The 230,686-nt window shown below is 33.0% G+C and carries 218 protein-coding genes, 3 tRNA genes, 1 other RNA gene and 5 pseudogenes (1 of these 227 running past the window's edge); 93 read left to right on the top strand and 134 right to left on the bottom strand.

What is annotated here, in order from left to right; genetic code table 11:
• Positions 1–139: 139 nt before the first annotated feature.
• Complete coding sequence (gene tatA / locus ACQH6S_RS07330) at positions 140–292, top strand: twin-arginine translocase TatA (RefSeq protein ID WP_094648787.1); 153 nt, start codon at positions 140–142, stop codon at positions 290–292.
• Between the two features lie 42 nt (positions 293–334).
• Here the strand turns inward: tatA and prmC are convergent, their stop codons facing one another.
• Both prmC and ACQH6S_RS07320 read right to left on the bottom strand, forming a co-directional pair.
• Positions 335–1,282, bottom strand: a complete 948-nt coding sequence (gene prmC, locus ACQH6S_RS07325) for a peptide chain release factor N(5)-glutamine methyltransferase (RefSeq protein ID WP_425360321.1) — start codon at positions 1,280–1,282, stop codon at positions 335–337.
• Positions 1,279–2,217, bottom strand: coding sequence for an RluA family pseudouridine synthase (locus tag ACQH6S_RS07320; protein WP_425360322.1), 939 nt, complete (start codon positions 2,215–2,217; stop codon positions 1,279–1,281). The genes prmC and ACQH6S_RS07320 overlap by 4 nt, the downstream gene beginning before the upstream one ends.
• 26 nt (positions 2,218–2,243) lie before the next feature.
• On the opposite strand from ACQH6S_RS07320, the gene ACQH6S_RS07315 reads away from it, so the two are divergent.
• Positions 2,244–3,182, top strand: coding sequence for a uracil-DNA glycosylase family protein (locus ACQH6S_RS07315; RefSeq protein ID WP_425364469.1), 939 nt, complete (start codon positions 2,244–2,246; stop codon positions 3,180–3,182).
• A gap of 186 nt (positions 3,183–3,368) precedes the next feature.
• Here ACQH6S_RS07315 and ACQH6S_RS07310 read toward each other — a convergent pair whose 3' ends face one another.
• Positions 3,369–4,136 carry a TlyA family RNA methyltransferase gene (locus ACQH6S_RS07310; protein WP_094648782.1) on the bottom strand — a complete coding sequence of 256 codons (768 nt, stop codon included), beginning with the start codon at positions 4,134–4,136 and terminating at the stop codon, positions 3,369–3,371.
• Positions 4,117–5,697 (bottom strand): lysine--tRNA ligase, encoded by a 1,581-nt coding sequence (locus ACQH6S_RS07305; protein ID WP_341759464.1) that lies wholly within the window; start codon positions 5,695–5,697, stop codon positions 4,117–4,119. Before ACQH6S_RS07305 ends, ACQH6S_RS07310 begins: the two co-directional genes overlap by 20 nt.
• Before the next feature lie 134 nt (positions 5,698–5,831).
• Here ACQH6S_RS07305 and ACQH6S_RS07300 point away from each other — a divergent pair, with 134 nt between their 5' ends.
• From ACQH6S_RS07300 to ACQH6S_RS07285, 4 genes are all read left to right on the top strand, one after another.
• Positions 5,832–6,380: a disulfide bond formation protein B gene (locus tag ACQH6S_RS07300; RefSeq protein ID WP_094648781.1), complete on the top strand. Its 549-nt coding sequence runs from the start codon at positions 5,832–5,834 to the stop codon at positions 6,378–6,380.
• 386 nt (positions 6,381–6,766) lie between these two features.
• Positions 6,767–7,813 carry an IS110 family transposase gene (locus ACQH6S_RS07295; RefSeq protein WP_425360152.1) on the top strand — a complete coding sequence of 349 codons (1,047 nt, stop codon included), beginning with the start codon at positions 6,767–6,769 and terminating at the stop codon, positions 7,811–7,813.
• Positions 7,814–8,327: 514 nt separating this feature from the next.
• On the top strand, positions 8,328–9,839 hold the full coding sequence (locus ACQH6S_RS07290) for a leucyl aminopeptidase (protein WP_425360325.1): 1,512 nt from the start codon (positions 8,328–8,330) through the stop codon (positions 9,837–9,839).
• Positions 9,829–10,635, top strand: coding sequence for a division plane positioning ATPase MipZ (locus tag ACQH6S_RS07285; RefSeq protein WP_094648779.1), 807 nt, complete (start codon positions 9,829–9,831; stop codon positions 10,633–10,635). Before ACQH6S_RS07290 ends, ACQH6S_RS07285 begins: the two co-directional genes overlap by 11 nt.
• 221 nt (positions 10,636–10,856) lie before the next feature.
• Here the strand turns inward: ACQH6S_RS07285 and ACQH6S_RS07280 are convergent, their stop codons facing one another.
• The 3 genes from ACQH6S_RS07280 to ACQH6S_RS07270 form a co-directional block, all read right to left on the bottom strand.
• On the bottom strand, positions 10,857–11,837 hold the full coding sequence (locus tag ACQH6S_RS07280) for an IS5 family transposase (RefSeq protein ID WP_094649552.1): 981 nt from the start codon (positions 11,835–11,837) through the stop codon (positions 10,857–10,859).
• Between the two features lie 138 nt (positions 11,838–11,975).
• Positions 11,976–12,052: transfer RNA gene (locus ACQH6S_RS07275), tRNA-Arg, on the bottom strand.
• Between the two features lie 243 nt (positions 12,053–12,295).
• Complete coding sequence (locus ACQH6S_RS07270; RefSeq protein ID WP_425360326.1) at positions 12,296–14,662, bottom strand: Sca4 family protein; 2,367 nt, start codon at positions 14,660–14,662, stop codon at positions 12,296–12,298.
• Between the two features lie 220 nt (positions 14,663–14,882).
• On the opposite strand from ACQH6S_RS07270, the gene ACQH6S_RS07265 reads away from it, so the two are divergent.
• The 7 genes from ACQH6S_RS07265 (at position 14,883) to ACQH6S_RS07235 (ending at position 19,187) form a co-directional block, all read left to right on the top strand.
• On the top strand, positions 14,883–15,155 hold the full coding sequence (locus tag ACQH6S_RS07265; protein WP_341748984.1) for a hypothetical protein: 273 nt from the start codon (positions 14,883–14,885) through the stop codon (positions 15,153–15,155).
• 101 nt (positions 15,156–15,256) lie between these two features.
• A complete protein-coding gene (locus tag ACQH6S_RS07260; RefSeq protein ID WP_094648777.1) occupies positions 15,257–15,496 on the top strand; it encodes a type II toxin-antitoxin system Phd/YefM family antitoxin in 240 nt (79 codons plus the stop codon).
• A gap of 139 nt (positions 15,497–15,635) precedes the next feature.
• Entirely contained in the window at positions 15,636–15,875 is a 240-nt protein-coding gene (locus ACQH6S_RS07255; protein ID WP_425360905.1) for a type II toxin-antitoxin system VapC family toxin, read from the top strand.
• A gap of 151 nt (positions 15,876–16,026) precedes the next feature.
• Positions 16,027–17,007, top strand: a complete 981-nt coding sequence (locus tag ACQH6S_RS07250; RefSeq protein ID WP_094649552.1) for an IS5 family transposase — start codon at positions 16,027–16,029, stop codon at positions 17,005–17,007.
• 83 nt (positions 17,008–17,090) lie between these two features.
• Positions 17,091–17,378 (top strand): hypothetical protein, encoded by a 288-nt coding sequence (locus ACQH6S_RS07245; RefSeq protein ID WP_425364468.1) that lies wholly within the window; start codon positions 17,091–17,093, stop codon positions 17,376–17,378.
• A 148-nt stretch (positions 17,379–17,526) separates the two neighbouring features.
• Entirely contained in the window at positions 17,527–17,775 is a 249-nt protein-coding gene (locus ACQH6S_RS07240) for a hypothetical protein (RefSeq protein WP_341758049.1), read from the top strand.
• A 302-nt stretch (positions 17,776–18,077) separates the two neighbouring features.
• On the top strand, positions 18,078–19,187 hold the full coding sequence (locus ACQH6S_RS07235; protein ID WP_425364395.1) for an IS66 family transposase: 1,110 nt from the start codon (positions 18,078–18,080) through the stop codon (positions 19,185–19,187).
• On the opposite strand, the gene tnpB (ACQH6S_RS07230) is transcribed toward ACQH6S_RS07235, so the two are convergent.
• The gene (tnpB, locus tag ACQH6S_RS07230) at positions 19,184–19,537 is read right to left on the bottom strand and encodes an IS66 family insertion sequence element accessory protein TnpB (protein WP_341752109.1); all 354 of its coding nucleotides are present in this window, start codon (positions 19,535–19,537) and stop codon (positions 19,184–19,186) included. The two genes, ACQH6S_RS07235 and tnpB (ACQH6S_RS07230), sit on opposite strands and share 4 nt — an antisense overlap.
• Positions 19,525–19,950 carry a hypothetical protein gene (locus ACQH6S_RS07225; protein WP_341758053.1) on the bottom strand — a complete coding sequence of 142 codons (426 nt, stop codon included), beginning with the start codon at positions 19,948–19,950 and terminating at the stop codon, positions 19,525–19,527. Before ACQH6S_RS07225 ends, tnpB (ACQH6S_RS07230) begins: the two co-directional genes overlap by 13 nt.
• A gap of 64 nt (positions 19,951–20,014) precedes the next feature.
• Here ACQH6S_RS07225 and ACQH6S_RS07220 point away from each other — a divergent pair.
• The 4 genes and pseudogenes from ACQH6S_RS07220 to ACQH6S_RS07205 all read left to right on the top strand — a co-directional run bounded on the left by ACQH6S_RS07220 (position 20,015) and on the right by ACQH6S_RS07205 (position 24,124).
• Positions 20,015–21,488: pseudogene (locus tag ACQH6S_RS07220) on the top strand (type IV secretion system DNA-binding domain-containing protein).
• Positions 21,485–22,186 carry a hypothetical protein gene (locus ACQH6S_RS07215; protein WP_425360352.1) on the top strand — a complete coding sequence of 234 codons (702 nt, stop codon included), beginning with the start codon at positions 21,485–21,487 and terminating at the stop codon, positions 22,184–22,186. Before ACQH6S_RS07220 ends, ACQH6S_RS07215 begins: the two are co-directional and overlap by 4 nt.
• A 356-nt stretch (positions 22,187–22,542) precedes the next feature.
• Positions 22,543–23,553 (top strand): Rpn family recombination-promoting nuclease/putative transposase, encoded by a 1,011-nt coding sequence (locus ACQH6S_RS07210; protein WP_425360353.1) that lies wholly within the window; start codon positions 22,543–22,545, stop codon positions 23,551–23,553.
• Positions 23,554–23,752: 199 nt separating this feature from the next.
• Entirely contained in the window at positions 23,753–24,124 is a 372-nt protein-coding gene (locus ACQH6S_RS07205; RefSeq protein ID WP_425360354.1) for a helix-turn-helix domain-containing protein, read from the top strand.
• A gap of 578 nt (positions 24,125–24,702) precedes the next feature.
• Here the strand turns inward: ACQH6S_RS07205 and ACQH6S_RS07200 are convergent.
• Positions 24,703–27,381, bottom strand: coding sequence for a UvrD-helicase domain-containing protein (locus tag ACQH6S_RS07200; protein ID WP_425360356.1), 2,679 nt, complete (start codon positions 27,379–27,381; stop codon positions 24,703–24,705).
• A gap of 163 nt (positions 27,382–27,544) precedes the next feature.
• Positions 27,545–28,252: a hypothetical protein gene (locus ACQH6S_RS07195; protein ID WP_425360357.1), complete on the bottom strand. Its 708-nt coding sequence runs from the start codon at positions 28,250–28,252 to the stop codon at positions 27,545–27,547.
• A 140-nt stretch (positions 28,253–28,392) separates the two neighbouring features.
• Here ACQH6S_RS07195 and ACQH6S_RS07190 point away from each other — a divergent pair, with 140 nt between their 5' ends.
• The 3 genes from ACQH6S_RS07190 to tnpB (ACQH6S_RS07180) are packed head-to-tail and all read left to right on the top strand — an operon-like array spanning position 28,393 to position 29,575.
• A complete protein-coding gene (locus ACQH6S_RS07190; protein ID WP_425364467.1) occupies positions 28,393–28,764 on the top strand; it encodes a transposase in 372 nt (123 codons plus the stop codon).
• Positions 28,765–28,808: 44 nt separating this feature from the next.
• Positions 28,809–29,234 (top strand): hypothetical protein, encoded by a 426-nt coding sequence (locus tag ACQH6S_RS07185; protein ID WP_341758053.1) that lies wholly within the window; start codon positions 28,809–28,811, stop codon positions 29,232–29,234.
• On the top strand, positions 29,222–29,575 hold the full coding sequence (gene tnpB, locus ACQH6S_RS07180) for an IS66 family insertion sequence element accessory protein TnpB (protein WP_341752109.1): 354 nt from the start codon (positions 29,222–29,224) through the stop codon (positions 29,573–29,575). The genes ACQH6S_RS07185 and tnpB (ACQH6S_RS07180) overlap by 13 nt, the downstream gene beginning before the upstream one ends.
• Here the strand turns inward: tnpB (ACQH6S_RS07180) and ACQH6S_RS07175 are convergent.
• From ACQH6S_RS07175 to ACQH6S_RS07155, 5 genes are all read right to left on the bottom strand, one after another.
• Positions 29,572–30,681 carry an IS66 family transposase gene (locus ACQH6S_RS07175; protein WP_425364395.1) on the bottom strand — a complete coding sequence of 370 codons (1,110 nt, stop codon included), beginning with the start codon at positions 30,679–30,681 and terminating at the stop codon, positions 29,572–29,574. The two genes, tnpB (ACQH6S_RS07180) and ACQH6S_RS07175, sit on opposite strands and share 4 nt — an antisense overlap.
• Positions 30,682–30,983: 302 nt before the next feature.
• Positions 30,984–31,232 (bottom strand): hypothetical protein, encoded by a 249-nt coding sequence (locus ACQH6S_RS07170; RefSeq protein WP_341758049.1) that lies wholly within the window; start codon positions 31,230–31,232, stop codon positions 30,984–30,986.
• 275 nt (positions 31,233–31,507) lie between these two features.
• Positions 31,508–33,400: a hypothetical protein gene (locus ACQH6S_RS07165; protein ID WP_425364466.1), complete on the bottom strand. Its 1,893-nt coding sequence runs from the start codon at positions 33,398–33,400 to the stop codon at positions 31,508–31,510.
• Between the two features lie 296 nt (positions 33,401–33,696).
• Entirely contained in the window at positions 33,697–35,538 is a 1,842-nt protein-coding gene (locus tag ACQH6S_RS07160) for an ankyrin repeat domain-containing protein (RefSeq protein ID WP_425360386.1), read from the bottom strand.
• Positions 35,539–35,542: 4 nt separating this feature from the next.
• Positions 35,543–36,067: a hypothetical protein gene (locus ACQH6S_RS07155; RefSeq protein ID WP_425360387.1), complete on the bottom strand. Its 525-nt coding sequence runs from the start codon at positions 36,065–36,067 to the stop codon at positions 35,543–35,545.
• 590 nt (positions 36,068–36,657) lie between these two features.
• Here ACQH6S_RS07155 and ACQH6S_RS07150 point away from each other — a divergent pair.
• Positions 36,658–38,463: an AAA family ATPase gene (locus ACQH6S_RS07150; RefSeq protein ID WP_425360388.1), complete on the top strand. Its 1,806-nt coding sequence runs from the start codon at positions 36,658–36,660 to the stop codon at positions 38,461–38,463.
• Here ACQH6S_RS07150 and ACQH6S_RS07145 read toward each other — a convergent pair.
• Entirely contained in the window at positions 38,460–38,930 is a 471-nt protein-coding gene (locus ACQH6S_RS07145) for a hypothetical protein (RefSeq protein WP_425364465.1), read from the bottom strand. The genes ACQH6S_RS07150 and ACQH6S_RS07145 overlap by 4 nt on opposite strands.
• A 59-nt stretch (positions 38,931–38,989) precedes the next feature.
• On the opposite strand from ACQH6S_RS07145, the gene ACQH6S_RS07140 reads away from it, so the two are divergent.
• Positions 38,990–39,430 (top strand): transposase, encoded by a 441-nt coding sequence (locus ACQH6S_RS07140; protein ID WP_425364464.1) that lies wholly within the window; start codon positions 38,990–38,992, stop codon positions 39,428–39,430.
• 14 nt (positions 39,431–39,444) lie between these two features.
• On the opposite strand, the gene ACQH6S_RS07135 is transcribed toward ACQH6S_RS07140, so the two are convergent.
• Together ACQH6S_RS07135 and ACQH6S_RS07130 are read right to left on the bottom strand one after the other, a co-directional pair.
• Positions 39,445–39,963, bottom strand: coding sequence for an IS630 family transposase (locus ACQH6S_RS07135; protein ID WP_425360021.1), 519 nt, complete (start codon positions 39,961–39,963; stop codon positions 39,445–39,447).
• Positions 39,948–40,298, bottom strand: coding sequence for an IS630 transposase-related protein (locus tag ACQH6S_RS07130; protein ID WP_425360020.1), 351 nt, complete (start codon positions 40,296–40,298; stop codon positions 39,948–39,950). Before ACQH6S_RS07130 ends, ACQH6S_RS07135 begins: the two co-directional genes overlap by 16 nt.
• Before the next feature lie 24 nt (positions 40,299–40,322).
• Here ACQH6S_RS07130 and ACQH6S_RS07125 point away from each other — a divergent pair, with 24 nt between their 5' ends.
• A complete protein-coding gene (locus tag ACQH6S_RS07125; protein ID WP_425360391.1) occupies positions 40,323–40,559 on the top strand; it encodes a transposase in 237 nt (78 codons plus the stop codon).
• 4 nt (positions 40,560–40,563) lie between these two features.
• Entirely contained in the window at positions 40,564–40,773 is a 210-nt protein-coding gene (locus tag ACQH6S_RS07120) for a transposase (protein WP_425364463.1), read from the top strand.
• Between the two features lie 197 nt (positions 40,774–40,970).
• Here the strand turns inward: ACQH6S_RS07120 and ACQH6S_RS07115 are convergent, their stop codons facing one another.
• From ACQH6S_RS07115 to ACQH6S_RS07085, 7 genes are all read right to left on the bottom strand, one after another.
• Positions 40,971–41,723: an IS5 family transposase gene (locus tag ACQH6S_RS07115; RefSeq protein WP_425364716.1), complete on the bottom strand. Its 753-nt coding sequence runs from the start codon at positions 41,721–41,723 to the stop codon at positions 40,971–40,973.
• A gap of 80 nt (positions 41,724–41,803) precedes the next feature.
• A complete protein-coding gene (locus tag ACQH6S_RS07110; RefSeq protein ID WP_425360393.1) occupies positions 41,804–42,727 on the bottom strand; it encodes an AAA family ATPase in 924 nt (307 codons plus the stop codon).
• A gap of 274 nt (positions 42,728–43,001) precedes the next feature.
• Entirely contained in the window at positions 43,002–44,261 is a 1,260-nt protein-coding gene (locus ACQH6S_RS07105) for a recombinase family protein (protein ID WP_425360394.1), read from the bottom strand.
• Positions 44,262–44,455: 194 nt separating this feature from the next.
• Positions 44,456–44,869, bottom strand: coding sequence for an IS630 family transposase (locus ACQH6S_RS07100; RefSeq protein WP_425360395.1), 414 nt, complete (start codon positions 44,867–44,869; stop codon positions 44,456–44,458).
• The gene (locus ACQH6S_RS07095) at positions 44,863–44,964 is read right to left on the bottom strand and encodes a hypothetical protein (RefSeq protein WP_425364715.1); all 102 of its coding nucleotides are present in this window, start codon (positions 44,962–44,964) and stop codon (positions 44,863–44,865) included. The genes ACQH6S_RS07100 and ACQH6S_RS07095 overlap by 7 nt, the downstream gene beginning before the upstream one ends.
• Before the next feature lie 17 nt (positions 44,965–44,981).
• Positions 44,982–45,365: a helix-turn-helix domain-containing protein gene (locus ACQH6S_RS07090; RefSeq protein WP_425364462.1), complete on the bottom strand. Its 384-nt coding sequence runs from the start codon at positions 45,363–45,365 to the stop codon at positions 44,982–44,984.
• A gap of 191 nt (positions 45,366–45,556) precedes the next feature.
• Entirely contained in the window at positions 45,557–45,883 is a 327-nt protein-coding gene (locus tag ACQH6S_RS07085; RefSeq protein ID WP_425364714.1) for an ATP-binding protein, read from the bottom strand.
• 387 nt (positions 45,884–46,270) lie between these two features.
• On the opposite strand from ACQH6S_RS07085, the gene ACQH6S_RS07080 reads away from it, so the two are divergent.
• On the top strand, positions 46,271–48,349 hold the full coding sequence (locus ACQH6S_RS07080; RefSeq protein ID WP_425364461.1) for a hypothetical protein: 2,079 nt from the start codon (positions 46,271–46,273) through the stop codon (positions 48,347–48,349).
• On the opposite strand, the gene ACQH6S_RS07075 is transcribed toward ACQH6S_RS07080, so the two are convergent.
• Positions 48,332–48,745 (bottom strand): ISAs1 family transposase, encoded by a 414-nt coding sequence (locus ACQH6S_RS07075; RefSeq protein ID WP_425364460.1) that lies wholly within the window; start codon positions 48,743–48,745, stop codon positions 48,332–48,334. The genes ACQH6S_RS07080 and ACQH6S_RS07075 overlap by 18 nt on opposite strands.
• A 64-nt stretch (positions 48,746–48,809) precedes the next feature.
• Here ACQH6S_RS07075 and ACQH6S_RS07070 point away from each other — a divergent pair, with 64 nt between their 5' ends.
• Entirely contained in the window at positions 48,810–49,235 is a 426-nt protein-coding gene (locus ACQH6S_RS07070; RefSeq protein WP_341758053.1) for a hypothetical protein, read from the top strand.
• A complete protein-coding gene (gene tnpB / locus ACQH6S_RS07065; protein ID WP_341752109.1) occupies positions 49,223–49,576 on the top strand; it encodes an IS66 family insertion sequence element accessory protein TnpB in 354 nt (117 codons plus the stop codon). Before ACQH6S_RS07070 ends, tnpB (ACQH6S_RS07065) begins: the two co-directional genes overlap by 13 nt.
• Here the strand turns inward: tnpB (ACQH6S_RS07065) and ACQH6S_RS07060 are convergent.
• Positions 49,573–50,682 carry an IS66 family transposase gene (locus ACQH6S_RS07060; protein ID WP_425364395.1) on the bottom strand — a complete coding sequence of 370 codons (1,110 nt, stop codon included), beginning with the start codon at positions 50,680–50,682 and terminating at the stop codon, positions 49,573–49,575. The two genes, tnpB (ACQH6S_RS07065) and ACQH6S_RS07060, sit on opposite strands and share 4 nt — an antisense overlap.
• Before the next feature lie 302 nt (positions 50,683–50,984).
• A complete protein-coding gene (locus ACQH6S_RS07055) occupies positions 50,985–51,233 on the bottom strand; it encodes a hypothetical protein (RefSeq protein WP_341758049.1) in 249 nt (82 codons plus the stop codon).
• A gap of 572 nt (positions 51,234–51,805) precedes the next feature.
• Between ACQH6S_RS07055 and ACQH6S_RS07050 the strand changes: the two genes are divergently transcribed.
• The 3 genes from ACQH6S_RS07050 (at position 51,806) to ACQH6S_RS07040 (ending at position 53,839) form a co-directional block, all read left to right on the top strand.
• Positions 51,806–52,030 (top strand): hypothetical protein, encoded by a 225-nt coding sequence (locus tag ACQH6S_RS07050; protein ID WP_425364459.1) that lies wholly within the window; start codon positions 51,806–51,808, stop codon positions 52,028–52,030.
• 148 nt (positions 52,031–52,178) lie between these two features.
• Complete coding sequence (locus ACQH6S_RS07045; protein ID WP_341758049.1) at positions 52,179–52,427, top strand: hypothetical protein; 249 nt, start codon at positions 52,179–52,181, stop codon at positions 52,425–52,427.
• A gap of 302 nt (positions 52,428–52,729) precedes the next feature.
• Positions 52,730–53,839: an IS66 family transposase gene (locus tag ACQH6S_RS07040; RefSeq protein ID WP_425364395.1), complete on the top strand. Its 1,110-nt coding sequence runs from the start codon at positions 52,730–52,732 to the stop codon at positions 53,837–53,839.
• Here the strand turns inward: ACQH6S_RS07040 and tnpB (ACQH6S_RS07035) are convergent.
• Genes tnpB (ACQH6S_RS07035) through ACQH6S_RS07025 form a run of 3 tightly spaced genes read right to left on the bottom strand, consistent with a single transcriptional unit; the run spans position 53,836 to position 55,412 of the window.
• Complete coding sequence (gene tnpB, locus ACQH6S_RS07035; protein WP_341752109.1) at positions 53,836–54,189, bottom strand: IS66 family insertion sequence element accessory protein TnpB; 354 nt, start codon at positions 54,187–54,189, stop codon at positions 53,836–53,838. The genes ACQH6S_RS07040 and tnpB (ACQH6S_RS07035) overlap by 4 nt on opposite strands.
• The gene (locus ACQH6S_RS07030) at positions 54,177–54,602 is read right to left on the bottom strand and encodes a hypothetical protein (protein ID WP_341758053.1); all 426 of its coding nucleotides are present in this window, start codon (positions 54,600–54,602) and stop codon (positions 54,177–54,179) included. Before ACQH6S_RS07030 ends, tnpB (ACQH6S_RS07035) begins: the two co-directional genes overlap by 13 nt.
• A 54-nt stretch (positions 54,603–54,656) precedes the next feature.
• On the bottom strand, positions 54,657–55,412 hold the full coding sequence (locus ACQH6S_RS07025) for an ISAs1 family transposase (protein WP_425364458.1): 756 nt from the start codon (positions 55,410–55,412) through the stop codon (positions 54,657–54,659).
• A 109-nt stretch (positions 55,413–55,521) separates the two neighbouring features.
• Between ACQH6S_RS07025 and ACQH6S_RS07020 the strand changes: the two genes are divergently transcribed.
• From ACQH6S_RS07020 to ACQH6S_RS07010, 3 genes are all read left to right on the top strand, one after another.
• Complete coding sequence (locus ACQH6S_RS07020) at positions 55,522–57,399, top strand: autotransporter domain-containing protein (RefSeq protein WP_425364457.1); 1,878 nt, start codon at positions 55,522–55,524, stop codon at positions 57,397–57,399.
• A gap of 522 nt (positions 57,400–57,921) precedes the next feature.
• Positions 57,922–60,867, top strand: coding sequence for a hypothetical protein (locus ACQH6S_RS07015; protein WP_425364456.1), 2,946 nt, complete (start codon positions 57,922–57,924; stop codon positions 60,865–60,867).
• Positions 60,868–60,899: 32 nt separating this feature from the next.
• Positions 60,900–61,550: a hypothetical protein gene (locus tag ACQH6S_RS07010; protein ID WP_425360399.1), complete on the top strand. Its 651-nt coding sequence runs from the start codon at positions 60,900–60,902 to the stop codon at positions 61,548–61,550.
• Between the two features lie 291 nt (positions 61,551–61,841).
• Here the strand turns inward: ACQH6S_RS07010 and ACQH6S_RS07005 are convergent.
• From ACQH6S_RS07005 to ACQH6S_RS06980, 6 genes are all read right to left on the bottom strand, one after another.
• Positions 61,842–61,916: transfer RNA gene (locus ACQH6S_RS07005), tRNA-Ala, on the bottom strand.
• Between the two features lie 84 nt (positions 61,917–62,000).
• Positions 62,001–62,204, bottom strand: a complete 204-nt coding sequence (locus tag ACQH6S_RS07000) for a hypothetical protein (RefSeq protein ID WP_425360400.1) — start codon at positions 62,202–62,204, stop codon at positions 62,001–62,003.
• A gap of 88 nt (positions 62,205–62,292) precedes the next feature.
• On the bottom strand, positions 62,293–62,616 hold the full coding sequence (locus ACQH6S_RS06995) for a YbaB/EbfC family nucleoid-associated protein (RefSeq protein ID WP_094648943.1): 324 nt from the start codon (positions 62,614–62,616) through the stop codon (positions 62,293–62,295).
• An 11-nt stretch (positions 62,617–62,627) separates the two neighbouring features.
• Positions 62,628–64,169: a DNA polymerase III subunit gamma/tau gene (gene dnaX / locus ACQH6S_RS06990; RefSeq protein ID WP_425360401.1), complete on the bottom strand. Its 1,542-nt coding sequence runs from the start codon at positions 64,167–64,169 to the stop codon at positions 62,628–62,630.
• A gap of 299 nt (positions 64,170–64,468) precedes the next feature.
• Entirely contained in the window at positions 64,469–65,410 is a 942-nt protein-coding gene (locus ACQH6S_RS06985; protein ID WP_425364455.1) for an Rpn family recombination-promoting nuclease/putative transposase, read from the bottom strand.
• A gap of 414 nt (positions 65,411–65,824) precedes the next feature.
• Positions 65,825–66,928, bottom strand: a complete 1,104-nt coding sequence (locus tag ACQH6S_RS06980) for a hypothetical protein (RefSeq protein ID WP_425360403.1) — start codon at positions 66,926–66,928, stop codon at positions 65,825–65,827.
• 168 nt (positions 66,929–67,096) lie between these two features.
• Between ACQH6S_RS06980 and ACQH6S_RS06975 the strand changes: the two genes are divergently transcribed.
• Positions 67,097–67,456 carry an IS110 family transposase gene (locus tag ACQH6S_RS06975; RefSeq protein ID WP_425364454.1) on the top strand — a complete coding sequence of 120 codons (360 nt, stop codon included), beginning with the start codon at positions 67,097–67,099 and terminating at the stop codon, positions 67,454–67,456.
• 283 nt (positions 67,457–67,739) lie between these two features.
• Here ACQH6S_RS06975 and ACQH6S_RS06970 read toward each other — a convergent pair whose 3' ends face one another.
• The 8 genes from ACQH6S_RS06970 to ACQH6S_RS06935 form a co-directional block, all read right to left on the bottom strand.
• Positions 67,740–68,693 carry an Rpn family recombination-promoting nuclease/putative transposase gene (locus ACQH6S_RS06970; protein ID WP_425360405.1) on the bottom strand — a complete coding sequence of 318 codons (954 nt, stop codon included), beginning with the start codon at positions 68,691–68,693 and terminating at the stop codon, positions 67,740–67,742.
• 221 nt (positions 68,694–68,914) lie between these two features.
• On the bottom strand, positions 68,915–69,358 hold the full coding sequence (locus ACQH6S_RS06965; RefSeq protein WP_425360406.1) for an NUDIX domain-containing protein: 444 nt from the start codon (positions 69,356–69,358) through the stop codon (positions 68,915–68,917).
• A 151-nt stretch (positions 69,359–69,509) separates the two neighbouring features.
• Positions 69,510–69,603, bottom strand: an RNA gene (ffs, locus tag ACQH6S_RS06960) — signal recognition particle sRNA small type.
• Positions 69,604–69,640: 37 nt separating this feature from the next.
• Entirely contained in the window at positions 69,641–70,339 is a 699-nt protein-coding gene (locus tag ACQH6S_RS06955) for an outer-membrane lipoprotein carrier protein LolA (RefSeq protein WP_425360407.1), read from the bottom strand.
• A 55-nt stretch (positions 70,340–70,394) separates the two neighbouring features.
• On the bottom strand, positions 70,395–70,862 hold the full coding sequence (gene bcp / locus ACQH6S_RS06950) for a thioredoxin-dependent thiol peroxidase (RefSeq protein WP_425360408.1): 468 nt from the start codon (positions 70,860–70,862) through the stop codon (positions 70,395–70,397).
• A 49-nt stretch (positions 70,863–70,911) separates the two neighbouring features.
• Positions 70,912–71,622, bottom strand: a complete 711-nt coding sequence (locus ACQH6S_RS06945) for an SURF1 family protein (protein WP_425364453.1) — start codon at positions 71,620–71,622, stop codon at positions 70,912–70,914.
• Positions 71,623–71,709: 87 nt separating this feature from the next.
• The gene (locus ACQH6S_RS06940) at positions 71,710–72,072 is read right to left on the bottom strand and encodes a type II toxin-antitoxin system VapC family toxin (protein WP_425360409.1); all 363 of its coding nucleotides are present in this window, start codon (positions 72,070–72,072) and stop codon (positions 71,710–71,712) included.
• Positions 72,069–72,296, bottom strand: coding sequence for a CopG family transcriptional regulator (locus ACQH6S_RS06935; RefSeq protein ID WP_341748994.1), 228 nt, complete (start codon positions 72,294–72,296; stop codon positions 72,069–72,071). Before ACQH6S_RS06935 ends, ACQH6S_RS06940 begins: the two co-directional genes overlap by 4 nt.
• Positions 72,297–72,743: 447 nt before the next feature.
• Here ACQH6S_RS06935 and ACQH6S_RS06930 point away from each other — a divergent pair, with 447 nt between their 5' ends.
• Positions 72,744–73,790: an IS110 family transposase gene (locus ACQH6S_RS06930; protein WP_425360410.1), complete on the top strand. Its 1,047-nt coding sequence runs from the start codon at positions 72,744–72,746 to the stop codon at positions 73,788–73,790.
• Between the two features lie 450 nt (positions 73,791–74,240).
• Here ACQH6S_RS06930 and fabG read toward each other — a convergent pair whose 3' ends face one another.
• Together fabG and recA are read right to left on the bottom strand one after the other, a co-directional pair.
• Positions 74,241–74,966 carry a 3-oxoacyl-ACP reductase FabG gene (gene fabG / locus ACQH6S_RS06925; RefSeq protein WP_094648950.1) on the bottom strand — a complete coding sequence of 242 codons (726 nt, stop codon included), beginning with the start codon at positions 74,964–74,966 and terminating at the stop codon, positions 74,241–74,243.
• A gap of 65 nt (positions 74,967–75,031) precedes the next feature.
• Positions 75,032–76,066: a recombinase RecA gene (gene recA, locus ACQH6S_RS06920; protein ID WP_094648951.1), complete on the bottom strand. Its 1,035-nt coding sequence runs from the start codon at positions 76,064–76,066 to the stop codon at positions 75,032–75,034.
• 410 nt (positions 76,067–76,476) lie between these two features.
• Between recA and ACQH6S_RS06915 the strand changes: the two genes are divergently transcribed.
• The 5 genes from ACQH6S_RS06915 (at position 76,477) to ACQH6S_RS06895 (ending at position 78,870) form a co-directional block, all read left to right on the top strand.
• A complete protein-coding gene (locus ACQH6S_RS06915; protein ID WP_094648952.1) occupies positions 76,477–76,743 on the top strand; it encodes a hypothetical protein in 267 nt (88 codons plus the stop codon).
• A gap of 1 nt (position 76,744) precedes the next feature.
• A complete protein-coding gene (locus ACQH6S_RS06910; RefSeq protein WP_341748996.1) occupies positions 76,745–77,599 on the top strand; it encodes an Rpn family recombination-promoting nuclease/putative transposase in 855 nt (284 codons plus the stop codon).
• A 3-nt stretch (positions 77,600–77,602) separates the two neighbouring features.
• A complete protein-coding gene (locus tag ACQH6S_RS06905; protein WP_157905647.1) occupies positions 77,603–77,752 on the top strand; it encodes a hypothetical protein in 150 nt (49 codons plus the stop codon).
• 264 nt (positions 77,753–78,016) lie between these two features.
• Entirely contained in the window at positions 78,017–78,388 is a 372-nt protein-coding gene (locus ACQH6S_RS06900) for an IS630 transposase-related protein (RefSeq protein ID WP_425364376.1), read from the top strand.
• Entirely contained in the window at positions 78,352–78,870 is a 519-nt protein-coding gene (locus ACQH6S_RS06895) for an IS630 family transposase (RefSeq protein WP_425364377.1), read from the top strand. The genes ACQH6S_RS06900 and ACQH6S_RS06895 overlap by 37 nt, the downstream gene beginning before the upstream one ends.
• 232 nt (positions 78,871–79,102) lie before the next feature.
• Here ACQH6S_RS06895 and ACQH6S_RS06890 read toward each other — a convergent pair whose 3' ends face one another.
• Positions 79,103–81,775, bottom strand: a complete 2,673-nt coding sequence (locus ACQH6S_RS06890; RefSeq protein WP_425360411.1) for a palindromic element RPE1 domain-containing protein — start codon at positions 81,773–81,775, stop codon at positions 79,103–79,105.
• Between the two features lie 221 nt (positions 81,776–81,996).
• On the opposite strand from ACQH6S_RS06890, the gene ACQH6S_RS06885 reads away from it, so the two are divergent.
• A complete protein-coding gene (locus ACQH6S_RS06885) occupies positions 81,997–83,301 on the top strand; it encodes a UDP-glucose dehydrogenase family protein (RefSeq protein WP_425360909.1) in 1,305 nt (434 codons plus the stop codon).
• Positions 83,291–86,773 carry a DNA polymerase III subunit alpha gene (gene dnaE / locus ACQH6S_RS06880; protein ID WP_425360412.1) on the top strand — a complete coding sequence of 1,161 codons (3,483 nt, stop codon included), beginning with the start codon at positions 83,291–83,293 and terminating at the stop codon, positions 86,771–86,773. The genes ACQH6S_RS06885 and dnaE overlap by 11 nt, the downstream gene beginning before the upstream one ends.
• 45 nt (positions 86,774–86,818) lie before the next feature.
• Here the strand turns inward: dnaE and ACQH6S_RS06875 are convergent, their stop codons facing one another.
• On the bottom strand, positions 86,819–87,271 hold the full coding sequence (locus tag ACQH6S_RS06875) for a hypothetical protein (protein WP_425364452.1): 453 nt from the start codon (positions 87,269–87,271) through the stop codon (positions 86,819–86,821).
• Positions 87,272–87,349: 78 nt separating this feature from the next.
• On the opposite strand from ACQH6S_RS06875, the gene ACQH6S_RS06870 reads away from it, so the two are divergent.
• Together ACQH6S_RS06870 and ACQH6S_RS06865 are read left to right on the top strand one after the other, a co-directional pair.
• Positions 87,350–87,721 carry an IS630 transposase-related protein gene (locus ACQH6S_RS06870; protein ID WP_425364376.1) on the top strand — a complete coding sequence of 124 codons (372 nt, stop codon included), beginning with the start codon at positions 87,350–87,352 and terminating at the stop codon, positions 87,719–87,721.
• Entirely contained in the window at positions 87,685–88,203 is a 519-nt protein-coding gene (locus ACQH6S_RS06865; protein WP_425364377.1) for an IS630 family transposase, read from the top strand. Before ACQH6S_RS06870 ends, ACQH6S_RS06865 begins: the two co-directional genes overlap by 37 nt.
• A gap of 14 nt (positions 88,204–88,217) precedes the next feature.
• Here ACQH6S_RS06865 and ACQH6S_RS06860 read toward each other — a convergent pair whose 3' ends face one another.
• Both ACQH6S_RS06860 and ACQH6S_RS06855 read right to left on the bottom strand, forming a co-directional pair.
• The gene (locus ACQH6S_RS06860; protein ID WP_425364451.1) at positions 88,218–88,601 is read right to left on the bottom strand and encodes a hypothetical protein; all 384 of its coding nucleotides are present in this window, start codon (positions 88,599–88,601) and stop codon (positions 88,218–88,220) included.
• A 329-nt stretch (positions 88,602–88,930) separates the two neighbouring features.
• The gene (locus ACQH6S_RS06855; protein WP_425364450.1) at positions 88,931–90,751 is read right to left on the bottom strand and encodes a ComEC/Rec2 family competence protein; all 1,821 of its coding nucleotides are present in this window, start codon (positions 90,749–90,751) and stop codon (positions 88,931–88,933) included.
• A 14-nt stretch (positions 90,752–90,765) separates the two neighbouring features.
• On the opposite strand from ACQH6S_RS06855, the gene ACQH6S_RS06850 reads away from it, so the two are divergent.
• Positions 90,766–91,191, top strand: coding sequence for a hypothetical protein (locus ACQH6S_RS06850; RefSeq protein ID WP_341758053.1), 426 nt, complete (start codon positions 90,766–90,768; stop codon positions 91,189–91,191).
• Positions 91,179–91,532: an IS66 family insertion sequence element accessory protein TnpB gene (gene tnpB, locus ACQH6S_RS06845; protein ID WP_341752109.1), complete on the top strand. Its 354-nt coding sequence runs from the start codon at positions 91,179–91,181 to the stop codon at positions 91,530–91,532. Before ACQH6S_RS06850 ends, tnpB (ACQH6S_RS06845) begins: the two co-directional genes overlap by 13 nt.
• Here tnpB (ACQH6S_RS06845) and ACQH6S_RS06840 read toward each other — a convergent pair.
• The 9 genes from ACQH6S_RS06840 to ACQH6S_RS06800 all read right to left on the bottom strand — a co-directional run bounded on the left by ACQH6S_RS06840 (position 91,529) and on the right by ACQH6S_RS06800 (position 101,967).
• Positions 91,529–92,638 carry an IS66 family transposase gene (locus ACQH6S_RS06840; RefSeq protein ID WP_425364395.1) on the bottom strand — a complete coding sequence of 370 codons (1,110 nt, stop codon included), beginning with the start codon at positions 92,636–92,638 and terminating at the stop codon, positions 91,529–91,531. The genes tnpB (ACQH6S_RS06845) and ACQH6S_RS06840 overlap by 4 nt on opposite strands.
• A 302-nt stretch (positions 92,639–92,940) precedes the next feature.
• Positions 92,941–93,189 carry a hypothetical protein gene (locus ACQH6S_RS06835; RefSeq protein ID WP_341758049.1) on the bottom strand — a complete coding sequence of 83 codons (249 nt, stop codon included), beginning with the start codon at positions 93,187–93,189 and terminating at the stop codon, positions 92,941–92,943.
• Between the two features lie 138 nt (positions 93,190–93,327).
• Positions 93,328–93,762, bottom strand: coding sequence for a hypothetical protein (locus ACQH6S_RS06830; protein WP_425364449.1), 435 nt, complete (start codon positions 93,760–93,762; stop codon positions 93,328–93,330).
• A gap of 59 nt (positions 93,763–93,821) precedes the next feature.
• Complete coding sequence (locus ACQH6S_RS06825) at positions 93,822–95,810, bottom strand: sulfatase-like hydrolase/transferase (RefSeq protein ID WP_425360416.1); 1,989 nt, start codon at positions 95,808–95,810, stop codon at positions 93,822–93,824.
• A 210-nt stretch (positions 95,811–96,020) separates the two neighbouring features.
• Complete coding sequence (locus tag ACQH6S_RS06820; protein ID WP_425360417.1) at positions 96,021–96,875, bottom strand: Rpn family recombination-promoting nuclease/putative transposase; 855 nt, start codon at positions 96,873–96,875, stop codon at positions 96,021–96,023.
• A gap of 108 nt (positions 96,876–96,983) precedes the next feature.
• Positions 96,984–97,397 (bottom strand): helix-turn-helix domain-containing protein, encoded by a 414-nt coding sequence (locus tag ACQH6S_RS06815; RefSeq protein WP_094649341.1) that lies wholly within the window; start codon positions 97,395–97,397, stop codon positions 96,984–96,986.
• 246 nt (positions 97,398–97,643) lie between these two features.
• Positions 97,644–99,560, bottom strand: a complete 1,917-nt coding sequence (rpoD, locus tag ACQH6S_RS06810) for an RNA polymerase sigma factor RpoD (protein ID WP_425360419.1) — start codon at positions 99,558–99,560, stop codon at positions 97,644–97,646.
• Positions 99,561–99,577: 17 nt separating this feature from the next.
• On the bottom strand, positions 99,578–101,350 hold the full coding sequence (gene dnaG, locus ACQH6S_RS06805; protein ID WP_425360420.1) for a DNA primase: 1,773 nt from the start codon (positions 101,348–101,350) through the stop codon (positions 99,578–99,580).
• Positions 101,347–101,967, bottom strand: a complete 621-nt coding sequence (locus ACQH6S_RS06800; protein ID WP_425360421.1) for a diacylglycerol/polyprenol kinase family protein — start codon at positions 101,965–101,967, stop codon at positions 101,347–101,349. The genes dnaG and ACQH6S_RS06800 overlap by 4 nt, the downstream gene beginning before the upstream one ends.
• Before the next feature lie 76 nt (positions 101,968–102,043).
• Here ACQH6S_RS06800 and greA point away from each other — a divergent pair, with 76 nt between their 5' ends.
• On the top strand, positions 102,044–102,535 hold the full coding sequence (gene greA / locus ACQH6S_RS06795; protein ID WP_094649337.1) for a transcription elongation factor GreA: 492 nt from the start codon (positions 102,044–102,046) through the stop codon (positions 102,533–102,535).
• A gap of 385 nt (positions 102,536–102,920) precedes the next feature.
• Here the strand turns inward: greA and ACQH6S_RS06790 are convergent, their stop codons facing one another.
• On the bottom strand, positions 102,921–103,547 hold the full coding sequence (locus tag ACQH6S_RS06790) for a chloramphenicol phosphotransferase CPT family protein (RefSeq protein ID WP_425364448.1): 627 nt from the start codon (positions 103,545–103,547) through the stop codon (positions 102,921–102,923).
• 382 nt (positions 103,548–103,929) lie between these two features.
• Here ACQH6S_RS06790 and ACQH6S_RS06785 point away from each other — a divergent pair.
• The 3 genes and pseudogenes from ACQH6S_RS06785 to tnpB (ACQH6S_RS06775) all read left to right on the top strand — a co-directional run.
• Positions 103,930–104,901 (top strand): annotated as a pseudogene (locus ACQH6S_RS06785) (PDDEXK nuclease domain-containing protein); the annotation flags it as partial.
• Positions 104,902–104,955: 54 nt separating this feature from the next.
• Positions 104,956–105,381 (top strand): hypothetical protein, encoded by a 426-nt coding sequence (locus tag ACQH6S_RS06780; protein WP_341758053.1) that lies wholly within the window; start codon positions 104,956–104,958, stop codon positions 105,379–105,381.
• The gene (gene tnpB, locus ACQH6S_RS06775; protein WP_341752109.1) at positions 105,369–105,722 is read left to right on the top strand and encodes an IS66 family insertion sequence element accessory protein TnpB; all 354 of its coding nucleotides are present in this window, start codon (positions 105,369–105,371) and stop codon (positions 105,720–105,722) included. Before ACQH6S_RS06780 ends, tnpB (ACQH6S_RS06775) begins: the two co-directional genes overlap by 13 nt.
• On the opposite strand, the gene ACQH6S_RS06770 is transcribed toward tnpB (ACQH6S_RS06775), so the two are convergent.
• The 3 genes from ACQH6S_RS06770 to ACQH6S_RS06760 all read right to left on the bottom strand — a co-directional run bounded on the left by ACQH6S_RS06770 (position 105,719) and on the right by ACQH6S_RS06760 (position 107,752).
• Positions 105,719–106,828: an IS66 family transposase gene (locus ACQH6S_RS06770; protein WP_425364395.1), complete on the bottom strand. Its 1,110-nt coding sequence runs from the start codon at positions 106,826–106,828 to the stop codon at positions 105,719–105,721. The two genes, tnpB (ACQH6S_RS06775) and ACQH6S_RS06770, sit on opposite strands and share 4 nt — an antisense overlap.
• A gap of 302 nt (positions 106,829–107,130) precedes the next feature.
• Positions 107,131–107,379 carry a hypothetical protein gene (locus ACQH6S_RS06765; RefSeq protein WP_341758049.1) on the bottom strand — a complete coding sequence of 83 codons (249 nt, stop codon included), beginning with the start codon at positions 107,377–107,379 and terminating at the stop codon, positions 107,131–107,133.
• A 148-nt stretch (positions 107,380–107,527) separates the two neighbouring features.
• Positions 107,528–107,752: a hypothetical protein gene (locus tag ACQH6S_RS06760; RefSeq protein WP_425364447.1), complete on the bottom strand. Its 225-nt coding sequence runs from the start codon at positions 107,750–107,752 to the stop codon at positions 107,528–107,530.
• 316 nt (positions 107,753–108,068) lie between these two features.
• On the opposite strand from ACQH6S_RS06760, the gene ACQH6S_RS06755 reads away from it, so the two are divergent.
• Positions 108,069–108,803 carry an outer membrane protein gene (locus ACQH6S_RS06755; RefSeq protein WP_425360281.1) on the top strand — a complete coding sequence of 245 codons (735 nt, stop codon included), beginning with the start codon at positions 108,069–108,071 and terminating at the stop codon, positions 108,801–108,803.
• A gap of 90 nt (positions 108,804–108,893) precedes the next feature.
• A pseudogene (locus ACQH6S_RS06750) lies at positions 108,894–110,462 on the top strand (methyltransferase regulatory domain-containing protein); the annotation flags it as partial.
• 161 nt (positions 110,463–110,623) lie between these two features.
• Here the strand turns inward: ACQH6S_RS06750 and ACQH6S_RS06745 are convergent.
• The 8 genes from ACQH6S_RS06745 to ACQH6S_RS06710 form a co-directional block, all read right to left on the bottom strand.
• The gene (locus ACQH6S_RS06745; protein ID WP_425364446.1) at positions 110,624–113,077 is read right to left on the bottom strand and encodes a hypothetical protein; all 2,454 of its coding nucleotides are present in this window, start codon (positions 113,075–113,077) and stop codon (positions 110,624–110,626) included.
• A gap of 368 nt (positions 113,078–113,445) precedes the next feature.
• Entirely contained in the window at positions 113,446–116,112 is a 2,667-nt protein-coding gene (gene mutS / locus ACQH6S_RS06740; protein ID WP_425360279.1) for a DNA mismatch repair protein MutS, read from the bottom strand.
• 189 nt (positions 116,113–116,301) lie between these two features.
• Positions 116,302–117,231 (bottom strand): Rpn family recombination-promoting nuclease/putative transposase, encoded by a 930-nt coding sequence (locus tag ACQH6S_RS06735; RefSeq protein WP_425360278.1) that lies wholly within the window; start codon positions 117,229–117,231, stop codon positions 116,302–116,304.
• 119 nt (positions 117,232–117,350) lie between these two features.
• Positions 117,351–117,593, bottom strand: coding sequence for an HU family DNA-binding protein (locus ACQH6S_RS06730; RefSeq protein ID WP_094649538.1), 243 nt, complete (start codon positions 117,591–117,593; stop codon positions 117,351–117,353).
• Between the two features lie 3 nt (positions 117,594–117,596).
• Positions 117,597–118,511 carry a signal peptide peptidase SppA gene (sppA, locus tag ACQH6S_RS06725; RefSeq protein ID WP_375333903.1) on the bottom strand — a complete coding sequence of 305 codons (915 nt, stop codon included), beginning with the start codon at positions 118,509–118,511 and terminating at the stop codon, positions 117,597–117,599.
• A gap of 57 nt (positions 118,512–118,568) precedes the next feature.
• The gene (gene smpB, locus ACQH6S_RS06720) at positions 118,569–119,030 is read right to left on the bottom strand and encodes an SsrA-binding protein SmpB (RefSeq protein ID WP_425364445.1); all 462 of its coding nucleotides are present in this window, start codon (positions 119,028–119,030) and stop codon (positions 118,569–118,571) included.
• Positions 119,017–119,895 carry a 4-hydroxy-tetrahydrodipicolinate synthase gene (dapA, locus tag ACQH6S_RS06715; protein ID WP_094649535.1) on the bottom strand — a complete coding sequence of 293 codons (879 nt, stop codon included), beginning with the start codon at positions 119,893–119,895 and terminating at the stop codon, positions 119,017–119,019. Before dapA ends, smpB begins: the two co-directional genes overlap by 14 nt.
• Positions 119,896–120,243: 348 nt before the next feature.
• Positions 120,244–121,146, bottom strand: coding sequence for a branched-chain amino acid transaminase (locus tag ACQH6S_RS06710; RefSeq protein WP_425364444.1), 903 nt, complete (start codon positions 121,144–121,146; stop codon positions 120,244–120,246).
• Positions 121,147–121,199: 53 nt separating this feature from the next.
• On the opposite strand from ACQH6S_RS06710, the gene ACQH6S_RS06705 reads away from it, so the two are divergent.
• From ACQH6S_RS06705 to ACQH6S_RS06665, 9 genes are all read left to right on the top strand, one after another.
• The gene (locus ACQH6S_RS06705) at positions 121,200–121,880 is read left to right on the top strand and encodes a response regulator transcription factor (protein WP_094649533.1); all 681 of its coding nucleotides are present in this window, start codon (positions 121,200–121,202) and stop codon (positions 121,878–121,880) included.
• A complete protein-coding gene (locus ACQH6S_RS06700; protein WP_094649532.1) occupies positions 121,864–123,174 on the top strand; it encodes a sensor histidine kinase in 1,311 nt (436 codons plus the stop codon). The genes ACQH6S_RS06705 and ACQH6S_RS06700 overlap by 17 nt, the downstream gene beginning before the upstream one ends.
• 403 nt (positions 123,175–123,577) lie before the next feature.
• Positions 123,578–124,267 (top strand): polyprenyl diphosphate synthase, encoded by a 690-nt coding sequence (gene uppS / locus ACQH6S_RS06695; RefSeq protein WP_192866928.1) that lies wholly within the window; start codon positions 123,578–123,580, stop codon positions 124,265–124,267.
• Positions 124,227–124,952, top strand: a complete 726-nt coding sequence (locus tag ACQH6S_RS06690; protein WP_425360274.1) for a phosphatidate cytidylyltransferase — start codon at positions 124,227–124,229, stop codon at positions 124,950–124,952. The genes uppS and ACQH6S_RS06690 overlap by 41 nt, the downstream gene beginning before the upstream one ends.
• On the top strand, positions 124,930–125,271 hold the full coding sequence (locus tag ACQH6S_RS06685; protein WP_094649264.1) for an FtsB family cell division protein: 342 nt from the start codon (positions 124,930–124,932) through the stop codon (positions 125,269–125,271). The genes ACQH6S_RS06690 and ACQH6S_RS06685 overlap by 23 nt, the downstream gene beginning before the upstream one ends.
• 9 nt (positions 125,272–125,280) lie before the next feature.
• Positions 125,281–125,892: a ribonuclease D gene (locus tag ACQH6S_RS06680; protein ID WP_341759876.1), complete on the top strand. Its 612-nt coding sequence runs from the start codon at positions 125,281–125,283 to the stop codon at positions 125,890–125,892.
• An 81-nt stretch (positions 125,893–125,973) separates the two neighbouring features.
• On the top strand, positions 125,974–128,187 hold the full coding sequence (locus ACQH6S_RS06675; protein WP_425360273.1) for an ATP-dependent DNA helicase RecG: 2,214 nt from the start codon (positions 125,974–125,976) through the stop codon (positions 128,185–128,187).
• Positions 128,188–128,358: 171 nt separating this feature from the next.
• Positions 128,359–128,637, top strand: coding sequence for an RC1041 family protein (locus tag ACQH6S_RS06670; RefSeq protein ID WP_425360272.1), 279 nt, complete (start codon positions 128,359–128,361; stop codon positions 128,635–128,637).
• A 150-nt stretch (positions 128,638–128,787) separates the two neighbouring features.
• Positions 128,788–130,113, top strand: coding sequence for an MFS transporter (locus ACQH6S_RS06665; protein WP_425360271.1), 1,326 nt, complete (start codon positions 128,788–128,790; stop codon positions 130,111–130,113).
• Between the two features lie 19 nt (positions 130,114–130,132).
• On the opposite strand, the gene ACQH6S_RS06660 is transcribed toward ACQH6S_RS06665, so the two are convergent.
• Positions 130,133–130,795, bottom strand: a complete 663-nt coding sequence (locus tag ACQH6S_RS06660; protein ID WP_425360270.1) for an HD domain-containing protein — start codon at positions 130,793–130,795, stop codon at positions 130,133–130,135.
• A 1,013-nt stretch (positions 130,796–131,808) separates the two neighbouring features.
• Here ACQH6S_RS06660 and ACQH6S_RS06655 point away from each other — a divergent pair.
• From ACQH6S_RS06655 to ACQH6S_RS06640, 4 genes are all read left to right on the top strand, one after another.
• Positions 131,809–133,041 (top strand): hypothetical protein, encoded by a 1,233-nt coding sequence (locus ACQH6S_RS06655; protein ID WP_425364443.1) that lies wholly within the window; start codon positions 131,809–131,811, stop codon positions 133,039–133,041.
• 3 nt (positions 133,042–133,044) lie between these two features.
• Entirely contained in the window at positions 133,045–133,704 is a 660-nt protein-coding gene (locus ACQH6S_RS06650) for a hypothetical protein (protein WP_425360268.1), read from the top strand.
• Positions 133,705–133,725: 21 nt separating this feature from the next.
• Positions 133,726–134,367 (top strand): hypothetical protein, encoded by a 642-nt coding sequence (locus tag ACQH6S_RS06645; protein ID WP_425360267.1) that lies wholly within the window; start codon positions 133,726–133,728, stop codon positions 134,365–134,367.
• Positions 134,368–134,666: 299 nt separating this feature from the next.
• Positions 134,667–135,353, top strand: coding sequence for an MFS transporter (locus ACQH6S_RS06640; protein WP_425364442.1), 687 nt, complete (start codon positions 134,667–134,669; stop codon positions 135,351–135,353).
• Between the two features lie 14 nt (positions 135,354–135,367).
• On the opposite strand, the gene ACQH6S_RS06635 is transcribed toward ACQH6S_RS06640, so the two are convergent.
• From ACQH6S_RS06635 to ACQH6S_RS06620, 4 genes are all read right to left on the bottom strand, one after another.
• Complete coding sequence (locus tag ACQH6S_RS06635) at positions 135,368–135,886, bottom strand: IS630 family transposase (protein ID WP_425364377.1); 519 nt, start codon at positions 135,884–135,886, stop codon at positions 135,368–135,370.
• Entirely contained in the window at positions 135,850–136,221 is a 372-nt protein-coding gene (locus ACQH6S_RS06630) for an IS630 transposase-related protein (RefSeq protein ID WP_425364376.1), read from the bottom strand. The genes ACQH6S_RS06635 and ACQH6S_RS06630 overlap by 37 nt, the downstream gene beginning before the upstream one ends.
• Before the next feature lie 381 nt (positions 136,222–136,602).
• Positions 136,603–137,121, bottom strand: a complete 519-nt coding sequence (locus ACQH6S_RS06625; RefSeq protein ID WP_425364377.1) for an IS630 family transposase — start codon at positions 137,119–137,121, stop codon at positions 136,603–136,605.
• Positions 137,085–137,456, bottom strand: a complete 372-nt coding sequence (locus tag ACQH6S_RS06620) for an IS630 transposase-related protein (protein WP_425364376.1) — start codon at positions 137,454–137,456, stop codon at positions 137,085–137,087. Before ACQH6S_RS06620 ends, ACQH6S_RS06625 begins: the two co-directional genes overlap by 37 nt.
• A gap of 41 nt (positions 137,457–137,497) precedes the next feature.
• On the opposite strand from ACQH6S_RS06620, the gene ACQH6S_RS06615 reads away from it, so the two are divergent.
• The 3 genes from ACQH6S_RS06615 to ACQH6S_RS06605 all read left to right on the top strand — a co-directional run bounded on the left by ACQH6S_RS06615 (position 137,498) and on the right by ACQH6S_RS06605 (position 139,634).
• The gene (locus ACQH6S_RS06615; RefSeq protein WP_425364441.1) at positions 137,498–137,845 is read left to right on the top strand and encodes a proline/betaine transporter; all 348 of its coding nucleotides are present in this window, start codon (positions 137,498–137,500) and stop codon (positions 137,843–137,845) included.
• 448 nt (positions 137,846–138,293) lie between these two features.
• Positions 138,294–138,704 carry an MFS transporter gene (locus ACQH6S_RS06610; protein ID WP_425360265.1) on the top strand — a complete coding sequence of 137 codons (411 nt, stop codon included), beginning with the start codon at positions 138,294–138,296 and terminating at the stop codon, positions 138,702–138,704.
• 3 nt (positions 138,705–138,707) lie between these two features.
• Positions 138,708–139,634 carry an MFS transporter gene (locus tag ACQH6S_RS06605; protein ID WP_425364440.1) on the top strand — a complete coding sequence of 309 codons (927 nt, stop codon included), beginning with the start codon at positions 138,708–138,710 and terminating at the stop codon, positions 139,632–139,634.
• Here the strand turns inward: ACQH6S_RS06605 and ACQH6S_RS06600 are convergent.
• Entirely contained in the window at positions 139,597–140,286 is a 690-nt protein-coding gene (locus tag ACQH6S_RS06600; protein ID WP_425360263.1) for an HD domain-containing protein, read from the bottom strand. The genes ACQH6S_RS06605 and ACQH6S_RS06600 overlap by 38 nt on opposite strands.
• Before the next feature lie 544 nt (positions 140,287–140,830).
• On the opposite strand from ACQH6S_RS06600, the gene ACQH6S_RS06595 reads away from it, so the two are divergent.
• Positions 140,831–141,286: a hypothetical protein gene (locus tag ACQH6S_RS06595; protein WP_425360262.1), complete on the top strand. Its 456-nt coding sequence runs from the start codon at positions 140,831–140,833 to the stop codon at positions 141,284–141,286.
• Here ACQH6S_RS06595 and ACQH6S_RS06590 read toward each other — a convergent pair.
• A tRNA-Gln gene (locus ACQH6S_RS06590) sits at positions 141,254–141,327 on the bottom strand. The two genes, ACQH6S_RS06595 and ACQH6S_RS06590, sit on opposite strands and share 33 nt — an antisense overlap.
• 197 nt (positions 141,328–141,524) lie before the next feature.
• Between ACQH6S_RS06590 and ACQH6S_RS06585 the strand changes: the two genes are divergently transcribed.
• Complete coding sequence (locus ACQH6S_RS06585; protein WP_425360261.1) at positions 141,525–142,118, top strand: Eco47II family restriction endonuclease; 594 nt, start codon at positions 141,525–141,527, stop codon at positions 142,116–142,118.
• Positions 142,078–142,215, top strand: coding sequence for a palindromic element RPE2 domain-containing protein (locus tag ACQH6S_RS06580; RefSeq protein WP_425364439.1), 138 nt, complete (start codon positions 142,078–142,080; stop codon positions 142,213–142,215). The genes ACQH6S_RS06585 and ACQH6S_RS06580 overlap by 41 nt, the downstream gene beginning before the upstream one ends.
• 108 nt (positions 142,216–142,323) lie before the next feature.
• Here the strand turns inward: ACQH6S_RS06580 and dcm are convergent, their stop codons facing one another.
• Positions 142,324–143,682: a DNA (cytosine-5-)-methyltransferase gene (gene dcm, locus ACQH6S_RS06575; RefSeq protein ID WP_341748901.1), complete on the bottom strand. Its 1,359-nt coding sequence runs from the start codon at positions 143,680–143,682 to the stop codon at positions 142,324–142,326.
• A 178-nt stretch (positions 143,683–143,860) separates the two neighbouring features.
• Between dcm and ACQH6S_RS06570 the strand changes: the two genes are divergently transcribed.
• The 7 genes from ACQH6S_RS06570 (at position 143,861) to ACQH6S_RS06540 (ending at position 148,005) form a co-directional block, all read left to right on the top strand.
• Positions 143,861–144,556, top strand: coding sequence for a VirB8/TrbF family protein (locus ACQH6S_RS06570; RefSeq protein WP_094649370.1), 696 nt, complete (start codon positions 143,861–143,863; stop codon positions 144,554–144,556).
• A 1-nt stretch (position 144,557) separates the two neighbouring features.
• Positions 144,558–145,304 (top strand): P-type conjugative transfer protein VirB9, encoded by a 747-nt coding sequence (virB9, locus tag ACQH6S_RS06565; protein ID WP_094649371.1) that lies wholly within the window; start codon positions 144,558–144,560, stop codon positions 145,302–145,304.
• Positions 145,305–145,493: 189 nt separating this feature from the next.
• Entirely contained in the window at positions 145,494–145,868 is a 375-nt protein-coding gene (locus tag ACQH6S_RS06560; protein ID WP_094649372.1) for an NADH-quinone oxidoreductase subunit A, read from the top strand.
• A 4-nt stretch (positions 145,869–145,872) separates the two neighbouring features.
• On the top strand, positions 145,873–146,394 hold the full coding sequence (locus ACQH6S_RS06555; RefSeq protein WP_341748900.1) for an NADH-quinone oxidoreductase subunit B family protein: 522 nt from the start codon (positions 145,873–145,875) through the stop codon (positions 146,392–146,394).
• A gap of 1 nt (position 146,395) precedes the next feature.
• Positions 146,396–147,010 carry an NADH-quinone oxidoreductase subunit C gene (locus tag ACQH6S_RS06550; protein ID WP_094649374.1) on the top strand — a complete coding sequence of 205 codons (615 nt, stop codon included), beginning with the start codon at positions 146,396–146,398 and terminating at the stop codon, positions 147,008–147,010.
• A 354-nt stretch (positions 147,011–147,364) separates the two neighbouring features.
• Positions 147,365–147,607 carry an AbrB/MazE/SpoVT family DNA-binding domain-containing protein gene (locus tag ACQH6S_RS06545; RefSeq protein WP_425360259.1) on the top strand — a complete coding sequence of 81 codons (243 nt, stop codon included), beginning with the start codon at positions 147,365–147,367 and terminating at the stop codon, positions 147,605–147,607.
• A gap of 23 nt (positions 147,608–147,630) precedes the next feature.
• Positions 147,631–148,005 carry a type II toxin-antitoxin system VapC family toxin gene (locus tag ACQH6S_RS06540; RefSeq protein ID WP_425360902.1) on the top strand — a complete coding sequence of 125 codons (375 nt, stop codon included), beginning with the start codon at positions 147,631–147,633 and terminating at the stop codon, positions 148,003–148,005.
• A gap of 87 nt (positions 148,006–148,092) precedes the next feature.
• On the opposite strand, the gene rsmD is transcribed toward ACQH6S_RS06540, so the two are convergent.
• The 4 genes from rsmD to ACQH6S_RS06520 form a co-directional block, all read right to left on the bottom strand.
• Entirely contained in the window at positions 148,093–148,650 is a 558-nt protein-coding gene (gene rsmD, locus ACQH6S_RS06535) for a 16S rRNA (guanine(966)-N(2))-methyltransferase RsmD (protein ID WP_425360258.1), read from the bottom strand.
• Positions 148,647–149,360 (bottom strand): pseudouridine synthase, encoded by a 714-nt coding sequence (locus tag ACQH6S_RS06530; RefSeq protein ID WP_341748897.1) that lies wholly within the window; start codon positions 149,358–149,360, stop codon positions 148,647–148,649. The genes rsmD and ACQH6S_RS06530 overlap by 4 nt, the downstream gene beginning before the upstream one ends.
• A gap of 33 nt (positions 149,361–149,393) precedes the next feature.
• Positions 149,394–150,623, bottom strand: a complete 1,230-nt coding sequence (locus ACQH6S_RS06525; protein ID WP_425360257.1) for a multidrug effflux MFS transporter — start codon at positions 150,621–150,623, stop codon at positions 149,394–149,396.
• 126 nt (positions 150,624–150,749) lie between these two features.
• A complete protein-coding gene (locus ACQH6S_RS06520) occupies positions 150,750–151,460 on the bottom strand; it encodes a winged helix-turn-helix domain-containing protein (RefSeq protein WP_094649702.1) in 711 nt (236 codons plus the stop codon).
• Between the two features lie 476 nt (positions 151,461–151,936).
• Between ACQH6S_RS06520 and rpsF the strand changes: the two genes are divergently transcribed.
• From rpsF to rplI, 3 genes are read left to right on the top strand one after another with little or no spacing between them, the layout of a single operon-like run.
• Positions 151,937–152,311 (top strand): 30S ribosomal protein S6, encoded by a 375-nt coding sequence (rpsF, locus tag ACQH6S_RS06515; RefSeq protein WP_094649701.1) that lies wholly within the window; start codon positions 151,937–151,939, stop codon positions 152,309–152,311.
• Positions 152,312–152,331: 20 nt separating this feature from the next.
• Positions 152,332–152,616, top strand: coding sequence for a 30S ribosomal protein S18 (rpsR, locus tag ACQH6S_RS06510; RefSeq protein ID WP_094649700.1), 285 nt, complete (start codon positions 152,332–152,334; stop codon positions 152,614–152,616).
• 13 nt (positions 152,617–152,629) lie between these two features.
• The gene (gene rplI / locus ACQH6S_RS06505) at positions 152,630–153,181 is read left to right on the top strand and encodes a 50S ribosomal protein L9 (RefSeq protein WP_341748894.1); all 552 of its coding nucleotides are present in this window, start codon (positions 152,630–152,632) and stop codon (positions 153,179–153,181) included.
• Between the two features lie 361 nt (positions 153,182–153,542).
• Here the strand turns inward: rplI and ACQH6S_RS06500 are convergent, their stop codons facing one another.
• The 23 genes and pseudogenes from ACQH6S_RS06500 to ACQH6S_RS06390 form a co-directional block, all read right to left on the bottom strand.
• A complete protein-coding gene (locus ACQH6S_RS06500; protein WP_094649698.1) occupies positions 153,543–153,767 on the bottom strand; it encodes a DUF2674 domain-containing protein in 225 nt (74 codons plus the stop codon).
• Between the two features lie 161 nt (positions 153,768–153,928).
• Positions 153,929–154,876, bottom strand: coding sequence for a lipid A biosynthesis lauroyl acyltransferase (locus ACQH6S_RS06495; RefSeq protein ID WP_425360255.1), 948 nt, complete (start codon positions 154,874–154,876; stop codon positions 153,929–153,931).
• Complete coding sequence (gene lpxK, locus ACQH6S_RS06490) at positions 154,860–155,834, bottom strand: tetraacyldisaccharide 4'-kinase (protein ID WP_425360254.1); 975 nt, start codon at positions 155,832–155,834, stop codon at positions 154,860–154,862. The genes ACQH6S_RS06495 and lpxK overlap by 17 nt, the downstream gene beginning before the upstream one ends.
• A 95-nt stretch (positions 155,835–155,929) precedes the next feature.
• On the bottom strand, positions 155,930–156,268 hold the full coding sequence (locus ACQH6S_RS06485) for a DMT family transporter (RefSeq protein ID WP_250310816.1): 339 nt from the start codon (positions 156,266–156,268) through the stop codon (positions 155,930–155,932).
• Entirely contained in the window at positions 156,252–157,262 is a 1,011-nt protein-coding gene (locus ACQH6S_RS06480; protein ID WP_425360253.1) for an RP853 family protein, read from the bottom strand. Before ACQH6S_RS06480 ends, ACQH6S_RS06485 begins: the two co-directional genes overlap by 17 nt.
• Before the next feature lie 4 nt (positions 157,263–157,266).
• On the bottom strand, positions 157,267–157,908 hold the full coding sequence (locus ACQH6S_RS06475) for a hypothetical protein (RefSeq protein WP_094648849.1): 642 nt from the start codon (positions 157,906–157,908) through the stop codon (positions 157,267–157,269).
• A 3-nt stretch (positions 157,909–157,911) separates the two neighbouring features.
• Entirely contained in the window at positions 157,912–159,420 is a 1,509-nt protein-coding gene (locus tag ACQH6S_RS06470) for a hypothetical protein (protein WP_425364438.1), read from the bottom strand.
• A 259-nt stretch (positions 159,421–159,679) separates the two neighbouring features.
• Positions 159,680–162,346 carry a pyruvate, phosphate dikinase gene (gene ppdK, locus ACQH6S_RS06465; RefSeq protein WP_425364437.1) on the bottom strand — a complete coding sequence of 889 codons (2,667 nt, stop codon included), beginning with the start codon at positions 162,344–162,346 and terminating at the stop codon, positions 159,680–159,682.
• Between the two features lie 311 nt (positions 162,347–162,657).
• Entirely contained in the window at positions 162,658–163,191 is a 534-nt protein-coding gene (locus ACQH6S_RS06460) for an acyloxyacyl hydrolase (RefSeq protein ID WP_425364436.1), read from the bottom strand.
• 5 nt (positions 163,192–163,196) lie between these two features.
• The gene (locus ACQH6S_RS06455; protein ID WP_425364435.1) at positions 163,197–164,585 is read right to left on the bottom strand and encodes a S41 family peptidase; all 1,389 of its coding nucleotides are present in this window, start codon (positions 164,583–164,585) and stop codon (positions 163,197–163,199) included.
• Between the two features lie 7 nt (positions 164,586–164,592).
• Positions 164,593–166,575 carry a DNA topoisomerase IV subunit B gene (gene parE, locus ACQH6S_RS06450; protein WP_341759340.1) on the bottom strand — a complete coding sequence of 661 codons (1,983 nt, stop codon included), beginning with the start codon at positions 166,573–166,575 and terminating at the stop codon, positions 164,593–164,595.
• A gap of 36 nt (positions 166,576–166,611) precedes the next feature.
• The gene (locus tag ACQH6S_RS06445) at positions 166,612–166,788 is read right to left on the bottom strand and encodes an HIG1 domain-containing protein (RefSeq protein ID WP_341748884.1); all 177 of its coding nucleotides are present in this window, start codon (positions 166,786–166,788) and stop codon (positions 166,612–166,614) included.
• A gap of 399 nt (positions 166,789–167,187) precedes the next feature.
• A complete protein-coding gene (gene pal / locus ACQH6S_RS06440) occupies positions 167,188–167,652 on the bottom strand; it encodes a peptidoglycan-associated lipoprotein Pal (protein ID WP_425364713.1) in 465 nt (154 codons plus the stop codon).
• A 280-nt stretch (positions 167,653–167,932) separates the two neighbouring features.
• On the bottom strand, positions 167,933–170,620 hold the full coding sequence (gene alaS / locus ACQH6S_RS06435; protein WP_425360249.1) for an alanine--tRNA ligase: 2,688 nt from the start codon (positions 170,618–170,620) through the stop codon (positions 167,933–167,935).
• A gap of 242 nt (positions 170,621–170,862) precedes the next feature.
• Positions 170,863–171,174, bottom strand: coding sequence for a type II toxin-antitoxin system RelE/ParE family toxin (locus ACQH6S_RS06430; protein ID WP_341748882.1), 312 nt, complete (start codon positions 171,172–171,174; stop codon positions 170,863–170,865).
• Positions 171,161–171,427 carry a type II toxin-antitoxin system prevent-host-death family antitoxin gene (locus tag ACQH6S_RS06425; RefSeq protein ID WP_341748881.1) on the bottom strand — a complete coding sequence of 89 codons (267 nt, stop codon included), beginning with the start codon at positions 171,425–171,427 and terminating at the stop codon, positions 171,161–171,163. The genes ACQH6S_RS06430 and ACQH6S_RS06425 overlap by 14 nt, the downstream gene beginning before the upstream one ends.
• Before the next feature lie 149 nt (positions 171,428–171,576).
• Entirely contained in the window at positions 171,577–172,149 is a 573-nt protein-coding gene (locus ACQH6S_RS06420) for a ribonuclease HII (RefSeq protein WP_425360248.1), read from the bottom strand.
• Positions 172,150–172,487: 338 nt separating this feature from the next.
• A complete protein-coding gene (locus ACQH6S_RS06415) occupies positions 172,488–173,534 on the bottom strand; it encodes an IS110 family transposase (protein ID WP_425364434.1) in 1,047 nt (348 codons plus the stop codon).
• A 423-nt stretch (positions 173,535–173,957) separates the two neighbouring features.
• Positions 173,958–175,433: a sensor histidine kinase gene (locus ACQH6S_RS06410; RefSeq protein WP_425364433.1), complete on the bottom strand. Its 1,476-nt coding sequence runs from the start codon at positions 175,431–175,433 to the stop codon at positions 173,958–173,960.
• A gap of 213 nt (positions 175,434–175,646) precedes the next feature.
• Positions 175,647–176,633, bottom strand: coding sequence for an SPFH domain-containing protein (locus ACQH6S_RS06405; protein ID WP_341759013.1), 987 nt, complete (start codon positions 176,631–176,633; stop codon positions 175,647–175,649).
• Between the two features lie 388 nt (positions 176,634–177,021).
• The gene (locus ACQH6S_RS06400; RefSeq protein WP_425360246.1) at positions 177,022–178,020 is read right to left on the bottom strand and encodes an efflux RND transporter periplasmic adaptor subunit; all 999 of its coding nucleotides are present in this window, start codon (positions 178,018–178,020) and stop codon (positions 177,022–177,024) included.
• Between the two features lie 13 nt (positions 178,021–178,033).
• On the bottom strand, positions 178,034–178,795 hold the full coding sequence (locus ACQH6S_RS06395) for a DUF2608 domain-containing protein (protein ID WP_375329745.1): 762 nt from the start codon (positions 178,793–178,795) through the stop codon (positions 178,034–178,036).
• Positions 178,795–179,543, bottom strand: a pseudogene (locus tag ACQH6S_RS06390) (alpha/beta hydrolase). Before ACQH6S_RS06390 ends, ACQH6S_RS06395 begins: the two are co-directional and overlap by 1 nt.
• Positions 179,544–179,559: 16 nt before the next feature.
• Between ACQH6S_RS06390 and ACQH6S_RS06385 the strand changes: the two are divergent.
• From ACQH6S_RS06385 to ACQH6S_RS06370, 4 genes are all read left to right on the top strand, one after another.
• Entirely contained in the window at positions 179,560–180,729 is a 1,170-nt protein-coding gene (locus ACQH6S_RS06385) for a glycosyltransferase family 4 protein (protein WP_341748877.1), read from the top strand.
• A 209-nt stretch (positions 180,730–180,938) separates the two neighbouring features.
• The gene (locus tag ACQH6S_RS06380) at positions 180,939–181,124 is read left to right on the top strand and encodes a palindromic element RPE2 domain-containing protein (RefSeq protein ID WP_425360245.1); all 186 of its coding nucleotides are present in this window, start codon (positions 180,939–180,941) and stop codon (positions 181,122–181,124) included.
• A gap of 15 nt (positions 181,125–181,139) precedes the next feature.
• Complete coding sequence (locus tag ACQH6S_RS06375; protein ID WP_425360244.1) at positions 181,140–182,948, top strand: AAA family ATPase; 1,809 nt, start codon at positions 181,140–181,142, stop codon at positions 182,946–182,948.
• A 17-nt stretch (positions 182,949–182,965) separates the two neighbouring features.
• A complete protein-coding gene (locus tag ACQH6S_RS06370) occupies positions 182,966–183,088 on the top strand; it encodes a hypothetical protein (RefSeq protein ID WP_425360243.1) in 123 nt (40 codons plus the stop codon).
• Positions 183,089–183,125: 37 nt separating this feature from the next.
• Here the strand turns inward: ACQH6S_RS06370 and tyrS are convergent, their stop codons facing one another.
• The 8 genes from tyrS to ACQH6S_RS06330 form a co-directional block, all read right to left on the bottom strand.
• Entirely contained in the window at positions 183,126–184,367 is a 1,242-nt protein-coding gene (tyrS, locus tag ACQH6S_RS06365; protein WP_425360900.1) for a tyrosine--tRNA ligase, read from the bottom strand.
• 233 nt (positions 184,368–184,600) lie between these two features.
• Positions 184,601–184,957, bottom strand: a complete 357-nt coding sequence (locus ACQH6S_RS06360) for a hypothetical protein (RefSeq protein ID WP_425364432.1) — start codon at positions 184,955–184,957, stop codon at positions 184,601–184,603.
• A 44-nt stretch (positions 184,958–185,001) separates the two neighbouring features.
• Entirely contained in the window at positions 185,002–185,178 is a 177-nt protein-coding gene (locus tag ACQH6S_RS06355) for a hypothetical protein (RefSeq protein ID WP_425364431.1), read from the bottom strand.
• Between the two features lie 84 nt (positions 185,179–185,262).
• Entirely contained in the window at positions 185,263–185,931 is a 669-nt protein-coding gene (locus tag ACQH6S_RS06350) for a glutathione S-transferase family protein (RefSeq protein ID WP_341748867.1), read from the bottom strand.
• A 15-nt stretch (positions 185,932–185,946) separates the two neighbouring features.
• Positions 185,947–187,044: a redox-regulated ATPase YchF gene (gene ychF, locus ACQH6S_RS06345; RefSeq protein WP_425360242.1), complete on the bottom strand. Its 1,098-nt coding sequence runs from the start codon at positions 187,042–187,044 to the stop codon at positions 185,947–185,949.
• Between the two features lie 249 nt (positions 187,045–187,293).
• The gene (locus ACQH6S_RS06340; RefSeq protein WP_425360241.1) at positions 187,294–187,728 is read right to left on the bottom strand and encodes a GNAT family N-acetyltransferase; all 435 of its coding nucleotides are present in this window, start codon (positions 187,726–187,728) and stop codon (positions 187,294–187,296) included.
• A 3-nt stretch (positions 187,729–187,731) separates the two neighbouring features.
• Positions 187,732–188,376, bottom strand: coding sequence for an aminoacyl-tRNA hydrolase (gene pth, locus ACQH6S_RS06335; protein ID WP_425360240.1), 645 nt, complete (start codon positions 188,374–188,376; stop codon positions 187,732–187,734).
• 312 nt (positions 188,377–188,688) lie between these two features.
• Positions 188,689–189,300: a 50S ribosomal protein L25/general stress protein Ctc gene (locus tag ACQH6S_RS06330; RefSeq protein ID WP_094648826.1), complete on the bottom strand. Its 612-nt coding sequence runs from the start codon at positions 189,298–189,300 to the stop codon at positions 188,689–188,691.
• A gap of 138 nt (positions 189,301–189,438) precedes the next feature.
• Between ACQH6S_RS06330 and ACQH6S_RS06325 the strand changes: the two genes are divergently transcribed.
• From ACQH6S_RS06325 to ACQH6S_RS06305, 5 genes are all read left to right on the top strand, one after another.
• Positions 189,439–191,775 (top strand): WH2 domain-containing protein, encoded by a 2,337-nt coding sequence (locus ACQH6S_RS06325; RefSeq protein ID WP_425364430.1) that lies wholly within the window; start codon positions 189,439–189,441, stop codon positions 191,773–191,775.
• A 461-nt stretch (positions 191,776–192,236) separates the two neighbouring features.
• Positions 192,237–192,887: a nucleoside 2-deoxyribosyltransferase gene (locus ACQH6S_RS06320; protein WP_425360238.1), complete on the top strand. Its 651-nt coding sequence runs from the start codon at positions 192,237–192,239 to the stop codon at positions 192,885–192,887.
• A gap of 324 nt (positions 192,888–193,211) precedes the next feature.
• Positions 193,212–194,225 carry an aspartate-semialdehyde dehydrogenase gene (gene asd, locus ACQH6S_RS06315; RefSeq protein WP_425360237.1) on the top strand — a complete coding sequence of 338 codons (1,014 nt, stop codon included), beginning with the start codon at positions 193,212–193,214 and terminating at the stop codon, positions 194,223–194,225.
• Between the two features lie 250 nt (positions 194,226–194,475).
• Positions 194,476–194,928, top strand: a complete 453-nt coding sequence (locus ACQH6S_RS06310) for a 23S rRNA (pseudouridine(1915)-N(3))-methyltransferase RlmH (protein WP_094649778.1) — start codon at positions 194,476–194,478, stop codon at positions 194,926–194,928.
• Positions 194,929–195,012: 84 nt separating this feature from the next.
• Entirely contained in the window at positions 195,013–195,957 is a 945-nt protein-coding gene (locus ACQH6S_RS06305; RefSeq protein ID WP_425360236.1) for an LD-carboxypeptidase, read from the top strand.
• A 373-nt stretch (positions 195,958–196,330) separates the two neighbouring features.
• On the opposite strand, the pseudogene ACQH6S_RS06300 reads toward ACQH6S_RS06305, so the two are convergent.
• From ACQH6S_RS06300 to yidC, 9 genes and pseudogenes are all read right to left on the bottom strand, one after another.
• Positions 196,331–199,555 (bottom strand): annotated as a pseudogene (locus tag ACQH6S_RS06300) (type IV secretion system protein); the annotation flags it as partial.
• A gap of 26 nt (positions 199,556–199,581) precedes the next feature.
• Entirely contained in the window at positions 199,582–202,236 is a 2,655-nt protein-coding gene (locus ACQH6S_RS06295) for a type IV secretion system protein (RefSeq protein WP_425360899.1), read from the bottom strand.
• A 223-nt stretch (positions 202,237–202,459) separates the two neighbouring features.
• Positions 202,460–205,369 (bottom strand): type IV secretion system protein, encoded by a 2,910-nt coding sequence (locus ACQH6S_RS06290; RefSeq protein ID WP_425360235.1) that lies wholly within the window; start codon positions 205,367–205,369, stop codon positions 202,460–202,462.
• Positions 205,370–205,706: 337 nt separating this feature from the next.
• On the bottom strand, positions 205,707–207,749 hold the full coding sequence (locus ACQH6S_RS06285; protein ID WP_425360898.1) for a type IV secretion system protein: 2,043 nt from the start codon (positions 207,747–207,749) through the stop codon (positions 205,707–205,709).
• Between the two features lie 292 nt (positions 207,750–208,041).
• The gene (locus ACQH6S_RS06280; RefSeq protein WP_425364429.1) at positions 208,042–211,026 is read right to left on the bottom strand and encodes a type IV secretion system protein; all 2,985 of its coding nucleotides are present in this window, start codon (positions 211,024–211,026) and stop codon (positions 208,042–208,044) included.
• A gap of 70 nt (positions 211,027–211,096) precedes the next feature.
• Positions 211,097–213,511, bottom strand: coding sequence for a VirB4 family type IV secretion/conjugal transfer ATPase (locus ACQH6S_RS06275; RefSeq protein WP_425360897.1), 2,415 nt, complete (start codon positions 213,509–213,511; stop codon positions 211,097–211,099).
• Between the two features lie 26 nt (positions 213,512–213,537).
• Complete coding sequence (locus tag ACQH6S_RS06270) at positions 213,538–213,825, bottom strand: VirB3 family type IV secretion system protein (RefSeq protein ID WP_094648608.1); 288 nt, start codon at positions 213,823–213,825, stop codon at positions 213,538–213,540.
• A 560-nt stretch (positions 213,826–214,385) separates the two neighbouring features.
• Complete coding sequence (gene yihA, locus ACQH6S_RS06265) at positions 214,386–214,994, bottom strand: ribosome biogenesis GTP-binding protein YihA/YsxC (protein ID WP_094648607.1); 609 nt, start codon at positions 214,992–214,994, stop codon at positions 214,386–214,388.
• Positions 214,984–216,675: a membrane protein insertase YidC gene (gene yidC, locus ACQH6S_RS06260; RefSeq protein WP_425360233.1), complete on the bottom strand. Its 1,692-nt coding sequence runs from the start codon at positions 216,673–216,675 to the stop codon at positions 214,984–214,986. The genes yihA and yidC overlap by 11 nt, the downstream gene beginning before the upstream one ends.
• A 395-nt stretch (positions 216,676–217,070) precedes the next feature.
• Here yidC and clpB point away from each other — a divergent pair, with 395 nt between their 5' ends.
• From clpB to ACQH6S_RS06245, 3 genes are all read left to right on the top strand, one after another.
• On the top strand, positions 217,071–219,650 hold the full coding sequence (gene clpB / locus ACQH6S_RS06255; protein ID WP_425360232.1) for an ATP-dependent chaperone ClpB: 2,580 nt from the start codon (positions 217,071–217,073) through the stop codon (positions 219,648–219,650).
• A gap of 15 nt (positions 219,651–219,665) precedes the next feature.
• Positions 219,666–220,673: a mitochondrial fission ELM1 family protein gene (locus ACQH6S_RS06250; RefSeq protein ID WP_425360231.1), complete on the top strand. Its 1,008-nt coding sequence runs from the start codon at positions 219,666–219,668 to the stop codon at positions 220,671–220,673.
• A gap of 68 nt (positions 220,674–220,741) precedes the next feature.
• The gene (locus tag ACQH6S_RS06245) at positions 220,742–221,566 is read left to right on the top strand and encodes a TatD family hydrolase (protein WP_239832520.1); all 825 of its coding nucleotides are present in this window, start codon (positions 220,742–220,744) and stop codon (positions 221,564–221,566) included.
• A gap of 232 nt (positions 221,567–221,798) precedes the next feature.
• Here ACQH6S_RS06245 and ACQH6S_RS06240 read toward each other — a convergent pair whose 3' ends face one another.
• From ACQH6S_RS06240 to fmt, 9 genes are all read right to left on the bottom strand, one after another.
• Entirely contained in the window at positions 221,799–222,458 is a 660-nt protein-coding gene (locus ACQH6S_RS06240) for a GNAT family N-acetyltransferase (RefSeq protein WP_425360230.1), read from the bottom strand.
• Between the two features lie 260 nt (positions 222,459–222,718).
• On the bottom strand, positions 222,719–223,405 hold the full coding sequence (locus ACQH6S_RS06235) for a hypothetical protein (RefSeq protein WP_341748849.1): 687 nt from the start codon (positions 223,403–223,405) through the stop codon (positions 222,719–222,721).
• Between the two features lie 63 nt (positions 223,406–223,468).
• Positions 223,469–224,545, bottom strand: coding sequence for an undecaprenyldiphospho-muramoylpentapeptide beta-N-acetylglucosaminyltransferase (gene murG / locus ACQH6S_RS06230; protein WP_094648600.1), 1,077 nt, complete (start codon positions 224,543–224,545; stop codon positions 223,469–223,471).
• Positions 224,542–225,690, bottom strand: coding sequence for a putative lipid II flippase FtsW (ftsW, locus tag ACQH6S_RS06225; RefSeq protein ID WP_094648599.1), 1,149 nt, complete (start codon positions 225,688–225,690; stop codon positions 224,542–224,544). Before ftsW ends, murG begins: the two co-directional genes overlap by 4 nt.
• A complete protein-coding gene (gene murD / locus ACQH6S_RS06220; RefSeq protein ID WP_425360229.1) occupies positions 225,683–227,074 on the bottom strand; it encodes a UDP-N-acetylmuramoyl-L-alanine--D-glutamate ligase in 1,392 nt (463 codons plus the stop codon). Before murD ends, ftsW begins: the two co-directional genes overlap by 8 nt.
• A 25-nt stretch (positions 227,075–227,099) precedes the next feature.
• Entirely contained in the window at positions 227,100–228,020 is a 921-nt protein-coding gene (locus ACQH6S_RS06215; RefSeq protein WP_425360228.1) for an Rpn family recombination-promoting nuclease/putative transposase, read from the bottom strand.
• Between the two features lie 40 nt (positions 228,021–228,060).
• A complete protein-coding gene (locus ACQH6S_RS06210) occupies positions 228,061–228,993 on the bottom strand; it encodes an Rpn family recombination-promoting nuclease/putative transposase (protein WP_425360227.1) in 933 nt (310 codons plus the stop codon).
• A 40-nt stretch (positions 228,994–229,033) separates the two neighbouring features.
• Positions 229,034–229,966, bottom strand: coding sequence for an Rpn family recombination-promoting nuclease/putative transposase (locus tag ACQH6S_RS06205; RefSeq protein WP_425360226.1), 933 nt, complete (start codon positions 229,964–229,966; stop codon positions 229,034–229,036).
• A 179-nt stretch (positions 229,967–230,145) separates the two neighbouring features.
• Positions 230,146–230,686, bottom strand: partial view of a methionyl-tRNA formyltransferase gene (gene fmt, locus ACQH6S_RS06200; RefSeq protein WP_425360225.1) — the 3' portion only. 413 nt of this gene lie beyond the right edge of the window; the window shows 541 of its 954 coding nt (coding positions 414–954); the start codon falls outside the window, past its right edge; its stop codon occupies positions 230,146–230,148.

The raw sequence follows: 230,686 nt of genomic DNA, 5'->3' as shown, positions 1-230,686 counted from the left end.
AGGCGGGAATCTATTATAGATCCCGCACCGAAGTAGGGATGACAACCATGGTTCTATATTTTATTCAAATCTGCAAAAAAACTTGATTATCGAGTATATAGATTATTATCTTTAACTTAGAACTTACAAAATTGATATTATGGGAATGAGCTTCAGTCACTTATTAGTGATCTTATTAATCATCTTAGTGTTGTTTGGTGCTGGTAAATTGCCTCAAGTAATGTCAGACCTTGCTAAAGGTCTTAAAGCTTTTAAGGAAGGAATGAAAGATGATAAGAAAAAAGATGAATAATGCTAATAGCCTTACTATTTTTACTTTATAGTTAATTTTTCATCAATTGACTATAATCAAAAGCCCTCTATCTAGACCTTCTATATCTTTATACACTTGCTGAACCGTATAGCCATGATTTATAAATATTTCTGTAACAGATGCCGCTTGATTAAAACTAATCTCTAAAAATAATTTACCATTCTGTTTTAAAAAACCCTTAGCTTCTTTAGCAATTATGTAATATGACGCTAAACCATTATTTTCAGCAAATAAAGCTAAGTGTGGTTCATATTTTATGGTTTCAGGAGACATATAAATAGTATCATCAAAGGAAATATACGGTGGATTACTTACAATAATGTCAAATTTTTGCTTTTTTAAATTCTCAAACCAGTTACTATTAACTATCTTAAATCTATCAAAAACCTTATATTTTATAACGTTTTGCCGAGCAATAGCAATAGCTTCATTACTTATATCAGTAGCAGTTACATTAACATTGATATTAGCATTTAGCATTTCTAATAATAAGCTTAAAGCAATACAACCACTGCCAGTACCAAGTTCCAGTATGGTTAGCTCCTCGATGTCATTCTGCTTTGGTGCGGGTTCTAGATTCCCACCTACGCGGGAATGATCAGGAGTATGGGAATAGCAAGGGGTGATACTAATCGAGTTAGCTATAACATCCTTTAAAATCGCATCTACAATAGTCTCGGTATCTTGTCGAGGAATAAGTACTTTATCATTTACGATAAAGTTATAACTATAGAATTCTTTATATCCTACAATATAGGCTATTGGCTCTAGTAATGTTCGCCTATTAACCAGATTATCAAAAATAATTTGCTCTTGTCGGGTCAATTCTTCTTCTGACCTAGCTAATAAATATTCAATAGACTTATTAGTTGCATGTTGCATCAATATGCGTGATTCTAAGTGGGCTGATTTAATACCTACAGCTTGCAGCTTGCTAGCAGCGTTAATTAAGGATTTTTTTATATTCATTCGATTATTTCCGTAATATCCGATGGTAGGGGGGATTCAAATTCTAGCAATTTACCGCTTACCGGGTGGGAAAAACTTATATACCAAGAATGTAATGCTTGCCTCTTGAAATCCATTAATTTTTGTGGTACAATGCTAAAATTGTGGTTAACTTTCCTGCTATTTTTGCCATAAGTTTGATCTCCTACTACAGAATGCTTTAAATGGCTTAACTGTACTCTAATTTGATGAGTTCGTCCGGTAGCAAGTCGACATTCCACCATGCTTATAATACCATTAAAAAATATTTTCTCCGTTTTGTAATGAGTAATTGCCTCTTTACCTCCAAATTTTAAAATAGTCATTTTTTGCCGTAAAATACGGTCTCTACCAATATTATTGCTTATAACCCCTTCTTGTGGATTGATAATACCCCAAACTAAAGCTTTATATTTCCGCACCAAATTACGACTTTCTATCTGACTTGCAAGATGTACATGGGCAAAATTATTCTTTGCTACCACCATAAGCCCAGATGTATCTTTATCCAAACGATGAACAATACCAGGTCTTTCCAGCCCTCCTATGCTAGATAAAGATTTTGCATGGTGTAACAAGGCATTTACCAAGGTATCCTGGTGGTTTCCACTGCCAGGGTGAACGGTCATACCAGCTGCTTTATTGATAACTATTAAATCTTCATCTTCATAAAAAATATCAAGTTTAATATCAGCTTCCTGCATTGTTAATGGATCAGGAGCTTTAAAAAATACTGAAATAATGTCATTCTCCTTGACCTTAAAGTTAGAATCAGAAATAATCAAACCATTAACTTGTACTTGAAAGTCACTTATCATCTTCTGAACTTGGCTTCTAGATGTTTTATCGATAAGTGTTACCACAGCCTTATCAAGTCTAAACCCATCTAAATTTGGGGGTATGTTATATTCTTTCATTAGCTAAAATATTTTAAAATAATAACATGACTCATTTAACAAAAAAAATCAACCAACTAAAATGGTTACAAGCGATTGGTATAGATTATTATTTATCAAAATCAGCTATTACCGGTCATTCCACCCTACCCTTGTCATTCCCACATAGGCGGGAATCTAGTATAGATCCCTGCCTTCGCAGGGATGACACCTTGTCGATTCCAGGTCATTCCACCCTACCCTTGTCATTCCCGCGTAGGCGGGAATCTAGTATAGATACCTGCCTTCGCAGGGATGACACAAAAAAAGTAAATTGTCATTCCCGCGTAGGCGGAAATCTAGCTCCCGCACCGAAGCAGGATAACATCATTTCGTTGTCTAGGTCTTTGGCTAATTCAGCTAGCAGTTTAGAAGAATTAAAACAGCTATTAATGGATTTTAATGGTTGCGGTTTAAAGAAATTAGCTAATAAAACCGTATTTGCTGATGGCAATCCACAAAGTTCTATCATGTTTATTGGAGAAGCACCAGGTAGTAGCGAAGATGCAGAGGGTATACCATTTTGCGGTGAAAGTGGTAAATTACTTGATAATGTCTTAGCCTCTATCAATATTTCAAGAAAACATAATGCTTATATTACTAACACAGTATTTTGGCGACCACCAGCCAACCGTCAACCAACACAAGAAGAAATAGATATTTGCCGACCTTTTGTGGAAAAACATATCGCTTTAATCAATCCCAAATTAATTATTTTAGTGGGAAATGTTGCGGCAACTAGCTTACTTGGCAAAAATGCTGGTATAAGTAAAATCAGACAAGAATATTATTTATATACCAATCAGTATCTTATCAAACCAATTAAAACCACTGCTATCTTCCATCCTGCCTATCTGCTTAGACAACCAATGCAGAAAAAAACCATCTGGTATGATTTAATAAAAATCCAGGAATATATCAATGCAAACATCACAATTACACATTAATTCTCCAATTATAGTCAATTGATGAGAAATTGGTGGCGTCGTCACTCAATGCTCGCCTATTACTTATAGGCGTCGCTCCATCGCTCCTGCTACCCAATTCCCCTGAATTGACTATATCTACATGTAAAGATAATTGCTATGATAAATAATAGGCGAGCATTGAGCGACGACGCCCCCAATTTCTCATCAATTGACTATAGTAATAGGAATACCAGGGCTACGTTGTCCATAAATTAAAAATTCCTGGTTGCCTTTTGCTCCTAGAATAGGGCTGGGTATTACCCCAAATATGTTAAAATTATAATTTGATTCTAGCCATTGTTGAATTTTATCACATACTTTTTGATGTAAGAGTTGGCTTCTAACAATACCACCATTCCCGACCTCATTCTTGGCCACTTCAAATTGCGGCTTAATTAAGGCAATTAGACGGCAATTATCTTTTGCTAAACCAAATGCAGTGGGTAATATGGTAGTAAGGCTAATGAAGCTGGCATCACAAACGATAATATCTGGTGGCAAACTAATTTGCTCAATTGTTAAATACCGGGCATTAGTTCTTTCAATTACTGAAATTCTAGGGTTATTACGCAGTTTATGATGTAGTTCACCATATCCGACATCTACCGCAAAAATCTTTTCAGCCTTTCTACGAAGCAAAACCTCAGTAAAACCACCGGTACTAGAGCCTATATCTAGACAAATCAGCCCTTGTGGATCAATATTGAAATGGTCTAGAGCAGCAATTAATTTTAACGCCCCTCGTGATACATAATCATGTATCGGGCGTTTTATAATAATATCACGAGTATCAATTGATACTCCCGTACCTGGTTTAGTATTTTGCTGCTGATTAACATATACTTTGCCTTGGATTATTAAGCTTCGTGCGATGTTAATATCATCAACTAATTGGCATTCTACTAAATGCTGGTCAAGCCTTATTTTTTTCATCAATCAAATTTATAGTATCTTGAATACCAAAAAGTTTAACAAAAGACCCAAGCCTTGGCCCTTCAGTTTGACCAAGTAATATTTGATATAATTCTTTAAAATAATCTCGCAAATTATGATAACCATGATTATTACCTATATCATAAATTTTCTCCTGAATCTGTTCGGAAGTACTATCTACTGGTAAAGAAGATAACATAGTGCTAATTTCTTGTAAGATAACTTTTTGCTGAATATTAGGCGTTAAATAGCACTTATTCGCTTTAATAAAGTCATTATAATAACCAATGGCAAAATCTGTTAAATGATCAAGGTACGGAGCATTTTGCGGTGTCGCATCTGGAGCGTACTGACTGATGAATCCCCAAAGTACCGATTTATCTTCCGGATTACAAACTGATGCTAGGTTGAGCAATAGGCTAAAACTAATGCCAAAAGTTTCGATAATAGGCACATTCCCATGATGAATATGGTGTACTGGATTAGCAAAACGCTTTACTTGATCAGTTTCTAAATGATATTTTTTATTAAACGTAATATATTCATCAACATTTTTAGGTATTACATCAAAATGTAAACGTTTGGCTCTTGTTGGATTCTGGTACATAAATAATGCCATACTTTCCATAGGGGCATATTGTAGCCATTGATCAACTGTAATACCGTTGCCTGTAGATTTAGAAATTTTCTCTCCATCTTCATTAAGAAATAATTCATAAAAAAATTGTACTGGTTCAATGCCACCCAAAATTCGACAAATTCCAGAGTATAACCTGGCGTTAGTCATATGATCCTTGCCATACATTTCATAGTCAACTTGTAGCGAAGCCCAACGCATACCAAAATCAGGTTTCCATTGTAGTTTGCAATGCCCCTTGGTCACAGGAACTTCAACCAATTTTCCTTCTTCGTCTTGATAGCTAATAGTGCCGTTTAAACGATCAACTTTGCTAATAGGTACTTGCAGGACAATACCGGTTTTGGGACAAATCGGCATGAAAGGCGAATAGGTTGCTTTTCTTTCGGCTCGAAAGGTTGGTAACATTAGAGCCATTATCTCCTCATATTTGTCTATGACTTTTAGCATCATCTGATCAAATAAACCGGATTTATAACATTCTGTACTACTAACAAATTGATATTTAAAGCCAAATTTATCTAAGAATGAGCGAAGTTTGGCGTTCATGTAATGCCCATAACTTTCACACTTACCAAAAGGATCTGGCACAGATGTCAGAGGTTTGCCAATATGCAATGCCACCATATCAGGGTTGGGGATATTACTTGGAACTTTACGCAGACCATCCATATCATCAGAAAAACAAAACATCTTAGTTGGAATATTCGATAGTTGTTTAAACGCTTCTTGCACCATTATAGATCTAGCAACCTCTGCAAATGTACCAATATGCGGTAACCCTGACGGTCCATAGCCCGTTTCAAATAATACATAGCCTTTAGCTGGGGTTTTGCCGCCCAATTGATCTAATATTCTTTTTGCTTCTAAAAAAGTCCAAGCGTTTGATTTAACCGCATCTTCTAAAATTTCTAGTTCTGACATCTATAATATCCATAAGTTTGATTCGATTTACCAAGATTATAAATATACATGGTTTTTTGTAAATTTATAAATATATCTCTTGAGTTTTTTACAATATTCTTAGACAATAACCGATTAAAAATTATTATTTACTTATGACTATTCCTTCTATTGTACATTTTTTTCGTAAAGATAGCTTTAGAATTTTACATATAACCCTAATTTGCATATGCATCTTTGCCTTATCTTTAGCTTATTTTGTTGAATATATATTACATTTTATACCTTGTCCTTTATGTATTTATCAAAGATTCCCATATTTATTTATCATCAAGATTTCAGTTGTAGCATTAATTATTAAAAAAATAAGCAAATATACTTTATTTTTTATCACTCTAAATTTATTAGGTGCTTGCATATTAGCAGGCTATCATAGTACCGTAGAAAGGGGAATAGTTAATCCAAGTGTTCTTTGTTCAACTTTAATCCATATTCCTAAACACTTATCAATCCAAGATATTAAAGAGATATTTTATAGCCAACCGATCACGAGTTGTACCAAAGCAACAGTTAAATTATTTGGCATATCGATGACAGAATGGAATTTGTTACTAAATCTCTCTTTATTATTTGGTGTACTCCTTACTTGGTTTTATCCTAAGAGGCAGCCTCCTATATCTGAAAACAATATCATTATAGAATAAAATTTGACTAGCACTAAGTATAAATTTAAAAAAATATAATAATTTTTTAAATATTTTATATAGCTAACTCGAGAAGGTTTTAGTCATAGTAAACTAACATCATTACGAGGAAGATTGCATAAGTGTCAGTTCAAGAAAACAATAATTGAGAAACCGTCATTGCGAGGAGACCGTAGGTCGACGAAGCAATCCAGAAAAGTGATTAAAAATGGATTGCCACGCCACCTATGGTGGCTCGCAATGACGACTTTACTAGATTCCGCACCGAAGCGGGAATGATGGTATGGACGAGTGAAGCGAAATATGCTTTACTTGTACGGAGTCAGCTGAAAAATAGTTTTCAGCTGCTCCAAATTAAATAATAATTTAATTAATAGGTCCATACCATGATAAATAATAGCATAAAAAATACTATAATAGGAATAGATTTAGCAAAAAATAGTATGCACTTGATGCAAGTCGATCAAAATGGCAAAAAAATAGGTTACCAAAAAGTTACAAGAGATGAGTTAATAGCCTATTTAAGCAATCTCGATAAAAGTTCATTGGTAGCTATGGAAGCATGTGGAGGAGCTAATTATTGGTCACAGGAAATTGCTAAGCTTGGTTTGCAAGTCAAACTAATGAAAAAAAAAGATGTAAAAGTTTATGCTACATCGAAACAGAAAAATGATTATAACGATGCGTTAGCAATATGCAAAGCGGCTCGTGATCCAGAATTAAAAACTGTGCTACTAAAAAGCAAGGAGGAACAAGATATAAAATTCTTGCATAAAATTAGAAGTAATACGATCAGAGATCGTGTGCAAAAAACTAATTCTACAATATCAAGTTTATGTGAATATGGCTATAATACAAAATTAAGTAAAAATAAATTTTGCAAATCATGTAGGCTGGAGGTAGAGTTAGCGTATAGTAAAGGTTATATAAATTCTGGGATAAGGTCAATTTTACTTTTAGAATGTAAAGAAATTGAGGATTTATATGACAAAGAAAAAACTTTAGAAAAGCTGATTATCAGCAATAATAAGCAAAGTGAGAAAGCTACTAGGTTGCAGACAATTTTTGGCATTGGAGCAATCAATGCTAGTTGTTTGAGTGTAGCCCCAATGGAAAGTTATCCAACCCCGAGGGATTTTGCTGCTTCGCTTGGTTTGGTACCAAAACAACATAGCTCAGGAGATAAGATAGTTTTAGGAGGGATTACCAAACAAGGAGATAGATATGCCAGAACTATGTTGATTCAAGCCGCAAGGACAATAGCAATAAGAGCAAAAAGTGATAAGGAATCAAAAGATAAACTAGTGCAGTGGGCAGTGAAGAAATTTGCTGAAAATAAATCATATAATATTATATGTGTTGGTTTAGCAAATAAGTTAGCAAGGATTGCTTATGCAGTAGTCACCAATGGTAGCGAATATGTTGCAAATTAGTTTAGTTGGAAAAAAAGAAGAAACTATGTCAACTAAATAAAAATTGGTAATTGATAAATATTGTGAGTAAAGAATAGTAACAATAAAGAGAACGAAAGTTAAAGAGTTAATGAATAAGTATTCTGAATAAAATCCGTAATTATGTCGAGGCTCTAGAAGCCGTGGGAATGAGAGGTCACTCAAGGATATTTATAAGAATGCAGAAACCATTATGGCACTTGATGCCGAATATATGACCGCTTCCTTTGTGGCTCTATTTTTTTATTTTCTTTGTTGACAAATTCACTCGTCCATATATGACAGATTTTGCGTTTAAAGATAGATATCGTGACTCGGATATATTCAAATTTCCTTCAAACAACCTACTATATAAAATTAATCACTTTTCCACTTAGTGGAAGAAAATTTTATAGTATACTCAAATAATCACTTATATTGACTATATAGGATTTTTTATACTTGCAAAGTAAACATACATCAATAGAATTAGACCATTAAATTATAAGAGGGATTTATGCTCAATAACATTAACTTCATCAGTAAGGAATTATCAAATAATCAAGCAACTATAGTGTTTATTAGTGAACAGCTGAAATTAGACAGTAATTTATTATTACTTGATCAACAACATCATGGTTTAATTTCTAAAACTATTCAAAATAAATTACTATTTACTGGAAAATTTGGACAAATTAAAATTGTTAATTCTATCGCTAAGGATGGAGAAATAAAATATTTAATTATGGTTGGCACCGGTGATGAAACAAAATTAACAACCTCTTGCATTGAAGAGCTTGGAGGAAGAATCTTATCCTGTAGTACTTGCAGTAAAATTAGTACTATTGGCATAAAAATTTCTCATAATATCGGACAACATCAACCAGCTATTGTTGCTTCTCTTATAGCTAGCGGCTGTTTGCTTGCTTCATATAGATTTGATAAATACAAAACTACTCAAAGTGAAGGAGAAAAATTTGTTGTAGACTCTCTTGAGATTTCTATAGATGATCAGTCTAAAGCAGAGGAATTGTTTAATGATAAAAGATCATTAGCTGAGGCAGTATTTTTTGCCAGAGATATGATAAATGAACCAGCCAATATAAAAACTCCTCAATCTTACTCTGAAAAAATATTAGAACTTCTTGAACCGCTAGGAGTTGAAATTATCATTATCGGTGAAAGAGAAATGAAAAATCTTGGTATGGGAGCTTTACTTGGTGTTGGACAAGGTTCACAAAATGAATCCAAACTTGTAGTAATGCAATATAATGGCTTGGATGATGATACCCCACCTGTCGCTTTTGTTGGTAAAGGGGTTACTTTTGATAGTGGTGGGATTTCTATTAAACCAGCAGCCAATATGGGAGATATGAAATATGATATGGCCGGTTCAGCTGCAGTAGTTGGAGCAATCATGGCTTTGGCTAGTCGTAATGCACAAGTTAATGTGGTCGGGGTTGTTGGTCTGGTAGAAAATATGCCTTCAGGCAATGCTCAACGACCAGGAGATGTGGTAACCACTATGTCCAAAAAAACAGTGGTGGTGGATAATACTGATGCAGAAGGTCGGTTAGTCTTGGCTGATGCAATTTGGTATACTCAAGAAAAGTTTAAGCCTCAATGTGTAATCGATCTGGCTACCCTTACTGGAGCTATTGTTGTCGCTCTTGGTAAAACTTATGCTGGGTGCTTTACCAATAATGATGAATTAGCTGGTAAGCTAATAGATGTTGGCAATAAAGTTAATGAAAAATTATGGCGTATGCCTCTACATAAAGATTTTGATGAGATGATAAAGTCAGACATTGCTGATCTTGCTAATATTGGTAACGTTCCTGGAGCCGCTGGTAGTTGTACAGCAGCTCAGTTTATAGGGAATTTTATTAAAGAAGGTATGGTTTGGGCACATCTTGATATTGCCGGTGTTGCCTATAATAAAAAAGGTAATCCCCTTGGTCCTAGAGGAGCAGTAGGTTATGGTGTAAGACTTCTTAATCAATTTATTCAAGATCACTATGAAAAATAATCAAACAAATCGTATTTTTGTACTTGGGGCTGAAAAAGGTGGAGCTGGTAAAAGTACCTGCTCCATGCATCTAATTACCGGTTTATTGTATAATGGTTATACGGTGGCTAGTATTGATACTGATTCACGTCAGGGGTCTTTAACAAATTATTTAAAGAACAGAGATGATTACAATTTAAAAAACCCGGACAATACGGTTAAAACTTCTCAGCATTTTCATTTGACTGAAAGTCAAGAACAAGTCGTTGCACTTAAAGAAGAGGACGAAAGAACTAGGTTTGAACAGATAATTGAACAGACAAAAAATGCTGATTATCTAGTAATCGATACGCCAGGAAGCTACTCTTTCTTATCTAGATTAGCCCATTCTTATGCTGATACGGTAATTACTCCAATTAACGACAGTTTTCTTGATTTTGATGTATTAGCCAAAGTTAACGCTGACAATTTGTCAATTATTGCCCCATCAATCTATAGTCAAATGATTTGGGAGCAAAAGATGCAGAAAGCTAATCGTAATGGCGAGACAATTAACTGGATTGTTATGCGTAATCGATTAAGCAACTTGGATGCATTAAATAAAAGAAAAGTGGGAGCTGCTCTTGAACAATTAGCAAAAAGAATTAGCTTTAAGATTGCTCCAGGCTTTAGTGAAAGAGTAATTTTTCGGGAATTATTTTTACAAGGGCTAACATTACTTGACTTAACAACAGCTAATCATGGTAAAACACTTAGTATATCTCATGTAGCTGCTCGTCAAGAATTGCGAGATTTTTTAAACTTTCTTGGTATATGAGGCACAACTGTTGAAAGTTAGAAGAGGAAGCGGTTTTAGACCGGATAGTTTAAAAATCGTATGTGGTCAACGTCATTGCGAGCGAACATATGTGAGCGTGGCAATCCATAAATTGTCATATGGATTGCTTCGACCATTACATGGGTTCGCAATGGCGTATATGTTATTGGCTTTGTTGCATGAATCAGATTTTGAAAGTGTTGTTTAATTTTTGTCAAAAATCAGGCAAATTTTTTGGTATCCGGCATGCCGAGTTTTGTCATGATATTAAGAATATTAGCAGCTACTTTACTTTCGGTTTTTTGGTTTAAAAAAGTTCTAGATTTTAATTTGTTTCCTATAATTGATTTGTAACGGTAGATAGCGTTTTCTGCTTTGGCTCGCCTGCCGTAGTTGGTATGTTTTTGCCATCGCTTTCGTCCTTGTTCCATAAGACGAATATTGTCTAATCTTAATTTAGAGTCATCGGGCATTTCTGCTCTGAACCCTAAGTTTGGCGGTACTACTGCTTTTATAGGAATTTCATTACCATGTTGATTCTGATGGGCGATTAATGCTTTGTATGTAGAGGGTTGGTCATATGCTCCGTCAGCTAGTACGGTATCTATTGGACTATCAATTTCCTCAAGTAATGTGCCTATCGTAGCACAATCACTAATATTGTGAGTCGTTAATTCAGAGCTTGCAATATATCCGTTTTCATCAACAGCGATATGAAGCTTTCTCCACGATTTCCTTGCTTTCAGTGCGTATTTTTCTTCCTGCCACTCCTGCTCGCCGTAAATCTTTATACCGGTACTATCGACGCAAAGCGTTACGGGATCACGATTTGCCCTACGGTGCCGTGACACTTTAAGTTTTTTTGTTCTTCTTGAAATAGTAGTATAATCAGGCGTTTTGAGCTCGAGATTCAGCAGTTTTATAATTGATTCTACAAAACCTTCGGTTTGCCGTAAATGCTGTTTGTATACTAATCCAAGCCTCACGCATGTCTCAATAGCAAGATCGGAATAGATCGCTTGACCGCCCCGCTTCTTATGTACGGATACGGGATTATTCCATTTTGCTACCGCTTCCCCTGAAAACCAAATTATTAGACTACCACGATTTTTTAATGATTGATCGTACTCACGTGAATTACTGATTTTGTATTTAGCTCGGGCAAATTTATGACGATAAGGATATTGGTGTTTGTTCGGCATATTTACCTTAAAAAAAGAGGATATCTTAACTCCTTAACTTTACTATTTCCACTGCTTTTTTTATTTATTCAAAAACTCGATTTACTCCAAATTCCGATTCATGCAACAAAGCCCGTAAAATGTACCAAAATCGAAGAATGGCGCACCCTAAGGGATTCGAACCTTTGACCTACGGATTAGAAATCCGTTGCTCTATCCAGCTGAGCTAAGGGTGCGTATATTCGCAAGCTTTCAAGAATTGCTTTTTACAAATATCATGGTCAGTTCTTTGTCATTCATTTTTATAATTCTTTAAATCTCAAAAGCAATATATTTTCAAAAAATAATTCTTCAAAGCATTTGACTATAGATACAAAGCTGTTTGTTTTATATCAGCTAAGATTATCTTTTTCAAGTGTAAAAAATAATAATTTTTTAACATAACCATGATTGATTGAAGAAAATTAACTGTATTATTTTCAAGTTCTATTACGAATTTGCTGTTGAGATGATGTCTTGGGCATTGATGATATTATCTTAGTTGGTGTATTGGTTATATGACGTTTTAAGTTACTCTGAATTTGCTTTAATTCACTATTATGTATTAGCAAGTCACTTGCCTCAGAGGGAATAGTTTGCGATATATTGATATTACATCCTTGATTCTTTGCTACTTCTTGTAGCATTGCTTCATATTGACCCTTGGTCACCGGGATAGTGTAAATATGCTTCCCTCTTTGTATATATCCCATAGCATTTTTATCATCACTGGTAAACTTTAATGATAATGGGTTGGTTATTTCTACTAGTTTTCCTTGCTCGTTATAGTGAGTAGTAAAATAAAGTGCCTTTGAGACCTCAATATTTTCACCTTTCTCATTTTGCACTGGAAATGAAAGATGCACTGCTGTACCAGATGGTTTGATGGCTAATGGCAAATTAATATTGCGATAATTGCTAATCTCTGTTTCCGTTACTCCATCTTCTAAAATTACTTTAGTAGAGGTTTTAACCTTAGTTTCTGTTAATTTAAATAATTCTTCATCTTTGACTTTAATAACCCTTGACCTGGTATCAGTGGTATTGTCTATTGGTGTTTGATTGCTCCAAGTTAACGGTTTGAAATTATTAGCATGGTGGATTTTTGCATAGCTTTGCACTTCATCATTCATTGCTTGAGTCACAGTACTCTTTGTAATAGAGCTAGCCCAGGTTTTTTGTATTAATTCGTTGTTATTTTCTACAAATTCTTTAAATTGCTGAGAATTAATAGCAAGATTAGCCACTGAGATTGCTGTAATATTTGCTTCAGCAAGGATGTTTTTTAATGTTGTTTGTTGTTTAGCAATAATTTCTTGCCTAAAAGCCAATGTTACCAAATCTACTTTAATCGGGGCTACTATGGCTGGTACTATTTCAGATGGAGCTACTTTGTAGGGTGCAGTCTGTTCAGTAGCTTGAGTTTCAGTAGTTGTTGTTATCGCATCACTAATATGCATAACATCTAGTGCTTTTTTATAGTCAATTGATGAGAAATTGGGAACGTCGTCACTCGTCGCTTGCCTATTACTTATAGGCGTCGCTCCATCGCTCCTGCTACCCAATCCTCCTGAATTGACTATAGATATTGGTACAGATAGATCAGTTCTTTCTAAAGTAGGGTTTGTTAGTGCTTTTTTTTGCTCTTTTACTATTTGAGCTATTTCTTTAATTAACAGTACTTCTCGAGTTTTATTACCTAAAATATAATCTATATATTTTTCTTTAGTTCTTTTTCTTAGTCTTAGTTTTTTGCTTTGATCAATTATATTACTAAAATAATCAAACTGTTCATTGATTAATTTTTTTAATTCTGGCTTATTAATTTTTCCCCTTGTTACTAAAAGACCGAGCTTAATTTGCAACCCGTATTCTTTTAATGATTGTTGTCTCTTTTGCATAGTTTCTTTAAGAGCATCTTTAATATCAGCAATCTTTATATTTTCTGGAGATATATTGTTAAATTTTTGGCTCATTGCCATTTTTGCCCAATTTGCTAGGGCTTTATCACTATAATATTTTGATAATTCAACGAAGCTATTGTCAATAGTATTGTTTAAATCAACTTGTGCAGTATCAAGTAAACCTTTTACAAATAAATCATTATACTTTAGGGTACTTGGAAATTCTCTAAAATGATTAGTTGGTCCTAGTAAGGGTAGATGTCTAGACCAAGAATGTGGACGTATCTCATCATCTAATTGGTCAAAACTTCCAGCAAAATCTAACCTAACTAGTCTAGGAGGGATAGTAGAATTGTTAGGATCTCTTACAACTCCTATATTACCTGTATGAATATCAAAATCGCCTATTAATAAGCTAGTTGGAGCTATTTTATCAAAATCACTATAATGAAGTTCTTTAAAAGCTTTAGTTAAAGTTTTTGACAATAACTCTCTTGTTCCCATAAAAAATGGTCTTCCTTCTTTTGTTCGCAACCAACAGCTTGGCTTAGTTTTTGTAGACATACGGTTATCCATGTCTACATACATGTCTCCACTGTAATGTTTAAAAAACTCAGATTGCACATATACTTCAGACCCATCATTTTGCATTCCTCTTTGCTGATTTACTTTTTCGGTAAGATGATTAGGTACAATGAGCGAAACTTTGGCACCATGCTCTGGATTTGTTGCTTGAAAAATTTGGGAACCCAAAAACTCTGATATATTTTTTTCAGCTTTATTTTCCTTTTTAATCATAAACAGAATATCATTTTGGCTACTATATATTCCACCTAATTCTCCAGCTTCATTAGCTCCAGCTTCCTTTTTTTTGTAATATTGCAAATTGGTAAATTCTGACATTTATTATCCCTACTTAGTTAACCTGAATTTGATATAACCTATTGCAAATTCGGTTATATCTATAAATATAACAGATTTTTATGCTCCACTAATAGCTATTTTCATTATTTTTGCGATATTGCTTATTTTTTTCGTTCGGCAGATCAAACAAATATGTAAAATTAGCCGAGAGCGAGATAAGAAAAATAAAACTAATAGCTATGAACAAGAGAATGTGTTTATGATAACAAGTCTCGGAAGCAAGTTTAATCCAAAGAGCTTGCTAAAGTTCAATAAGAATCATTGGTCATGTGAGAATAATTTGAATTGGGTCAAAGATACAGTTTTTGGGGAAGATAAGTCAACTATAAGTATAGGAAAGGCTCCCTTGGTAATGTCATTACTCCGGGCAATAACTATTTCTGTAATAACTTTATTTTCAAACAAAATTACTGAAACCAGAGAAAATTTTAATAATTATAGATACAAACTATTTAAAGTTATGGCAACTTAAAGTTGCGACTTTTAAATCGCCCTGCTGGATTGCTTAATTATAGTTGCTAAACATGTTTAATTGAACTAATATTAATCTTAGTAAACAGTAGAGCAAACTTTATGTATCCAGTAAACATTACTTCTGCAAAAGCTCACTTGTCATCTCTACTAAAAGAAGTAGAAGACAAAAATGAAGAGGTTATTATTGAAAGAGCAGGGAAACCAATTGCTAAAATCATTAAATATAATCCTATGAAATCTATTAATAGGCTTGGGATATTTAAAGATAAAATTAAAATAACTAAAGATTTTGACAAATGGTCTGAAGAAATGGCAACAAGGTTAGGGATAAAGGACTAGTTGCGAAATTATTACTTGATACTCATACCTTAATATGGGCATTGTCTGAACCAGAAAAATTACCCCCTAAAATTACTAAATTACTTACCGATGTTAATAACATTATTTTTCTAGTGTTGTTTCTTTATGGGAATTACAAATAAAAAAATCACTAGGAAAAATTATCTTACCTGATGCATTTGCACTTCAGTTACAAGAATGTGGGTATGAATTACTAAATGTTACTCCGGAACATATCTTGAAATTAGAAAATATTCCACTTTTACACAGAGATCCTTTTGACAGAATGCTTATTGCACAAAGTTTATTTGAAAAGATGCCTTTAGTTACAAAGGATTCCGAAATACTAAGATATGATTTAGAGTTTATAAAATTTTAAGTCATCAAACCTCTAATATTTTGGTGGTTAATAACATAGGCTTTGTTGCATGAATCGGAATTTGGAGTAAATCGAGTTTTTGAATAAATAAAAAAAGCAGTGGAAATAGTAAAGTTAAGGAGTTAAGATATCCTCTTTTTTTAAGGTAAATATGCCGAACAAACACCAATATCCTTATCGTCATAAATTTGCCCGAGCTAAATACAAAATCAGTAATTCACGTGAGTACGATCAATCATTAAAAAATCGTGGTAGTCTAATAATTTGGTTTTCAGGGGAAGCGGTAGCAAAATGGAATAATCCCGTATCCGTACATAAGAAGCGGGGCGGTCAAGCGATCTATTCCGATCTTGCTATTGAGACATGCGTGAGGCTTGGATTAGTATACAAACAGCATTTACGGCAAACCGAAGGTTTTGTAGAATCAATTATAAAACTGCTGAATCTCGAGCTCAAAACGCCTGATTATACTACTATTTCAAGAAGAACAAAAAAACTTAAAGTGTCACGGCACCGTAGGGCAAATCGTGATCCCGTAACGCTTTGCGTCGATAGTACCGGTATAAAGATTTACGGCGAGCAGGAGTGGCAGGAAGAAAAATACGCACTGAAAGCAAGGAAATCGTGGAGAAAGCTTCATATCGCTGTTGATGAAAACGGATATATTGCAAGCTCTGAATTAACGACTCACAATATTAGTGATTGTGCTACGATAGGCACATTACTTGAGGAAATTGATAGTCCAATAGATACCGTACTAGCTGACGGAGCATATGACCAACCCTCTACATACAAAGCATTAATCGCCCATCAGAATCAACATGGTAATGAAATTCCTATAAAAGCAGTAGTACCGCCAAACTTAGGGTTCAGAGCAGAAATGCCCGATGACTCTAAATTAAGATTAGACAATATTCGTCTTATGGAACAAGGACGAAAGCGATGGCAAAAACATACCAACTACGGCAGGCGAGCCAAAGCAGAAAACGCTATCTACCGTTACAAATCAATTATAGGAAACAAATTAAAATCTAGAACTTTTTTAAACCAAAAAACCGAAAGTAAAGTAGCTGCTAATATTCTTAATATCATGACAAAACTCGGCATGCCGGATACCAAAAAATTTGCCTGATTTTTGACAAAAATTAAACAACACTTTCAAAATCTGATTCATGCAACAAAGCCGGTTTATATAGGCGTAATATTAATCCGGAAGTGATCTTAACTTCTCAGCAATTTAGTAAGAATTATTATCATCTGGTTAATTTTATCAAAGTTGAGTTATTATTTTGTCTTGGGCTGATGTTTGGTATTTTTGTACTAATTTTCCTACTTTGGACAAAATTTGGTAAGTCTGTATCAATAGAAAAACAAATCAGCGGTAGTACTATCAAATCTTCCAAAGAAATCACTAATTATTTAAATAAAGCTAATAAAGCAAGTAAATTCATTGTAGGTGATATGCGACTTGTTAAAGAGTATACTTGCAGCAAAACTGCGTAACACTATCTAATTTCTTTGCTAGTATGAATTTATTGTATAAATTTGGATTTCTACTATGCAAATATCACCGATTAATAAAAAACAGATTAATAAAAAAACTAGTTGAAAAAGTAGCAGTCATATTATAATATTTGAAATATTAATAATAATGATAATTAATCAAATGAAAAAACCAAAAGTAGCGACCTTAAGTGCTGAAGAACGAGAAGAACTAATACAGCATGTCAAGGAAAGTTCATTAACGGGAGATGAACAGCAAACGATAGTAGAGCTTGTGAAATTTTGTAACGAGCTAATAGACAAGCTAGCATCATCAAATATCAGTATAAATAAGCTTAAGGAAATGCTGATTGGTTTTAAGGCAGATCACAAAAAAAAGATAGTTCAGATTCATTAAAAGAACCGCCAGGTGAATCTGATAACGGGAATGGTGGTAATGAAGGAGAGTGCGATAAGCCCAAAAAGATAGATCGTAGTAATTGGCAAGGTAAATATGGGTTTGATGATTATAAGGATGCGAATACCAGCTATTTAACTCCTGAGAATTTTTGTAGTGGTGATAGCTGTCCTCACTGCTATAATGGCAAACTATATAATAGTGAAGCTAGAAAATTGCTACAATTTACAGGTAATGCTCCAATTACAGTCAACAGATATGTAAAGAAAACGTTACGCTGTAATGCTTGCGATTATACAGTTATGAACAATAAAAATATCAACAAATGGACAAATAGTAGCAGAAGTGCAATAGTGTTACAAAAGACCTATGGTACTCCTTTCTACCGTTTATCTAGGCTACAGAGTTTAAGCGGGGTTCCTATAGCATACAGCTCGCTCTGGCAACAATATTTAGATGTTTGGCAAGAAGGTGGTGGAGCTGAAATTTACGGGGTATTATTGGAAATGGCTGCCGAATGTAGTTCACTGAACCTTGATGATACTAGAGCTAGGATTTTAGAAATTACTATAGCCAATAAAAAATTACGTACTCAAAATAAGAAAGGACGCAGCTGTTATACTACTACAATATGTGCTAAGACTGCAAATAATGAGGTAATAGTTTTATATTTTACCGGTAATAGGCATGGTGGAGAAAATATAGGTAACGTACTAAAGAATCGTAAGAATAGAACAGATTCTATCCAATTAATGACTGACGCAAGTAACAATAATAACCCGGTATTATCAGAAGCAGATAAAGAATTACTGGCAATAATAGTGATGATCAATTGTTTGTCACATGGTCAGAGAAAATTTACAGAAAATGAACTATATTACCCTGAAGAATGCGGATATTTTCTCAAACAAACACGTGGGATTTACCACAATGAACATCAATGTAAAGAGATGAGTCCTGAAGAGAAACTTGGGTATCATCAGGAACATAGCAGTAAATATATAGAAAACATATATAACAAAATAGACGAATTATTTAACGACAAGAAAGTTGAGCCTAATAGTAGGCTTGGACAAGCTATGAAATATTGGATAAATAATAAAGAAGGTTTGACCCAATTTTTAAAAATCCCAGTTAGCAATCTTGATAATAATTGGGCTGAGAGATCACTGCGTACCATTATTTTACAAAGGAAGAATTCATTATTCTTTAAAACAATCAATAGTGCTGAGATACATAGTGGTCTGTATAGTATAGTAAAGACTTGTAGTGAGAACGAGATCAATGCCTTTAAATATTTAAATTGGCTACAAGAGCATAGTAGCAAAGCAAAGAAGCATCCTGAGGATTATACGCCTTTTGCCTATGCAAGATATATGAATAATACGGAATTAATCGAGACAGCAGCTTAAACGACAGGAAGCCAATCATTAGAGAATTTGGCAGAACTAGGATCGCCATTATGAATAAGAATGTGTAAGGTTCTATAACAAATTTGGTAAGATGAATTATCAGATGGGAAAAGTTTTGCCGTAAATTTACCTTTGGATAGGCGTTTAGAGCATAGCCAAAAGCCTTGACCGTCAAAGGACAAAATTTTAATGGCAGTTCTGTTTTTATTATAGAATAAAAACAAGGAACCATTAAGAGGGTCAGAAGAAAGTTTTTGTCTACAAACAGCGATTAAGCCATCGATACCCTTGCGAAAATCGATGGCAATAGTGGCAACAAAAATAACTGACGCCGGGGTTAGTTGCAGCATAAAAATGTCTGAATTATAGTTTTTGGCTCTAGTGTTTGGATAATAAGCTTGGTACCATTTGGTTTAATAATGTGACAAGTATAGTGATTTTGCTTGGGAGCAGCTACAGGATCGGTATCTATAGAATTTACTAGTTGAAATGGGAGAAAATTAATATTTTGTTGTAGGGATTGATTTGAAGTTGAGACAGAAGAAGTTTTGATGGTAGGTTCATGGGCTTTTTTAGTTGAACTAATTGTTGCTTTATTAATATTAAGATGTTTAGCTATCTCTTGGTAAGAATAATGATGGAGTAATTGGTGAACTAATTCCTTTAGATGGTTTGGTATAGGATCAAACTTATTAGTTTTAGTTTGACGCCAAGCTTTAAATTGCTGAGCTACTTGCTCAATAGTAATCGATGGTATTTGCATAGTATGAAACCCAAATGTATAAAAAATTCATACTAACAAAAAAATTAGATAAAGTTATGCAGTTTTGCTGCAAGTATACGTTAAAGATAGTGAAATCAGACATATCATAGCTATTGGTACTACAGGTTCTGGTAAAACTAATTTGTTTAATAACCTAATTCCACAAATCAGAAACTTTAAACAACCAGCCTTAGTGGTAGATCAAACAGGAGAAATGATAGAAAGATACTATAATCCTGATAGGGGAGATATTATTTTTAATCCGTTAGATGCGAGATCTCATGCTTGGGATTTCTGGGCTGACACTAACTCTGATAGTGGTAATATACCTAATCCAGAACAGGCAGAATATTTTGATCCAAAGTTAGATAAATTTGCTAAAGTATTGTTTAAGTTTGGCAAGAAAACTAATAGTGGTTTTGATCCATTTTGGGATAATAGTGCTGCCACCATTTTCTGTGCTTGTGTACAAGTTTTAGTAACAGAGGGCAACAAGTCAATTATCGAATTGAAAAATATGTTGAGTCTATCTTCCTGGGATAAGCTTAAGAATAGGCTGACTGGTACCTTAGCTGCTAGATATTTAACAGCTAATAATAAGACTACAGCTAGTTCTATTTTATCAGTACTGGCAACTAGCACTCAACCCTTAAATTTGTTATTTGAGTCTGAGAAAAAATTCTCACTAACAGAATATTTTGCTGAAGTTCAGCAAGGAAGCTCTGCCTGGTTATTTTTAAGTACTAAACCAGATATGCGAAATGTCACGATGCCTATCATTGCTTGTTTATTTGAGCTAGCGATCTCATGTTTAATTGGCATAGGTATCAACGAGAAAAGACGCATGTGGTTTATTATCGATGAGTTAGCTTCTCTAGGCAATTTATCTGGCTTTTCTACTTTAATATCGGAATCCAGAAAATATGGTGGTTGTATACTTAGTGCAACTCAATCAATTAATCAAATATTCGATAATTTTGGCATGCTACAGGGCAGCACTATCTTTGGGCAATGCTACTAAGTTTCTCTTTAGAAGTGACGAACCAGCTACCGCCAAAATTATTACTGAGATATTTGGGCAACTGGAATATGCCACGTCCCAAAAAAATACTTCTTTTGGTGCTCATGAGTTTCGCGATGGTGTTAGCTATACTGAAGGCACCAAACGTAAAGCTTTGATTACCACCAATGATCTTGCTACTTTAGCAGATTTAGAATGTTTTGTCAGCCTACCAGAGCCAAAAGCTAGAATAGCTAGAATTAAAGTGCCAATAGCCTCCGATGTTCCGCTTAAACATCCTGGATTTGTTGCTGCAAATAGAGCTACTAATAATAATTCCATTATTAATTATCATCTTCAGGAGACCAGTATTCCTCATATTTCAAATAAGCCGACAAGTCAAACAGATAGTGAGCAAGTAATACCTCAAGTGCCACAAGATCAACAAGAAGAACAACCTTGGTGGCAAGAAGCTAGGCAAGAATATGTTGCTATGACTAAAATAAACAATAACGAAACATTTAAGGATAAGCAATGAGTAAAAAAATAACAGATGATGTTGATTTGCCGCATCAACAAGTACAATTAAATAATAAAAATCTAAATAAGCCAAGAAATAAACAAGCATTATCAAATATTACATTATCTGATTTTGCTACAATTTATGATAAACTAGACCAGCACTTTACCGAATGTATGGAACTTGTTAAAGATTTGCCATATATTAAACGAGAGGTACAAGATATCTTAGCATCTTTTAATGATTCTACCAAACAATGTAGTAATAATATCAGTATCCAGTTAGAAGCTTTTAAAAAGAATCTTTGCAAGCTTAGTGAAGAGTGTTACATTTTAAACAAAATACCAGAAAAGTTAAGTAAAAGCATAATAGCTATTGCTCCTGAAGTGGCTAGGGCAATTCAAGATAATAACCAACTGAAAATAGAAGAAATGACTACAGCAATTAATGGCTGCATTCAAACTTTAAACAACATTAAAACTGATATTGAATTTTTCAGGATTGATCGTAGTAAAAATTTCTTTTTTATGGTAGCAATTAGTCTTATCTCATCAATTATTACCTCAACCACAGTCCTTTATTTTGTATTACAATGGTTTCCACCACGGCAAAAATATGTGGTTGAAAAAGCTCACGATATTCATACAGAAGGAGTAGTACAAATATTTGATATGCAAGGTAAATTTTGTAATAAAGCACAAATAATCAAGGATTAAATGCAATCATACTTGACATCTATTTCAAAAAAAATCTTATAATTTGTAGCTTAAAATGGTCAAAATAGAGTAATTTAAATTTTGTCAATCTAGGAGGCTGCCTGCGATAACTAATTAATTATATTTTGAGCTATTTTTCGGCGAGAATAAATATGATTTTTGCAGGAATAGTGTACCTATTTCAAAAAAATCATGTTTATTCGCAGTCAAAAAGAGCCAAATATAGAATTACTTTAGTTATTGCAGGCAGCCTCCTAGCATATGGACTTAAGATCGTTAAAAATGGCAATTATGATATTGTCTATTAAAAGTTTTTATGTCAAAATATATGGGAGTTCTTAAAATAGCTAGGTAAAATGACAGAACGTTTAAAGCATGACAAAATTTTTCGCAAAGCAATGGAGAATCCGCTAGTAGCCCATGAATTTCTGCATGCTCATTTACCTAAACATATTAAGGATATAGTAAATTTCCCTAGTTTGACAATTGAAAATACCAGTTTCATAGAGCTAGATTTAAGAGATTCTATTTCGGATGTGTTATTTTCGGCAAAATTTGATAATAATAATGATGGGTATCTATATTTATTAGTCGAACACCAAAGTTCGCCTGACCACTTCATGGCATTCAGAATATTCAAATATTTCATTAATATTTGTGATCGATATTTGACTTTAAATCCTGAGACCAAGACGTTACCATTGGTTTATCCGCTGATATTTTTTAATGGTACAGAAAAATATAATGTTCCAAGGAACTTATGGGATTTATTTGAAGACAGTAAGCTAGCAAGAAGTGCTTGGATCAATGACTATCAACTAGTTAATGTTCATGATATTCCTGATGAGCAATTGAAACAAAGGATGTGGTCAGGGATACTTGAGTTTTTCATGAAGCATATCAAGAAACGCGATCTACTAAAGAAATGGCAGGAAGTAGCTTATATGTTACCTGAAATAACTAAGGTGACTATTGGTTACAATTACTTAGAGCTACTATTGTGTTACACATTGACAAGAATAAACCAATCTGATAAGGTAGAATTAGAAAAGTTATTAATAAGTAAGTTAAATCAGGAAACAGGTACAAAGCTTATGGGTAGTTTGGCACAACATTGGAAAGAAGAAGGCGTCCTAGAAGGTTTACAAATTGGTGAGGCTAAAGGAATCCAAATTGGTAAAGAGAAGGGAATCCAGATTGGTAAAGCTGAAGGTAAAGCTGAAGGTAAAGCTGAAGCGATGAAAGTGGTAGCAAAAACTATGCTAATTAAAAATAAACCGTTAGATGAAATTATTGAATTTACTGGCTTAACTAAAATACAAATTAATAAATTGAAAGAGTATATCGGAGATAGCAAAATACTATGAGTATCTGAAAGAAAAATATTAGGTACCGTTGAGCAAATTTAAGAAAATTGGATTCATGAAAAAAGTTAAAAAAATGGTACATTCTTTTACATGTTATCTTATCCTGAGGAATCTTTAAACAATGAGTTAGATATAACCTACCAGTCGTTTCTAGATATAATTAATCTACCTAGCACATATTAAGCCAGGGGAGTTAATTATGGCAAGAAACAATGACTATATAAGCAAAATTGATAAATTGATAGGACAAAAAATCTATTCTCTAAGGCTTGCTAAAGGTTTGTCACGTCAGCAACTTGCAAAGACAATAGATGTAACCCTTCAACAATTACAAAAATATGAGACTGGTTTCAATAGAATATCAATAGGTAGGCTAATTCTTATTGCTAAGGCATTAGAAAAAAATATTGGTTATTTTTATGAAGGTTTAGAAGATATTAAAAATATTGAGCCTGTCCAAACTCAGCATCAGCGTCTGTGTATAGAGGTGTCGAGGAATTTTATGAAAATCCGTAACCCAGAATATCAACAGGCTGTTAATGCATTGATACACTCGCTGATTAAAGGGTAGCATAGTAAGGGGAAAGTACTAATACAGTTATTGGTATCTAGGAGGTTGCCTGCAATAACTAAAGTAATGCTATATTTGGCTCTTTTTGGCTGCGAATAAACATGATTTTCTTGAAATAAGTACACTATTCCTTCAAAAATTATATTTATTCTCGCCGAAAAATAGCTCAAAATATAATTAATTAGTTATCGTAGGCAGTCTCCTCTTTCAAAACTATACAAAAGAAAACTATTCTCTGGAAACCTTATACCTACGGGATTGCAGCCTTATGCCACATTCCTACATAAATATTGCCAAAATTAATAAGGAGTAATAATGGTTACAAAATTAAATCCCCAACAAGCTTGGATAGAAGTAAAAAAGAAATATCATCTTTCCGAGACAACAATTCAAATGGCAAAAAACATCGTAAAACCCATATGTCTTTAGCATATGGCATGAAATAAGTCTATACTCCCTTATATACTCCAGCACCATCAGTAGCCGAGCTTCTATAGTGAATTTCCTTCTGCCTCCTCTGTAACAATTAATTTTGATTTATTCTCTTTTGTCATTTTACAAACTTTCAGCTATTCATATCAATATAACATTTGCCAATCATTATTAAGTTTTATCTGTAATTCCTTATTGAGACTATACACTCCTATTTTTATTCTGGTAAATAAATGCTTATTATAAGGATACTTACTATTTGCCTCATTGCGGGCAAGTATACTCCTTATATATTCAGCACTTTTACGTTGTTTAGGTACAATATTTTCTGGCATATTCTTCAGCATATCACCAATAGTACCAGATCTAAATACTATATGCTGATCATCCTGAACACAGGTGATATTCCTTATTTTTGTTAGTAGAAGATACAACAAAAAATATTCAGATTTATAGGATTCAATCTTAACTAGTTTGTTATTTATTTTGACTATAAGGGCATCTGGTTTTAAATATTCATAAATATCTGGGAATAGCCCGGTACAATATTTTACATCACTTACTGCCCTAGCTATAGCAATCATAAAGGCGTTACGACGATTATTATCAGTTAAATCTACTGATGCTCCTAAAGAAATTAATGTTTCTATATGGGGCTTTTTACCGATATATGCAGCACACATTAAAGGAGTAAGATTGAATTCATTTCTGTAATCAATACCAAATTGATCAACTTTTTGTAAGATATTATTAGTATTTTTATAAATATAATCAACGAAATATTCATCCTGCATTAGAGCAACACATTTGGGAAGATTGTTAGCAGCCTTTACCCCGATATCTTGTAGATTTTTTATTATCCTAACATTAGAATAGATTATTGCATAATTTAGCAATTTAATTATATCCTTTTTATTAGCAGTCTTTTTCACTAATACAACATCCTGTAATTGCGTTAATTGTTGATTATCAATAATTTTCCATGGAATTACTTTATGTTGCAATATACTATCTTCAATGGCTTTAGCCTGCTCTTCTTTACCTTGGGTTATTAGCTTACTTGCTTCTTTTTGCCACTCTTCTCTAGAAGATTCTTTAGCTTCAATAGTTACTTCCTTAATTTGATTAATATCTAGCAGCCTCAAGAGCTTATGAGCTGGATTAGATTCTATCATATAAACATTGCAAATAGACCGAGTAATTGCAACATATAAAGAATTTATATAAAATTTGTATATTTCTAGGGATTTATCTGTTTTTTCTTTTGTCCGAGAATATTTAAAATCTGTATCAAGAAATGATCGATCCATATCCTTGCTAATAGTAGCATAAGTTTGTTCAGAAGATATAAAGTCATAAAGAATTATATTCTCATATTCTAAACCCTTTGCTTCTTGGACAGTAAATATCAGAGGCGTGTTAAAGACTTCCCTGACTTTCTGCTTGCAATGCTCATATAATACTAAAATAGCGTAACTTGTTGATCTAGATGTTCGGGCGTTTACCTCTTTGATAATATTTGAGGTGGCTTCTAAACAGCTAACACTACCATGCTTTTCAGAAGTACTGTCTATAAGATAATGGCTCTCTTTATCGATTGAGCCAAAACGATAATTCTTGAAGCGTAGTACCCGATTAGCCAATTCAGTAACTTCTAAGCTATTACGATAATTTGCCACAAGAATTCTGGTGATACTAGTGGTATTTAAGTCTGTATCACTATAAAAAAAAGATTTTAGCTTAGACCAAGAGAAGAAATTGGGATGGACTATTTGATTAGCATCCCCACATAACAAAAATTGACTATTATCTTTTAGACTTTTTAATATTAAAGATAATTGGCTATTAGTAAAATCTTGCACCTCATCGACAAAGATTGCATCATAAGTAGCCTCCACTAAATTAAGATAGTTATAAGCAATAATATTACTATCATAATAGTTTTCTTGCTCTAAGAATTTAGTATATTTTTGAAAGAGTCCATAAATATCATGTCGTTGTTCTTGAGAAAAGATCGATTGTTTTATTCCTAAATTTAGGTATTCTTCTTTGGTTAAGTAAGCTCTTTCGTTAGAAGAACCGGCTATTACCCCTATAAACTCTTCAAATAGCTTACGCCCATCTCCTATGGATCCAGAAACCTTTTGCTTGGTGAACCATGATAAAAATATATTTTCATTAACTGGTTTCCCTTTAGGAATTTCTATAGTTTCCAAAAACTCACGAAAAGATAAAAAATCAAGATCCTGTTTACTATTACTATAATTACACGAAAAATATAATTTTTGTGAATTATGAACAAGATAGCTAGATAAACTTATATAGAGAATTCTGCCTTCAAGCTCCTTAAGTTTTTCTAAAGTTACTGAGGTTTTGCCACTACCAGCAGAACCAATAATAAGCAAAGGTAGATTACAATGTAATATATCTTCTTGCTGTTTATCAAAGATAATAAATTTATTTAACAAACGAACAGGTGAAGTGTTTGTAGGGCTACCATTCAATAATTCAAGGTCATTTATTTCTAATGACTTAAATTCTACATCTTCTTCAATTATTGCCCCTCCTTTTAAAAATCTCGATTTACTGTAATCGTGATTTCGAATTATTTCTAAAATAAGTAAGTAATATTGATTATTATGCCTTATAGGTTTAAATAATACTCGGTTAGTTATATCCAGTCTAGCTCTGAAATAATCAGTAGGTTTCAGCTTTTTAACTTCTGCTGATTTAAAATCACCTTCCTGTAAAAATTTAATAACCTTATCAAATTTTACCTCAAGACCGTTATAATCTAAATTGTAATAATAAAGTATAGAGTACACTGCTTATTCTTAAATTGGTTGTTATTTGGATAAGTAAACAATAAACTAAAAGCAACCTAAAATAAAAACAATATAGTAACTACGTAGGTATTGTGTATCTGCATAAAATTTTAATTTGTATATTGTTAAAAATATTAGTCTACTTATCCTTAAACTAGGAAAATTAAGTTACTACTTTTACTTGATATTGTGCTTTTTTGCTCATTGCTTTATCCTTCCCATTTTTAGCCAAGTTTATAAATTTTCTACGAATGAGTGTATCATGCACTATTCCATTGCCAGTAATAGCTACCTCTTGATTCCTACCCAAGCTAGCAACTATCTTCAGCATTTTATGTTTATCAGGATATGTGTATTGGCAATTATTGGCTATATCCTCAAGTTCACTCCATGATTCTGCCTCTCTTTTGTGATATTCTTCTATAATTGTCATTTTCTTGTATACTTCAGCTTTAAGTTCTTTAGCTTTTATCACAACAGGAATTAATTGCTCAATCTTCTTCTCTTTATGTTTTAATATTCCCACTTTTTTACTATCATAAGTATCTGAGGAGTGAATATCTATCATCTTTTGCTTTTTTTCTTCATGTTCATTTTCCAGCTTCTCCTTGACCTTCACCAATTTATAGTATTGGGCATGTACTGTATCATAATGCTTATCAATACTTGCTTTATATTGATACAAAGTTTTATATTCTTTATTTTGTTGTTTAATTTGTTCTTCACTTTTTATTTGAGTTGTCAATTCTTTTGTCAATTGAAATTTACGAAATTCTTTCATAATAAGTAATCTATCAATCAGTATAGAAAAATAATGAATCATAGCCTTACTGTATGATTCACTTGCGGTTTCATAACCATATTGTAGCAATATAAATATCTCATATCAATAGTTAATTATTACCTTACTTTTTATGTAAGTATAAAGGTAATATTTGTTTATTTATACAACAAAGTATAAAAATAGTCATCTCTTTAAAAACGACATGTAATAAGGAGGTGACCACAGATTTGAAGCAAATTTATACAGCAAATAATGAAGAAATGGCAAGTCTAAAACTTCAACAATTTAGTTCAAAATGGGATAAAAAATATCCAGTAATTTCTGATATTTGGCAACGTAGTTGGTCTGGGATAATCCCATTTTTTGCTTTTCCTCAGGAAATAAGAAAGGTAATTTATACAACAAATACCATTGAATCTGTCAACCGTCAAATTAGGAAAATTATCAAAAATAAGGGGGTGTTTCCGGATGATAAATCAATTCAGAAAATAATATTTTTAGCCCTACAAAATGCATCTAAAAAATGGACTATGCCCATAAAAGATTGGTCATTAGCTTTGAATCGTATACTTGCAGCAAAACTGCATAACTTTATCTAATTTTTTTGTTAGTATGAATTTTTTATACATTTGGGTTTCATACTATGCAAATACCATCGATTACTATTGAGCAAGTAGCTCAGCAATTTAAAGCTTGGCGTCAAACTAAAACTAATAAGTTTGATCCTATACCAAACCATCTAAAGGAATTAGTTCACCAATTACTCCATCATTATTCTTACCAAGAGATAGCTAAACATCTTAATATTAATAAAGCAACAATTAGTTCAACTAAAAAAGCCCATGAACCTACCATCAAAACTTCTTCTGTCTCAACTTCAAATCAATCCCTACAACAAAATATTAATTTTCTCCCATTTCAACTAGTAAATTCTATAGATACCGATCCTGTAGCTGCTCCCAAGCAAAATCACTATACTTGTCACATTATTAAACCAAATGGTACCAAGCTTATTATCCAAACACTAGAGCCAAAAACTATAATTCAGACATTTTTATGCTGCAACTAACCCCGGCGTCAGTTATTTTTGTTGCCACTATTGCCATCGATTTTCGCAAGGGTATCGATGGCTTAATCGCTGTTTGTAGACAAAAACTTTCTTCTGACCCTCTTAATGGTTCCTTGTTTTTATTCTATAATAAAAACAGAACTGCCATTAAAATTTTGTCCTTTGACGGTCAAGGCTTTTGGCTATGCTCTAAACGCCTATCCAAAGGTAAATTTACGGCAAAACTTTTCCCATCTGATAATTCATCTTACCAAATTTGTTATAGAACCTTACACATTCTTATTCATAATGGCGATCCTAGTTCTGCCAAATTCTCTAATGATTGGCTTCCTGTCGTTTAAGCTGCTGTCTCGATTAATTCCGTATTATTCATATATCTTGCATAGGCAAAAGGCGTATAATCCTCAGGATGCTTCTTTGCTTTGCTACTATGCTCTTGTAGCCAATTTAAATATTTAAAGGCATTGATCTCGTTCTCACTACAAGTCTTTACTATACTATACAGACCACTATGTATCTCAGCACTATTGATTGTTTTAAAGAATAATGAATTCTTCCTTTGTAAAATAATGGTACGCAGTGATCTCTCAGCCCAATTATTATCAAGATTGCTAACTGGGATTTTTAAAAATTGGGTCAAACCTTCTTTATTATTTATCCAATATTTCATAGCTTGTCCAAGCCTACTATTAGGCTCAACTTTCTTGTCGTTAAATAATTCGTCTATTTTGTTATATATGTTTTCTATATATTTACTGCTATGTTCCTGATGATACCCAAGTTTCTCTTCAGGACTCATCTCTTTACATTGATGTTCATTGTGGTAAATCCCACGTGTTTGTTTGAGAAAATATCCGCATTCTTCAGGGTAATATAGTTCATTTTCTGTAAATTTTCTCTGACCATGTGACAAACAATTGATCATCACTATTATTGCCAGTAATTCTTTATCTGCTTCTGATAATACCGGGTTATTATTGTTACTTGCGTCAGTCATTAATTGGATAGAATCTGTTCTATTCTTACGATTCTTTAGTACGTTACCTATATTTTCTCCACCATGCCTATTACCGGTAAAATATAAAACTATTACCTCATTATTTGCAGTCTTAGCACATATTGTAGTAGTATAACAGCTGCGTCCTTTCTTATTTTGAGTACGTAATTTTTTATTGGCTATAGTAATTTCTAAAATCCTAGCTCTAGTATCATCAAGGTTCAGTGAACTACATTCGGCAGCCATTTCCAATAATACCCCGTAAATTTCAGCTCCACCACCTTCTTGCCAAACATCTAAATATTGTTGCCAGAGCGAGCTGTATGCTATAGGAACCCCGCTTAAACTCTGTAGCCTAGATAAACGGTAGAAAGGAGTACCATAGGTCTTTTGTAACACTATTGCACTTCTGCTACTATTTGTCCATTTGTTGATATTTTTATTGTTCATAACTGTATAATCGCAAGCATTACAGCGTAACGTTTTCTTTACATATCTGTTGACTGTAATTGGAGCATTACCTGTAAATTGTAGCAATTTTCTAGCTTCACTATTATATAGTTTGCCATTATAGCAGTGAGGACAGCTATCACCACTACAAAAATTCTCAGGAGTTAAATAGCTGGTATTCGCATCCTTATAATCATCAAACCCATATTTACCTTGCCAATTACTACGATCTATCTTTTTGGGCTTATCGCACTCTCCTTCATTACCACCATTCCCGTTATCAGATTCACCTGGCGGTTCTTTTAATGAATCTGAACTATCTTTTTTTTGTGATCTGCCTTAAAACCAATCAGCATTTCCTTAAGCTTATTTATACTGATATTTGATGATGCTAGCTTGTCTATTAGCTCGTTACAAAATTTCACAAGCTCTACTATCGTTTGCTGTTCATCTCCCGTTAATGAACTTTCCTTGACATGCTGTATTAGTTCTTCTCGTTCTTCAGCACTTAAGGTCGCTACTTTTGGTTTTTTCATTTGATTAATTATCATTATTATTAATATTTCAAATATTATAATATGACTGCTACTTTTTCAACTAGTTTTTTTATTAATCTGTTTTTTATTAATCGGTGATATTTGCATAGTAGAAATCCAAATTTATACAATAAATTCATACTAGCAAAGAAATTAGATAGTGTTACGCAGTTTTGCTGCAAGTATACATTGTTTCACTTCTTCTACATTAACTTCTAATACCTTATACCCTCTAGACATCTTAATTAACACTATACTATCTTAAATAACACACTATAGCATCTATATTATTAAATAGATAGTGATTTGGTATTACTGGTGGTAACATTACTACCAGTTTGGATGTAATGTCCTATTGTGTGAGCTAGAAATTGAATAGCATTGATGATAGTATCTCGTATGTAAGAGTCTGTCTTAGAATAAGTAACTAAACTATTGGTATTAAAATGAGCACTAATATCAAGACTTCCTTCAATAGCTAAAAGTTTGATTTGTTTAGCTGTGAGTGAGCCTCTTGCTGATAATACGCCAAAGAGGCTATATAACTCAATATTACCATCGATAACTTTAATATTGCCATGAAAGCTTAAACCTTGACCAGCCCTGATAGTTAAAAAATCTTGCATTGCACAATTAATACCAGCAATAATTTGGCTAGTAGATAAAGCTCTATCCATTGATTGAACTAAGCTAATTTTTCCAGTAGCTTTTTCAATAACTATATTATGATCAAATCCAGCAAAAAAACCATCAATGCTAATGTGAGATAGATACTGAACATTAATTTGAATTAAGTTATATTTACTATCAATAGGCTGGCAAATAATCTGTCCGAGTTTCACACTACCACTAATATTAAAACTATTTAACTTGGCTAAAATTGCATCTATTTCAACTTTCTTATTACCAGCATTCTGGATGTGCAAACCAAAATAACCATCCCTATCAGAACTAATATTATCTCGTCTGGCATCAAGATTAAGGTTTAGTTTGATAAATTTTCCTTTATAATCGCTGAAGATAACTATATGACTCCTTCCTTCACTATCTAGATCAAATAGTTCGGTAGGTCCTTGAAAATTAGCTACGATATTACCTATTAACCACAAACTATCAATTGTTGTGGTTTTAGCAGAATGTTTACCAAAAAATACTTTTCCTTGAGCCGCTTGATATTTTAAATGTCCTATTCTTGATTCGTTGAGATTTAATTGTAGGCAATTAATGATTTCCATCTGCTCAGCTATTAAAATGCCTGGAATATCAATGACGCTGGCTCCTTTAATATTGATCTTGTCAAATTTAACGATACCATAGGGCATTTCGATCTTTTTCTCGATTGCTCGACTCACATCAATATTTAGGTCTAGCCCTTGAAACCTACCATCACCATCAGCCCTAAATTCAATGAATGAATAAACATCAATATAGACCTTGCCTATCGGTGAGATAAATGATCCAATATTAGCTATTTCTGACTTAACAATAAACTCAGTACTGAGATTCTGAAAATTAGATAATTCTTCTATTTCTTCAGCTATTAATTTACAAACTCCACTACCAGACTTAACATTCTTAAGCGATAGGGTTTTTACATTTTCGCAAGAAAAATTAGTTATAATAGCAACATTTTCTAAACAAACTCTTAGTGGCTTAATATTTTCTGGTATAATTAGAGTGCCGATGACCGCTCTTGTTTCATCATTACCTTTTATTGTTAGCTCACTATTTAAACCATGTAATTCAACAGATAAATTATTTTTTACCCTACCACCTATCCAGGTAAGTTTATTACAGAAAAAATCAGCATTCAAAGCCTGACAATTTCTAAAAGTAACAGAATTGTTATTATGTTCGTCTTGTTGAATTACCAAAAACCTATCACCATCCCGATAAAACTTATTATCACTAACTGTAATACTACGAAACTGCCTGAAATCTGCATCTTCAACAGATAAACTACTACGATTGAGGTTTTGGGTAAGAATTACTAAATCGGCAGGAGGACCTGTAAGCGTAGTAGTACTATGCCAATATAATGGCTTATTATCTCGTGAGAAAGGTAAGATACAATAAATAGTATCAGTAGGGTCTATTAAATTATTATAAATCCTTATATAATCAATATCTTCATTATGTAACTCTAAAACTGCTTTATCACTGCTTACATAGAAATCAAACATCTCGCTACTACCCCACTATCTCAAAAGTTATTAAAACTACTTATTGAGATACGAATAAATTGTAAATACACCTTACACATTGCATTTAAAGGTTGCAGAAAAATAACTAGCGTCATTGCGAGGAGGCATAAGCCGACGAAGCAATCCAAGAAAATGATTAGAAATGGATTGCTTCAACCACTACGTGGTCTCGCAATGACGGTGTATTGTAGTGTGGCTCCTCGCTAATAGACGCCGGTTATTTTTCCACAATTTTTAAATCACCACGGAGTTTATGCGTAAGGTGAGTTATAAATTTAATTAAGCTCTGTGTGAACACTATCCCCCATCAAATTTTGCTGATAGAACATAGCTAGTACCCCTGCATCATGCTCTACAGCTAAGTCGATTGACGTATGCCCACTAGTATCTGATAAATGAATATCAGGATGGTGGTTTAAAAGAGCCTCAGCTAACTGGGCTTTTTCTGCAAAACTTGCTGAACTCTCTAACAATATATGGAAAGCTGTTTTACCTTCACTATTCTGTTTATTAACATCAATATGATTTTTTTCTAAAATCTGTATAGCTAATTGATGGTTATTATTTTGACAAGCAAGATGCAGTAAATTATTACCATTATTGTCTGCTAAAGATTCTACAAGCGATATAAACCCAGAATCCTCAAGCAACTTCTCGATTACCTTACTATTCTCTATTTGGGCTAAATTGGCTAATAAACTAGGTTGCAACTTAATTAATTTTACGGCAATATTAGCTTGTGCCTTATCTGCTGACAATTTGACCACTGACATTAAATCGCTGGTTTTTAACAACAATTTAGCAATCTCTGTTTTATCTTGTTCTAATGCAAGATATAGGGCAGTTTTATTGTCATTTATTATTAGTTGTGTACTATCAGCATTTAAAGCAATTAAATCCTTAATCATCTGTGAATTATTTTCTACCAAAGCCTTTTGCATAACTATTTTACTATCGGCTCCCTTATTCAACAAAGACTCTGCTATTGCCAGCTTATTTTGTAACAAAGCATGGTATAAAGGACTATTACCTTGGGCTTCTAATTTATTTAGCAATTCCGGGTTAGCCTCTAATATCTTAGTAACGTTCTTTCCATAATTTTTGCTAATAGCATTTTTTAACTCAAGCTCAAAATTTGCTCCAAACTTTTTCAACAACTCTATCCCTGGCTTATCATCCGTTAGCACAGCTAGTTGTAACGCAGACAACCCCTTGGTTGTTAGTTGATTGATCGCCTGAGGATTAGATCGTAATATTTGTTCTGCTGATTTATAGCAACCATGCTTTAATGCCAATTGTAATAGGCTGTAACCTGAATAGCTAACCTGGCTTAATTCTGCTTTATGACTAAATATTTTGTCAAGCATCACTGCATCATCTTTTAGTACCACATCTAAGAGCGATTTAGTAAAATCTTGCCCTGTGGCAAACATTTTATTAATGAAATTGCTATTACCTGAATTTAACACTAACTTGAAGATAGTTAGATTGGCATTGCTAATATTGAAATCAATTTTATTAGCTATTAACAAATCAAATAAAGCAACATCATTCCTGCTCAAAGCCAATTGGGTCAGAGATTGACCATTTTTATGTACATAATGCGGATCAAAACCATATTGTTTGATAGCATTAATTACTGAAACAGAATCTGCATCACCATTGCCCCAAAGTTTCTGTAGAATATGAGCTTTTTGTTTAGCATTTAATGCCTTAATATTATCACCAATTTGGAAACTATTTATCTGGCTTTGCAAACTATTCTCCTGTGACTGCAACCCTGCTATTTTTTGCTGTACTTCGGTAATCTCCCGATTCTTTTGAGCGATTTCTTGGTTCTTTTGAGAAACTTCCTGATTCTTCCAAGAAACCTCTTGGCTTTTTTGAGAAACTTCCCGATTCACCTGAGCAAGCTGCTGGCTATCTTGGGAATTGCGTGTTACCAACTCATCTCTATCATTTTGATATCTAGTAATATCCGAAACCATGTCAAGCATTGCGGTGATGTTATATAAAATCTCGTCCAGCAGGCGGGAATTTGGTGTTAATAATTCACACTTCTCAGCCCCTTTCTCAACCTCTTGAATTTTTTTGTTGATAAGATCTCGTATTTTCATAAATTTACTCCAAATTTAATTGTGCTAATTCACCAATCAGCTTAGCAGCTAGCTGATCATTTTCCACCATTCCTGTGGTAGATGCTGAATTCTCTTGATAATCGCTCAAATATCCATGTATTTTACTTACTAAAGCCTGTTGACCATTAAGTTTGCTTTGTAATGTTGCAAGATTATTTTGCTTACTAGTGAGATTACATTGAATATTACTAAGACTATATTGAGTACTATTAAGAGTACTTTGCTTACTAGCAAGATCCTTTTGAGCATAATAAAGATTATTTTCCTCATTAGCAAGAGCCTTGTAAGCTTGTGAGAATTGTGAAGACAACTTACGAGAATGTGAGTAATGCTTACCATAAGAAGATATTGCATTATCCTCCATATTTTGTAAAGTACGGTAATCTCCATCAATATCCATCACTGGAGCATCGCTTAAACTATTAAATTTATTTTTTACTATTTCTAATCTTCTTAATACTTCTTTTCTTGTGCTTAATTCGTATTCACTTAATCTTTCTTTTGCCATAAAACCTCTTTAATTTTTTTACTTCAATAATCTCCGAAACTACTTATATAGCTGCCCGTTAAAGTTCTAGATAGCTTTTCCGTCATTGCAAGCAGTAGCGAAGCAATCCATTTTTAACCATTTTCCTGGATTGCTTTGTCGGTCTTATGCCCTCCTTGCAATGACATTTAGGAACTTATAACAATATCAAGAAACTAATTTGTGGTTGCTATATTATTTCTAAAAATCCATATATTTTAATAAGGTATAAAATATATTTTGGTATGTAAAGTATATTTTATAAAAAATTAGTGAAATATTTAGTTTAGTGGCAATTATGCAATGATTATATAATTTTAGTTGTAGGTAGAATTTAATTTATACACATTATTTTCTTACGACTCCTTAGGCAAAAAAATCCCTAAAATACTTTATTACGCGAATTTTGGATAAGAAGTTAAAAAATTTATAATTTTTTACTGATAAATAGTTAGTGCAAGTTATTATTATGTTATAATGAAATATATAAGCAAGTTATGATTAAATACCATGTTCATGAGTTGTTATAAATTATTAGACATAAGAGTGAATTTTAGTTGATTGAGTAAAATATGAAAGAAAAAACCCACAATAATTATCAGCCAAGAATGTTTGTTGGTACCGATGACTTCAAGACATTATTGCTAAATAGTGATGTATTTGTTGATAAGAGTCTAATGATCAAAGAATTATTAGAAGATAGTGGAGCAGTCACGCTCATTACTCGCCCAAGGCGTTGGGGGAAGAGCTTGAATATGGATATGGTGCGGAGATTTTTTGAGATAGAGGTGGATGAGTATGGGATACCCTTGCTGCAAGAACAAAGAGTTAATCATAAACTGTTTAGTGGAGGAGCAGTGGATTTAGGCTTTGATGAGACTAAAGAACTAAAGCCATTAAAAATTGCTAATGTAGCAAACTCTATGAAACGTCAAGGTCAATTCCCAGTTATTCTTATAACTTTTAAGGGCGTTAGGGGTAGTAGTTATGAAGAAATTGAGGTTGGAATTAAAAGTCAAATAATTAATTTATTTGCCAAGCATCGTTATTTAGAGCGTTATATAAAACAAGATGAAAAATTATTGATTGATGCACAAAAGGAAATATTACAAAGATATTTTACAGGCAAGTTAATAGAAGATGACATTAAAAATAGTTTAAAATTTCTAAGCGACTTACTTTATAAACATTTTAATCAGAAAGTCTATATATTAATCGACGAATATGATACACCAATTAATAGTTCCTACATGGAATTTGGTCATAAAGAAGAATTTAATCAGGTACTTAAACTATTCCGGGCAATATTTGGTAATAGTCTTAAAACCAATGATTCATTACAAAAAGGTGTTATTACCGGCATATTGCGTGTTGCTAAGGCTAATTTGTTTTCAGATTTGAATAATTTAACTGAATGTAGTTTACTAGATGAGAATTTTACAGACATCTATGGCTTTACTCAAGCAGAAATTGATGAATTATTAACCAAAGTACCTCTTGAAACCAATCCAGAACAAATTAAAAATTGGTATAATGGCTATAATTTTGGTGGAGAAGTCATTTATAATCCTTGGTCAATTATGAGATGTTTAGCTCAGAAGGGCAAGCTTGATCATTATTGGATTGATAGTGGTGGAACTGATTGGATTGATCATGTGTTACTCTCAGATGAGAGACAAAGAGATATTCAGGCTTTAGTTGCAGGTGAAACGATTACTTCTTCTATTACTAAACATATAAATTTTGCTGATATTAACCAACCAGAAGGGTTATTTAGCTTATTATTATTTAGTGGTTATCTAAATCCTACAGCCAAGATGTCAGAACAAGATATTTACGAACTATCTATCCCTAATTATGAGGTAAAATATATCTACCAAAAAAGAATGGTGCAATGGGTTAGTAAACAATTAGATATTGATAATTCGGGATATTATTCTTTCGTTACTTTATTACCAGATGGTAGAATAGAGGAGTTTAAGGAGCGTCTGCAGGAATTGTTACTTAATTCTACTAGTTTTCATCAAACAGGAGAGAAAAAAGCCGAATTATTTTATAGTGGCTTTATGCTCGGCTTTATTAATATGCTAGGTTCTAATTATATAATATCGAGTGAACAAGAATCAGGGGATGGCAGAGCTGACGTTGTAATGATTCCAAAAATTGGTAAAGGTGATAAAGCGATGATTATCGAGTATAAAATCGCTAAATCCTCAGAAGAGCTAGCAGATATAGCTAAATCTGGTTTACAACAAATTATTAATAAAAAATATGATAGTAAAATAAAAGAGCATTCACATGTAAAACAAATATTAAAAATTTCGATGGCATTTTGCGGAAAAAATATGGAGTTAGAATATGAAGTAACGAAGCTCTAATAATAGAGCGTAAGCGTTTGAATTATGAGCAATTTAGTATCTGATTGGGTTCGGAAATTGTTCACTACACTCCGCCATTCGGTACAAGTTGTCGTTTTTTCAAAAATATCGAACGGGAAACGTAGAGAGGTCTCAAGTTTTTTGCCTCTAAGCTTCAGGTTCTGAAATACGAATTTTATCATTTTGCGTTTTTGAGGCATTTCAGAACCTTGAAAAGTTTTATAGGCTTCAGAAGCTAGAGTTATCAAGGTTGAGACGGTATCAGTAAATTTGTCATCTGCTTCATCATAAATTTTCAATAATCGATTAATTTCATATTGACGATCTTTTAATTGTTGTTTTTTTGCTTGAAATTCTTCTGTACTCAATTCACCATTAAGTCGTAAATCTATTAACGAGTTCAATCTTTTTTCGTTTTCAGTATGTTCTTTCTTTAACCTGAATATTGCATGAAAGAATAGAGACAAAACCCTTGTAATACTATATAATATAAGTGTTAAAAGAACATTACACAGAGGGTTTTGCCATGACAAATTGTACAGGATTAATTTACCAATCGAAAGTAAAAAATCGTCAAATAGAAATAAATTTTGCAGGAGGTAATATTAGTAGCGATGGAGGTGTATTATTGCTAAGAGAAGCAGATAAAAGACTTGGTCTAACTAATGAACTGGCTAAGATTTTTCCTGATAAGCGAGATTCTGATAAAATTACTCATACTATTTTAACAATGCTCAAACAGCGTATTTATGGTATTGCTCTTGGTTATGAAGATTTAAATGATCACGATAATTTAAGAAAATGTCCAGCTTTGCAAACAAGTATAGACACACTGGACGATATGGCTAGTAGCTCTACTTTATGTCGTTTAGAAAATAAAGCAGATCGTGGATTTGCTCTTAAAGCTCATAAGGTGATGATTGACAAGTTTGTCGAATCTCATAAAACCGTGCCGAAACAATTATAGTTAAACCCATAAAATTAGGTGACAAAGAACATAGTAATAATTTCAAATAATTTGCTGGTTTCTGTTACCTTATTTTTAATCCATCGTTTCATATTAGCCCAAAACTTCTCTATGGGATTTAAGTCTGGTGAATATGGCGGTAAAAAAATAAGCTTGCAACCAACTGATTCTATTAATTCCTTTGTTTTCTTTGATTTATGGAAACTAGCATTATCCATCACTACAACTTGTCCTGCTTTTAACTCTTTAATTAAAAACTTCTCAACCCAATTATTAAATAACTCTGTATTGCACGTTCCATTAAAAACAAAAGGAGCTATTGATTGATTGTTTACCAAGCCAGCTATGATATTAGTTCTTTGATAGTGTTTCCCACTCTTCTTTCCAATCAGTAATTCTCCTGTTTTACTCCAGCCTCTATCTTGGCAAATACCTGTATCTATACCGCTTTCATCAATATGCACTATTTGCCCTTTATCATATTTATTGATCTCTTCTAAATATTCAGCTCGTCTGTCTACACTTGACTCCATGTAGGTAAAGGTTTTTTTTTATAACTAAAACCTAGCTGTTTTAATATCCTTCCAGTTTGAGACCTCGCAATTCCAAACTCTTTACCAATATCTTGTAATCTCATATTTGGATTATTTCTTACAAAATTTGCTAACTTTTGCTTATCAACTTTACTTTTAAAACCTACTCTAGCTTTTGCTAATATCGTTCCTTCCTTTCTCTTCCTTACGTTCCAGCGACTAATTGTATTTTTATGTATATCGAATATCTTGGCAGCCGCTCTTTGACTATTACCTTTTTCTATATAACTTATTACTTTTTTTCTTAAATCTTTACTATATGGGCTTGTTGACATTTTTTCTCTTATTTATACCATATAATGTCATCTAATTCAACGGGTTTAACTATAGTGATGGATAATGCTAGTTTCCATAAATCAAAGAAAACAAAGGAATTAATAGAATCAGTTGGTTGCAAGCTTATTTTTTTACCGCCATATTCACCAGACTTAAATCCCATAGAGAAGTTTTGGGCTAATATGAAACGATGGATTAAAAATAAGGTAACAGAAACCAGCAAATTATTTGAAATTATTACTATGTTCTTTGTCACCTAATTTTATGGGTTTAACTATAGTAGAATATATACGTGATAAGTTTTTACAAGGTACTGAATTAGCTAAAGCCTTGGTAGGAACGGTGCGTTTAAAATTGTTCAAAATTGGTGCTGTAATTATTCGTAGTACTAGGAGCATTAAATTCTTGTTGTCTTCATCTTATCCTTACCAACATATATGGGATAGTGTTATGAAAAAATTAGCTATAGAATAAGCTAATATGGTACTGTCCCCGGTACAATAAAAAATGGGGGTAAGGGGGGATTCTATCTTAAATCAGGAAAAATTGCATATCTAGACATAATTTAAGTGAAAATTAACATATCCATGACCACTAAGCGATATTGCCATTTTATTTTTATAAATACCTCCTTCATGCAATATTCAGGCTAGGTTCTGTTGACAAAATTTTTAACGTAACCATATTAAAGCTCCAACAAAATTTAGAAAGGCTAAAAAGGTGGCTGGGGCTTTATCAAACCTAGAAAATATACGCCTAAAATGTTTGATTTTACCAAAGAAACATTCAATTAAATGGCGTTCTTTATAAATATGTTTATCATATTCACGTTGTACTTTACGATTAGATTTTGGTGGGATAACAACCTCACGCCCCTTATTTTCTAAGCTTTCTACAAACGCACTACTATCATATCCTTTATCGCCTATCACCGTCGTATTCTGAACATCTTTAGTAAGATTTTCAGCCTGAGTGATATCATTTCTTTGCCCAGCAGTTAGTATAAACTTCAGTGGGTTACCCAATGCATCAACGAGGGCATGAATTTTAGTACTAAAACCACCTTTGCTTCTACCTAAAGCTGCTTCCTCTTGATTACCTTTAATATATCCAGATGAGCAAGCATGTACTCTTACAATAGTTGCATCAATCATCATTGATTCCATATCTACATCTACTTTAACATGATCCATTAAAGCTTCCCATATACCTTTGTCAACCCATCTCTTAAATCTGCGATAAACACTGTACCAACAACCATAATAATCAGGCAGAAGACGCCATTGACAACCTGTTCTAGCAATAAGCCATATTGCTTCAATAAACTGTCTTATTTTTTCCTCATTCTTGTTGTGTATAGCTTTTTTTTTCTTAAAAAATGATAAAATTGCTTCCCATGCTTGGTCTTCTATGTAATACTTCATATCGGTAGTTTCTTGGTTTCGATAACTAGAAACTACCATTTCTTCTTACTATTGCAACTTCTTTATTCTACTCTGATAACTTAACATAAAATTTTGTCAACAGAACCTAGTAAGGTATATTCACGAACATTATTCAAATCCGAAAATAAATTAGCTTTAGCAATCCGTAATATGCCAGTTATTACCCCTTTTTCCACACAAGTATTAGTTTTTAAACTGCTACCAAAAATTCCACGGAATATTTTTAGTACATCATTAAACTCTTTTAGTTTATCACCAAATTCGATATAAGCACTATTGATTGGTGTGTCATATTCATCGATCAATATATACACTTTTTGATTAAAATACTTAAAGAGTAACTTACTTAAAAAGCGTAAACTATTTTTTAAATCATTTTTATTAAGCTTCCCATCAAAATATCGCCTTAGCTTTTCTTTCTCTACATTATTTAATAATCCTGTATTTTCTGTCACATGATAATTTAAGTAATGATGACTTGCAAATAATTCTATAATTTGATCCTTTATACCCAGTTCTATTTCCTTATAACTACTACCTTTAACATCTTTAAAATTGAGCAAAATCACAGGAAATTGACCTTGACGTTTCATGCTATTTGCATCACTCGCAATTTTCAAAGGTTTTAGCTCTTTAGCTTCGTCAAACCCTAAATCTACTGTACCACCGGTAAATAGCTTGTTATTTACTCTATCCTCTTCAGGTAAAGGCTTACCTCTCTCATCCACCTCTATCTCAAAAAATTTCTGTAGCATGTTCATATTCAAACTTTTACCCCAACGCCTTGGTCTGGTGATTAGGATAACTTTACCACTATCTTTTAGCAAATCTTTGATCATCAGGCTTTTATCAACAAATACATCACTATTTACTACTAAGTCATAGAATTCATCGGTACCTATCCTCATTCTTGGTGGTTTATTGTTACCTTTAACAATATTAGTTTTTCTGTTTGATATATTATCAGAAAGTTCTACTGTCATATTAATTTCATTATATTAGAAAATATATTATAAACTTTATTAAGTAAATAATAGCACAAACAAGCTAATCTAGCGAGTAGATTTACAGAAAATAAAATTCTTACATTGTACATAGGGTTAATCTAAATTATTGTAGCAATTAATCAAAATTACAATAGTTAAAGAAAATTCAAAATAAAAAAATGATAGAAAACTAAAATAAGTTACCTACTATTAGACGAAATTTTTAAAATTAGTATAGTATTTTGTAATAAAAATGTTGGGATGGCTTATATTAAGTGAAGTTATGTATAATTGTTATCGAGTGAAAGTGATAGGGGTAAAAACATTGGATGGTAGCCATTCTTAACTCTGTCAAGGTTACCAAACTAGACACTAGGGGGCGCCATTCTTCGATTTTGGTACATTTTACGAACATATAAAACGGTGGACGTAGCTTAAAGTCTAGCTTCCCGTCTTTCAATTCCAGGTTCGCAAATACTAAATTTACCAATTTACGTTTTCCCTCAGTAGTCGAACCTTTGAAAGCTTCTGCCGCTCCGGAAGCCAATTCTACTAAGCTGATCAGGCATTCTGAAAATTTATCATCGGCATTGTCGTGACTTGCTATTTCTCTGGCAATATCTTCACGTTTTTGTATTAACTGTTCACGTTTCTCTTCATGTTCTGCTTTTGTAATATCGCCATCCAAAAATAAATCTGTTAGCTTATCCATGCGAGTTTTTATCTTTGTGTGTTCAGATTGTAATTCAGATATACGGTTCTTATGGTAATCTTGTTCAATGTTAGCTGAGCTTTTTATATAAGATATTACTTCTTTCAGTAACTCAGGCTCTAATCTTAGTGTTTCAAAAACCTTTTCTACTTCTTTTAATATTATTTCTTCTTTCACGTATATTCTCCTATTATGGTTATTAGAATCCCAGGTTCTTAAATATATCCATTCTTCAGTTTTACCATTTGCATATGTTTTCTTTTTAGTTTCAGTAGTAGCTAGCCTACCAGTAGCTACACATTTTATTAATCCTCTAAATATATACTCTTTTTCTCCATATTTAAATGGTTTTTTGTTCCAACCAAGTCTCACTGCCTGGCAAGCATCAAATACCTCCTTGGTAATAATAGGCGGGTAGATATGTGGGTATTCTTTTTTAGTTTTTAATATTCTCATTACTCCATAGTAAAATGGATTGGTAATAATCGAATAAATATGCGATTGACATAACTGACCTTGATTACCTCTAGCATTACGTAATCCCCATTCTTTTGTCTTCTCTAGCATCTCAGATAGAGTATGAGTACCTGTAGCATATGTTTCAAATACTTTTTTTATCAAAGGAACACGATCTGGGTCAACTATTATTTTACCTTTGCCTCTATCTCTGCTATTATTGCTTTTTATATGCAAATAGCCTATAGGGGCTGTACTTATCCACTCTCCTTGACGGAGCTTTTGAGCAATACTACGATTTACATTATCTCTAAGGTTATCTACGTAAGATTGAGCCATCATCACAAAAAGATTCCATACCATTTTTTCTTGAGATGTAGAGTATCTATGAATAATACCAATTGAAATAATTAACGCGGTATATTAATCCACTCTCTATACATAATTGATTTTACTAAAGTTGCATTTCTACTAAGTTGATTCCAGGCATAGCAAGCATTAGCAACGATATCTTCGTATACACCGTAACATTGATTAGATAGTAAGTGATTTTTGATCTACTGCCAAATTTGTTCCATCGCATTTAATTCCGGTGCGTATGGCGGAAGCGGTACCAAGGTAATGTTACTTGGAATAATTAATTTTTTCGCTGCATGCCACCCGGCATTATCTGTTAATAATGCAACATGCCTACCAGAATCAATAGTTAAAGAAAATTCATCTAAGAACTTATTCATTGAATCAGTATTGGTATATGGTAAAATTAACGCAAAAGATTCGCCCGTATCATGGCAAGCAGCTCCATAGATGTATGTTGAGATAAATTGTTGCTGCCTTACTTTCCTAGGTCTGCTCCCACGTTTAGCCCATATGCGACTTAAACTACCTTGCTGCCCAATTCGAGTTTCATCCTGTGACCAAATGTCAACCTTACTCCAATCAATATCTTTTGGTAATAATACTTTTAGCATATTGGCGAAGTTTTTTTATATGTATTTTGAGTTGCTTGATTAGATTTTGGGTGTACTGAACGAGAAGTAATCCAGCTAAAACCAAGTCGATGTATAGTGTTATAAACTGTTTTTAAACTACATTTAATACCATATGTTCAAATAACATATTATGTAATTCCTTTCCTGTTATATAACCACCTGTCTTACTTTCACTCAACATATTTATTTTATCAGACAAAAAAGATTCTTGTAAGCTATTGAATTTTCTAAACGCACCACTCCTATGCGATTCAAATAATCCATCAAAGCTAGAGTTTCTAAATCTTCTAAGCCAAGATTGTACTGTTTTCCAGTGCGATCCAACTATTATCGATACAGTTTTCAATGACTTGCCTGATTGCAGGTGATGCATTGCTAATAAGCGTATGCGATTTCTTCCGTGCGACTCGTTTTTCATTAGGCATATGAAATCATGCTCATGAAAACCTTTTGGTAATATTAATGTTCTTGCCATTTTACTACCTGCTCAAGTTTATATTCCCATATTATAATATACCTCCTTAACTATTTCAATTGGTATAATACCATCAAAAAGAAACAGGAAGATTCAAAGAGAGATAGATAAATATCTATATAAGCTAAGGCACATTATTGAAAATACATTTCAAAAATTTAAAGAATGGCGTGGTATAGCAACAAGATATGCTAAAAATACAAAATCATACATGGCGGGTCTTTGTTTAAGGGCTTTACTAATGTGGACTCAAATCTCGTGACGACACACCCTAGTTGGTTTGCTAAATCTACAAGGTTAAAGAACTTTGATTTATAACCCTTTCTTACTGCCCTTGCACTAATGGCTATAGCAAGGTGCGTTTTGCCGGTACCAGTCCCTCCAATTAACACTATATTTCTAGAACTATTAACAAACTCACAACTATATAAATGCATAATTTGCTCTTGGCTTATTGGGGTATCAGTAAAAATAAAATTATCTATATCTTTCTTCTCTGGAAACTTTGCAGCTCGAATTCTACTTTGAATAGCTCTGAGTGTTCTAGTACATGAACAAGATAGTGCTGAAGTAATTTTTTCAACATTAATGGGAGATATTGTTGAACCTAGAAGACAATTTATTCAAGCAAATGCCTTGAATGTAATTAATTTAGATGTTTAAAATTTAAATCTTTAACATTAGCCATTATTTGTATCTTTTTACTATTCAATGTCGTTTATGTTTGTTATGCTTTTATGCTTCCAAGAATTGTTTTGTAAAAATATCATAGATTCAGGTACTCACTATTCATTTTCAAATCTAATTCTTGGAATCATTCGAGTAGACATTAGTTACTCATGTAATTAACAGGGAAACTCGATATTTTCTGCTAACTAAATGTACAAAATGATTGGAGATAGATTATGATATCAAAAAATAATATTGTATTTATGGCACTGCTACTTGTAACAAATGTTGATATTATAGCAATGCCACTACCTGGTAAGAGTCTTGATAATGAGTACTTAGAAGGATTAAGTGACAAGGAACTTGACGAAGAATATGAGCAGCTATTTAACTTCACGTTAAACAATCTAAGAAAAACAGAAAAGCAGCTTAAGGAAGAGCAGGAAAGCAAAAAATCACTTGAGCAACAACTGAATGATGAAAGAGAGAAAGCAACTAATAAGGTTATTCAGTTTGAACAAAAACTAAAAGATATACAAGGACAGCTGGCGACGGCTCAAAGCAAGGAGCAAAAACTTAAACAGCAATTGAGTAACGAAGCTACTCAGTTTAAGAAAAGAATAGAAGATATTAAGGCAGAAAAAAGTAATTTTGAACAACAATTAAAGGATGTAAAACAGAGTGCAGTTATTAATACTACTCAGTTTGAGAAAAGAATAAAAGATATACAAGGACAGCTCAATACAGAGCAACAAACTAAACAAAAACTTGAACAACAATTGAATAACGAAACTGTTCAGTTTAAGCAAAAAATAAAAAATATGCAAGGGCAGCTCAATACAGAGCAACAAACTAAACAAAAACTTGAACAACAATTGAATAACGAAACTGCTCAGTTTAAGCAAAAAATAAAAGATATACAAGGGCAGCTCAATACAGAGCAACAAACTAAACAAAAGCTTGAACAACAATTGAATAACGAAACTGTTCAGTTTAAGCAAAAAATAAAAAATATGCAAGGGCAGCTCAATACAGAGCAACAAACTAAACAAAAACTTGAACAACAATTGAATAACGAAACTGCTCAGTTTAAGCAAAAAATAAAAGATATACAAGGGCAGCTCAATACAGAGCAACAAACTAAACAAAAACTTGAACAACAATTGAATAACGAAACTGCTCAGTTTAAGCAAAAAATAAAAGATATACAAGGGCAGCTCGATACAGAGCAACAAACTAAACAAAAACTTGAACAACAATTGAATAACGAAACTGCTCAGTTTAAGCAAAAAATAAAAGATATACAAGGGCAGCTCAATACAGAGCAACAAACTAAACAAAAACTTGAACAACAATTGAATAACGAAACTGTTCAGTTTAAGCAAAAAATAAAAAATATGCAAGGGCAGCTCAATACAGAGCAACAAATTAAACAAAAACTTGAACAACAATTAAATAACGAAACTGTTCAGTTTAAGCAAAAAATAGAAAATATACAAGGACAGCTCGATACAGAGCAACAAACTAAACAAAAACTTGAACAACAATTGAATAACGAAACTGCTCAGTTTAAGCAAAAAATAAAAGATATACAAGGGCAGCTCAATACAGAGCAACAAACTAAACAAAAACTTGAACAACAATTAAATAACGAAACTGTTCAGTTTAAGCAAAAAATAGAAAATATACAAGGGCAGCTCGATACAGAGCAACAAACTAAACAAAAACTTGAACAACAATTGAATAACGAAACTGCTCAGTTTAAGCAAAAAATAAAAGATATACAAGGGCAGCTCAATACAGAGCAACAAACTAAACAAAAACTTGAACAACAATTGAATAACGAAACTGTTCAGTTTAAGCAAAAAATAGAAAATATACAAGGGCAGCTCAATACAGAGCAACAAACTAAACAAAAACTTGAACAACAATTGAATAACGAAACTGTTCAGTTTAAGCAAAAAATAGAAAATATACAAGGGCAGCTCAATACAGAGCAACAAACTAAACAAAAACTTGAACAACAATTGAATAACGAAACTGTTCAGTTTAAGCAAAAAATAGAAAATATACAAGGGCAGCTCGATACAGAGCAACAAACTAAACAAAAACTTGAACAACAATTGAATAACGAAACTGCTCAGTTTAAGCAAAAAATAGAAAATATACAAGGGCAGCTCAATACAGAGCAACAAACTAAACAAAAACTTGAACAACAATTGAATAACGAAACTGTTCAGTTTAAGCAAAAAATAGAAAATATACAAGGGCAGCTCGCACGGCGACCTGATGAACAATTAGTTAAATTGTATTAAGGCATTAATAAAACGCTTTAAGTTATTTGATGACCAACCCATAGTAAGCATCATTTTTGGTTTGGTCTCTCTTTTGGTCTTTATTCTATTTAAAATATTCAATACAAACCTTCGGATAATAGCCATATTTGCAGGAGCATTGCCTTGACGTATGCTGCTCGCATCTTCATTAAATACCACATCGAGTACCCAATGCATAGATTCAATTCCCCAATGAGACCTTATGCTTTTTAACATCGCTTCAGCGGAATTATTAGAACTACTAATATAATAATTTACTGATTCTGATACTTTATTTTTTTCAACTACTTTTCTTTTTACTTGAATAACACAATTCAAACCAGCCCATTGCTCATAACCAAATATTTTTTTAACATCACGGTATACTTGCAGCAAAACTGCATAACTTTATCTAATTTTTTTGTTAGTATGAATTTTTTATACATTTGGGTTTCATACTATGCAAATACCATCGATTACTATTGAGCAAGTAGCTCAGCAATTTAAAGCTTGGCGTCAAACTAAAACTAATAAGTTTGATCCTATACCAAACCATCTAAAGGAATTAGTTCACCAATTACTCCATCATTATTCTTACCAAGAGATAGCTAAACATCTTAATATTAATAAAGCAACAATTAGTTCAACTAAAAAAGCCCATGAACCTACCATCAAAACTTCTTCTGTCTCAACTTCAAATCAATCCCTACAACAAAATATTAATTTTCTCCCATTTCAACTAGTAAATTCTATAGATACCGATCCTGTAGCTGCTCCCAAGCAAAATCACTATACTTGTCACATTATTAAACCAAATGGTACCAAGCTTATTATCCAAACACTAGAGCCAAAAACTATAATTCAGACATTTTTATGCTGCAACTAACCCCGGCGTCAGTTATTTTTGTTGCCACTATTGCCATCGATTTTCGCAAGGGTATCGATGGCTTAATCGCTGTTTGTAGACAAAAACTTTCTTCTGACCCTCTTAATGGTTCCTTGTTTTTATTCTATAATAAAAACAGAACTGCCATTAAAATTTTGTCCTTTGACGGTCAAGGCTTTTGGCTATGCTCTAAACGCCTATCCAAAGGTAAATTTACGGCAAAACTTTTCCCATCTGATAATTCATCTTACCAAATTTGTTATAGAACCTTACACATTCTTATTCATAATGGCGATCCTAGTTCTGCCAAATTCTCTAATGATTGGCTTCCTGTCGTTTAAGCTGCTGTCTCGATTAATTCCGTATTATTCATATATCTTGCATAGGCAAAAGGCGTATAATCCTCAGGATGCTTCTTTGCTTTGCTACTATGCTCTTGTAGCCAATTTAAATATTTAAAGGCATTGATCTCGTTCTCACTACAAGTCTTTACTATACTATACAGACCACTATGTATCTCAGCACTATTGATTGTTTTAAAGAATAATGAATTCTTCCTTTGTAAAATAATGGTACGCAGTGATCTCTCAGCCCAATTATTATCAAGATTGCTAACTGGGATTTTTAAAAATTGGGTCAAACCTTCTTTATTATTTATCCAATATTTCATAGCTTGTCCAAGCCTACTATTAGGCTCAACTTTCTTGTCGTTAAATAATTCGTCTATTTTGTTATATATGTTTTCTATATATTTACTGCTATGTTCCTGATGATACCCAAGTTTCTCTTCAGGACTCATCTCTTTACATTGATGTTCATTGTGGTAAATCCCACGTGTTTGTTTGAGAAAATATCCGCATTCTTCAGGGTAATATAGTTCATTTTCTGTAAATTTTCTCTGACCATGTGACAAACAATTGATCATCACTATTATTGCCAGTAATTCTTTATCTGCTTCTGATAATACCGGGTTATTATTGTTACTTGCGTCAGTCATTAATTGGATAGAATCTGTTCTATTCTTACGATTCTTTAGTACGTTACCTATATTTTCTCCACCATGCCTATTACCGGTAAAATATAAAACTATTACCTCATTATTTGCAGTCTTAGCACATATTGTAGTAGTATAACAGCTGCGTCCTTTCTTATTTTGAGTACGTAATTTTTTATTGGCTATAGTAATTTCTAAAATCCTAGCTCTAGTATCATCAAGGTTCAGTGAACTACATTCGGCAGCCATTTCCAATAATACCCCGTAAATTTCAGCTCCACCACCTTCTTGCCAAACATCTAAATATTGTTGCCAGAGCGAGCTGTATGCTATAGGAACCCCGCTTAAACTCTGTAGCCTAGATAAACGGTAGAAAGGAGTACCATAGGTCTTTTGTAACACTATTGCACTTCTGCTACTATTTGTCCATTTGTTGATATTTTTATTGTTCATAACTGTATAATCGCAAGCATTACAGCGTAACGTTTTCTTTACATATCTGTTGACTGTAATTGGAGCATTACCTGTAAATTGTAGCAATTTTCTAGCTTCACTATTATATAGTTTGCCATTATAGCAGTGAGGACAGCTATCACCACTACAAAAATTCTCAGGAGTTAAATAGCTGGTATTCGCATCCTTATAATCATCAAACCCATATTTACCTTGCCAATTACTACGATCTATCTTTTTGGGCTTATCGCACTCTCCTTCATTACCACCATTCCCGTTATCAGATTCACCTGGCGGTTCTTTTAATGAATCTGAACTATCTTTTTTTTGTGATCTGCCTTAAAACCAATCAGCATTTCCTTAAGCTTATTTATACTGATATTTGATGATGCTAGCTTGTCTATTAGCTCGTTACAAAATTTCACAAGCTCTACTATCGTTTGCTGTTCATCTCCCGTTAATGAACTTTCCTTGACATGCTGTATTAGTTCTTCTCGTTCTTCAGCACTTAAGGTCGCTACTTTTGGTTTTTTCATTTGATTAATTATCATTATTATTAATATTTCAAATATTATAATATGACTGCTACTTTTTCAACTAGTTTTTTTATTAATCTGTTTTTTATTAATCGGTGATATTTGCATAGTAGAAATCCAAATTTATACAATAAATTCATACTAGCAAAGAAATTAGATAGTGTTACGCAGTTTTGCTGCAAGTATACAGTGATACTTGATGCTTTAAGTGGTAAATTTTAATAAAATTATTTACCCTTGCTTTTTTAAGATTGTAGCTATTTGAGGTAATGAAATAAAAAATTTGAATGTGTAGCGACTTGATATTTCTGATTAATGTCGCCACACATTAAATCTTAATTAGCTAAATTATGTGCTTATTTAATAATTTTGGCCACTGTCTCCAGTTCAACACTACTAATAATAAATTTTATAAAAAATCACTAATTGTGAGCAAAAAGGTGTACTTCTGGGATTAATAAAGATATGTGTGAAGATAATACTACGTGGTGTGGTGTTAAGCACCGAGGTTAGAAGCAACAATCAGCAAATTTTTAAATCTAACCTCAGTGTCTATTTTCCAAACACAAAAAACAGGGATTAATTGTATGACGAGCAATGTCAAAAATCAACAACAAAATGATTCAACAAATGAAAAAATAAATAATATCACTAACATTGCTGCACAAATACTTAGAGAAGTTTTGCAGAGCAATAATATAACTTATATAGAACTTATCGATGTTCGTATAGGTTTAGAAGGAATTGAAATACTTGGCAAAATTTTAGAACATAATAAGCTTATAACGTATACTTGCAGCAAAACTGCGTAACACTATCTAATTTCTTTGCTAGTATGAATTTATTGTATAAATTTGGATTTCTACTATGCAAATATCACCGATTAATAAAAAACAGATTAATAAAAAAACTAGTTGAAAAAGTAGCAGTCATATTATAATATTTGAAATATTAATAATAATGATAATTAATCAAATGAAAAAACCAAAAGTAGCGACCTTAAGTGCTGAAGAACGAGAAGAACTAATACAGCATGTCAAGGAAAGTTCATTAACGGGAGATGAACAGCAAACGATAGTAGAGCTTGTGAAATTTTGTAACGAGCTAATAGACAAGCTAGCATCATCAAATATCAGTATAAATAAGCTTAAGGAAATGCTGATTGGTTTTAAGGCAGATCACAAAAAAAAGATAGTTCAGATTCATTAAAAGAACCGCCAGGTGAATCTGATAACGGGAATGGTGGTAATGAAGGAGAGTGTGATAAGCCCAAAAAGATAGATCGTAGTAATTGGCAAGGTAAATATGGGTTTGATGATTATAAGGATGCGAATACCAGCTATTTAACTCCTGAGAATTTTTGTAGTGGTGATAGCTGTCCTCACTGCTATAATGGCAAACTATATAATAGTGAAGCTAGAAAATTGCTACAATTTACAGGTAATGCTCCAATTACAGTCAACAGATATGTAAAGAAAACGTTACGCTGTAATGCTTGCGATTATACAGTTATGAACAATAAAAATATCAACAAATGGACAAATAGTAGCAGAAGTGCAATAGTGTTACAAAAGACCTATGGTACTCCTTTCTACCGTTTATCTAGGCTACAGAGTTTAAGCGGGGTTCCTATAGCATACAGCTCGCTCTGGCAACAATATTTAGATGTTTGGCAAGAAGGTGGTGGAGCTGAAATTTACGGGGTATTATTGGAAATGGCTGCCGAATGTAGTTCACTGAACCTTGATGATACTAGAGCTAGGATTTTAGAAATTACTATAGCCAATAAAAAATTACGTACTCAAAATAAGAAAGGACGCAGCTGTTATACTACTACAATATGTGCTAAGACTGCAAATAATGAGGTAATAGTTTTATATTTTACCGGTAATAGGCATGGTGGAGAAAATATAGGTAACGTACTAAAGAATCGTAAGAATAGAACAGATTCTATCCAATTAATGACTGACGCAAGTAACAATAATAACCCGGTATTATCAGAAGCAGATAAAGAATTACTGGCAATAATAGTGATGATCAATTGTTTGTCACATGGTCAGAGAAAATTTACAGAAAATGAACTATATTACCCTGAAGAATGCGGATATTTTCTCAAACAAACACGTGGGATTTACCACAATGAACATCAATGTAAAGAGATGAGTCCTGAAGAGAAACTTGGGTATCATCAGGAACATAGCAGTAAATATATAGAAAACATATATAACAAAATAGACGAATTATTTAACGACAAGAAAGTTGAGCCTAATAGTAGGCTTGGACAAGCTATGAAATATTGGATAAATAATAAAGAAGGTTTGACCCAATTTTTAAAAATCCCAGTTAGCAATCTTGATAATAATTGGGCTGAGAGATCACTGCGTACCATTATTTTACAAAGGAAGAATTCATTATTCTTTAAAACAATCAATAGTGCTGAGATACATAGTGGTCTGTATAGTATAGTAAAGACTTGTAGTGAGAACGAGATCAATGCCTTTAAATATTTAAATTGGCTACAAGAGCATAGTAGCAAAGCAAAGAAGCATCCTGAGGATTATACGCCTTTTGCCTATGCAAGATATATGAATAATACGGAATTAATCGAGACAGCAGCTTAAACGACAGGAAGCCAATCATTAGAGAATTTGGCAGAACTAGGATCGCCATTATGAATAAGAATGTGTAAGGTTCTATAACAAATTTGGTAAGATGAATTATCAGATGGGAAAAGTTTTGCCGTAAATTTACCTTTGGATAGGCGTTTAGAGCATAGCCAAAAGCCTTGACCGTCAAAGGACAAAATTTTAATGGCAGTTCTGTTTTTATTATAGAATAAAAACAAGGAACCATTAAGAGGGTCAGAAGAAAGTTTTTGTCTACAAACAGCGATTAAGCCATCGATACCCTTGCGAAAATCGATGGCAATAGTGGCAACAAAAATAACTGACGCCGGGGTTAGTTGCAGCATAAAAATGTCTGAATTATAGTTTTTGGCTCTAGTGTTTGGATAATAAGCTTGGTACCATTTGGTTTAATAATGTGACAAGTATAGTGATTTTGCTTGGGAGCAGCTACAGGATCGGTATCTATAGAATTTACTAGTTGAAATGGGAGAAAATTAATATTTTGTTGTAGGGATTGATTTGAAGTTGAGACAGAAGAAGTTTTGATGGTAGGTTCATGGGCTTTTTTAGTTGAACTAATTGTTGCTTTATTAATATTAAGATGTTTAGCTATCTCTTGGTAAGAATAATGATGGAGTAATTGGTGAACTAATTCCTTTAGATGGTTTGGTATAGGATCAAACTTATTAGTTTTAGTTTGACGCCAAGCTTTAAATTGCTGAGCTACTTGCTCAATAGTAATCGATGGTATTTGCATAGTATGAAACCCAAATGTATAAAAAATTCATACTAACAAAAAAATTAGATAAAGTTATGCAGTTTTGCTGCAAGTATACACATCACGTATTACACAGCATTTTCTTTCTTCAACTCTACCATGTCCTTTATCATAAGTTTCTGCTACATCTGTTTCTAGAAACCTAGCTACATCTGACTCAAAGAACTTTTCAACCTCATTATACAATCCAGGATGATTCATCTTTAACCCTAAAATATAGTCAGCTTCTTTTTCTACAATCTGTTTGGCTATGTTTTTTTGACACCCCATGGCATCAATAGTAACTATTGCATTTTTAATATCTAAACATTCTATTGCTTCTGGAATAGCTGTGATTTCATTGTCTTTGCTATCAATTGCTTGACCAAATAAAGTGACCCCTGATTCAACTGCATAGACATTTAAAAAATGCAATGCTCTACTATCTTTACATTTTGAACCTCTAAGCGTCTTACCATCTATTGCATAATGTTTCTCGTTTAAATCATGATTAAAATATTTTATTAACACATTATTTAATTGCTTAGAATCACATCTAGTAATAAAACTTCTAATAGTACAATCACTAGGAGTGCCATTTTTAAAGGGTAAATATTCTCTTAAAGTATCAATATGAGCTTTACCAAATTCTTCAATTTCTTCCCAACTCTCTGCCCTTGCTGCAACCGCTACTACCGCTAAAAACAATAATTCTATTAACGGATAGGCTATTTTACTCTCTTGTCTATGTTCTTTAATATCGCAAAAATGTTCTGCAAAACTCTTGACAAATTCTTTTTCTTTTAACATCAATATCCCTAAAAATAATTATCTTATTTAGAGATTCTTACGTCATTTCTATACTTTTTGCAAAAACTTTATTATTACAATATCATTAACTTTTATTCATCAGACCGCCGTGGGGCAGCTCGATACAGAGCAACAAACTAAACAAAAACTTGAACAACAATTGAATAACGAAACTGCTCAGTTTAAGCAAAAAATAAAAGATATACAAGGGCAGCTCAATACAGAGCAACAAACTAAACAAAAACTTGAACAACAATTGAATAACGAAACTGTTCAGTTTAAGCAAAAAATAGAAAATATACAATGGCAGCTCAATACAGAGCAACAAACTAAACAAAAACTTGAACAACAATTGAATAACGAAACTGCTCAGTTTAAGCAAAAAATAGAAAATATACAAGGGCAGCTCGATACAGAGCAGAAAACTAAACAAGAACTTGAACAACAATTGAATAACGAAACTGCTCAGTTTAAGCAAAAAATAAAAGATATACAAGGACAGCTCGATACAGAGCAACAAACTAAACAAGAACTTGTACAACAATTGAATAAGAAAATACAAGAAACAAATAAGAAGATTATTAATTTTGAACAACAAAAAGAAACAATACAAGAGCAGCTCACGACAGAGCAACAAACTAGACAACAAATGACTGACGAAAAACAGACTGCAGTTGAGAAGATAGTTCAGCTTGAGGAAAAAATAAAAAATATACAAAAGCAGCTAGAGACCGAACAGGAAGAAAATAAACAACAGCTAGAGAAAGAACAACAAAGTAAACAAAAGCTTGTACAACAAATAACTGACGAGAAACAGGCAGCAGCTGAGAAGATAGTTCAGCTTGAGGAAACAATAAAAAATATACAAGAGCAGCTAGAGAAAGAACAACAAAGTAAACAAGAGCTTGTACAACAAATAAGCGATGAAAAACAGAGAAAAGAACAAGAACTTGAAACATCACGACAACTAGCAGAGGTTTCTATACCAAAAGCAGTAGAAGAAATATCAACCATTACTGGGATAGCTCCTCTAATGCCAAGAATAATGTCGGCAAATAGCAATATACTTTTTAATAGAATGCCCGTAATATTTAAAAGCATTGGAGCAGGTGATGAAGAAGAATCTTTTAGTAACATATCAAAAGGTTTGTGGATTAGAGGTTTGTATAGCATAAGTAAGCAGAATATGTCCCCAAATATTACAGGTTATAAGAGTAATAGCAGAGGTATTGTTATTGGGTTTGATGTTGGAACAAAGAAAGAGGTAGGGGACTTATTTGGTATTGCATATAGTCATATATGTTCTGATTTTAAATTCCAAAATCAGAATAATAAAATTTTGCTCTCTGGTCATATTATATCCATCTATGGTCAGAAGAATTTGGGGTATAATTTGTCATTACAAGGAGTGTTATCTACCACACGTAATTATGTCACCAACAAGTCCATGCGTTCTATAGATGATAAAACATACAATATATCTGGTAAGTACTGGAATAATAGCTATCATTTTGATACCAGACTTAACTATAATATTGGGCTTTCTAAAGGTTTTACCATGATTCCTGGTATAGGTATTAGATATGAACAATATCAAGATAGTGCTTATACTGAGACTAATAAAGAAACATATAATTTATTTATGGCAGCTAAGTCACAAAATTTCTGGATCGGCTCTATTGGTAGTAAATTATTGTTACCAGCTCTACCAATTACTCAGAATGTAACAATTACTCCAATAATACATGGCTTTATTGAAAAATATTTTAATAATAAAAATCAGAAGATTGATAGTAAAATATTGATAAATAATATTATCTTTGAACAACAAACCATGATACCAAAACAATCTACTGTTAGTTATAATATCGGTACTAGCTTATTATTAGCTAAAAAGAATACAGAGATATTAATGGAATATAATTGCCATTTGAGCAAAAGATATCAAAGTCATCAAGGTTCCATAAGACTTAAAATTATGTTCTAAACTTAAAGAATTGATATTGTTTGTAGAGTCTGTTTGTAACAAACTTTATTCACTTATGGAATTCTACCCCATAGTACAATTTTTATTCTATAAGTATAGTCAATTCAATTCAGGGGAATTGGGTAGCAGAAGCGACGTCTATATGTAATAGCCGAGTGACTAACAACGTCACCAACTTCTCCTGAATTAACTATACAATTTTTAAATTGCCATGAGGGTTATGCATAAAAATTACAATTGAAAACTTAAATAATAAAAATTAATTATTTTATTAAAATTAGTATAGACAATATGCAAAATATTGTTGTAACTTTAATAAAAAGGTAAAGGTTCTTATATAAATTAACCATTTATAGAATACAAATATGTCTAAGAACTATCATAAACACCACCCTACTATTCTATTCATAGTTTACTTAGATCATATAGTCAATTGATGAGAAATTGGGAACGTCGTCACTCATAGCTCCTAGCCCCAAATTCTCCTGAATTGACTACAGTAAGCATATAAAGGAGGATTAAATGAGTAAACGTAAGAATATTGCTCCTGTAAATAACGGCAGCAAGAGGCAAAAAGTTCAAAATAGCAAACAATTGGTAGAAGAAAAATTTAACATACTCAGTGGGAAGTTACAAGAATTAGGAGTCAGTACACTCAAATTAAGCTTTATATCTTCTATAGCTACAACTATTGACAATCAATTAAAGTTTATAGAATTTTTAGAGCAAAATGATGTTGATCAACAACCTAAATATATTAAATATTTAGTATTCTTAGAACAAAATAATATTAAATTTACTACCATCTCTAGTATATTAAATGGTGCTGGAAACAAGGCTCCAGATGCTTTTAATTTATTATGTCAGCAATTATTTAATCAACAAAGTAGCGTTCTTGAAAAATCAAAACTATTACTAATATTAGAGCAGAACGGAATATTTTTATCTAACATCTCTAGCATGCTAAATGGAGCGGGGGCTAAAGCTCCAGATGCTTTGAAAGCATTATTTAAGCTATTATTTGATGAGCAAAATGGTACAAAATCGTACATATTAAAAACATTTGAGGAGAATGAAACATCTTTCACTAATATCTCTAGCATACTAAGTGGAGCTGGGGCTAAAGCTCCAGATGCTTTGCAAGCATTATTTAAGCTATTATTTGTATTTGATGAGCAAAATGGTAATTTTGTAAAATCACCACTATTATTAACATTAAAAAACAATGGAATATCTTTAACTACCATCTCTAGTATATTAGGTGGAGCGGGGGCTAAAGCTCCAGATTCTTTAAAAGCATTATTTAAGCTATTATTTGATGAGCAAAATGGTACAAAATCGGACATATTAATAACACTTGAGAAGAACGGAGTAAATATAGCTAACATCTCTAGTATTCTACATGGAGCAGGAGCTAAAGCTTCAAAATCTTTGAAAGCGTTATTTGATCAGTTATTTACTAAGCAAATGGATATATATGTAAAATCAAAACTATTACTAACATTAGAGGAAAACGGAATATCTGTCAATACCATCTTTAGCATGCTAAGTGGAGCTGGATCTAAGGCTTCAGAATCTTTGCAAGCATTATTTAAGCTATTATTCAAAATTCAAGGTGAGGCATATGTAAAATCAGACCTATTAACAACGTTAGAAGATAATGGAATATTTTTAACCAGCATCTCTAAAATGCTAAATGGAGCTGGAGCTAAGGCTTTAGAAACTTTGAAAGCATTATTTAAGCTATTATTTGATAAACAATTTGACGAACAGAATAATGAGATATTTGAAAAATCACTGATATTCAAAACATTAGATGGTAACGGAATATCTTTAAATACTATCTTCAAGATACTAAGTGCAGCAGGAGCTAAGGCTGCAAAAGCTTTTGATTTATTATTTAATAAATTATTTACTAAACAAGGGAATAAATTTGAAAAATCACTGATATTCAAAACATTCGAGGAGAACGGAGTATTTTTAAAGAAAACCTCAAATATACTCAGCAATTCAGAAAGTAACGAAATATTGAATTCAATATTTCAACAATTTCTTACTAATCGATGTTCTTCATTTAAAAAATCAAAACAATTAATACCTGAAAAGAGAGAGGAAATAATTAGCCTCTCTAGTATATTATATGGTGCAGGACTTAAAGCTTCAGAAATTTTGGACGAATTGTTTGATAAATTATTTGTTAAGAAAGGAAATAGATTTGAAAAATCAGACCTATTAATGTCACTACAAAAAGGGGAAAAGTCATTAAATAGCCTCTCGGAAACTTGGCAAGAGACAGGAAGTAAAGCTCCAGCAGTTTGGGATGGATTATTTAATAAATTATTTATTAAGAAAGAAAATAGATTTGCAAAATCAAAGATATTTAAATTGTTAGAAGATCACGGAATGTCTTTAAAAAAGATTTCTGATATTTTCCATGGAGCTGGAGCTGTAGAAGCTTTTAATTCATTAGTTAGACAATTATTTACTGAGCAAAAAGACGGTACATTTGTAAAATCAGAAGAATTAAAAGTACTAGAACTGAACATATTATATCTAACTAATATATTTAGTATTCTAAAGGGTGCAGGGGGTGATGCTCCAAAAGCTTTTAATTTATTATTTAATCAGTTATTCACTAAACAACAAAATGGTACATTTGTAGAATCAGAAAAACTAAAAATACTAAAACAGGAAGGAATAGACTTAACTGTCATTTCTAGTATACTTAGTGGTGCGGGAGCTGAAGCTCCAGAAGCTTTTAATTTATTATTTAGACAATTATTCATTGAGCAAAAAGACGGTACATTTGTAAAATCAGAAAAATTAATAATACTAAAACAGAGTGGAATACAGTTGACTACCATTTTCACTATACTCAGTGACGCGGGAGCTGAGGCTCCAGAAGCTTTTAATTTATTATTTAATGCATTAGTCGTGCAAGATGATGGTGCATTTAAAAAATCAAATAAATTAATAATATTAGAACAAGAAGGAATAGACTTAGCTATCATTTCTAGTATACTTAGTGGCACAGGAATTAACTTTCTCCAAGCTTTTAATTTATTATTTAATGCATTAGTTGCTCAGCAAGATGATGGTACATTTGAGAAATCAGAACAATTAAAAATACTAGAGCGTAGTGGAGTATCTTTAACTGACATCTTTAATCTGCTGGGTGGTACAGGAACTAAAGCTCTAATAGTTTTGGATGAATTATTTCTTCAATTACTAACTAAGCGAGGTAATGTAATTGAAAAATCGGAACTATTAGAAACATTAGAGAATAACAACGTATCTTTAACTACCATTGCTAATATAATCAGTGGAGCCAAAGTTAAAACTGCAAAAACCTTACTTTCATTGTTTGAGCAATTATTCACCAAACAAAATAACGGTATATTTGTAAAATCAGAACTATTAACAACACTAGAGAATAACGAAATATATCTCCTGACATATCTATCATAATTGCTAGATCCGGAGCTAATGCTCCAGAATCTTTGAACTCATTATTTAATAAATTATTTATACTTAACCCTAATTATAATCCAACGATAGCTATTGATATAAATTATACTTTTTATACTGAATATGTATCAGCAAATAAAAAATATATTGAATCCCCAATATGCACCACTTTTAAAAAGTATATGGGAATAGCTAAAATGTGTAGTCTGTTGAGTGGTTCAGGGGTTAATATTAAAAACACTATGGAAACACTATTTAATTTACTCTTTATTGAAAATAATAATAATTACGTTCCTATACCAAATATCAACATAAATTCACTAGATAGGAATGATCTAATAAAAATAATTAAGGAAAAACATGATGCTATAGTCAATTCAGAAGAATTGGGTAGCAGGAGCGATGGAGTGATGCCTATAAGTAATAGGCAAGTGATGAGTGACGACTTTACTAACTTCTCATCACTTGTTGAGGGCTTAAATATTTTATGTAATGAGAATGCTTGGTACCCTTTATTAGAAGGAATTGGAGGAGCCGAATTGAAAACTTTGTCAACAAGAGAAATAGAGAGAATTATAGGTGATAAGTCAATTCAGGAGAATTGGGTAGCAGGAGCGACACCTATATGTAATAGCCGAACGACGAGTAACAACTTCACCGAGTCAATCATTTATTTTGTGTAAGTTCTATTTTTTACATTCCAATAAATCATATTTAAAATTACCACAAAGTATTTCAAATTGATTCAAAGCTAATGACCAATCTTTTATGGGCATAGTCCATTTTTTAGATGCACTTTGTAGGGCTAAAAATATTATTTTTTGAATTGATTTATCATCCGGAAACACCCTCTTATTTTTGATAATTTTCCTAATTTGACGGTTGACTCACCTAGAACTGAATGGTTGTAAGCTAGGCTATACCTTGCGTCCACCGTTCGACATGTTCATAAAATGTAACGAAATATAGGAGAGTGGTGGAGACGAAGGGAATCGAACCCCCGACCCTCTGCGTGCAAAGCAGATGCTCTACCCCTGAGCTACATCCCCAAACCATAACCTTTAACGAACAGGTAGTTTATATACCTTTTTATACGTAAGGTCAACAACCTTATTGCAAAATTTTATCTCAAGTTAAATTTTTGCTTTACCCCAAGGTAATGCTTTACCATCAGAACCAACTACTAAATCTCCTGAGACATCGTATTCTGCTGCCAAAAAGGAAGATTTACCAGATATAAATTTTACTGGTTTAATTTTTTGTCCATTATAAAAATACTCCTTAGCCTGCTCTCTAGAGGTTGGGTTATTTTTAGACGCTGTTTTAGCTTTTGACATATTATGCAATTACCTCAAATATTTTTCTATATATATAATCTAATGACAAAATATCTCACCTTTAATATTTGTCAAGGAAAAGAAGGGTTTAAAATGGCATTTTTAGCCCAGGTGGTAAACCAATATTACCAAAAGCATTATGCATAGAATTTTGTGAATCCTCATCAACTTTGCTTTTTGCATCACTGAAAGCTGCAACAATTAAATCTTCCAGCAACTCTTTCTCGGTCTCTTTAAGCAAAGAGGCATCAATAGAGACCTTACGAACCTCTCCTCGACCACTAACGGTAATATTTACCAACCCACCACCAGCTTTCCCAAAATATTCAGTACTTGCCATTTGCTCTTGCATTTCCTGCATTTTTTTCTGCATTGACTGAGCTTGTTTTAAAAACTGATTAAAATTTACCATGTTACATCTCTTTAATTCTTTAATAGGATATCCGAAATCGTGACATTTGGAAAGTGTTTTGTTAAAATTTCCCAATCTTTACTTAATTTTACTTTATTCATCAATTGTTCTTTAAGAGTGATTATTTGGGATTGCTTGGTAATGATAACATTCCAATTTTTACCTGACCAAGCAAATAACAAGCTAGCAATTTGCTCTCTTATTTTATTATTCAGATCATTTCCAGCGATTTCCATAGTCTGAAGTGCAAAAGATTTTAATTCCACTTGGTTTAGCAATCTGTAATAAATTTCCATTTCATTATGCAAATGTAAAAACTCCAAAAAATCAGTCACAAGAGAAGCGGTAATTGGATGATTTTGAGTTGATTGTTGTAATATTGGTTGCTCTAATTGCCCCCCTTCATTATGTATATCCACTAATTCCTCTAATGATGGCAACATTTGTGAGTAGATGGATTTTATCACCAACATTTCAGCTTCTATTAACTGATTATGGGAAGTTTTCATTTCTATAATCCCTTTACTATATATTTGCCAGATAATAGACAATTGAGAAAGGGTAACTTTTGTTAAAATAGCTATAACCTGATCATTAAAAGGTAAATATATAGGATGTTGATAATCAGGTAATATCTTTGCCTTATTAAGATAGGCACTAAAATCAGCAACTAAGCCTACAAAAATTTCTAAATTTGCTGAAGAGATATAAAGTTGGTTTACTAAATCAATCGACTTAGCCGCATCTTTTTGAATAATATACTCAAAGAATTTGATGATACTAGCTGTATCAACTAAACCAAGTATTTGATAAACGATTTCAGGGGTAATAACCTCCCCTGCCCCCAAACTTGTTGCTTGATCTAGTACTGAGACTGCATCTCTAGCCGACCCATCAGATCTAGATGCAATTATTTTAAGAGCCTCTATTTCAATTTTTAACTGTTCTTTTTTGGCAATTTCTTGAATTAATTGGAAAATATCATCAAATGTTAATCTTTTTAAATCATAGCGTTGACATCTAGAAATTACGGTTAATGGAATTTTTTGTGGTTCGGTAGTAGCAAATATGAATATGACATGGGCTGGTGGTTCTTCAAGAATTTTAAGTAACGCATTAAATGCCCCTTTAGATAGCATATGAACTTCATCAATTATAAAGATACTATACCTACCAATTAGCGGCTTATAATCACTGCTTTCTATTATTTTACGAATATCATCAACACTTGTCTTACTGGCAGCATCCATTTCAATTATATCAGGATGATTATTTTTGTTAAAACTATTACAATTCTGACAATTCTCACAAGGCTCAATATACTCACCTTTAACTATTGGACTGGTACAATTAATAGTTTTAGCAACAATACGTGCTGCCGTAGTTTTACCAACTCCTCTAATACCAGTAAGAAGATAACCTTGAGATATACGATCTTTTTGAATAGTATAATTTAGAATCTTTGTTAAAACTTCTTGCCCGTATAGCTCAGAGAAATTAGTAGGACGATATTTTCTAGCGAAAGTAATATACTGATCTGTTGTTTTGGTCACGGTACCCCAAGTTTGTTTCTTACTAATTTTCTTGTCCTATTGAGTTTTATAGTCAATTGATGAGAAATTGGAGACATTGTTGCTCAATGCTCGCCTATTACTTATAGGCGTCGCTCCATCGTTCCTGCTATCTACTTCTCCTGAATTGGTATAACATTAGTGCTGCTAAAACGAGCTAGTTTTTGAGGGTAGCGAGCTTAGCGGGCTGTAGATTTAGGGGTAACTTCTAACGAAGTTCTCCACAATTCCACAGCCACAACTACAGCAATCTAAATTTTAAAAATATTTGAAACACCCAATTATTGTATTTTCAGCAATTCATTAATTTTACTAATAGACATACCTGTCATCTTAGCAATTGACCCCACGGAATTGCCATTCTTTAACAACAACTTTACCAATTCAGCTTTACCCTCAGCTTTACCCTCAGCTTTACCTATATAGATACCTCTAGCTTCACCTCTAGCTTCGCCTTCTTCGATATATTTTTGTGCAATAGTTCTCATAATAACACCTTGTTCTTCTTCTGATAAATATTTGGCTAGTACTTCCTCCAATTCTGATTGCTTTGCTTCAGGAAGCTTAGCATCAGTGTACCATAAAAATGATTTTATGTAAATATAGCCTTTTTCCTTATCTACTAATATCTCTAATTTAAACCTTTGAAGAAATTCTTCCCAAAGCTTTATCATATCTCGTTGATGAATATGCTTGAGCATATATTCTAACATCCCAATATGCTTCTTCTTCATTATTTCATCATCAGACATACTTTGTAAATCGACCAATTGATAATCCTCTGTCATTAATTTCTTGGCTATAATTGCATCGGTAAATAAACTCCATAAATTCCTAGGGGCAGTATACACTTCTTTACCATTATAAATTACTAAATTATATACTAATGGTAATTTATTTCTTCCTTTCTTATGCCTTTCGCATAATAACAATGTGTATTTCCATAATCGTAGAGCTGTCCAATAATCAACGCTCGACTGAGCCTCAATCAACACATACACAAAAGCCTTACCCTGATTCTTGCTAGCAACTCCATACACTATATCACTATATTTCTTGTTTAAAGATTCCTCTATGTAGCTTTCTTTTTCTACTGTTATTTTTGATAAATCTACTAAACTCTTAAAATCATTCGGCAAATAATATTCCAAAAATTCTTGAGCTGCTACAGAATCAGCCATTATTGTTTTGACTAATGAATCATGCTTTAACTTTTTTGTCATAGAGTAATATTAAATCGTTTAATTTTTCAACGAAATTGTAGTTAATTCTTTTTTTTAAAGCTCTTTTTTCTTTTCATATGTATCTTGATCTTCATAATCTTTTAAAAAATATTTATTTTTCAAATATCCAAATAATATTAAATTTGAATTGGCTCAGCATAACGGAACGTACGAAAAACGAAATGCATGGTTTGTATCCATAATTGATATACATTATTCGAGATAGTTACTTTTTGCATATTTACCGCCTCGGTTAAAATAGCTAATTGCCTATAATCCTAATATCCGTCAGCTTTATAGCCAATATTCTAATTTAATAGTTTTGTAAAATTTTGTCTATATTTTCATAACCAAAAGTATCCTTTTTATTCTTTTTATTGATTCTTTTAATGTAAGCAGCAAGTACCTACAATTTTATGTATCCAAATAATCTAAATGATAGTCTTCCGTATGACCAATAACTATATCCCCATGATTTTCTTGTATTTTCTGTACCAGCCAATTATACGTTCCACTACTTACTGGTAGACTGCATACTTTACCATGATACACAGTTAAAACAGGCCAAGTTGGGTTACTAGAAAGTTTTGGAGTATTTGGTACTGTAACTTTTTCTATTTTGCCATTTTGATCATAATTGATTTCTAAATAAGCTGCACCTTTTGCTGACATTTTAGAGCCATCCGGATTACTACAAACTAGCTGAATCTTATAAGTTACATCTAAGTTCACCTTATCAGGTAGTGAGACTGATCTAAATTGTTCAATTTTTACTACATAGTTATTATTTACCTTAAAACGTATAGAGGTTGCTAGCATTTGCTCATACATTATACCGGCAACTTTACCTTCCCAAGCCAGTTCTATAGCCTTGCCCCAACTAGTATATCCAAGATGTTTGAACCCACTACTAGTAGATGGGGCATCATTTTGAGATATTTGCTTACTACTCGCCACACCACTATCAATAGGAACGATATTCGTTACAAATTGCATATTATTTGAACCAATTAGCCAATCTTTCCATTCTCCAACACGATATCCTATTGAAAGTCCTATTGCTGTAGGAATGTCAATAAATATAATGCTACCCATAATTTTTGTAATATTCCAACAACAGCAACATGGTGGATCATCCTCATTATCATATTTTACTCGTTTAAGTATTTTTTCCAATAGTTCTGTTTCTTCTTTTATATCTTTTGTGGTCTTATTTTTCTTTGCATGAAGTTTTTCATATTGCTTATTATATACCTCAAATACAGGCGATATATATGGGGATCCAGAGGCTCTTGACCTAGTATAATAATTCATACTAGATGTGATTTCATGCAAAATATCTATATTAGGATTTGTCTCTCCTTCTTCCAAACTATATAGTTTTATGTTGTAGTATGATGGTTTTGCTAAGGGTTGTTGTTCTCTTTCAGTAGACCTAGTTTCTCTATGTTTTTTATACCTAGCTCTATCTGCGTAATATTTATTTCTTACCTCATGATCTGCCCACGTTCCTTTCATATTGCCCCCTCAATAAAGTTTATATATCTTGTGTGTTACCCGTTAAATTAGGTTCTGTTAACAAAAGCTCTTATCAAAAATAGTTGCAAAAATAAAAATATATAGTAGCTTTTAGTTTCGATTTCAACAAAGAACTACCAGTATGAATTATTACATGAATGCAGAAGAATGGAAAGGAATTTTATCAGTCTTGATATAAGAAAATTCAATTTTGTTGTTGCTATTCATGGAAAAAAAGAAACTAAAGAGTATGAGAACAACTTTAATGGAATAGCTGATTTTATCAAGGATTACAAAGAAAACCTTAGTTCTGCGTTATGCATTTTAGAAACTACTGGTGGATACGAAATGGAAATGCTAGTAACTCTTTGTACTCAAACTATTGCTGTGCATAGAGCCAATACTCGTAAAGTTAAAAACTTTATTCGGTCTTTTGGTAATGCAGCTAAAATTGATAGTCTTGACGCCAAAGCTCTTGCACTTTATGGTTTTGAACGGTATGAAAGATTAGAGTTATTTAAAGCTTAATCTAAACAAGCTTTAGATTTGTATGAATTAGTATAGTCAATTGATGAGAAGCTGGGGACGTTGTCGCTCGTCGCTCGCCTATTACTTATAGGCGTCGCTCCATCGTTCCTGCTATCTACTTCTCCTGAATTGGTATAACATTAGTGCTGCTAAAACGAGCTAGTTTTTGAGGGTAGCGAGCTTAGCGGGCTGTAGATTTAGGGGTAACTTCTAACGAAGTTCTCCACAATTCCACAGCCACAACTACAGCAATCTAAATTTTAAAAATATTTGAAACACCCAATTATTGTATTTTCAGCAATTCATTAATTTTACTAATAGACATACCTGTCATCTTAGCAATTGACCCCACGGAATTGCCATTCTTTAACAACAACTTTACCAATTCAGCTTTACCCTCAGCTTTACCCTCAGCTTTACCCTCAACTTTACCTATATAGATACCTCTAGCTTCACCTCTAGCTTCGCCTTCTTCGATATATTTTTGTGCAATAGTTCTCATAATAACGCCTTGTTCTTCTTCTGATAAATATTTGGCTAGTACTTCCTCCAATTCTGATTGCTTTGCTTCAGGAAGCTTAGCATCAGTGTACCATAAAAATGATTTTATGTAAATATAGCCTTTTTCCTTATCTACTAATATCTCTAATTTAAACCTTTGCAGAAATTCTTCCCAAAGCTTTATCATATCTCGTTGATGAATATGCTTGAGCATATATTCTAACATCCCAATATGCTTCTTCTTCATTATTTCATCATCAGACATGCTTTGTAAATCGACCAATTGATAATCCTCTGTCATTAATTTCTTGGCTATAATTGCATCGGTAAACAAGCTCCATAAATTCCTAGGGGCAGTATAAACTTCTTTACCATTATAAATTACTAAATTATATACTAATGGTAATTTCTTTCTTCCTTTTTTATGCCTTTCACACAATAATAATGTGTATTTCCATAATCGTAGAGCTGTCCAATAATCAACGCCCGACTGAGCCTCAATCAACACATAAACAAAAGCCTTACCCTGATTCTTGGTAGCAACTCCATACACTATATCACTATATTTTTTGTTTAAAGATTCTTCTATGTAGCTTTCTTTTTCTACTGTTATTTTTGATAAATCTACTAAACTCTTAAAATCATTCGGCAAATAATATTCCAAAAATTCTTGAGCTGCTACAGGATCAGCCATTATTGTTTTGACTAATGAATCATGCTTTAACTTTTTTGTCATTTGACTAACTTAACTGATTAATTTGTCATTTAGCCAAACTTGTGCCGTTCTTCCTTTAATATTTTGTATACTAAGTTATGGCAAAATCTGTTATATCTATAATATAGCAGATATTTTTGCTCCACTAATAGATGTTTTCATTATTTTTGCGATATTGCTTATTTTATTATTCCATAACTAGTGCATTAGCAAGAACAGGTAGTGGTCGTGGCAATCCACATTTATTGGTTAATTAATGATTTAAAGTGAGATAAACCATCTTCTTCGTATCTAGATAATAAATTATGTAAACCATCAGGTAAAAAGTTAAGATTTATCAGTTCATTAAATTTTATCCAATGGAATTTTAAGTGATCTTCCTTTGATTTAACTTCTCTATTTATAGATAAATCTTTTGAAATAACTTTAAAAATTATGCAATGCTCATGAACAGCTTTGCCATTATAATCCCATATATTTTCTATCATGCCAACAAAGTTGCCTAATTCAAAATTAATTAGACCAATTTCTTCTCTTAGTTCTCTTGATAATGCGGTATGAATTGGCTCTTGATACTTTATGTGACCACCAGGCAAAAATAGATTTTTTCCATTGTCAGCAACTAACACAGAATCTTCATCTGTTATATAAGCCCGTGCAATAGCATGAATTTTGTTTATTTTCATAATATACCTCTTGCATAACCTAACCTAATTGGTAATTTTGTTGTCAAAACTCGTCTCCGTTCCTCACGTACATCTTAGTACGCTGCGGTACTCGACTTCGTTTTTCCTAAAAATTCCTCAATTATCTTTAGGTTATGCAAGAGGTCTAATATATATATGCTAGTAATGACCCACCAGAGACTATTTTGGCTGCTTCCTTTCGAACCTGACCAACTGAACAGAGCCAATGCCCACTACTAGCATGTGATAAAATAGTGCTTTTTTCATCTATAGGCAAGCTATTTAACTAGCTAAATTATATTTTTTTTCTATATCGCTTTTGTTCAGTCTCTTTGGTGCTCCAAATATGTCTGGATGTTTAAGCTTGAACAAATCATCATCAAAATTCTGTACTTTTGCAATATGATTAAATTTTATGGTAATAACATTGTCATCCTCAAGTATTTTTAACATTTTCATCTGTTTAGTCTCTTTGTCAAAGGTAATTTGACTACGTCGCTCTGATAAAGTATGATAAATTGTAATTTCAAACATATTATCTCGATCTATCGTCGACTCAATTTTAAAATATTTATCAAAATCTATGCTGTCTTCTAACAAAAAATTAAATACGTTCTCCTCTGCCTTAATACGACTTACATGTTTCATATCATAGTCATATACCGACACATAGTTAGCATTACCAATAATCACCAAAGGAAATGGTGAATAATAATTACAGAGAAATTTCGCAGGTTTATTAATTAACAGCTTCCCTTTAGCCTGATTTCCCGCCGAATCTTCTTGGGTAAAATCCACAGCAATAGATTTTATTTCCCGTAAATATATTTTGAGCTGGTCAATAGCCTGGTTGTCAACAGGTCTATTCTCTAACTGTTCAGCCTGTTTTTTAACTACAAAAAAATTTTCAGCATGGGCTGCATGGGTTATAGTTAGAAGAAAATAAACAACAATAATACCTTTACAAAACCAGTTAGTCATTTATACCTACATAAAGTTACATTTGTTTTGTATACTACATGAAGATATTATTATTTCAATTTATTTTCCGCAGCTGGTTCAACACATCTTCAGCATGTTTAGCCACTTGCACTTTTGACCAAATGTGAGCTATCGTACCTTTTTTGTCTATTAAAAAGGTAGTTCTCTCGACCCCCATATATTTTTTACCAAACATCGATTTTTCTACCCAAACTCCATATTTTTCACAAGTATCAGAGTTAGAATCTGACGCAAGATCAAAATCCAAACAATATTTTTTCTTGAATTTATCATGAGAATCTAAACTGTCCTTTGATACACCAACAATTACGGTATTCATTTTTTTAAATTCTGGCTTTAGCCTATTAAAATCACCTGCTTCAATAGTACAGCCTGGTGTATCATCTTTCGGATAAAAATATAATACAACAAACTTACCTGATAAATCTGCTAAATTGATTTTACTATCTTCGCCTATTGGCATAGTAAAATTTGGTGCAATATCGCCTACTTTTAATATCATAACCACTCCTTTTTTGTACTTTTTTGTGTCTCATAGTCCAGTTTACACTCTAATTTTTTTTAGGCAAATGATAAATTACAAAAATCACTATTAATGAAATTGCCAAGGCAAACCAAGTAATGGCATATTCTAAATGATCATTTCTGACATTCAGCAAATTTTTAATTGATAGACTTTTAAGAATATCAGAATGATTACCTTTACCTTCCATAATTAAATAAAAATTCTCTAATGTTAAACCAAGAATATCAGATGCTTGAGTTAAGTCTAAAGTAAACCAAACATTATTTTTAACATCATTATCTAAGACAAACAGCTTGGTTTTCTCCCCAGGGAGAATCACACCAGTAATTTCCGTCGAATCATCTGTTATATTATCAATATCTTTCTTATACCTCGCAGCAAACCACCCTAGGGCAACTAAGATTATCTTGTTATCATCAGTTTGAAAAGGTCTGACTAAATAATAACCATCTTTTTCCGTGGCCATTGATTTACGTCCATAAAGATGCAAATTCTTACCAACCAAAAAATGCCCCTTCATTTTTACTTTAGCATATAATTTATCTACACTAAGTGTTTTTATATCAAGAGGAGAATTATTAAGGTTATTTTTTATTGAACTTAAAAATAGTTCTTTTTCCTGTAATCTAGCAACTTGCCAAAACCCCAGTGATAAGAGGATGACAAATGCTAATATAGTAAGCAATAAAGGTAGTAACTGTACTTGACACTTACCGATTTTTAAAGTCTTGGACATCATAATTCCTATTAAACTGAGGTCGATTACTGGAAAGTTGATACTCATGTACAACCAAATAATCTCATAGAATTCCCATTCTATCAATTATATATTGTACGGAACTTTTATGTCAGAGGCATGGATAGGAAAATCTTTGGTATTTCTAGTTATTAACAAACCATTGCAATATTTAGCTGTTGCCCATATTATTGCATCAGGTAGTTTGATTTTATGCTCTTTTCTAATAGAGATGGCAATTTCAGCTATTTCTTTATTTAAGTCAATTATGGTAAAATTATCTAAGAACTCTCTGGTGGTTTCGTCGTTATCCTCTGACGCTCCAACTAATATTTCTATTTTAGTTATTATACTAATTTGACAATCTTTATATTGCTCAAGTTCTTTACTAGCCACTGTATGTCCTAACAAATAATCTATCAATATATTAGTATCAAATAATACTTTCATTCACCCCACTCACCACGTAATTTTTGTTGATATAATAAGCCATCCAATTTTTGATCTTTCCATATACCAAATGCTGATTTATAGCCTTTTTTACTTTTAGTATAATTGGTTATGTAGTCAGCCAAAGCTTGTCTTATAATTTCTGCCCTCGACACTTTTTTTTTCTTTGATAGTTGATTCAAAATTTTTACTTGCATGTCAGGTATATCAATAATAGTTCTCATACTATGCTACTATATTAGTTATCATTATCTGATATATAATAATGTACTTTATTAATTTTTTCAAGACTGCTGTTATTCGGGCAACAATTATAAATTCAAAAATATTAGTTTTAAAACAAAATAACATTTTAAAGTCTTGGACATCATAATTTCTTCGTTATAGTCAATTCAGGGGAATTTGGTGACGTCGTCACTCGTCGCTCGCCTATTACTTATACTTGATAATCAAGTTTTTTTGCAGATTTGAATAAAATATAGGACAATGGTTGTCATCTTTGCTTCAGTGAGGTATCTAAAAATGCCCTGAGGTATTATAGATTCCGCACCGAAGCGGGAATGATGGTATGGACGAGTGAAGCGAAATATGCTTTACTTGTACGGAGTCAGCTGAAAAATAGTTTTCAGCTGCTCCAAATTAAATAATAATTTAATTAATAGGTCCATACCATGATAAATAATAGCATAAAAAATACTATAATAGGAATAGATTTAGCAAAAAATAGTATGCACTTGGTGCAAGTCGATCAAAATGGCAAAAAAATAGGTTACCAAAAAGTTACAAGAGATGAGTTAATAGCCTATTTAAGTAATCTCGATAAAAGTTCATTGGTAGCTATGGAAGCATGTGGAGGAGCTAATTATTGGTCACAGGAAATTGCTAAGCTTGGTTTGCAAGTCAAACTAATGAAAACAAAAGATGTAAAAGTTTATGCTACATCGAAACAGAAAAATGATTATAACGATGCGTTAGCAATATGCAAAGCGGCTCGTGATCCAGAATTAAAAACTGTGCTACTAAAAAGCAAGGAGGAACAAGATATAAAATTCTTGCATAAAATTAGAAGTAATACGATCAGAGATCGTGTGCAAAAAACTAATTCTACAATATCAAGTTTATGTGAATATGGCTATAATACAAAATTAAGTAAAAATAAATTTTGCAAATCATGTATGCTGGAGGTAGAGTTAGCGTATAGTAAAGGTTATATAAATTCTGGGATAAGGTCAATTTTACTTTTAGAATGTAAAGAAATTGAGGATTTATGTGACAAAGAAAAAACTTTAGAAAAGCTGATTATCAGCAATAATAAGCAAAGTGAGAAAGCTACTAGGTTGCAGACAATTTTTGGCATTGGAGCAATCAATGCTAGTTGTTTGAGTGTAGCCCCAATGGAAAGTTACCCAACCCCGAGGGATTTTGCTGCTTCGCTTGGTTTGGTACCAAAGCAACATAGCTCAGGAGATAAGATAGTTTTAGGAGGGATTACCAAACAAGGAGATAGATATGCCAGAACTATGTTGATTCAAGCCGCAAGGACAATAGCAATAAGAGCAAAAAGTGATAAGGAATCAAAAGATAAACTAGTGCAGTGGGCAGTGAAGAAATTTGCTGAAAATAAATCATATAATATTATATGTGTTGGTTTAGCAAATAAGTTAGCAAGGATTGCTTATGCAGTAGTCAGCAATGGTAGCGAATATGTTGCAAATTAGTTTAGTTGGAAAAAAAGAAGAAACTATGTCAACTAAATAAAAATTGGTAATTGATAAATATTGTGAGTAAAGAATAGTAACAATAAAGAGAACGAAAGTTAAAGAGTTAATGAATAAGTATTCTGAATAAAATCCGTAATTATGTCGAGGCTCTAGAAGCCGTGGGAATGAGAGGTCACTCAAGGATATTTATAAGAATGCAGAAACCATTATGGCACTCGATGCCGAATATATGACCGCTTCCTTTGTGGCTCTATTTTTTTATTTTCTTTCTTGACAAATTCACTCGTCCATATATGACAGACTCTGCTTTTAAAGATAGATGTTGTAACTCGGATATATTCAAATTTCCTTCAAACAACCTACTATTTATAAGCTCTGCAAAAAACTTGATTATCAAGTAATAAACAGCACGATGGATGCTTTTCGGCACTAATTCAGGTTAATTGACTATACCAGCACCAATCCACCATTAACATGGATAGTTTGACCAGTGATATAAGAAGCTTTGTCACTTGCTAAAAAAGCTACTACATTTGCAACATCTTCGGGGTTTCCCAAAGTTTTTAGAGGAATTTTTTGCATTATCGCTTCTTTTTGAGTTTCATTTAATTTATCGGTCATATTTGATTTAATAAAACCAGGAGCAACTGCATTAACTGTGATCCCTCTACTTGCCACCTCAAGGGCTAGAGACTTTGTCATACCTATCATCCCAGCTTTGGAAGCGCAATAATTTGCTTGACCTGGATTACCAGAAACTGCAACCACAGAGGCTATATTAATTATTCTACCATAACGAGTTTTCATCATTTTTTTTATCGCTTCACGATTTAGAATAAAACTAGCTTTTAAGTTTATATTTATAACTTGCTCAAATATCTCATCGGACATTCTTATTGCTAGCATATCGTTAGTGATTCCAGCATTACAAACTAAAATATCTATTTGTTCAAGATTAGCTACCAAGTTATTACATTCCTCGCTATTGGCTAAATTGCATGGTGCTATCGTATAATTATTTTTTAAGTTATTACCCAATTCTTGTAGTTTTTCTTGGTTACTACCACTAATTATTACATGGCTACCAAGAGAGTGTAATAGCTTAGCAATGCTACCACCAATTGCTCCAGATGCTCCAGTAATTAGAGATTTTTTATCAGTTAAGTTTATCATTTTAGCTCCAATTTGTAGTTATTTAAGTATATTAGTTAACCAGAATAGCACTTAGCAGATATTTGTTATTCATCCTCTTCCATAATTACTGTTTCACTATCAAAGCTAATATTATGAGAAGATTTTTGACGAATTAGCTGTTCTATTTCACAGCAGATAGTAGGGTGTTCTTTCAGGTAATGTTTAACATTTTCTCTACCTTGTCCTATACGAATGTCTTTATAGGAAAACCAAGAACCAGACTTTTCTATTATTTCCAATTTAACGCCAAGGTCTATTATCTCGCTTTCTTTAGAAATACCACTACCATACATTATATCAAATTCTGCAGTTTTGAATGGTGGTGAGACTTTATTCTTAACAACCTTGACCTTAGTTTGACTACCTACTACTTCATCTTTATCCTTGATTGATGAGATTCTTCTGATATCTAGCCTTACTGAGGCATAAAATTTTAAAGCATTGCCACCTGTGGTAGTTTCTGGACTGCCAAACATGACGCCTATTTTCATTCTAATTTGATTAATGAAAATAATTACACAATTAGTTCTGGAAATTGATGCGGTGAGTTTCCTAAGTGCTTGGCTCATTAATCTAGCTTGTAACCCCATATGGGAGTCACCCATTTCTCCTTCAATTTCTGCTTTAGGCACAAGGGCAGCAACACTATCAACAACGACCATATCAATAGCTCCAGAGCGTACTAGAGTATCAGTTATTTCAAGAGCCTGTTCACCAGTATCTGGTTGAGAAATAATAAGCTCGTCAATATTTACTCCTAATTTTTTGGCATATGCTGGGTCTAAAGCATGTTCTGCGTCAATAAAAGCACAAGTGCCACCTTTCTTCTGTGCTTCAGCAATTACATGTAAAGTTAAGGTAGTTTTTCCCGAACTCTCTGGTCCAAAAATTTCAATAATCCTTCCCTTAGGGAGACCGCCTATACCAAGTGCTAGGTCAAGTCCTAGCGATCCTGTTGGTATTGCCTCAACATCTACAGCTCGACGTTGCCCAAGTTTCATAACCGAACCTTTGCCATAACTTTTTTCAATTTGGCTAAGTGCAGCAAGTAGTGCTTTTTCTTTGTCTATAACATTCATTTTTAGAATCTGCTAAATAAAATCAAGTTAAATTTATAAAGTAACATACGAGAGAAATCCAGTAAAATATAGTCAATTGATGAAAAATTGGGGATGTTGTTACTCGTCGCTCCTAGCCCTAAATTCTCCTAAATTAACTATAGTATCACGACGATTTATAAATCGCAACTGAAAATAGAAATATAAGTTAAGTTGCCATTTCCACCCACTATTGTCATTCCGCGTAGGCGGGAATCTCTAGATGCCTGCCTTATATGGAATTAGCTGATGAAATAGTAGAAATATTGCACATAGTTAGCCCGCAGGCTCAATCCTCAAGAACGAGCAAGAAGTACTACAAATAAGGCAACAACGTAAGATGATGCAAATGCAACAGTTACAACAGCAACAGATACAAGGGCAATGATCAAATGAAACTATCAATTAACTCCTCATCCCCATCACCTTTATTAAAAAAAGAGCAATTAAAATCAATTTATTGCAAGCTTTTTAGTGGAGAAGATGGTAAAATAATATTAGAGGATTTAGCTCAAATGAGCGGCATACATCGTAGCAATTTCGTTCGGCAGGAAAGTGAGTACACTGCCTTTCTTGAAGGACATCGAGCATTGTTCCTATATATATGCTCACAGGCTTCAGAAGATGATGGAGTTAATAACATAGAAGGGAGTAGTTGATATGCAAAAATATTTAGACCCAACAAATGATAGTCTATTTAAGAAAATCTTTAGTGATCTAGAGAGGCTAAAAGAATTTCTTAACAGTGTTCTTGATTTACATGGAAAATACTTAATTAAGAAAATCAAATTTATTCCATCAGAGCAATTACCTAAAATTAATAAAGGTAAGAGGAGTGCATTTGATTTGAAAGTTGAAGATGAATCAGGCAACCAGTACATTATTGAGATGCAGAAAAAAAATGAAACTGATTATTTAAAAAGAGTACAATATTATTCTGCTCATTCATATGTACAACAACTTAAACAAGGAATGACCCATAATAATTTGTTACCAATATTAGTGGTTTCATTAATAAAAAACAAAATATTTGGTAAAGCTGGTGAAGACATACCTTATATAAGTTCTCATAAAATTATTGAGACAACTACCAATACACAACATTTTTTTGATATATCGTATGTTTTTATAGAGCTTGGAAAATTTAATAAGACCGAATTATTGACTGTAGCCGATGAGTGGTTACACCTATTCAAACACGCGACAGAAGAGGATAGTCCACCTAAGGGAATTAAGAGTAGTAAGGTATTAGAGGCTTACCAAGTTATCGATATGTATGGACTAACGCCAGAAGAATATGACTTATATATAAGGTGTAAATTGCAGGAAGATGCAGAAGACATTGCTTTAGCAGAAAGTTTCCAGGAAGGCGAAGCTAGAGGGGAAGCTAGAGGCGAAGAAAGAAAAGCTATAATTGTAGCAAAAGAAATGTTAATTGATAATGAACCAATAGAAAAAATAGTTAAATATACAAAACTAACCCTTGAAGAAATAGAGAAGTTAAAAGAAGAATAACCTATGAGTAAAGAAGTAATTGCTAATAACTATGAAGCTAACAATACTTCCTCTGGTAATGACTGGCTAGTTAACATGCCTGAGGAAATACGTAAATCTGAGTCACTGGGTAAATTCAAGGATGTATCAAGTGATGCAGGCAGCCTTGTCTAAGTTTGGTAGTAAAGAATTGGCTGAATTAATTGAAGGTTCCAATTACTCACCAGCTTTAATTGATTTATGGAGACCGTAAGGTCAACGAAGCAATCCATTTCTAATCACTTTCCTGGATTGCTTCGTCGGTCTGGCAACCTCCTCGCAATGACATCTTATACTTTAACCTTTTTTCCGTGAATACTCACATTCAATCTACAACTGTAGTACTATAGTAAATCAAATTGAATTAGGTGATAAGATGTGGTATAAATAAAGGAAAAAATGTCAACAAGTCCATATAGTCAAGATTTAAGAGAAAAAGTAATAAATTATATAGAAAAAGGTAATAGTCAAGAATCTGCTGCTAGAATATTTGCTATACATAAAAATACAATTAGCCGTTGGAACGTAAGGAGAAGAAAAGAAGGAACAGTGCTGGCAAGAGCTAGACTAGGATTTAAAAGTAAGATTGATAAAAAAGCATTGGAATATTTCGTAACAAATAACCCTAATAGTAAGCTACAAGAAATTGGTAAGAATTTTGGAATTACAGGTTCTCAAGTAGCTAATATATTAAAAAAGTTAGGATTTAGTTATAAAAAAAAACCTTTAGCTATTTGGAAGCAAGTGCAGAGAAACGATCTGATTATTTAGAAAAGATCAGTAAATATGATAAAGATAAAATAGTATATCTTGATGAAAGTGGTATAGATATGACAATTTGCCAAGATAGAGGTTGGGGTAAGATAGGAGAATTATTGATTGGCAAGAAGAGTGGGAAGCATTATCAAAGGACTAATATAATAGCTGGTTTAGTAAATAACAAACCAATAGCCCCTTTTGTTTTTAATAAAACTTGTAATACAGAACTATTTAATAATTGGGTTGAAAAATTTTTGATTAAAGAGTTAACAGCAGGACAGGTTGTAGTGATGGATAACGTTAGTTTTCATAAATCTCAAAAGACAAAAGAGCTAATAGAATCAGTTGGTTGTGAAGTTATTTTTTTACCCCCATATTCTCCAGACTTAAATCCAATAGAAAAATTTTGGGCTAATATGAAGCGATGGATTCGAAACAAAATAGCGGAAATTGGTACATTATCTAAAGCTATTTCTGCATTCTTTGTCACCTAATTCAATTTGATTTACTATAGTAAGTACCACAAAACTTTCAGCATGTCTAACAGCCAATATATACTTTGACTATCATAGCTTGAATTGGGAAGAAAATCATGAGTAAGGTGAGTTACTAATGGAGTACTAAAGTTTTAAGAACACAACCCAATAACTGGGATAGTAGCATTGCAAAAATGCAATTTTCACCCTATGTTCCTCGCTAATAGACGTTGATCCTATACGATTTTTATTAGTCCTTATATTTTAACTCTACAGAATAAGGAGCAACCTTTGAAAATACTTTACCAATTATTGGTATTTTAGTGATAATGGTACTAGCAAAAAAGAAAGAAGGTATTACATTACCTTTAAGCTTTATTTGGTGTTTATTAGTATCAATTGTACCTTTCATGGTAAAATCAAAAAATGGTCCAGTAGCTGATGTCTTAGCAATACTTACGGTATTACCTATATAACTAAAGCTACCTGTCATATTATTAAACAAGATATCCTTATTATTTAATATAAAACTCATAAAACCTGGAAACGAAACAAATGATACTATTCTAGTTAGAAAAGACATATCAGTAACAACAAAACGTTTTATGTCAAATGTCCCATCTAAGATTGGTATTATTTCGCCCTTCTTAACCTCATGTCTTTTTGTATCAAGTGTTAGATTTATAATACCAGACTTCATGTTATTATACATGCCAATACCTCTAAATAGAGCTCCAGCATTATCACAGGTAACTATCCATTGTTCCATATCTTTTTTTTCTGTAAGTAGCATTTTAAAAGATCTAGTGCCAATTTTTGAATTTAAAGAACCAGAAAAGCATTTTATTTTATCACAATCAATTTGTAAATTAAGCTTATCAAGCATTATATTATTTTTTAACCTTACCCTATCTATATCAACTCTTAGATGAATATTTTGTGGTTCCCCTTCTTTTTCTAAAAATTGCATCATATTAGACCCAGACAGATCTAGTCGTTTCCCCTGAATTTCAGCATTTAAGCTATCTTTACCTACAAGCAATTTTCCTACTAGATCAGTTGTACCATAAGCAATAATCGGTAAAGTAACATCATACTTAGTATCTTGCACTTTAGCCTTGCCAACTATTTTTAAGTTATTTGCTCCTGAAAGGTCAAAATTAATATCACCTTTTAGACCATCATATAACTTACCAGTTAACACAAGTTTAGCTTCATCAGAAATCTTTTTATGTATAGATATTTTATCAATATAAAATTCCAAATTTTTGAGATTAGCATTAGCTTTAATGAAGCCGGTATTAGATTGACCTCTGTTATTTCGTTGCTCTTTATATTCAAAATCTAGGATACTACTACCTGAAATTAACTTGAATATACCAAATTTCTGGTTATTACCGACAATAGTAGTTTTTACTTTTAATAGATGCTGATAATCATCATGGTTATTATTATCAATATTATATTGATAGGTAAAATTACTGTCATAGTCATTAATTTTACCTGTACCTATTAAGTTTAGCTTATCACCATTAAATGTTCCGGTTATTTTTGCATTCTTTAGTATGATATTGTCACTAAATGCTTTAGCATTTACTCCAGTTATTATCGTAGAGATGTCATAGGTATTTTTTATAACTGGACTAATCGGTACTATTATGCCAATTTTTGAATTAGCGGTGCCAGTAATTTTTCTAAGGTCAATTCCTTGTTTTTTTACTTGGTTATAATCCTCATTTGACATAAAATCAATTAGGTCGATACCCGGTCCCTTAGCTATGGCACTGATGACAAAATTAGATTTATCCATCCCTTGCCAATCAAAGGTTATTACTCCATTGGAAATAAGGCTGTTACCGCTATATGCACGATTTAGTATAAACTTAACCGAGGCTCCAGATATAGTAATATCTGTATCAATTTTTCTTAAAGATGGAAAATCTGCATCGTATTTATATTCAAGGTCTACGACATGCAGCTTGGCTTTTACTAGAGCAATATTAGACCTCTTGCCTAACTCTACTTCTGCTGGTAATTTGGACGTCGATGCGGTACTCGAATCCTCACGTACACTAGAGTACGCCGCGGTTCTGCGTTCCTCGTCTCCTTCAAATTCCTCAGCATAAGCGAGTTTTGCAAGAGGTCTATTGTTTTCTAAAGAATTTTTATCAAAATTAACATCAAATTCTCCATTTCTGATATACCCATCTTTAATATATTCCTGTAAAAATAAAATTACTTGATTATCAGGGATAATTTTCTCAGCAATCTGATAAATCATTATAGGAATATTTTCAACATTACCATTAGCTTGAATTATGCTACCATCCAAGATACTATTGAATGATAGATATGCTTGTTCACCAAATGTTAATTTGCAATTGATTAACTTCTTCGAAGCTGTAGAAATTTTACTTTCATAAGAACAAAGCCCTTCCCCCTTCGGTAATTTCTTACCATAACTATCGAGTAGAGTAATATTTTTTATAGGACTTAGGTTTAACTGTGTTTCAATCTTATTTTCAAAAAAATCTACAATATACTTAGCAGATATTTTAGTATCTATTATAGGTTGATTATCTTTAGAAATTAAGGAAAAACTATCTATATCAACAATACTAACAAGCAATGGTTTGTTTCTTATATCATCAATAAAAAAACTGATTTTGAAATCGTTAATCTCACTTTGGGTGTTATGTGCTAAATCCATAAAGATTTTATCGATTGACAAAATGTTATTTCTTATCTGTAAATTACCAATTCGTATTTTGGTATTTTTTTTATCGAGGTAAAATTCTATTGCCTTCTTAATAGGCTTATCTAAATACCCTTTACTCCCGCTTAATATTAATAAACTTAAAGTTACTACAACTATACAAACTATTACGCTTAGGCTGATGAAAAATCTTTTAATGAGCATCATTTTATTATTTAGTATTTGGTCAATTAATGTATACTTTTAGCCAAACGTCATTGCGAGGAGCCGCCTTGCGGCAACGAAGCAATCCATATGACAAACTTCATGGATTGCCACGCTCACATACGTTCGCTCGCAATGACATCGGGTTAGGAGGCAACCTCCTAAATATAGCATTATAGCATAACAAAGTTGTTGCACTAAGTATATAAGGATAATTAATGAATATTAAACTTCATGTTATAGGTACTGGTTACGTTGGGCTAGTATCTGGCGTAATGATGAGTTACCTAGGACACGACGTTACTTGTTTAGATAGTGATATTTCTAAGATCGACCAATTAAAAAAAAATATTTTACCAATTTATGAACCAAAACTAGCTGAATATTTACCGCCATTAGTAAAATCTGGTAAGTTACGATTTACAGCTAGCTATTCGGCTGAATTACAAAATTCACAAGCGGTATTTATTACGGTAGGAACGCCGTCTCTACCTTCAGGAAAAGCTGATTTACAATATATATTTACTGCTATCGATAATTTATGCCCATGGATTAAAGATGATTGTTTGATTATTATAAAATCGACTGTACCTCCAACAACATGTAACCAAATTATTGATTATTTAAATAACAAGAATTTTAAATTTTCCGTTGCTTCAAATCCTGAATTTCTTAGAGAAGGTACTGCTATAGAGGATTTTTTAAACCCTGATAGAATATTAATTGGCACCAATAATAAACAGGCAGAAGATTTACTAAAAGAGATATATCGACCTTTGATTACCAAGAATATACCTATGGTAAGTACTGATTTGGTTACTGCAGAACTTACTAAATATGTCTCAAACGCTTTCTTAGCGACCAAAATTGCTTTTATTAATGAGATGGCAAATTTATGCGAGAAAATGGGGGCAAATACTAAGGATCTGTCTTGTGGGGTTGGACTAGATAAGAGAATAGGTAAAGAATTTTTAAATGTTGGACCCGGATTTGGTGGCTCATGTTTTCCTAAGGATATGTTAGCACTTGGACAAATAGCTAAACATTATCAATGTAATTTTCAAATAGTTAATTCTGTTATAAATAGTAATTATCAGAGACCATATGATATGGTAGATAAAATTCATGATATCATAGGCAACGATTTACATAATAGAGTTATTAGTGTATTGGGCCTGACTTTTAAAGCTGGTACGGATGATGTTAGAGAGAGTCCAGCTATTAAGATCGTCAAAATCTTAGTTGATAAAGGAGCAAATATTAGAGTTTTCGATCTGGTAGGTATGAATAATGCTAAAAAAGAAGTAAAAAATGTATTTTTTGCTGATTCAGCACTTAGTGCATGCAAAAATAGTGATATAATTATAGTGGCTACCGAATGGTCGGAGTTTAAAGATTTAGATTGGTCGCTTATTCGCCATCAAGTTAAATCTCCTATAATTCTTGATCTCAGGCATATTCTTGATGGAGATATGCTAAAGGCTCTTGGATTTAAATATTATCTTATTGGTATAAAAGATGCAGTTTGATTTCATTCACTTAAGAGTACAAAGCTCATATTCATTTCTTGAGAGTGCTTTAACAATTGATCGTATAGTGGAATTAGCTAAATTGCATAAAATACCAGCAATTTGTTTAGCCGATAGGGGGAATTTATTTGGCTCGTTAGAATTTGCTCTAGCTAGCTGTAAAGCAGGAATACAACCTATAAATGCGGCAATTGTAAATATTGCTTTTACCGAGAATAGTTTTTGTGAAATTATGCTTATTGCCAAGGATGAAATTGGTTATAAGAATCTGCTAAAGGCGGTTAGTGATAGTTTTACTAAAAATGATCGTAAAATTTGCAATCATATTACTTTTGATGATTTAGTTAAGTACCAGGAAGGGCTGATTATTTTATCCGGTTATACTGATGGTATAATTGGTAAAAGTCTTATTGCTAAGGATGAGGAATTAGCCATTTTTTGGGCAACTAAGCTACAAAGCATTTTTGCTGATCGTTTCTATTTTGAGATTATGCGACATAATCTAGCAGTAGAACAATCTATAGAAGAAAGTTATATAAAAATAGCCAGTAATCTTGGTATTCCACTAGTTGCTACCAATAAAGTATTGTTTAGTGATGTTAATATGCATGATGCCCATGACGTATTATTATGTATATCTACTGGGGTTAGTAAAGAAGTGGAGGATCGTAAAAAGGTAAGTAACGAATGTTATTTTAAATCACCAAAAGAAATGCTAGAACTTTTTAGTGATTTACCTAATGCTGTACAGAATACGGTACATTTAGCCCAAAGATGCTATTTTATGGCACATGCTAATCCACCAATGTTACCAAATTTCTCTAGTCTAAATATTAATGAAGTAGACATAATTAAAAAAGAATCGACAGCCGGATTACTATTAAGACTTGCTACAAAATTTAAACGAGAAAATATTGCCATAGATGAGCAGGAAGATGTTAAACAGCAATATTTAACTCGTCTTAATTATGAACTAGATATTATTTGTCGAATGGATTTTTCTGGCTATTTCCTGATAGTTTCTGATTTTATAAAATGGAGCAAGCAACAAGGTATTATGGTAGGTCCTGGTAGAGGTTCTGGGGTAGGATCAGTAGTTGCGTGGAGTCTTTTAATCACTGATCTTGATCCTCTTAAGTTCGGTCTATTATTTGAGCGTTTTCTTAACCCAGAACGTATATCAATGCCAGATTTTGATATTGACTTTTGTCAAGAGCGACGAGGGGAAGTTATAAATTACGTATGTTCTAAATATGGGGATAACAAAGTTGGACAAATCATCACTTTTGGTAAGATGCAAGCAAAAGCTGTGATCAAAGATGTCTCACGAGTTCTTGGTTTACCTTATAAATATGCTGAATATTTAACTGATCTTGTACCATTTAATGCTGTTTCTCCTGTTACACTAAATCAGGCTATTAAGGAAATAAAGGAGTTAAGCATAGCAGCACGTGGTGAAGGTTTGTATAATTTAGATGGGCAAGAGGAGCTGATCAAACAAGTTCTGGACACATCTTTAGTACTTGAGGGGCTTAATAGACATGCTTCTACTCATGCAGCAGGAATTGTGATAGCTGGCAAAGATTTAGTAGAAATATTACCGGTTTATAAAGACCTAAACTCGGAAATGTTGGTAGTACAATATTCGATGAAATATGCTGAGATTGCTGGTTTAATTAAATTTGATTTTTTAGGACTGCAAACTCTAACTGTCATTACTAAATGTTTAGAACTGCTAAAAGAGCAGAACATAAATATTGATTTTACTAATATGCTATTTGATGATCAAAAAACTTATGAAATGCTATGTAGTGGTCGAACTATTGGGGTATTCCAATTTGAAAGCAACGGAATGCAGGATAGTTTAAGGCGTCTTAAACCTGACTCCATTCAAGATATAATAGCGTTAGGAGCGTTATACCGTCCTGGTCCGATGGAGAACATCCCAACTTATATTGCTTGTAAACATGGTTTGCAACAACCGGATTACTTGCATGAGATGCTTAAACCAATTCTAGAAGAAACTTATGGAGTTATTATCTATCAAGAACAGGTCTTAGAAATTGCCAAAGAAATGGCAGGCTATAGTTTAGGTGGAGCAGATATACTTCGTAAAGCTATGGGAAAAAAAATAAAATCCGAAATGGCAGAACAAGAAGAAAGTTTTGTGAAAGGGGCAATAGCCAAAGGCATCTCACGTCAGCAAGCCCAATCCATTTTTGCAACGGTCGCTAAATTTGCTAGCTATGGTTTTAATAAAGCCCACGCATCAGCTTATGGAGTAATATCTTATCAAACAGCCTATCTGAAAGCTAATTTCCCAGCTGAATTCTTGGTAGTATGCTTAAATCTTGAACTAAATAACCATGATAAAATCAATCTATTCATTCAAGAAGCCAAAAATAATAACATTGCTATTATCCCTCCTAATATCAATCTTTCCTCTGGTTATTTTAGTACTATAGCTACATCACAAGAAGCTGAAGAGTATGTCGAAAATCCTAAATCGATAATTTATGCCCTAGCTGCTATTAAAAGCGTTACGGTTGATTTTGGTAGAATATTAGTAGAAGAACGAGTTAAAAATGGTAAATTTAAAAATATTATAGATGTTATTGAAAGGCTACCGCTTAAATCAATTAATCGAAAATTATTAGAAAATCTTATTAAAGCTGGATGTTTTGATACACTACATTCTAATCGTAATCAGTTATTATTAAGTATCTCTAAACTTCTAGCTTATGCTTCTTCCTATCATGCCGAAAAAATTTCTGATCAATTTAGTCTGATTAAGGTAAGTTCCATAAATCAGCAAATTTTAATTGACGCAGAACCACTGGATAATAATACTGCATCTTGCTATGAATTTGAGGTATTAGGGCTGTTTATTACATTACATCCATTATCAAAACATCAAGATTTGCTATCCCGGCTTAATATTTTGACTTCAATTAATCTACAAAATGACTTTCTAGATGGTTCAAGTCAGATAAAGATAGCTGGTGTAATACAAAAAAAGGATTCACGTATGTCATCTCGCGGCAGGTTTGTCATTTTACAACTATCTGATCAATTTGGCATTTTTGAACTGACTATTTATAGTGAAGAAATATTAAAGAATTTCGTTCATTTACTCGATGTTCAAAGTTTAGTGGTAGTGAGTTGTGATTTGTTTAAAGACGCTGGAGGAATAAGACTAATTGCTAAAAGTTTCGCAACTATTGATGATATAATAAATGAAGAACGATTAGAGATAAAACTGTACCCACAAAATCATTCTGAATTATGTCAAATAGTCGATTTGCTGAAAAAGCGTATTAACCCTGAACGTAATAATATCAGAATAATTTTATTGCTTAAGGTTAGTATAGATAATAACTTTACAGCTAAAATCTGTTTACCAGAGATTTTGTCTCTAGAAACTGAAGATTTTGAATTTCTCAATCAATTTACGTCATGTTCTGCAAATTAATTTAAGGATATCTTTGCCAAACAGTATGATTCCATTGCCAAAACTCTACCGCCCCTTATCTTTATTAGAGTGTTTTGTGTTATAAGGGGTAGTATCGGGTTTAATAGTGTTGCTTACAGATATATCGTCTTTCTTTAGAACTTTTATTAGACGGTGATATAGTTTAGAACCCACTGTTTCTGTGCTATGAAACTTGCTTAATATTTTCTCTAATGCAGTCTTACTATTTTGCAATCCATCAGTTTTATTAGCTTTATCAATAGCTTGAATCGTCTCAACCCCATTTTGCATAAAAGCTTCTTTTTGTTCTTCAGGCGATTTAACAAATGATTCAATATATTTCCTAAGTCCTGCCCCTAACTTATTGATAGTTACAATATGTTCTGGATGGATAGTATGCTTTAGATCATTTGGGGAAGATTGTAATTTCGAATATATTTTGTTTGTACCAGCCTCAATAGTGGCAATGGTTTCAATTTGTTCAGTTGCTTCCTGCAAAGAATTATGTGGTAATTCATCTATTATAGTAAATCAAATTGAATTAGGTGATAAGATGTGGTATAAATAAAGGAAAAAATGTCAACAAGTCCATATAGTCAAGATTTAAGAGAAAAAGTAATAAATTATATAGAAAAAGGTAATAGTCAAGAATCTGCTGCTAGAATATTTGCTATACATAAAAATACAATTAGCCGTTGGAACGTAAGGAGAAGAAAAGAAGGAACAGTGCTGGCAAGAGCTAGACTAGGATTTAAAAGTAAGATTGATAAAAAAGCATTGGAATATTTCGTAACAAATAACCCTAATAGTAAGCTACAAGAAATTGGTAAGAATTTTGGAATTACAGGTTCTCAAGTAGCTAATATATTAAAAAAGTTAGGATTTAGTTATAAAAAAAAACCTTTAGCTATTTGGAAGCAAGTGCAGAGAAACGATCTGATTATTTAGAAAAGATCAGTAAATATGATAAAGATAAAATAGTATATCTTGATGAAAGTGGTATAGATATGACAATTTGCCAAGATAGAGGTTGGGGTAAGATAGGAGAATTATTGATTGGCAAGAAGAGTGGGAAGCATTATCAAAGGACTAATATAATAGCTGGTTTAGTAAATAACAAACCAATAGCCCCTTTTGTTTTTAATAAAACTTGTAATACAGAACTATTTAATAATTGGGTTGAAAAATTTTTGATTAAAGAGTTAACAGCAGGACAGGTTGTAGTGATGGATAACGTTAGTTTTCATAAATCTCAAAAGACAAAAGAGCTAATAGAATCAGTTGGTTGTGAAGTTATTTTTTTACCCCCATATTCTCCAGACTTAAATCCAATAGAAAAATTTTGGGCTAATATGAAGCGATGGATTCGAAACAAAATAGCGGAAATTGGTACATTATCTAAAGCTATTTCTGCATTCTTTGTCACCTAATTCAATTTGATTTACTATAACACATTCATTTTTTTAGCTTGCTGACCGAATTTATCTAAGTGAGGTTGTCCTTGAGCATATTCAGCAGCATATCCTTTAGCAAGTTCGCCATGAGCATTGAGAGTGGTACCAATATTGCCTTTAAACTCACCAAAATTTTGTCCAATATCTTTTTCAGTTGGTGACAGTACATTTGCGGTATCATCATCCAAAGATACCTGTATTACTGTTTCTTGTTCTATGCCCATCTTTTTTACAGCTTTGGCAAGTTCAGAACCATATCGCGAATCAAAGCTAAAATTGAGCAGACTTTTTAAGCGATTTACTTCCTCTACAAATCCTTCCTTTGATTCACCAACAATATCAGCTATATCTGATTTAAATTTTTCTAATGGCATAAAAATATCTTTAATTAATGTTATTTATAGTCAATTCAGGAGAATTTGGGGCTAGGAGCGATGGAGCGACGCCTATAAGTAATAGGCAAGCGACGGTGACAACGCCCCCAACTTCTCATCAATTGACTACAGCTTGAGTAATTGATTGCTTCGACCATTACATGGTCTCGCAATGACACCTGAGGTTTGTGTAATCCTCGCAATGACAGGAATGCAATTCAAGCGTCATTGCGAGAAGGCGTAAGCCTCCTAAGCAATCCAAAAACAATAGATTGCACGACCTACTTACATGATACCGCAATGACTCTTATGTAGGGTACTATATATTTTTACCTAAAACTAAATCTTTTGTTACTATTGGTTTTAATGGTACATTGATGCTGATTACAAAATATCATTATTACTTCAAATTCTTTTAAAAATTCTCTACTAACAGTAATCTTATTGCCTTTACATTGGTTGTTACCTAGCAGATTAATATATATATCGACATTTTTACATATTTCATTCGGAGTAACTTGTTTCAAATCTATCAAACTAGAATCTATCAAAATTGTGTACCCATGGGAAGTAAAAATATTTTTTTCTAAGGGAATTTTTAAGGGAAATATTTTAGCATCCTTTTGACCAAACCAGTTAGCCCAATATATACGTTTAAATTCTGGCATTTCATTATAGTCAATTGATGAGAAATTGGGGACGGTGTCGCTCAATGCTCGCCTATTACTTATAGGCGTCGCTCCATCGCTCCTAGCCCCAAATTCTCCTGAATTGACTATAGCATAAATGTCAAGTTCACCATTGCTATTTTTTATACCAATAGCGTTTAAATTTATATCAAATATGACATTAGGTTTAGGAGAGTTCAGCATTAAAATTACTGATATAATAATTATAATTAGCCCAAGAAAATGCCATTTAGTTCTCCACAAACAAAGCCATAAAAAGCCAAATAAGAAAGTAATTAAGCTAACTTGGCTTATATAGCCAAAATACCATACTGATAATGGTAACGTGTTAGTAAATTTCACCGCTTCAATAATTATATTAATGAAAAAACCTATTAATTTTAGACAGTACTGGTCTATACCGAAGATCATTAAAAATACCGAGATAATAGATAATGGCATCAAAAAGAAAGACATTATTGGTATAGCAATAAGGTTCATCGGAATAGAATAAGTAGGAAATGTATAAAATTGGTTTATTACAACGGGAGCAGTAACTATACCGGCAAGGAAGCTTGAATAAATATTAGAGGCAATATAAAATTTGATTGAAGAAAATATGCCCTTGCTTTCACCTAATATCCATTGATTCCTTATGTAAAATTCATAACCAGCAGTTAGTGATAATACTGCGACAAAAGATAATTGGAAGCTTGGGTGAAATATATATTCTGGATTCATTGATAATATGACGAACGCCGCAATTGCTAATGACCTTAGAGGGTATGGCTTGCGTCCTATCATAACCGCATAAATAAAGATTGCTGTCATAATGAAGGCTCTGGTAGCAGCAATTTGCATGCCACTTAGTTGCAAATAACCATAGCTTCCTATTAAAGAACAAATTGCTGCAATTAACTTTATATCATAATTATAAGCAATATAGTTTGATAAATTTAACAAGAATCTGGTGGATATAAAAAACAGCATCGCTACCAATGATAAATGTAAGCCGGAAACGCAAAGTATATGGGATATACCGCTTTGTCTCATTTCTTTCATTAATTTTCGATCGATGGCTTTGCTTTCACCTAGTAATATTGCAGCGGCGAAATTACCTTTTATAGAACCAAGTATTTGAATCAGGCGGTTGTAAATATTTTTTTTAATTTTATAGACAAAACTATTAGTGTAGAGATCACTATGTGCTATAATTTTAAGGGGGGACAGTGCATAGCCAGTAGCATTAATATCCGCTAAATATGCATAAAAGCCAAAATCATAACCACCCGGCAGAATACTGCTTTGTGGTTTATAAAGCCTTGCCACTAGGCTAATATTATCGTTAATATTAATTTTTTGGGCATATTTTGCCGGCATACTTATTCTGACTTTTTGTAAAACTTGTTTAAGTTTCGTATACTTGCAGCAAAACTGCATAACTTTATCTAATTTTTTTGTTAGTATGAATTTTTTATACATTTGGGTTTCATACTATGCAAATACCATCGATTACTATTGAGCAAGTAGCTCAGCAATTTAAAGCTTGGCGTCAAACTAAAACTAATAAGTTTGATCCTATACCAAACCATCTAAAGGAATTAGTTCACCAATTACTCCATCATTATTCTTACCAAGAGATAGCTAAACATCTTAATATTAATAAAGCAACAATTAGTTCAACTAAAAAAGCCCATGAACCTACCATCAAAACTTCTTCTGTCTCAACTTCAAATCAATCCCTACAACAAAATATTAATTTTCTCCCATTTCAACTAGTAAATTCTATAGATACCGATCCTGTAGCTGCTCCCAAGCAAAATCACTATACTTGTCACATTATTAAACCAAATGGTACCAAGCTTATTATCCAAACACTAGAGCCAAAAACTATAATTCAGACATTTTTATGCTGCAACTAACCCCGGCGTCAGTTATTTTTGTTGCCACTATTGCCATCGATTTTCGCAAGGGTATCGATGGCTTAATCGCTGTTTGTAGACAAAAACTTTCTTCTGACCCTCTTAATGGTTCCTTGTTTTTATTCTATAATAAAAACAGAACTGCCATTAAAATTTTGTCCTTTGACGGTCAAGGCTTTTGGCTATGCTCTAAACGCCTATCCAAAGGTAAATTTACGGCAAAACTTTTCCCATCTGATAATTCATCTTACCAAATTTGTTATAGAACCTTACACATTCTTATTCATAATGGCGATCCTAGTTCTGCCAAATTCTCTAATGATTGGCTTCCTGTCGTTTAAGCTGCTGTCTCGATTAATTCCGTATTATTCATATATCTTGCATAGGCAAAAGGCGTATAATCCTCAGGATGCTTCTTTGCTTTGCTACTATGCTCTTGTAGCCAATTTAAATATTTAAAGGCATTGATCTCGTTCTCACTACAAGTCTTTACTATACTATACAGACCACTATGTATCTCAGCACTATTGATTGTTTTAAAGAATAATGAATTCTTCCTTTGTAAAATAATGGTACGCAGTGATCTCTCAGCCCAATTATTATCAAGATTGCTAACTGGGATTTTTAAAAATTGGGTCAAACCTTCTTTATTATTTATCCAATATTTCATAGCTTGTCCAAGCCTACTATTAGGCTCAACTTTCTTGTCGTTAAATAATTCGTCTATTTTGTTATATATGTTTTCTATATATTTACTGCTATGTTCCTGATGATACCCAAGTTTCTCTTCAGGACTCATCTCTTTACATTGATGTTCATTGTGGTAAATCCCACGTGTTTGTTTGAGAAAATATCCGCATTCTTCAGGGTAATATAGTTCATTTTCTGTAAATTTTCTCTGACCATGTGACAAACAATTGATCATCACTATTATTGCCAGTAATTCTTTATCTGCTTCTGATAATACCGGGTTATTATTGTTACTTGCGTCAGTCATTAATTGGATAGAATCTGTTCTATTCTTACGATTCTTTAGTACGTTACCTATATTTTCTCCACCATGCCTATTACCGGTAAAATATAAAACTATTACCTCATTATTTGCAGTCTTAGCACATATTGTAGTAGTATAACAGCTGCGTCCTTTCTTATTTTGAGTACGTAATTTTTTATTGGCTATAGTAATTTCTAAAATCCTAGCTCTAGTATCATCAAGGTTCAGTGAACTACATTCGGCAGCCATTTCCAATAATACCCCGTAAATTTCAGCTCCACCACCTTCTTGCCAAACATCTAAATATTGTTGCCAGAGCGAGCTGTATGCTATAGGAACCCCGCTTAAACTCTGTAGCCTAGATAAACGGTAGAAAGGAGTACCATAGGTCTTTTGTAACACTATTGCACTTCTGCTACTATTTGTCCATTTGTTGATATTTTTATTGTTCATAACTGTATAATCGCAAGCATTACAGCGTAACGTTTTCTTTACATATCTGTTGACTGTAATTGGAGCATTACCTGTAAATTGTAGCAATTTTCTAGCTTCACTATTATATAGTTTGCCATTATAGCAGTGAGGACAGCTATCACCACTACAAAAATTCTCAGGAGTTAAATAGCTGGTATTCGCATCCTTATAATCATCAAACCCATATTTACCTTGCCAATTACTACGATCTATCTTTTTGGGCTTATCGCACTCTCCTTCATTACCACCATTCCCGTTATCAGATTCACCTGGCGGTTCTTTTAATGAATCTGAACTATCTTTTTTTTGTGATCTGCCTTAAAACCAATCAGCATTTCCTTAAGCTTATTTATACTGATATTTGATGATGCTAGCTTGTCTATTAGCTCGTTACAAAATTTCACAAGCTCTACTATCGTTTGCTGTTCATCTCCCGTTAATGAACTTTCCTTGACATGCTGTATTAGTTCTTCTCGTTCTTCAGCACTTAAGGTCGCTACTTTTGGTTTTTTCATTTGATTAATTATCATTATTATTAATATTTCAAATATTATAATATGACTGCTACTTTTTCAACTAGTTTTTTTATTAATCTGTTTTTTATTAATCGGTGATATTTGCATAGTAGAAATCCAAATTTATACAATAAATTCATACTAGCAAAGAAATTAGATAGTGTTACGCAGTTTTGCTGCAAGTATACTAAGTTTCTGAATTTTTACTTGATATAATATAACCTGCATACCATGAGTAGTTGGTTTCATCGATTCTACGATACCGCTTACTCTTGAGATTATTGGATTGTTAATAGTACTAACATGTAAATTTGATACGCGATATTTGCCAACTAGCATACCACAAAAAAAGGCGATAATTATTCCCGAAATAAATCGCCCAAATATATTGTTTCTTAAAATTAGTAGCGATAAGGAAATTGTGAAAATAGTTAGAATAGATATAAAAGAAGGTTCCTTACTTAAGGTAAAATAAGTACCAATACCACAAATGAAACTAACAAAATACCAAAGATTGAGATGGTGATATTCTTGTTCTAAAATGCTTGTGAAAAAATTAAGAGTTAATTTGTAGTTTCTCAGGATCATCGCACCGAATAGCAGAGTTACTTTTAAGATACTCTACTATTAGATACAAATCAAGTAATCTATTCCCTCATTTCACCATGAATATATAAATCATAAGCTATCTGATAAAAACTAATAGCTTCTTCTACTAGACGAGGAATATTATCAATCTCTATTTTATAGTCAATTGATGAGAAGTTGGGGACGTTGTCGCTCAATGCTCGCCTATTACTTATAGGCGTCACTCCATCGCTCCTAGTCCCAAATTCTCCTGAATTGACTATATCTTCATCAACTAATTTATAAGTTTTTGGTTGCTCCTGTGGGCGTAAGATAATTAAATGATTATCCTTCATAAACCCAAGCAATTGGTAAGTACTGATAAAAGCCCTGTTTGCCGGCGTATTTAATATATCTTGACCAAAAAATTTACTATTATATGAAAAATTTAATAATCCCAAAATAGTAGGGGCAATATCAATTTGACTTGATAAATTATCAACTATCTGTGGTTTTAATATATTAGGAGCATATATTAATAGAGGTATGTGATATTTATTAATTGGTAAATCAGTTTTACCAGCACTTGACGCACAATGGTCAGCCGTGATAACAAAGATAGTATTATCAAACCAGGGGTGAGTTTTGGCTAATTCAAGAAACCTACCAATAGCATAGTCGGTGTATTTAACTGCTGCATTACGCCCACTACCAGACAGCAAATCAATTCTACCTTCGGTGAAAGTATAAGGGCGATGATTAGAGGTAGTCATAATTAATGAGAAAAAGGCTTTGCCTTGATGGTAATTTTGATCAGCTAACTCCAGTGCTTTTATTAGTATATCCTCATCCGCTACTCCCCAAATATTAGCAAAACTTATCTCATTGGATTTTAGATTGCCTCGATCAATTATGTTATAACCATTACCGTGAAAATAATTTTGTAAATTATCAAAGTAGCTATAGCCACCAAATAGGAAATTAGTAACATAGCCTTGATTCCTAAAAACAGTAGCTATATTAAATAGTGACTGATTCTCAGGGCGGCGGATAATGGATGAACCAGGAGTTGGTGGTACTGATAAAGTAATAGCCTCTAAACCCCTTACTGTTCTAGTGCCTACTGCATATAGATTGGTAAAAAATATGCTTTGCTCAGCTAATCTATCTAAATTTGGTGTAATATTTTGTTGATTGCCAAATTTACCCATGAATTCGCTACTAAGACTTTCTACGGTAATAAATATAATATTATATTTTTTATTATTAGAAGAATTAGCTTTGATATAACGTGCTATAGTAGAGTCATCTGAGTATAGTTCTTCATTTTTTGATAAACTGTTGCGAACAATATCTAAAGCCCGTTTTTTATCAATTACTGGATAAAAACTATTATAATCCAAACTATTATTAAAAAAGGCAGAGAAAAACTGATAATGACCATTTCTAGCAAGTTCGATAGCATATTTATTAGAATTTATATCAATTTTATTAGGGTTATAAAAATTAAAAGCCAGTAGGCTAAAGAAAAATAGCATTATCGTGCAGAGAATATATTTCTTACTATTTATTATAGTACTTGCTTGATTAATTATATATTTTCTCAAGTAAAAATTAATCAATAGTGCAATCACTATAATAGCTAGTAATATTTCTATATAGGGCAAAGATTCTTTTACAGTACCAATAATTTCATTGGTATAAATTAAATAATCTACCGCAATAAAATTAAATCTAACACCGAACTCATCCCAAAAAATAATCTCGGCAATGGTAATAAATATTAATAGAGCAATAGTACAGAAATAACCAATAAAGCAACAGCTTAAATACAACAATTTATGCCGAGCCAATAATTTATGGAAGCCAATGATCAGCAGTAAAATTATCGGTAAAAAATAACAAAGAGATATTAGATCATTAAGAGTACCAATAACAAAAATTGACACTAGATCAGATATGGTTATTTGTTGTTGCCATAAAGCGTATGAGCTTAATAGGACGCGGGTAATAAACTGAAATATTAGATAAATTCTAACAATAGGAAAATTGAACAATGTTTTTATCATCTAATAAGAGCAAAAAAGTCTTGGAGGCTTATAAATACTGCTATCCCCTCTGGTTAATTAAATCAGATTTTAATAGTATAGAAAATTTTATTACTTGTCAATTTATAGCTAATCAGATTTTGAATTTTTTGATTACTCAATGCCACTGTTTGATACATTGACTATACATATTTCCTTCGGCATATTAGCAGTTACTTCTTTGCTCATAGGCTATTCTTCTTTTAACTTCTTTATTTCTTCAATGGTTAGTTCGGTTAATTTACTTATATCTTCCATAGGATAGCCTTCTTTCAGCATTTTCTTTGCTATAACTATAGCGTTTTCTTTAATACCTTCAGCTTTACCTTCAGCTTTGCCTTCTTTAAAGCTTTCTTCTAAAGCAATATCTTCCGCATCTTCCTGCAATTTGCATCTTACATATAAGTCGTATTCTGCTGGTGTTAGTCCATGCATCTCGATAACATGGTAAGCTTCTAATACCTTACTACTTTTAATTCCTACAGGGGGGGTATTTTCTTTTGTTGCATATTTAAATAGATGTAACCACTCATCGGCAATACTCAATAATGGTTGCTTAATATCTTTAAATTTTTTAAGCTCTATAAAGACATACGATATATCAAATATGTGTTGCTGTTTCTTAGTTGTGGTCTCAATAGTTTTATGAAAACTTATATATGGTACTTCTTCAGCAAATATTTTTGATTTCATTAATGATATTACTACTATCGGTAATAAATCATTGTGAGTCACCCCTTCTGTAAGTTGTTGAACATATGAATGAGCAGAATAATATTGTAATCTTTTTAAATAATCGGTTTCATTTCTTTTCTGCATCTCGATAATGTACCAATGATCTGACTCATCTTTAACTTTCAAATCAAATACACTTCTCTTACCTTGATGAATTCTAGGTAAATGTTCTAATGAAAGAAAGTTGATTTCCTTAATTCTATGCTTTTCAGGTAAATCAAGAATACTATTAAGAAATTCTTTTAGCCTCTCCAGATCACTAAAGATTTTCTTAAATAGACTATCATTTGTTGGGTCTAAATATTTTTGCATATCAATTACTTCCTTCTATATGCTCGATGTTCTTCAAGAAAGATAGTGTAATCACTTTCCTGCTGAACGAAATTCATAAATACTAATAGGTATGCTGATCGGATAAAATTAAGGTTTGTGATATTTCTCAATCATCCAATCTACAAATGTACTATCAACAGACTGTTTTTTCAGAGCATATTCATATATTTCTTTTATTAGGGCTGTAAGATTAGTAAATGAAAAGTTTAAATTTTTTTCAATTAACATATTAATTGTTATACTAGTAGCCTTGCTAAAGATTTTCATCTGCTCAACAGTTAGCACCTCAAGGTTTATTTCACTGTCAACAATAAGAGCTTCCAAATTAACATCTAAGGCTTTGGCAATTAATTGCAAATTACTAGCACTAGGATTTTTTGAGCTACCATACAAAATGCTATAAACAGTATTTCTACTTATTCCAGTTTTCTTTTCTATTTCTACAGCATTAATATTTTTTTGAATCATTAATGAGTTAAGTTTGGTCTGTAAGTTTACCATATATAACACTTTATTTGTAAAAATTGATATATGTCAATTGATGAGAAATTGGTGAAGCCTTCGCTCAATGCTCGCCTATTACTCATAGGCGTCCTCATCGTTCATGCTACCCAATTCCCATGAATTGACTATATTTAAATATTAAGGTATCTCAATCAAAAAGTAAACAAATAATAATTTATTAATTTATATTTGATTATAATAAATACAAATTATCAAAAATCCTATGCAAATTATCCACAAAAATTATCCACCAAAAGCAGATTCAGAAGAATTATTTTGCTTTCTAGAACCACCACGAAAGCTACTAAGTTTTTTAGATCTAGTTGGATGTTTCAATTTACGTAGTGCTTTGGACTCTATTTGTCTAATACGTTCCCTAGTAACGTTGAATTGCTGCCCTACTTCTTCCAATGTATTATCAGTATTCATCCCTATACCGAATCTCATTCTTAGAACTCTTTCTTCACGAGGAGTAAGGGTTGCTAATACTCTAGTTGTGACCTCCCGTAAGTTCGATTGAATTGCCGCATCAAGTGGTAATATAGCATTTTTATCTTCAATAAAGTCTCCCAAATAGCTACCATCATCATCGCCTACTGGATTTTCCAAGCTAATTGGTTCTTTAGCTATCTTCATCACTTTACGTACTTTATCAACTGGCATAGAAAGGCGAGCGGCAATTTCTGCTGGAGTTGGTTCATAACCTAACTCATTCAACATCTGCCTAGAAGTACGGATAATTTTATTAATGGTCTCAATCATATGCACAGGAATACGTATGGTTCTAGCTTGATCAGCAATAGCTCTAGTAATAGCTTGTCTAATCCACCAAGTAGCATAAGTAGAAAATTTATACCCCCGACGATACTCAAATTTATCAACTGCCTTCATTAACCCAATATTTCCTTCCTGAATTAAATCTAAAAACTGCAATCCACGATTTGCATATTTTTTAGCAATCGAGATAACTAGACGAAGATTAGCTTCTATCATAGCCTTTTTTGCCCGAAGAACCTGTCTTTCACCTTTTTGTATGGTATGCACTAATTTTTTAAATTCAATAATTGGCAAACCGCTAATCACTTCCATGCTTCTTAATTCGCTAATCATTTGATCCGTGACATCAGATTCTTTAGCAAGGAAGTTCCTCCAATTAGCATTTTTATTTTTTTGCATTTGCCTTTTCCAATTCTCATCAATTACTGCTCCCATATATTCACTTAGGAAAGATTGACGAGTTACGCCATATTTTTCAGCTAATTTAAGAAAATTTCCTTCTTTATGCACTAATTCTTTATTCAGACTATATATTCTATTAAGAATTTCCTCCGTTCTTTTAGAGTGAAAATGGATAGCAGAAATTTCAACAATTATTAACTGTAAATTCTTGGCATATTTTTTGTTATCTTGCAACCCCTTAGGTTGAGGATAACGTGCATAATGTTTTTTTGCTTCAACTAACAACTCTTCAGAAAGTTTAGCAATTTTTTCCATACGCTTGACAACAGCAGGTAATAACTGTAATTCAATAGTAGCTATTGATAAATTACTAGCTTCTTCATGCTCTTCATGGTCTGATTCCAGATCGTTATTATGATTTTCTTCAGAATTACCACAATATTCGTGAACCATATTAGCTTCTAAATCAATCAAATCTCGAAGTAAGATTTTTTCATTAGCTAAATCCTCATGCCATTTAATAAAGAATTTCATCGATATTGGATTTTCACAAAGTGATTTAACCATTATCTCTTTGCCTTCCTCAATATCTTGAGCTACTTCTATTTCAGCCTCACGAGAAAAGAGTCCTACTCCACCCATATCTCGTAAATATAATCTTACTGGATCATCGGTTGAGCCTATATTTTCTTCTTCACTGTCATCCTCAGGCTCACTATCAACATTATTAGATAGTTTAAATTCTTCATCTACATTAATATCAAGTTTAATCTCATCTTCATCGCCTTCTATAATATCAACTCCAGCCTCAGAAAACTTTGATATTACCTTTTCTAGATCATTTACTGATATATTATTAGTGATTGGAATAACTTTATTTATATCATAATAAGTAACTGCCTTACCTTTTGCTTTGGCTGATTTAACTAAGTTATCAACTGCTTCGCCTTTTTCATCTATATTCTTTTTCACTTCTGTCATAATTTATAAACCTTAAGTCAATTAGTAAAAGATTCGTTTAGATTATAAAGTTCTTTAGAGACCCTCATAATTTCTTCTCGGTATAGCATAGCTTTTTTCAATTCTTCATCCGTTCCATTTTGAATAATGGAACTATATTCTTGTTTTAATAGTACTAGGTGATGTTTCTTATGCAACCATTGCCAAAGCAAGTCAGAATCTATATCATTCTTGTTAAATGATAAATCTAGAAATAGATTATTAGATTTTGACAATAGCGAAAAAGTCTCATAAAATCCAGCTTTTTCTGCCAAATCAATAATATTCTCATGATCTAACATATCATTGCTAATAATCTCTGCAAAATACCAATCACGAAAATCTTCAAGCATTTTGTTTTGAAAATTTAACGTTAATAAAAAATCCTTTATTTCTTGCTTGTTAACTATCTCTGGAAACTTTACTAACATCATACAAAAAACTTGTTCTAACATCTCAATTTCCGAATAGTCAGGAGCTGAAAATATTACATTTGAATTTCTTACCCCTCCCTTACTTTGACGTTTAATTAAATTTTGCCATATTTGCTCTTTAAAATATCTATAGTAATTATGGCTAAGAGTCCTATCTTTTATTTGCTTACAATAATCTTCAAGATTCTTTTCCAAAATAGCTTTATCTTCCGGGGTTACAAAACTCTTACCTTCATATTCGGAACGCCAAATCATTTCGGATAGATTAATCCTTTTATCAAAAATTTTGGCAAAGCCCCCTGCCCCATCTTTATTGATAATATCATTAGGATCACTGCCGCCAGGTAACATCACAAAGGAAATTTTCTTATTACCATTTATCAACGGTAATACTAGGTTAATTACTCGCTGAGTAGCTTTTATCCCCGCCATATCACCATCTAAACAAAGTGCTATTTCATCTCCGGCACGCCATAATTTCTGCAAATGATTCTCTGTAACCGCAGTACCAAGACTTGCTACTGTCTCTTTAAAACCAGCCTGATGCAAGGCAATAACATCTAAGTACCCCTCAACCAAGATTGAATGGTTTTTCTTATAAGCAACACTAATCGCATTATTCTCTCCATATAATGTTTCATTTTTCTGAAATAATATGGTTTCCGGAGAATTTAAATATTTAGGCAATCCATTACCAATTACTCGTCCTCCGAACCCAATTACCTTGTTATAAATATTCCTAATCGGAAAAATTATCCGGTTATAAAATATCTCATACATTGTACCATCATTTCCCTTGCCCACTAAGCCTGCTTTTTGAAGTTTTTTCAAAGATATTGATTTTTTTTCAAAAAACTTCTGCAATTCCTTAGCCGGAGGAGCAAAACCAATAGAAAATTCCTTAATTGCCTCTTTACTAATACCGCGGTCACGTAAATAATTACATACTTCTTGTGACAATTGTGAGGTAAAAAACCTTTCTGCCATCCCTAAGATATCAAGTAGTTCATCCGATTCTTCATGCAATTTTTGTTGCTCTACGGTTAATTTAGGCAATTCAATGCCATAATCATTGGCAAGTTTAATAGCTGCTTCTTTGTAAGATAAACCGTTAAGGCTAGCAACAAATTTTATAACATCTCCATGAACAGTGCAGCCAAAACAGTAATAGAACCTCTTGGCGTCATTCACAGTAAATGATGGAGATTTTTCAACATGAAAAGGACATAGACCCAAGTAATTCCCAGATTTTTTAGTTAAAACTACTTTTTGCCGAACAATATCTGATAAATTAATCCGGGTTCTAAGAAGTTCATAAAATTCTAATGGAATTCTCATAAACCTAAAATAAAGGTGAATATAATCGTAGAAAAGCAGTAAGTAAGAGGTATTAATAAATTATCGTTGATCAATAAATCTTTTGCATAAAATTCACCAATAGCAGTAACTACAGAACTAATTATGATAACAGTAAAACTAGTATGATAACCGATGAAAAAATACACCAACATGCTAATAAAAATTGCAGAAATTAGAAAAGCAATAGAACCTTCCAGTGACTTACCATTTTCTAGAGGCTTACCTATTTTAGTACCAACTAATGCCGCAAGACAATCAGCTATTATCAATATCAACCAAGACGAAATCGCTAAACCTTTTGAAAATAAAAGAGCTGTCAAAAAAAATCCAATTGCCATAAAACTACTACCACTTAACCTAAATAAACCGCTCTGTTCCTCGGGTCTCATAAACTTTCTAAGAAATCTATCTGTGAATTTTTTAATATATAAATTGTAGTTCCTGGCAATATCTACATATAATACACAGGCAGTAAGTAAAAATAATAGTGTAGTAATAATTAATTTAGATGAAAATAAATAAAATAGTGGTATAATCAAGCTGTATAAATGGAAGGTTTTGCGTTGTATCTCAAATTTAAATATTTTAGTTTGCATGATAATCTAAAAGGGCTGTTTGACAAAGTTTAACACAACAAATATACTAGAAAACTTAACTTAGACAAGACATATTATTATGACGAAATTTCCTATTACACATAAAGGGTTCGATAGCTTAGAGAAAGAAATCAAACACCTTAAGCATATAGAAAGACCAAAAGTAATTGAGGCTATAGCAACAGCTAGAGATTTTGGGGATTTATCTGAAAATGCGGAATGGCATGCAGCACGGGACAAACAAAGTTTTATTGAAGGTCGAATTTTAGATCTTGAAGATAAAGTAGCAAGAGCTGAAATTATTGACACATCAAAACTCTCAGGTGACAGCATAAAATTTGGTGCTACAGTTAAGTTGATCGATGACGAAACAGAGGAAGTAGTTGTGTACCATATCGTTGGAGAATACGAAGCAGATATAACTAAAAAGAGAGTATCGATCGTATCGCCAATCGCTAAGGCTCTCATTGGTAAAGGGGTTGGAGATATAGTGGAAGTTACAACTCCTAAAGGTTCAAAATCTTATGAGGTTTTGGAAGTAACCTATCAGGAACTAGTCGATATTTAAGATATAGGAGCAATCCATAAGTCATATATGGACGAGTGAATCTGTTGTCATACCCGCTTCGGTGCGGAATCTAGACCACAACTGTTGAAAGTTGGAAGAGGAAGCAGTTTTAGACCAGGTAGTTTAAAAGTCGTATGTGGTCAACGTCTATTAGCGAGAAAGACCGTAGGTCGACGAAGCAATCCATAAAAGTAACCAAAGATGGATTGCCACGACCTACTTGCGTGGTCTCGCAATGACAGAAAACCTATCTAAAACCCGCTTTACCTTCTAACTTTCAACAGTTGTAAGGCTCACGCCTTCTCGCAATGACGTTTTTATGCTGTTTTATACTTATAGAATAAAAATTGTAGGGTACTATGGTGACGACGTCACCAACTTCCCATCAATTGACTATAGTTGTGCTATATACCATTTTACGCATAGTAATAAAACCTTGAGGAGCAGGATTGTTATCAACAAATTCCAGTATTTGTTTGGCATTTGCAAAGGCTGTTTTTGAGGTAGTATCAACTGTTAAATCATATTCACGCAAGCTACTTGCGTGAACTCTGTCTATTTGATCATTCGATAAACCTATCGCACGATCACAGCGTAGAATTTCTCGCTCCTGCATCACTGAAAGATCACAGAAAACTCCAACAAAATAGACAATATAGCTACTCAAGGTTTTTATGTAAGATTTGAGACCGGAGTCATCAAATAATACTTCATCAATAATAATATTATTTCCTCGGCTTGCAAGCAGATTGGCAAAATCTGGCATTACACCAAAAAGTTGCTCACCTTTTTCTCCACTCTCAACCCACATAGTTGCCCCCCGATCATTTGTTCCTGACACAAAGGTAAAATATTCAGTAGATACTTTATCATTATATGAGCATGGCATCATATTGATAAAACTATCTACACCAAAAGTAAGCCAAGAATCCTTACTTAAATGTTGTATTGATCTTGCGATAGATGTTTTACCGGCAGAACCACATCCATTTAAAAATATAATCTTACTCATCTTGTACCTTCCTGATATTTTGTATTGCTACTATAAATCTCCCAATTTGTCTAGAGCAAATTTTTATAAATGATTAGAGGAATACAATAAAATTAGCTATAGTAATAAGTTAGGATATCAATAAATTAATAGAAGCACTATGGATAGAAATATTATCACTACAGAATATAAAGAGTTTTTAGAACAGTTAAAAGCCCGTGTATCTATAAGTCGTTATCAAGCAGCCCGATCTGTTAATAGACCTCTTGCATAACCTAAAGATAATTGAGGAATTTTTAGGAAAAACGAAGTCGAGTACCGCAGCGTACTAAGATGTACGTGAGGAACGGAGACGAGTTTTGACAACAAAATTACCAATTAGATTAGGTTATGCAAGAGGTCTAATAAAGAGCTGATAATTTTATACCACTATATTGGTAGCGAAATTTTAACTCGTCAAGAGCAACATGGTTGGGGTGCTAAGATAATTGACAAACTTAGCCGTGATTTAGTATCTGCTTTTCCTGAAATGAAAGGATTTAGCACTCGAAATCTGAAATATATGCAACAATTTGCTAAAGAATATCCTGATCCTGCATTTGTGCAAGAGGTGCTTGCACAATTAACATGGTATCATAATCTAACTCTTTTGGATAAGATTGCAGATAAAGAAACTCGTTTGTTTTATATTAAACACGCCATTGCATATGGTTGGTCAAGAAATGTAATGGTTATGCAAATTGAATTAGCTCTACATAAACGTCAAAATCAAGCTATAACAAATTTTAAAGATAAACTACCATCCCCGCAGTCAGATTTAGCCCATTATACTCTAAAAGATCCATATATTTTTGACTTCCTCAGCATAGGCGATGAAGCTCATGAGAGAGAAGTTGAAAGGGCATTAGTTTCTCACATGGAGAAATTTCTTCTTGAACTTGGAGCAGGCTTTTCCTTTGTAGGACGACAATATAAATTGTCAATAGGAAATGAAGACTATTATGTTGATCTGTTGTTCTATCATTTGCAACTCAGAGCCTTTATTATTATTGAACTCAAGACAGGTAAATTTTCTCCTCGTGATGTAGGACAATTGAATTTCTATTTATCAGCTGTTGACGATTTATTAAAGCAGTCGGGAGATAATCCATCTATAGGCTTAATTCTTTGTAAAGATAAAGGAGAACAAATCAAGGCTGAATATGCACTGCGAGACATGACTAAGCCGATTGGGCTTGCTGAATATAAGTTGGCTGAAAGCTTGCCAGAAAATATTAAAACATCCTTACCAACCATTGAAGAGCTTGAAGATGAATTGTCCAAGGATATTAAGGCTCTTGAGCAGACAACGTATACTTGCAGCAAAACTGCATAACTTTATCTAATTTTTTTGTTAGTATGAATTTTTTATACATTTGGGTTTCATACTATGCAAATACCATCGATTACTATTGAGCAAGTAGCTCAGCAATTTAAAGCTTGGCGTCAAACTAAAACTAATAAGTTTGATCCTATACCAAACCATCTAAAGGAATTAGTTCACCAATTACTCCATCATTATTCTTACCAAGAGATAGCTAAACATCTTAATATTAATAAAGCAACAATTAGTTCAACTAAAAAAGCCCATGAACCTACCATCAAAACTTCTTCTGTCTCAACTTCAAATCAATCCCTACAACAAAATATTAATTTTCTCCCATTTCAACTAGTAAATTCTATAGATACCGATCCTGTAGCTGCTCCCAAGCAAAATCACTATACTTGTCACATTATTAAACCAAATGGTACCAAGCTTATTATCCAAACACTAGAGCCAAAAACTATAATTCAGACATTTTTATGCTGCAACTAACCCCGGCGTCAGTTATTTTTGTTGCCACTATTGCCATCGATTTTCGCAAGGGTATCGATGGCTTAATCGCTGTTTGTAGACAAAAACTTTCTTCTGACCCTCTTAATGGTTCCTTGTTTTTATTCTATAATAAAAACAGAACTGCCATTAAAATTTTGTCCTTTGACGGTCAAGGCTTTTGGCTATGCTCTAAACGCCTATCCAAAGGTAAATTTACGGCAAAACTTTTCCCATCTGATAATTCATCTTACCAAATTTGTTATAGAACCTTACACATTCTTATTCATAATGGCGATCCTAGTTCTGCCAAATTCTCTAATGATTGGCTTCCTGTCGTTTAAGCTGCTGTCTCGATTAATTCCGTATTATTCATATATCTTGCATAGGCAAAAGGCGTATAATCCTCAGGATGCTTCTTTGCTTTGCTACTATGCTCTTGTAGCCAATTTAAATATTTAAAGGCATTGATCTCGTTCTCACTACAAGTCTTTACTATACTATACAGACCACTATGTATCTCAGCACTATTGATTGTTTTAAAGAATAATGAATTCTTCCTTTGTAAAATAATGGTACGCAGTGATCTCTCAGCCCAATTATTATCAAGATTGCTAACTGGGATTTTTAAAAATTGGGTCAAACCTTCTTTATTATTTATCCAATATTTCATAGCTTGTCCAAGCCTACTATTAGGCTCAACTTTCTTGTCGTTAAATAATTCGTCTATTTTGTTATATATGTTTTCTATATATTTACTGCTATGTTCCTGATGATACCCAAGTTTCTCTTCAGGACTCATCTCTTTACATTGATGTTCATTGTGGTAAATCCCACGTGTTTGTTTGAGAAAATATCCGCATTCTTCAGGGTAATATAGTTCATTTTCTGTAAATTTTCTCTGACCATGTGACAAACAATTGATCATCACTATTATTGCCAGTAATTCTTTATCTGCTTCTGATAATACCGGGTTATTATTGTTACTTGCGTCAGTCATTAATTGGATAGAATCTGTTCTATTCTTACGATTCTTTAGTACGTTACCTATATTTTCTCCACCATGCCTATTACCGGTAAAATATAAAACTATTACCTCATTATTTGCAGTCTTAGCACATATTGTAGTAGTATAACAGCTGCGTCCTTTCTTATTTTGAGTACGTAATTTTTTATTGGCTATAGTAATTTCTAAAATCCTAGCTCTAGTATCATCAAGGTTCAGTGAACTACATTCGGCAGCCATTTCCAATAATACCCCGTAAATTTCAGCTCCACCACCTTCTTGCCAAACATCTAAATATTGTTGCCAGAGCGAGCTGTATGCTATAGGAACCCCGCTTAAACTCTGTAGCCTAGATAAACGGTAGAAAGGAGTACCATAGGTCTTTTGTAACACTATTGCACTTCTGCTACTATTTGTCCATTTGTTGATATTTTTATTGTTCATAACTGTATAATCGCAAGCATTACAGCGTAACGTTTTCTTTACATATCTGTTGACTGTAATTGGAGCATTACCTGTAAATTGTAGCAATTTTCTAGCTTCACTATTATATAGTTTGCCATTATAGCAGTGAGGACAGCTATCACCACTACAAAAATTCTCAGGAGTTAAATAGCTGGTATTCGCATCCTTATAATCATCAAACCCATATTTACCTTGCCAATTACTACGATCTATCTTTTTGGGCTTATCGCACTCTCCTTCATTACCACCATTCCCGTTATCAGATTCACCTGGCGGTTCTTTTAATGAATCTGAACTATCTTTTTTTTGTGATCTGCCTTAAAACCAATCAGCATTTCCTTAAGCTTATTTATACTGATATTTGATGATGCTAGCTTGTCTATTAGCTCGTTACAAAATTTCACAAGCTCTACTATCGTTTGCTGTTCATCTCCCGTTAATGAACTTTCCTTGACATGCTGTATTAGTTCTTCTCGTTCTTCAGCACTTAAGGTCGCTACTTTTGGTTTTTTCATTTGATTAATTATCATTATTATTAATATTTCAAATATTATAATATGACTGCTACTTTTTCAACTAGTTTTTTTATTAATCTGTTTTTTATTAATCGGTGATATTTGCATAGTAGAAATCCAAATTTATACAATAAATTCATACTAGCAAAGAAATTAGATAGTGTTACGCAGTTTTGCTGCAAGTATACTCTTCGACTAATGGAACTAATTCATAAAATAATTCCTTGGAGCTTATTTTTAAACAAGATTTTAAGTTAGTTAACTTAAATAATAATTCAAGTGCCGTAAAGTCCTGAGCTATAATAGAATTTCTAAAAGCTTGATTTAGAAAGTCTTTATCTGATTTGTAAAAATCTAATTCTTCTTTTGTTGTTGTAATTTTTCCCATAAGAACCACTATTTATATTATTCATTTCCACCCACTATTGTCATTTCCGCGAGTTCTTGATAAAAACATCATTGCGATGAGGCATAAGCCGACGAAGCAATCCATGCAGTCAGCTTTTTTACTCACCGAAGCAGGGATGACACTAAAGATAATATACCATATTAACCTTATTTTCCATAATATATATTATAGAACTATCCGGCTAAAGCAATTACTATAGATTTACCCATTCTTTTCGCAATAGATAAAAATCTTTTATATTGACCTATCAGTGGATAATTATATAATGCTCGCTTTCAATAAGCATAAAATTATAATGAATAAATTAGCAAAAATATTATCTACTATTTATATAGGCTCATTGTTTTTTACCAATGCTCAGGCAGATGAGGTTAATCCTGAGGCTGATCAGAGATTTTTTTATATTGGGACAGAAGCCGGAATAGTACAGCCGGTGGTAAAAAAATTTCGCCATGATTCGGGTACTGACTTTACTTTAAAAAGGTCTAAGATGTATAGCGGTAAGATTGGTTACAGCTTTTATCCGCAAATGGCTATTGAGTTTTCAGCAACACATCATCCACAATACCGGCTAAATTATGTTTTACCCAAACAAGAGGTTGCCGGTTTAATTATACCACAAACTCCGGGTGCCACTAAGATAATTTCCAATTTATATATGCTTAATATTGTATATGATTTTGACAAAATTAAAGAAATGACTCCTTTTGTCATATTAGGTGCTGGAATTGCTCAGGTAAAAGTTAGTTCCGCTTCTTCTCGCTGGAAGTTAATGGATGTAGAATATTTTAGAATTAGAACCACTGATAGTAATTGTTTTGCTTGGCAAGTAGGTCTTGGGCTTTCTAAGGATTTATCTAGTAATTTTAGCGTTGATATAGCAGTAAAATTACAAGCTGCTCATTCCATAAAGATTAATTATGATACTTTGGATATGCAAACTCAGAAATTTATCCCAGCAATTCCTATCAAAAAAACCATAGGGGTTGGAGAATTTGGTATAGGATTTACTTATAAATTACCAATTTAATGTAAAAAGACTATTAGTACATGAAACTTTTTAGTATATAATACATTTAAATTTTAGTGTGGAGAACATATGACTGCTAATTTAGAGCTTGCCTCAACATCTCAGAATACATACGATGAACTGCCTTATGAGAGTTATTCGTATGCCTTAACATCTCCATACCATCTACAAACACTTGCTGTGTTATTTGGTATGCAATCACCAGCAGTTGAGACTGCAAGGGTTTTAGAGCTAGGGTGTGCGGCAGGAGGTAATTTAATACCTCATGCTGTCAATTATCCTAAAGCACATTTTGTTGGAGTTGATCTATCTAAAGTACAAATAGATGAAGCTAATAAACATAAAGAAGGATTAGAACTTAAAAATATAGAATTCCGACATTATTCTATTACGGATATTGATGAATCATTTGGTAAATTTGATTATATAATTTGTCATGGAGTAATCTCTTGGGTGCCAAAAATTGTCCAGGATAAGATTTTTGAGATAGGTAATAAAAATTTATCAGATAACGGCATCATGTATATTAGTTATAATACCCTACCCGGCTGGAATATGATTCGTACTATAAGAGATATGATGCTTTATCACTCAAATGCCTTTAATAACATTCAAGATAAAATTACTCAATCTAGGTTATTACTTGAATTCGTTAATGATAGTTTGGAATCTTCTAAATCGCCTTATTCTCAAGTATTACAAAATGAAGCTAGTTTACTTGCCAAACAAAATGACCATTATTTGCGTCATGACCATTTAGAAGAAGATAATGTACAATATTATTTTCATGAATTTATGGATGAGGCTAAAAAAAATAATTTACAGTATTTGTCTGATTGTAATATTTCCACCATGTATCTAGGAAATATGCCGGCAAAAGTGGTAGAGAAATTACAAGCAATAAATGATATTGTTAGAATAGAACAATATATGGACTTCATTACCAATCGTCGATTTAGGTCAACCTTACTTTGTCACAATAATATTAAATTAAATAGAGCTATCAAAAATGAGGATATTACTAAATTTAATATGACATTTAATATAGTGCCAGAAAAGCCTCTTGTTGATATAGACCTTAATTCATCTGAAGTCGCCAAGTTTTTTCATAATGGTAATAAGGATAATAATTTATCAACATCTTCTCCTTATATGAAAGCGATACTCTATACTTTCTCTGAGAATATCAATAATCCAATGAGTTTTGATAAAATTGCTGTTAGTAGTAATAAAAAACTGCAAGGAGCAAAACTGAATGAAATAAAGGCTGAATTTTTAGCTAATGCCATGAAGTTAGTGTTGCAAGGGTATATTAATATCACCTTACAGAATAATAGGAAAGAAGTAAATCTTGATAAACCTAAAGCATCAAAGCTTATTTCATATCAGGTAACTCATACATCTAATATGTGGGTAACAAACCAAAGATATGAAGTGGTAGCTATTAATCTTTTTGAGAGGTTTGCTCTACGATATATGAACGGTAATAATGACCACAAGCAAATCATTGAACTTGTTATGCAGCATGTTACTTCTGGTGAGATGACCTTAAGTCGAGATGGTAATAAAATAGAGAATATTGATGAAGTCAATAAAGAATTAACATCATTCTTGCCGCCTACATTAACTAAGTTTGTGGCTAATGCTTTGCTGGTTTAATTGTCATTGGACCTTTTGCATAAATTATCTTTAGGTTATGCAAGAGGTCTATTGAGTCCCTTGTCATTCTTAGCAATGGCGGGAATCTAAACTCCCTGCTTTCGCAGGGGTGACAATTATTATTGGTATCCTTCAACTGATAAATGGGCAGATATATCATCTTATGGTTGCAATGCGGATTCTTGCAATTTATAGTGGTCTGTTGCAAAGTTTTCTATAAGAGGATGTTTTGCTAACATTTTGATTATAAGATCATATTCATCAGATGTTGGTATTTCTCTATTATAATTAGGTAAGTATTTTTTGATTTCTGCAAATGCTGTATTAATCTGTGCTAAAAACTCTTGCTGTTTTATGCTAATATATTGTGGTTTTTCCATATCTATCGTGACGAAATCAAGGTCTGCAAGGCGTTCTTGTAATACTGGTTTGTCTTCAACAAAATTTATTAACTTCTTAGCTAATACGCCAATAAATTCCTGAATATTGTTTTCTGTGATAGAAGTTCTTGCTCTCTCTTCTTCTAAATTTTGTTCTTGCAATTTAATAAATTCATTATAAAAATCTTTATTTATTTCAGTTACACTATTAACAATATCTTCCAATACTCCTTGGGGACAAGCAGTTTTATCTTTACCATATGCGGTTGCGGCAATGTAGATGTTTTCTGCTACAGTAAATGCTTTTTGCTCTCTCCAGGTTTGGTCTATATCTAAATCACTAATACTATTAAACAAATCACCTATTATCTGAGGAGTCTTTTTTATAACAGGATTGCTTGCTAAGAATTTATGACATTTTGTAGAATCTACTAATATTGTTGGTGGAACATCTATGTTTAATTTATCTTGTATTATTCCCAGTTTACTTTCAACTAATTCTGGATTTTGTCTCATTAATGTTACCAACAGCTCCAGTTTTTCAGCAACTGGAATCTCCATAGTATCTATTAATGATTTAACAAGTCCCAAAGATTGGGGAATAGTTATTTTATGACCATCACCATATTTCATTTTATGGGTAGGATATCCTTGATTATAGTGACCATTTGTTTTGGCTAGGTATATTGTTGTTAGTGCTATCTTAGCTTTCTCGATTACGGTAGCAACATAGTCTTGATCACTTGGTGTAGGTTGATTTGCCACTAACGTCTTTTTCATGGTGTCGCGCTTAGCACCATCAGACAAGCTAAGTAATTTTAATTTTATTGAATTTTGATAAACTTGATCCAATTTAGTTAATCCTGCCTGATATTCTTCTGCTTTTACTAGCAACTGTTGTTTATTTTCTATATTACCATAAGCTTTAAATAAATTATCAGTAATAAAATTCACTAATTTTACTGCTTCTGTTGTATGAACGGACTGTGTATCTCGTGCTAATGTCTTAAGCCTATTATCTTGCTCTTGCTTTTGATCTGGTACTGCACCGTGCTGAAAAAGAAACTGTTGCATATCAGGATCGAAAAGATTATAAAAACTTAATAGTGAGTGTCCTTCATTGTCTCGTGAGTTTATAGCAAAGGGGTATTTTTCTGGAGAGTTTATTATATGTTGTATAAGGGGGGCACTATTACACGCATTATACATTCTGGCTGCTTCAAACACTATCTTTTTAATGCTTTCGGACGTAATATTACCACATCGTAGGAACTTCAAGAATAGCTCTTCAATATCCTCCCTATCAGAGATGATAATATTAGTGTTTTCTATTACAGCTAATTTCTCTATTCCGCTATAAGATATCTTACGGTTGCTTTTTAAATCGAGTTTAGTAATCTTCCCCGGGACACTTGCAACTATTTCATCTAGTACTGCATCAGTTATATCATTACACGACATATCTAGCTCGCTAAGATGGAGGTTAGCTATTATTGCCTGCATACCTTCATCACCTATCTTATTAATCTTTATTGCAAGCTTCGTAAGGGGGAGTTTAGCTACTTCAATTGCTCCTTTATCACCTAAGTTGTTACTAGATACATCGAGATCAAAAATATTCGGGATATTGTTGACTATTGCCTTCACCCCTTCAGAACCTATATCGTTCTTTGGTATATGCAAGGTAGTAAGATTGCTGAGTTGAGCTAGTACCTCTGCCTCTTTAGGGCCTAAGTTGTTACCTGATATCTTAAGCTCATTAAGCTTAGTAAGCTTAGTGAGTTCACGAAGATTATTAAGCCTAGCAAGCTCAGTGAGTTCATCTATTTTAACTGCCCATTTATTACTTACTAATGAATTATATGATAGATTAAGAGCGACAAGGTTAGAAAGTGTACTTAGCTTAGCTGCCCCTTTAGTAGTTAATTGGTTGCATGATATATCAAGGGTAATAAGGTTAATGAGTTCAGCTATTTCAGCTGCATCCACATCATATAATTGGTTGTATGATATATCAAGAGTAGTAATCTTGCTCTGCTTTATTGAAGCTATCAACAATTTAATCTTAGCATTATCAATATTACAACCTTTTAGGTTAAGTGCTGTAATATGGGGGTTGTTTTCTAGAAACGAACATAATTTTTCTAAATTATTATGGTCATCTAATATTGTACTCTGGTGTTGAAGATGTAAATAATTACCATTCTTTACATAGTCTTTAAAATCTATTTCCATTGCTATTACTTAATTAAAGTTAATTGTTCTAATGACATACAAATTCATATGCCGTATTGAACGGATTTTTGTTTTATGGTGTGTATTATAGAGAATATAATTAATAGGGCAAGTATTATTTTTATAATCTTAAAGTGAATTAGCTTGAATTGGCAACGTTTTAAGAAAATAAAGTAGAAAAGTTGTCATTGCGAGACCACGAAAGTAGGTCGTAGCAATCCATTTTTGGTTACTTTTATGGATTGCTTCGACCATTACATGGTCTCGCAATGACGTATATGCCCCCCAAACGTCATTGCGAGGAGTGCGGAAACCGCACGACGAAGCAATCCATATAGCCTTGGTGATCTATACGTCATCATAGGCGTTTACTCAACAATCAATCCTTTTAACTTATAGACTAACTCTAAAGCTTGCTTAGGGGAGAGTTGATCAGGATCGATTGTATTAATTTCTTTTTCTAACTTATTGAATTTCATTTCTTTTTTACTTTCTACTGGCAAATTAAATAGACTTAAATTGTTTGATTCGGTATTTAATATATGCTTATTTTTGTACGTTGCACTTTTTTCTAATTTTGCTAAAATGTCATTCGCCCTAATTATAACAGATTTTGGTAGCCCCGCTAAGTAGGCTACATGAATTCCATAAGATTTATCAGCCGCCCCTTCTATAATATTATGCAAAAATAATATTTCTTTTCCTAATTCCTCAATAGCAACTGTATAATTTTTTAGGCTTGGCAAAAAATTACTCATACTGGTTAATTCATGATAATGCGTAGCAAATAAACATCGGCATTTGAGATTATCATGAATATATTCAAGCACTGACCAAGCAATTGATACGCCATCATATGTCGAAGTTCCACGCCCAACCTCATCTAGTATTACTAAGGAATTTTTAGTAGATTGTGCTAAAATAGCTGATGTCTCTAGCATTTCTACCATAAAAGTCGACTGTCCTGCCTGTAAATCGTCCCCTGCCCCTATTCTACTGAATATCTTGTCTACCACTCCTATCTTGGCACTTGTCGCTGGTACAAAACTACCAATTTGTGCTAATATGGCTATTAGGGCATTCTGCCGCAAAAAAGTACTTTTACCAGCCATATTAGGTCCAGTAATTAACCAAATTCTATTAGCTTCGGATAAAGTGCAATTATTGTCAATAAAGCTCTTTTTATCGGTTAATAGGCTTTGTTCAACAACTGGATGACGTCCCTTGATAACTTCAAAAGTTAAATCGTTCGTTAAAACTGGTCTAACATAATTATATTCATCGGCAATATAAGCAAAATTACAGAATACATCAAGCTGACTCAAAGAACAGCTAAGTAATCGCAGAAATACGGTATTATCAATAACTTGCTGGCATATTTTATTATATAATTCCAGTTCAAGACTAATTGCTAAACTTTTGCTATTAACCATATCGCTTTCTAATTTTTGTAATTCAATAGTAGTATATCTACTAGCATTAGAAGTTGTTTGACGATGAATAAATTTTGTGTCTACCATCTTATCACTATGTCTTAGGGTAATTTCAATAAACAACCCAAGCACATTATTATGTGATATTTTGAGAGTTTCAATGCCAGTATCAAGACGATATAGATTCTTTAGCTTCTCTATATGTGATTTGCCATTATTAATTAGATCATATAATTCTTGTAGTTTAGGGTGATAATGATGATTTATTATACCGCCTTCATTGATATTATTTGGTGCATCCTCTCTAATTGCCTGGTCTATTAAAGAATATAATTGTTCATTGCCAGATAATGGTTTGATTAAGTTCTCTATATAATCTGGCAGATTTAGCCCGTAATGAGCAATAAATTCACCCTTTATTTCCAGTGCAGCATTTAACGTATATTTAATATTTAGCAAATCTCGTCCTGAGCCGCGATTCATCATAATTCTAGATAAACAACGTTCTAAATCTCCAGTTTTCTTGAGTAATTTTTTAATATTTCCTACTATGGCAATATTTTTATAAAAAAACTCTGTTATATTTTGTCGAGAATTTATTTGATCAATATCTATTAGTGGTGTAGATAAAAAGTGATATAATAGACGGCTGGCAGCTTTAGTAACGGTATGATCAATAGTAGCAAGGACACTGCCTTTGGTTTTTCCTAATAAATTACTGGTAATTTCCAAATTCCGCCGAGTTGCCGAATCAATTATCATAAAATTATGATAATTAACCAACCGAGGTAAAGGTAGAGAAGGTATATTTTGCTTTTGGGTCAAAGATAAATATTCTAAAACACTACCAATACTACTTATTTGACATTCAGATACTTCACCTATAGCTTTTAGATCATTAATTTTATAAAAATCTAAGATAATTTTATGACATTTCTTACTAGCAAAAAAACTATCAACTTGATATGAGATACGAAAATGCAATTGGTTATTAATATTACTAGCTAATTGATGCCCCCTCAAATTTTCACTAAGTAAAATCTCTTTCGGCTTAAGACGCGATAGTTCATTGATAATCTCATTTTGCGGAATCTCAATAACTGAAATTTCCACAGTAGAAATATCTACGTAACAAATTGACGCTTTGTTTTTTAACAAAACTAAACTTGCCAAATAATTAGGCTCACAAACATCAATTAAAGATTCCTCAGTAATAGTACCTGGGGTGATGATACGCGTTACATCCCTATGTACTACAGCCTTATAACCATCACGTTTTTTTGCCTCTTCGGGTGTCTCTAATTGATCGCAAATAGCAACTTTGTAATTCTCTTCAATTAATTTATTCAAATAGGTCTCAAGAGCATGATGAGGGACACCACACATAGCAATCTCACAATCACCATTAGAACCTCTTTTAGTCAAAGCAATACCTAAAACTTGACTGGCAAGAATTGCATCCTCAAAAAACATTTCATAAAAATCACCCATCCTAAACAATAGAAGACAATCAAGATTAGCAAATTTGATGTCTAAATATTGTTGCATCATCTTGGTTGATTGAGCATAATTATATTTTTGGTGAAATTCTTCTAAAGTCATAACTACAAATAATTATAAAAAATAAACAATAAAGACGATAGGATGTCTTGCAAATAGAACGAGAGGAGAAGTTGGGGACATATCACTCATCGCTCCTAGCTCCAAATTCTCCTGAATTGACTATAGTTATCACAGGAAGATTCCTAACTAATAGAGACAAAGAAACTATCGAAAACATTAACGGGTTAGCTATAACTTCTCTATTTCTTCAATGGTTAGTTCGGTTAATTTACTTATAACTTCTATGGGATAGCTTTCTTTCAGCATTTTTTTTGCCATTGCTATAGTACTTTCTTTAATACCTTCAGCTTTTCCTCTAGCTTCCCCTCTAGCTTCGCCTATAGCTTTTCCTTTAGCTTCAGCATCTTCAATTTGTTGCTGTTCTACCGCTAAATTATCAAAATAGGCTTTTGTTCTTTCCTCATAGGTGTTAAGCTCCGCTTCTGACCAGCTTGCTTGATCTACTGCCTCAAAGGCTCTTCTAATAATTTTATCCTTACCTATTAACTGCTCTATTTCGGCTAATGTTAATGTACTATCTCCTGCATGTTTGAAAAAATACATCCACTTTTCCTCTGTAGTCTCTAGATTAGAGATAATTTTATTAAATTTCTTGAGTTCTAAAAAAACAAAGTAAAAATCTTTTAAATCATTGGCGTAGCTTTCTGTATCTAAAAGACGATGCTCTGACTTCCAATGTTTTTTATCGTCAAACATCACAAAATCTGCTATTGCTAAAAATATAACTCCTTTTAATTTAGCGTATACTGCCAACTTTTTATGGTTTTCATCTTCTTTGAGTATTTGCCTAGAATATGCTTTAGCTGCATAATACTGGGCTCTTTTCTCAAATCCTGGATGCTTACTTATCTGCATCTCTACGATGAATTGATTACCATGTTGATCTTTACATAACACATCAACTATAGACTTTCTGTAAATAGCAATATCAGGGTCTTGGATAGTTGGTAAAAACGTCACCTCAATTATTTTTTCATTTCCTTTACATTTGAGAATATCATTTAAAAAATGAACAAGTATATCCTTGTTCTTTTCAGTGCCAAAAATTTGGCGAAAACAAAAATCATTTTTAGGGTCAAGAAATTTTGATAAAAACATATAATACAACCTCTTAATTCTATATTGATAACTAATGCTATTTTATCATCTTCTCCACTAAAAATCTTGCAATAAATTGATTTTAATAAAAGATGGGGATGAAGAGTAAATTTAAGACCCTATATGTTACCATAATTTTTAGGCATACGATAATAGACGGTTTTATATGATTGCTCACTATTTGAAAATTTCCGCTGCCTAACTGAAAAACTGCCAAAACCTCTAATTTCAATACGGTTTTGCTCAGCTAAGCTAGATTGTAAATAATCCAAAACCAAATCTACCGAATCTTTTATATCCTCCTTAGCAAGATAATTAAGTTCCTCCGATATTTTATTTACTAAGTCAGATTTTTTTGCCATAAATCAAAAGATTGCCCCCAATCCTTGAAATTTATTTTTGAAAAAACTTGGTAAAATACTATCAAAATCTTCCATTATAATCTCAAGGAATTTTGGTTTAGGTTTTATTTTAAATTCTTTTACTTTCAAATCCTTATCGATTTTTTTAACTTCCTGTAACCATTTAATCGCATCATCCTGTGACCCCACAGCATCAACAAGCTTTAGCTTTAAAGCTTGGCGACCAGAATATATCCGCCCATCAGCTAGTTCTCTAACTTGATCAATTGGTATATTCCTTCTTAAAGCCACTAGTTCAATGAAATAATCATAAGTATCTAGTACATTCGACATTATTGCCTGACGAACAGCTTCTGTGACTTTTTCAGTAGGATTAGGAACTGCCTTTAATTCTCCTGATTTAAAATTATTAAAGGTAATACCTAAAGTTTTTGCTAAATCTGTGACTTCTAGAGTTTGAAGAATTACACCAATTGAGCCGGTAATTGTCCCATTATGACTAATTATGTAATCACCTCCTAAGGATATCAAATATCCGCCGCTGGCTGCCAATGTACCCATAACAACCACTACCGGCTTTTCTGCAGATATTTTCCTGAGTATATTATAAATTTTCTCTGAACCAACAACAGTTCCACCAGGAGAATTGACATTAACCACTAAAGCACTAATCTGATCATCATCAATGATTTTTTCCAATCTTGTATCACGTTTTGTATCTTCAAAAATAATATCTTCTATTGAAATAGCAGCTATATATTTACTATTAGTAGTTATATATTCAGATTTTGTCAAATCAAATTGCTTAATCATCACCACAATTAAAACTATAAACATAAAAATTGTTGCTAGCTTCCAAAGCATTAATTTCGTCTTATTTTGCTTTCTTTCAATTAGGTATTCAGCAGTTATTGTCATTAATTTACCATTCGTTAATTTTTTCTTAGACGAAGCAATCTAATCCATTTATGATGGTTAGCACTTCACCCGCATAATTCGCCCTTGATCCCTTTTCCAATCTTGTTCTTTAATTGTCTGTCTTTTATCATGTAATTTTTTACCTTTTGCGATTCCTAACTCAACTTTTACTTTATTTTTCTTATTAAAATATAAAGTAAGAGCTACGAGAGTATAACCCTTTAAACGAATCTTACCAATTATTTTTTTTATCTCACTCGAATTAAGGAGCAACTTACGTGCCCTTCTAGTCGAGTGATTAAACCTATTAGCTTTTTCATATTCCGCAATATGACAATTATACAAAAACACTTCATTTGCTGAATTTTCTGCATGACTATCTTCTATACTGGCTTTTCCTTGACGCAATGATTTAACTTCACTGCCAGTCAATATTATGCCAGCTTCAATTTTTTCTTCAATAAAGTAATTGAAATATTCCTTCTTATTTTGTGCTATTACTTTTTTATATTCCGACATATTCCATAGCTTTATTTATTTTTTCCTCGGTGGCTACACTAGCTGAAGTTAAAGGAAGCCTTAATTCATTGGCACATAACCCCAATCTTGCCGCAGCATATTTTACCGGTATCGGATTGGATTCTGCAAATAATGCTTTATATATAGGTAATAATTGTTGCTGAATTTGCAGAGCTTCCTGATAATTACCATCACGACAATTATCCTGTAATTTCTTGCACAAACTAGGCGTGATATTAGATGCAACAGAAACACACCCTACCCCCGAATGAGCATTGTAAGATAAAGCTAATTCATCATTACCACATAATAAGCTAAAATCTTTAACCATAGACCTAATTCGTAATGGGCGTTCTAAATCGTTACCAGCATCTTTAAGGGCTACAATACGCGGTAGTTTACTGAGCTTAATTATCGTATCATCTGAAAAGTCTGCCAAAGTTCTACTAGGTACTGAATATAGCATTATTGGTAAATTACTGGCATTATGGATAGTCTCAAAATGCCAATATATTCCCTCTTGAGTTGGCTTTACATAAGAAGGAATACTACACATAAATCCATCAACGGCAATTTTTGTACATATTTGTACCATATCTACGGCGGTGCTAGTAGTCATGGCTGAACAACCAGCTATTACTGGTATACGTTTGTTAGTAATTTCGATAACCGCTTGTAATAAAGACTGATATTCCTGCAAAGCTAAACTAGGTCCCTCACCAGTAGAACCAGCAACCACTATCCCATCAACTTTATTAGCAATTTGATAATTCACTATCTTTTCCACAGAAGCAAAATCTAATTTATTTTCCTTAAAAGGAGTTATCATAGCTGTAATGACTCCTTTGAATATATTATTTTCCATAAACACCTGTTAAATTCATATTATTTTTATTCGCCCCCTAATCGTCTATTAGCGAGGAGCTACCTTACAACATTCCGTTATTGCGAGGAGCCGCTTTGCAGTAACGTGGCAATCCAAAAAAGTGACCAAAATGGATTGCTTCGACCACTATGTGGTCTCGCAATGACGGCTACGTTTATAATTAGTCATTGCGAGGAGCTACTTTAGTAGCGACGAAGCAATCCATTTAATCTTTAATCATTTTTGTGGATTGCTTTACTCACATACGTTCGCTCGCAATGACGGTATTGCCAAGCTACTCTTCGCTAATAGACGAAAGTACTTTACATAACCTCAGTATATCACTATTTATTTGTACACTAAGTCATTATATTCTTTTTTTAGCAAATTAGTAATTTTACTATCTTCAAAGATGACATTTCGCTCACCAAGGTTAATCGATTTAATCCCCTTAACTTCTACAGCTGTACCAGTCATAAAACATTCATTAAACTCCCCTACCCTATCTGGAGTTATATACTCTTCTATAACCTTGATATTTAAATCATTAGCAAGTTTTATAATTGTTTGACGCGTTATACCATTTAAAAAACTATCAGCTATCGGAGTGAATAATTGATCATCTTTAACAAAGAAGATATTTGCCGTACTACATTCAGCAACATATCCCCGCCAATCTAATAAAATTGCATCATCGTACCCCAGAGACTTAGCTTCTTTCTGGCATACTATCATCATATTATAATGTCCTGATGATTTACATTGTGGGGGCAATGAGTTTGGATGACATTTTCGCCAACGAGCAATATGCAGACTTAAGGCCCCAGAAGGTCTAAGAGTTGATGGAACAGCAGCGATTAATAGATTAACCGATAAGTTTACATTAGTCAGATTAAGAGATTCACTACCAAACCAAATTAATGGGCGAATATACGCATCTTTAATATTATTTTTTGTTATAAGTAGCTGGTGAGCTTCTATAATATTTTCAAAACTATATGGCACCTCTATGCTTAGACTTTTTGCTGACTCTATCAAACGTTGTGTATGTTCTTCTAATTTAAAAATTTTACCATTATAGGCTTTTTCTCCTTCAAAAACTCCACCAGAATAATGCAAACTATGAGTAAGAGCATGTATCTTGGCTTCCTGCCAAGCAATAAATCTACCATTAATCCAAATATAACCTGATAATTGATTAAGATTTTTAAACGGCTTTTCAGTTAGTATATTTTCTTGTATTATTGTCATTGTTAATATTCTACTATTAAACTATAGTAATTTTTATTACCTAAAATTTATTTATGCAAAGCTCAAAACCCCACATTCTTGTAGTTGATGATGATACTAGAATACAGAAACTTTTAAAACAGTTTTTGTATAAAAACGGCTTTTTAGTATCAACAACACATTCTGTCGAAGGAGCTGAGGAATTATTAAAATCTTCTATTTATGACTTAATTATTTTGGACGTCATGTTACCAAATGTTACAGGACTTGATTTTGCTAAAACTATAAGAGCTACCAAAGACCTTGTACCAATTGTTATGCTAACTGCATTGTCAGAACCAAATGATCGTATCAAGGGCTTAGAAGCCGGGGCATCAGATTATTTAACTAAACCTTTTGAACCGAAAGAATTATTATTAAGAATCAACAATCTATTAAATAGCTATAATAATTATAAAAAACAAGATAAAATCAAACGGTTAGGCAATAATTATTATAATTTCGAATCAAAGGAATTTATAAAAAATAATCAACTGGTACCATTAAGCTCTACAGAGACAAAACTACTAGAAGTACTATTAACCCACATCGGACAAGAAATGAAACGTGATGAGTTATCAAAAATAATGGGAGGACTCAGCCCTCGTTCTATCGACGTACAAATTGTCAGAATAAGGAGTAAGATAGAAGATGATCCTAAAGAACCAAAATATTTAAAAACCATTCGGAATAGCGGATATGCTATCTATACATAAAATTATTCCACAAACATTACTGGCTAGATTTGTACTCATTATCATTGTTCCGACATTAATAGGACAAATTCTAGCAGTGTTTTTGTTCTATGATCGTCACTGGTATAATGTTTCTTACTATACTAGTAATATTATTGCTAATGAGATTATTTCCTTGCTTGAAAAAGACGATAATAATTTATTAGAAAAAAATACCATAGCGACAAATTATTTAAATTTGTCATATCAGTTTTATCCAAAATTAACCTTGCCATCCACGCAACCTAGAATTAGTGAAGAATTAGAGATTTTTAAAAATATTATTAACGTAAAAATTAATAAAAATAATATAGTAAAGCTTAATGATTCAGGAAGAATTGAAGTACTACTTCAATTAACCGATGGTTTAATACAAATAACTTTCCCAGCAAAATTGTTGATGAATCCAACTGCCTATATTTTTGTCTTGTGGTTAATTTTCTTAACCATTTTACTACTTTCTGTTTCCTTAATCTTCTCTAAAAACCAAATTAAATCCATTTTAATTCTGGCAGATGCGGCTGATCAATTTGGGCAAGGAATCACCAAATTACAAACATTTAAACCTTCTGGGGCAAAAGAGATAAGAAAGGCTGGTATTGCTTTTCTTAAAATGAAAGAACGCATTGAAAAGCAAATTAGCAAAAGAACTAGAATGCTTGCTATGATTTCACATGATTTATGTACTCCGTTAACTAGAATGAAGTTACAATTAGAGCTAATGAACAAATCTGAGGAAACAGAAGGTCTTAGGGAAGATATAGTTGCTATGGAGCAAATGATAAAATCATATCTTGATTTTGCTAGAGGAGAAAATGGAGAAGAAGCTCAAATAATCGAATTATCTTCTTGGATGTTAAATGTTACAAATAAATGGTCTGCCAATATTGAGTTAATTACGATAGGGCAACCAGTATACACACAAATTAAGCCTAGCAACTTTGAACGTGCAATATCTAATGTAATAAATAATGCGATAAAATATTCTACAAAAATAAAAATTACTATATGCTCTACCTCTACTAATGTAATAATAAAAATTGAAGATAATGGAATTGGCATAAAGGACGAAGAGAAATTATTAGTATTTAAAGCATTTTACCGTTCAGATAAGTCCCGTTCACTTAATAATTCAGGGAATGTTGGACTTGGTCTTGCTATTACTAAAGAAATAATTATTGATCATAGTGGGACAATATCATTACAGGATAGTAAAGCTTTAGGCGGGTTATTGGTTGAAATTTCACTACCTATAGCTAACCCGAGAAAGTTTTAGCCATCAATTGACTATAGTGTCGTCCCTGTTTCGGTGCGATATCTATAGATTCCGCACCGAAGCGGGAATGAAACAAGGGCAGCTGTCACCCCTGCGAAGGTAGGGGTCTAGAGCATAACTATTGAAAGTTAGAAGAAGCAGTGGTTTTAGATCTGGTAGTTTAAAAGTCGTATATGGCTAACGTCATTGCGAGGAAGACCGCAGGTCGACGAAGCAATCCATAAAAGTAACCAAAGATGGATTGCCACGACCTACTTGCGTGGTCTCGCAATGACAGAAAAGATATCTAAAACCCACATCTTCTTCTAACTTTCGACAATTGCGAGATATAGAGATTCCTGCACCAAAATAGGGATAACATTTAAAAACTTACCAAGATTAGCTATATAATACAAAAGTAAATATGAGTACAATCAACAAAGTAAATCATTTAGCTATCATCATGGATGGTAATGCTAGGTGGACATTAGGGAAAGACCTACCTAAATTTGAAGGACATAGAGTAGGTGCTGATAAAGTAAAAAAATTATTAGCAAATTTTATAGAACTTAATATACCTTACGTTACACTTTATACTTTTTCATTAGAGAATTGGCGTAGATCAAAGACTGAGGTCACATTTTTATTGAAATTATTACGTTATTATCTAAAAAATGAGACTGAGGCACTGCACAAGAATGGGGTTAAAATAAAAATTATCGGTAAATTGGATTTGTTGGATTCTGTGTTACAAAAACAAATTCATGATGCTATGGAATTAACAAAACATAATAATAAAATAACTCTTTGTCTTGCTTTTAGCTATGGCGGGCGAGCAGAAATTGTTGATGCCTGTCAGAAAATTATCGATTCTGGTAAAACAAATATTGGTGAACATGAGTTTATTAATTATCTGTATGATCCAGAAATGCCAGATGTAGATTTATTAATTCGCACTGGTGGGGTATATAGAATCAGCAATTTATTATTATGGCAAATCGCATATGCTGAACTATATTTTTCACCTAAATACTGGCCTGACTTTGACAAACAAGATTTATTAGAAGCGTTAGATGATTACTCAAAAAGGAAGAGGACTTTTGGTGGCAGGTAAGAAAAAGTCTAATATATTCATGAGAGTATTATCAGCCTTAGTAATAGGACCGGTATTTATTATATCGATAATATCTATCAAGTCGTTATTTTATATATTGATGTTATTAATTGCCGTAGGTATGTTATATGAATGGTATCAGATGACCAAACCATCAATAGCCAAATCGTCCTTTCTTTATGGATTATTTGGGTTGATTATTATTCCCATTCCTATTATATCTTTAGTAATAATTGCTACTGAAGATAAAAATCGGTGGCTATTATTACTCTATTTTACTATAATATGGTCAGTTGATATATTTGCTATGATTGGCGGGAAAAATATAGGCGGTATTAAGCTTGCTCCCAAGATTAGTCCTAACAAAACTTGGAGTGGATTAATCACAGGAGTATTAGCTAGCGGGGTTGCGGCATTTTTATTGAGTTTGCTGCCAGGGTTTGATTTGCCAACTTACTATTTGTTAAACAAACGGCACTTAATTATAGCAGCTTTTTGTTTAGCACTAATAGCACAAATGAGCGATTTATTTATTTCATATTTCAAACGCAAATTTGCTATTAAAGATAGTGGCACTATAATACCAGGTCATGGAGGCGTTTTAGACCGATTCGACAGCATAATTCTCACCGCCCCAATATTATTTTTATTATTAAAATATTATGAATTATCAATATCTTATTGATTTAGTTAAAAGATCCAAAATTATAATATTTAATGTTTTGCTTTCTTTACTATTAGCTTATTTTATTTTCCATTCTATTTATGGTAATAGGGGAATTATTGCTTATTTTACATTAAATCAACGACTGGAAAAAGCCTATAGTGAGCTAGAAACTTTAAGGGCAGAACGTGTTGAACTTGAACATAAAGTAAAACTACTTAGACCAGAATCTCTAGACAAGGATATGCTTGACCAAGAAGCTAGAAGAGTTCTAGGAGTGGCTTCTCCAACAGAACAGGTATTTACCGTAAAATATGTGGTAAGCAATATAAAAGATTAGGAGGTTATTATTAGCACTATAGTTTTTTACAATGATATTCCAGAAAATTTTAATATTGCTGGAGACTTAGCAATCGATACAGAAACGATGGGATTAAAAGTGCATAGGGATAGATTATGTCTTTTGCAAATGAGTAATGGTGATGGTGATGCTTATCTAGTAAACTTTATTGACAAGAACTATGCAGCACCTAATTTAAAAAAATTATTACTTGATAAAAATCGGTGTAAAATATTTCACTATGCTCGATTTGATTTAGCCGCAATAAAGAAATATCTTGAAATTGATTTAGAGAATATCTTCTGTACCAAAATATCTTCTAAATTGGTTAGAACCTACACTGATTCCCATGGCTTAAAAGATTTATGTCGCGAATTGCTTTCAGTGCAAATTTCTAAACAACAACAATCTTCCTATTGGGGAAGAAATGAGCTTACGGAAGAACAAAAAGAATATGCTGCCAAAGATGTCCTTTATTTACATCAGCTACGTTCTATCTTACAAGATAGATTATTAGCCGAAAATAGGCTAGACCTTGCAAAACAAATTTTTAAATTCTTACCTATTAGAGCTAATTTGGATCTGATAGGCTGGAACGATATCGATATTTTTATGCACTAAGATTCCGCACCGAAGCGGGAATCTGGATACCTGCTTTCCCAGGTATGACATTAAAAAGACAAAACTATATAGTAATAAAACATGTTAACTATCAGTAAGTTTTTTTTCCTACCAATTAAATCACATATTAACGTTAGTGATAATATAATTGATGGACTTAAAAGATTGGGGATCATCAATTTAAGAGATTTGCTATTTTACCGCCCTACTTCTTATCAAGTTAAAACAATTTCGCCCAATTTATCTTTACTGAAAAATGGACAGTTAATTCAAGCGGAAGTAACAATTGAAGAAATTCTTGTTCCTAAAAGCAGAAAGCAGCCTTTAAAAATCTTAGTATCTAATGAGACCGGTTCTATTCTACTGATATTTTTTAATAGACCACCTTATTTTCTGCTAAATAAACTTACGATAGGTAGTAAGCAAATAATTGAAGGCAAGGTACAAATATTCTCTAGCTTAGCTCAAATATCTCACCCAATATTTATTTTTGATAAAAAACTTACCAACTCTATACAATCAATTTATCCTTTAACTTATGGAATAATTAATAAGCAACTTTATTCCTATATAATAAAGGCTATTGATTTGCTTGAAAAAGAGTGTAACAGTATCCCTAAAAATTTTCAAGAAATAAAGGATTATATTGAATCTTTATTAAATGATTTAAAAATCATGCATTTATACCAAGTTCATGATACTAAATTACAAACTCAATCCTTAAGACGATTAGCAGCAAGAGAACTATTTGCTAACCAGCTATCATTACAACATCTCCGTCAACAAACAAAATTAAAACAAGGTAATTCATTTACTAAATCCGTTCAGCTACAACAATCAATACTTAAAATATTAGGATTTGAACTAACATATGACCAAAAAAAAGTCATTGAAGAAATTGAAAAAGATCAATTATCTCCTACAGAAATGATGCGTTTACTGCAAGGTGATGTAGGGTCTGGCAAGACCCTGGTAGCTTTATTAACAATAGTCAATGTAGTATATCATAAATTTCAAGCTGCACTAATGGCTCCTACTGATTTATTAGCAAATCAACATTACCAATTCTTTGTTAAAGCCTTAAGTGAAAGCGGAATAAAGATTGGTTTACTTACTGGAAAAATATCTAGCAAAGAACGCAATAAGCTATTATCAGAGCTAGAAAACGGAGATATTGATATATTAATTGGCACTCATGCATTATTTCAAGAAAAAGTAATTTTTAAAAATCTAGGTTATATTGTCATTGATGAGCAACATAAATTTGGTGTACAACAACGGCTTGATTTAATTAATAAAGCTTCATATCCCGATGTTTTAGTAATGACAGCCACCCCTATTCCTAGAAGCCTTACTTTGACTATGTTTGGAGATATGGATATTTCTAAATTAACCAGTAAGCCAAAAAATCGACTACCAATTACTACTAGCATCTTACCCAAAACAAAACTAAATAATGTAATTTCCGTTTTGGATAAAAAACTAACATCTGGAGAAAAAATTTACTGGATATGCCCCCTTATCGAGCAAACTGATGAAGAGTTAGTAACCCAGGAAAAAAACACTAGACCTCTTGCAAAACTCGCTTATGCTGAGGAATTTGAAGGAGACGCGGAACGCAGAACCGCAGCGTACTCTAATGTACGCGAGGATTCGAGTACCGCATCATTGTCCAAATTACCATCAGAAGTAGAGTTAGGCAAGAGGTCTACTGGGCTGACTGACGTTAATACCAGATTCATTACCATTGAAACCGCCTACCCTAACATTACAACTACTATACACGGCAAAATGAAAAATGAACAAAAAGATGCGATTATGCAACAATTTAAGAATGGTAATATTAAAATTCTTATTGCAACAACTGTAATTGAAGTGGGTATTGATGTCCCAGATGCCACCTTAATCGTCATAGAGAATGCCGAGCAGTTTGGTTTAGCTCAATTACATCAGATAAGAGGTAGAGTTGGACGTGGAATGTTACAATCTCATTGTATTCTTCTATATGATCCTCAAAAATTAACTATACTTGCAAAATCTAGATTTGAAGTGATGAGAAATAGTAATGATGGCTTTTATATAGCTGAGCAGGATTTACTGTTAAGAGGTAGCGGAGAAATATTAGGAACAAAGCAAAGTGGTGAGATAAGATTCTTTTTTGCTGATCTAGCTAGAGACTTAGACCTTTTAACTAAAGCTAATAAATTGGCAGAAGAAAGTTCAAATAATCATTCAGAATTATTGACACTTCAAACAAAATTATTTGCTAAAGTAGAATTTAATGAATTAAACTAGGAAATTGCCGAAGATAACTAACTAAAAATTCAATAATATTTACAATAAATTCAATTTAAATTAATATAAGTAAAGATTAAATATTAATTTTATTTAATTTATACTTGTGTATAATTTTTTTATAGTTTAATCTCTAAGTTATTGTAAATAATATTTAATAAAAGGTATAAAATGCTAGAAAACAACTCAGATCAAGATAATTCAGATCAAGAAGATACATGGCGTAATGAATTAGGGGAAACATACGAGGAGCAAGAGGATCGTTTAGATCGTGAAGAATCTATTAGAAAACGCAATGCTATTATATTTGTTTTTATTCCGATGATAATTGGGTTTTTAATATTTACTCATTTTTTTCTTAATTACATAGAAGAAAAGAATAAATTGACGAGACAACAACAATCAACTATCGTCAATAGTAGCCAAGATGCAAAGAAAGAAAATAATTAAATTAGCGAAATCACGTGGTAGTAAAATTACTTCCAGAAAATTCTGAGCTATAGTCAATTGATGAGAAATTGGCAAAAGAGTGTGGTGATTTACCTATTGCTTTTAGAAACTCGGCTACTTATTCCGAAAAAACAATTATTTGAGTTAATTATGAGTGAAATTGTTCAAGAAAATACCAGGATTATTCCTAATCAGCAGACTAGCCTTACCAGAGAACAAAAAGAAGCTGTTGGGTTGCTGTCAATAGGAACGTTACTTGAATATTTTGACTTGATGCTCTACATTCATATGGCAGTATTGTTGAATGAGTTATTTTTTCCACAGAGTGATCCGCACACTGCTACTCTGCTGTCGGCTTTTGCTTTCTGTGCTACTTTTGTTTTTCGACCAATTGGGGCTTTGCTATTTGGTTGGATAGGCGATAAAGTAGGTCGTAAAACTACACTAGTTGTCACAACTTTCATGATGGCATGTTCTTGTTCGATGATGTTTATTTTGCCGACTTATGCCCAAATTGGGATTACCGCTTCGATATTAATCACTATTTGTCGAATAGTGCAAGGTATGTCATCCTTAGGAGAAGCCATAGGGGCAGAATTATACTTAATGGAAATGACCAAACCACCAGTGCAATATCCTGTTGTTGGTGCCATTTCAATATTTGCTGATCTAGGAGCAGTATTCGCTTTAGGTATTGCGGCGATGGTTACTGCATATGGTTTTAATTGGCGATATGCTTTTTTATTTGGTACAATGATTGCCTTGGTGGGAGCTATTGCAAGAATACGGCTTAGAGAAGCTCCAGAATTTGCTGATGCAACCAGAAGGCTGCTAAATAAACTTAAAACTTTCGGTTTTGAGAAAAAAGATATTACTAATCAAGAAATGCTAAATGAAAAAGTTAATATAAAAACTATATTAGCTTATTTATCAATTGAGTCAACTAGACCAATTATTTTTTATCTTGTATATATACATTGTGCTACTATACTGAAAAACACCTTCAATTACAGTACTGAACAAATTATTAATCATAACTTGCTTGTTAAAATAGCAGAGCTACTTATTAGTATTCTATATACTTATTTGAGTTATAAAATATATCCACTAAAAATTTTAAAAATAAAATTAGTAATTTTTGCTAGTATTATTATATTTTTGCCATATTTATTAACTAATCAGTTTCCTTTCTATTTATTATTATTGCAGTTTTTTATATTGTTATTTCAGACAGGATCATTTCCAGCAGCTCCAATATTTTATAAGCAGTTTCCTGTATTTAAACGTTTTAGATGTGTCAGTATCTCATTTGCTGTGCTAAAGGCAACAATGTATATTGTTGTCTCTTTTGGATTAGTTTACTTAATAGAGTATTTTGGTAATTGGGGCATAGTAATATTATTTGTACCTTTCCTTGTGGCATATGGATTTGGTCTGCGTCATTTTGCAATGTTGGAGAAGTTACGCGATGCTTAGTATATGTTTAAATTTGCAATTACAAAACTTCTAGTTCATTGGTATTATGTTCTCTAGATACAGAGTTATGGCATAATTTATACAAATAATTCTCCAAATTTATATAGCCAAAATAAGTGCATACCGCTAGAAAACTCTGTGCTGTTTCACCAACTATCTTCTTAATCTTATCAGGAGATTTTGCACCAATAGTTTGCATATTATGAATTCGATCAAATAGTTTTATTACTAAAATATCTTTCTTATTTTGAGAATATAATATACTCATTGTCTCTGCCGCACTGATTTTTCCATAAGATTTCACCCGAGTCAAATCTACCACTTGACTAGCAACTTGCTCACCAAAAACTCTACCAATCATCTCTTCGGTAAAAGCTGTATCTTCAATAGTATCATGTAGTAAACTGGTAATGATCATATCAGTTCTGTAATATTTTGGCATATTTAGTGCGGTATATTCGGCAACCATATACGCTACCTCTATCGGATGGGAGTAATATAGATCACCGGATTGTCGCATTTGGCTACCATGATACTTTTTGGCGTAATATATACCTTTTGTAATCTCATTAATATTTACAGGTATAGTTACTTGCTGATTTAGCTCAGATAATTTACTTAGTAACCTATCAGCATATTTACAAGATTCATATTTTTCTTGCCAATCATTAATATCTTCCATATAACTCCTATTACATTATTCTAATTATAAAGTATATTAAACTAAAAATTAAAATACTAGCAAATAATTTATTATATGCTTCTTAAAATAATAAGTATTTTGTTATATTTAAGTTACAACCCTATATAAATCAATCAAGTCTTATATATTTCCAATTATAATTTTTTCTGTTGTTCTAACTTATAATATAAAAATATTATCTGTTTTAATTGATTATAATAAATACGTCGGTCTAAATGAACAAAATTTTTATGGATGCCGACAGTCCAATCTAGTTGCCAAGCATTGGCAATTAAATCGCCTTTAACTCGATAATCAAGTTTTTTACAGAGCTATCTTTAAACGCAAAATTTGTCATTCCCGCGTAGGCGGGAATCTAGCCCCATAGCAATACAATTTTTATTCTATAAGTATTAAACAGCATAAAAACGTCATTGCGAGGAGGCGTAAGCCTACGAAGCAATCCATATAGTCTTGATGTATCTATACTAATTCTCATGGATTGCTTCGTCGCTACTAAAGTAGCTCCTCGCAATGACGTTTTTACCCTGTCATTCCCGCGTAGGCTAGACCCCGCACCAAAGCAGGTATGAAACTAAGTTAAGCAGGGATGAAAACCATGATCCTATATTTTATTCAAATCTGCAAAAAAACTTGATTATCGAGTATCAAAAAATTATATGTTAATTTAAATTGAATTCATTGTAAATGACTATTGGGTTGCTGATTAGCTGTAAAACTTTGATATATCAATAATTTAGCTATAGAGAAAATATTACCACACTAATCATCTCCGAAAGAAATAAAAAAAATATTGCTAAAATACCACACGAAATTAAGGGGTACTAACCATCAAAACCATATCTAATGCCAGTGAATTATTGAACATTGTCTTTATTAAGAAAAAATAACTATATTTTAATAAAAAATTAGTTGACTATTTAATGCAGGTTATATTTAATTAAAAATGTAACTATTGCTAACAAGGTTTAAACACGGTGAAAACACGATATATGGCTGATAATTTTGAGGACGATAAAGGGAAGAAGAAAGATAGTGCAGACTTTGCTCAAATAATGAATGTTGTTAATGATATCAAAGGTCGTGTAAAGGACTTGAACCCAGTTACTTTCGAATCATTAAAGTCTATGCTTGCCAATGTTCTTGATGCTCATCCGGAAGTTGCAGAATTTGCCAATATTAAGGAAATGTTTGAACAATTAGAATTGACTCTTAAAGAAGAAGAACAACGGGTTAAATCAGCAATTGTTGCTTTGATTAATGAAGAAAACAGAGCTGCTGAAGTCAAAAGAATAGAAGAGGAAGCGGCGGCAGCAGCAGAAAAATTACGTGAGGAAATAGAAAGACGTGCAGAAGTAGCAGGGGTATATAAAGCTTTTGATTCTTTTCATAAGGATTATCTCAAGGAACAACAAGAAGAGAGTAAACATTTAGATAATGCAATAAAAGCTATCGAAGAAGGTAGGGAAATTGATGCAGAGACTAAGAAAAAATTAACCAAAACCCCGGCACAAATAGAAGAAGAAAAAAGACGTTGGCAACATATTAAACAAACCGACAAAACAGCCGAAGAGGAGACAAAACTCCATTCTGCTGAAATACAGAACATCAAAAAACTTGAAGAAAAAGTTGCCCATCTACCAGCAAATCATCCAGAAAGAGTTTCTTTGGCTAATACAAGGAAATATCATGAGCATCACCATGGTTTAGCTGAAGTCAAGAAAGCAGAATGTGCAGAACATTATAAGGAGATGGAGAAAGATGTTGAAAAGACTCGTCGAGGGGCAGAACTTGCTAAGAAGGCAGGGCGTAAGAATGATGAAGCATTTTTTCAAAATATTGCTGCAGATATTAATAAGATATGTGGTGTTACTCCAGAAAAACATGATATTACTCCCAAAAAGTTAGTTAAAGAAATATCTACAGAAATATCTCTTTCACCATCGCCAGGGTCTAGGAGTTCAGCACCATTAACATCACCTGCTATGTTACTACAACAAAATTCTGATACAGAGCAAGTAGCTCCCAACTCTAATGAGAAAGAACGTATAAATAAAGTAACGGAACAGGTTGAGCAAATAAAAGAGAAATTAGGCTATGGGCAAAAACAGCCAATAGCAGTAGGAAAAACTGCTATTGGAGAGAAAAATGGAACAATAACACCTAATGAAACTCCTAATGCTAAAGCTCCGGATCCCAAAAAAGGCAGAGCTGGTAGGTGGTAAATTATGACAAAATCAAAAAATGAAGTATTAGTTACAGCAGAAGAATATCAACGTTCAGGGGAGTATTATTATGGATTAGCTGTTGACATGGAAGATAGGAATGAACTGCCAGAAAAAATAAATGCTAGTTGGAGAGTGGCTGCTAAAGGATTTTGGCAAGCTTTAACTTTAGGTAGTAAAAAAGCCCCTCTTTCTTTGTTTAAATGTTTTGGACAAGGGGTAGGTGTAAAAAAAGATGTTGACATAGCTGCTCTAATGTATGGTACAGCATTGCAACTTACCCCGGAATATTGTGCTGATAATATTAAAACTGAAAACAAACCAATAATTTCTAAATCTATGCAGCCTAGGATTGATACGTTGGTAAAACTAGTAAAAGATACTGATGCTAAAATTCCTGCTGAGGGTATAACTATGGAGAAACTCCTTGATCAGATGGATAAATTTAACAATGCTATCAAACTTCCATCTGGCAAGTTAATACAGAGCTGTTTTACTGAGAAAAATACCCAAGATACTTCCAAAGCAAAAGAGCTTAAATCTAAAACATTGGAATTAACAAAGAATCTGTCAAGTAAGAGTAAAACAGCAATAGTTACTAAAAACCATAATTCTAGAAAAACTAACAATGTTACGTCTAGAAACGGTTTTGGCATTTTATAAATAAAATAGGAGGATAAGATTATGGCAAAATCAAAAAATGAAGTCACAACTACTGCAAAAGAATATCAATTTTCAGGAGAACGTTATTATGGGTTAGCCATGGATATGGAAGATAGGTGTGAATCTCAGGAAAAGATAGATGCCTGTTGGAGACTTGCTGCTAAAGATTTTTGGCAAGCTTTAGTTTTAGGTGGTAAAGAAGCTCCTTTTTGGTTGTTTAAATGTTTTGGACAGGGATTAGGGGTAAAGGAAGATGCTGACATAGCTGCTCTATTTTATGGTGTAGCATTGAAGTTTACTCCTAAGGAACTTAAGGGCATTAAAACTGAAAATAAACCAGTAATCCCTAAATATATGGAACCTGAAATTAAGAATCTTATCAAATTAGTAGAAAAGACTCATAAGGAGATTCCTACTAAAGGAGTAGATATGGCAGTAGTTCTCGAGCAGATGGATAAATTTAATCACGCTATCAAACTACCGGGAGGCAAGTTAATACAGAGCTGTTTCACTGAAGAAAACACTGCAGCAACTTATGATGAACATGGGGCATCGACTTCTGCCCATGATACCTCTGCTGACAGCGGGTTGCATGATACGTCGTTTGATGAAGGAAATGTTGCCATGGGTGGAGAGAGTTCTCATTACCCTCATCATCATTAGTGTAAAATGTCATACCTGCGTAGAAGAATTGTCACCCCTGCGTAGGTAGGGGTCTTAGATTCCCGCCTACGCGGGAATGAAAGGGTAAAAACGTCATTGCGAGAAGGCGTAAGCCGACGAAGCAATCCAATAAGTGTGGATTGCCACGACCACTATGTGGTCTCGCAATGACGCCAGAATAAAAATTATTTTTCTTATATCACTTAGTGCAGCGATAAAATACTATATACTAAATATATTAACACAAAATATTGAAAAAATATGAGCCATCAGAAGTCAACAACAAAACCAGGTCAACTATGAGTAAAGTTGTTCAAGAAAATACCAGGATTATCCCTGATCGCCAGAATAGCCTTACCAGAGAACAAAAAGAAGCTGTTGGGTTGCTGTCAATAGGAACATTGCTTGAATATTTTGACTTAATGCTATATGTCCATATGGCAGTATTGTTGAATGAATTGTTTTTTCCAAAGACTGATCCGCACACTGCTACTCTGCTGTCGGCTTTTGCTTTCTGTGCTACTTTTGTTTTTCGACCAATTGGGGCTTTGCTATTTGGTTGGATAGGCGATAAAGTAGGTCGTAAAACTACACTAGTTGTCACAACTTTCATGATGGCATGTTCTTGTTTGATGATGTTTATTTTGCCGACTTATGCCCAAATTGGGATTACCGCTTCGGTATTAATCACTATTTGTCGGATAGTTCAAGGTATGTCATCTTTAGGAGAAGTAATAGGAGCTCAATTATATTTAACGGAAACAACCAAGCCCCCACTGCAATATCCTGTTGTTGCTATTACTTCTATATTTGCTGATTTAGGGGCAGTATTCGCTTTAGGTATTGCAACGTTGGTTACTTCACGTGGCTTTAATTGGCGATATGCTTTTTTATTTGGTACAGTGATTGCTCTAGTGGGAGCTATAGCAAGAACGCGACTGAGAGAAACACCAGAATTTGCTGATGCAACCAGAAGGCTGCTATAGTAAATCAAATTGAATTAGGTGACAAAGAATGCAGAAATAGCTTTAGATAATGTACCAATTTCCGCTATTTTGTTTCGAATCCATCGCTTCATATTAGCCCAAAATTTTTCTATTGGATTTAAGTCTGGAGAATATGGGGGTAAAAAAATAACTTCACAACCAACTGATTCTATTAGCTCTTTTGTCTTTTGAGATTTATGAAAACTAACGTTATCCATCACTACAACCTGTCCTGCTGTTAACTCTTTAATCAAAAATTTTTCAACCCAATTATTAAATAGTTCTGTATTACAAGTTTTATTAAAAACAAAAGGGGCTATTGGTTTGTTATTTACTAAACCAGCTATTATATTAGTCCTTTGATAATGCTTCCCACTCTTCTTGCCAATCAATAATTCTCCTATCTTACCCCAACCTCTATCTTGGCAAATTGTCATATCTATACCACTTTCATCAAGATATACTATTTTATCTTTATCATATTTACTGATCTTTTCTAAATAATCAGATCGTTTCTCTGCACTTGCTTCCAAATAGCTAAAGGTTTTTTTTTATAACTAAATCCTAACTTTTTTAATATATTAGCTACTTGAGAACCTGTAATTCCAAAATTCTTACCAATTTCTTGTAGCTTACTATTAGGGTTATTTGTTACGAAATATTCCAATGCTTTTTTATCAATCTTACTTTTAAATCCTAGTCTAGCTCTTGCCAGCACTGTTCCTTCTTTTCTTCTCCTTACGTTCCAACGGCTAATTGTATTTTTATGTATAGCAAATATTCTAGCAGCAGATTCTTGACTATTACCTTTTTCTATATAATTTATTACTTTTTCTCTTAAATCTTGACTATATGGACTTGTTGACATTTTTTCCTTTATTTATACCACATCTTATCACCTAATTCAATTTGATTTACTATAAATAAACTTAAAACTTTCGGTTTAGAGAAAAAGGATATTACTAATCAAGAAATGCTAAATGAAAAAGTTAACATAAAAACTATATTAGCTTATTTAGCAATTGAATCGACTGGACCAATTTGGTTTTATTTGCTATATGTATATTGTGGCACTATACTTAAAAACACCTTCAATTATAGTGCTGAACAAATTATTGGACATAACTTGTTCGTTGCAATAGAAGAGTTACTTACCGGTATTCTATATGCTTGTTTGAGTTATAAAATATGCCCTCTAAAAATTTTAAAAACGAAATTAATAATTTGTGCTATAGTAAATCAAATTGAATTAGGTGACAAAGAATGCAGAAATAGCTTTAGATAATGTACCAATTTCCGCTATTTTGTTTCGAATCCATCGCTTCATATTAGCCCAAAATTTTTCTATTGGATTTAAGTCTGGAGAATATGGGGGTAAAAAAATAACTTCACAACCAACTGATTCTATTAGCTCTTTTGTCTTTTGAGATTTATGAAAACTAACGTTATCCATCACTACAACCTGTCCTGCTGTTAACTCTTTAATCAAAAATTTTTCAACCCAATTATTAAATAGTTCTGTATTACAAGTTTTATTAAAAACAAAAGGGGCTATTGGTTTGTTATTTACTAAACCAGCTATTATATTAGTCCTTTGATAATGCTTCCCACTCTTCTTGCCAATCAATAATTCTCCTATCTTACCCCAACCTCTATCTTGGCAAATTGTCATATCTATCCCACTTTCATCAAGATATACTATTTTATCTTTATCATATTTACTGATCTTTTCTAAATAATCAGATCGTTTCTCTGCACTTGCTTCCAAATAGCTAAAGGTTTTTTTTTATAACTAAATCCTAACTTTTTTAATATATTAGCTACTTGAGAACCTGTAATTCCAAAATTCTTACCAATTTCTTGTAGCTTACTATTAGGGTTATTTGTTACGAAATATTCCAATGCTTTTTTATCAATCTTACTTTTAAATCCTAGTCTAGCTCTTGCCAGCACTGTTCCTTCTTTTCTTCTCCTTACGTTCCAACGGCTAATTGTATTTTTATGTATAGCAAATATTCTAGCAGCAGATTCTTGACTATTACCTTTTTCTATATAATTTATTACTTTTTCTCTTAAATCTTGACTATATGGACTTGTTGACATTTTTTCCTTTATTTATACCACATCTTATCACCTAATTCAATTTGATTTACTATAGTATTATTATATTTGTGCCATATATATTGACTAGTATCCCATCGCCTTTTTATTTATTATTATTGCAGTTTTTTATATTGCTACTTAAAACAGGAACATTCCCAGCAGTACCAATATTTTATAAGCAATTTCCTGTATTTAAACGTTTTAGATGTGTTAGTATCTCATTTGCTGTGATACGGGCAACAATGTATATTGTTACGTCTTTTGGGCTAATCTATTTAATAGATTCTTTTGGTAATTGGGGCATAATAATATTATTTGTACCTTTCCTTGTGGCATATGGATTTGGTCTGCGTCATTTTGCAATGTTGGAGAAGTTACGCAATGATTAGTATATGTTTAAATTTGCAATTACAAAATTTCTAGTTCGTTGGTATTATATTCTCTACATTCAGCATATTTACAATTTACATACTTTGCTTCCCAATCATTAATATTTTCCATTTTAATATCCACCATATTATTTTAATTATAAAGTATACTAAACTAAAAATTAAAATACTAGCAAATAATTTATTATTTGCTTCTTAAAATAATAAGTATTTTGTTACATTTAAGTTACAACCCCGTATTTTGTTTTCTCAAGTTGCTATAAAACTTTAATGCCATATTAAGATCGTGATATTGTTACAACTAGAAATTTGTTATTTCAACTTAAATATATAATTATTTTTCTTATATCACTTAGTGCAGCGATAAAATATTATATACTAAATATATTAACACAAAATATTGAAAAAATATGAGCTATCAGAAGTCAACAACAAAACCAGGTCAACTATGAGTAAAGTTGTTCAAGAAAATGCCAGAATTATCCCTGATCGGCAAACTACCCTTACTAAAGAACAAAAAGAAGCTGTTGGACTGTTGTCAATTGGCACATTCCTTGAGTATTTTGATCTGATGCTATATGTCCATATGGCAGTATTGTTGAATGAATTGTTTTTTCCAAAAACTGATCCTCATACTGCAACTATTCTCTCAGGAGCTGCATTTTGTTCCACTTACTTACTGAGACCTTTTGGAGCTGTTATATTTGGTTGGATAGGTGATAATATTGGACGTAAAGCAACTGTTATCATCACCACTTTTATGATGTCATTATCCTGTTTAGTAATGGCTAATCTACCAACATACGAAAAAATTGGTGTTAGTGCTGCATGGCTTATCACTATTTGTCGTATTCTTTAAGGTATGTCTTCTATGGGAGAAGTTATCGGAGCTCAACTTTATTTAACAGAAATGGTCAAACAATCGACATCGACACGATATGCTACTGTTGCAATCATTGTAACTTGTTCAGCTTTAGGAGCAACAGCAGCCTTAGGTATAGCTTCACTAGTTACTTCTTTTGGATTTAATTGGCGTATGGCATTTTGGTTTGGTGCCGGAATTGCGTTAATTGGTGCAGTAGCAAGAACAGCTCTTAAAGAAACTCCTGAATTTGTCAATGCTAAAAAACGAATAAAAAACATAGTTGAGAAAGCTAATATAGATACAGAAGAGCTAGAATCTAATCCGGCTTGGCAAGAAAAAGTTAACCGAAAAACTACAATAGCTTATTTTTTAATAGAATGTACTGGTCCTATATGGTTTTATATAGGGTATATTTATTGTGGTAATATTCTAAAAAATACTTTTCAATATAGTGCAGAACAAATTATCCATCAGAATTTCATCGTGACTTTAACGGATATATTAGGCTGTATAATAGTCATTTTTCTTGTTTACAGAATACATCCTTTGAAGATTCTTAAAGTACAATTAATAATATTTTCTATTTTTTCTGTTATATGCCCTATTTTATTACAGAATATATCAAGTCCAATAGAGTTATTTTTTATTCAAATATTTTTTACAGTAGTTGCTCCTACAGGCTTTCCAGGTTTTGCTGTATTTTGTATGCATTTCCCAGTATTTAAGCGTTTTACATATACTAGTTTTATATTTGCTTTATCACGTTCTTTAATGTTTGCTGCAGCTTCTTTTGGTATTATTTATTTGGTAGATTATTTTAGTCATTGGGGGTTATTATTCATGATTATTCCAATCCTTACGGGTTATACATTTGCTATCTCTCATTTTAAAAAGTTAGAGATGGCAATTGGAAGTTATAATTAAAAGAAAATCTATAGCTATTGTTGTTCTCCAAAGCATTTAAACATAATTGAGCTAATTCATTTTCTAATTCTAACTCACTAATAGTTGTGGTTATTGACAAAAATGTAATTAAAGTCTCTTTTATTATCTTCTTAATCTTCTCAGGAGATTTTGCACCAATAGTTTGCATATTATGAATTCGATCAAAGAGTTTTATTATTAAAATATCTTTCTTATTTTGAGAATATAATATACTCATTGTTTCTGCCGCACTAATCTTCCCATAAGATTTTACCCGGGTCAAATCTACCACTTGATTAGCAATTTGCTTGCTAAAGATCACAGCAATCATATCTTCGGTAAGAGTTGTATCCTCAATAGTATCATGCAGTAAGCTAGTAATGATCATATCAGTCCTGAAGTATTTTGGTACCTTTAATGCTGTGTGCTGTGCAACCATATACGCCACCTCTATCGGGTGAGAATAATATGGGTCACCAGATTGTCGCATCTGCGAACCATGATACTTTTTGGCGTAATATATACCTTTTTTAACCATATCAATATCTACTGGTATAGTTACTTCCTGGTTTATCTGCATTAGTTTACTTAGTAACCTCTCAGAATATTTGCAATCTTCGTATTTTGTTTCCCAATCATTAATATCTTCCATTTTAATACCCATCACATTATTTTAATTATAAAGTATATTAAACTAAAAATTAAAATACTAGCAAATAATTTATTATTTGCTTCTTAAAATAATAAGTATTTTGTTACATTTAAGTTACAACCCTATATAAATCAATCGAGTCTTATATATTTCCAATTATAATTTTTTCTGTTGTTCTAAAGAGATATAGTGGCTTCGTAACCTCGACCTACCAAGCTAGAGAGTTGGTATTACTAGCAAGAAATTTTATAAGGTTTTGCCAAAGATTTATCGAAATTCGACTTAGAATAGATGAAGAAAAAGAATCGGCAACTAAAGATTGACTTTATTAGGAAGCTGGTTAGAATAACAGTTGGAATGACAAACGTTAGAACATTACGGTATCTTTTGCAATAAAAAATTAATCAGAAATGAAATCTTAAGAGCTTGGAGTCCAGAAGAGCCTAAAAAAGCTATTTGGATCAGGGAAGATGAAATATTAAGGCAAATTGAGGAAGTATTAAAAACCTTACAAATAAAAGATACTGAGATATTAAAACAAACAATGGATTATTTAATAAATGTCAATCAAGGCAAGGCTTATGAATTTAACCGTGAAGTTGGCGAATTAAAACAAGAGCATACCGTTATTCAAAATAAACTAAATAGATTGATGGATTTCTTAGCAGATGGCACCTTAACTAGAGAAGAATTTTTGCATAAGAAAACTCAATTAAAGGAAAGACAATATGAATTAATTGAATTAATTAAGAGTTATGACAAAGTAGATGATAAGCTTTCTAAAAAGCTTGCAGACCTTATATGTATCAGCACAAACGCCTATGAAACTTTTAAAGGTTCGACAATTGTTGAAAAAAGGGAATTATTAAATTTTATGTTTTCGAACCTAACACTCGAGGGCTGTAAACTGCATTACGTTCTGGATTTTCCATTCACAGAATTGCAAAAAGTAGCAAATTGCGCCGAATGGCTGGGGCGGATGGATTCGAACCACCGATGACGATACCAAAAACCGTTGCCTTACCACTTGGCTACGCCCCATCACTCTAAGATAGCTTATAGCAACAAACAATTATCTAGTCAAATAATTTATAACTTATGAGACATTCATGTGTAAGAAAAATTTTGTACGCCTTATTTATTGTCTCCATTATTCAATTAAAAGGTAATTGCATTAAGCATTTAAGTTAAGTATAATTACCAGTTACATTTAATCAAATTTAATCATTTTACGAATAATGTCTTATTTAAGCTTTATAGATGATGTTACACTTGAAAAGGTTGTTAAATTTGTCTTAGATAAAGGCAGGGCAGCAATGATCAAAGCAGAGAAAAAATTTGATCGTAATGTTGTGGATCCGTTTTCTATTATCTTTGAAATGGCTAGTTTTAAAATTAATTCTAGTGAGTGGCTGAAGAGTGAGAAATCCCGTCAATCACAAAAAACTTTATCAAATCACCTAGGTGATTTTCACCAACAAATATTAGGGGCATTTGATGGATGGGAAAGTTTAAGTTCTGGTCAAATGGTAGATATTGTCAATCACGATAAAAAAATCATTGGAGAAGTAAAAAATAAACATAATACTCTTAAGGGTTCAGACAAAGCTTCTATGTATTATAAATTAGAAAATTTAGTAATGCAAAAAGGTCATATGTATAAAGGATATACAGCATATTACATTGAGATAATTCCTAAAAAACCAAAGCGGTATAATATTGAGTTTGTTCCTTCTAACGCTTCCACTGGTGTTATATGCCCAAGAAACCGTTTGACACGACAAATAGATGGTGATAGTTTTTATAGTCAATTCAGGGGAATTTGGTGCTAGGAGCGATGGAGCGACGCCTATAAGTAATAGGCGAGCGACGAGTGACGACGTCACCAACTTCTCATCAATTGACTATATGCACTTGCAACTGGTGTAGATGATGCTCTTGAACAATTATTTGAGATAACCCCAACCATCATATCAAACTTACAGCCAGAATTCAAAATTAATACAGGGCAAAACGATGAGTTTATAAAAAAATTCTTTAAATCTGCGTTTCAGGCAAAATAGTCATGCTAAGAGGATCAAAATAATTTTCTAGCATTGCCACAAGGCATCTACCAATATGATATGCAAGATTAACAGGCACAGCATTACCAATCTGCTTGTATTGCGATGATCTTGAACCAACAAATTTCCAAGAATCTGGAAAACTCTGTATTCTAGCGTATTCGCGTATTGTTAAAGGACGCGTCTGCGACGGATGGCATCGTTCTGTTTGTTTTTGTGCAGGATTACAAGTCAAAGTTAGGGACGGCTCATTCCAAGAAAGTCTTCTTGCCATTCCAGTCTTACCACCACTTAGATGATAGCTAGCACCCATATAATCTCTTTGTAAAACATCAGGCAAATTTCGCCAGTATCCACCTTCTGGTATTAATTCCATTATTTTCTTTTTCTGAGCAGTATAAGTTTGACCATCAGATATTGGAACATCCTTTAGCACTTCAGCTATACTAATAGTATAATCTTGTTCTTTAGGAAATATAATAGAACATGATAAGTCGTTCCTTACCCCTATAATTACTAATCGTTCTCTTTTTTGAGCTACATCTAAATATTGTGCTCTTAGAACTTTATAAGCGATACGATACCCTAATTGACTTAGAACATGAATCATAGTTGATAATGTTCTACCTTCGTCATGCTTTTCCAGTCCTTTAACATTTTCAGCTAGTATAATTTTAGGTTTTATTTGTTCTATTGCTCTTGCATATTCAAAGAACAGAGAACCGCGTATATCTTCAAAACCAAGCCTTTTACCGGCATAACTAAAAGCTTGACAGGGGAATCCACCAGCTAAAATATCTGCATAAATATTCTTGTAACATATTTTACTTACATCATCATTAATAACATGCCAGCTTGGCATATTAGTTTTTAATGTATCAGCTGCATTTTTATTTATTTCTACAAAAAGAGAACCTTTAAGACCGGAATTATGCAATCCTAAAGCTAAACCACCGGCACCAGCAAATAGTTCTAAAACTTGAAAATTGGTTTTTCTTTCTGATTGTAATATTTTGAATCCTATATTATTATTCCCGGATAATTTTGATTTTAGTCTCTGTAATTCTTCAGATTGAAAAAAACGGTGTTTATTTTTATTTCTGTATGCTTTTACAAGCCCTTTTTTTTCCCACTTTCTGATAGTATCAAACGATACTCCTAACAAAGCACTAGCCCTTGCAATAGTAATTAGGGAATTATAGTCAATTGATGAGAAGTTGGTGACGTCGTCGCTCAATGCTCGCATATTACTTATAGGCGTCGCTCCATCTTTCCTGCTATCTAATTCTCCTAAATTGACTATAGTATCATGTGGCTGATGTTCATTAGACATATAGTAACCCTTTCTTATGTACAGGTTACTATATTATATAAATCATGGTTAATGTCAATCAGTAACCTCAACACTATATAATCAAATTTTTTCGGAGTAGCTATAAAAAAATAATAACTTCTTTGTTAATATGTGCTAGAATCTAATACTAAGTAAGATAATCAATTATTTTAGGCTAATGGATAAGGTATCAAGCTCTGTTCAAGAATATATTAAGTCCGGGGAATATTTTGTTGATGCTAGAAGATGGTATAATTTTGAATATTTATATCCGCTTGTACACAGATCATTTTTGCTGATATTTACGGTAGTTTTCTTGGCATTATTTCTAGGTGTAGTGGTTAGTGTTAACAGTTTATTACCAACAGTTCGTCAGGTAAGATACGCAATTAGTGCTGAATCTCTAAAGAGTGCAACAATAACTAACGCTAATCATATAAAAAGTAATGCAATTAATTCTATTGCAGATATTATGATTAAAAATTATGTGATACACAGAGAATCTTATGATTATGATTTTCTTCGTCCTCAATTTATGTTTATTCAGAATAGTTCTACACGTATAATATTTAGACAATTTGCCAATTTTATGAATATTGACAATTCATTGTCACCAGTTATGCGTTACCAAAGGTCTTTAAGGCGTTCTGTTAATATATTATCAGTGGTTTATCATAAGAATAATAAGGCTGAGGTTATATTTACATCGGTGGCAAAAAATTCTGCTAATGATATTTTGGAAAATATGGTTTGGCAAGCGACAATAAATTTTGAAATAGATGCCATTAATATCCATTTACCTCCTAACTCAAATTTTAATTTTGTGGTTACTGGTTACAAACTTAAATTAATAGAAGATAAAAGTAAGAAATAAAATGAAGCGATTAATAATATTGTTTGTGGTAGTATTTTCTGTAAATACTGCTTTAGCTGTTAGAGAATCTAGACCATTGCCGATCGATAGCAGAATTAGGGTAATGGTGTATAGTCCCGATGATGTATTTAAATTCACCGGATACTACGGTTATCAAGCTAGTATAGAGCTAGCAAAAGAGGAGGAAATAGTTAGTATTTCCATGGGGGATACTACTTCTTGGCAAATAGTACCAGCCGGTCATAGGATTTTCATTAAGCCAATGGAACAAGATGCTACAACGAATATGACGATTATTACTAACAAGCGAACTTACTTTTTTGAACTATATGCTGCAGAAGCTTCGGACATGAGAGATCCAGAAATGGTTTTTAATTTAAGATTTATCTATCCTGATGATGAAAATTCAGGAGATTATTTGCAAACTTATGTTACATCCTCAGCTAACCTTGATTTATCTCATCCGGAGAAATATAATTTTAATTATTCGATAAGTGGTAATGAATCAATTGCCCCAATTAGAATTTTTGATGATGGAGTGTATACTTACTTACAATTTAGAGATAAAAATGCTGAGTTACCAGCTATTTTTGCAGTTGATGAAGCTCTTAGAGAATCGATGGTAAATTATCGACTTGCTCAAGATAATGCTAATATGGTGATTATTGAACAGGTATTTCACAAATTGTCAATACGTCATGGCAAAAAAATAGTATGCGTGTTTAATGAAGCATTTAAACCGTATTAAGCTTTAGAACTAACCCCTAGGAGAGACTGCCTACAATAACAAAAATCTCCTAGAGCAAAGCAATCCATTTCTATTTACTTTTATGGATTGCCGCGTCGCCGCTTTTAGCGGCTCCTCGCAATGACGGCTTGAGGACGTGAGGTTCCAACTGTTGAAAGTTAGAAGATATATTTTTTAAGGTAATTACTAATGTTGGAAACATCGCACATATTACAAGAATATTTGCCTATAGTGGTATTTTTTGCTATAGCATCAGTTTTGTCGTTGATAATAGTTACATTACCGAGGCTTTTGAGTCCTCGGAAATATAATAAGGCTAAGCTGGATAGTTATGAATGCGGATTTGACCCTTTCGGTGATGCTAGGAGCAAATTTGATGTACGTTTTTACCTAGTAGCTATTTTATTTATTATTTTTGATTTAGAAGTAACTTTTTTGATACCATGGGCTATTACGCTTGGGAAAATTGGTAAATTTGGTTTTTTTTCAATGATGTTTTTCTTATTTGTACTTACTGTTGGTTTTATATATGAATGGAAAAAAGGAGCATTAGATTGGGAGTAATTACATGAAAGCAGAAATAGATTTATATGATCAAGACAAGCTACTTGCAGAAGAAATCTCAAATCGAGGATTCTTGATAACTAAACTTGATGATTTGCTAGGCTGGGCTAGAGCTAATTCACTTTGGCCTATGAGCTTTGGTCTTGCCTGCTGTGCAGTAGAAATGATGCAAGCTGCTTCCAGCCGTTATGATATGGATCGTTTTGGTATGTTGTTTAGACCAAGCCCCCGTCAATCTGATTTAATGATAGTTGCAGGAACCTTAACCAATAAGATGGCTCCGGCTCTTAGAAAAGTTTATGACCAGATGACTGAACCTAAATGGGTTCTATCAATGGGAAGCTGTGCCAATGGTGGTGGCTATTATCATTATTCCTACTCAGTAGTGCGTGGCTGTGATCAAATAGTACCAGTAGACGTATATGTACCAGGTTGTCCTCCGACGGCTGAGGCTTTGATTTATGGCTTAATGCAATTACAAAGGAAAATTAAAAGAACTACTAGATTTAAGAGTGCTAGTGTATAATATGGAAGAGATTATTGATAAATTGATAAAAAATCAAGGGCTTGAAATAGCTGTGTTACCTGTACAGTCAAATGGTTCAAATATACATTTTGCTGCTTATAAATCTACTATAGAAAGCTTGTTGCCATTTTTATCGTCAATTAAGCAATCTGAGAATTTACGTTTTACCGTGTTGACAGATTTATTTGCTGCTGATTTTTTAGACCGTTTGAAACGGTTTGAAGTAGTGTATAATTTACTAAGTCTTAAATTAAATAAACGTATACTAGTCAAAGTTGAGGTTGGAGAAAATGACATAATTCCTTCAATTACCAAAATCTTTAGTGCTGCCTGCTGGTATGAGCGTGAAGCATATGATATGTTTGGGGTAAATTTTGCTGGGAGCCATGATATTCGCCGTATTCTAACAGACTATGATTTTGTTGGTCATCCTCTTAGAAAAGATTTCCCATTAACTGGGTACGTACAAGTTAAATATGATGAAACTCTAGCAAAAGTAGTATATGAGCCAGTTAAGCTCGATCAGCCATATAGAGAATTTGATTTTTCATCAAGTTGGAAAGGAGCTAGTTATATATTACCTGGGGATGAGAAAGCAAATAAACGTATTTTATAACAGCAATTATAAATTCAAAAATAAAGAGTTAGGTCATAATATATTCCAAATAAAATTTTTATGGTTAGGGATTAAAATCTGGTTGTTTCTTTATGAGAACTACAAATAAAAAAATCACTAAGGAAAATTATCTTACCTGATGAATTTTCACTCCAGTTACGAGGATGCGGATTTTAAGTCATCAAACCTCTAATATTTTGCTGCTAATTTATATATCTCCTGTTTTATTCATATCTATAGTCAACATAATATTTTTATGATTCAATTATTTATTAAATTGACCATTTTTATAATTTTAGCTAAACTGTATATAGTTGTAGATTTATATTAATCTTAATATTATAGGTATATATCATGACAGCACTAAAAAGTTATATAGATAGCAATGGCAGACTTGCTATCCCAGCTAAGATTAGAAAAAAGCTACAACTTAAAGCAGGTGATGAAGTTTCTATTAAATATAAAGATTTTGAATTAATAGTTTTAACTTTTCATGCTAATGTAGAAAGAGCCAGAAATATTTTAAGTAAATACAAGGATATTGACTTGCAAAAAGAGTTGGAAATTATGAGAAGTGAAGATGTCAACAGGTTCTAAACCTTTGATCAAGACAAAAAAATATTTACACATCAGCAATCATTGCCTTATTAAAAAAAGAACCAGGTTATAAAATATTAGAGGATGTTATCGCAAGTAGTAGTATAGCATCAATTAATTTAAGTGAATTAGTTTCTGTCCTGACTAGGTCTAATATAGCAGAAAATGAAATTGATATAATCGTAGCAGATATAGTACCAGAAATCATACCATTTTGCGAAAATATAGCTATCAAGACCGGTAAGTTAAGTCGATTAACAAAGGATTATGGTCTATCTTTAGGTGACAGAGCATGTATAGCAACTGGTTGCTATTATAACATGGAGATTTATACTACTGATAAAATTTGGTTAAAAGTAGCTGATAATATTACCACAAAAATCATTTTAGTACGTTAGTTTAAGAAAAGCATACCCTATAATTTTTATAACAGCATAAAAACGTCATTACTACTTATTTATAGCATTCTCACGATGACGTTTAAGTTAGGATCGTAAAATAAGCAATTTACTATCACCATATATTTTCTCTTTAACCATTTCTAAAGAATCGTCTGTAAGATGCTCATTTTTAGCAAATTCAACGACAATAATTGTTCCATCTTTTAACCATTGACCTTTTTTCAAAGCATTTACTGCCTTTGATACAAGATTTTGATAGTATGGTGGATCAATAAAAATTAGATCAAAGCTATTTTTACATTTTGGCAAAGCTGTAGCATTGATATTTAGGAAAGTCATTTTATCCATTTCACCTATTTTACTAGCAAATGCTTTTGCTGCCCGCAAATAATCAGCATTTATATCAATTACTGTAATATCCCCTGCCCCTCTAGAACAACTTTCAAAAGCTAGGCTACCAGTGCCGGCAAATAAATCGAGAACCTTAGACTCCTTGGTAAATAACCTACCATCACTAAATTCTCCTGAAGTTAATATACTAAAAATCGCTTCTCGAATTTTGCCGGTGGAAGGACGATAATTAGAGTTTTTTAAGGTGGATATTATCCGATTTTTATGCTTGCCGGCGATAATTCGTATCATAAAAATTTCTTAAATTCCTCAAATGGCATTTCTTTATACTGATTTGGTTGCAAATCACCTAATATAAATCCCCCATAACTAATTCTAATTAACCGGTTAACACTTAAACCAAAATATTCAAATATCTTCCTAATTTCACGATTTTTTCCTTCAGTTAAAATTACTTCAAACCAACAATTAGTTTTTCCTGATTTTATTAATTTAATTAATTTAGGATCATAACGTATTTGATCAATCTCTATATTCTTATAATTTTTAAGCAATGAGCTTGGGTTACCGTGTGCTCTGACTTTATATATACGTTCAAGTTTACTTGATGGTAACTCAAACTTCCTTGCTAAGTCACCATTATTGGTAAGTAATAGTAATCCTTCACTATTTATATCTAATCGCCCGATTGAAATTACCCTAGGCAGATTCTGTAATACCAGATTTTCAAAGACAGTTTCTCTACCATAATTATCTTTATGTGAGGTAATTAAGCCAACAGGTTTGTAATATGTCCATAAACGCGGAGTTTGTTGTTGATTTATTAGTTTTCCTGATACTTCAATAATGCTAGTATTATCAACCAGGGTGGCAGGTGAATCGATGATCACCCCATTTACCTTTACTTCACTATTTTTGATAAGCAGCTCTGCAGCACGCCTTGAACATACTCCTGCATTACTAATAGCTTTTGCCAGCCTTTGTGTACTATCCTGTTTCAAATAAACAATCCTATATTTTTTATTTATAACTAACTATCCTGATATCTGTTTCTTATTAATGGCAATATAAAATACTAACATCATACTAATTGCAATGATCAGTATAAATAATGGTAATTGTATCAATGTTCCGTCATGCATATATCCCATTAGCATTGTGAAACCTGCGATAATTACATAATACATAAAACCAAAAAGTGAGGCAGCAGTACCAGCAAATTGACCATAATTTTCCAAAGCTTGGCTAAAGCAATTGGTCATTACCATCATGGCACCAGTGTTAATCATGCCCATCCATAATAAAGTTTGGAATACAGAGCAGATTACATCATCTTTATTAATTAAACTAAAATAGCTAGATGAAAAGAATAGCAGAGCTCCTAAGCACATAAGCTTAACACCTACAAAAAGAATATTGTCAGATGTTATTTGCAATTTGTGCATCCTTTTAGATATAATCCCACCTAAAATTGAAGGAATACATAAAAATAATGCTATCATACCAAATGATGAAGCTGCCATATTTAGTCCTGAGATAAAATAAAAAGGTGCTTCAGCAAAATAGCCAAATCCAATACCATTTACTGCTCCAATTAAAAATACGAAACCGAGCAATCTTATATCTCTGATCATTTTATTAAAACATTCTTGATACAATATAATAATCGAGCGTTTAGCCTCTAGATTTTGGTTAGTTTCTGGAAGTTTAGCTGATACTAACAACATAATTAATATTGCCATTACGATTAATACAAGAAATACAGCTGACCAATGATAAAATTTTATTACCAAACTACCGATAATTGGTCCTATAGCAGGAGCAAAAGCTATAGCAATACCTATAGTTGAGAATATCCTGCCACGATCTTGCGGGTTTATTGCATCTCTAACTATGGTTTGTCCTAATACTGACCCAACACTAGCCCCAAAAGCTTGCATAAATCTTGCAGCTAGTAACATATTTATATTATCTGATAGATAACAAATGTAGCATGATAAGGCATAAATTAAAAATCCTATAAGTAGACAAGGCTTACGTCCATAAGAATCAGATAAGTTACCCCATAGTAACACCCCAACAGCAAAACCAAACAAATAAATAGTAAGGGTATATTCAGCTAAATTAGCACTAATTGCTAAATCTTTGGCTAAGCTAGGAAGTGAGGGAGTATAAATAGTTTCGCTTAGTATCGGTATTGCAATAATTAATATAATAATGTATAATGGTATAATGAGGGTGTTTTTAATTTTATCTGATTTCATAACAACTAATCTATTGGTTTGTACTTTATATATTAAAATATTCAGAACATTACACCAAATTTTTAAAATTGCAAGTTGTATATCTTTTGCAAGAATTATATAAGAAATTTTTGATAATTTCTTACTTTAATCTTGAATATCTGGTAAATCAAGGCAATACCCTGTGGAACGAACAGTTTTTATAAATACTTCAGAGTTTTTGTTATTTAGAGATGCTCTTATTCTATTTATATGTACATCAATAGTACGTAAGTCAATAACCGCATCCTTTCCCCACACTTTGTTTACAATATCTTGACGAGAAAATATTACTTTAGGGGATTTTATGAAAAGTTGTAAAATCTTAAATTCTGTTGGCCCTAAACGAATTACCCTACCGTTATTAGTTACTTTATAAGTGGTAAGATCCATACTTACTTCTTTATACTTTATAACTTTATCTTGTAGAATTAAATTAGAGCGTCTTAATAAAGATCTTATTAAGAGCATTAATTGATCTGATGTGAATGGTTTAATGAGACAAGCGACAAAGTTGCTATCTTCTAAAGCGTAGCCAGACAGAGATTCTCCTGGATGTAACAAAAAAATTATTGGAACTCTCACTAAATCATCAATTTCTCTTATTTTACTTGCTATCTCTGTAGCAAGTTTATCTTGTACTATCGAGTCAATAATAATTATATCAGGAGGATTAATAGCAGAAAGAACTATTGCTTTTTCTACTGTATTAGTCTTAATAAGGTTAAACCACGCTCTCTCCATGACGTTAGACAGAGAAGCGTTGACGCTTTTAGTTGATTCTATAACAAGAATTCTCGGTGGTAATTTATCAAACATGCTAATACTTAATTAAATGAAGATTTTAGGCATAACTAAATTCTTGTATTGTCTATCCAAATGGTTTGAAAAATTGGAGCATAAACAAAAGGTGGAGTTAAGACAACGTATACAGCTATTAAGCATAAGTACATCAATATCCAAAGTTTTGTGAAACCAATTCTAAAGCAAAAGAGTATCCTTTAGTTATGCAAGAGTCTAATGTTACATTATTGTAAATTATTGTAATGATTATTAAACTTAACTTTTTAAAGTGCAATATTATCGAATTAATTAATAAATTTCTACTAAATTTATTAACATAAGTCTACTAATTTAATTATTTGTTTACAGACCGTAGAAAACGGTTGTAATTATGCAATTATTAGAGATATTTTAGAGATTCATTAATTATGCCTTGTAGTAAAGATAACACTTGAATTAAATGTTTTTTGTTGTTATAAATAACTTTATTTTGTAGCTGGAGATTCTTATATATGGCTTTTTACGAATCAGTTTTTATCATACGGCAAGATATTTCGTCTGCTGATGTAGATAAAATTACCGATGATTTTACTAAAATTGTTGAAAATAGTAATGGTGAAGTTGTTAAAACTGAATATTGGGGTTTAAGAAGTTTAGCCTATAAGATTGGTAATAACAAAAAAGGACATTATGTTTTTATGGGGCTTAAAACTGACTTTTCAGTAATAACTGAAATGGAAAGGAAAATGAAGCTAAGCGAAAATATTATTAGGTTTATTAATATAAATGTTGACTCAATAAGCACTGAACCTTCACCGATTCTAAGAAGCAAAAGTTTAGATCATGAAGAAATAGTGGATGTAACAATTAATAAAGACTCAATGTAATAAAATTGGAAAAGATTAAAATGTTTGAAAATGATGCTACTGACTCTAAGTCAATGACTAAAATGGCTGATAAAAATAATAAAAGGGTGTTTTTTAGAAAACGTAAAGGTTGCCCTCTTTCTGTTGCTAATGCTCCAATAATTGATTACAAGAACCCTGACTTGTTAATAAAATTTGTATCAGAAGGCGGTAGAATGCTACCTAGCCGAATCACTAATGTATGTGCCAAAAAACAAAGAAAACTAAAAAATGCTATAAAAATTGCTAGAATTCTAGCATTATTGCCTTTTGTGTTTCAAGTTTGAGCAGAGGAATAAAATGGAAGTTATTTTAATTAAACCCGTAAGAAAGCTCGGGAAGATTGCAGAAATTCTTAAGGTAAAAAGGGGTTTTGCTCGTAATTATCTTATCCCTAGAAAATTAGCAATTAGAGCAACAGAACTCAATAAACAGCTCATAGAAACTCAAAAACATGATCTTGAGGAAAAAGACCTAAAAATAAGAGCTGAGGCAGAAGCTATTAATACTATTATAAGTAATAAAGAATTAGTATTTATTAGACAGTCTGCTGATGATGGCCGATTGTTTGGGTCAGTGAATAATAAAGAAATTGCCGAAAGTTTGTCTAAGGCTTCTTCACAGTCAATATCACATTTAAATATTATTCTTAAGAAGCCGATAAAATCAACCGGTGCCTTTGTCGTAGAGGTTAGGTTACATGCTGATCTTAGCACAAATATAACAGTAATTGTCGCAAGGTCAGAATCTGAAGCACAGGATTACGCAAGAATTAATAAGCAAGATGCTGCTAGCCCTCCTGAGGGTTTTGATCAACAAGAAGTCTCTATTAACGATATAGAGCAGTTATAGTCAATTCAGGAGAATTTGGGGCTAGGAGCGATGGAGCGACGCCTATAAGTAATAGGCGAGCATTGAGCGACAACGTCCCCAACTTCTCATCAATTGACTATATACTAGATTCCCGCTAGAAAAGTAGTCATTGCGAGGAAGACCGCAGGTCGACGAAGCAATCCACAAAAGTAACCAAAAATGGATTGCCACTACCTACTTGCGTGGTCTCGCAATGACGAAAAAGCTATCTAAAATCCGCTCCACCTTCTAACTTTCAACAGTTGTGGCTTAGTTTCATCCCTGCTTCGGTGCGGGATCAAAATTCCCAAATTCCCCTGAATTGACTATAACACCGTCATTGCAAGAAGCCACTTTAAAATTAAGTAAAAATGATCTTTTTTCTTGGAGGTATATAAACAGTTTGATCTTGGGCATTTATGGTATTGTCATGCTGCATCTTTTCCATGACGCCAATAAAATAATTACCATATGGCATTAATTTTACTATTGCCCAATCGTCCTTAATAAATTGAGCAATTTTATCTAGGTCAGATTTATTTTCAGCAAAAGATATAATTTTTTGAGGAGGTGTTACCCTTATCATAACATTATTTTTTTATTAAATTTTTATAAAAATGCAAGTTTTACCTACGACTCACATTTAACTGTAAAACAAGGAATGTGCAGACGAATATCTCCGCAGGTATATTTGCGGTATCAATTCTTCAAAGCAGGAGAGTATACATATTTATTAAGTAATTGCAATTACTTAATCTTGGAATATGCATTTTTAGAATATTTATTATTATTCTTCTTCCATCTATTATGAAACCAGAACCATTGTCCTGGGTTTTCTTTAACCCAATTACCTAAAATTTGGTTAATAGTAACCATTATATTATAACAATCTGTTTGATTATTATTAGTTTTTTGTAATTTTATTGGCGGATGAATAATAATTTTAAAATAACTGTTATTACTATTAGTGCGAACCACTTGTAATGGTATAATTGGGTAGCTGAACTGTAATGCAATTTTAGCAATTGCCTGAGCAGTCATGGCTGGCTGCCCTAAAAATGGTACTTCAATACCATTATTCATTTTTTGATCTACCAGCATACCAATTGCATATCCTGATTTAATAGCAGATATTAGCTCTCTTACCCCTTGTGTTCCTTTGGGAATTAGCTTTATATCATTACTTATACGCGTATCGTTAATTAGTTTGTCAACATAAGGATTATTTAATTTGCGGTAGATAATAGCAAATTTATGATAAAATTTATTGCTAATTTTAAGAGCAAAATCCCAATTAGCAAAATGTCCAGTAAAGAATAAGAATGGTTGCTGTGATTTCTGGAATTCTATTATATTCTCAAGACCACTTATCTCTATTCGTCTAGATAATTCTTCCTCTGACATCTTATTAATATATGGAAATTCTCCTATAAAACTGCCAAAATTATCCCATACTTGATTAACGATTGCTTGAGAATTTATGGATCCTTCATTTGTGTATAGATTATTGCCAAGAATATTTTGAATATTTTCTTTTGCAACTTTATTAACTGGTAACAAAGGACCTATTTTCCTTGCTAAGGATCGACAAATATTTACAGATTTGTCAATACCCAATGCCCCTAGTATTTTTAGTACTATTAAAACAAAAAAATATTCAAGTAAATATATAATATTTTTAAATAATTTTTTCATATATTAAATCTACTAATAATTGTTGATTATTTAATAATAAATGCACATCGCAACATATTACGGACAGATCAGTATCGCATATTCTTACGTAATCTTTTCTAGTGGTTATTAGCAGAGAGTTAGATTTTTTTGATTGTTCTTTTAAATATTCTAAATCTTCTGCAGAATATTGATGATGATCAGGGAAAATCTTATGACCGATTAACTGCAATCCATAATTTTCTAATGTAGAGAGAAACCTTTCAGGATTTCCTATACCACTAAAGGCAAAATAATTTTTTGTCTTGTCGATATTTATAGAGGGAACTATTTGAGCTTGTATACTCTTCTGCTTTGAGTATAGAAATGGATACTTCTTATATGAGAGAAAAGAATCAGAACCTACTGAAATAACTATATCGGCTTTGTCAATAGCTTGTTTGGGGTATTGACGCAGAGGACCAGCTGGAATTAAGAACCCATTGCCAAATAATCTATTAGCATCAACTGACAGAATAACAATATCCTTATGAAAATTAGGATTCTGCATCGAGTCATCTACTATAATCACCTTTGGCTTAATCTTTTCTATAAAAGGCTCTATATCTTGAATTTTCTTTGCGGCAATGACTTTACCATATTTTAACAGCATTACTGTTTCATCCCCGACATCTGCTACTGTATGGTGTGCTTCAACTAACAATGCTTCTTGAAGATTACTACCATAACCTTTAGTGATAATTATAAAATCAATATTAATAGCTTTCAATAGTTGAGCAAGGAAGATTACTATTTGAGTTTTACCAGTACCCCCGATGCTTATATTACCAACGCAAATTACTTTACAAGGAAATATTATTGGGCGAGCTGTGATCCTTCGTAGATAACTAGCAAAAAGATATAACCAGCTTAATGGTAATAATAAATAGGCAATAATATTTTTACTTTGCCAAAATTTAGGGTAAATAAGCCTGATCATAGTTATTATAAGTAATATTGCTCAAAGTCATTGCTAGGAAGCCCATAGGTCAACGAAGCAATAAATTGCCATGGATTATACCTAAGGTAAACGGGTTAAGATAACTTCAAACCTATCATGGAAATTATCATAGTACTAATAAAGAAAACTCGCATAGCAGAATATGGCTCATTAAAATACACTATTCCTACTATGACTGTTCCTACCGCTCCGATACCAGTCCATAGAAGATAAGCAGTGCCAAGAGGTAGCTTATCTAGAGTTTTACTAAGACAAATAAAGCTTAATATTGAAAAGCCAATAAAAGCTATAATAGGTTTTATTTTGGTAAACCCATCTGATAATTTCAACGATATAGAAAAACCTATTTCAAATAATCCGGCAAATATAAGGAGAATCCAAGTTACTAGCATATTATTACCTTTGTTTAACATGTCCTGAGGACTTGCTATTTTGCAAAGAACTTTTATTAGGCAAGTTGGGCTGTAGCTGAGTCTTTATTGTACTATATTTTTGATTAACTACAGACTTTACCCCACTACTCAATAGATGTTCCTTTGCAACATTATGCTCTACAGATTGTTGTTTGGTCAAAAATTCTTTATTATTTTTTAACAAATTAGTTTTTAGAGTAGTAATTTTTTGTTCTTCCTCACTCATCGATTTATCAGCACTAAGAATCATCCCCCCCATCTTCTCTCCTATTTTGGGAGCATATTCTATTGCTAGAATAGAAGCCGGGACTACCATAAAAGCAAATGTAGCCCCGGCTGTTGCAACACTAATCGCCCCAACTGCTAAAACACTAATAGCAGTTATAATTTTGCTAGTTGCTTGTTTAAATATTTCCATTTTCTTATTATGTTTTGCTGCAACAGTTACTATTCTATTAATTTCCAATTGAACATTATCACTTACCTCTTTAGGCTGTTGATATTTTTTTACCGCATGCATTACTGTTGTACGAAATATTTCTGGTTCAACTTGAATAAAGTTTGTTAATTCATAATTATTTTTTGCTGCCAACAAACCTTTTAGCACTTGTTTGATTACTCCCCTCTCTTCAGAATTTGTATCACCAAAATTTGTATTTATTAGTGTATCAACTACTATATCTTCTGATTTGTTTAGAATATTATCTCTATCCTGATAGTCTACTGCATCTGCAGAGATTGCTACCGAAAACAACATTAATACTGTTGAAAAACTATCATCAGTAATAACTTTTTGACCAAAAAAAGTTCGTAATTTACCAATGCAATTACCTATATGCACATTAATTTCAGGTATTGATTTAAGTCTAATTTCATAATCAATAGCTATGACATTAGCAAGTGTTAAACATGTTTGTTTTGTTATATTATTAATTAACTCTTCACATATGCTTTTTCTGCATATAGAAATATTTGTACTGTTGAAGATGTTCATAATTTTATTTATTTGTTGTTATTTCTCTTATACGCATGTTGAGTTTTGTAAAAATCACATCAGGGGTTCTTTCTGTTGATAGTTTATAAATAACCTTGGGCTCCAATACATCTTCTTTTTTGACGTCTATAGATAGTACAATAGTATTTTCCGGCATACAAGAGTATATTTCTTTTATGATTGTCGAGAATGTTACAAAATCTTTAGTAGAGAATCTTATGTAAACATCATAATTCTTTATCTTTATAGTATCTTGCTTTGTTCCCATATCTGATCTAATACCACTTAAGAATTCTTGTTTAATCGATATAGTAATCGGCTCATTTAGGTTGTATTTTTTTGACAAACTATCAATTTTCATTATTAACCTTGCTCTCTCTAAACAACTTTGTCTAGCAGAAATAGATAATAATTTCGTATATCTTGCATAGGTCTCTAGTATTTTATTTTTTGAATTTATTATAGAATATAGCTTTAACGTTTCTTGAGCTAGGGATTCTGCAATATTGTTATTCTTGCTAATCGACTCCATATAATCTTTATTAAGACTTTGCAGCAACCATAAAATGCTAGAAATACACAAACAACATATAGCAAACTTAAAAAATATAACATTTTTTAGATGAATAATAAAATTTTTAAGCATCTTTTACCCTTTCTTTTTAGTAATAATAACCGATGCCGGTATTACCACTCTATTAGGTAAATCTAATATTTGGTCAGTAAATATTGTAAATTTAATATCCATATTGCTAAATATTTTACTAAAATTTGCAATTTCTTGTTCTAAAAATTTAGTAGCCTCTTCGACTAATATATCATTAACTATAAGCCTCAATGATATTCCAATTTTTATATACTGATTAGAGGATGATAACGTATTATCTAGATCCAACCTTTGCCATTTAACCTCTTCTATATGAATACTAGGTGGTAAATTTGTTACAAACTTTTCTAACAAATCAAATGGTATTGGTGCTGGAATTTGTAATAATGATTCAAAGACGTATAAATCAGCTAAATTAGTAGCGTTTTGAAGATATGGATAGGTCTGCTTAACATTATAATAATCCTGCTCAGTACTAAAATAATGTGAATTTAAAATATCTAACTTTTTGTAATTTGCTACGGTTTTAACTTTGATAATAGATGCGGCAAATATCAATATTATTATTATAGTAATAAGTGGTTTAAAAACTAAAGAGCTGATAAGATTGAGTTTAGCTATCGATTCTAAATATTGATTAGAGGCTAGAAAGCTTTTTTGTTCATTAAATAATTTAACGATCATCCCATCTGAAAATTTATTATCCAATTCCCCTGAATTGACTATACATATTACTGGATGTCCAGCAAAATTGGATTGTTCTAATAGCAACTTTAAATTTTGGTCTACTATGAAAATTATACAAACTTTAAGGGCTAGATTAGCAATATAATTTTTACAAGATATCAAACAATCTTCCACTTCTTGTTCGATTATACCCTGAATATATGAATCTGACTTATCAGCTGGATAGTCCAATGTTTGTTTTGAGATTATATTACCTTGGTGTTTAACAACAAGTTTAATGCCGCTGCTATTTAAAATACATACAAAAATTTGTAAATATTCACTATATTTATTATTCTCAACATTTTTTACAATTTTATCGATAATTGTTTGCAACTCTAAAGATAAAAAATAAATCCCACCAAATTTTTTGCTATCACTTGCCAGCAAATTTTCAAGTAGTTTACTTAAAGGAGGAGTATAAGGACTAGAGACAATCAAACTATTCCACACCTCACTAGGCTTGGTATTGATGTTATAAACACTATAACCAACTATATAATCTGCAGGAAAATACTCTTCAATAAACTTCTCCACAGGATTGTTTGTTACTATTGAATGTAGTACAGGTACTAGCTCATGACGTAATTGACATTCAGAACCGCTTAATAAGAAGAAAACATAATGTTTCTTGAATTTAGCAAAAAATTCTTTATAGGAATCTAATTCATTTTGCTTTTTATCAGGGACAAATAAACTACCTACAACTTTATCGTGAACCAAAGCACAAAGAAATGTACCTTTATCTCCTATTAGGATAATAATATTTTTTTTATACAAAAAATACGCTATAAGCTTGTGCAACATTTTTATAAAAACTTGCATTTTTAATCGATTGAGTATATTAATCATAGATTAGCACTTAACTTATAGTTAGTTAGATTATATTTTACCTTACGTATAACAAATATCACCCTTACCCGACTTAGTGTCACCCCTGCGTAAGCAGGGGTCTTAGATTCCCGCCTACGCGGGAATGACAAAGGGAAGAAGCGGGAATGCCAAGGGAGTCAATGTCATATATCGTAATATATCATAAAAATTAACTACACTAATAGATATATGCAAATTATTTAAAAAATTGTCAGATATAATCATCAGCTTTTATTGTTGCCTGAGCTGCGGCAACCCTTGCTATAGGGATGCGGTATGGTGAACATGATACATAATGCAAACCAACTCTATAAAAGAACTCTATAGAATGAGGATTACCAGCATGCTCTCCGCATACGCCAAGTTTTAATGTAGGGTTGCTCTTTAAACCACGTTTTATAGCAATTTTTATTAACTCCCCTACCCCTTCCTCATCTAATTTACTAAAAGGATCAAATGCAAAGATTTTTTTCTCCAAATAATCCGGGAAAAATGAGGCTACATCATCTCGAGAAATGCCGTATGTTGTTTGGGTCAAATCATTAGTACCAAAACTAAAATAATCTAGCTCTTCAGCAATCTCTCCAGCTTTTAAAGCTGCTCTTGGTAGCTCAATCATCGTACCAAGAGTAAAATCAAACTTGCATTTGTTAATATCTTCCATGTTAGTAATAACATCTTGTATGTGTATTTTTAAGATTTTCAGTTCATTAACATCACTAATTAAAGGAATCATTAACTCCAGAATAGTATTGATATTTTCTTCAACTTGTAACTCTCTGATAGCAGTAAAAATTGCCCTTATTTGCATTTGATAAATCTCAGGATAAGAAATACCGAGGCGACATCCTCTATGTCCAAGCATAGGGTTTACTTCATATAATGCATGCAAGCGTTGCTCCACAACAGCTAACGGTAGATTCATCACCTTTGCTAAGTTTCTTTTATCATCCTCTGTTGTTGGTAAGAATTCATGTAGAGGCGGGTCAAGCAATCTGATATTTATCGGTTTACCCTGTATAATTTTAAATAATGCCTTAAAATCTTGAATTTGTAAGGGCAATAATTTACTAATCGCATGTTTCCTTCTCTCTAGATCAGGAGCAATGATCATTTCTCGTACTAATGGTATTTTATCATGGTCAAAAAACATATGTTCTGTTCTGCATAAGCCAATTCCGCTTGCCCCAAATTTTAGGGAAACACCTGCATCTAAAATAGTTTCGGCATTGGCTCTAACTTTTAAAGTAGCAAATTCATCTGCCCAATCTAGAATTGTTTGAAATTCCTTAGTAAAAGTAGGCTGAATCAATGGCACCTCCCCTAAGAAAATTTTCCCAGTTCCGCCATCTATAGTTATTAAGTCACCATAGTTGATGATAGTATTACCTATTTTAAACATCTGTTTTTTTTCATCTATTACCAAATCATTTGCCCCGCAAACACATGGTTTTCCTAACCCTCTAGCAACTACCGCAGCATGAGAGGTCATCCCACCTCTGGCTGTCAGAATACCGGCTGAAACATACATACCGTTTATATCTTCAGGGCTAGTATCATGGCGTACCAAAATCACTTTATGGTGATGCGACATTTTCTCAGCATCATAAGGAGAAAAAACTACTATACCAGTAGCAGCCCCTGGAGAAGCTGGTAGCCCTTTAGAGATATGGTCTAGAGTATTGCTATAATCAATAGCCGTATGTAAAAGCTGCGTTAACGATTCCGGCTCTATACGCATTATTGCTTGTTGTTTAGAAATCAGCCCTTCTTGCACCATATCCGTAGCAATTTTAATGCTGGCTAAAGCTGTTCTTTTGGCGGTACGTGTTTGCAAAATATACAAAACTCCGTTTTGTACGGTGAATTCAATATCTTGTACGTCCAAGTAATGTAACTCTAACTTCTTACAAATCTCTTGTAATTGCTCAAATATTTGTGGCATAACTATTTGCATTGAACAATCTACATCATGCTCGTTGGTAATAGGGCTGGAGGTTCTTGTCCCTGATACCACATCCTCACCTTGAGCATTTACTAAATATTCACCAAAAAGCTTATTTTCACCAGTTGCAGGACAACGCGAGAATACTACGCCTGTAGCAGAATTACTTCCTTGATTGCCAAAAACCATTGACTGGACATTAATCGCCGTACCCCAGTTATTGGGTATATTGTGTAATTTTCTATAAGTTACCGCCCTATCCCCTGCCCAAGATTTTAATACGGCTTTTATTGATTGTTCTAATTGTTTATATGGGTCAAAAAGTGATTCTTTACCATGAGATTCTTCACCATGATTAAAAATTATTTTTTTAAACTCTTCAACTATTATTCTTAAAAAATCTCCTGTAATTTCTTTCTCTTGATAGATATTACATTTAACCTTATGCATCTCAAATGCATTTTTAAATAAACCATTTGAAATTGATAGCACCATTGATCCATACATTTCTAAGAATCGTCGATAGCTATCAAGAGCAAAAATCTCATTTCCAGTAATATTTGATAGTGCATCGCAAACTTGATCATTATACCCAAGATTAAGTATAGTATCCATCATACCAGGCATCGAAGCTCTTGAACCTGAGCGAACGGATAATAATAATGGATTATTATGATCACCAAAAACCTTGCCAGTAGAATTTTCTAAATTTTTAATAGCTATCACTAAATCATTATTAAAATTCTCAGGCAAACTGTAATTATTTTTATAAAAATAATTACAGAGTTCTGTAGTAATAGTAAAACCATCAGGAATAGGTAAATTTAAGTTAGACATCTCGGCAAGACCAGCTCCTTTACTGCCAAGCACGTCTTTCATTTGAGCATTACCATCCCCACCTTTAGTACCAAAATAATAGATCCATTTGTTCATAAATACCAAAACAATTTACTTTTTATGTCACCCCTGCTTCGGTGCGGGGTCTAGATTCCGCACCGAAGCACATAAGCATCAGTTTAAGAAAACAATAATTGAAAAACCGTCATTGCGAGGAAGACCGTAGGTCGACGAAGCAATCCAGAAAGGCGATTAGAGATGGATTGCCACGCCACCTACGGTGGCTCGCAATGACGACTTTTCTACCTTATTTTCTTAAACTTACGCCTATGTACCGAAGCAGGAATAACAGGGAAGCCAAGAACCTGACAAAGTAGCAAGAACGACCAAAGCCCCCTACCCCACCGTCAAAATTTGTAACCATATCGTACACCTAAATTAGTTAAACCAGGGTTAAGTTTTACAATCTTAGCGTTAGATAAGTGGTCAATAATTAAGGAAACAGCGTGCTTCTCTTGAATTACTACACCTAAACTAAGGCTTTCTCTAAATAAAAATCTTGTTCCTAAGGCTCTTCTTCTTTGATTTAATTTTTCTATTTCCCCATTATGAATGGCAAATCCAAAACTTGCTTCAAAAAATACACATTTCGTCATATCAAAATGCCAAGTAATCCCAGTATAGATATGGCTAGTATAGCTATCACTGTTAATACTTGTCCCTATATGAGGATAAGCATATAAAAATTTGTATTTTTCAAAAAGCCATTCTAAATTAAAATCACAACCCTTCTCAATACGTTCTCTTGATCTACCACTCAGTCCAAATTTATACCCTAAATCATGTCTGAATACTCCAATTCTCATTTCGTCAGCCATAGTTCTTGAACCAATTAATAAAAGAATTAGAAAAATTAAGTGCTGTATTTTTTTATATTTCATATAACTCAATGCCCTTTTGCTTTATTAGTTAAAATTAATCCCATAATCAAATCATAAGCTCTAGCAAATTGATAATCTTTTTTATAAAGATCAGATAGTTGGTCTAAAGTATTTTTTGATTCAGTCGTTTTTGTTTTATCTTTATCTTTTGTAGTATCATCTGTTTTCTTAATAGCCTCTTTATCTTTATTTGTAGAGTCTAGTTTTTTATCATCATTTTTTTTGTTATCGTTTTTTAAGTAATTTTTTAAAGAAGCTTCAGAGAATCTTCCATCTATCATTTTTGTTTCGGGATATTCAACTTTTACCATCTCAACAAATATGTCAGGTTCGATACCCTCTGCTTGAATTGAACGATCATTAGGGGTGTAATATTTAGCCGTAGTAAGCTTTACAGCCGCTCTAGGACTGATTACCGAAAAGCTTTGTACAGATCCTTTACCGAAAGATTTTATGCCAAGTATTATCGCTCTTTTATGATCTTGCAAGCTACCTGCTACAATTTCTGCAGCTGAGGCAGAGCCAACATTAATAAGAACAATCATCGGAACTAATGGAGCTTTTTCTGCAGATTTATTGCTATTAAATACCGCATTACTATTCTTGGTTCTTCCCTTGGTAGTAACAATTACTCCAGAATCAATAAAATATTCGCTAACAGCAACAGCCTGCTCTAACAAACCACCAGGATTATTACGTAAATCTAGAATAATACCCTCTATGCTATTTTTACTACCATCTTTTAAAGTTTTCATAGATTTTTTTAATTCTTCAATGGTGTGTTCATTAAAAGCCCCTATTCTTATATAAGCTATATTATTTTTTTCTAAATGAGCTTTTACTGGGGTAATGGTAACTATTTCGCGGATAAGTTCAATTTCTTTTGGCTTAGATTCACCTTCTGTAATCACCAGTAATTTCACTTTTGTTCCTGGTTCTCCACGCATCTCTTTGACAGATTTATGAAAACCTAAAGTTGATACAAACTCATCATTAACTCCTACTATATAGTCTCCAGCTTTTATACCCGCCTTATAAGCTGCTAGATCATCAATAGGGGAAATGACTTTGATGGCACCATTATCATACTGCACTTGAACACCAATACCGCCAAACTCTCCTTTAGTCTCATTAAGAAAATCTTTTAGATCATCATCAGTAAAATAGCTAGAATGGGGATCTAGCGAAGTTAACATGCCTTCGATAGCAGCATCGGTCATTTTTTGTTTTTCCGGTTCTTGAACATAGTCTTTATTAATACGCTCAAAGACCTCTTGAAATTGTTTGAGATAAGCTGTATCTGATAATTCGTTCTTTTTTTTCGGTTCTTCCGCAAATGTGATATTGGCACAAAAGATAAAACTTGATAATAACATTATAAAGCGTATGAACATAGTACTCCTAAATATCTAAATTGTTTATAATTGTATCCATCTTAATTAAAGCCTGATTATAAATGAACTGAAAACGTTTTTCTGGTTTTTTGCCCATAAGATCGTCTACTATCTTAGCAATATTATCAAAATCATCTATAGTAACTTTTAGAATGGTTCTATTTTTTGGGTTCATTGTTGTTTCTTTTAACTGAGCTGGCATCATTTCACCTAACCCCTTAAATCGACCAATATCTATTTTAGCCTTACTATTTTTTAATAATTTAGCAGTTAAATCAGTTTTTTGTTGATCATTTACTGCATAGTAAGTTTTATTAGATTGGGTTAATCTATAAAGAGGTGGTTTAGCAAGATATAAATGACCTGAAGATATTAACTTCGGCATACGAAGATAAAAGAACGTCATTAACAATGAGGCGATATGAGCTCCGTCAACATCAGCATCTGTCATAATTATTATTTTTTCATAACGCAAATTCTCCTCTCGATAATTTTTAAGACTACCACAGGCTAATGCCACCTCTAAATCTTGAATTTCTTGGTTGTTAGTAATTTTCTCGAAAGTTGCATTGGCAACATTCAAAATTTTACCTCTAAGAGGTAAAATAGCTTGTGTTTCTCGATCTCTTGCCTGTTTAGCTGATCCCCCGGCAGAATCTCCTTCAACCAAGAATAATTCCGTCCCATTAGGAGAGGTTCTTGTACAATCTGCTAATTTACCTGGTAATCGCAATTTTTGTGTAGCAGTTTTACGTGAAATATTTTTTTCGTTACGCTTATTTATTCGGTATTCCGCAATATTAACTATATGTTCAAGCAGCTGGTTGGCTACGAGTTTATTACTACTCAACCAATGATCAAAATGGTCTTTAACAATGTTCTCTACTATTTTATTAATCCCAGGCGAAACCAATTTTTCTTTTGTTTGTCCTTGAAATATTGGCTCTTGGATAAATACAGAAAAAACAATAGAAGAAGTTTCTAGAATATCCTCAATAGTAAGTAAAGTGGTTTTTTTATTACCGGTCATTTCACCATATACCTTTATACCACGCAGTAATGCACTACGCAAACCTTGCTCATGGGTTCCACCAAGAGGGGTAGGAATAGTGTTGCAATAGGATTGGATAAAAGGCTGGTCTTCATTTTTATGCCAAGCAATTGCCCATTCCACTTTTATGTGATCCTGGTCCCACTCAATATTACCACAAAAAATCTCTCCACTAACTAAATCTTCCAAATTTATTTTAGAAATTAAATAATCTTTCAAACCATCTGGAAAATGGATGAGAGCTGTTGCTGGAACATCGCTTTTAGTTTCAACTTCACATTGCCACTCTATCGTTACCCCTCTATACAAATAGGCTTTTGATTTGGCTAATTCATATATTCTTTTTGGTGAAAAGGATGGTTTCTCTCCAAAAATTTCTGGGTCAGGATGAAAATTGATAGATGTTCCCCTTAATTTTTTGGCAATATCTTCACTGGTTAAATCATTCAATTTTTGTCCTTTGGAATAAGATTGCTTGAATAATTTACCCTGCTTATATACTTTAATTTCTAAATAGTCGGATAAAGCATTAACAACCGAAATGCCAACTCCATGTAAGCCACCTGCTGTTTGATAGACATTATTTGAAAATTTACCACCAGAATGAAGGTGAGTTAAAATTACCTCAAGAGCAGATTTATCAGGAAATTTGGGATGATTATCAACAGGAATCCCTCTACCATTATCAGAGATAGTGATACTATTATTTACATGCATCTTTATGGTGATAACGCTAGCAAAACCAGCAACAGCTTCATCCATAGCATTATCTAGCACTTCCGAAACAAGATGATGCATAGCATTCTCGTCCGTCCCGCCAATATACATACCAGGACGCTTGCGTACAGGCTCAAGCCCTTCTAATACTTCAATATCTTTTGCTGTATACGAATTATTAATTTTGGGCTTTTTTTCATTAAAGCTAAATAGATCAAGCATATTATGATGTTAACTTACAAGTTTTTGATGAATATACTATTTTGAAAGATAGAGAAAAGCAAGAACACATACAGCAAATGCTTGAAATATAACCCGTAACGACATTAATTTGGAACTAAATTTTTTGTCAATTTTCCCGCCAATAGCCATAGAGACAACACCTAGCACTAAGATTAATGTAGTCAAACTTAAAGCAATTAATATATATACCACAAAATTATCTCTAAAAATTACTTTATTATATAGTCAATTAACCTGAATTAGTGCCGAATAAGCCATAGTACCCTACAATTTTTATTCTATAACTCACCTTACGCACAAACCACATGACAATTTAAAAATTCCAGGAAAGTGCAAAATGTCATTGCAAGACCACTACGTGATCGTGGCAATCGACATTTATTAGATTGCTTCGTCGACCTTACGATCTCCTCGCAATGACGATTTTTTAATTATTGTTTTCTTAAACTAACGCTTATGCGTCATTGCGAGGAGTGCGGAAACCGCACAACGAAGCAATCCATGTAGTCGATGTATCTATACTAATTCTCATGAATTGCTTCGTCGCCACTAAAAGTGGCGACTTTGCTAAACTTAGTAACGTTGTATACTTTATTTTATAGAAGTTACAGCCCTACGGTTCTGTACCCAAGCTGCTTCATTATCACCAAGAACAGCTGGTCTCTCTTTACCATAAGAGATAGTATCAAGCCTGCTCTCCTCAACTCCTAGATTATTAGTCAAGTATTTTCGAACAGCCTCTGCTCTTCTTTCACCAAGCGCCAAGTTATACTCTCTTGTCCCTCTCTCATCACAATGCCCTTCAATAGTGGCTGTTACTTTAGGATGGCTTTTTAACCAATTAGCTTGTTTACTTAGCTGTTCTTTTGCTTGAGGCGAAATATCTGATTTATTAAAAGCAAAAAACACCCTGTCACCAGCACGTCTTTCAAAATCAGAAGCTAGAGAACTTTCCTCAACTTCATTAGTTATACCCGTATCTATCGGTTTTTTCTTTGCACCACACCCAGAAAGCATAAATAGTGCTAAAAAAGCTATTGTGGTTTTTTTTAGTATCATAACAAACTCCTTAAATTATTAAATAAGCTACTGATTTACATTTGCCTAACAAAAAATTGTCAAACACCCATTGCCTGCATTATATACTATCATATCACTACTTAAAAGCATAAAATTATTCTAATATTACATTTTAAACTCTTTAGTATCTGTGTCAGAAATACCATATATCTATAGTCAATTGATGAGAAGTTGGTGACGTCGTCACTCGCCTATTACTTATAGGCGTCGCTCCATCGCTCCTAGCATCAACTTCTCCTGAATTGACTATAATCCGTTAAAGTTCTGATAACACCCCCTTTATCATATCTGGTAACTTTCCTAGTTTACTTACATCAGTACCACCTGCCTGAGCTATATTCGCTTGACCACCACCGCCACTACCGCCAAGGAATATAGATATTTCTTTAGCTAAATTACCAGCATGAACCTTATTACTGATTTTTTTACTAACAGCAACTGTAATCGATAATTTGCAAGTATTATGCCCTGTGCTACCACTAACCTCTTTAGATTTTTCCGGCATAGCTATGTATATAACTACAAGATTATCAGACTTATCAACTATTCGTTCAGCAGATAAGCGTAATATTTTACTATCTATATTATGTACTAGCTTGTAAACAAACTTTATATCAGAAACACTGACTGATTCTTTGGCAATTTGTTCAATATTCAAATCAAGCATCGAGACCTGCAGAGATACTAACTGATCTTCTAATTGTTTCTTACTAGCAATTAGACTATTCACCTTATCAATAAGTTCATTCTTACCTATTTTTAAAGCGGCAGATATATTTTCAATCATCGCATCATTCTGCCTAATTAGTTTTAAGACAAATTCACCGCAAACCGCTTCTATCCTCCGAACGCCAGCTGCAATAGCATTTTCACTGGTAATTTTAAACATCCCAATATCACCGGTTCTAGTAACATGTGTACCACCACATAACTCAAGTGAATTTAGTTCGAGCGAATTCATCGCTACTACCCGTACTTCAGAATCATATTTTTCACCAAATAAAGCCATAGCCCCTGCTTTAATAGCGTCGTCTGTTGACATTAATGTTGTGGTAACTTTTGAATTATCAGTAATAATCTGATTTACTTTATCTTCTATCAAGATAATTTCTTTTTGGGTTAATGCCGCCATATGACTAATATCAAAACGTAAACGATCATATGCTACCAGCGATCCTTTCTGCGTTACGTGTTTACCCAGTACTTGATGTAATACTGCATGTAATATATGAGTTGCCGAATGATGAATTCTTAAATTATTACGATATTTGACATCAATAGCAAAATCGGCACTATCTCCAACCTTAATGGTGGTTCCTTCCTGCCAAATACATATATGAGCAATTATTGAACCAAGATATTTTACCGTATCTACTACTCTAATTTTACTGTTGCTAGATTTGATATAACCTATATCCCCCATCTGTCCACCAGACTCCCCATAAAAAGGAGTTTGATTACTAATTAGAATGAATTTCTCCTGACTAGTTTCTATAGTATCAACTAATTTATTATCTTTAATAAGAGCTAATATCTTACCTTCCGCCTCATTCAAATAATAACCCAAAAATTCGGTACTACCAAATTCTGCTTTAATATCAAACCACATCTTATCTGTTTTAGATTCATTCGAACCTAACCAAGATTTTCTTGCCCTATCTTTTTGCTCTTGCATCTTATTATTAAAGCCATCAAGATCAATGGAGATTTGTTTAGATTTTAATATATCTTCAGTTAAATCGACAGGAAAGCCGTATGTATCATATAATTTAAAAACTATTTCTCCTGAAAGCTCTGAATTTTTACTAAGATGGTTTGTTTCATCATCAAGTAATTTAAGACCTCTTTCAAGAGTTGCTTTAAATCTTATTTCCTCTTGTTCCAGGATATTACTGGCAAAATCCTCAGCCCTTCTCAGTTCGGGATAAGTTGTTCCCATAATCTCTACTAATTTAGGAAGCAGTCTATACATTAAAGGTTCACTACTACCAAGTATATGGGCATGCCTCATACTCCGACGCATAATACGCCTAAGTACATATCCTCTACCTTCATTTGAGGGCATGATGCCATCACTAATTAAAAAAGCACAAGCTCGTAAATGATCTGCAATAACCCGGTAAGAAAACTTAGCCTCTCCTTCTACCTTAACTTTTACTATATTCTCGGTATAGGCGATTATTTCCTTAAATAAATCTGTGTCATAATTATTATAGACATTTTGCATCACAGCACTAATACGCTCCAACCCCATACCAGTATCAATGGATTTTTTAGGCAATTCAATCCTAGTATCACTATCGACTTGTTCAAATTGCATAAAGACCATATTCCAAATCTCAATGAAGCGATCACCATCTTGCTCTTGCGTTCCTGGCAACCCGCCTTGTATCTGCTCTCCATGATCATAAAAAATTTCTGAACATGGTCCACAAGGTCCAGTATCTCCCATTGACCAAAAATTATCAGTGGTTTTTATTTTAATAATTCGCTCATCGCTTAAATTAGCAATTTTTTTCCAATAGGTAGCTGCTTCTTCATCAGTATGATAAACCGTTACATATAGTTTTTCTTTAGCTATAGCAAATTCCTTGGTTAAAAGATTCCAAGCATGATATATTGCTTCTTCCTTAAAATAATCACCAAAAGAAAAATTGCCCAACATTTCAAAGAATGTATGATGTCTTGCAGTATAACCAACATTCTCAAGATCATTATGCTTACCACCAGCCCGTAGTGATTTTTGACTAGTAACCGCTCTTTGATAATTTCTATTTTCCTGACCGGTAAAAACGTTTTTAAATTGTACCATCCCAGAATTAACAAACATTAAACTAGGATCATTATGAGGAATAAGAGAACTAGCTGGAACGTGTAAATGATTATTGGCAACAAAATAACTTATAAATTTATTTCTAATTTCTTCAGTGGTAAGTTTAGTCATGAGTAAATGATCCTTGGAAAATGTTTAGTTTAATGTTTTATTTAATTTTATATCACATAAATATATCTACACTAAGTGTATTAACTCATTTTATTTACAATAAATGTATTTTTATTTTGAATATATATAGTCAATTGATGGGAAGTTGGGGACGTCGTCCCTCGTCGCTCCTAGCCCCAAATTCTCCTGAATTGACTATAATTAATTATCGCAGACAGTCTCTTAAAGGGATAATTGATATTTTATAACTTATTTAGGTTTGGAAAATTATGGAGTTTATGGCACATATGTTTGTGTAATATTCTAACAACAATTATACCTTCCTCCTGCTTTATATAATAAAGCACATGTTTCTTTATAGGAAAGCTTAGTAACGCATGATATATGTCGGCACGCAAAGTACCTATACTAGGACTGCTGCTTAAAGTAATAATTTTACTATATATCTCGTCTAGATATTTTATGGCTTGTTGTTTTCCCCAATATTTTAGAGTATAATTTGTAATATCTTCAAGATCACGTCTAGCACTATCAGTAAACTTACATTGAATCATTGATCTTCATTTGTAGGTTATTAAAAACATCCCTATAATCATATATTTTATTTTTTGTTATGTCGTCTAATCCTTCAGCAATAGCAAGTTTTAATAGCTGTTCTTTAAAGGCTTCCAATTTTTGAAATTCTTTATCAGAAACTATTACAGCTATAGGCTTACCATTTTTTCTTATACTAATAGGTTCTACTTGAGCTTTAATAAGTAATTCACCAAATTCACGTTTTGCATCAGTTGCATTTAATTGTTCCATAACAATAATTATTTTAATTAATATGCTCAATTAAAGCATAAGTTACTAATATAGTCAAATTAATAACAATATAGTCAATTGATGGGAAATTGGGGACGTCGTTACTCGTCGCTCCTAGCCCCAAATTCTCCTGAATTGACTATATATGGCTAAAAGCTTTTTATCTTAAAAGTTTTTCTATGGTAAGGTGAAAAACCATGAGAATGTATAGCATTTAGATGTTCTTTTGTCCCATATCCAAAGTTCTTATGCCACATATATTCTGGAAATTCTTTGGCATACTCAAGTAATAAACGATCTCTAGTAACTTTTGCAATAATAGATGCCGCTCCAATAGAAATCGATAAATTATCACCATTTACTATACTAATAAATCTTGAATCGGCAAATTTCATGTTACCATCTACTAATATTGTATCCGGTTTAACAGAAAGATTTGCTACTGATATAGTACAAGCCTTTTTAGTCGCTTCAAGGATATTAATTATATCTATCTCATCGTGATACACTATACCAACAGACCAAATATAATTCTGTGTTATTTGTTCATATAACAAATTCCTCTTTTCTCTAGTAAGTTTTTTAGAATCTTTGATACCATTTATGATTCTTGTTTGATCAATGATGACAGATGCAGCTACTACAGGCCCCACTAACGGCCCTCTGCCAGCTTCATCTACTCCAGCTACTAACCCAAAATATTTTTGCTCTAATTCAAACATAATATTCTCCTATTTTAATATGACATCTGACTTTTTCGTCATATATGGACGAGTGAATTTGTCAAGAAAGAAAATAAAAAAATAGAGCCACAAAGGAAGCGGTCATATATTCGGCATCAAGTGCCATAATGGTTTCTGCATTCTTATAAATATCCTTGAGTGACCTCTCATTCCCACGGCTTCTAGAGCCTCGACATAATTACGGATTTTATTCAGAATACTTATTCATTAACTCTTTAACTTTCGTTCTCTTTATTGTTACTATTCTTTACTCACAATATTTATCAATTACCAATTTTTATTTAGTTGACATAGTTTCTTCTTTTTTTCCAACTAAACTAATTTGCAACATATTCGCTACCATTGGTGACTACTGCATAAGCAATCCTTGCTAACTTATTTGCTAAACCAACACATATAATATTATATGATTTATTTTCAGCAAATTTCTTCACTGCCCACTGCACTAGTTTATCTTTTGATTCCTTATCACTTTTTGCTCTTATTGCTATTGTCCTTGCGGCTTGAATCAACATAGTTCTGGCATATCTATCTCCTTGTTTGGTAATCCCTCCTAAAACTATCTTATCTCCTGAGCTATGTTGCTTTGGTACCAAACCAAGCGAAGCAGCAAAATCCCTCGGGGTTGGATAACTTTCCATTGGGGCTACACTCAAACAACTAGCATTGATTGCTCCAATGCCAAAAATTGTCTGCAACCTAGTAGCTTTCTCACTTTGCTTATTATTGCTGATAATCAGCTTTTCTAAAGTTTTTTCTTTGTCACATAAATCCTCAATTTCTTTACATTCTAAAAGTAAAATTGACCTTACCCCAGAATTTATATAACCTTTACTATACGCTAACTCTACCTCCAGCCTACATGATTTGCAAAATTTATTTTTACTTAATTTTGTATTATAGCCATATTCACATAAACTTGATATTGTAGAATTAGTTTTTTGCACACGATCTCTGATCGTATTACTTCTAATTTTATGCAAGAATTTTATATCTTGTTCCTCCTTGCTTTTTAGTAGCACAGTTTTTAATTCTGGATCACGAGCCGCTTTGCATATTGCTAACGCATCGTTATAATCATTTTTCTGTTTCGATGTAGCATAAACTTTTACATCTTTTGTTTTCATTAGTTTGACTTGCAAACCAAGCTTAGCAATTTCCTGTGACCAATAATTAGCTCCTCCACATGCCTCCATAGCTACCAATGAACTTTTATCGAGATTGCTTAAATAGGCTATTAACTCATCTCTTGTAACTTTTTGGCAACCTATTTTTTTGCCATTTTGATCGACTTGCACCAAGTGCATACTATTTTTTGCTAAATCTATTCCTATTATAGTATTTTTTATGCTATTATTTATCATGGTATGGACCTATTAATTAAATTATTATTTAATTTGGAGCAGCTGAAAACTATTTTTCAGCTGACTCCGTACAAGTAAAGCATATTTCGCTTCACTCGTCCATACCATCATTCCCGCTTCGGTGCGGAATCTAGCCCACAACTGTTGAAAGTTAGAAGGTAAAGCGGGTTTTAGATAGGTTTTCTGTCATTGCGAGACCACGTAGTGGTCGTGGCAATCCATCTTTGGTTACTTTTATGGATTGCTTCGTCGACCTAAGGTCTTTCTCGCAATGACGTTGACCACATACGATTTTTAAACTATCCGGTCTAAAACCGCTTCCTCTTCTAACTTTCAACAGTTGTGGAATCTAGCCCCCTGCCTACGCAGGGGTGACATCTGACTAAGTAGCTCCTTGCCATGACGTTTGGGGTAGGAAGTTTATTAATCATAAGCAAAAGTTAATGTTACAGTAGTGCCTATGCCTATTTTACTTTGTAACTCAAATTTACCTTTCATTAATTCAACCAACTTGCGAGTAAGTGGTAAACCAAGACCGGTTCCTTGGTATTTTCTGCCAACGGTACTATCAATCTGCCCAAAGGTTGATAGTACTTTGGGAATATCTCTCTCATCAATTCCTATACCAGTATCTATAACCTGTATATAAACTAGCCCTTTAGGCTCATCTTTCTCAGCATAAATTGTTATAGTACCTGATGCTTTGGTGAACTTTATAGAATTAGATAAAAGGTTAAAAAATACTTGTTTAAGTCTTTTGGGATCTGCTTTTATCACGATATGATCTTTTGGTAATTTTTCAATTAATTGCACTGATGCCTGATCAGCTCTTGGCTTCATTATCCTTACAGTAGAAGTAATTAATTTATTGAGATCTAACTCAACAAAGTCAACTAATAGCTTGTCAGCCGATGCTTTTGATAAGTCTAATATATCAGTTATTATACTGAGCAAATGCTTGCCTGCGTCATTAATATCTTTTATATAATTACCATGCTCTTTATTGTAAGGCGTGGACATCATAATTTCTGAAAAACCTATAATAGCATTTAGAGGGGTACGTAGTTCATGACTAACATTGGCAAAAAATTTAGTATGAGCAGAACTTTCGTTTCTAACCTTAATTACCGCTTCCTCTAACGCTTTATTAGCCTCAAATTGTTGATCTATAATCTTCTGTGCATAATTTGTGTTGCTAATTACGATAATTAAGAATATTAGCATAATGATAAAAAATGTTAGTAATACTTTTTTCTCCAGCTCTATAATACTTGACCATAAACTAGTAATATTAGTATTAATCTCTAACACACCATCAACAGGATACCTAGATAAGTCGCGGTTTATTATTGGAATATAACTTGTTATACAGGATGCTTTCTCTACTTTCCCTGACATATGGAATAGAGCCCTAGGAATTAATATATGACTTGTCATTCCTTTAAAAGCTTTGTTAAAGGCTTGCTCTACAACCAGCTCTTTTAAAAAATATTTGTCAAATTGGCTAATAATTCTTTGATACAAAGTATCTTCAGGAAAATTCACCTGACTTGTTATTTGAATTGGAGAGCTGGTTATAATTTTATGACCTTGTAGATCATATAAAGAAATATAGGCATTGAGATTAACAAAAATATCAACTGAAGTAGTTGCAAATTTAATAAAATCGGCATCTTGCAATAAATTTATATAACCAAATTCATGTAATTTATTTACAGCCGTTTTATTCCTATTCCAGACATTTTTTGTATAAACACCAGCTATTTTAATATTTGCTTCTCCAACTTGCTTTAAAATCATTTCTTCAATAATGAAGTAACGATAGTAAATCATGTTGACAATGATATTTATAAATAACCCAAAGAATGCCAGTCTAACAATATACTTATTTTGAATCATTAGATTTGCACATATTATTTAGAGGTAAGCGTTCACAGGAAAAAAGTTAAAGTACAAGACGTCATTGCGAGGAGCTACTTTAGTAGCAACGAAGCAATCCAAGAATAATGGATTGCCACAACCACTACGTGGTCTCGCAATGACGCTTGGCTTTTATTCATCATAAGAAAATAGCAAAAAAACCGTGAACGCTCATTATTAGAGTATAGCAGGTTATTCACTAGCACTAAGTTTTTTCTTTGTAGATGATTCCTTTATATTTGATTCCTTAGGCAATTTCTTATCACTCGCTGATTTCAGCTGATCAAAAATACTCAAAGCTTGAGTTATAAAGCTTCCTGGTTCAGAAAGATTTGCCGGCAAAATTACTGTATTACTATCCTTAGCTAACTCACCAAAAGCAGATATATATTGTTCAGCGATTTTTAAAGATACTGCATCGTTTCCTCCAGATTTCTGAATAGAGGCTGCTATAAGTTCAATACTTTTAGCAGTAGCCATGGCTACTAATCCTATTGCTTCAGCCTCACCCTTAGCCCTATTTACTTGATCAATATAGGAAGCTTCAGAATTTAATACAACTTGAGCCTTCTCGCCTTCCGCATGGTTTATTTTTGCTTGTCTATTACCTTCTGAGTCTAAAATTTGGGCTCGTTTTTGACGTTCTGCCGCAACTTGTAACTCCATCGCTTTAAGTATTGTTTGTGGTGGCTGAATGTCTTTAATTTCATAACGCATACATTGTATCCCCCAATTGACTGCCGCTTGGTTAATAGCAGAAACAATAGCGATATTCAAGGTTTCTCGTTCTTCAAAAGTTCTGTCTAATGGTAACTTACCTATTTCTGAACGCATAGTGGTCTGTGCAAGCTGAGTGATAGCATAATATGGACTATTAACCCCATAAGATGCAGCAACTGGATCGACAATTTTTACATATAACACACCATCTATTAGTAACGTAACATTATCATTGGAAATGGCTGTTTGAGCAGTCACATCAATTGCTTCTTCCTTTAAAGTGTGTTTGTAGGCTACTTTCTGAATCACTGGTATCAAAATACTCAAGCCAGGCTGCAAGATGCTATCAAATTTCCCAAATTTTTCAACAATCCATGCTTGTTGTTGTGGCACAACCTTAACCATCTGTATAATAATAAGGATCGCCACGATACTACAAACTAATAATATATATTCCATATTTTCTCCTTTTTAAATCTATAACTAACCCGATTAGTATTTACCCATACAAACCGTCATTGTAAGGAAGCCCGTAGGTCAACGAAGCAATCCAGGAAAGTGAATAAAAATGGATTGCTTCGACTACTACGTAGTCTCGCAATGACATTTAAGATGCATACACGTCATTGCGAACGAACATATGTGAGTGTGGCAATCCATTTTTATTCACTTTTGGATTGTTTCGACTACTACGTAGTCTCGCAATGACGTTTGAGATGCATACACGTCATTGCGAACGAACATATGTGAGTGTGGCAATCCATTTTTATTACTTTTATGGATTGTTTCGTCGCCTTCGGCTCCTCACGTGAAGTCAGTTCACATGGCTAAAACCTTTTTTGGGTAGCTATAATAATTTCACTATGCTACCGTCATTAATCTTAGTAATTCCTTCCACTACTACCATATCTCCTTCTTTGATTTCGTCTGAAATAATCTCTGTTAGACCATTTAGACTAGTACCTAGCTTAACATAAAGTTGCTGCACTTTGTTATCATTAAGTTTATATATAAAATACTGACCTTTACTATTACTCTGCACTGATTGACTAGCTACTGCTAAATTCCGATGTTTGTTAATAATTAAGTCTATAGGTACATAGCTTCTATGTAGCATATTACTATTAGAATCAACAATAACTTTAGCACCTATAGTACCATTATCTGAAACATATTGTGAGATTTCAGCAATTTTTCCATTAATCTTATCACCATTATTATCGGTTATCACTAAATCAGTAGATACTGACACCTGATTATAAAGCTCCTCAGGTAACTCCATTAAAATACTCTTAGTGGTAGAATTTTGAGCAATAATGCTAAAAAGATAATTTTTTTGTTCTACCTTATCCCCTTTTTTTAGCTTTATTATACCAATATTTCCATCAAATGGTGCTACGATAACCATATCGTTGTAACTATTCATTGCTTTGGAAAAAGCAAGCTTAGCTGTTTCTAAATCACTATTTGATTTTTCTAGTACATCACTACTAATATATTTTTTGGCAAATAATGCCTTATCACGTTCATAAGCAGTCATCGCCGTTTTTAAAGAGATTTCTGCTTGTGACTTAGTTGACGTAGCTAAATCTTTGTCAATAATAAGCAAAATATCTCCTTTATTAACCTTACCATGAGAATCAGATACTACATCAACCGTACCAGAAATATTAGCATAATAATCCCGGCTTGCATCATTTTTACATTGTCCGACAACGCTGAAAACATTATGCAAATCAGCCATTTGCACTTTACTGGCTTTTACCGGAATGCCCTCTTGTTTTTCAGCGATAGCACAGCAAGAAATAATGCATACACTTACAAAAACAATTAATTTATTCAACATTTCAAATACCATATTAAAGTTTTAAATCTGTTAGCCAACGATGTTCATTCTCTAAAATTTCAAAACGAATTTTTTCACTTTTTTTATCAAGCTCTGCTTCCGGTACTAAAGAAGCTCCGCTAAATTCAAAACCATAAAAATTAATCTGTAATTTAGTACATATTTTTTCCACCGACTCAATATTTTCTAAAACATCATCAACGAATATTATGGTTTTAGGGTAGTAATTTTTCTTGTGTAAAATATTCTCTAATACTACACCTTTATCAATATCGGCAGTAAGAATCACCCCTTCTTCCATCATCGGCATACCATTCTCACTATGTAATTCATCAATTAATATTTCCTCTTTTATTGGAGTAGATTTCATAAAATCTATATTTATTCCTTTAAGCTCTTTTAAACGCCAATTGGTAAAATCTTCAATAACCCCGAATCTACCTGTATATAGCTTGGTTAAAGCAGCAGTTGGAATTTGCCTCTCCCATAATTTACTCAATATATCATTTATATTGGGGTTCACTAAGCGAATAGTACGATTTTTTAGAATAATACTAAAAAAAAGTTGCCTTTCTTTTCTAGTAAAGCGTTTTTTGCTTTCAACACACCATTCACGTCTATAAGGATGAGTTAAGCGATATTCATCTTGAGCCATGATCAGTACGTCATCCACATCAAAAAGCACCAAACTATCTTGATCTAGCTTATCTATTACTTCTGCAACTTTTAAAAAATCTGAGACTTTAGCTGTTTTAGCAAATTTATGGTTATTCATTAGTTTTTATATTTTATTATTTCTTCCAAAGAATTAGCAATTATAGCCAAATCTGATTCTCTTGAGAGATTGTGATGCCCATCTTTTATTAATTTCATTACTACTATATCACTAGTAATTTTTTCTACTAACTTATTTGAAATATTATAAGGTACATCAATATCTAACATCCCGTGAATTAAATGAACAGGTTTCTTAAGATTAATACTATTTGAGTTTAGTAACAAGTGATTTTTGGCTTCAAGTATTAATTGATAGCTTATTGGGTATGTATTATTGCAATTACGCCCACTAACATCAAGCCATTTTTGCTGTTGCATTTGTTTTTTTTGACTTTCAGTTAAATTTTCCCAAATGTTTTCTGTAAAATCTATTGCTGGAGCAAGACCAATAACGCTACAAATAATTTTATAGCAGCCAACATAGCAAGCCAGGCACCCATACTGGAACCAATTATAATAGTTGGCTGCAGGACAAGTTTATTTAACACCATCTCAACTTCCATAAGCCAAGAGCCAATAGTTTCATCAAGAAAATCACCTGACGATATTCCATGACCAAAATTATCAAATGTGATAAAATTATAATCTTGTTTTTTACAGTAATTTTCAAGGAATACAGCCTTGGTACCATTCATATGTGACATCAAGCCATGTAAAAACATTACGGAAGGCATATTTTTTTTACTACTTTTATAATGATTATAAGTGATAAATTTTTTATTTTCTGTATTATATATTTTATTCATTTAAATTAGTTAATTAATGATTTCATCAGATTCACCCAAACGATACCATAAACCAACCATTTTGCAAGTAGTTCCAGCTTTATTCTCTGGTGGAGTAGAGCGAGGGACAATTGAAGTGGCTAAAATGTTAAAAAAAGTTGATTATAATGTTATTGTAGTCTCCTCTGGTGGTTCATTAGTTGAAGAATTAATAGCTGCAGATATACCGCATATTTCTATGAATAGTGCTACTAAAAATCCTTTTTCAATATGGAAAAATGCAAGATTTTTATCAGAAATAATCAAGGAATATGACGTAGATATAGTACATGCAAGATCAAGAGCTCCGGCTTGGAGTTGTTATATGGCAGCAAAGGCTACTAATACTAAATTCTTAACAACATTTCATGGCATTTACAACATCTCAAATTTGTTCAAACATTTCTATAATAGCGTAATGACCAAAGGCGAGAAGGTTATAGCTGTATCTAATTTTGTAAAGCAGCATATAGTAACTAATTATAAAATTTTAGAAGAACAAATTGTGGTAATACGTCGAGGGGTAGATTATCGCTATTTTGATCCCCAAAATGTCACAGAAGAAAAGTTAGTAAAATATAAAAAGAAATACGGTCTATCTAATAACACTCCTCCCATAATATTATTACCATCAAGAATTACCAGTTGGAAGGGTCACCTTACCCTTGTTGAAGCACTTGGTAAACTAAAACATCTAGATTTCTATTGTCTGATGGTTGGGGATTTATCTAAACACCCAAATTTCACAAATCGAATAAAATCTCTTATAAACTTATTGAAACTACAAAGTAAAGTTCAAATTTTTGGTAATGAAATTGATATGCTCGGTCTTTATGGCATTTCAGATATAGTGTTATCTACTTCAATTGAGCCAGAAGCATTTGGTCGTACTATAACTGAAGGGCAATCAATGGAAAAGCTAGTAATTGCTACAAATATTGGTGGAGCTATTGAAACAATATCAGATACAAAAACTGGATTTCATGTTAAACCAAACGATCCAAGCGATTTAGCAGAAAAAATTGAACATTGCTTATCCATACTTAAAACCAATGAAGGTAAAAAGATACAACAAGCAGCAAGAAAAGCCGTAATCGATAACTTTTCCCTTGATTTAATGCTAAGTAAAACCTTAGATTTATATAAGGAAATGCTTAAGAAAACATAATATTTTCTAGGTTTGATAAAGCCCCAGCCACCTTTTTAGCCTTTCTAAATTTTGTTGGAGCTTTAATATGGTTACGTTAAAAATTTTGTCAACAGAACCTAAACAAAAAAATCCCTAAAATACTTTATTACGCAAATTTTGGATAAGAAGTTAAAAATTTTATAATTTTTTACTGATAAATAGTTAGTGCAAGTTATTATTATGTTATAATGAAATATATAGTCAATTCAGGAGAATTTGGGGCTAAGAGCGATGGAGCGACGCCTATAAGTAATAGGCGAGCATTGAGCAACAACGTCCCCAACTTCTCATCAATTGACTATATAAGCAAGTTATTAGTAAATACCATGTTCATGAGTTGTCATAAATTATTTAGATATAAGAGTGAATTTTAGTTGATTGAGTAAAGTATGAAAGAACAAACCCACAATAATTATCAGCCAAGAATGTTTGTTGGTACCGATGACTTCTACGATTTGTTGATTAATAGCGATATATTTGTTGATAAAAGTCTAATGATCAAGGAATTGTTAGAAGATAGTGGTAAAGTCACCTTAATCACCCGTCCAAGGCGGTGGGGGAAGAGCTTGAATATGGATATGGTGCGGAGATTTTTTGAGATAGAAGTGGATGAGCAAGGGCGGGTTCTACCACAAGAACAAAAGGTGAATTATAAACTATTTACTGGTGGAGAGGTAGATTTAGGATTTGATGAGACTAAAGAACTAAAGCCATTAAAAATTGCTAATGTAGCAAATTCTATGAAACGCCAAGGTCAATTCCCAGTTATTATTATAAGTTTCAAGGGCGTTAGAGGCAGTAGTTATCAAGAAATTGAGGTGGGAATTAAAAGTCAAATAATTAATTTATTTGCCAAGCATCGTTATTTAGAACGTTATATAAAACAAGATGAAAAATTATTGATTGATGCACAAAAGGAAATATTACAAAGATATTTTACAGGCAAGTTAATAGAAGATGACATTAAAAATAGTTTGAAATTTCTAAGCGACTTACTTTATAAACATTTTAATCAAAAAGTTTACATACTAATTGACGAGTATGATACGCCAATTAATAGTGCCTATATGAAATTTGGCAATAATTCAGAAGAGTTTGAGGAAGTATTAGCTCTATTCCGGGCAATATTTGGCAATAGTCTTAAAACCAATGATTCATTACAAAAAGGTGTTATTACCGGCATATTGCGTGTTGCTAAGGCTAATTTGTTTTCAGATTTGAATAATTTAACTGAATGTAGTCTACTAGATGAGAATTTTACAGACATCTATGGCTTTACTCAAGCAGAAGTTGATGAATTATTAACCAAAGTACCTCTTGAAACCAATCCAGAACAAATTAAAAATTGGTATAATGGCTATAATTTTGGTGGAGAAGTCATTTATAATCCTTGGTCAATTATGAGATGTTTAGCTCAGAAGGGCAAGCTGGATCATTATTGGATTGATAGTGGTGGGACTGGTTGGATTGATCATGTATTGCTCTCAGATGAGATGCAAACAGATATCCAGGCTTTAGCTGCGGGTAAAACTATTACTTCTTCTATTACTAAACATATAAATTTTGCTGATATTAACCAACCAGAAGGGTTATTTAGCTTATTATTATTTAGTGGTTACCTAAATACAACTACCAAGATGCCAGAAAGAGATATTTATGATTTATCTGCTCCTAACTACGAGGTGAAATATATTTATGAAAAAAGAATGCTACAATGGGTTACTAAACAAATAAAAATTGATAATTCTGGATATTATTCTTTTGTTACTCTATTACCAGATGGTAAAATAGAGGCATTTAAAGAGCGTCTGCAAGAATTATTACTTAATTCTACTAGTTTTCATCAAACAGGAGAGAAAAAAGCCGAATTATTTTATAGTGGCTTTATGCTCGGCTTTATTAATATGTTAACTCCTAATTATATAATATCAAGTGAACAAGAATCAGGGGATGGCAGAGCTGACGTTGTGATGATTCCAAAAATTGGCAAAGGTGATAAAGCGATGATTATCGAGTATAAAATCGCTAAATCCTCAGAAGAGCTAGCAGATATAGCTAAATCTGGTTTACAACAAATTATTAATAAAAAATATGATAGTAAAATAAAAGAGCATTCACATGTAAAACAAATATTAAAAATTTCGATGGCATTTTGTGGAAAAAATATGGAGTTAGAATATGAAATAACGAAGCTCTAATAATAGAGCGTAAGCACTTGTATAATAAGCAATTGGGTATAGTCAATTCAGGGGAATTGGGTAGCAGGAACGATGGGGCGACGCCTATAAGTAATAGGCGAGCATTGAGCGACGAACGTCACCAACTTCTCATCAATTGACTATAGCTCATCTAGGAGGCTGCCTGCGATAGATTGATTATGCAGAAAGTTTAATTAACATATGTTTCTTCTTACCCGCAGATATCTTAATAACTTGGTTGTCCTGCATAAAAGTCAAGTCAACCATCATATTTTCATCTTCGATTAGTTGATTATTGATTTTAGCCCCAGCCCCTCTAATGAGTCTACGCCCCTCAGATTTTGATTCAACAAGACCCAACTCATGAAGCAATTCATATACTGAAATGCCTAGAGTTAAACGACTCTGTTCAATATAGATAGTTGGTAAATTTACGTCAATTTCTCCTTGTTCAAAAACCTTTGTAGCTGTTTCTAAGGATGCTATAGCCGCTTGTTCACCATGACAAAGTTTTGTTAAATTAAATGCTAATTGCTTCTTGGCACCATTAATATCAGACTCAGCAAGTACAATAAACTCTTGCATCTTATCTTCCTCTAACTCGCTATATAATTTAGCAAATTTGACTACATCTTGATCTTCACAATTCCGCCAATATTGATAATAATCATATGGAGTTAACATATCTTCATTTAACCACACCGCCCCACCAACAGACTTGCCCATTTTATTGCCAGAAGCAGTTGTTAATAATGGCGTAGTCATACCAAAAACTTCATTACCAGTTAGTTTCCTGGTAAAATCAACGCCCATTATGATATTACCCCATTGGTCACTACCACCTATTTGCAAAGAACAGCCATATACTTTATTTAAATGATAAAAATCGTAGGCTTGTAGCAACATATAGTTAAATTCTAAAAAACTCATATGCTGCTCTCTTTCCAAACGTAATTTCACCGAATCCATAGATAACATACGATTCACAGAAAAAAAACTACCAAATTTGCCAAGAAAATCTAAGTAATTTAACGATTCGAGCCACTCTGAATTATCAATTAATATTGCATCATTTTTCCCAGTACCGAATTTAATAAATTTTGATAATGATTTTTTTATACCTTCAGCATTTTTGGCAATTTCTTCTTTTGTTAAAGATTTTCTTGCCTCATCTTTACCAGTAGGATCACCAATTTTACTAGTCGCCCCTCCCAGGATTACTATTGGTTTATGACCATATTGTTGCAATAGACGCAAAATCATAATTTGCATCAGACTCCCAACATGTAAAGATTGAGCTGTACAATCAAAGCCAATATAAACAGATATTTTACTATTGTTCATTAGTGTCGTTAGTTTTTCTAAATCAGTACATTGATATAAAAAGCCTTTATTCTCAAAATCTTTAATAAGCATAATGATTTACAAAATAATAAAATTAAACAAAAAACTATATAGCAGTTACTTACTAACCTTACACATGGCATTTAAAAGTCATATAGAAAATAGCTTGGCGTCATTGCGAGAAGCTACTTTAGTAGCGACGAAGCAATCTATATGTGGATTGCCACGCTCACGTACGTTCGCTCGCAATGACGTTTTGTACTTTTCCGAAATTTTTAAATTGTCATGGGGTTTATGCGTAAGGTGAGTTACTTACTCATTGATTGTTGAGTCCCTTTACCCATAGCAGCCTCTTTTATTGCCGAACCTAGATTAACAACACTCTTGGCAACGTCTCCCATGGCTATAGCATTGTTTAAACTACTTTTAACCATAGTACTAACTGCCTTACATGAACATTTTATTACATTCACCACCGCATTTAAAATCTTATTATCTTTGATGGCATTAATGGGTGCCTCAAATATTTTTTCAACTTTTTTTAATTGTTCTGTAGCAAAATCTTTTAAGCGACCTGTAAGAGTTAGTGAAGAGCTTAATTTATCTAGAGGTTTTTTATGATCTACACTATCAGCGAATTCCTTGAGTTTTTCAAATGAACTCATAAATTCCTCAAACACCTTTCCTGCTTTCTCAAATTCTAATTTCTTTACCCCAGAAAAAGCCTTACTAGCAGTACCAGAAAAACATTTACGTGCTTCCTCCAGATTCTTTTTACTTCTTCTAGTTGTTGCAAGGCTAGAAAAGTACCAGGCATTTCTCCTACATGACTCTTTAGCTCTTCTGCAGACAAACTCTCTTGAACTTCATCTACTTTTTTACCCATAATTTCCTCTGATTATTTAATTAAATTTTTTATCCATGGAACTTCACTAGAAATTGTAGCAGAAAATTCCTCTTATCTCAATCATTAAAAATCTAAATCGGCGTAGCATGTGGGTGGAGTAAAACCTGGTATTTTGTCTTGTAGTAGAGAGCGAAAGCTAGGTCTGGATTTGACTATTGCATACCAATGACGAATAGATGACCATTTATCCCAGTTAACTTCACCGAAATAATCTAGAACGGAGATATGACAGGCGGCAGCTATATCTGCACAGCTTAAGGAATTTGATGCAATAAAGCTACGTAACTCCAATAAATTGGACATATAGTTCAAGTGATGCGACAAATTAGTCTTTGCTGCTCTAAGAAAATCGGTTCTAGGTCCTCCTAATTGGCAGGATGGTCTTACTATTTTTTCATCGATAATAATTTTTGTTACTTCGCGGTAAAATTTTTCATTAAACCAACTGAGTAATCGACGGATTTCGCATCTAATATCAAAATCTTCGTCCATAAAATTAAAATTTGGATATTTTTCATGGAAATACTCAGTGATCGGATAAATTCCTGCTATAATTAAATTGGATGCCTCTTGTAAGACCGGTAAAGTACCCGCCTGATTTAAAGACAAAAATTCCTGATTCCTCTGCCAATAATCCTCTTTAACCATAGTAAATTGAGCATCTAGTTCTTTTAGCAACACCCGAACCTGACGTGATAATGGACAAATAGGATAATGGTATAATTTTCTCAATTAACTACCCTTGATTTAAACATTGAACCTAAAATGCACTACATCTCCATCTTGCATTTTATACTCTTTACCTTCTAAACGCATTTTACCCATTTCTTTAGCTTTTACTTCCCCATTAAACTTTATATAATCCTGATAGCTAATGACTTCAGCCCGAATAAAACCTTTCTCGAAATCAGTATGAATAATACCAGCTGCTTTAGGAGCCAGTGTACCATTACTAAAAGTCCAGGCATGTGTTTCTTTCGGTCCAACAGTAAAAAAGCTTTTTAGATCTAATAAATTATACATTTCTCTTATAATTTTACTCAGACCTGTTTCCGCAAGCCCTATACTATTTAAGAACTCAATTTTTTCCTCTTTACTTTCCAAAACTGCAATATCCGCTTCAATTTTCGATGAAATGAGGACATGTTTTGCCCCTTCTTCTTCAGCTTTTTTTGCTACAAGCTCGGTAAATTTATTACCAGTAATCGCCTCATTTTCCAAGACATTACAAGCATATAAAACTGGCTTAGAAGTCAATAATTGCAATTGATCTAACATTTCTTTGCTATAAGCCTTGCTGATGCTGCGTACTGGCTTACCTATCGCTAGAGTTGCTTGAATTTCTTTTAATAACTCTACTTGATCTTTTAAAGCTTTATCGCCTGTTTTTAAACGTTTCTCAGCATTCGTTAAACGTTTTTCTACCGATTCAAGATCGGCTAAAATTAATTCTGTTTCTATTATTTCAGCATCATATATTGGATCAATCTTATTATGCACATGAGTAATATCTATATCCTCAAAACAACGTAATACGTGCAAAATAGCATCGACCTCTCGTATATGAGATAAAAACTTATTACCAAGCCCCTCACCTTTACTAGCCCCTTGTACCAAGCCAGCAATATCGACGACTTCTATATAAGTAGGAATAATTTTAGTAGAATTAGCAACAATTGCCAACTCATTTAGCCTAATATCCGGTACTGATACTATAGCCGAATTTGGCTCTATAGTGCAGAAAGGATAATTAGCCGCTTCTGCTGCAACACTGGAAGTTAAAGCATTAAACAAAGTTGATTTTCCTACATTTGGCAAACCAACAATACCACATCTTAATGTCATAAATCTAATATCATAAATTTCTATTCATATAGTTAACCCAATTGGTATTTACCATGGATTGCTTCGTTGCCACCAAAGTGGCTTCTCATAATGACGCTGGGGGTATATATACGTCTATTAGCGATATTATATTTAAACGTCATTGCGAGAAGGCGTAAGCCGACAAAGCAATCCATTTCTAACCATTTTCTTGGATTGCTTCGTCGCCACCAAAGTGGCTTCTCGCAATGACGAAGTAATGCTAGGAAGCTATAAATCTTTCCTCAAATAATATACTTCCGAATCTTTAGCATAGCCACTTCTTACAAACTCTAATTTAAAGCCTAATTTTTCATAAAATGGTCTGGCTTGCCAATCGGTAGTGCATACAGTCATAAATTTACAATTACGCTCTCGTGCTACATCTTCCACCTTTGCCATCAGTAAAGTACCATAATTTTGACCACGAAAATTCTCAGAAACCCATAACATGTCAACATACAAACAATCATAAAAACTCTTGCCATCTACACCAGCAACAAAGTTTTTATCATTATCAAAACAGGCAAAGGAAAATGATTTTATAACATCAAGCCCCTTCTTGACTTTAGCCTGCTCATTTAAACCATTCTCCATTACCTTCATGTATTGTGTATCTATGCTATTATCTGCATAGATTATCTGTAAATTTAATGGTTTCTCCATGATTTAAATTACACTCCTGTTAAATTCTTCCACTTTGCCTGAAAGCAATAAATGGAAATTATTGGTTATTACCTCAATGGAACTGATAATAATTTTATATTCTTCTTTAGAGAAAGGAGCTAAGACGTAATCCGATACATCATCATACGCCGATGGTCTTCCTACCCCAATTCTGATACGGTGATAATCATTCCCTATACACTGATCCAATGATTTTAAACCATTATGCCCACCACTACCACCAGCTAATTTATATTTTATTCGACCAATTTCTAAATCTATATCATCATGTAAAACGAAAATATTTGGTGGGTTGATATTATAGTAAGAACATATGGCTTGTACTGCTTTACCGGACAGATTCATATAAGTTACAGGTTTTGCCAATAGTAATTTCTGTCCGTCCACTATCCCTTGTGCCAGTTCTGCATGAAGTTTGGATTTTGTATTCCAAGAAATTTTATAGTATTCTGATAAATAATCGACAGCTATGAAGCCAACGTTATGACGAGTATTTTGATACTCCTTGCCTATATTTCCCAAACCTACAACAAGTACACTCTTCTGATTTGAATATATATTTGAAGGCTTTGAAGAATTGGCTTCGCCAATAATTGAGGGATATTCATGCGTTTTTGATAATGTCATTATTACGACCTTTTGTCATTTCCACCCACTATTGTCATTTCCACCCACTATTGTCATTCTCGCGTAGGCGGGAATCTAGACCCCTACTTACGCAGGGGTGACACTAAGGGCAGATATAACACAAAAACGGATTGCTTCGTCGTCATAAAACGACTCCTCGCAATGACGTTTGAGATGCATACACGTCATTGCGAGCGAACATATGTGAGCGTGGCAATCCATAAATTGTCATATGGATTGCTTCGTCGACCTACGATCTTCCTCGCAATGACGGCTAAAGCTTACACACTTCTCGCAATGACGGTTATATAATTATTTTGCTTTTACTTCTTCAGTTGCAGTTTCTTCAGTTTCTGCCTTACTACCCTTACGCCCAATGATAGTAGCAATAATAAAATCACTTTTACTAGCTAGCTGAGTTCCTTCAGGTAATTTAATGCCTTTAGCTTTTAAAGACTGACCTATTAGCATATTGCTAACATCAATATTAATATTTTTAGGTATATTATTGACATCACATAAAAGAGTCATAGTTCTTTTGATGATATTAAAGAACCCTCCCCTTTTAACTCCTAAAGCTCTTTCTTTACCTTCGTAAACTACTGGAACTTCCATTGTTTGGGTTTTTTCTTCTAAATGGACAAAATCAACATGCCTAACTATGTCAGTAATCGGATGCAATTCTACAGCTTTTGGTAATACTTTATGGGTTTTGTTCCCCACTTTAATTTGAACAATGGATGATATAAAACCAGGCTTTCTATAGTGCTTAGTTATTTCTTTTTCTTCAATAGAAACAGCAAGTGGCTGTTTATTTGCTCCATAAACCACAGCAGGAACCATACCTCTTCTGCGTAGGTCTCTTGCAGCTCCTGTCCCAAATTTCTCCCGCATTTCCGCTGCAAGTTCTAATAGTTCACTCATCTTTTTCTCCCAAGAGATTTTAATAATATTAGGTAATGATAGTACTAAATGCTAAAAAATTCAAGTATTAATTTGACAAGTTGTTTGTCAATTGGTTACTATAGACGTTCATAGTAAAGTTATATAGGGAGTATTTGCATGTCAAAAGATCAAAATCAAGATCAAGGTCAACAAGAAATAGAAGCTGTATTATTAAAAGAAACCGCTGCATTAACAAAGATGCAGAATGTTATAGGTGGACTCCTCGAGGCTAATAAACAACTGGAGGACAGTATACAGTTAAAACAAGAAGTGGAAAAGCTAAAAAAAGAAGCACCATCTTTACCTTGGTTTAAAAGACTTGTGCAAATTATTCCACAGATAAAATATCTTTTTATAAAAAATGATGAGCAGATCTCTGCAGAGAAAAGAGAAATTAACAGAGAGATACTTACAGATGTTGACGATACATTAAAAAAAATAGGAAAAAAATCTTCATCGTTACAAGTAATCATCGATAAAGAATTACAGAAAGGGTTGGATAAGATTTTGCAAAAAGAGTTATCGGATAAACAAAAAGAAACAGCAGCAGAATTACAAGAACAGTTGAACAACTTAGCTGTATCCCAAGAAAATTTTAGGGAAATTGTACCAAAAATTTATAATGCTAATGAAGCTGTAGCATTAATGCACGAAAGAACACAACTAACCCAAATACAAAAAGACATCACCAAACTGGTAAATGCTAATGATAAAGTGCAAGGGCTGATTGCTATAAAACAACAATTAGCAAAATTGCAACAAGAATTACCATCAACTTGGTTAGATGGTCTTAAACAAATTGTAACAAAAATCAAGCATATTTTTGTAAGTACTCCGGAAAAAATTCTAGAAAAAACCGTAACCAAAAACAATGAAACGTTACGTCATATTGATAATGCTTTAAAATTCACTGGTAAGAACATAGAGAGTTCAAAACTAGCTAGAAAAGATAAGTTGCATAAAGAATTAGAGAAGTTGACAGAAAGAAAGTTATCAAACGAGCAGTCCAATGCAGTGAAAGTTTTAAGTAGTAAAATTGATTTAGCTTTTTCCAGAACAGTTTCTATTTCAGAACCATTACTAACTACGATTGGTCAAGAGCAGACTCAGTCGCAAACCTTGCACTCATCAATGCCTAATCTACAGACGGTGCCACTACGTCAAGCCCCGCCACCACCTCCTTTAGCTAACGCTTCATTACCAAACCAAGCTGTTCAGCAACAAAACACAATACCACCAGCACCGCCTCTACCTCCTGGGAGTATAGGTTCTCAGCAAGCAGCCGGCTCTATACCACGACCAACACGTCCAGCTCCACCGCCACCTTCTACACATACTACTTCGTTGCCGGATATAAATGCTCCACAACCAGAAGAACATGCTAGACGAGCATCTATGCCATCGTCAACAAAACGGCATGCTCCACCTCCACCTGTACGTACTACGTCGTTGCAGAATCTAGCTGACCCACAACCAAATATTGCAGCGGAAATACCTCCAACACCACCGCCGCCACCACTACATGTACCAGGCTTACAACAAGGGGCTCATCAAGAACCCCAAATAATACCACCGCCACCACCATTGCCACCGACAGCAGCCCAACCAGCTCCGCCGCCTCTACCAGATGGAGGGTTTTATCAACCGCCACCACCACCTCCTCCACCACCGCCGCCACCTGGTCAAACTAACAACCCGGCAGCAGCAAACCCAATAGAAGGGCAGGAGAATCGTGGGCAGCTATTAGATGAAATTAATAAGGGAATACAACTTAAATCAGTAGTAGTGCCTAAGGAGAAACAGCCGGCAGTAGCAGTGCCTGAGGAGAAAGATGAAAGAGGTACTCTATTAGCTGCAATTAGAGCTGGAGTAAAACTTAAAAAGGTAGATGATATAGATAAACAACACAAAGATGCTGTAGATAAAACTAAAGAAGGAGAGGAACCTTCTATTGAAAAATCTCTGAAAGACGCAATACTTGCTAGAAGACATGCATTCCAAGATGATGACGATGATGAACACCCACATGCTGACCTTGTGGAGTTTATTGAAAATAAAGATATCGATCAATCTGCTCTTATTAAGACACTTCATGCTGAACTTCCGGAGACTAAAAATATTGAGACCAAAAAAGAGCTAATTGAATTTATTGGGAAAGATTTCAGGGAGGAAGATTTTGAGGGATGGGAAGAAGTTGATCAGGAAAAGAAACAAACAGATATCGTTGAAAAGCTAAATGAACTTAAAGAGAACTATGATAATAAGACTCTTGACTTATCAGCTAAGCCTGTTGTTGAAGTGGCAGCAAAAAAAGAAGAGCTCCCTAAAGAGCTTCAGGCAGAAGTAAAAGCTATTGCAGCCACTATCCCTAAACCCGAGAATGTTACAGGAGCCAATAAGCTCCCTCCTACACCGCCTCCTCCCCCTAAACGACCTGTAGGACATGGTAAATAGGCTGACAACCATTAAGACAGTCTAGGATTGGATTGCCTTCAATGGCACTAAAGTGGCTTCTCGCAATGACGGTATGGCGAGAAGCTAAGCCCCCTGCCTACGCAGGGGTGACAACTACCCTTCTGTCATTGCGAGGAGGTCGCCAGACCGACGAAGCAATCCATTTTAATCGTTTTTTGGATTGCTTCGTCGACCTAAGGTCTCCTCGCAATGACGACTTTTCTACTTTATTTTCTTAAACTAAGTCAATTCAGGGGAATTGGGTAGCAGGAACGATGGAGCGACGCCTATAAATGATAGGCGAGTAACGACGTCACCAACTTCTCATCAATTGACTATATCTATAGCAACTAATTCATTGAACTTATACTAAAGAAAATTTAGAAAAAATTATTTTCTTTTGTCTTGATTTCTTGCCCACTATACTTTAAATTATCTCTAACTAAATGGGTTTTTAATATATGATCAATCATCATTCTGTAGAATCTTCTAATAACAGTGTAACTAAGAAATCTTATAATCTGTATTTTGCAGGTCCATTATTTACTAATAAGGATCTTATAGGTAATTTATATTTAGCTTCTGCCATAGAGGAGGCATCTAGTGGTAAGTATAAATTTATACTACCTCAAAATTTAGAGCAAAGGGATACCCATGCTAAACACATAAAAAATAATGATTTAAAAGCTATAAAAGAAGCTGATGGAGGCATATTTAGTTTTGACGGCACAGACCCAGATTCTGGTACAATAGTAGAATTTATTCAAAGTAAATTTTTAGATAAACCTGCAGTATTATATAGAAGTGATATTAGATTAGGGGGAGATCAGAAAAGGACTCAGGGTAATCCTTGGAATCTGATGATGTCAAATTATCCGCGTGCTAAAGTTGTTATAATTGAAGATATAGTGATAAAATATCAAGACTTCCATAAGCAGCATTCAGGTGATGTACACAGTATATCAAAAGCATTATCTCTTCTTATAGCTCAGCCTATTATTAAGGCATTAGATGAAGTATTTGCTACACTGCCGTTAGTGTTGCCTGATAACTTAGATAAGAAAATGCTAGATAAGCACTTTCATATACTTAATGATTTAGATACACACTAGGAGCCTGTCGGAGAATAGAGAATTTACCCTAAATACGGTCAATTTTTATTCTTCGACAACCTCCTATAGTCAATTCAGGAGGATTGGGTAGCAGGAGCGATGGAGCGACGCCTATAAGTAATCATAGTACCCTACAATTTTTATTCTATAAGTATTAAGCAGCATAAAAACGTCATTGCGAGGAGGCGTGAGCCTACGAAGTAATCCATATAGTCTTGGTGTATCTATACTATAGTCAATTGATGAGAATTTGGCGCTAGGAGCGATGGAGCGACGACGTCACCATCAATTGACTAATGGATAAAACAATTAAATTAAGTAAATATGACAAAAAAATATAATATCGCAGTGGTTGGGGCAACAGGTAATGTTGGGCGAGAAACTCTAGAAATTTTATTTGAGAGAAGTTTGCCAATTAATAATATCTATGCTATAGCATCGAGTGAATCTAATGGTAAAGAGGTTAGTTTTGGAGATGGTACTATAAAAATAGCTGATATAGATAGTGTAGATTTTAGTAAAATTGATATTGCTTTTTTTTCAGCCGGATCAGAAATATCAAAGAAATATATACCCATGGTTACCAAGCAAGGCTGCGTAGTTATCGATAAATCATCATTTTTCAGACTTGATCCTGATGTTCCTTTGATAGTTCCAGAAGCTAATCTGGCTAGCCTAAAAGATTATACTATTAAAAATATTATAGCTAATCCTAATTGCTGTACTGTTCCCATAGCTACCGCGTTAAAGCCTTTGGATAATGCCGTAAAGATTAAGAGACTGGTTATATCAACCTATCAGTCAGCTTCTGGAGCAGGCAAAAAAGGAATGGAAGAATTGTATGAACAAACCAAGGCAAAATATGTTTTTAAGGACATTGAACCTAAAGTTTTTCCACATCAAATAGCTTTTAATTTATTCCCGCATATAGGTAGCTTTAATAAAGATGGTTCTACTAGTGAAGAATCTAAGATCGCCCTGGAATTAGAAAAAATTATAGGAACACACGCTAAAGCTAGTGTAACTTGTGTTAGAGTACCGGTGTTTGTTGGTCATGCTATTTCAGTTAATGTTGAATTTAGTGGGGCAATAAATGCGGAAGAAGTAAAAGAGATTCTTAAAGAATCAGACTCTATTGAGGTTAATTGTCATTTAGATCCAATACAATATGTCACTCCCAAAGATGTAGTAGGTACGGATATGGTCTATGTCTCACGAATTAGACAAGATCATAGTCAAAAAAACACCATTAATTTATGGATTACAGCTGATAATTTACGTAAAGGAGCAGCTTTAAATGCTGTGCATATTGCTGAAGAGCTAATCAAGTATATTTGACAAATAATCAGAATAAATTGTGGATAACTTTGTGGGTAAATAAAAAATACTTATTTTGGGTAACTATGCTAAGGTCAGTTTTATATGTTATTGATAGCCAAGATATGTTGCCATAATTGCTTAAAGTATAGATTAAAGCTCGTTAACATTTTAATTAAAAATATATAAAAAGTCAATATAAATTTCTAACTTTTACTTAGTGCATAACTTTTTTGGTGTATAATTAAATTAATTAATCAATAATAAAATAATGAGACAAATACAAATAATTTCCGTTGGTAAACTTAATAATTATTATCAGCCAATTGCCAGAGATTATCAAAAATTGATAAAGTATAATATAAAATCCACAGAAATTTGTTATTCAAAAAAATTACCAGCTGAACAAATCAAACAATTTGAAGGTAAATTAATTAATGAATTTTTAGAAGAAAAATCCTGTAAAATAGTACTAAACATTATTGGTAATGATTATAATAGTCATGAATTTACAAAATTAATAACAAATAATTTGCAATCAGGTAAAAATATACAATTTATTATTGGTGGTGCATTCGGTTTAGATAAATCGATTCTTGAACAAGCAAATATCCATCTTAGCCTTTCAAAAATGACTATGCCCCATCAAATGGCAAAAATAATATTATTAGAACAAATATATCGGACTCAGACCATAATAGAAAACCATCCATATCATAAATAGGTATACTACTCTATGAAATTTAACAATTATCTTTTACATATTAGGCTCCTAACAATTCAGACAATCTTCCTACCAGTTATTTTTATGTCCTTATCAGCATTTGCTAATTCAGAGTTCAACAAGAATAATGCAGAATTTATTAATTTATTGAAAGATACAAAAATTACTGTTGTTGCTCCTGCTTCAGGAGTCAGCAATGAAATATTATCTAATTTGAGAAATATTACTTCGTTAAAACTAAACATTCCAAATGATTGCTTTAAAGGAAAAAGCCTATTCCATTCTTCCGATGATCAAACAAGATTATTATGTTTGGAAAAGGCCTTAACTGATCAATCAAATAACGTAATATGGGCTCTTCGTGGGGGGTATGGTTCAGCTAAATTAATTCCTGACTTACAACGCTTAAAGAAACCGATAAAGGAAAAGTTTTTTATAGGATTTAGTGATATGACAGCTTTACATATTTTCTTTTCGCAAGAATGGGGTTGGAAGACAATTCATGGTAATGGTATCGTTGAAATACTTAAGCCAACTAAAGATCGTCAAAATTTTATAAAAATAGCAAAAATAATTTCTGGTAAAGAAACTCAAGCTAAAATTAAAGGATTATCCGCACTTAACCTTGCAGCAAAATCCAGTAAAATCGTTACAGGTAATCTTACGGGCGGTAATCTAAGCATTGTACAAACATCTATAGGTACATCATGGCAAATAAAAACGGCAAATAAGATACTTTTCTTGGAAGATGTTGATACAAAGCCATACCAACTAGATCGTATCTTATATCATTTAAAACAAGCAGGGCTGTTAGAACAAGTAAACGCTATAATATTTGGAACTTGTGGAAATGATAACGAGACCATGATTAGGACTCTTACTGATTTTGCAGCTACCTTAAAAACCCCAATATTTAAGACCAATAGATTCGGTCATGAACGAGTTAATGATCCAATTATCTACAACACTGATACAAAAATTATTGTTACTGATGATAATCAGTTTGAATTAATAATGCAATGCTATTAAATAACCCCCCTCTCTCTTGTCACCCCTGCTTACGCAGGGGTCTCAGATCATAGCACCCTACAATTTTTATTCTATAAGTATTAAACAGCATAAAAACGTCATTGCGAGAAGGCGTGAGCCTACGAAGCAATCCATATAGTCTTGATGTATCTATACTAATTCTCATGGATTGCTTCGTCGCTACTAAAGTAGCTCCTCGCAATGACGCTTAGCAGTCAGCTTTCTTACTCATCATAAGGAAATAAATAAAAAATTGTAGGGTGCTATGCTCAGATTCCCACCGTTGCTAAGAATGACACAAGACTTTCACAGAAATGACAAAAAAGTTAGATGTCATAAAGGATGAACAGCCGGGTTAGCTATAATCATTTTCATATTTAGACATTTTAGCAGCTAAACGATATTGATTGATCCCATCAACATGCGATTTCACTTCACTTTTAATAAGCTCTTTTCTTTCTTCTATTTTCTTCAGTACTGCTTTACTATATTCTAAAGATTGACTATCACCATTACTTTCGGCTTTCTCACGCATAATATCATAATGTTCTTGTCTACGTATATATCTATCCTCATCAATCATTCTTTGCTCAATCTTATGGGCATTGTCAATCATTTCACGAGTTTGAGTATCTGTTGCTTTCTCTCGCATAAATCTTTCTCCCATTAATACTGGACTTTCTCCATCATTTTCACCTTGAGCAAGAGCATTATATACCTGAAAGGAAAGACCTTTGTTGGTTAATTGTTCATAATAATCAATATCTGCTATTCTACCCTGTAATTCAAGTTTAGCTAGATATTCAGGAGATGCGATATCTTCCTGAACAGCTATAGTTTCTTTATTGATTTTTGTCTTAAGTTTTTGATGTTCCAAAGCTCGTTGATCATCCTTAAGTGATTCATTATGGGTTCTAAGTCTTGGATCATTATAGTTAAAATCTTCCCACTCAGCCCCAGTCAAGTTACCCTCAAAAGCATCACGTAAATCCTTACCAACAACAGCCGTCAGAGCTTCCCGCTTTAACCCTTCATAACCAGCATATATTTTCTCCCCTATATTCCTACGTTTTCTATCCCGTAACGCTCTCTTTTCCTCAACACGCTTGTTCATATCTTGCCAACTTCTGAGAGGAGCTATATTTTTACCAAATAATCCTACTCCTCTTTTTGACATTTCTTGATGCGAATTCATATAAGCTTGCTGGAAATCTTTGGTAAACTTTGCATCACTGGCTAATTCTCGTAAACTCTTACCATCTTTAGTTTTCATTGACTCATTAAGTTGTTTCTTTTGATCTTCATTAAGAGAATCATATTTTTTACCTTCACCAAATTTAAGAGCTGCTAAATGATCTCGAAGTGCTGAATAACTATTGCCAGTAAATTCTTTAACTGGTTCATCAGGTTTAATGGTTTTCATAACCTCGTTAATAGCTCTGTGATAATCACTTTCAGCTTTAACATTAACGTCTTTATAATCTATACCGTAATTTCTTTTTACTTCACTTAAAACACTCGAATTTACTGATTTGGGGTCAAGTGCTTCTTGGGCAACACCCCCCATCTTCCAATCTTCATACTTACCGGCAAAAAACATACTTACCTTCTCAACTTGTTGATCCGCCCTTTTCTTGACAGCCCCAAAAGCATAGTTTGTAGGTCTCTCTATTTGTTGCTGAATAGGGGCAAAAGCAGCTTGTCCAACCGCTTGTAAATTTGTTAGATTACCCGATGTGCTAGATAAGAATTTAGCACTTGAAACAGCTATATCATTAAATTTACTTAGTAAATAAACACATACAAAAATTAACAATAATCCATCCAGCTGAACAAATTTACCATTAAAAAAGTTGTTAATTCTTGCTAAATCTTTGACTGGATCTAAAAATGGTAACTCAATATATCTATTCTCCTGACATTCATAAGCTGAACATAGTCTACCCTCCGGCGAACGACCTTCTGGTGAATTATCCCTTACACGATGATCAACAGGTACTAATATATCAGCTCTTGCTTTACTAAATTGGTTACCTTTCATTGGAGATGGAAACCACCAATAAAATATCGAGTCTCCAAGACTAGTATCTAGGTCTTCATTAATACTACCAAATAGTTCATTTATCGGACCTAAATTTGGGAAGTCATACTTACATACACCAAAACCAAGTGAAGAATATATTTCTGTTCTGATAATCATTGAAATAAATGCTAAACCAGTAAATAATATAATCGGTTGTATAGCATATGATATTAGCTGCCTTAACCAGTTCTCAAACAATGAACGGGTAATACCAAATAACATAAAGCAGATCAATATTGGTGCCATTATGATAATCATCCCAATAATTATCAATGCCGTAAGATATATAACAGTAGCCTTAAATACCATCATGAAGATATAATAAAGAGCTATCAGGAATAGAATTATATATATAAACCCTAATGGATCAACGAACAGTAATGAAAATAATTTTGCCATAGTTTGTGGAGCAATCATCAAGCCTATTATACTCCAAGAACCTGGCCCGGTCGCAGCAGTTTGTTTAATTATTTGTAATATTTGTTCTACCCCTTCTACAAAAAACACAAACAAATAATCATGGAAAAATTGCCAACTAATAGTAGAACTAAGTAAAGTAGATACTATACTAATTTTTACTATTCTAATTATTAGCTCAGTATGGGTGAGATTAACATTGCCAATTAGAAAAGAAAAGCCTGTAAATATAACATACAAAGTCAACAAAGCCGAAACAGATAAACGATATCCTGGTTTTTTAATAATATTCTCGTAAATCTTCCTAACTAACCCATGTTCCTCTCCTTTACCAAATAACTCAACTTTTATTAAATTTACTAAAAAGTCAATAGGATCTGGTCTAGTATCATTAACCCCAGATTTAATAACTACACGATACTGACCATTATTATCATCGTAAAACTTATCTAAAATCTTGAAATATAATGGAGATTTATCGTAATCATCTTTGTTGACATTTTCATAATTATAACTTATCCCTCCAGCTTTTACTAACTCACCTCTTTTAGTAAGGTCATACAGATTAACAGTAGGCTCACCAAGATGGGCAGTAATACCATCTGGTGCACGTTGTTTCTGAAATGAAATATTAGGGTCTGTATCATACTCAGCAATCAATAAATATAACCCCACTCCATTTTTAAATAAGCATGGGGCATTACTAACTTTTGCATCCTTAGTATTAGTACACATTATGCCATCTATAAATTGGCATTGTTGTAATCTCTTGCAAAATTCAGATAAAGTATTGGTATTATTTTCCTGACCATACCATGCACACCAAGCTGATAATTCTGAAGGGCTATTTTTATCTCCTTTAGCAAAATCCCAAGTTTTTACTAATATAGTAAGTGGTTGACCATTTACACTATATCCAGTATCGATCCAAGGAGCTGATTGATTATCTTTTTGTTGCTCACTTAACTGTTCTTTTTTGTATCTTGAAGAAATTACAAATTTTATAAAACCAAAATCATCTGCATCAATACACCTATCTCCAGTACACCCTGAAAGACAAAATATAGAAATTAACAAAATAGTACAAATATTCTTCATTTATAAAACCTAGGCTTAAATAGTAATTATTCCTGTTTAGTAGGTGGTGTGCCACCTGCTCCACCACCATCTGAATCATGTCTTGAGGCAAATATTTTGCCTGTATATTCTTTTTTATTTTCAGAGTCCTCTCTACCCTTTGCTCTATAATTTTGATCGATTACCTTGTCTTTAAATATTCTCGCTGGGGCAAGAGCTACATCCTTAATAGGTTTTGCTACAGTTCCCATATCCTGCATAATAGATTTTGTAGGATTATCAGGCTCTTGGAAATTCCCCTCCCGCCTTGCAGGTTGTACATTAGTCAATAGGACAACCACTTTAGTAACATAATCCACAAGCCCATGAGCCATTAGGCAATAAGCATAGAATAACAAACAACTGGTAAATATTACCAAAAATGTACCTGTAGAATTTAATAAATCGTTTAAATCATTAATTTCTGTAACTGATGGACTAAAAAAAGGTATCCCAGGTAAAAATGGCAAACTAAAAGAAAAATTAATTGGTATATCTATATGTGTTAAATCTAAACCTATAGCTATTGGTAAGAATCCTGGATTCCAACATGCTCTAACTACAATTTTTAAAAGTTGATCCGACATCACTTGATCTATTAATAAAAAGAATATTAATAATATGCTTGGTTGCATCATATAACTAAATAAAGTAGATAGCCAGTTATCAAAGATACTTTTCGTTTTTTCAAATAGTACCAAGATTATAAAGAATGGTGCTAAAGATATCATCACTGAAAGACCAATATATGCTATAACGTAACCTATGATAACTTCCAAAATAGCTCTAAAATATAGTGTAAGAGAATAAATAGTTATGATAGCAACAACAATAAGACCATTATGGATTTGTAATAGCTGTATGAACAATAATAACCAAAATCTACCATTGGTATATTTGTCAAATATTGGATCAATAAAACCAAAAATATTAGACTTAGAACTAGTGAGTCCTGATACATTGCTCATTATATAGTCAGTACCCTCAATAAAGGCACTAAATAAATAATCATTAAAAAAGCTCCAACTATTTTCTCCTAGTAGCACTGCTACCAAAGCTATTTTTATAAACCTAGTTAATAAATCTTTAGCCGTTATCTGGGTAGCACCTGCTAAAAAGGTTAACGCATATATCATTACATAGAGAACTAATGCTGATTTGATGATTCGTCGTAACGTTACGTTTTTAGTTAGTTTAGTATAGAAATGCCAAGTAGAATTATGAAAACTATCAGTAATAGGTTTAACGGCTCCTTTATATACAATATCTGAGAACCAAGTACTTCCAGTGTAATTAGCATAATTTACACTAATTTCTCCCATCACCTCTTTATTAGGATTCTTGACTCTAATCCATAAATAGCCATCTTTTTCAGCATCAATTGAAAAATCTTGGGCAATTTGTGTTCCAACGGTCGATTTTTCATCTGGCGTTCCACCATCTTCCATTATAGCATATTCAACTTCTATGTTTTTTTGTTGAGTATTACTAATAGCCTTATCACCATTACCTACTTCTACAATCATAATGTAGCGTCCAAAATGTAAGAATTTAGCACTCAAATCTACAGTAGAACCATTAATATAAGAACTAAGCTCACCAAAACTAGAAAAGCTAGTCCAATCACTCATTAGAGGCTTATCCAGAGCAGTAAACATACCTTGAATTGACCAATTAGTTGAAAAATCCAAATTACCGGCAACGCTAGACTTGTAATATAAGAAATTCTTTTTTAAAGATTCAGAATATACAAAACTTTCTGCTTCTCCCTTTATGACATTCCCACCTAGCGATATCTTCATTCCTCTTCCTTGATCATAGAAGCATACTGGATCATTATCATTAACAGAATTAGGACAATTTGTAACAGATAAGTTATTCATACGGTCTATAGATGATTGAGTTAATGGCTTACCAACTAATATTAGCTTATCTAATGTCTTATATTTGGTATTTGCTCCAGTACCACTACACTCTAAGCTTCTTAAGGGATCAATAACATTACATAATTTTTCTGTAGTTGAATATAATATTTTATTATCAATGTTACTATTAGTGTAAAGTGACGCTATTCCCAGCGTATTACTCTCAAGTTCTGTTTTTAATATATCTTTGTCAGTAGCTGCACTAAAAAACTCTCCCGCTGCTGCAAGAGTTATGTTTATTACATCACCTTGTTCTATATGAATTTTTTGTCTGTTTTTAGCAAAATTAAAATAGTCTACATAATTTTGTATTTTATTAAATGCTAAAGTTGCATAATCTTTCGTTTGGTCAGTTGACTTAAATCCTGGAAAATCACTAGCTTCATACTTATTAGTTAAATAATTAAAAGTTTTAATAAATATTTGAGGTTTATTGAACCTTGGATCTATACGGTAAATCACCAAATATTTTCTTGGATTACTTACAGCTCCCCTAGTACTCCATTCAAACTTAATTGCTCTATCTTTTTTAACGTAGTTACCGGTAGAATTCCATGTATTGGGTTTTGCCAGGTCTAAAGAAATTCTGCCTTCTTGCATACCATTAAATTTTGGTACTTCTAGACATGTCGCAAATAAAGCACCAAGCCCACTTAAAGTTGAATTCATCCAATCATATTTACTATCATCGGCTTTGGCAGAATGAAAGGCTAAGAGAACTAGTAAGGCAATAAATATTTGCCCCTTAAATAGTAGACTTCCTGCATAAGTCAATCTAGTTGGTGATTTTGTCGTCAAAACTCGCCTCCGCTCCGAACAATCGTCTATGTACGCGAGGGTAGCAGGCTTCGTTTTTCCTAAAAATCCCTCAACTATCTTTGACTTATGCAGGAAGTCTAGTAAATCTACCAACAAAATTAAATACCTAAAATTTCTCATCCTATTCACTTATTTTCAATTATTATTTCGGACTCGTATTAGAAGCACTTTCACCACCACCTTCACTATTATTTGAACTTTCAGCCTTATTGTTACCATCACTATCCTTGGTATCAATTTTTGATCTAGCTTTATTACCCTTATCAAGGGCTTTATTCCTATCTTTTAATCTTTTACTAGCATCTTGCTTGATTGCGTCTCTTCCTTGTTTGTCTAAACCAACTTTTTTCAAAGCTCCTTGCTCCATTGCCGATGACATATTTTGCCCCATAGAGGTAGCAGAAGGTCCAGCAGTACTAGTCAATTTTGCCACCATTTGCCCAGAAAATTCAACATAACCATACATTCCATAGGAAATAATAATCAAGGCAATATAATGTTGCATATTCAAGCCCATCATCCCAGAACGAGGATCCATCCCCCAAGGTGCAAACCAATTGATACAAAAAATCTCTAAATTAGAGAAAATTGCAGGAAGACCCGGAATGGCAGGGAATGGAATTTTTATTGGTAAAGCACATTTCCAACACACACTATAACCAGTTGTAAAATCCAAGTAAATTGTAAACAACTGAGTAAGTATAATAATTCCTGCCATTAAGATTACTGGTTCTATCATATATCTAAAAGTAAATCGCACCCAATTATCAAATAAATATCTCGTAAAATCAAATAGCATAAATGTAAGAAATAGTGGAGCTATGCCGATTAATAAAGCTGTTGCCATAAATGCCATAATATAAACTGCTACCGCCCGAAGAACGGTAATGATTACTATAATTACACTAATAAATAGTATAACAAAATAAATCAGTCCACTAAGGCCCATTGATAATAAAGATAGCACTTGACCAGCAAAAGTTTTACTAAATAATATTTTACTCATTAATGCATCTAAGAACATAAAAGGATTTGATATCTTATCCGTAGATGAAAACATACTATAACCACTCATATTAGAGATGATCCCATCTGAAAAATTAGTGATAAAATCAAATATATATTCATTAAAAAATCTAAAAGTACTCTCATTCATTAATCCACTAACTATGGCAATTTTTGCTATCCTAATTACCAAATCCTGTTGATTGATTTTAACCATACCTAGTAAAAACATTGCCCCATATAACATAACGTAAAGAATTAACACTGCTTTTATATAGTTAAAAAAGTTACTACAAGTAGTAGTTCCACCACCATAGCAAGTCATGTTCTTAAAAATTGTTACCGCAGCATCCTTGATTTTTCCTTTTAACAACTCAAATAAAGGATTTAGAACATTAAAAGTAAAGCTACCCACCTTTTGTGATGTACGAAATTCTACTTTGTACCTACCATAACTTTCTTTATAATCCTCTTTTGCATTGTAAATTCTCATCCATAAATATCCAGTATCATTCGCCGTAATTTTTGCATTACCATCGGCATCTTTCACTTGAATATTAGTAGTGCTATAAATTGTACTAGTTTTATTAGGATTTTCACCATATGGCATTATTAAATACTGTACTCCACCACGATTCTCTATAACATCATCAAAACTATTACCATTACTTCTTCGACATTTAGTTTGCTTAATATTTAACACATAACCACCAGTATTTTGGCTATAGTCAGAATATTTTGACCAAAAACGATATTGTAAATAGCTTTTTGCTGTAGCGGTTATAATATCGTTAAAAATAATTTGATATTTACTATTAGCCACCTTACTATCATTTCCCGAATCATTCCCCTTGTCTTTATCATTTATTTTAGCAACCATATAGGCTGTTCCTAAAGATTTAGATGGAGTTCCACTATTATCGATTCTGTATAATAAACCTGTTGGAGCAGCATACCAAAAATGTCTTTTTTTCTGGTAGTCTCCTTCTATATAAGCTTTATCTTTAATACTATGATCAACATCTGGGCATGTACGAGATGAGGCACTAGAATTGTAAGAACATTCCGGATGAAAATCCGTAAATAATTTTCTAACGTCACTAGACCAAGGAGATGTAAAAAAACCATCATCTCGATAAGGTTCTGGTGCCTCCCCCATAACATTAGCCCAAAAAGGAGTCTTATCACATATTGTTCTCCAATAACTAGCTAAATGGGCTCCATCTAGTATGCACACCCCATAACCTAATTCACGGTCTTCTGGTTTACTCCAACACACCTCATGTGGGGTAACATTAATACAATCGTTTGGATTATTACAATTTTCTGCAAATCTACAACCACTAACATACTCTCCATAATATATTGAATATCTACCACATAATGGACTGTATTTTCTCTTGCCTTCTGAGCAATCTGCTGTTTCTATAAAATTTTTAGATTCACCATCTTGCTTAACAAACTTAAAGATATTTTTTACACTAACATTAACCATATTTGGCAATTTCTTTTGATCCGGCAAAATTGATATTACAACCTCATCATTAACAAATAATTCAGCTATATTTCGCCATTCATCAGTTTTAGCATCAAAAATTAAAGATAACGGTTCCACATTAGTTTCTTCAACCCTAGGAATGGCAATTCTGTTACCATTACTATCCAAATCTGAAAGTTGTTGGATATTATTTGGGGGAATATAAGCCCTGCAGAGACTTATATTGCCTTTTATTGAAAACTGAATCTCCTGCCCATTTGTAACAGCTAGGTTAGTATTTAACCATTCTCCGTAATGCTTAGGATCATATTTAGTATTGAGCGAACCATCTGGGTTTGTTTCAGTAATAACAGTATAGTTTCCTGTTGCGTTAAGCATTACCGTATTAGTAATATAATCGGTATTACCACCCTGTGTGTCATCATATCTCATAAGACAACCATTAGTAATTTTTACTGATCCTATCATCGCAAGCACTACCATAACAAGGCTAACCAATAAAGCAATTAGACCTAGTAACATTATAAGTTTTGATAAATTTCCTTTCATATGATAATATCCAAGTTATAGCTAACCCCATTAGTATTTATCCATAACAAATTGACGTAATTACAAGAAGGTGTGAAGTCCAAACAAAGTAATCTACCTTGTGGCGTCATTGCGAGCGAGCGTATGTGAGCGTGGCAATCCATGAAGTTTGTATGGATTGCTTCGTCGATCTTACGACCTCCTCGCAATGACGTTGGGGTAGAAGTGTTTCCGTCATTGCGAGACCACGTAGTGGTCGTGGCAATCCATTGTTCATTGAATGCCATATATGACATTAGGGGTTTTTGTACTCCTCGCAATGACGACATCATAATGTTATTATGGTTAATTCTAGCCATTACCCAGCACCACCAGGACTCATACCACCACCGCCACCACCTGCACCCATATCGCTACCACCGCCACCCATACCACCACTACTAGAATCTTTTGCTTCTTCCCCTCCTTTCCTTGGTTTTTCTACGGGATCTTTTTCGGGTACTTTTCCGCTTGATTTTTCTGAAGCATCGGCAATAAAGTCTATCCCTTTCTTAACCATGTCAACTATCTTAGTAGGACTGGCTGTTACAGAATCCATGATCGGACCACCAGTAAGCTCAGCTGCAAACTGACTAATTGATTTTGAGAAATAATAAAAAATAATTGAGAAAACTAATACATATAGTAAATCTATCATCAATGAGAAGATATCTGTAACAATTGATTTAATTGGGAAAAAACTTAAAAGATGCTTTTCCCAACCTACTCCTGAATAATATTGTAATAATTTATACCCAGCACTATTTCTACAATCTTCAGGCTTATCTATTGGCAATCTAAGCTCAAAAGTACTAAACTGAACCTCATTATGTACATAGTCATGCCTCATAAACTGACAATTCTTGTATATTGCCGAATCGTACATAGTAAGCAGCAAGGCAATAAAACCAGCTATTACCGCAGGCTGCAATGCACAAGATATACAAATTTTTAGCCATGCGTCAAAATATGCTTTGGTTCTAGTAAATAAAGCCATAGGAATAAATATAGGAGAAATATAGGTCATGACATATATGGTAACTAAACATACTAAGTAATGGGTTAAAAAATATAAAATTATTGAGATAAATATTACAGAAAATATTAACCCAGATACTACTATTATGATATTACCAGCTAATAAAAAGCCAAATAATACAGTAAAAAATCTGAATGCCCCTACCTTACCCAAATCATCCGGAGCTTCACTACCAGGTTTTTTAAAATCTTCAATAGCAGTACCTTTATTGCTATTGCTGTCCGACACAGTACTAGGAACGTTATTTAAAATAGCTTCTGTATTATAGATTAACCCCATACCCAAATAATAAGCTATCCGACAATCAACAGCATCCCAAAGGGCATAAAAACTATAACCATTTTTATATTTCTTAGCATCAAATTCACATAACCCTCTAGAACCACCAGAATTAAAAACTATTTGGGCAAATTGTGGAGTAAGTTCAGTAAGTAACGGTAAGCCATACTGCAACATCCCATTGTCAGTAGTTTCTTTACCACCCTTAAAATAAGCTGGTCCAATACCTGTAGCAAAATAAGTCACCATTATTAGTTTCATAACAAAAGTTGCTATTTTATCTAAATTACCATATTCCTTGCTTAGAATCATATTAACAGCAAAAAACATAATATATAATATTAACGCTGCCCTAATAGATACTTTCAAAGATTCTTGAAAGGTCGAGAATGGATTAAGGGCAACCAAACTAACTTTATCATTTTTTGGGTTACAGTTACTATAACGGAAAAAAACTTTATCCAGAGTTTCCTTCATGCAATCTACAGCTAACCCAGAAAAATTAAATAACGACTGACTTCTGGTAGTACCCATATAACAAGTTTTACCTATATTCCGACATTGTTCATCTGGCGGCAATGGCGGAGCTGGTGTGGTAGTATTCTTACAAGCCAATGGAAATGGTCCTTTTGAAGTAGACATGACCAGGCACAATAAGCGTCTATCAACAATTTTTACTGTCAGAATAATATCCTTCAACAAACTGTTTCCACCTAAATCAGGATTATCAGCACTTAACTCACCGAGAGTCTTAGAGTCATTTAAGTTAAGAGTAATAACTGTACATTCTTTAGGACTCCCTTTTTTATTTTTTAGACAAAATTTAAATCTTGCATCACTTGGATCGCAAGCATCAGGAGCAAGAGGGTTGGTCATATCAATACTATACATAATATGACCGTAAGCAGTACTTTTCTTTAAATAATCATCGGTTCCAAATGAGACTGATGGACACAGCTCTCCATAACCAGCAAAAACCTCAACTGCAAAAAATATTAAGCAAAATTGTATAAAAATTTGTATGGCTTTACTCACTTTACACATGGCATTTAAAAGACATAGGAAAAATAGTCTGACGTCATTGCGAGGAATGCGGGAGCCGCAAGACGAAGCAATCCATTTTTGGTTAGTTTTATGGATTGCTTCGTCGGTTACACCTCCTCGCAATGACTTCTTGGTAAGAGTACTGGTCATTGCGAGACCACGTAGTGGTCGTGGCAATCTATTTTTGATCACTTTTTGGATTGCTTCTTGGCTCGCACCTCCTCGCAATGACGTCTTGTACTTTTTTGCAATTTTTAAATTGCTACTAGGTTTATGCGTAAGGTGAGTGGCTTTATGAATTTTCATCAGAGCCATCTTTTTTTACTTTTACATTAGCACTATCAGCTATAACTTGTCTAGCTGCTCTATTTTTAATAGATTTTGCTTTGAAATCTTTAAATGCTTGTTCCTCTAATTTAGCATTTCTATCTTTTATTTCACGATTTCTTATTTCTTGTTTAACGTAACCAGTATCTCCAGGTTTTAAGGTGTGATTCTCCATTTCTTTCGAAGTTTTAGAAAGTACTCCAGAAGCACCAGAAGCATTTTGCTCTTTTGCCAATGCTGATGCAGGAGTTGCTGATGCAGCAGGAGTTGCCTTTTCTAAGGGCTTACCTAATTCCTGTTTATTAGTAGCTAGCGGTGGTGATTTATCAATAGGACTATCTGTTGCTGCTATTGTAGTAGTTGCCGCTAAAACAGGACTTTCACCAACACTCGTCTCTAAATTACTTCTTGCTTCCTGTGAAGCCCCTCCTCCACTTGAAGAACCGCCTTCATTAACAGCAGCTACAGTAGCTTCTGCAATGCGACGAATTGGCAAAGAAGCTCCAGTACCTCCTAAAGATTTCGTTCCACCTCCTGCTGAGCCAGTAGCTCCAGCTGAACCACTGGTACTTACGCTATCTCCTACTGATTCATCACCAGTAGTACTATTACTATCTCCAGCTAATTCACCTTTATCGCCACCTTTACCACCACCAGCCAAATCCTTAGCTCCCCCTCCTCCGGCTGCTTTATCTCCTGCCATGTTTCCAGCTGCTCCAATAGCAGCCATACCAGCTTTAAATATTGCTTGCGGATGAATGGCAACACTACTAAGTGCCACACCCTCGGTCATATCAGCCGCAAATTCTGCTAACTGAGCACTAAGGTGATACATTAAATACAAAGTAAAGCAGGCAGTAATTAACGCTAGCACAATATCTTTAATTTTTTCAAAAATTAATTTTGGTGATACAAAGAACATACCGGGCCCCATAACAACACCCTGCAGAAACTGAAATTTAGATAAATAACTATCTGTACTACCACTTCCTGGCTTTTCTTTAAGCATCTCATTTAGGTTATCTTTAGCAAAATCAACAACTGTTGCAAGTGGATTATTAAGCATATAACCTAGGCTATTCTTACAACTTTTAACTTCGTCTTTAGTATACTTACTCCAATCATTATTAACAAAAAATATTTTCACAGCTCTTTTTCCGTCGCCACCACTTTCTATACTATTGTTTATGGTTTTACTTGTATATTTACAGTGACCATAAAAACCAACATCGTAAACCGAAAACATCATAATCATAAAGGTCACCACCACCATAGGCTGTAACAAAAATGATATTAGCAATTTTACCCACGATTCAAAGTAACCTCGTGTATATTCAAATAAAAACATTGGTACGAAAAGAGGTGCTAAAACACCCAATATTACTATAGATATCATGCACATCACTGTAGCATTCACCATAAATGCTCCAACAGAAATCACTAATAAAGGATAAGAAAGTGCTAAAGATACAAGAGTCATGTTGCCTGAAATAATAGCAGGAATCAGTAAATATACATAAGGTGGGGCTGAGAAACTAAAGAAGTCAAAACTCTTGAAATCATGATTTCTATATTGATTTTCTACCATCATCGTTGATAGTATATCTAATCCCAAATAATGACTTACCCGACAATCTAATGCATCCCATAATGGCAGATAAGAAAGACTTTTATCGCTATAATCTTCAGGGTTAAATTTACACAAATCTGATGGGGCAGAATTCATAACCCAACCACCAAGCGTATCTATTCCTCCTAATAACAAAGGAAAAGCCCATTGCACCATACCATCTAGTCGATTATAGTCAGAACCACTATTGGGAGTAATATTTATACCTACAGAGAAATAGGTTACAAATAACATTTTTAATACAAAATTAATTATTTCATTTTTAGGTGGAATTTCACTAGAAAGTATGATTTTAAAACCAAAGAAAATTACATATATAGTTAATAAAGCAGTGACAGTTCTGTGCATATTACGCTGAAATTGAAATAATACACTACTCTCCCTTTTACTAGAATTAACCACTTTATTAACATCATCAAATGTACAAACATCTTTACTAATCAGTAATCTTGCGGTCATTTCTTTAATACATTCGATTAATGGAGCAGAGATAACTATAGCTGTCTTAGAATTATTATAAGCCCTTTGGTAACAACTAGAGGATGATAAACCACAATCAACTATTGCCATTGGATCAGTAGCAGTTTTGTTAGAACCATTTTGAGAATTATCACCAAGATTCATAAAAGACGCATATATAGATTCAGGGTGGGGTTCTCTAATATACTTACAACCAACCGGCACCCAATCTGCTAATATAGTAGGAGCAGCTACACACATAGTATCCTTTTGCCTTACTACTTTAAAAACAACTGGCAAAAGCACGTCTAACATTACACCGGTATCACCATCTTTTTGATCCTTATAAATAACATGAAATTCGCCCTTATTATCTTTCCAAGCCTCCATAATATCATGCCATGGATCAGAACCGGTTAATACGGCTTTAGCAATAGCAATGGCAGAAATACCTATTGCCTTTATCCTAGCAGTTTGTAGCTTAATATTATTGCAAAATGCAAAGGTTAATTTGGGATCGTTTGGATCAATTTTATTATTTCTTGCACACTGCCCCCCAGGGTAATCTCCATCAAATAATTCATGATCATTTATTTTAAGACGCAGCATCGTATTAGCATAAACCCCTGGCGAGATTATATTCGCAGTAGCAAAGGAAAAAAACGACCCTGGTATACAAGTGTGAGAAAATTCTGTACGTAATAAGTCACCCACACCCCGAGTTTCACAGGTCAACCTTGAAAGAGTAGTAATTATAGTACCTAAAGCATCTTCTTCTTCTGCATAACTATTATGGATAGCAGTAATATTGAGTATACTACATAAGATCAGTATCCTACCAAATGCTTTAACACTATACAATAAGCCACTGACACTAAAGTTACAGTATAACAGGGTTAATAATTTTCTATGTTTGTAATGCATAAATTAACTAAAGTGACTTTACTTCCTCATAAAATATAGGTAACCATTTTTCAGGATCATCACCATATTGCTCTCTAATCTTATTCAACAATAACACCGTTTCAACCCGACCAGAAAGAACATTAATAATATCATTCATACCATCTAGGCTTATTTTAGCAACAACCGCATCTACTCCCTGTTTTATTAAAAAATAACGCGATGTTGGATCAGTAGTTTTTATTAAAATATATTCCCGTTGACTAAGAATAAAGGCACTACGATAAATATCAGTTGCCTTAAGATTGGGTAAAAATATTTGGGTTGCAGTTTGTTGAATCAGAGTATCGCTGATTCTGCTTTTAGCTGCATCTTCAACGCTTTGGGTAGCAAAAATTACAAAAGTATTTAACTTACGCAAAACTTTTAGCCAGTCCTTAATTTTCGGAGCAAATACCGGATTATCAATCAAAGCCCATGCCTCATCAAGAACTATCATAGTTCTCTGACCATCTAAAGAAATACTAATTCTATGGAAGATGTATAATAATACAGGAGCAAGACTAACTGGATCTTTTAACAACTCTGTCATATCAAAACCAAATACTCGAGCTTTCTGTAAATCGATATTATCTGTCTCATTATCAAATATTCTGGCATGCGAACCTCTCCCAACCCACATAGCAATTCTACCTGCCAAACTATTAGGACCATCAATGCCTAAAAATGCTACAACATTTTTTAACCTTCTATCTTTCTTTTCTAGCTTAAAATTACCGCTTACTGCTTGTGATAGAGTCTTATTATCTTCGGATGATAACGACTCTCCATTAGAAGTAACCAATACTTTAAGCCACTCTAATATAAATGTTCTATTCTCTCCAGTATCATCAAGTTGTAAGGGATTAAAGTTACATTCTCCCCCCGGATCAATGGTGGTATAAATCCCGTTAAGGGATCTAATAAATATTTCTGCACCGTGATCTTTATCAAAAAAGAACATTCTTGGTTTAAATTTTTGTGCTTGTGCACATAAAAAATTCATTAATACTGTTTTACCAGCCCCAGTTGGACCAATAATCAAACTATGCCCAACGTCCCGAACATGAAAACTGAAATAAAAAGGAGTACCCGAAGTAGTATCGAGTACAGTCACATATTCTCCCCAATGATTATTAAAAACCTTACCTAATGGATAATTATGCATAGATGCAAAACTAGCCATGTTTAAAGTATTGATAGTCGAACCTCTTACTATATAATCCATATTCCCAGGAAGCTGTCCCCAATAACTCGGTTCCATATTAATTTTTTCTCTAACAGGTTGAATTCCAGAATTAGAGAGTTCAACAGAAGCCATAGATAAAGTATCTTCAAGAGATTTTAAATTACTATCAGAGCAGAGAAGTGAAAAATGGTGTTCTCCAAAACCAATATCACCACTGGTAGCCATATCAAGTGCTCGAGAGATTTCGGCAACTTGTGATACAGCCTTATCGTCTGATTGAATCATCCTATTTTGTTGTAGTTGCATTTTATTAATTGCCACCGTTCTATTAGCAAAAATAAAACTCTGAGTCATAACAAATTCAAAAGGCATTTGTAAAAAGCCATCAAATATCCCAGCTGATGTAGATGGTCCATATTCTAAAATACTTAGTATCCCAGCATATCTTCTACCCGCTGGACCACGTGCTTCTATGGATCTAGAACCAAAAAATAATCTATGGGTTGGAAGATATTGGTCTATTGAACTTCTGGGAACAACCATTTGCATTGAAGAACCACAATTTACCAGAGTACCAAGAAACTCCATAATATCACAACAATAGCCACTACTAGATTTGCGGACGCCAAGTAGCGTAGCACCATAACTATGGAAAGTGTTAACTACTCTTGAGGACATTTCTCTTAGACTGTCCTGCATCTCTCGCATGTCATTTTCCCAAGCCGATTTATTAGACTTTTGCATCAACTTCTTAACAAAGTACTCGATTACAGCAACTCCAGCTTTATCTGGTCGATAAAGAATACTAACATACAACTCATTAAAAAAAGACCTAGAACCGGCATGTTTCTTACGCCATTCATTTGATAAATAAGTTGTGAAATCATTAGGTACTTTTATGGTAGGATCAGAGGTATATTCCAGCCCATCAAAAATCACTGGTCTACGCCTCCTGATCGTGTGGAAATACATCACAATGTTGCCTGATGACATATTTTTAAGCAAAGAATTCCTGATATTTTTTTTAATATCTAAATCTTCATCATCAGCTGTTTCAAAGGAAAACCCCCCTATCTTTACTACTTGTAATAATTCATTATTTTTGGTTAGGATAGTATTACTATCCCAATGGCACTTATAAGGAATAAAATGAGAAGTAGGTTTTTCTTTCCTAGAACTCGATTCTTTTGCTGCTTTTGTTACAGATAATTTTATCATTTTGTCATTTTATAACTGTTCTTTTAAATACCGTATGAGTTCGCTCCATAGAATGATTTATTAGGACACTGGCTACATTTAGAAGATTTATTTAAGAACAATTCTATAAATCTTGGTTCTTTAAAACATATTACATACCCTATCATATGAATTACAAAAGCAACAAGCAAATTCATAATACTATTACTTTGAATAAATAATGACATCGATATGATCATATTAAGTGCTGCAAATTTTATACTCACGCCAAATATCATTGCAGGTCTTGTTAAACCAACAAATAACGGATCTGATACTAAACTACCTGACATAAATTAATCCCCTTTAACTCCAATTCGGTTATATCTGTAAATATATAGTCAATTCACCTGAATTAGTGCCGCACCCATCATGCTGTCATTGCGAGGAGGCGTAAGCCTCCGAAGCAATCCATTTTAATCGTTTTTTTGGATTGCCACGACCACTACGTGGTCTCGCAATGACGCTGAGACTAAATACTAATCGAATTTATAACGTCGCCAATTCAAGTTAATTCACTATAGCAGATTTTTATGCTCCACTAATAGATGTTTTCATTATTTTTGTAATATTAGTTATTTTTTTCATTAACGTGAGTTGCCAATTAAAACGTCATTGCGAGCAAACGTACGCATAAGCGTCAGTTTGAGAAAACAATAATTGAAAAACCGTCATTGCGAGGAGACCGTAAGGTCGACGAAGCAATCTAGAAAAGTGATTAGAAATGGATTGCTACGCCACCTACGGTGGCTCGCAACGACGACTTTTCTACTTTATTTTCTTAAACCGACGCTTATACAATGACGCCAAGCTATTTGCTATATGACTTTTAAATGCCATACGTGAGGTGAGTTTATAATTTAATGCATTTTGCCAAACTAAACTGCAATTCTTTGGCCCCTTCTTTACTCCTACTACTTGTATAAATTACATTACAGGAGTAGCCCAAAGTTGCAAGAAAATTCTGTGCTGTCGCCGTTAGGTTTTCTTTATCTGTTACCTTATCTGACTTGGTGAAAACAATTTGGAAATCTTTATTGCAAGAAAGTAACAATTTAGCAATTTCCATATCATTTTGCTTTACTCCTCTTCTAGCATCAATCAACAAATTTACTAATTTGAGATTTACACTCATTCTGAGATAGTATGTTATTAATACTTCCCACTGTTGTTTGATATATATTGGCACTTCAGCAAAGCCATATCCAGGAAGATCAACTAAAATAAGTCTATCGATAAGGGAGAAAAAATTTATTTGCCTAGTGCGACCAGGAGTATTAGAAACCTTAGCAATACTTGAATTATTACAGATACTATTAATCAAACTCGACTTACCAACATTTGATTTACCAACAAAGGCAATCTCTGGTACAGATGTATTAGGGAACTGATTTATTTTTGCCACACCAGCTATAAATTTTACCTCTTGCCGAAATAGTTTTGTAACCTTATCAACCGACATTCTTATCTAGCTTATTAATGTAATATTGCTGAGCTATTGATAAAATATTACTCCAAGACCAATAAATCACTACTCCCACTGGAAAACTACTAAACATTACTAAAAAAACTAGCGGCATAAATTTCATTACTTGAGCTTGAATTGGATCGGCTGACTGTTGTGGAGTCATCCTTTGCTGTAAGAACATAGTAAGAGCCATAAAAATAGGCCATACACCAATCATTAGGAAGCTTGGGCAGGCAAATGGCAGTAACCCGAATAAGTTAAAAATTGATGTTGGATCGGGAGCAGACAGATCTTTTATCCAACCAAAAAATGGTGCCTGACGCATCTCAATAGTTACGTACAACACTTTGTAAATTGAGAAAAACACCGGAATTTGTGCAATAATCGGTAGACAACCAGCAAGGGGATTAACCTTTTCTCTTTTATACAACGCCATAACTTCTTGGTTAAGTCTCATTTTATCATCAGCATATAACGCTCTAATCCTCTCTACTTCAGGCTGAATATTTTTCATTCTCTTCATAGAACGATATGATTTATTAGCCAAAGTAAACATTAGCAGTTTTATAATAACAGTTACAATCAAAATACTAATGCCAAAGTTACCAACATAGTGATAAAAAAAGTTCATAGCATTAAAGACTGGTTTAGTGATTATATAAAACCAACCAAAATCAATTGCCCGGTCAAATAATTTAATATTATATTGCTTTTCGTATTTGTCTAATAAGTCAACTTTCTTTGCTCCGGCAAATAATCTTTGCGATATAGTGAGTTTTTGTCCTACTTCTATAGTCTGAGTTGAAGAAATGAAGTCGACCTGGTATTTTTCAACACCGTTTTTCATTGCATAATTGAAGTTGGAACTATATATACTAGCTTTATCTGGAATTAAGGAAGATAACCAATATTTATCGGTTATACCAACCCAATCAACAACAGTTTGTGGAAATTTCTCAATTTTCTTATCTTTTAAATCGTCAAAAGAATGTTCTTTAAGCCTACCATCAATAACACCGATTGGTCCTTGATGTAGTATATTAACTGATTTTTCTTTACCAATATATTTACGGTTAATTAGTCCATAATATTGCACTGAAATTGGTTCTTTGCTATCATTCACCGTAGTTTGATCTATGGTAAATAAATAATTACTATCCATACTTATCGTAACCAAGAATTTAACCCCATCTTTGTTGATCCATGACAAATTCACAGGGTTTGTAGGCGTTAACTGATCATTATCAGCCTGCCACAGAGTTTCACTATCAGGAAGAATAATACTATTATCCTTGTTAAACCAGCCTATTTCAGCAAAATAAGCTTCTTCTGACTGAGAATGGGCAAATAACACAACAGGTTTACTGTCTGGTGATAAATCTTGCTTATATTTCAACAAAATTAAATCATCAAACCGGAGTCCTTTTAAAGCAATCGAGCCAGAAAGAAGTTCTGAGTCTATCCGAATTCTCTTGGTAGAAACAGGTGATTCAGCTTCTTTAGGGGGTGCTACTTGAGTATTCTTTTTCTTTAACTCTTGAACTTGCTTGTTATATATTTTATTTTGCTGTTCTAATTTTTGTAATCTTGGTTTATCATAAAAATATTGCCATCCAAAAATAATCCCAAGGGACAAGACAATTGCAGCTACCAAGTTAACTATGTTATGATTCATTACCGGTCTAAAAAATAATTTATATTATATAAAATAGAATACCCTAAATTTAGGGTATTCATTATACTACTCCTATGAGTTCTATAAGATTTAAGTAAATTAATCAAGAAATTTGATTTATTGATTTAATATACCATCAGCATCTCTTGTATTATTATTCACCATTAATTATATATTAAAGTACTTAGTGGAAGAAAATATTATGATATATTTATAGTATAGCTCATAACAAACTAACGTCATTGCGAGAAGACCGCAGGTCGACGAAGTAATCCAAAAAAGTAATTAGAAAGGATTACCACGCTCACATATGTTCGCTCGCAATGACGGAGTAATACTAATCGGGTTGGCTATAATAAACTTTGAGTTAATTTAAAATTTATGAGGTTATGGCAATGAACATAGATAAATTTACTACCCAGGCAAAATCTGTATTATCTAATGCCCAAAGCATAGCAGCAAAAAATGATCATCAGCAAATATTGCCATTACACATATTGGCGAGTTTATTAAACGATGATAGTGGAGTTATTGATAATCTTATTAATACTTTAGGTACTAGCTTCGATGATTTGAATAGAGCTATAACCGTAGAATTAAACAAAATCCCAAAAGTGCAAATAGAGGGAGGAGGACAACTTTACCTATCATCAGAAGCACTAAAATTACTTGATAAAGCATCAGAGCTTGCAAAGAATAATGCCGATAGTTTTATAACTATTGAGAGAATTTTTGAGGCATTATCATATGATAAAACCTCTGCTGGTAAGATTTTATCAGAGAATGCAATAACTAATAAAAAAATAAACGCAGCAATTTTACAGTTAAGAAAAGGTAAGACAGCAGATAATAACTCTTCTGAAAGTAGTTATGACGCCCTAAAAAAATATGGTAGAGATGTAACCGAGCTAGCAGAACTTGGTAAACTTGATCCAATCATCGGTAGAGATGAGGAAATTAGAAGAACCGTGCAAGTTTTGTCAAGAAGAATGAAAAATAATCCCGTGCTAATAGGAGAGCCAGGAGTTGGTAAAACAGCCATAATAGAAGGGTTAGCCCAAAGAATATTTAGCCAAGATATTCCAGAAACTCTAGCAAATTGTCGAATCATTGAACTTGATATGGGAGCTTTAATTGCTGGGGCTAAATATCGTGGTGAATTCGAAGAACGACTAAAAGCTGTATTAAATGAGATTAAGCACTCTAGTGGGGAGATTATTTTATTTATTGATGAGCTACATCTTTTAGTAGGAACTGGTAAGACAGACGGAGCCATGGATGCATCAAATTTACTAAAGCCAATGCTTGCTAGAGGAGAACTTCATTGTATCGGTGCTACGACTTTAGATGAATATCGCAAATATATCGAGAAAGATACCGCTCTTGCCAGAAGATTTCAAGCAGTTTACGTTAATGAACCAACAGTAGAAGATACTATTTCGATTCTGCGTGGTATTAAGGACAAATACGAATTACATCATGGCGTAAAAATTGTTGATAGTGCTATAGTTGCCGCTAGCACTCTATCTAACAGATATATTACCGATCGTTATTTACCAGATAAAGCTATTGATTTAATCGATGAAGCATGTAGTCGGCTAAAAATAGAATTATCTAGCAAACCGGAAGAATTAGATGAGCTTGATCGTCGTATCATTCAAATAAAAATTGAGCTAGCAGCTCTAAAAAAAGAAGATGATGAATATTCAAAAAAGAAAATTATCCAATTAACAGACGAATTAACTAAACTTGAATCTCGTTCTTACGATATGAATGCTAGCTGGCAAGCTGAAAAATCCAAAATACATATTGAACAGAAATTAAAAGAAGAGCTAGAAAAAGCTCGTTTAGAACTTGAAAGAGCAGAAAGAAGTAGTGATCTTGCCCGAGCTAGTGAGTTGAAATATGGTATTATTCCTGATTTGACTAAGAAACTACAACAAGCAGTAGAAGGGGGAAATAACAAATTATCAAAAGAAGTTGTATCAGAAAACGATATAGCTATAATTATTTCCAAAATTACTGGTATACCGATTGACACAATGCTATCAAGCGAACGTGAGAAGTTATTAGCGATGGAAGATAAACTACGTCAATCGGTAATCGGTCAAGATGAAGCTATAAAAGGAGTCAGCGATGCTGTGCGTCGTTCTCGTGCTGGAATACAGGATCATAATAGACCACTTGGATCGTTTTTATTCTTAGGTCCAACTGGTGTTGGTAAAACGGAACTAACCAAAGCTTTGGCACTTTTTTTATTTGACGATCGTAATGCCATTCTCAGAATTGATATGTCTGAATATATGGAAAAACACTCTATATCACGTTTGATTGGGGCTCCTCCAGGCTATGTTGGTTATGAGCAGGGAGGAGTTTTAACAGAAGCGGTACGTAGGAGACCTTATCAAGTTATTTTATTTGATGAGGTAGAAAAAGCCCATACGGATATTTTCAATATCATGTTACAAATTTTGGATGAAGGGCGTCTAACTGATAGTCAAGGAATAACTGTTGATTTTAAAAATACCATCATTGTTCTTACTTCCAACCTTGGGGCTGAAATACTTATTAATCAACAGCAAGATGATGACCAAGATGCAATTAAAGAACAAGTAATGCAACATGTACGAGCAACATTTAAACCTGAATTCTTAAATAGGCTAGATGAGATTATTCTATTCCATAAACTAACTCGTGCTGACATACATGATATTGTCAAAATACAACTAGATAATTTGAAAGAAATTCTTTCACAACAAAATATTACATTGCAATTTGATCAATCGGCAATAAATTACCTGGCTGATAAAGGTTATGATTCAATGTTTGGTGCTAGACCATTGAAAAGAGTTATTCAACGAGAATTACAGAATAATTTCGCCAAAATGATTCTTTCTAGTAGAATCGGTAGCGGTGATATTGTAAATATAAAAGCAATAAATAATGAATTAGCTATTGATAAAATGATAACTTAACAATAATTATGAAAAATGCACAATATTAAACCCAAAATTTGGGTATTAGCTGACAGCAGGGTGGGTAATGTCAATCAAGCTATAGCTCTAGCAGAAAAGCTTGGTCTTGGTTATCAATTAAAACCTATTGAATATAATTTTTGGGGTAAATTACCAAATTTTTTACTAGCCCTTAGCCCTATCCATGTGAAAAAGCAGCTATTACAATCGTGGGAAATGGAAGGCTTCCCTGACTTAATAATTTCTGCTGGAAGAAGAACCGCTTCTTTAGCGAGTTATTTAAAACATAAATCTGCTGGGAAAGTAAAAATTATTCAAATTATGCACCCCAACCTACCATTTAAGCAATTTGACCTAATTATTTTACCGCATCATGATAAGGTTAGCAGGGAAGAACTATGCACGAATGACAAGAATATATTGAGAATTACTGGAGCTCTTAATAATGTTCAAGCAAAAATACAGGATGGCGGTATTGAGTTACGCAAAAATTATCCAGATCTTAAGCAGTTTATATCGGTAATTATTGGTGGTAATAGCAAAAATTATCAATTTACCGACGAAAATGCTCGCGAATTTGCTGCAATATTATCTAATCTTACTAAGACCCAAGATGAAAAACATACCTTGTTTATTAGCTTTAGTCGACGTACTCCTAATTCAGCAAAACAAATTATCAAAAATAAGGTACCTTCATCGGCTATTATTTACGATCCAACAGAGGAAGAAGCTAAACCTAATCCTTATTTTGGGATGTTGGCACAGGCAGATTACATAATTTCTACGGCTGATTCGATTTCTATGTGTAGTGAGGCAGCTTCCACTGGTAAACCTCTTTATATATTCTGTCCTAGTAATTTTAAATCACCTAAACATCTAGCATTTACACAAAATTTGCTAGAATTAGGAATAGCTAAAATACTAGACAAATCTGTAATTCAGCTTGAAAACTATAATTATGCCCCTCTTAATGAAGTAGAAAAAATTGCTAATATCATAATTACAAAAAATTGGATAAAATGATGATCCATAATTCGACAACAAAATCACCAACTAGCCTGGCACCAACTAGCCTGGCTTATGCAGAAAGTATATTAATTGATTCTCATTGTCACCTCAACATGTTAAAAGAAGATTTATCAGCCATAATAAGCAGAGCTGAGAATAATAATGTTAAGTACATGCAGACTATATGTACTACCATTGAGGAATTGCCGGATATTTTAGAAATAGCCGTAAGATACGGTAATGTCTTTGCTTCGTGTGGAGTTCACCCCAATGAAGTGAAGGAAATTGTCTCGTGCGAAACTATTATGGAATATTGTAATCATCCAAAAATTATTGGCATTGGTGAAACTGGTCTCGATTATTATTACCAGACATCAGACAAACATCAACAGATTAGTTCTTTTGGGCAACATATACAGGCATCTCAAAGTACCGGGTTGCCAATTATAGTCCATACAAGAGAAGCCGAACAAGATACTATTGATATTTTAAGTAGCGAAATGCAAAATACCGCGTTTCACGGTCTTATTCATTGCTTTACCGCTTCAAAGCATTTGGCAAAAAAAATGCTTGACCTTGGTATGTATATATCGATTGCTGGAATTGTAACCTTTAAAAACGCCACCGATTTACAGGATATAGTACGTTATATTCCACTAGACCGGTTATTAATTGAAACAGATTCTCCTTATCTTGCCCCTGTTCCGATGCGTGGCAAACAAAACGAACCAGCTTTTGTCAAATATGTAGCAGAAAAAATAGCTGAAATAAAAGAAACAAACCTAGAAACAGTAGCAAATGCTACTACCACAAATTTTATATCTTTATTCAGCAAAACCCATCTAGTTGTAAATTGTAATTCCCGCCCACTATTATCATTTCCTCCCACTATTGTCATTCCCGCGTAAGCGGGAATCTAGCACAACTGTTGAAAGTTAGAAGGTAAAGCGGGTTTTAGATAGGTTTTCCGCTATTAGCGAGACCACGCAAGTAGGTCGTGGCAATCCATCTTTGGTTACTTTTGTGGATTGCTTCGTCGACCTAAGGTCTTTCTCGCTAATAGACGTTGACCACATACGACTTTTAAACTATCCGGTCTAAAATCGCTTCCTCTTATAACTTTCAACAGTTGTGGGGAATCTAGCCCCCTGCTTCTATAGAGCCTGAGCAATCAGAAAAGTTTTTTAACCGTAATTTTGTATCCCACTCATCTTTAAGTATACTATAATATACTGTATCTCGGCGTCTATCATCAGGCATAAGAGTGTGGCTTCGCAATACACCTTCTTCAGTTGCTCCAATTTTAATTAGCCCACCTTTAGCTCTTACATTAAGTGCATCTGTTTTAAACTCTACCCTTTCCATATTAAGGTAATCAAAGGCAAAATGCAATAAAAGAAACTTGGCATTTTTGTTAATACCACTTCCTTGAAACAATGTTTCTATCCAACTCCAACCTATTTCTATCCTTCTATCTTTTGGAGAATAATTGCCAAAAGCCGTTGACCCAACAATTTTTCCTGTTTTCTGCTCTTCAATAGTAAAATGATATCGTAAACCCATTTTCCTTTGTTGTATAGCATCATCAACGTAGTCGTTCATATCTTGTACTTGAGACATTTTGATAGCAAAATATTTCCAAACTGCGTAATCATAATGGAACCGAACAAACTCAGGCATATCATCTGCGTTTAATGGTCTTAATCTTACTAACTCATTATTACAGATAATGTCATGCTCAAAAAAGCTGCCATTATTCTTAGCTAACGCTAACTTAAAATTAGCGGATATATTGTTCATATTTACTCCTACTATAGTTGACGCCTGGGTAAAACCCTTCCGTCATTGCAAGGAATGCCCAAACCTCAGCCGTCATTACACATAGGCATCAGTTTAAGAAAATAAAGTAGAAAAGTCGTCATTGCGAGCGAACGTATGTGAGCGTGGCAATCCATTTTTAATCATTTCTGGATTGCTTCATAGACCTAAGGTCTCGCAATGACCTCGCAATAATGTTAAGTAATAAGCAAGCAACGAGTGACGACGTCCCCAACTTCTCATCATTTGACTATAGCATCAGTGGTCTTTATATCATCATCTTCACTAAGAAATTTCTTTTGCATCTCTGACTTGCCAAGTGGCTTGTTAATTTTATTATTCTTACTGGCTTCGACTTCCTTAATTTTTTTACTACTACCTGTTTTAGCTTTATTTGGTAAAACTTTATCAACAGTTTGTTGGTTAGTAGTTTGTCGTGCAGGACATCTATATTTTTCTAAATCTTTCTTAGTTTCACGCAAAATAGCTTTAATTTGCTCTAGCTCTTTGTGCAAATTATTATTTGCTTGATCATTCTTATCATTATTTTGTTTCTTCAGCTTATCATTTGCCGAATTCAATGAAGGATATTCTTTTTCTTGATTTTGCTTACGTTTTTCATTACGTTCCGCATCTTGTTTTACCATCTTAAGATACATTTGACGATTTCTTAAAGTTGGATTGATTGTTTCAGTATCATATTCACTAAACAAATCCCCCTCATCATCATCAAAATTTTCTTCCATAACATTTCTTTTTGCCATCGCTATATATTTCTTATTATAAAGCGGTGGACGTTTGCCACCGGCAAAACCTTTACTATCTATAATTTTATTATTAGCAGATTTTTTGAAATATCCTCTAAACCCATCAGTACAACCTGAAAGTAGGGATAATCCCAAAACTATAATAATAACTTTTTTTAACATAAATTAGTCCGATAATTTTATAGTAACATAATTAATGACACAAAATCACCCAAGTTGCAAGAATCAGTTTACTATTTCTTCTACTGTATCAGCTAAAATATTACTACCGTCATTTTTACGCTTTAATAATTCACAAGATGCCCGCTCCAGTATATCACGATTTTTTATTAGCACTAAGAGTTTATCGGCTAATTTTTCTGCAGTAATTTTATTTTGTTCAAAACACCACCCTGCCCCACTATCTTCCAGTGCCTTGGCATTATAGAATTGATGGTTTTCAGTAGCAAAAGGTAGCGGAATAAAAATTGCCGGCAAGCCAATATAGCTAAGCTCAGAAATAGTTGATGCCCCAGCCCTTGATATTACTAGTTCTTGATTGGCATATTGCTGATCCATATCATAAAAAAAATCGGCTATTTTATGTGGGATGTTTAATTCACTATAAATTTTAGCAATATTGTCTAAATCTTCTGGAGGAGCTTGTTGGGTAATATGTAGTTTAATATCAGGATTTGATTGCACTAATATCTTAATCGCTTCCGGTATTAAAGTAGAAAACACCTTTGCTCCCTGACTTCCACCAAAAATCAATATTCGAAAAATATCATTGCTAAAATTATCCTTAACTTTCAGCTTTTTAACATTATCCCGTACTATATTTCCTATAACTAATTTCTTATTATAGTCAACAATATTATAATTTTTAGTTTCCTCATAGGTAAGCGCAACTCTTCTGGCCCATTTTAAGAATAATCTATTGACCTTACCAATAAAGCAGTTTTGTTCATAAATTACGATAGGAATACGTAACAATACAGCTGCTATCAAAGGAGGAGCAGAGGGATAGCCACCAAACCCAATTATAACACAAGGTTTGACCTGCACTAATAGCAATAACATCTTAAAAATCATAAATAATAAACAAATTAATAATTTAAACTTATTAAACAACCCTTTCGGTGGCAATCTAAAATTTATTATATGTGGAATGAGCGGTAAATCTTCAGTTAAATATTTTTGGCATCTAACGTCAGTAATAAGGTGTAATTTATACCCGCGTTTCACCAATTCTTCAGCCAAAGCAATAGCGGGAAATAGATGACCTGCCGTACCACCACCAACAACAATTATACTCTTCATATGTCAATATCTTGAATTTTATAGTTAGTAAGGGAAGTTTTATGTTTGGTAAAACCAAGCAGCATCCCTGTAGCAATAGCTATGGCAAAAGTTGAAGAACCACCATAGCTAATAAATGGTAATGTCATCCCTTTGGTTGGTAATAAATTCAAGGTAACACCTATATTAATTAAGGCTTGTAAACCTATCTGTGCAACAATACCACTTGCTGCCAATTGAACAAATTTATCTTCTTCGTTAATGAGTTTCAGTAAACTACGAATCACTATAAAAGCAAATATTCCTATAATTATCAAGCAGATAATCGCCCCAAATTCCTCACCAGCAACAGCAAAAATAAAATCAGCATGAGAATCCGGCAATACTTGTTTTACCGCTCCTTCACCAGGACCACAACCATATAAACCACCATGCTCAAATGCTCTGATTGACTTACTAACTTGATAATTACTAATACTCTCTGGATCAAAAAAACTATTAATCCTTTTCGCTACATGAGGCAGCCAAAAATAAGCTGCTGTAACACCAAATAACAACATAAAAGCAGCAAGCATAATCCAAAATATTGGCATACCAGCAACAAAAAGCTGAATACCAAAAACTGCAGTAACCATCACTAACATACCAAAATCTGGCTGGATAATTAATAATAAAGCAATGATACCATACAGAACTATACAAATAGAAAAACTTGGAAATTCCCCCTCAAATTTCAATGATAATATCCAACCTGCAACTACCGCAAAAAATGGTTTTATAAATTCTGAAGGCTGCATCGAAAAACCTAAAATATTAATCCAGCGAATAGCCCCCTTAACTTCATAACCATAGAATTTAACTAAAATTAATAACAATATGCTGACAATAAATCCTAAAATTGACAATCTCTTTAACCATTTTTTGGAAAAAAGGGAAAAAAGAATGATCAATAGCGATGCACTAGCAAGATAAAATAATTGTCTAGAGGCAAAATAATGCTCATTGAGTCCTATTCTATTTGCTATTACTGGTCCAGCTGTAGTAACCAACATCATACTAAAAACAAACAGGATTACTAAAGCAATAATCATTTGCTGGTCGATACTACGCCACCACCATTTTAGGTAATTGTTAGATAATTCATTATTATGATTATCTTTAATCATGGTTAGCAATAATATTATATAATTCTATAAATAGATTTCCGCGTTCTTCAAAATTTTTAAATTGATCGTAAGAGGCACAAGCTGGAGCTAACAAAATATTTTTTATGCTCCCTATATCTTGCATTGCATCTCTAACTGCAACATTAAAAGCCTCCTGCAAATTTTGACAAATTTGAAAATTTACTCTACCCTTAAGTGACGATGCAAAAAGTTCTTTATCTTGACCAAAAAGATAAGCCTTATGAATTTTATCAAACCATGGAGCTAAATTTGTTATTCCTCCTTCTTTTGCCACTCCTCCAGCTAGCCAATATATATTATCAAGTGCAGCAAGGGATTTAGAAGCAGCAATGCTATTGGTAGCTTTGCTATCGTTATAAAATTTTATCATACTCGAATGATCTGAGTATATTGTACCAACATATTGCATCCTGTGCGGCAACCCCTTAAACAACTCGATAGCAGCAATTATTTGTTCTGGTCTTACCCCTATAATCCGACAAGCCGCATAACTGGCAACAATATTTTCCTGATTATGGATGCCTTGTAGATAGCTATTATTTGGCAAATTAATAGTAATTGGTTCAAAAATATTGTCATAAACAACATTATTACAAATTGATACTCCTTTATCAAGGATTTTACCAACAGAGATTGGTATTAAATTTGTGGTATTCTCCTTTTGTAACTCTAAGAAAATATTGTTGGTAATTTCATTATCAACACTAATTATGGCAAATGAATCTTTATCCATTCGATCAAAGATTTTCTTTTTAGCGACAATATAGCCTTGCATATTATTATGCCGATCTAAATGATCCTCGGTAATATTAAGTAGCACAGCAATTTTAGCTTTAAAACTGCTTAATAAGTCTAACTGAAAGGAAGATAGCTCTAATACATACCCTTGACAATCTAATCCCATACTTAAGGCAGGAACACCAATATTCCCGCCAACTGGATAATCAAAACCACAAAACTGTAAAATATGACCAGTTAAAGCAGTGGTAGTACTCTTACCATTAGTACCAGTTATACCGATAAAATTAGCTTTCTTCCCACCTCTAAACTTAACTTCCTCAAATAATAAGTCTATATCTGAGGTTATTGATATATTACGGACATTCGCCATGGTAACAATGTCATGCGATAAGGGAACACCTGGACTCAACAATATCTTATCAATATCCTGCCACCGCTGATCAGAAAAGCTAACCAAATTATCGTTTCCATAAATTTTACTGAAAGCATCCCTACTACTACCTAGTTGATCATAACAAATTATCCTAGCTACTTTATTTAGCGATTGATAAGCAGCCATACCAGTCTTACCTAGACCAACTATCCCTATAGTCTTGTTTTTTTGTGAAAGAAATAATGACATAATTTTTAGTTTAATAATCCATTATTTACTGTACTTTCAATAGTTCATTGATTCTTGTAACAGATAATCTAGTCATTCTCGCTACTTCTTCAATAGAGCTACCATTATTTATCATCATTTTTATTAATTTAGCTTCTCCTTTAGCTTCTCCCCTAGCTTCTCCGATTTGAATCCCTTCTTCTTTCCATACTTGAGCTATACTAGGCATAAGTTCTTCTCCTTTTTCTTTAGTTAAACTATTTTTTAATATTTTTTCTAACTCTATTTTATCACTTTGCTCAATAAAGGTCAAAGTATAGCTCAATAGATTTCTTATGTGGTCATGACCTATTGTTATTTTACTCAATTTAGGCAAGAGATGAGAAATTTCCTGCCATCTTTTCAGTAATTGACGTTCGTGGATGTGTTTGAGGAAAAATAACAAAATCCCAGACCATACTTTTTTCTTTAGCTCCTCATCGGGGATATCATGTACGTTAATAAGCTGACAATCATTTGTCCAAAAGCCTCTGGCTAAATCTGGATGGCTAAATAAATTCCATATATTAAGAGGTGCGTTATATTTCTTCTTGCCATTATAAATTATTAGGGGATAAATTACTGGAAGGCATTTAGCTTTAGGATTAGTAGTTAAATATCGATCACAAATATTAATCATATATTTAAATAACCTAAATGCCATCATTTTATCAACAGTACTTTGATGCTCCAATAGCAAAAAAATATAGCCATCCTGATCATTAAACTTAACAGAAAATAATACATCTGAAATAGTTTCAGAAAGGTCTGACTCAATAAAACTATCTTTTTCTAATTTTAAAGATGTGCTATCGATTAAAGCCAACACATCTTTCGGCAAATGAGTTGCCAAAAATTCTTTAGCAACTATTGGATTCTCCATAGATTTGCGAAAGATTTCGTCATGTTTTGGCTTGTCTGAAGTCATAATAAAATTTGCTTATATAGCTAATCTAATAATTCATTACTTACTGTACTTTCAGTAATTCATTGATTTTAGTAATAGATAGTCCAGTAATTCTCGCTACTTCTTCAATAGAGTTACCATTTTTTATAATCATTTTTATTAATTTAGCTTCTCCCCTAGCTTCTCCGATTCTAATACCATCCTGTACTCCGATTTGAATCCCTTCTTCTTTCCATACTTGAGCTATACTAGGCATAAGTTCTTCTCCTTTTTCTTTAGTTAAACTATTTTTTAATATTTTTTCTAACTCTATTTTATCATTTTGCTCAATAAAGGTCAAAGTATAGCTCAATAGATTTCTTATATGGTCATAGCCTATTGTTATTTTACTCAATTTAGGCAAGAGATGAGAGATTTCTTGCCATCTTTTCAGTAATTGACGTTCGTGGATGTGTTTAAGGAAAAATAACAAAATCCCAGACCATACTTTTTTCTTGAGTTCTTCATCGGGGATGTCATGTACGTTAATAAGCTGATAATCATTTGTCCAAAAGCCTCTGGCTAAATCTGGATGGCTAAATAAATTCCATATATTGAGCGATGCGTTATATTTCTTCTTGCCATTATAAATTATTAGGGGATAAATTACTGGAAGGCATTTAGCTTTAGGATTAGTAGTTAAATATAGATCACAAATATTAATCATATATTTAAATAACCTAAACGCCATCATTTTATCAACAGTACTTTGATGTTCCAATAGCAAAAAAATATAGCCATCTTGATCATTAAACTTAACAGAAAATAATACATCAGAAATAGTTTCAGAAAGGTCTGGCTCAATAAAACTATCTTTTTCTAATTTTAAAGATGTACTATCGATTAAAGCCAACACATCTTTAGGCAAATGAGTTGCCAAAAACTCTTTAGCAACTATGGGATTCTCCATAGATTTGCGAAAGATTTCGTCATGTTTTGGCTTGTCTGAAGTCATAATAAAATTTGCTTATATAGCTAATCTAATAATTCATTACTTACTGTACTTTCAGTAATTCATTGATTTTAGTAATAGATAGTCCAGTAATTCTCGCTACTTCTTCAATAGAGCTACCATTATTTATCATCATTTTTATTAATTTAGCTTCTCCCCTAGCTTCTCCGATTCTAATACCATCCTGTACTCCGATTTGAATCCCTTCTTCTTTCCATACTTGAGCTATACTAGGCATAAGTTCTTCTCCTTTTTCTTTAGTTAAACTATTTTTTAATATTTTTTCTAACTCTATTTTATCATTTTGCTCAATAAAGGTCAAAGTATAGCTCAATAGATTTCTTATGTGGTCATGGCCTATTGTTATTTTACTCAATTTAGGCAAGAGATGAGAAATTTCCTGCCATCTTTTCAGTAATTGACGTTCGTGGATGTGTTTGAGGAAAAATAACAAAATCCCAGACCATACTTTTTTCTTGAGTTCTTCATCGGGGATGTCATGTACGTTAATAAGCTGACAATCATTTGTCCAAAAGCCTCTGGCTAAATCTGGATGGCTAAATAAATTCCATATATTAAGAGGTGCGTTATATTTCTTCTTGCCATTATAAATTATTAGGGGATAAATTACTGGAAGGCATTTAGCTTTAGGATTAGTAGTTAAATATCGATCACAAATATTAATCATATATTTAAATAACCTAAATGCCATCATTTTATCAACAGTACTTTGATGCTCCAATAGCAAAAAAATATAGCCATCCTGATCATTAAACTTAACAGAAAATAATACATCTGAAATAGTTTCAGAAAGGTCTGGCTCAATAAAACTATCTTTTTCTAATTTTAAAGATGTACTATCGATTAAAGCCAACACATCTTTAGGCAAATGAGTTGCCAAAAACTCTTTAGCAACTATGGGATTCTCCATAGATTTGCGAAAGATTTCGTCATGTTTTGGCTTGTCTGAAGTCATAATAAAATTTGCTTATATAGCTAATCTAATAATTCATTACTTATTGTACTTTCAGTAATTCATTGATTTTAGTAATAGATAGTCCAGTAATTCTCGCTACTTCTTCAATAGAGCTGCCATTGTTTATCATCATTTTTATTAATTTAGCTTCCGATTTGGATGCCTCCCTCTTTCCATACTTAAGCTATACTAGGCATAAGTCCATCCCCTTTTTCTTTAGCTAAACTAATTATAGGGCTTTGTAAGCCACGCATAAATTCTTCGGCGTTCAAGATTTTTCTTCCTTCTTGCTGTAATCTCTGGATGATCAAAGTACCTTTACCACAAGCTACCTCCAAAACACTATTATTAACTACGGTACCAGGTGGCAAATTAATATCCAAATCGTTATAATACGCTTCTAGAATCTTTATAACTTTACCTCTATATTCAAAATATACACCAGGCCAAGGATTCATACCTCGAATTTTACAATCTATTTTGTAGGCAGTCTCACACCAATCTATCTTCCCTTCTTCTTTCTTAAGTTTATGAGCATAAGTTACGCCATTCTTATCCTGGATAATTTTTGGTAAATTATCAATATTATCTAAGGTTTCAATCAATAAATCTGCTCCTATTTTTGCACATTGGTCATGCAAAATTGGTAAAGTTATTCTAGGAGAAAGTGACAATGAATGCTGCAATATAATATCACCAGTATCTAGCCCTTCATCCATC

It is taken from the genome of Candidatus Tisiphia endosymbiont of Mystacides longicornis, from assembly GCF_964031095.1.
Lineage (GTDB): Bacteria > Pseudomonadota > Alphaproteobacteria > Rickettsiales > Rickettsiaceae > Tisiphia.
The sequence above is the reverse complement of the archived record's forward strand: the minus strand, read 5'-3'. Positions and strand labels throughout refer to the sequence as shown.

Excerpts from the sequence above, each read along its gene's own strand:
- clpB (WP_425360232.1), top strand. The coding sequence starts at position 217,071 with ATGAACATAGATAAATTTACTACCCAGGCAAAATCTGTATTATCTAAT.
- ACQH6S_RS06670 (WP_425360272.1), top strand. The coding sequence starts at position 128,359 with ATGCTAGAAAACAACTCAGATCAAGATAATTCAGATCAAGAAGATACA.
- ACQH6S_RS07310 (WP_094648782.1), bottom strand. The coding sequence starts at position 4,136 with ATGAAAAAAATAAGGCTTGACCAGCATTTAGTAGAATGCCAATTAGTT.
- ACQH6S_RS07055 (WP_341758049.1), bottom strand. The coding sequence starts at position 51,233 with ATGATAATTAATCAAATGAAAAAACCAAAAGTAGCGACCTTAAGTGCT.
- ACQH6S_RS07290 (WP_425360325.1), top strand. The coding sequence starts at position 8,328 with ATGCTCAATAACATTAACTTCATCAGTAAGGAATTATCAAATAATCAA.
- ACQH6S_RS06605 (WP_425364440.1), top strand. The coding sequence starts at position 138,708 with ATGTCTTCTATGGGAGAAGTTATCGGAGCTCAACTTTATTTAACAGAA.
- ACQH6S_RS06870 (WP_425364376.1), top strand. The coding sequence starts at position 87,350 with ATGTCAACAAGTCCATATAGTCAAGATTTAAGAGAAAAAGTAATAAAT.
- ACQH6S_RS06970 (WP_425360405.1), bottom strand. The coding sequence starts at position 68,693 with ATGACAAAAAAGTTAAAGCATGATTCATTAGTCAAAACAATAATGGCT.
- fabG (WP_094648950.1), bottom strand. The coding sequence starts at position 74,966 with ATGATAAACTTAACTGATAAAAAATCTCTAATTACTGGAGCATCTGGA.
- ACQH6S_RS07260 (WP_094648777.1), top strand. The coding sequence starts at position 15,257 with ATGTATCCAGTAAACATTACTTCTGCAAAAGCTCACTTGTCATCTCTA.
- tnpB (WP_341752109.1), top strand. The coding sequence starts at position 91,179 with ATGCTGCAACTAACCCCGGCGTCAGTTATTTTTGTTGCCACTATTGCC.
- pth (WP_425360240.1), bottom strand. The coding sequence starts at position 188,376 with ATGACATTATCAAAAACGCATGAATATCCCTCAATTATTGGCGAAGCC.
- ACQH6S_RS06780 (WP_341758053.1), top strand. The coding sequence starts at position 104,956 with ATGCAAATACCATCGATTACTATTGAGCAAGTAGCTCAGCAATTTAAA.
- ACQH6S_RS06340 (WP_425360241.1), bottom strand. The coding sequence starts at position 187,728 with ATGGAGAAACCATTAAATTTACAGATAATCTATGCAGATAATAGCATA.
- ACQH6S_RS06955 (WP_425360407.1), bottom strand. The coding sequence starts at position 70,339 with ATGACTAACTGGTTTTGTAAAGGTATTATTGTTGTTTATTTTCTTCTA.
- tnpB (WP_341752109.1), bottom strand. The coding sequence starts at position 19,537 with ATGCTGCAACTAACCCCGGCGTCAGTTATTTTTGTTGCCACTATTGCC.
- ACQH6S_RS06630 (WP_425364376.1), bottom strand. The coding sequence starts at position 136,221 with ATGTCAACAAGTCCATATAGTCAAGATTTAAGAGAAAAAGTAATAAAT.
- ACQH6S_RS07160 (WP_425360386.1), bottom strand. The coding sequence starts at position 35,538 with ATGAAAATACGAGATCTTATCAACAAAAAAATTCAAGAGGTTGAGAAA.
- dapA (WP_094649535.1), bottom strand. The coding sequence starts at position 119,895 with ATGGAAAATAATATATTCAAAGGAGTCATTACAGCTATGATAACTCCT.
- ACQH6S_RS06270 (WP_094648608.1), bottom strand. The coding sequence starts at position 213,825 with ATGTCAGGTAGTTTAGTATCAGATCCGTTATTTGTTGGTTTAACAAGA.
- ACQH6S_RS06210 (WP_425360227.1), bottom strand. The coding sequence starts at position 228,993 with ATGACTTCAGACAAGCCAAAACATGACGAAATCTTTCGCAAATCTATG.
- ACQH6S_RS06355 (WP_425364431.1), bottom strand. The coding sequence starts at position 185,178 with ATGGGTAAAAAAGTAGATGAAGTTCAAGAGAGTTTGTCTGCAGAAGAG.
- ACQH6S_RS06640 (WP_425364442.1), top strand. The coding sequence starts at position 134,667 with ATGAGTAAAGTTGTTCAAGAAAATACCAGGATTATCCCTGATCGCCAG.
- ACQH6S_RS06910 (WP_341748996.1), top strand. The coding sequence starts at position 76,745 with ATGCAAAAATATTTAGACCCAACAAATGATAGTCTATTTAAGAAAATC.
- lpxK (WP_425360254.1), bottom strand. The coding sequence starts at position 155,834 with ATGATCAGGCTTATTTACCCTAAATTTTGGCAAAGTAAAAATATTATT.
- ACQH6S_RS06700 (WP_094649532.1), top strand. The coding sequence starts at position 121,864 with ATGCTATCTATACATAAAATTATTCCACAAACATTACTGGCTAGATTT.
- ACQH6S_RS06555 (WP_341748900.1), top strand. The coding sequence starts at position 145,873 with ATGAAAGCAGAAATAGATTTATATGATCAAGACAAGCTACTTGCAGAA.
- ACQH6S_RS06480 (WP_425360253.1), bottom strand. The coding sequence starts at position 157,262 with ATGAACATCTTCAACAGTACAAATATTTCTATATGCAGAAAAAGCATA.
- ACQH6S_RS06935 (WP_341748994.1), bottom strand. The coding sequence starts at position 72,296 with ATGAGAACTATTATTGATATACCTGACATGCAAGTAAAAATTTTGAAT.
- ACQH6S_RS06840 (WP_425364395.1), bottom strand. The coding sequence starts at position 92,638 with ATGAACAATAAAAATATCAACAAATGGACAAATAGTAGCAGAAGTGCA.
- ACQH6S_RS06765 (WP_341758049.1), bottom strand. The coding sequence starts at position 107,379 with ATGATAATTAATCAAATGAAAAAACCAAAAGTAGCGACCTTAAGTGCT.
- ACQH6S_RS07265 (WP_341748984.1), top strand. The coding sequence starts at position 14,883 with ATGATAACAAGTCTCGGAAGCAAGTTTAATCCAAAGAGCTTGCTAAAG.
- rsmD (WP_425360258.1), bottom strand. The coding sequence starts at position 148,650 with ATGATACGAATTATCGCCGGCAAGCATAAAAATCGGATAATATCCACC.
- ACQH6S_RS06790 (WP_425364448.1), bottom strand. The coding sequence starts at position 103,547 with ATGAGTAAGATTATATTTTTAAATGGATGTGGTTCTGCCGGTAAAACA.
- ACQH6S_RS06405 (WP_341759013.1), bottom strand. The coding sequence starts at position 176,633 with ATGGAATATATATTATTAGTTTGTAGTATCGTGGCGATCCTTATTATT.
- ACQH6S_RS06690 (WP_425360274.1), top strand. The coding sequence starts at position 124,227 with ATGATTACTCAAAAAGGAAGAGGACTTTTGGTGGCAGGTAAGAAAAAG.
- ACQH6S_RS06915 (WP_094648952.1), top strand. The coding sequence starts at position 76,477 with ATGAAACTATCAATTAACTCCTCATCCCCATCACCTTTATTAAAAAAA.
- ACQH6S_RS06570 (WP_094649370.1), top strand. The coding sequence starts at position 143,861 with ATGGATAAGGTATCAAGCTCTGTTCAAGAATATATTAAGTCCGGGGAA.
- ACQH6S_RS07110 (WP_425360393.1), bottom strand. The coding sequence starts at position 42,727 with ATGACAGTAGAACTTTCTGATAATATATCAAACAGAAAAACTAATATT.
- yidC (WP_425360233.1), bottom strand. The coding sequence starts at position 216,675 with ATGAATCATAACATAGTTAACTTGGTAGCTGCAATTGTCTTGTCCCTT.
- ACQH6S_RS07185 (WP_341758053.1), top strand. The coding sequence starts at position 28,809 with ATGCAAATACCATCGATTACTATTGAGCAAGTAGCTCAGCAATTTAAA.
- ACQH6S_RS06205 (WP_425360226.1), bottom strand. The coding sequence starts at position 229,966 with ATGACTTCAGACAAGCCAAAACATGACGAAATCTTTCGCAAATCTATG.
- ACQH6S_RS07135 (WP_425360021.1), bottom strand. The coding sequence starts at position 39,963 with ATGGAGTCAAGTGTAGACAGACGAGCTGAATATTTAGAAGAGATCAAT.
- ACQH6S_RS06500 (WP_094649698.1), bottom strand. The coding sequence starts at position 153,767 with ATGATAAGGGTAACACCTCCTCAAAAAATTATATCTTTTGCTGAAAAT.
- smpB (WP_425364445.1), bottom strand. The coding sequence starts at position 119,030 with ATGTCGGAATATAAAAAAGTAATAGCACAAAATAAGAAGGAATATTTC.
- ACQH6S_RS07030 (WP_341758053.1), bottom strand. The coding sequence starts at position 54,602 with ATGCAAATACCATCGATTACTATTGAGCAAGTAGCTCAGCAATTTAAA.
- ACQH6S_RS06325 (WP_425364430.1), top strand. The coding sequence starts at position 189,439 with ATGTCAAAAGATCAAAATCAAGATCAAGGTCAACAAGAAATAGAAGCT.
- ACQH6S_RS07070 (WP_341758053.1), top strand. The coding sequence starts at position 48,810 with ATGCAAATACCATCGATTACTATTGAGCAAGTAGCTCAGCAATTTAAA.
- ACQH6S_RS07090 (WP_425364462.1), bottom strand. The coding sequence starts at position 45,365 with ATGGCAAGAACATTAATATTACCAAAAGGTTTTCATGAGCATGATTTC.
- tnpB (WP_341752109.1), top strand. The coding sequence starts at position 29,222 with ATGCTGCAACTAACCCCGGCGTCAGTTATTTTTGTTGCCACTATTGCC.
- ACQH6S_RS06550 (WP_094649374.1), top strand. The coding sequence starts at position 146,396 with ATGGAAGAGATTATTGATAAATTGATAAAAAATCAAGGGCTTGAAATA.
- ACQH6S_RS07250 (WP_094649552.1), top strand. The coding sequence starts at position 16,027 with ATGCCGAACAAACACCAATATCCTTATCGTCATAAATTTGCCCGAGCT.
- ACQH6S_RS06460 (WP_425364436.1), bottom strand. The coding sequence starts at position 163,191 with ATGAAATATAAAAAAATACAGCACTTAATTTTTCTAATTCTTTTATTA.
- ACQH6S_RS06385 (WP_341748877.1), top strand. The coding sequence starts at position 179,560 with ATGATTTCATCAGATTCACCCAAACGATACCATAAACCAACCATTTTG.
- ACQH6S_RS07130 (WP_425360020.1), bottom strand. The coding sequence starts at position 40,298 with ATGTCAACAAGCCCATATAGTAAAGATTTAAGAAAAAAAGTAATAAGT.
- ACQH6S_RS07000 (WP_425360400.1), bottom strand. The coding sequence starts at position 62,204 with ATGTCAAAAGCTAAAACAGCGTCTAAAAATAACCCAACCTCTAGAGAG.
- ACQH6S_RS06685 (WP_094649264.1), top strand. The coding sequence starts at position 124,930 with ATGAATTATCAATATCTTATTGATTTAGTTAAAAGATCCAAAATTATA.
- ACQH6S_RS06235 (WP_341748849.1), bottom strand. The coding sequence starts at position 223,405 with ATGTTAAAAAAAGTTATTATTATAGTTTTGGGATTATCCCTACTTTCA.
- ACQH6S_RS06585 (WP_425360261.1), top strand. The coding sequence starts at position 141,525 with ATGTCTTATTTAAGCTTTATAGATGATGTTACACTTGAAAAGGTTGTT.
- mutS (WP_425360279.1), bottom strand. The coding sequence starts at position 116,112 with ATGACTTTAGAAGAATTTCACCAAAAATATAATTATGCTCAATCAACC.
- rplI (WP_341748894.1), top strand. The coding sequence starts at position 152,630 with ATGGAAGTTATTTTAATTAAACCCGTAAGAAAGCTCGGGAAGATTGCA.
- prmC (WP_425360321.1), bottom strand. The coding sequence starts at position 1,282 with ATGAATATAAAAAAATCCTTAATTAACGCTGCTAGCAAGCTGCAAGCT.
- dnaE (WP_425360412.1), top strand. The coding sequence starts at position 83,291 with ATGCAGTTTGATTTCATTCACTTAAGAGTACAAAGCTCATATTCATTT.
- ACQH6S_RS07215 (WP_425360352.1), top strand. The coding sequence starts at position 21,485 with ATGAGTAAAAAAATAACAGATGATGTTGATTTGCCGCATCAACAAGTA.
- uppS (WP_192866928.1), top strand. The coding sequence starts at position 123,578 with ATGAGTACAATCAACAAAGTAAATCATTTAGCTATCATCATGGATGGT.
- ACQH6S_RS06415 (WP_425364434.1), bottom strand. The coding sequence starts at position 173,534 with ATGATAAATAATAGCATAAAAAATACTATAATAGGAATAGATTTAGCA.
- ACQH6S_RS06485 (WP_250310816.1), bottom strand. The coding sequence starts at position 156,268 with ATGTTAAACAAAGGTAATAATATGCTAGTAACTTGGATTCTCCTTATA.
- ACQH6S_RS06755 (WP_425360281.1), top strand. The coding sequence starts at position 108,069 with ATGAATAAATTAGCAAAAATATTATCTACTATTTATATAGGCTCATTG.
- ACQH6S_RS06730 (WP_094649538.1), bottom strand. The coding sequence starts at position 117,593 with ATGGCAAAAAAATCTGACTTAGTAAATAAAATATCGGAGGAACTTAAT.
- ACQH6S_RS07300 (WP_094648781.1), top strand. The coding sequence starts at position 5,832 with ATGACTATTCCTTCTATTGTACATTTTTTTCGTAAAGATAGCTTTAGA.
- ACQH6S_RS06975 (WP_425364454.1), top strand. The coding sequence starts at position 67,097 with ATGGAAAGGAATTTTATCAGTCTTGATATAAGAAAATTCAATTTTGTT.
- ACQH6S_RS07235 (WP_425364395.1), top strand. The coding sequence starts at position 18,078 with ATGAACAATAAAAATATCAACAAATGGACAAATAGTAGCAGAAGTGCA.
- tnpB (WP_341752109.1), top strand. The coding sequence starts at position 49,223 with ATGCTGCAACTAACCCCGGCGTCAGTTATTTTTGTTGCCACTATTGCC.
- ACQH6S_RS06820 (WP_425360417.1), bottom strand. The coding sequence starts at position 96,875 with ATGCAAAAATATTTAGACCCAACAAATGATAGTCTATTTAAGAAAATC.
- ACQH6S_RS06595 (WP_425360262.1), top strand. The coding sequence starts at position 140,831 with ATGGATTATTTAATAAATGTCAATCAAGGCAAGGCTTATGAATTTAAC.
- ACQH6S_RS06330 (WP_094648826.1), bottom strand. The coding sequence starts at position 189,300 with ATGAGTGAACTATTAGAACTTGCAGCGGAAATGCGGGAGAAATTTGGG.
- ACQH6S_RS07155 (WP_425360387.1), bottom strand. The coding sequence starts at position 36,067 with ATGGCAAAAGAAAGATTAAGTGAATACGAATTAAGCACAAGAAAAGAA.
- ACQH6S_RS07315 (WP_425364469.1), top strand. The coding sequence starts at position 2,244 with ATGACTCATTTAACAAAAAAAATCAACCAACTAAAATGGTTACAAGCG.
- ACQH6S_RS06240 (WP_425360230.1), bottom strand. The coding sequence starts at position 222,458 with ATGAACAATATATCCGCTAATTTTAAGTTAGCGTTAGCTAAGAATAAT.
- ACQH6S_RS06835 (WP_341758049.1), bottom strand. The coding sequence starts at position 93,189 with ATGATAATTAATCAAATGAAAAAACCAAAAGTAGCGACCTTAAGTGCT.
- ACQH6S_RS06860 (WP_425364451.1), bottom strand. The coding sequence starts at position 88,601 with ATGCCATTAGAAAAATTTAAATCAGATATAGCTGATATTGTTGGTGAA.
- ACQH6S_RS06455 (WP_425364435.1), bottom strand. The coding sequence starts at position 164,585 with ATGTTCATACGCTTTATAATGTTATTATCAAGTTTTATCTTTTGTGCC.
- ACQH6S_RS06470 (WP_425364438.1), bottom strand. The coding sequence starts at position 159,420 with ATGCAAGTTTTTATAAAAATGTTGCACAAGCTTATAGCGTATTTTTTG.
- ACQH6S_RS06475 (WP_094648849.1), bottom strand. The coding sequence starts at position 157,908 with ATGCTTAAAAATTTTATTATTCATCTAAAAAATGTTATATTTTTTAAG.
- ACQH6S_RS06850 (WP_341758053.1), top strand. The coding sequence starts at position 90,766 with ATGCAAATACCATCGATTACTATTGAGCAAGTAGCTCAGCAATTTAAA.
- ACQH6S_RS07280 (WP_094649552.1), bottom strand. The coding sequence starts at position 11,837 with ATGCCGAACAAACACCAATATCCTTATCGTCATAAATTTGCCCGAGCT.
- ACQH6S_RS07270 (WP_425360326.1), bottom strand. The coding sequence starts at position 14,662 with ATGTCAGAATTTACCAATTTGCAATATTACAAAAAAAAGGAAGCTGGA.
- ACQH6S_RS06420 (WP_425360248.1), bottom strand. The coding sequence starts at position 172,149 with ATGTTTGAATTAGAGCAAAAATATTTTGGGTTAGTAGCTGGAGTAGAT.
- ACQH6S_RS06900 (WP_425364376.1), top strand. The coding sequence starts at position 78,017 with ATGTCAACAAGTCCATATAGTCAAGATTTAAGAGAAAAAGTAATAAAT.
- murD (WP_425360229.1), bottom strand. The coding sequence starts at position 227,074 with ATGTCATTATTTCTTTCACAAAAAAACAAGACTATAGGGATAGTTGGT.
- ACQH6S_RS06320 (WP_425360238.1), top strand. The coding sequence starts at position 192,237 with ATGATCAATCATCATTCTGTAGAATCTTCTAATAACAGTGTAACTAAG.
- ACQH6S_RS07050 (WP_425364459.1), top strand. The coding sequence starts at position 51,806 with ATGACGAGCAATGTCAAAAATCAACAACAAAATGATTCAACAAATGAA.
- ACQH6S_RS06705 (WP_094649533.1), top strand. The coding sequence starts at position 121,200 with ATGCAAAGCTCAAAACCCCACATTCTTGTAGTTGATGATGATACTAGA.
- ACQH6S_RS06520 (WP_094649702.1), bottom strand. The coding sequence starts at position 151,460 with ATGTTTGATAAATTACCACCGAGAATTCTTGTTATAGAATCAACTAAA.
- ACQH6S_RS06250 (WP_425360231.1), top strand. The coding sequence starts at position 219,666 with ATGCACAATATTAAACCCAAAATTTGGGTATTAGCTGACAGCAGGGTG.
- virB9 (WP_094649371.1), top strand. The coding sequence starts at position 144,558 with ATGAAGCGATTAATAATATTGTTTGTGGTAGTATTTTCTGTAAATACT.
- tatA (WP_094648787.1), top strand. The coding sequence starts at position 140 with ATGGGAATGAGCTTCAGTCACTTATTAGTGATCTTATTAATCATCTTA.
- alaS (WP_425360249.1), bottom strand. The coding sequence starts at position 170,620 with ATGACTAAACTTACCACTGAAGAAATTAGAAATAAATTTATAAGTTAT.
- ftsW (WP_094648599.1), bottom strand. The coding sequence starts at position 225,690 with ATGATTAAAGATAATCATAATAATGAATTATCTAACAATTACCTAAAA.
- ACQH6S_RS06760 (WP_425364447.1), bottom strand. The coding sequence starts at position 107,752 with ATGGGAAAAATTACAACAACAAAAGAAGAATTAGATTTTTACAAATCA.
- ACQH6S_RS06745 (WP_425364446.1), bottom strand. The coding sequence starts at position 113,077 with ATGGAAATAGATTTTAAAGACTATGTAAAGAATGGTAATTATTTACAT.
- murG (WP_094648600.1), bottom strand. The coding sequence starts at position 224,545 with ATGAAGAGTATAATTGTTGTTGGTGGTGGTACGGCAGGTCATCTATTT.
- ACQH6S_RS06965 (WP_425360406.1), bottom strand. The coding sequence starts at position 69,358 with ATGAAAATAAACAAAATTCATGCTATTGCACGGGCTTATATAACAGAT.
- rpoD (WP_425360419.1), bottom strand. The coding sequence starts at position 99,560 with ATGACAGAAGTGAAAAAGAATATAGATGAAAAAGGCGAAGCAGTTGAT.
- ACQH6S_RS06945 (WP_425364453.1), bottom strand. The coding sequence starts at position 71,622 with ATGTCCAAGACTTTAAAAATCGGTAAGTGTCAAGTACAGTTACTACCT.
- ACQH6S_RS07080 (WP_425364461.1), top strand. The coding sequence starts at position 46,271 with ATGATATCAAAAAATAATATTGTATTTATGGCACTGCTACTTGTAACA.
- ACQH6S_RS07175 (WP_425364395.1), bottom strand. The coding sequence starts at position 30,681 with ATGAACAATAAAAATATCAACAAATGGACAAATAGTAGCAGAAGTGCA.
- ACQH6S_RS07120 (WP_425364463.1), top strand. The coding sequence starts at position 40,564 with ATGGGTTTAACTATAGTAGAATATATACGTGATAAGTTTTTACAAGGT.
- ACQH6S_RS06930 (WP_425360410.1), top strand. The coding sequence starts at position 72,744 with ATGATAAATAATAGCATAAAAAATACTATAATAGGAATAGATTTAGCA.
- ACQH6S_RS06855 (WP_425364450.1), bottom strand. The coding sequence starts at position 90,751 with ATGTATAAAAAATTCATACTAACAAAAAAATTAGATAAAGTTATGCAG.
- ACQH6S_RS06305 (WP_425360236.1), top strand. The coding sequence starts at position 195,013 with ATGTCCTTATCAGCATTTGCTAATTCAGAGTTCAACAAGAATAATGCA.
- ACQH6S_RS07040 (WP_425364395.1), top strand. The coding sequence starts at position 52,730 with ATGAACAATAAAAATATCAACAAATGGACAAATAGTAGCAGAAGTGCA.
- ACQH6S_RS07165 (WP_425364466.1), bottom strand. The coding sequence starts at position 33,400 with ATGTTTGATTTCTATGTAAGCAGTGATAAAGCAGTTTTAGAGTTACAT.
- dcm (WP_341748901.1), bottom strand. The coding sequence starts at position 143,682 with ATGTCTAATGAACATCAGCCACATGATACTATAGTCAATTTAGGAGAA.
- ACQH6S_RS06770 (WP_425364395.1), bottom strand. The coding sequence starts at position 106,828 with ATGAACAATAAAAATATCAACAAATGGACAAATAGTAGCAGAAGTGCA.
- ACQH6S_RS07025 (WP_425364458.1), bottom strand. The coding sequence starts at position 55,412 with ATGTTAAAAGAAAAAGAATTTGTCAAGAGTTTTGCAGAACATTTTTGC.
- ACQH6S_RS06620 (WP_425364376.1), bottom strand. The coding sequence starts at position 137,456 with ATGTCAACAAGTCCATATAGTCAAGATTTAAGAGAAAAAGTAATAAAT.
- ACQH6S_RS06525 (WP_425360257.1), bottom strand. The coding sequence starts at position 150,623 with ATGAAATCAGATAAAATTAAAAACACCCTCATTATACCATTATACATT.
- ACQH6S_RS06400 (WP_425360246.1), bottom strand. The coding sequence starts at position 178,020 with ATGTTGAATAAATTAATTGTTTTTGTAAGTGTATGCATTATTTCTTGC.
- ACQH6S_RS06905 (WP_157905647.1), top strand. The coding sequence starts at position 77,603 with ATGAGTAAAGAAGTAATTGCTAATAACTATGAAGCTAACAATACTTCC.
- ACQH6S_RS07205 (WP_425360354.1), top strand. The coding sequence starts at position 23,753 with ATGGCAAGAAACAATGACTATATAAGCAAAATTGATAAATTGATAGGA.
- ACQH6S_RS07320 (WP_425360322.1), bottom strand. The coding sequence starts at position 2,217 with ATGAAAGAATATAACATACCCCCAAATTTAGATGGGTTTAGACTTGAT.
- ACQH6S_RS07015 (WP_425364456.1), top strand. The coding sequence starts at position 57,922 with ATGAGTAAACGTAAGAATATTGCTCCTGTAAATAACGGCAGCAAGAGG.
- ACQH6S_RS06425 (WP_341748881.1), bottom strand. The coding sequence starts at position 171,427 with ATGGAACAATTAAATGCAACTGATGCAAAACGTGAATTTGGTGAATTA.
- rpsF (WP_094649701.1), top strand. The coding sequence starts at position 151,937 with ATGGCTTTTTACGAATCAGTTTTTATCATACGGCAAGATATTTCGTCT.
- sppA (WP_375333903.1), bottom strand. The coding sequence starts at position 118,511 with ATGACAATAACTGCTGAATACCTAATTGAAAGAAAGCAAAATAAGACG.
- ACQH6S_RS06290 (WP_425360235.1), bottom strand. The coding sequence starts at position 205,369 with ATGAAAGGAAATTTATCAAAACTTATAATGTTACTAGGTCTAATTGCT.
- ACQH6S_RS06815 (WP_094649341.1), bottom strand. The coding sequence starts at position 97,397 with ATGGTAAACTTACAGACCAAACTTAACTCATTAATGATTCAAAAAAAT.
- ACQH6S_RS06430 (WP_341748882.1), bottom strand. The coding sequence starts at position 171,174 with ATGATTCAATGTAAGTTTACTGATAGTGCTAGACGTGATCTTGAAGAT.
- ACQH6S_RS06710 (WP_425364444.1), bottom strand. The coding sequence starts at position 121,146 with ATGACAATAATACAAGAAAATATACTAACTGAAAAGCCGTTTAAAAAT.
- rpsR (WP_094649700.1), top strand. The coding sequence starts at position 152,332 with ATGTTTGAAAATGATGCTACTGACTCTAAGTCAATGACTAAAATGGCT.
- ACQH6S_RS06215 (WP_425360228.1), bottom strand. The coding sequence starts at position 228,020 with ATGACTTCAGACAAGCCAAAACATGACGAAATCTTTCGCAAATCTATG.
- ACQH6S_RS06285 (WP_425360898.1), bottom strand. The coding sequence starts at position 207,749 with ATGTGTAAAGTGAGTAAAGCCATACAAATTTTTATACAATTTTGCTTA.
- ACQH6S_RS06655 (WP_425364443.1), top strand. The coding sequence starts at position 131,809 with ATGGCTGATAATTTTGAGGACGATAAAGGGAAGAAGAAAGATAGTGCA.
- ACQH6S_RS07105 (WP_425360394.1), bottom strand. The coding sequence starts at position 44,261 with ATGGTATGGAATCTTTTTGTGATGATGGCTCAATCTTACGTAGATAAC.
- ychF (WP_425360242.1), bottom strand. The coding sequence starts at position 187,044 with ATGACATTAAGATGTGGTATTGTTGGTTTGCCAAATGTAGGAAAATCA.
- ACQH6S_RS07240 (WP_341758049.1), top strand. The coding sequence starts at position 17,527 with ATGATAATTAATCAAATGAAAAAACCAAAAGTAGCGACCTTAAGTGCT.
- ACQH6S_RS06645 (WP_425360267.1), top strand. The coding sequence starts at position 133,726 with ATGGCAAAATCAAAAAATGAAGTCACAACTACTGCAAAAGAATATCAA.
- ACQH6S_RS06825 (WP_425360416.1), bottom strand. The coding sequence starts at position 95,810 with ATGATAAAAACATTGTTCAATTTTCCTATTGTTAGAATTTATCTAATA.
- ACQH6S_RS07170 (WP_341758049.1), bottom strand. The coding sequence starts at position 31,232 with ATGATAATTAATCAAATGAAAAAACCAAAAGTAGCGACCTTAAGTGCT.
- yihA (WP_094648607.1), bottom strand. The coding sequence starts at position 214,994 with ATGTCGGTTGATAAGGTTACAAAACTATTTCGGCAAGAGGTAAAATTT.
- ACQH6S_RS07285 (WP_094648779.1), top strand. The coding sequence starts at position 9,829 with ATGAAAAATAATCAAACAAATCGTATTTTTGTACTTGGGGCTGAAAAA.
- ACQH6S_RS07225 (WP_341758053.1), bottom strand. The coding sequence starts at position 19,950 with ATGCAAATACCATCGATTACTATTGAGCAAGTAGCTCAGCAATTTAAA.
- ACQH6S_RS06380 (WP_425360245.1), top strand. The coding sequence starts at position 180,939 with ATGAAATATATAGTCAATTCAGGAGAATTTGGGGCTAAGAGCGATGGA.
- ACQH6S_RS07100 (WP_425360395.1), bottom strand. The coding sequence starts at position 44,869 with ATGCTAAAAGTATTATTACCAAAAGATATTGATTGGAGTAAGGTTGAC.
- ACQH6S_RS07060 (WP_425364395.1), bottom strand. The coding sequence starts at position 50,682 with ATGAACAATAAAAATATCAACAAATGGACAAATAGTAGCAGAAGTGCA.
- ACQH6S_RS06410 (WP_425364433.1), bottom strand. The coding sequence starts at position 175,433 with ATGATTCAAAATAAGTATATTGTTAGACTGGCATTCTTTGGGTTATTT.
- ACQH6S_RS06660 (WP_425360270.1), bottom strand. The coding sequence starts at position 130,795 with ATGGAAGATATTAATGATTGGCAAGAAAAATATGAATCTTGTAAATAT.
- ACQH6S_RS06985 (WP_425364455.1), bottom strand. The coding sequence starts at position 65,410 with ATGACAAAAAAGTTAAAGCATGATTCATTAGTCAAAACAATAATGGCT.
- ACQH6S_RS06800 (WP_425360421.1), bottom strand. The coding sequence starts at position 101,967 with ATGCAAACTAAAATATTTAAATTTGAGATACAACGCAAAACCTTCCAT.
- ppdK (WP_425364437.1), bottom strand. The coding sequence starts at position 162,346 with ATGAACAAATGGATCTATTATTTTGGTACTAAAGGTGGGGATGGTAAT.
- ACQH6S_RS06940 (WP_425360409.1), bottom strand. The coding sequence starts at position 72,072 with ATGAAAGTATTATTTGATACTAATATATTGATAGATTATTTGTTAGGA.
- ACQH6S_RS06600 (WP_425360263.1), bottom strand. The coding sequence starts at position 140,286 with ATGGAAGATATTAATGATTGGGAAACAAAATACGAAGATTGCAAATAT.
- ACQH6S_RS07295 (WP_425360152.1), top strand. The coding sequence starts at position 6,767 with ATGATAAATAATAGCATAAAAAATACTATAATAGGAATAGATTTAGCA.
- ACQH6S_RS06310 (WP_094649778.1), top strand. The coding sequence starts at position 194,476 with ATGAGACAAATACAAATAATTTCCGTTGGTAAACTTAATAATTATTAT.
- ACQH6S_RS06360 (WP_425364432.1), bottom strand. The coding sequence starts at position 184,957 with ATGAGTTCATTTGAAAAACTCAAGGAATTCGCTGATAGTGTAGATCAT.
- ACQH6S_RS07125 (WP_425360391.1), top strand. The coding sequence starts at position 40,323 with ATGTCATCTAATTCAACGGGTTTAACTATAGTGATGGATAATGCTAGT.
- ACQH6S_RS07150 (WP_425360388.1), top strand. The coding sequence starts at position 36,658 with ATGAAAGAAAAAACCCACAATAATTATCAGCCAAGAATGTTTGTTGGT.
- ACQH6S_RS07115 (WP_425364716.1), bottom strand. The coding sequence starts at position 41,723 with ATGAAGTATTACATAGAAGACCAAGCATGGGAAGCAATTTTATCATTT.
- ACQH6S_RS06375 (WP_425360244.1), top strand. The coding sequence starts at position 181,140 with ATGAAAGAACAAACCCACAATAATTATCAGCCAAGAATGTTTGTTGGT.
- ACQH6S_RS07140 (WP_425364464.1), top strand. The coding sequence starts at position 38,990 with ATGACAAATTGTACAGGATTAATTTACCAATCGAAAGTAAAAAATCGT.
- ACQH6S_RS06560 (WP_094649372.1), top strand. The coding sequence starts at position 145,494 with ATGTTGGAAACATCGCACATATTACAAGAATATTTGCCTATAGTGGTA.
- ACQH6S_RS06980 (WP_425360403.1), bottom strand. The coding sequence starts at position 66,928 with ATGAAAGGAACGTGGGCAGATCATGAGGTAAGAAATAAATATTACGCA.
- ACQH6S_RS06890 (WP_425360411.1), bottom strand. The coding sequence starts at position 81,775 with ATGATGCTCATTAAAAGATTTTTCATCAGCCTAAGCGTAATAGTTTGT.
- ACQH6S_RS06395 (WP_375329745.1), bottom strand. The coding sequence starts at position 178,795 with ATGAATAACCATAAATTTGCTAAAACAGCTAAAGTCTCAGATTTTTTA.
- recA (WP_094648951.1), bottom strand. The coding sequence starts at position 76,066 with ATGAATGTTATAGACAAAGAAAAAGCACTACTTGCTGCACTTAGCCAA.
- asd (WP_425360237.1), top strand. The coding sequence starts at position 193,212 with ATGACAAAAAAATATAATATCGCAGTGGTTGGGGCAACAGGTAATGTT.
- ACQH6S_RS06545 (WP_425360259.1), top strand. The coding sequence starts at position 147,365 with ATGACAGCACTAAAAAGTTATATAGATAGCAATGGCAGACTTGCTATC.
- parE (WP_341759340.1), bottom strand. The coding sequence starts at position 166,575 with ATGCTTGATCTATTTAGCTTTAATGAAAAAAAGCCCAAAATTAATAAT.
- bcp (WP_425360408.1), bottom strand. The coding sequence starts at position 70,862 with ATGATATTAAAAGTAGGCGATATTGCACCAAATTTTACTATGCCAATA.
- ACQH6S_RS06650 (WP_425360268.1), top strand. The coding sequence starts at position 133,045 with ATGACAAAATCAAAAAATGAAGTATTAGTTACAGCAGAAGAATATCAA.
- dnaG (WP_425360420.1), bottom strand. The coding sequence starts at position 101,350 with ATGAGAATTCCATTAGAATTTTATGAACTTCTTAGAACCCGGATTAAT.
- ACQH6S_RS06495 (WP_425360255.1), bottom strand. The coding sequence starts at position 154,876 with ATGAAAAAATTATTTAAAAATATTATATATTTACTTGAATATTTTTTT.
- tnpB (WP_341752109.1), bottom strand. The coding sequence starts at position 54,189 with ATGCTGCAACTAACCCCGGCGTCAGTTATTTTTGTTGCCACTATTGCC.
- ACQH6S_RS06665 (WP_425360271.1), top strand. The coding sequence starts at position 128,788 with ATGAGTGAAATTGTTCAAGAAAATACCAGGATTATTCCTAATCAGCAG.
- ACQH6S_RS06735 (WP_425360278.1), bottom strand. The coding sequence starts at position 117,231 with ATGTTTTTATCAAAATTTCTTGACCCTAAAAATGATTTTTGTTTTCGC.
- ACQH6S_RS06610 (WP_425360265.1), top strand. The coding sequence starts at position 138,294 with ATGAGTAAAGTTGTTCAAGAAAATGCCAGAATTATCCCTGATCGGCAA.
- tnpB (WP_341752109.1), top strand. The coding sequence starts at position 105,369 with ATGCTGCAACTAACCCCGGCGTCAGTTATTTTTGTTGCCACTATTGCC.
- ACQH6S_RS07045 (WP_341758049.1), top strand. The coding sequence starts at position 52,179 with ATGATAATTAATCAAATGAAAAAACCAAAAGTAGCGACCTTAAGTGCT.
- ACQH6S_RS06675 (WP_425360273.1), top strand. The coding sequence starts at position 125,974 with ATGTTAACTATCAGTAAGTTTTTTTTCCTACCAATTAAATCACATATT.
- ACQH6S_RS06830 (WP_425364449.1), bottom strand. The coding sequence starts at position 93,762 with ATGATCCTGAGAAACTACAAATTAACTCTTAATTTTTTCACAAGCATT.
- ACQH6S_RS06995 (WP_094648943.1), bottom strand. The coding sequence starts at position 62,616 with ATGGTAAATTTTAATCAGTTTTTAAAACAAGCTCAGTCAATGCAGAAA.
- ACQH6S_RS07305 (WP_341759464.1), bottom strand. The coding sequence starts at position 5,697 with ATGTCAGAACTAGAAATTTTAGAAGATGCGGTTAAATCAAACGCTTGG.
- ACQH6S_RS07210 (WP_425360353.1), top strand. The coding sequence starts at position 22,543 with ATGACAGAACGTTTAAAGCATGACAAAATTTTTCGCAAAGCAATGGAG.